The following is a 229511-nucleotide window of genomic DNA, read 5'->3' as shown; positions in this document are numbered from 1 at the left end:
CGGAGGACTCCGACGTCGTGTCGGACGGCGTCGACGTCTCGCTCGGTGCGGCGGGGGGCGTGGTCGCGACCGGGGCCGTCCCGTCCGAGACGGAGCCACGTCCGGCGCTGTCGTCACCGAGGGTGAACTTCTGGTCGGCGTTCAGGGCGGCGTTCAGGGCCGCGGCGTCGGTCGTGGACTGCACCACCCTGTTCGGGTCCCGCGGATCGTCGACGACCGGGTACTGGACGAAGACGATCCCCGCGGGCTGGATGTCCTTCAGTGCGAGGGCCAGGCGCACGAGCGTGTCGGGGGAGTCGAGGGTGGACGACAACGTCATGTTGCTCAGGGCGGCCGAGGCGAGTTTGTAGAGCGTCGTCACGTCGCCGAGGGTGCCGCCCGAGATGATCTTGCGCATCATCGACGACAGGAAGACCTGCTGCGAGCTGATGCGCGCGATGTCGCTCCCGTCGCCGACGCCGTGTCGGGTCCGCAGGAAGGCGAGGGCCTCGGCGCCCTGCAGGGTGTGGGTGCCCGCAGTCAGGTCGATGCCCGAGTCGGTGTCCCGGATCGTCCGCGTGACGCAGACGTCGACCCCACCGATGGCGTTCGACATCTCGATGACGCCGTCGAAGGTGATCTTGCCGGCGTAGGGGATCGCCAGTCCGGTCATGCCCTCGACCGTCTTGACGGTGCACGAGAGGCCACCGCGTCCGAGGGTCGTGTTGAACTGCACGTAGTCCTCGGCCGGGTACACCTGGCCGTCGTCGCCGACGCATTCGGGTACGTCGATCATCAGGTCGCGGGGGAAGCTCACGGCCGTCAGCTGGGTGTGGTCCGCCGAGAGGTGGGCCAGGATCGTCACGTCGTTGCGGATGCCGTCGACCTCGCCGGCGTCGACCTGGCTGCCGTCGTCGCGTTCGTCGCTGCCCACCAGCAGGATGTTGGCGCCGCCCTGGATGGCCGAGATGTCGACCCCGGCGACCTCGTCCTCGTTGCCGAGTGAGACGGTCTGCACGCCCGAGGTGGCGGATCGGACCGCGATGGCCGCGACGGACACGCCGCTCACGAGCACGACGGCCATCGTCCCGGCGACGAGTCCCAGGAGCATGCGGGCGGGGCCGCGGCGGCGGAGTCGGCCGTGACGAGCGACCCCCCGAGGGGAGGAGGGGGTGGTCGAGCGGTCAGGCATGGTGCTCCCGGCAGTCGTGACGCGTACCCGACGAGACGACGGCCGAGGTGGGCGGCAGAGGTCGGCGGGTGCTCCGGCGTGTCGGGTTGACCAGCCGGGTTGCTGAACTATACCGGCATCACCTAGGATCGACCTTTGGTGTTCCGTGTGCGTTTCTGCGCGCCTGGGCATCGCATCCCCGCACGACCAACACCCCTATTCTTAGCGACAGTGAGGCTATGGCCAAAAAAGACGGTGTCATCGAAATCGAAGGCGCAGTGATCGAAGCTCTGCCCAACGCGATGTTCCGCGTTGAGTTGACCAACGGACACAGGGTCCTCGCGCACATCTCCGGCAAGATGCGGCAGCACTACATCCGCATCCTGCCCGAAGACCGTGTGATCGTGGAGCTCAGCCCCTACGACCTGACCCGCGGCCGGATCGTCTACCGCTACAAGTAGGGCGTGCTGGAAAGGAACGGCCCCACGCACCCGTGGGGCACGAAGCCAGCGAGATCAAGGAATCAGCAATGAAGGTCAACCCCAGCGTCAAGCCCATCTGCGAGCACTGCAAGGTCATCCGCCGCAAGGGCAACGTCATGGTCATCTGCAAGAGCAACCCGCGCCACAAACAGCGTCAGGGCTGACTCGTCCGTCGCTCCGGCGACGTGCCGATGCCGACCCGGCCGAGCCGGGTCACACAGCAACACCCTCCCAGCAGCACCAGAACTCGTCACGGAAGCCCGACAGGGTGGACGGAGGCGGGGGACACCCCGGGTCGGAGGCCCGGGCACCGGTGCTGTGACAGACCTCCACCATCTCTGAAAAGAGGCCATCATGGCACGTCTAGCAGGCGTTGACATCCCGCGCGACAAGCGCGTCGAAGTCGCACTGACCTACATCTACGGAGTCGGCCGCACCAGCGCGCTCAAGACTCTCGCCGAGACCGAGATCGACGGCAACATCCGCGTCAAGGACCTCACGGACGACCAGCTCGTCCTGCTCCGCGACTACATCGAGGGCAACTACAAGGTCGAGGGTGACCTCCGCCGCGAGGTGGCCGCCGACATCCGCCGCAAGGTCGAGATCGGTAGCTACGAGGGCATCCGCCACCGCCGCGGCCTCCCCGTCCGCGGCCAGCGCACCAAGACGAACGCTCGTACCCGCAAGGGCCCGAAGCGCACCGTCGCCGGCAAGAAGAAGGCTCGATAGGCCTCGGCTCCCGCCGTACGCCCCTCAAGGTTGTAGGAGAAAAAATTGGCAGCACCGAAGACGGCCGCGCGTAAGCCCCGCCGCAAAGAGAAGAAGAACGTCGCCGTGGGCCAGGCCCACATCAAGAGCACGTTCAACAACACGATCGTCTCGATCACCGACCCCTCGGGCGCCGTCCTGAGCTGGGCCTCGTCCGGCGCCGTCGGCTTCAAGGGCTCGCGCAAGTCGACCCCGTTCGCCGCGCAGCTCGCCGCCGAGTCCGCCGCCCGCCAGGCGCAGGAGCACGGTGTGAAGAAGGTCGACGTCTTCGTCAAGGGCCCGGGTTCGGGTCGCGAGACGGCGATCCGCTCGCTCCAGGCCGCAGGCCTCGAGGTCGGTTCGATCAACGACGTCACCCCCCAGGCGCACAACGGCTGCCGCCCGCCGAAGCGTCGTCGCGTCTAACTGAGTTACCGCCCGCCGTGCCCGACGGGCCCCGTCACCGGGGTCCGTCGGGTTCGGCGGGCTCCCCCGCGTCAGCACCGCCTCCCGCGTGTTCGCCCGAGGTGCCCACAACTCAACAGACCCGACGGGCCAGCCACCTGTCGTACCGCCAAGAGTCATATAGCGGACTCTTCGCCGAAAGGATTAAACAGTGCTCATTGCACAGCGCCCCACCCTCACCGAGGAGAACATCTCGGAGTTCCGCTCCCGCTTCGTGATCGAGCCCCTCGAGCCAGGCTTCGGTTACACCCTCGGCAACTCGCTGCGCCGCACGCTTCTCTCGTCGATCCCCGGCGCTGCTGTCACCAGCATCCGCATCGACGGTGTGCTGCACGAGTTCACGACCGTCCCCGGAGTGAAAGAGGACGTCACCGAGGTCATCCTCAACATCAAGCAGCTGGTCGTCGCCAGCGAGCACGACGAGCCCATCACGGCCTACCTGCGCAAGCAGGGTGCGGGTCAGGTCACGGCCGCCGACATCTCGGCTCCGGCCGGCGTCGAGATCCACAACCCCGAGCTCGTCATCGCCACGCTGAACGACAAGGCGAAGTTCGAGCTCGAGCTCACGATCGAGCGTGGCCGTGGTTACGTGTCGGCCGTGCAGAACCGCAGCGAGTTCAGCGAAGCCGGTCAGATCCCGATCGACTCGATCTACTCGCCCGTGCTCAAGGTCACCTACCGCGTCGAGGCGACGCGTGCCGGCGAGCGCACCGACTTCGACCGCCTGGTCGTCGACGTCGAGTCGAAGCCGTCGATCTCGCCCCGTGACGCCATCGCCTCGGCCGGTCGCACGCTGACCGAGCTGTTCGGCCTCGCCCGCGAGCTGAACACCGCCGCCGAGGGCATCGAGATCGGCCCCGCGCCGGTCGACGCCGTCCTGTCGAGCGAGCTGCAGACCCCGATCGAGGACCTCGACCTGTCGGTCCGCAGCTACAACTGCCTGAAGCGCGAGGGCATCAACACGGTGTCCGAGCTGGTCGCCCTGTCCGAGACCCAGTTGATGAACATCCGCAACTTCGGTCAGAAGTCGGTCGACGAGGTGAAGGACAAGCTCGTCGAGCTCGGCCTCTCGCTCAAGGACACGGTCCCCGGGTTCGACGGAGCCCACTTCTACAGCGGTTACGACGAAGAAGAGACCACCAACTAGGTCTCTCCGCCCGACGCCCTCCACTCTCGACTCATTTAGGAACAGACAATGCCCAAGCCCACCAAGGGACCCCGCCTCGGAGGCGGCCCGGCGCACGAGCGCCTCATGCTGGCCAACCTGGCCGCCTCGCTCTTCGAGCACAAGACGATCAAGACGACCGAGACCAAGGCCAAGCGCCTCCGTCCCGTCGCCGAGCGTCTCGTGACCTTCGCGAAGCGTGGCGACCTGCACTCGCGTCGTCGCGCCATGCAGACCCTGCGCAACAACAAAGAGGCCGCCCACATCCTCTTCACCGAGATCGCCCCGCTGGTCGAGAACCGTGACGGCGGCTACACCCGCATCACGAAGCTCGGCTTCCGCAAGGGTGACAACGCGTCGATGGTGTCCATCGAGCTCGTCCTCGAGCCCGTGAGCCCCAAGGTCAAGAACTCGAAGACCACCGCCGCGGCGGCTCCGGTCGCCGAGCCCGTCGCCGAGGAGCCCACCGAGGCTCCCGTCGACGAGACCGAGACCGTCGAGGAGTCGGCTCCCGTCGAGACCGAGACCGAGACGGCTGCCGCCGACGAGGTCGAGGCCGACGCCGCGGCGAAGTCGGACGACGAAGCAGCCAAGTAGTTCCACCAGCACCACCCGGAGGGCCCGTCACCGCGAGGTGACGGGCCCTTCGTCGTGCAGGGAGCAGGAGGGGGTCCGCACAAGAGAGGACTGGCCCCCCGGGCGGGGGTCGTTTACCTTGGCGATTGTTCTGCGACACCTGTGGTGCACCTGTGCCGCCTACGGTGACCGGAGCCCGACCCGATCACGAAGGACGTCATGTCGCCACGCCCCCGCCCACTCAAGGCCCTCGCCCTCACGACGGGCATGGCCCTCGCGCTCGGGCTCGCCCCTCTCGCGACCGCCGCGCCCGCCCTCGCCGCGCCCGACGGTTCGTCGGTGGTCATCAACGAGGCCTACCTCAAGGGAGGCAGCGCCAACGCTCCCTTCAACCGCAAGTTCGTCGAGCTGTACAACCCCACGACGGCGTCGGTGTCGCTGGCCGGCTGGTCCCTGCAGTACCGCTCGGCGACGGGCGCCGGGCAGTTCTCCGCCGCCGAACTCGCCGGCACCATCGCGGCCGGTGGCTACTTCCTCGTGGCGATCCCGGGCAACGGCACCACGGGCGCCGACCTGCCCGCCCCCGACGCGAGTGCCTCGCTCAACCCGAGCGGCACCACGGGAACGGTCCTGTTGTCGAACGGCGCCGTTCCGTTGACGCTCGCACCCGGTTCGGTCCCCGCCGGGACGCCGGGCGTGGTCGACCTGCTCGGCTACGGCACCTCGAACACCTTCGAGACGACCGTCGCTCGCGTGACGGGAACGAACCCGACGCCCAACTCGTTGGCCCGCACCGCTGGTGTGGACACCGACGTCAACGCGGCCGACTTCTCGACGCAGACCACCGTCACCCCGCAGAACTCCGGCGGCACGGGCACCGACCCCGGTCCGGACCCCGAGCCGCAGCCCGAGCCGACCCCCGAGGCCGACGTGACGGTCGCGCAGATCCAGGGTGCGACCGGCACGAGTCCTCTCGTCGGTCGCACGGTGACCACGCGGGGCGTCGTCACGGCCACCTACCCCACGGGTGGTCTCGACGGCTACGTCATCCAGACCCCGGGCACCGGAGGCGCACTCGACCTGGCGACGCACGTCGCGTCGGACGCGCTGTTCGTGTACTCCGCGAGCACCGCCTCCTCGGTCGCCGTCGGCGACTACGTCGAGGTCGACGGGACCGTCACCGAGTTCTTCGGCCTGACGCAGATCACCGTCACCGGTGCGGCGTCGCTCCGGGCGCTCGACGCCTCGACCGTCGCGGCACCCCAGGCGGCGACCGTCGGCCTGCCCGCCACCGACGCCCAGCGTGAGACGCTCGAGAGCATGCTCGTGCTGCCCCAGGGCGAGTTCACCGTCGCGGACACGTACACGACGAACCAGTACGGCGAGGTCAAGCTCGCCTCGGGCGACCGTCCCCTGATCCAGCCCACCGAGGTCGCGCGCCCGGGCTCCCCGGGCTACGCGGCGGTGGTCGCCGACAACGCGGCCCGAGCCGTGACCCTCGACGACGGCGCCACGACGAACTTCTTCACCGCGGCCAACCAGTCGATCCCCGTCCCCTATCTCTCGAACGAGGACCCGGTCACGGTGGGCGCCTCCGTGGCGTTCACGAAGCCGGTCGTCTTCGACTTCCGCAACTCGGCCTGGAAGTACCAGCCGACCGCCCGCCTCACGGGTGACACGGCCTACGGCGACCTGCCCGTCACGTTCGAGGACGTCCGGACCGACGTCCCGCGCGAGGTGGGAGGCGACCTGAAGCTCGCCAGCTTCAACGTGCTCAACTACTTCACGACGACGGGCGACCAGCTGCGCGGCTGCACGTTCTACACGGACCGCGCGGGTGCGCCGGTGACGGTGAACAGCGGCTGCGACGCCCGTGGTGCCGCGAACGCCGAGAACCTCGCCCGCCAGCAGGTGAAGATCGTCACGGCGATCACCGCCCTGGGCGCCGACGTCGTGTCGCTCGAGGAGATCGAGAACTCGGCCCGCTTCGGCGAGGACCGCGACTCCGCACTCGCGACCCTGGTCGGGGCGCTCAACGCCGCGGCCGGCAGCGAGGTCTGGGACTACGCGCGCTCACCGGAGGCGCTGCCCGCCAACGAGGACGTCATCCGTCTGGCCTTCATCTACAAGAAGGCCGTCGCCGAGCCCGTCGGAGGGTCGACGATCCTGACCGGATCGGCCGCGTTCAGCAACGCCCGGCAGCCGCTCGCGCAGGCCTTCCGGCCCGTCGGCGGTGACGCCGGCTCGACCTTCGTCGCGATCGCGAACCACTTCAAGTCGAAGGGCAGCGGTTCGGGCCCGGACGCCGACCAGGGTGACGGTCAGGGCGGTTCGAACGGCTCGCGCGTCAACCAGGCGAACGCCCTGGTCGCCTTCGCCGCCGAGCGTGAGGCCGCTGCGGGGACCGACAAGGTGTTCCTGCTCGGCGACTTCAACGCCTACAGCCAGGAGGACCCGATCGAGGTGCTCCGCCAGGCCGGCTACGTCGACCTCGGCTCGACCGGGACCGACGAGTACAGCTACGTCTTCAGCGGCCTCAGCGGGTCCCTCGACCACGTGCTCGCCTCGCCCGCCGCGGCCGAGGCCGTCACGGGCGTGGACATCTGGAACATCAACTCGGGTGAGGGCATCGGCCTCGAGTACAGCCGCTTCAACTACAACGCCGAGCAGCTGTACCAGCCCGACCAGTTCCGCTCGAGCGACCACGACCCGGTCGTCGTCGGGGTGTCGCTGCTCGCCGCTCCCGTCGACCCCGCCCCGCCGGTGACCGACCCGGGCACGGCGCCCGGAGCCGGAGCCGGTCCGACCGTGCCGGGTGCCGGTCCCGGGGCGGTCACCCCGGGCACGACCGCACCGACCGCGGACGGCTCGCTCGCCTTCACGGGCTCCGCGCCCCTGGCCGGGTGGCTGGCGCTTGCCCTGGTGCTGATGGCGATGGGTGGCACGGTCCTCGTGGTCCGGCACCGCGCCTCCCGCATGGGCTAGGCGGAGGCGCCCGACGGCGGTCGTGACCCGGGTGACCGGGTCGCGGCCGCCGTCGTCGTCCGCCCACCCGGCAGGCCGAGGAGGCGCGGTGTCGGCCCCGTAGGATCGTCGGGTGACGATCGACGCCCCGGCCCTGACGCGCCTCCGCCTCGGGGTGGCGTACGACGGCACCGGCTTCTCGGGCTGGAGCGAACAACCTGGCCGCCGCACGGTGCAGGGCGAGATCGAGGCCGCTCTGCAGACGCTCTTCCGCAGGCTGGGGGACGTGCCGACCGTGACCGTGGCGGGTCGCACCGACGCCGGCGTGCACGCGCGCGGACAGGTGGTGCACCTCGACCTCACCGACGCCCAGATCGCCCAGCTGCAGAAGCCGCACCGCGGCATGCGCGACCAGTCCCCGCTCGACGCCCCGACCGTGCTGGCCCGGCGGTTGAACGGGCTCGCGGGCGCGTCCGACGAGATCGTGATCTCGGGTGCCCGGGTCGCGCCTCCGGGTTTCCACGCCCGTTTCGGCGCCCTCTGGCGCCGGTACGAGTACCGCATCGCCGACCGGGGGGCCGAGCGCGACCCCACGAGGCGCAGCCACACCCTCTGGTACGACCAACGCCTCGACCTCGAGCTGATGAACGCGACGGCGTCCGGCCTGCTCGGCCTGCACGACTGGGCCGCGTACTGCCGACACCGTGACTACGCGACCACCATCCGCGAGCTGCAGGAGTTCTCGTGGAGGCGCGAGGCAGACGGCGTGCTCGTCGCCTCGGTGCAGGCGGACGCGTTCTGCCACAACCTCGTGCGCAACCTCGTGGGCGCCTGCGTGGCCGTCGGCGAGGGAGCGATGGAGGCGCATCGTGCGGTGGGCGTGCGGCGCGAGGCCCAGCGCAACGGCGAGTTCCGGGTCGTGCCCGCCCACGGACTCACGATGGTCGAGGTCGGCTACCCGCCCGACGCCGAGATGGCCGCCCGGGTGGCCCTGACGCAGGTGAAGCGGTCGCACGATCAGCTGGGGGAGTGACTCCCCGGGGCGAGGCGGGCGATGGTTGACCGTCCGGCCCGTGTCGGGTAACGTGAACCCTTGGTGTCTGCGCAACTGCGCGCTTTCGCCCGAAGTTGAGCCCTCCACCTGACTCGTTCTCATCGCCTCTGCGGTGACAACGGCAACGGAGCGGGATTCACGAACCTCTCACCTCGACCAGAAAGCAGCACTACTGTGACGCGCACTTTCTCCCCCAAGCCGGCTGACGTTCAGCCGAACTGGCTGATCATCGACGCCAACGACGTCGTGCTCGGCCGCCTCGCGAGCCACGTGGCAGCCCTGCTGCGCGGCAAGCACAAGCCGACCTTCGCCCCCCACATGGACATGGGCGACTTCGTCATCGTCATCAACGCCGACAAGGTGGCCCTCACCGGCTCCAAGCTGGCCGAGAAGCTCTACTACCGTCACTCGGGTTACCCGGGCGGCATCACGGCCACCACGTACTCCGAGATGGTCGAGAAGCACCCCACCCGTGCGGTCGAGAAGGCCATCCGTGGCATGCTGCCGAAGAACTCGCTGGGCCGTGCCCAGATCAAGAAGCTGAAGGTGTACGCGGGTGCCGAGCACCCCCACGCTGCTCAGCAGCCCACGGTTTACACCCTCGACCAGGTCGCCCAGTAGCGTCCGCCTTCAGACTTAAGGACCCCCACACAGTGGCTCAGATCGCAGATTCCATCGACCAGGCTCCCGAGAGCTTCACCACCGAGAGCTCGGCCCCCGAGGCCGCCGCGACGCCCCGCCCCGTGCTGAGCGTCGGCGGTTCCGCCGTCGGTCGCCGCAAGGAGGCCATCGCTCGTGCGCGCCTCACGCCCGGCTCCGGCACGATCGTCGTGAACGGTCGCACCCTCGAGGACTACTTCCCCAACAAGCTGCACCAGCAGCTGATCAACGACCCGTTCAAGGTCCTCGACCTGCTCGGCTCGTACGACGTGGCCGTCAAGGTCACCGGTGGTGGCCCCTCGGGCCAGGCCGGTGCCCTCCGTCTCGCCATCGCCCGTGCTCTGAACGAGATCGACCGCGAGAACAACCGCGCCACGCTCAAGAAGGCCGGCTTCCTCACCCGTGACGCCCGCGTCATCGAGCGCAAGAAGGCCGGTCTCAAGAAGGCCCGCAAGGCCTCGCAGTTCTCGAAGCGCTAACCAGCACCACACAAGGCAGGTCTCGCGATGTCGCGTTTGTTCGGTACCGACGGTGTCAGAGGCCTCGCCAACCGTGAGCTGACCGCCGCGCTCGCCCTGGGGCTCTCCCAGGCGAGCGCGGTGGTGCTCACGAAGGGGCATCACGCCGATGCCCGTCGTGCCGAGGGACGGCGCCCCGTCGCCGTCGTCGCGCGCGACCCCCGCATCTCCGGTGAGTTCCTCACCGCGGCCGTCTGTGCCGGGCTCGCCAGCTCGGGTGTCGACGTGCTCGACGCCGGAGTCATCCCGACCCCCGCCGCGGCCTTCCTGGTCGACGACATCGGCGCCGATTTCGGCGTGATGATCAGCGCCTCGCACAACGCCGCGCCCGACAACGGCATCAAGTTCTTCGCCTTCGGCGGCACCAAGCTCCCCGACGAGGTCGAGGACCGCATCGAGGCCGCCATGGCCGATCCGCAGCTGATGCCGATCGGTGGCGACGTGGGCCGCATCCGTCGGTTCGCCGACGCCGAGGACCGCTACGTGCTGCACCTGCTCGGCGCCCTGCCCAACCGACTCGACGGCATCCACGTCGTCCTCGACTGCGCCCACGGGGCCGCCTCGGCCGTCTCTCCCGAGGTGTTCACCGACGCCGGCGCGACGGTCACCCTGATCGGCGCCGATCCCGACGGCGTGAACATCAACGACGGCGTGGGGTCGACCCACCTCGACAACCTCGCGAAGGCCGTCCTCGAGCACGGGGCCGACGTCGGCATCGCGCACGACGGCGACGCCGACCGCTGCCTGGCCGTCGACGCCACCGGCGCCGTGGTCGACGGCGACCAGATCATGGCCATCATCGCCCTGGCGCAGAAAGAACGTGGCGCCCTCGTCGACGACACGCTCGTCGCGACGGTGATGAGCAACCTCGGCCTCATCCGCGCCATGGCCGAGCACGGCATCACGGTCCGCCAGACCAAGGTCGGCGACCGCTACGTGCTCGAGGACATGAACGAGCACGGCTTCACCCTCGGCGGCGAGCAGTCCGGCCACATCGTCTTCGCCGACTACGCCACCACCGGTGACGGCATCCTCACCGGTCTCTCGCTCGTGGCCCGCATGGCCGCGACCGGCAAGAGCCTGGCCGAGCTCGCCTCGGTCATGACGGTCTTCCCGCAGATCATGGTCAACGTCCGGGACGTCGACCGCTCGCGAGCCGCGTCCGACGAGGGCGTGGCCGAGGCCGTCCGCCGGTTCGGGGCCGAGCTCGGCGACACCGGCCGCGTGCTGCTCCGCCCCTCGGGCACCGAGCCCGTGGTGCGCGTGATGGTCGAGGCCGCCGACCAACCGACCGCCGACCGCGTCGCCCACTCGCTGGCCGACGTCGTGCGCGAGCGACTCGCCCTCTGACCCGGGCGGCGGACGGGGCGCGACGTCCCGGTGACGTCACCCGCGCCTCCTGACCGGACGCGGCGCCCGACCGGACGCGGTGCGCGACCGGCTGCGGCGCCCGACCGGACGCGGCGCCTGAGCCGACCGGGCGTCGCCGCGGCTCAGATCTTGCGCAGCAGGACCGAACTGACCTTGTGGTCGGCCGCCTTCCGCAGGACGAGCGTCGCCCGTGACCGGGTCGGCAGCACGTTCTCGATCAGGTTGGGCTCGTTGACCGACTTCCAGATGCCCGAGGCGAACGACCGCGCCTCGGGTTCGCTCATGTCGGCGAAACGGTGGAAGAACGAGCGCTCCTGGGTGAACGCGCCCTTCTGCAGCGCGAGGAACCGTTCGACGAACCAGTTCTCGATGTCGCCGGTGCGGGCGTCGACGTAGACCGTGAAGTCGAACAGGTCGCTGAGGGCGAGCCGGCCGGCGACGGCGGGCTGCAGCACGTTCAAGCCCTCGACGATCAGGATGTCGGGCCGCCGCACGACGACCTCGGCGCTCGGCATGATGTCGTAGCTGGTGTGCGAGTAGAACGGCGCACGCACCTCTTCGGCGCCGCTCTTGACCTGCGAGACGAACCGCAGCAGGTGGCGGCGGTCGTACGACTCGGGGAACCCCTTGCGGCTCATGATGCCGCGGCGTTCGAGTTCGGCGTTCGGGTAGAGGAACCCGTCGGTGGTCACCAACTCGACGCGGGGGGTGTCGTCCCAGCGGCTGAGCAGCTCCCGCAGGAGGCGCGCGACGGTCGACTTGCCGACGGCCACCGACCCGGCGACGCCGATCACGAAGGGCGTGCGCTGGGCCCGTTCGCCGAGGAAGTCGCTCGTGGCCCGGTGCAGGTTGCGGGCGCCGGCGGCGTAGAGGTTGAGGAGGCGGCTGAGCGGGACGTAGACGTCCTGCACCTCGCGCATGTCGAGGCGGTCGCCGAGGCCGCGCAGCTGGACGATCTCGGTCTCGGTCAGCGGCAGGCGCGTCGTCGGGGCCAGGTCGGCCCAGGCGTCGCGCCCGATCTCGACGAAGGGGCTCGCGTGCACGGCGGAGGGCGCGGTCGTCGGGTTGGCTTCGGCCATGCGCACGAGGCTACCGGTCCGGGGTCGACGCGAGTCGGCACGGCCCGCCGGGCTCTCGGACGGGAACCTCTAGGATCGACCCCATGTGTGGAATCGTGGGATACGTCGGAACGGGTGACAAGAGCATCGAGGTGCTGCTGGGCGGCCTCAAGCGACTCGAGTACCGCGGGTACGACTCGGCGGGAGTCGCCGTGATCGACGCCGCGGGCGACCTCGGCACCCGCAAGAAGGCCGGCAAGCTGCAGATGCTCGTCGACGACCTCGAGGCGACGCCGCTCACCGACGGCACGACCGGCATCGGCCACACCCGGTGGGCGACCCACGGTGGCCCGACCGACGCGAACGCGCACCCCCACCTCGCGGACGACGGCAAGCTCGCCCTCATCCACAACGGCATCATCGAGAACTTCTCCGAGCTCAAGGCCGAGCTGCTCGCCGAGGGCGTCGAGTTCCTCAGCGAGACCGACTCCGAGGTCGCCGCGCACCTGGTGGCCCGGGCCTACCGTTCCTCCGGCGACCTGACCGAGGCCCTGCGCACGGTCGTCAACACCCTCGACGGCGCGTTCACGCTGCTCGTCGTGCACGCCGACCAGCCGGGCGTCGTCGTCGGCGCCCGCCGCAACTCGCCCCTCGTCATCGGCCTGGGCGACGGCGAGAACTTCCTCGGCAGCGACGTCGCGGCCTTCGTCGCCCACACCCGTCGGGCCATGTCGATCGGGCAGGACCAGCTCGTGACGATCCGTCCCGACACGGTCGAGGTCGTCGACTTCTCCGGGGCGCCCGTCGAGACGACCGAGTTCGAGGTGGACTGGGACGCCTCGGCCGCCGAGAAGGGCGGTTGGTCCAGCTTCATGGCGAAAGAGATCAGCGAGGAGCCCGAGGCCGTCGCCAAGACGCTGCTCGGCCGCATCACCGCCGAGGGCGCCGTGACCCTGACCGAGCTCGACGGCGTGCGCGAGCGCCTCCTGACCGTCGACCGCGTCATCGTCATCGCCTGTGGCACCGCCGCCTACGCCGGCATCCTCGGCAAGTACGCCATCGAGCAGTGGGCCCGCATCCCCGTCGAGGTCGAGCTGGCGCACGAGTTCCGCTACCGCGACCCGGTCCTCGACGAGAAGACCCTCGTGGTGTCGATCAGCCAGTCGGGCGAGACGATGGACACCCTGATGGCCGTCAAGTACGCCCGAGAGCAGGGCGCCCAGGTGCTGTCGATCTGCAACACGCAGGGCTCGACGATCCCGCGCGAGTCCGACGCCGTGCTCTACACGCACGCGGGCCCCGAGGTCGCCGTCGCGTCGACCAAGGCGTTCGTCGCCCAGGGCACCGCGCTCTTCCTGCTGGGCCTGCACCTGGCGACCCTGCGCGGCACGCTCAGCGCCGAGGCCATCGCCGAGCAGGTCACCGACCTGCACGAGATCCCCGGCAAGATCGAGCAGGTGCTCGAGTCGTCCGAGCGCATCAAGACCCTCGCCGGCTGGATGGCCGACACCCGGTCGGTGCTGTTCCTCGGGCGTCACGTGGGCTACCCCATCGCCCTCGAGGGTGCGCTCAAGCTGAAAGAGCTCGCCTACATCCACGCCGAGGGCTTCGCCGCCGGCGAGCTCAAGCACGGTCCGATCGCCCTGATCGAGCCCGGTCAGATCGTCTTCGTCGTCGTCCCCAGCCCGCGCGACCCGCGGTCGCTGCACCCCAAGGTCGTCTCGAACATCCAAGAGATCCGCGCGCGCGGCGCCCGCGTCATCGCGATCGCCGAAGAGGGCGACGCCGCGGTGCTGCCCTTCGCCGACGAGGTGCTGCACATCCCGCTGGCGGCCCCGCTCTTCGAGCCCCTGCTGTCGGTCGTGCCGCTGCACATCTTCGGCATGGAGCTCGCCGCCGCCAAGGGCCTCGACGTCGACCAGCCGCGCAACCTGGCCAAGTCGGTCACCGTCGAGTAGCGGGTCGTGCAGCCGGGGCAGGGCGTCAGGCGGGTGAGGACGTGATCGTGGGCATCGGCGTCGACGTCGTCGACCTCGGACGCTTCGACCGCTCGATCGAGCGCACGCCGGCGCTCGCCACGCGTCTGTTCCGAGCCGACGAGCTCGTCCTCCGGGACGGCAGCCCCCGCGGGCGCCCGTCGCTCGCGGCCCGCTTCGCCGCCAAGGAGGCGCTGATCAAGTCCCTGGGCGGCTCCACCGGGGTGCGCTGGCACGACGTCGTGGTCGTCTCCGACGACCAGGGAGCCCCGTCGCTCGTGCTCAGCGGGGGAGCGCGGTCGCTCGCCGACTCGCGAGGCGTCTCGCGCCTCCATCTGTCCCTCAGCCACGACGGCGGGGTGGCGGTCGCCTACGTTGTCGCCGAGGGCGACGGCCGGGCCCCCGTCGACCACGACGCACACCACGAAGGGGCGGGCCGATGACCCACGACGTCACCATCACCGTCGACACGGCCGCGCTGCGCCACAACGTCGAGGTCCTCCGGGCCGCGGTCGCGCCGTCGGCCGTCATGGCCGTGGTCAAGGCCAACGCCTACGGCCACGGTGCCGTCGAGTGCGCCCGGGCCTTCGTCGAGGCCGACGTCGACTGGCTCGGCGTGGCCGACCTGACCGAGGCCGTGGCCCTGCGTCGAGCCGGTGTCGAGGCGCCCGTGCTCGCCTGGCTGCACGCTCCCGACGAGGACTTCGTCGAGGCCGCGGCGCTCGGCATCACCCCCGCGGTGTCCAGCGTCGACCAGCTCGAGGCGGCCGTGGCGGCCGGCGTCCGCGCGGTCCACCTGGCGATCGACACGGGTCTGAGCCGCAACGGGGCCGTCGAGTCCGAATGGCCCGAGCTGTTCGACCGCGCGGCCGACCATGACGCCGTCGTGCCGGTCGAGGGTCTCATGACCCACGTGTCGAACGCGTCGTCCGAGGACGACGGCCTGCAGACGGCCCGCTTCGCGCGGGCGTCCGCGATGCTCGACGAGCGGGGGGTGCGGCCGCCCCTGCTGCACGTGGCCGCCTCGGCGGCGGCGCTCGACTACGTGGGGACACGAGCCACCATGGTGCGCTTCGGCCTCGCGAGCTACGGGCTGAGCCCGTACGCCGACCGCACGTCCGCCGAGCTCGGCCTGCGCCCGGCCATGACCGTCACGGCGCCGGTGACCACCGTCAAGCGCATCCCGGCGGGCGAGGGCGTGTCGTACGGCTACCTCTTCCGTCCCGAGCGCGACACGTCGATCGCGATCGTGCCGGTCGGGTACGCGGACGGCATCGACCGGGCCGCGAGCGAGCGCGCCTCCGTCACGATCGGTCGGCGCACCTACCGCGTCCGGGGGCGCATCGCCATGAACGCCCTCGTGATCGACGTGGGCGACGACCCCGTCGAGATCGGCGACGAGGTCGTGCTCTTCGGCGACCCGGCGCTGGGTCGGCAGTCCGCCGCCGACTGGGCCGAGGCGATGGGCGGCATCACCTACGAGGTCGTCGCCTGCCTGGCCGCCGGCCTCACCCGGAGGTACACCGCATGAGCGCCGCGACGTCCCTGCGACGGGCCACGGTCGACCTGGCCGCGTACCGGGCGAACCTCGAGTCGTTGATCGCCCGTCTCGACCCGGTCGAGATCCTGGCGATCGTCAAGGCCGACGCCTACTCCCACGGCGCCCCCGTGCTCGTGCCCGAGGCCGTGGCGGCGGGCATCCGCTGGTTCGGCACGGTCGAACTCGCGCCGGCCCTCGAGATGCGACGGCTGGGCATCGGAGGCGACGCCTCGTTCTTCGCCTGGCAGCTCAGCCCGTCCGACGACCTCGAGGCGGCCGTCGACCTGCGCGTCGACCTGGGGGTGTCGACCTTCGACCAGCTCGACGCCGTTGCGGCGGTCGCGCGGGCCCGCGGCGGGGTCGCCCTCGTCCACCTGACGATCGACACGGGCCTGCACCGCGAGGGGTGCCTGCCCTCGGACTGGCCGGCCTTCGTCGCCCGTGCCGTCGAGTTGCGCGACGAGGGAGTGGTCCGCCTGCGCGGCATCTTCTCGCACGTCAGCGAGACCAGCGAGGCCGACGACCAGGCCGCGGCCCGCGTGTTCGAGCAGGCCGTGGCCGAGGCCGAGGCGCTCGGGGCCACCGTCGAGAAGCGGCACATGTCGTCGAGCTCGGCCGCGCTCGAACACCCCGAACGACGCTTCGACATGGTGCGCATGGGGTCGAACGGCCTGGGCATCCCCGTGACCGAGGGCGTCACCGCCGCCGACCAGGGACTGCGGCAGGTGCTCACGCTGAGCGCGTCCGTGGTCAAGGTCAAGCGCGTCGCCGCGGGCACCGGCGTCTCGTACGACTACACGTTCCGTGCTCCGTCCGACACGACGCTCGCGCTCGTGCCCCTGGGGTACGCCGACGGCGTCAGCCGGCGGGCACAGGGCACCGTGCACGTCGTCGTGAACGGCGCGCCCCGCCCGATCGTGGGCCGCGTCGCGATGGACCAGTTCCTGGTCGACATGGGCGACGACCCCGTCGCGGTCGGTGACGAGGTCGTGTTGTTCGGGCCGGGCGACCAGGGCGAGATGACCATCGGCGAGTGGGCCGACGCCACCGACACGATCCCCGAAGAGGTCGCCTGCCGCGTCGGAGCCCGGGTGCCCCGTGTCTACGTCGGCGGACGGCCGTGACCGTCCAGGGCGACCCCCTCGAGCTGACCGTCGCCGACGCCGACGCCATGGAGGCGCTGGGGCGTCGGATGGCCGGGTCGCTGTGGGCGGGTGACCTGCTGGTGTTGACCGGACCGCTCGGCGCCGGCAAGACGACCTTCACGCGCGGCCTCGGTGAGGGGCTCCAGGTGCGCGGCCAGGTGGCGAGCCCGACGTTCGTCCTGGCGCGCACGCACCCGACCGCGTCGGGTACGCCCTTGGTGCACGTGGACGCGTACCGGCTGTCGGGCGAGGCCGAGCTCGACGACCTGGACCTCGACTTCGAGGGCTCGATCGTCGTGGTCGAGTGGGGAGCCGGGCTGCTGGACGGCGTCGCCGAGTCGTGGCTCGACATCGTCATCGAGCGTCCGACCGGGGCGGCCGAGGTGCCGGTCGTCGACGCGTCGGACGACGGGTCGGCGGGCCACGGGCCGGACGACGGGCAGGAGGCGCTCGCTCCCGAGGTGCTGGACGAGCCGAGACGCGTGACGATCACGCCGCACGGCACCCGCTGGGCCGACACGGCCCTGCTCGCCGACTGACCGTCACGGGCACGGGCACCCCCTCCGGGGGTCGTGAGGACCTCTCTGCTCCGGGTATGCTCGCCAGGTTCCACCACCTCAACCCGGGAGTGTCCGTTGGATCCTCAGCACTACTGGCGCGCTCTCCTGAAGAGTTGGCCCCTCGTCGTCGTCCTCGCCCTCGTCGGCGGAGGCGCGGGTTACGCGTATGCCCAGACGCAGCCCGACTCGTTCCGGGCCACGAGCAGCGTGTTCGTCTCGGCGACCGAGGGCTCCGACCCCAACGAGCTGTTGCAGGGGTCGTCGTACACGCAGAACCTCGTGCAGAGCTACACGCGTCTCGCCACGTCGTCGGTCGTGCTCGAACCCGTCATCCAGCAGATGGGCCTCGACGTGACCCCGACGCAGCTGGCACGTCAGATCACCGCCGAGAACCCTCTGAACACCGTCATCATCGACGTCGCCGTGGTGGACGGCGACGCGCAACGGGCGGCCGACATCGCGAACGCGGTCACCATCTCGTTGAGCCGGCAGGCCCGGGCGCTGTCGCCCGAGAACACCGCCGGCAACTCGACGCTGAGCGTCGCGCCGATCGCCGAGGCCACGCCCCCGACGTCGCCCATCAGCCCGAACCGCCGACTGATCGCCCTGAGCGGTCTCGCCGTCGGAACCGTCCTCGGCATCGCCCTGGCGCTGCTGCGATCGGTGGTCGACACCAGGCTCCGCACCGCCCGCGACGTCGAGGACCTGCACCTCGTGCCGTTGCTCGGCAGCGTCACGCGCCGCAACCGTGGTGTGCTGGCTCTCTCCGACGAACCCCAGGGCGCGGCGGCGGACGACTTCCGTCGCATCCGGGCCCAGCTGCAGTTCGCGGACGTCGACCGGGCCACCCGGACCATCGCCGTCTCGTCGGTCGCGGCCGACGAGCGCGAGGGTCGGGCTGCGGTCGCCCTCGACCTCGCGCTGGCCTTCGCCGAGCGGGGCCTCGAGGTGCTCGTGGTGGACGCCGACCTGCGCGGCAGCGGTCTCGCCGAGCTCGCCGCCGTCTCGGACGAGGTCGGCCTGACCGACGTCGTCGTCGGCCGACTCGAGTTCGCCGCCGCCGTGACGTCGTGGCGCGACGGCGTCGACATCCTCACGGCCGGCGACGTGCCGCCGAACCCGAGCCCGCTGCTGAGCTCGCGATCGATGGCCCTGCTGCTCGAGACCGCCGGGGAGCGCTACGACGTCGTCGTGGTCGACGCCCCCGCGGTGCTCACGTCGTCCGACACGCTCGAGATCGGTCGCCTGACCGACGGCGTCGTCATCGTCGCCACGGCGGGCCGGTCGACCCGGCCGCGGCTCGTGTCGGCCGTCCGCGCGCTGACGAACGTGAAGGTGCGCGTCATCGGCGTCGTGTTCGACGGGGTGGCCCCGGGTCGTCAGCGGGCGTCCCACGACCTGCCGCCGTCGGTGCTCGTGCCCGTCTCGACGTCGTCCGACGAGCAGACCTATCCCTTCGGCTCCACCACGACGGCCGACGCGACCGCCACGACGGCCGCCACGACCGACGCGGCGGCCCCGGGCAGGTCCCGCCGCACCGCGGGCCGCCAGGGCGACGCCACGTCGTGAGCCCCACCCGCCCGGCCCGCCCGTCCCGGGGGCGCACGCCGCGACTCCCGGCGGTCCGCCTCTACGAGTCCGTGCGCACGGCCCACCTCGAGCGGGCGCACGAGCTGGCGCCCGCCAGCATCGTCTACCGCGTCACCCGCTACGACTTCGACGACTCGCTCGCCGCAGGGCTCGACCTCGTGCAGGCCGGTCCGCTCGCCTCGGCCTGGCTGATCGCGCGGTCACGGGTCGAGACGCTCGAGGTGAACGAGCCGCTCATGACGTCGAGCCTGCCGACCACGGCGCTGGTGCTGGCCGCCCTCGCCGTGCGACGCCGGCTGACCGGCCGCCGCACGGTCGTCGTCAGCTACCTGATCGGCAACGCCGACCCCTTCGACGCGGCCACGGCTCCTCGCCTGCGGACGCGACTGCGCCGACGAGGCGAACGCGTGCTGGCACGCGCGGTCTGGCGCCGTCTCGACCGGGTGGTCTTCGGGACGGACGCCGCGCGCGAGACGTACGCGCGCCTCCTGGGGGCCGCCTCACCCCGTGTCACCACGACGACCGTGCCGGCCCTGCCGACCCGGCACGCGGACGCCCACGGTGGCGGCGTCCGCCCGCCCGCGGTGGCCTTCGTCGGCTCGTTCGTCGAGCGCAAGGGGCTGCGCGTCCTGGCGGCGGCCTGGCCGCTCGTCGTCGCCGCCCGCCCCGAGGCGACGCTGACCCTGCTCGGCAAGGGCGCGCTCGAGCAGGAGGCGCGGGCACTGTCGGTCGCGCAGCCCTCGGTCGCCGTCGAGGTCGACCCACCCCGTCCCCGCATCCACTCCGTGCTCGAGGAGGCGCGCGTGCTCGTGCTCTGGTCGCAGCCCAGCCCGACCTGGCGCGAACAGGTGGGGCTGCCGATCGTCGAGGGGCTGTCGCACGGCTGCACCGTCGTCACGACCACCGAGACGGGGCTCGCCGACTGGCTCGACGCCCACGGTCACGTGGTCGCGTCCGACCCCCGCGCACCACAGGTGTTGGCCGACGCGATCGTCGAGGCGCTCGACGCCGGACGCGCCGCCGACGACGTGCTGGCCGACCTGCCCGACCGGGACGGGCGCCTCTCCGCGGACGACCGACTGTTCAGGAGTGCCTCGTGAGCCGGTCGACGACGGGCTCGGCCGGTCGTCCCCGCCGGGGCGGAGCGATGGCCGCCGTGGGCTCGACCGCGGCGACGAAGGTCATCGTGATGGGCCTGTCGGGCGTGCTCGGCATCATCACGAGCCGCATGATCATCCAGAACTTCGGCACCGACGCCTACGCGCAGTACGGGCTGCTCTCGACCTTCCCGACCCTGTTGCCGTTCGCCGACCTCGGCATCGCGGCCATCGTCATCAACGCGGTGGCCGGGTCGTCGTCGGTCCGCACCGACGACTTCGTCAAGCGCTCGATCGTCACCGCCTTCCGCGTGCTGCTGGTGTCGGGCGGCATCATGGTCGCGGTCGCCCTGCTCATCACCCTCGCGGGCTGGTGGCCCGTGCTGCTCGGCGAGGGGTTGCTGCCCGACGGCGGCTCGCTCGCGGCGGGACTCTGTCTCGCGGTGTTCGGCCTCGTGATCCCGCTCACGGTCGGGCAGCGCATCCTCGTGGGGCTGAAGAAGACCAGCACGCAGGTCGCCAGCCAGGCCGTCGTGGCACCGTTCATGCTGCTCGCCATCGGTTCGGCCGTCATGTTCAGCGTGCCCGTCGGCAGCTACCTCGCGGTCATCTCGTACGTGGCCAACAGCCTCGTCTCGGTGATCTGCCTGATCGTGGCGGCGCGCGCGCTGTCGCCGCAGATCGGGTCGGCCGTCAAGCTCGTGCCCCGCATCCGCAGCTACCGCGGCGTGCCCGCGCTGGGCCTGGCCTGGCCGATGCTCGTGCAGATGATCGCCCTGCCGGTCGCGATGCAGACCGGCCGCCTGCTCCTCAGCCACCTGGCCGGGCCGGACGAACTCGCGCAGTACAACCTCGCCTCGCAGCTCTTCGGCATCGTGCTGCAGACCGTCGCGGCCGCGGGCATCGCCCTCTGGCCGGTCTACGCCGCGGCCCGCTCGGCCGGGCGGGTGGAGTCGCCGACCGTGCCGACCCTGTGGTTCCTGCTGGGGGGACTCGTGCTGGGCACGGCGCTCGCCGTGCTGAGCCCGTTCCTGGCGCGCTTCGTCTCGGGCGGGGCGATCACGCTCGACGGCTGGATGCTCGTCGGCTTCGTCGTGTTCGTCGGCCTGCAGGCGGCGAAGTACCCGGTCGGCATGTACATGACCGACAAGACCGGGCTGGTCTTCCAGGTGCTGCCGATCGTGCTGATGGTGCCGCTCAACCTGGGGCTGTCGTGGTGGTTCATCGGACAGGTCGGGGCCGCCGGACCCGTGCTGGGGTCGGCGATCTCGGTGGCGCTCTGCCAGCTCGTGCCGAACCTCTGGTACGTGTCGCGCGACCTCGGTCGCCGTCGGGCCGAGGCGGCTGCGGGCGGACCGGCCGGCGACGATGCCGACGACGACGGCACCGTCGGCCTCGACGTCGACGAGCAGCGTGGCGACGAGACGGCGACCGACCAGGCCATCGTCGAGCGGGCGGCGGCCGAACAGGCCTCCGACGCACGCTCCGGCGACGGACCCGAGGAGGCGCGGTGATCGAGGTCCTGTTCGCGAGCGAACGCGACGTCCCCGGTTGGGCGGCCGACCACGCGGCGGGCCTCCGCCCCGGCCTCTGGCCGTACGGCCTCGAGGCGCTGCGCGACGCGGACCCGGGGGCGCGCATCGCGTCCGTCCCGGAACCCGGCCGCCTGCAGGTGCTGCGCGACCGGGTGGTGCCGCGCCGCGCCTCCTCGTCCGGGGTGCCGTCCGACGACGTCGGGGTGACCTGGGACGAGAACGTCGCGCGTCGGATGCTGCTGGCACGGCCGCACGAGCGCATGTACACGGGCGTGATCTGGGTGACGGACCGGGTCGAGCGCGGGCAGGACGTCGGGCGCATGCGTGACGTGCTGCGACGCATGAGCGGACTCTGGGTGATCAGCCGCGGGCAGGTCGAGCCGTTGCGGCGGTTCGTCGGCGAGGACGGCCCGCCGGTCGGGTTCTTCACCTTCGGGGTCGACGAGGACTTCTTCGCGGCGCGTCCGTGGCCCACGCGACCGATGGTGCTGAGCATCGGAGGCGACCGCGACCGCGACCCGGCGACCCTGTTCGCGACGCTCGAGCAGGTCCACGCCGAGCGACCGGACGTCGAGCTGGTCGTGCAGACGACGAGCGACGCGGCCCCGCCCGAGGGCGTCACCGTGGTGCCGCACGTCTCGCACCGCGAGCTGGCCGAGCTGTACGCCCGTGCCTCGCTCGTCGCCGTGGCGACGCGCGACAACCTGCACGCGTCCGGCATGACGGTCAGCCTCGAGGCGATGGCCACGGGTCGGCCCGTCGTGATGACGGACACGCCGGGCATCGAGGACTACGTGGTGCACGAACGCACCGGGCTGCTCGCGCCGGTGGGGGACTCGGCGGCCCTCGCCGGGAACGTGCTGCGGTTGCTCGGCGACGAGGCCGAGGCACGCGCGTTCGGCGCGGCGGGACGGGCCCTCGTCGAGGAGCGGCTGACGACGCGCCACCTCGCGGCGTCGCTGGCGGAGTTCGTCGGCGCCTCGGCATGAGCTCGGGGGCGCCGAGGGGCATGGCCCGGTTGTGGCCGTTCAAGCGCAGGGACGCGAAGGTGCCGGGTGTCGGTGGCGGAACCGTCCGGACCGAGGCGAGCGAGGCCGTCGAGGGTGCCACGCACGTGAAGGTCCGCGTCCTGCTCGACCAAGAGGACGGGTGGCCGGACACGGAGTCCGAGGGGCTGTGGGCGCTGCCGCTGATCTCCGGTGACTACCGCCTCGAGAACACGCCGTTCTTCGCCTTCGGGATGTCGAACGGCGACGAGGTCGCGGTCTCGTCGGATGCTGACGGCGTGCTCTGGGTGAGCGGAGTCGTCTGGCGCAGGGGACGCATGACGGTCCGCATCATCACGAGTGATCGAGACGACTCGCTCGAGGGCATCCTCGCGGAGTTCGCGCCCCTCGGCGTGACGGGTGAGGGCTTTCAGCAGTTCCGGTTGCTGTCGTTCGACCTCGGCCCGGAGTCGGACGTCCCCGCCGCGAAGAGGCTGCTGGCGCACGGTGCGGCGTCCGGGCGCTGGGAGTACGAGGAAGCCGACGTGTCGGACGCGTGGCTGGCCCTCTGAGGTAGTCAGCGAGCGGCCGGCGGCTGCACATGTGGACCCCCAGGACTTCGTTCGCATCGCTGGTGGGCGACCGCGGTGACGACTTCGCGACGACGAGCTCCATGGTGGGCCCGTGTTCGCCTCGACCTCGATCTCAGCCGGCGGGCCGGCTCTCGACGCGGCCGAGCAGCACGAGGCGGTGGGCTCATCTGTCAACCCCCCGACGGTGAACGGCGGCTGTCATTTGCATGAACTGCAACCTTGTGATCGGCTATGAGTTCGCCCACACCGCCGTGGCTCAGGAAGGCCGAGATGACGACCGAACACCGCACCCCCACCGAGACACCGTCCCGACGAGGGCTGACCGCCTTCCTCGCGGCTCCACCGCCCGCACCCCGGCTCGACGACGCGAGCGTCGCCCGGCGCTACCCGCGCCTCCGTCTGCAGGTCTTCATCGGGATCTTCATCGGGTACGCCGCCTACTACCTGATCCGCAACAACGTGCCGTTGGTGTCGACCATCCTCAAGGACGAGAACGGCTTCAGCACGCTCGGCCTCGGCGTCATCACGAACGGCGTCCTGCTGGCGTACGGGTTCAGCAAGTTCCTGAGCGCCATCGTGAGCGACAGGAGCAGCGCACGGTTCTTCCTGCCCATCGGCCTGGCGTTGTCGGCCCTCGCCAACCTCGTCATCGCCTTCGTGCCGGCGGTGGGTGCCTCGGTGGCCCTCTTCGCCGTCGTGATGATCGTCAACGGGTTCTTCCAGGGCATGGGCTGGCCGCCCAGCGGCCGCACCCTGGTGCACTGGTTCTCGACGTCCGAACGTGGTGGGAAGACCGCGATCTGGAACGTCGCCCACAACGTGGGAGGCGCGGGTGCCGGTGGCCTCGCGGGTGTCGCCCTCGCCTCGTTCGGCACCTGGCAGAGCGTGTTCTGGTTCCCCGCGATCGTCTGCCTCGTGATCGCCGTCGTGGCGCTCGTGCTCCTGCGCGACACCCCGGAGTCCGAAGGGCTCCCGCCCATCGAGGAGTACCGGAACGACCCGGCCCCCGTCGAGGCCGACGCCGCGGACGAGGGTGCCTCCACCTGGACCACCATCCGTCGATACGTGCTGACGAACCGCACCATGGTGAACCTGGCGCTGGCCAACGTCTTCGTCTACACGCTCCGCTACGGCGTGCTCGTCTGGGCGCCCGTGTACCTGTCCGAGGTCCGCGGCGCGAGCCTCGGCGAGGGCATCGCCGGGTTCTCGCTGTTCGAACTGGCGGGCATCCCCGGCACCCTGCTCTGCGGCTACATCAGCGACAAGGTGTTCCGGGGCCGCCGGTCGCCGACGGGCATCCTCTTCATGAGCGCCGTCGGAGTCGCCGTAGCGGTCTACTGGCTCTCGCCGGTCGAGGGCCCCCTGTGGATCTCGCTCGCCATGCTCGTCGCCATCGGTGGCCTGATCTACGGCCCGGTCATGCTGATCGGCCTGCAGGCCCTCGACCTCAGCCCGCGATCGGTCGCCGGCACCGCGGCCGGGTTCACCGGCCTCTTCGGTTACGTGCTCGGCGCCACGCTCGCCTCCACCGGCATCGGCCTGGCCGTGCACGCGTTCGGCTGGGACGTCACCTTCGTGCTCATCCTCGTCTGCGTCGTGCTCGCGATCGTCCTGCTCGCGATCGTCGGACGCGACGAGCGGGCCCTCAACGAGAGGAAGCGCGCCCGCGAGGCGCAGTCACCGACGGCACGGTGATCCGGTCGTTCCGGGCGGCCGGCCCGGCCGTCGTCACGCGGTCGTGGTGGACACGGGCTGCGTGGCGTCGGGTCGGGCCGCCCGGACGACGAGCGCCAGCTGCACGCGGTTGCCGACGTCGAGCTTGTCGTAGGCGTGGCCGACGTGGGTCTTCACGGTGGCGACGCTGACGAAGAGGTCGGCGGCGATCTCGGCGTTCGACGCCCCCTCGGCCACCGCGACGGCCACCTCCCTCTCGCGGTCGGTCAGCAGGGCCAGCCGGGCGCGGGCGTCGGCGGCCGAGCCCGCCTCGTCCGCCGCGGTGGTCCGGGTGGCGGCGGCGATGACGCGGTCGAGCACGCTCGGCGAGAGGATCGATCGCCCCCGCGCGACGGCGAGCACGGCCTCGACGAGTTCGTGCGGAGGGGTGTCCTTCACGAGGAACCCGCGGGCGCCGCGCTGAAGGGCCCCCAGCACGAGGTCGTCTGCCTCGAAGGTCGTCAGCACGATCACCCGCAGGTCGGGCCGTCGGACCAGTTCACGCTCGGTCGCCTCGAGTCCGTCGCAGCGCGGCATGCGGATGTCCATCAACACGACGTCCGGTTCCGTGCGGTCGATGACGTCCTCGGCGTCCAGCCCGTCCACGGCCTCACCCACGACGTCGACATCCGTGTGCCCGCCCAGGATGAGCCGCAGCCCCGACCGCACCAGGGCGTCGTCGTCGACCACGACGACCCGCACCGGACGCACGCCGGTCATCGCGTCCACGGCAGGTCGGCCTCGACGACGAAGTCGTCCCCGTCGGGGCCCGCCCGGAACCGACCGCCCACCAGTCGGGCGCGTTCGGCCAGCCCGGCGAGGCCGTGGCCGTCCCTCGCGGCGTCGGACGGCCCGTGGGGCGCGGGGTTCGTCACGCGGATGCGGACGACGTCCGTCGGAGCCGCCTCGACCGACACCGTCACCCGGACCGGCTGCCCGGGAGCGTGACGTCGGGCGTTCGTGAGGGCTTCCTGGACGATGCGGTAGGCGTGCCGTCCGACGGCGGCCGGCACCTCGGCCGAGCGGGCCGCGTCGTCGACCACCGACGTGACCGGTGAACCGGCCTCCCGCGCCTCCTCGACCAGGGCGTCGAGCTCGCGCAGCGTGGGTTGAGGAGGCGCGGTGACCGTGACCTCGGAGGCCCCGCCCGCCTCCGGGTCGCGCAGCACCCCCAGCACGTCCCGCAGGTCGGAGAGGGCCGAGTGGGCCTCGGCCCGGACGACGGCCGCGGCGGCGACGGTCTCGTCGGGGTCGAGGTCGCGGCCCCGGTACTCGAGCGCCCCGGCGTGGAGGGCGACGAGGGAGAGCCGGTGGCCGAGGACGTCGTGCATCTCGCGGGCCAGGTGTGCCCGCTCTCCGTCGCGGGCCCGCTCCTCGCGGAGCACCTGGTCGCGTTCGACGAGGAGGGCCCGTTCGCGCAGCGAGGCGATCAGGGCGCGTCGGGAGCCGACGACCACCCCGACGAGAGCGAGGAGAGCGTAGGCGAGGGCGACGACGGCCAGGGCGACCGCCGCCCACCCGGCGGACCACCCGTCCTCCCACGAGCGGAACACGAGGAGTTCCGCGACCACCGTGGCCGCGACGAACACGACACCGGCGGCCACGATCTCGCCGGGCCGTCGGCGCGTGGCCAGCGACACGACGACCAGGACGGCGGCCCCGACCGCGAGCGTCGAGAACGATCCCAGGGCGAGGACCACGAGGCCGACGACGAGCGGTGCCCGGTGGCGGAAGGGGACGAGGGCGAGGGCGGTCAGCCCGGCGAGCACGTCTCCGACCAGGGAGGCCCCGAACCGGGCGTCGCTCCAGCCGCTCACGTCCGTCGACGGCCAGACCACGGCGAAGGAGACCAGCCCGACGAGGACGGCGACGGCGAGGCGCCACGAGCCCGCCCAGAGCCGGCGGGCCCGCGACGGCCCGGCACCACCCGCCGACCCCTCGCCGTCGGCGCTCGCCGGTGTCGCGGTCTCGGGTCGTGCGGTGGCTGTGCTCATGGGTCGAGCTTAGGAAGCGCCCAGCCACCGGGGATCGACCGATGGTCGGAGATCGTGGTGGCACCGACCCCCACCGGGGTGAGACTCCGGGTCGGGCTCAGGCGGTCCGGGGCCAGTCCGTCGTCAGGTAGGCCTCGACGGCACGGTTGCGGAACGCGTACGGCTTGCCCCGGCTCACCACCCCGCGCACCGTGTCGAGCCGTTGCGAGGTGGGCCCGAGCTGGGCGCCCGAGGCCAGGCCCATCGCCTCGGCGATGGCGTTCAGGGTGCGCTCTGCCGGGGGCAGCGACGCCATCGCCCGGAGGAACTCGTGCTCTCGTGGGGGGAGGCGGTTCAGGATGCGCTCGACGTGGGCCGACGCTTCGCCCTCGGCTCCGCGCCAGCCCGCCACGACGTCGTCCTCGGACACGACGGGTGCCGTCCCGACGTTCCACGCCCGCTGCCCGGCGAGCTGGAACAGGAAGGGCTCTCCGCAGCTGAGGGCCGCGATGGCCCTGGCCGCCGCGGGGTCCATGCGGACGGTCTCGACGACGCCGTGTTCGCCCGGGGTCTCCCAGCCGGCGATCACGAACGGCTGGAGTGCTTCGAGGATGTCGCCCTCGTCGAGGGGGCCCAGCGTGGTGGTCCGGAACCGGCGGGCGAAGGTCGCCCCCTTTCGGGCACCCGCCATGTCCTCGAAGTCGGGGAGGCCGGTCAGGTAGACGGCGACGGGCAGGTGCCGGGACACGGTGCCTCCACCGGGGACGGCGACCTCGACCTCGTGCGAGAGGGTGTCGCCGAGCGCGATGAGGAGCTGCGAGAGGGCGGCCTCGTCGCCGATGTTCTGCACCTCGTCGACGTGGATCACGACGACGGCGTCCTGCTCGATCGCCGCCTGCCCGAGTTCGACGAGGAGTTCGAAGAGCGCCGTGAACGGCTCGGGGCCGTCGGCGCCGCGCGTCGTCACCGAGAAGCCGGTCACGGCCACCTGCTCGACCCTGGCGAGCAGGTCGAGCACGCCCCGACGGGTCGAGGCACGGAGCCCGGCGCCGTCGGCCAGACGCAGGACGGCGGAGGCGATGATCTTGAGCGGATCGGCCCCGGTGGGCATGCGCAGCTGAGGCGTGACCCAGTCGCCGGCCTCGGCGGCGTCGCGGGCGATGCGTCGGACGAGGCTCGACTTGCCGGTGCCCGGTTCGCCGAGGATCGTCCGTCCGGTCTCGTACAGACCCGCACGTCGTCGGGGTCGCAGGACCTGGTGCCAGTCGCTCAGCTGCTCGGTTCGGCCGGCCCAGACGTCGGGGACGACGTCCGAGCCCGCCTAGAACGGGTTGGTGAGGGGAGATCGCACGGTGATAAATTTATCAGAGCCCGGGTCGACCGTTGATAAATTTATCAGAGCCCGGGTCGACCGTTGATAAATTTATCAAACCTTCTCTCGGGCTCGTCGTCGGCGCAGCTCGGTCGCCACGATCCGTCGCCCCTCGAGGACGGCCCGCAGTCCGACGAGCAGCGTGCCCGGTGACCGGACGAACTGGCGGCGCCCGCCCTGCAGCAGCACCTCCCACGCGATGCGGGGGGTCAGCCAGCGCCACCGGCGGAGGTCGTCGTCGCCGAGGTGCTTCGCGGCGAACAGCAGCCGGTTGCGGATGTTGTACCGGTAGTACCCGGCCGACTTCGCCTGCCCCGACCGGTCGGCCCCGCCGTCGGTCTGCGTGCCGCCCTCGGCGTGGACGACGGTGACGTCGTCGAGCAGCCGCAGCGCGCCTCCCGAACCGACGACGCGACGAGACAGGTCGACGTCCTCCCAGTACAGGAAGTAGTCGTCGTCGAAGCCGCCGCAGCGCTGCCAGAGGTCGTCGCTCAGCACGAGGCAGGCGCCGCTCAGCCACTCCTCGACGCGGGCGCCGGGCAGCCGTCGTCGCCGCGAGCGGATGCGGCCGTCGTCGAGGTACAGGTCGCTGCCCGCCGACCAGACGCTGCCGTCGGGGCGCAGCACGGTCGGCGCGCTCATCGTCAGCGGGTCGGACGAGGAGGCGCGGTGCAGGGCGGCGAGGGCTCCCGCGTCCGCGACGGCGTCCGGGTTGAGCAGCACGTGGTGACGCGCCCCGGCCTCACCGGCCCGGGCGACGCCGAGGTTGACGCCGGTGCCGAAGCCCTCGTTGCCGTCGGGCGCGACGAGGTGCCAGCCCTCGGCCGCGGCGAGCTCGCTCACGCGGGCGCGCTCGGCCGCTCCCGACCAGTTGTCGACGACGACCACGACGAGGCCCTCCGTCGCCCGTGAGACGGGCGCGAGGTTCTGGCGCAGCAGGTCGGTCGAACCGTAGTTGACGACGACCACCGAGAGGCCGGCGAGCGACTCACCCACGGTTCGTCCCCCGTCCACCCGCAGGAGGCGCGGTGCAGGGCCCGTCGCCCCTCACCGACCTGACATGCTGGGGGCCGTGACGACCGACCCGACCACGCCGCGCCTCCTGACCATCGCCGTGCTGACCTTCCGCCGGCCGCGCGATCTCGACGCGGTGCTGCCGCTGCTCGTCGAGCAGGCCCGCAGCGTCCGCGGACTCGGCGTCGAGGCGCGCGTGCTCGTCGTCGACAACGACGCGAGCGGATCGGGCCGTGGACGCGTCGAGGCGGCGGCGGCGCTCGCGGCGGCCGACCCGGGCGACGATGCCGGACCCGTGACGGTCGACTACGTCGTCGAGGCCACGCCGGGCATCGCCTCGGCCCGCAACCGTGCGCTCGCCGAGAGCGGCGACGGCGACGTGCTGGTCTTCATCGACGACGACGAGCGGCCGTCCGACGGGTGGCTGGGCGCCCTGGTCTCCCTGCAGGCCGAGACGGGTGCCGCGGCCGTCGTCGGTCCCGTGCGCAGCGAGTACGAGGTCGAGCCCGAGCCCTTCATCGTCGAGGGACGCTTCTTCGTGCGACGCCGACTCGCGACCGGCACGCCCGTCGACGTCGCCGCCACCAACAACCTGCTGCTCGACCTCGTCGAGGTGCGTCGCCAGGGCCTGGCCTTCGACGTGGCCCTCGGCCAGCTCGGTGGCGAGGACACCCTGTTCACCCGCAGCCTGGTCGCCGGTGGCGGCACGATCCTGTGGTGCGCCGAGGCGGTCGTCACGGACGTCGTCCCCGCCCACCGCGTCACGCGGCGATGGGTCGTGCAGCGTGCCTACAGCAGCGGCAACGGTTGGAGCCTCACCTCGGTGATGCTGTCCGCGCGAGGGGCCTCGCGACTGTCCACGCGCCTCCGGCTCTCGGCCAAGGGCGGCGTGCGCGTCGTCGGCGGGCTGGGCCGGTACGCGGTCGGCACGGTGACCCGCCCCCTCGGTCGACGGTCGCTGGGGCAACGCGCACGCGGCATCCGGACGATGGCCCGGGGCGCCGGCATGGTGGCGGGCGCGTGGGGCGCGGGGTACCGCGAGTACGGCCGCGTCGACGGCTGAGCTCACGGGCGCGCCCGGCGTCCGCCGACGGCACGTCGACCACGGGTCGCGGCGATCGCCCGACGGTAGGCCGCGACGTGTGCCTCGCCGGCGCGGTCCCAGTCGCGGGCCGACAGGTCGGGGCGCGCGTCGTCCTCGAGCCGTGAGGCCGCGTCGAGCGCGTGCTCGACGTCGTCGGGACCGAGTTCGTCGGCGTACTGCCGGACCCAGTCGGCTCCGACCTCGTCGGCCAGGCGGGCGTTGACCTCGTTGGCGGGCACGAGCACGGGCCGGCCGAGCGACAACGCCGTCAGCACCCCGCCCGAGTTGTGCATCTCGCGGTAGGGCAGCACGACCAGCTCGGCCCGGCGCACCACGTCGATGAGGGCCTCGTCGTCGAGGAAACGCAGGTCGAGGCTGACCCGGGGATCGTCGGCCGCGAGCTGCTCGAGCCCGTGGGCGAGCTCGGGCGTCGAGGGCTTGCCGGCGGCGTGCAGCCTCCGGTCGTCGCCCCGGACGTCGCGGAAGGCCCGGACGAGTCCGTCGACCCCCTTGTAGCGGCGGATGAAGCCGAAGTACGACACCCGGCCTGCCTCACGCGACGGCCAGGGCCAGCGGGCGAACCAGTCGACGTAGTGGCCGTGGGGGATGAGCGCGCCGAGGGCGTCGGCGTGCTCGGGCGTCTCGTCGTTCAGTCGCACCCAGAGCGCGGTGCGTCGCTCGATCCAGCGCAACAGGACGCGCTCGCGCCGGGAGATGCCGCTCGGCAGCTCGAGGTTGTGCTCGGTGCGGACGATCGGGGTGCGCGTCAGCCGCAGCTTCGTCACCAGGGCGACGGTCAACGCCTGACGCACGAGCGCCTTGAGCGGGCTCTGCCCCGAGACGAGGATCTCGGGCCAGTGCACGTGGAAGACGTCGTAGCGGCCCAGGAGGGCGCCCTTCCAGTCGAAGGTGCGCACCTCCACCCCGGGCACCGCGCCGACGGCGTCCCGGAGCATCACGAGGTAGGGGTTCGTCGTCGGTCGCGGTCGCGGGAACGACTGCTGGACGACGAGCCTGCTCGCATGCTCCGGGGCGGCGTCGGTCACGGCTTGAAGACGCTCAGGTCGTCGAACGAGACCGTCTGCGGGGCGTTGGTGGTGCTTCCCGAGGTGTAGGCGCCGAGGGCGACCCAGCCGGGTGCCTGCAGGCCGGCGAAGGTGTCGGTCGCCGACACCGTCCAGGCCGTGGGCTCCGCCGTGCCGTCCGCCCAGACCTTGGCGCGGATCGTCGTCGTGCCCGAGCCGCTCACCTCGAGTCGGACGTTGAGCTTCGCACCGGGGGCGATCGTGCCGGGCACGAGCGTCTCGCCCACCAGGTTCACGCCGGAGGCCGATCCCTTGAAGGCGGTCAGGGCGACGACGGCGCGTCCGTCGGAGCGGTAGCGCAGGGTCGCGCGGTACTCCGAGTTCGTCGCGACCTTGCGGCCGGTCACGTAGACGAAGGTGCCGCCACCGGTGGCCGCCTTGTCGAGGCTCACGCTGGTGCGCAGGTCGGCGTCGGTCGTGCTGACGCCGGTGAGTGCCATCGAGGTGTTGTAGCCCGCTGCCCCGAGGAACTGCGTGCCGACCCCACCGGTCACCGCGTACTGCGACGCGCTGCCCGTGCGGGCCCAGGTGCCGCCGACCTCCGCCGTGCCCCAGCCGCCCGTCACCGAGCGTCCGAAGCCGTCCTTGACCGCGGCCGTGACCACGGGAGGCGCGGTGACCGTCATCGTGGTGGTGCGGGTCGCGGTGGCTCCCTTGTCGTCGGTCACCGTGAGGGTCACGGTGTAGGTGCCGCCGACGGCGTAGTCGTGGGCCGCCGTGCTGCCGGTCGCCGTGCCTCCGTCGCCGAAGTCCCAGGCGTACGCCGTGACGGTGCCGTCGGAGTCGGTCGAGGCGCGTCCGTCGGTCGAGACCGAGAGGGCCTTGGCCGACGTCGTGAACGAGGCCGTCGGAGCAGCGTTCGGGATCGGCGCGACGGTCACGCTGCCGGTCGAGATGCCCGTGGCGCCCTTGTCGTCGGTCACGGTGAGGGTCACCGTGTAGGTGCCGGCCGCCGCGTAGGTGTGCGCGGCCGTCCCGCCCGTGGCCGTGCCTCCGTCACCGAACGTCCAGGCGTAGGCCGCGACGGTGCCGTCGGGGTCGGTCGACGCGGTGGCGTCGGTCGAGACGGCCAATCCCGTGGCGGCGCTCGTGAACGAGGCCGTCGGGGCCACGTTCACCGGGGGAGCCGGGGCGACCGTGACCGTCCCCGTCGAGGTGCCGGTGGCACCCTCGGAGTCCGTCACGACGAGCGTCACCGTGTAGGTGCCGGCAGCGGCGTACGTGTGGTTCGCGGTCGGACCCGTCGCTGCGACGGTGCCGTCACCGAAGTCCCAGCGGTACGACGCGACGGTCCCGTCGGAGTCGGTCGAGGTGCTCGCGTCCACGGCGACGGCCAGGTGGTCGACCACCGAGGTGAACGAGGCGGTCGGTGCCGCGTTCACCCGGGGCGCCGTCACGGTGACGGTGGCGGTCGACGTGCCGACGGCTCCCTGCTCGTCCGTCACGGTGAGGGTGACGGTGTAGGTGCCCCCCGCGGCGTAGGTGTGCGAGGGGGTGGCGCCGCTGGCCGGGGCGCTCCCGTCGCCGAAGTCCCAGCCGTACGAGGCGATCGTCCCGTCGCGGTCGACCGAGGTGCGGCCGTCGAAGGCGACGCCGAGACCGGTGGGCGTCGAGGTGAAGGCCGCCGTGGGCGCGGCGTTCGGATTGTTCGCACCGAGCGCGTAGTGCTGCGCGACCGTGGTGGCGTCGAGGGGTCGGGCGTAGACCGCGGCCTCGTCGAGGCTCCCGGCCCAGTAGCCCGAACCCGAGTTCCACGAGCTGTCGCCGCCGAGGCGCCAGAACCCGCGGTAGCCGTCCGAGGCCGTGGTCGGGTTCGACCCGACCTGGGCGCCGTCGACGTAGAGCTTCATGCCGTCCGAGCCCTGCGTGGCGACCACGTGGTGCCAACGGCCGTCGTTGTAGCTCGCCGTGCTGCTCGCGAGGTTCATCCGACCGGTCCAGTTGCCGAACTGCAGGCGACCGTCCTGCTCCATGTACACGTGGCGGTCGTAGTTGCCGCTGTAGCCGGTCTGCTGGTTGCCGAAGCCGATCAGCTTGCCGCCCGAGGTCGTCGTCGTGTTGAACCAGGTCTCGAGCGTGTAGTTGTTCGGGGTGTCGTACGAGGTGGTGGTCGCGACGCCGGCGTCCTGGCCGTTGAACGTCGCCGACTGGCCGGAACCGCCGACGGCGGACGTGCCGCCGGTGGCCACGCCACCGCTGACGACGCCGTTGGTGCCGACGGGCGACGAGTCGGCCGAGACGGTGGAGGCGTCCCCGTCGAGGCGGAAGTACGCCTCGGGGTCGTCCTGGAACACCCGGGCGCCGTAGGCGTCGGCCGGGGCCTTGGGCAGCTTGCTCGCGCGGCCCGAGGCGACCCACTGGCCGTCGACCTGCTTGGCGCTCAGGGCGGCCGGATACACGGAGACGTCGTCGATGTCGCCCTGGAAGTACGGGGCGCCGTCCCAGTTGTTGTCACCGCCGATGCGCCAGTAGCCCGTGTAGTCCTGGCCACCCGTCGTGCCGGCGTCGGTCGCGACCTTCTTGCCGTCCACGAAGAACGACTGGCCGGCCGAGCTCAGCGTGCCCACGACCTGGTGCCACTCACCGTCGTTGAGGGCGGTCGGGCTGGTGATGATGCGGGACGAACCCGGGTAGACGCCGAAGGACACACGGCCCCGGGGGTCCATGTAGAGGTGCCGGTCGTACGAGTTCGAGGCGCCGGTGCGGTTGCTGCCGAAGCCGACGATCTTGCCACCGGTGGTCGACGTCGTGCGGAACCAGGCCTCGACCGAGAAGGTCTGCGGGCCGGCGATGGCCGAGGTCGTGGACGAGAGGCCCGTGTCGGTGCCGGAGAAGGTGCTGGCGCCGTCGGAGTCGGACGTGGTCTGACCGGTGGTGCCGCGGGTCACGCCGGCCTGGGCCTGCTGGTCGTCGTAGCCGACCCAGTCGTAGACGGTCGAGCCGCTCTTCTCGCCGAGGCGCCAGAGCGAGGTGGCTCCGTCGGCGGCGACCTGCTTGACGTAGGGCGAGGCCTTGTCGGCGGTCACGGTGACGTCCACGCCGTCGCCCAGCACGGTGTTGCCGAGCGGGTCGGTGGCCCGGATGCGGTAGCTGTGCGTGCTGCCGGGCGCGAGGTCCTTGTCGACGAAGCCGAGGGCGGGACGCTTCCAGAAGGTCGAGGCGGAGGTGGTCGTGTACACGGGGTTGGTGAGGTCACCGTCGCGGTAGACGGCGTAGCTCAGGTTGGCGTTGTCCTTGTCCCAGTTGGACTGCCAGCTGACCCGGACCGTGCCGGACGACAGCGAGACCAGGCTCGGGGTGAAGAGGGCGCCGGAGGCCTCGGGGCCCGTCTTGTTCGGCGCGATGCTCGACACCGCGAAGCGCACGAGGCCGTTCTGCGCCTTGCCGTTGACGGACGGGAACTCCCCGCCGTAGACCACGTACTTGTCGTTGGCGGCGACGCTCCACGGGCCCTGGCTCAGGCCGGTGTAGGTGCCGGTGGCGAAGTCGGGGAACCAGTTCAGGATGCTGGGGGCGGGAGTGCCGGCGAAGTTGTAGTAACCCATCGGGTCGTTGGTGATGGTCTGCGTGGCCGAGTCGCTGAACGCCATGGCGCGCTGGAAGGTCCAGGGGTTGGTCTGCGGCTGTCCGCCGATGTTTCCGCAGTAGTGCGGGTGGCCGGCGACGTAGACGGCGGTGCTGTTGGCCGCGACCGAGTAGGTGTCACCGTGGCAGTCCTCGACCCACTGGAGGTCGCCGTTCCAGGTCGCCTTGAAGGCGCCTTCGAGTCGACCGCCGCCGCCGAACGTGTAGCCCGACCCGTAGAAGCCGTTGGCCGTGGCGCTCAAGCTGTAGATGGCCGCCTGGCCGCCACCGTTGCGGACGACGTCGTTGGCCTGGACGGGCAGGTTGGCCGCCGAGGTCGCGTCGACCATGGCGAGCCCGTACCCGGGCTGCGACGAGCCGTTCACCGAGCTGAACGAACCGCCGAGGACGATCTTCGAGCCGTCGGGGCTGGCGACGAGGCCGAGCACGTCACCGCCGGCGATCTGCGGAGCCCACGGGAGGTTCGTGCCGTTCGAGGCGGTGACCGCGGCCGCCTTGGCGCGCGTGTCCTTGCCGATGCTCGAGAAGACGCCGGCGATGTAGACGTTGGGGCCCACGGCGGCGATCGCGTTCACGGTGGCGTTCGTGCCGGGGTTCCAGCTGGTGACGAGGGCGCCGGTGGTCGGGTCGAGGGCCGCGAGGCGGTACTTGTTGACGCCGTTGACCTTGGTGAAGGCGCCGCCGATGTAAAGACGTTTGCCGTCGGGGGACGCGGCGAGGGCCTTGACCTGCCCGTCGATCACCGGCGCGAACGTCGTCGAGAGCGCTCCCGTGGTGATGTCGTACGCGAGCAGATAGCTGCGGGGGACCTCGTCGACGCCCGCTGCCGAACCCGCCGGGCGGGCCTTCGTGAACTTGCCCGCGGCGTAGACGGTGTTGCCCACGATCACCTGCGTGAAGACGGACCCGTCGATCTGGGGTGCGGGGAGCGCGTCGGCCGTGACGGTCGCCGGCGTCGACGGCGACGTCGGGTCGAGGGGGGCGGAGTCGGCCGCAGCGGGCTGGACTCCGACCAGGACGGACAACAGCACGGCGGACGCAGCGACGATCGCGGGGAGACGAAGGCGCGACGAGACGGTTCTTCCCATGGGGGAGCCTCATTCGGGTCGGGTAGGCGTCATCGGCATTCGGGTACCGATGGCTTGACGACTATAAGGTCCCCCCAAGGGGGGACAATGGCCCCCGTTGTGGGTACAGGGGTATTACGAGGTCGATCCCTCGAAGACGACGACCGGCACGTCGACGGCGTAGTCGAAGGTCAGGCGGAGGTCGGAATGCCCGTCGACGGGCACGGCGAAGACGTAGACGCCGTCGGCCGTGGCGCCCGCGGCCACGCTCGCCGGGAACGAAGAAGTCCCGGTCGAGAACGTGTTCGCGGGTGTGCGGTCGACACCGTAGGCCAGGTTGACCACGACGGTCGAGAGGTCCACGGGAGCAGCCGACGAGTTGTACACCTCGAGTTCGGCACGGACGGCCGGGCCGGTCACCTCACCGGGCAGTGTGGCCTCGCCGTCGACCGCGTCGAGGCTTTTCACCCGGACCGTCACCCCGTCCACGACGGTGGGCGACTCGTCGAGGCCCACGGGTGGTGCCTCGGGTGTGTCCGGCCCCGCGGCGGGAGGCGCGGTGTCGGTCGAGGCCGTCGTCCCGTCGTCCGACGACTCGCCGGTCGTCGACGAGCTCGAGCCCGACCCCGGTCCGGCGGCGCCGGGTTCGTCGGCGTCGCCGCCCGAGACGGCGGGCACGACCACGAAGGCGACGACGAGGGCGAGCGCCACGGCGACGGCGGCCAGCGCGATCACCAGGCGCCGACGGGACCTCGTCGGTGTGGGGTCGGGCGTCTGGTCGTCTGACGACATGGTGGCTCCTCGGTCGGGTGGCCCGTCCCGCCGGACGCCGGTGGGGTCCAGGGCCGCTGCTAGCATGCCAGCACTCCGGGCCACCCGCACCCGACCCGTCGGTCCGGTCGCCCTCTCCCTCGTCCACGAGGCGAGGGCTCGCGGTCGGCACGCACGAGGACGGCCATGACGACCACCACCCCGACGACGACCCGCCCGGCCGGGTCCACGGCGTCCTCGAGACGACCTCGCGCCTCCTCGATCGGCGTCCCGCTGGCGCTGGGTCTCGCCGGCACCGCCGTGGCGCTGGTCGGTTCGTCGACGGTGTCGCTGTGGACCGACGAGGCCGCGACGGTCTCGGCGGCCACCCGCAGCCTCCCCGAGCTCTGGGCCCTCGTCCAACGCATCGACGCCGTGCACGCCGCCTACTACCTGCTGATGCACGTCTGGACGACCGTCGCCGGGACCTCCCCGGTGGCTCTCCGCCTCCCGAGCGCGGTCGCGGCCGGAGTCGCCGTCGTCGGCGTGCACCGGCTGCTGGTCGTGCTCGGACGCCGGGACGCCGCCGTCGCGGGTGCGGTGGTCGCCGTCGTGCTGCCGCGCATCACCTGGATGGGGATCGAGGCGCGCTCCTTCGGGCCCAGCGCGGCCGTGGCCGTGTGGGCGACCGTCCTGCTCGTCGTCGCGCTGAACCGAGGAGGTGCGGCGCGGTGGATCGGGTACGCCGCCCTCGTCGGGGTGGGTACCGCCCTCAACATCTACGTCGCCCTGTTGGCCGTCGCCCACGCCGTGACCGTGGCCGCCTGGCGTCGGGTCCCGGTGAGGCGCCGCCTGGCCTGGCTCGCCTCCGCCGCGGCGGGCGGTCTCGTGGCGTCGCCGGTGGTGCTGCTGGCCGCCGGTCAGCAGGGGCAACTGGGCGACAACGACCTGGGTCTCGTGCAGATCGCGCGGGGGATCGTGGTCAACCAGTGGTTCCTCGGGGGGACCCCCACGCGCGTGGACTCGACGGCGTCGCCCACCGAGCCCTGGGCGCTCGCCTCCCTGGCCCTGGCCCTCGTGGGGTGGATCGCGATGGCGGCTGCGATCGTCGCCGGGGTGCGCGGCCGTCGTGCCGGGCCGCTGTGGGTCCTCGTCCCCGTGCTCGTCGTGCCCACCGCCGTCGTGGTCGGCTACAGCCTGCTGGTGAGCCCGCTCTACAACCCCCGCTACTTCACCTTCGCGGCGCCGGCGTGCGCGGCGCTGGTCGGAGTCGGCGTGACCGCACTCCGCCACCGTGGCGCCCGGGTGGTCGCCCTCGCCGTGATCGTCGCCCTGTGCGTCCCGGTCTGGCTGTCGCAACGTCAGGTCACGGGGAAGAGCGGCACCGACTGGTCCGAGGCGGCAGCGGTGGTCGAGCGGGGCGCGCGGCCCGGCGACGGGGTCTACTTCGCGCCTCTCGACGTCGATCCGCCTCGGGTCGTCGAGCGGTCGACGTCCAACGTCGCCGTCGTCTACCCGGATGCCTTCGACGGTCTCGTCGACGTCACGGTCCGCAGCCGGCCCGTCGACCAGGACAGCCTGCGGGGGACGGCCTGGCCCCTCGGCTCGCCGGAGGCGAGGCTCGACGCGGTCGACCGCCTCTGGGTCGTCGAGCCCGCCGACGAGCCCACGGCCCGCGCCGACGACGTCGTCCTCGAGACCGCCGGCTTCGAGGTCGTCAGCCGGTGGGCTGGCGGGATGACGGCAGTCGAGGAGTGGCGCCGACCCTGAACCGGTCGATCCCGTCGCGGGCCACCGGCACGAATGCCAGGGCCAAGGCGACGACCAGGGTCGGGAACGCGCTGTAGAACGGCGCGAAGAAGAGGTTCCAGCTGCTCTGCGCCGCGGTGTAGAGCAAGATGCCGCTCGCGGTGCCCTCGGCGATGCGACGGACGACGCCGACCCCGAGGATGCCGAGGAGGACGGCGGACAGCACGAGCCCCACCACGCCCGACTGCGCCCAGAGGTCGCCGACGACCGAGTGCAGCTCGAAGTGCCCGCCGAACATGAACCGCTCGACGTAGCCGTTGTCGGGTTGGTACCCGATGCTGCTCATGCCTTCTTTGGCGATCTGGATGTCGCCCGCCGTCGGGACGACGCCGGCCCCGAAGCCCCAGGGGTGGTGCTCCATCAGGGCGGCGGTGGCCGCGAGCTCGGGGCGCCCGCCCAGGATGAGGGAGCCCGAGACCCTGAGCTGCTCCACGCTGCGCGACTGGGTCGCGAGGCCGAGGTAGCCGTCGAGGATGAGGGCCTGACCGAGTTGGAAGACCACGACCCCGAGGACGCCGAGCCCGATCAGGACGGCGGCGGCCGACGGGCGCCGGTGCGGGCGGACGATCGCCAGCTGGGCGAAGACCAGCAACGCTGCGAGGAGCAACAGGCCGAACGCCGAGCGGAAGTCGCTGAGCGCGGCGACGATCGTCAGGGCGAGCAGGACGGCCAGTTCCCACCGGCGTCCGTACCGGGCGGCGAGGGCGAGGGCGATGACCGTCACCGGCAGGGCGAACCCGAACTTCCAGGGGTTGCTCGCGAAGAGCGGTGTGCCCGTGCTGAAGCCCAACGCCAAGCCGATGCCGAACCAGAGGACGGCCCGCTCGGGCGTCAGGACCTCCGTTCCCCACAAGAAGAGGCCGACGCCGAGGAGGGTCCCGAGGAGGATGACCGTCATCGGCACCGTGGAGGGCGACGACGAGACGTGGTCCCCCGAGTTGGCGACGCCCAGCCAGAGCCCGAGCGCGACGGCCAGGAGGCCCGCCACCATGAACGCGACCCCCCAGTGGTGGCGCCGCAGCGAGCCCCACCACACGGGCAGCAGCAGGGCGGCCACGACGAAACCCGCCTGCATGCCCTGCGGCAGGGTGAAGCGCATGCCGAGCACGACGAGCGCGGCGGCGGCGATCGCCCGGACCCAGGCGCGCGCGTCGCCGGGGGAGGCGCGGGACCGCTCGGGACGGCCGGCCGCCGGCGCCGACGGGGCGGCTCGGAGCAGCGTCATGGGACGAACTCTAGGCGACGCCCGCGACCTCGACGACCCCCGTCCTGGTGTCCCCCACAGTGCCGACACCCGAGGGGGAGCCACCTTGTTGGGGGCTGACGCCCCCTTGCGGAGTACGCGTGAATGTAACAAGATCACCTCTTGTCCTGACCGGGTGAGATTCCGTCCCCTCAGATCCATCCCGCGCAAGCCCCCGTCCTGGGGGCACGGCGTGGTGTTCTTCCTCTCGCACGAGCCTCCGTCCCCGAGGCATGTCGCGGGATCGCCCACACCTTCCCTTGATGAAAGCAGTGACGATGCCCAGCGCCCCCGAGCACCGCCTCTCTCCGCCCGTCCGCGTCCGCACCGCCGTGGGTGCCCTGGCCACGGCCCTCGCCGTCGTGGCCGGGGTCCTCGTCCCGGTCGCCAGCGCCTCCGCGGCCCCGACCACGGTCGCCACCGACTCGTCGGCGCGCACGTCGACCACCGGTTGGGGGTCCGCCGACAAGGGAGGGGCCTGGTCGACCTGGTCCGGTCCGTCGAAGGCGTCCTTCACGGTCGGGTCCGGCACCTCCACCATCTCGAACCTCGCTCCCGGTTCGAGCGCGACGGCGACCCTCGCGAGCGTGTCGGTCAAGGACGTCGAGGTCGAGGGCACGGTCTCCCTGCCGAAGACCAAGGCCGGCTTCTACCAGGGCTGGGAGCTCCGTCGCCAGGGTGACGGCTCCGCCTACCGAGGCCGACTGGAGTCGGGCAGCTCGGGCAAGGTGGCCCTCGCGGTGACCAAGGTGAAGAAGTCCGGCGAGACCCTGCTCGGCCGCGTCGCCCTTCCCGCCAGCGTGACTCCGGGTTCGACCCTGGCCGTCTCGTTCCGGGCCGAGGGCACGACCGCCGTCGCCCTCAAGGGCAAGGCCTGGGTCGACGGTTCCGCCGAGCCGGGTTGGCAGCTCGCCGTCTCGGACTCCGCGGCGGACCGCGTCTCGCAGGGCGGGTCCGTGGGCCTCTGGCAGTACGCCAGCGCCGGCAACACGGCCCGCTCGAGCACGTCGTTCGACGACCTCGTCGTCATCGGCAGCCCGTCGGACGCCACGCCGGCGCCCACGCCCACGCCCACGCCGACGCCGACGCCGACGCCGACGCCCACGCCCACGCCTGCACCTGCTCCTGCACCTGCTCCTGCGCCTGCTCCGGCACCCGCGCCCGAGGTCGCTCCCGCCGGCTCGCGGGGTTCGCTCCCCGTCGGCTCGGCCTCCTACCCCGTTCCCTCGGGCGCGATCGTCGTGTCGCCGTCCGGCGACGACGGCGCGGCCGGAACGCAGGCGGCGCCGCTGCGCACCCTCGCGGCAGCCGTCGCCAAGGCGAAGTCCGGGGCGACGATCGTCCTCCGTGCCGGCACCTACAACGAGAGCGTCGTCGTGCCCTTCCAGAAGAAGGTCACGATCCAGTCCTACCCCCGCGAGGCCGTCTGGCTCGACGGCTCCGTCCCGGTCACGTCGTGGTCGCGGTCGGGTTCGGGGTGGAGCACCCCGTGGTCGGCGTTCCCGTCGTCGGTCATGGACAACGTGGCGGACAACCCCCGCTTCGTGTCGCCGTCCTTCCCGCTCGCCGCGCGTCCCGACCAGGTCTTCCTCGACGGGGTGCAGCTCACCCAGGTGACGCCCGACCGTCTCGTCCCGGGCACCTTCGCGGCCGACCCGGGCTCCGGCCGCATGCTGATCGGCAGCGACCCGGCCGGTCACTCGATCCGCATCAGCAACAAGCCCCAGGCGATCTGGGTGCAGTCGCCCGACACGACGGTTCGTGGCTTCGGCGTCCGGGGATACGCGACCCCCTACGCCGAGCGAGGCGCCATCCGCCTGGGCAACACCGGGGCGACGGCCGAGAACCTCGTGATCCAGGACAACGCCATGATCGGCATCAACCTCGAGAACAACGGTGGCACCCTGTCGAAGCTGACGGTCGAGCGCAGCGGCCTGCTCGGCATCGGCACCAACGCCTCGTACGACCTGAGCATCACCGACTCGGTGATCCGTCAGAACAACTGGCAGCGCTTCAAGGAGGCGCCGGTCTCGGGCGGCATCAAGATCACGCGATCACGCGGCGTCACCGTGTCGAACAACGACATCAGCCGCAACTACAGCTCGGGTCTCTGGCTCGACGAGTCCGTCTACGACAGCAAGGTCATCGGCAACACGGCCGAGGGCAACGAGTGGACGGGCATCCAGCTCGAGCTCTCGAGCAAGGCCGTCGTCGCCGGCAACACCATCACGGGCGGCAAGGCCGGACTGCAGATCTTCAACACCGACGACGTCCGCGTCTACAACAACTCGATCGGCGGCTTCAGCCAGTTCGGCATCAAGGTCACGCAGGACGAACGTCGGCAGGCCACGGCCTCCACCGGCCAGGACCGTCGCCGTCCGTTGCCCGACCCGACGGTGACCTGGGTCACGGGCAAGATCACCATCGCCAACAACGCCTTCGGCAGTGGTGGTTCGTACCAGATCTTCGTCCTCGACGGCAAGACGAACCGGTCGGCCGACTCCATGGGCATCACGGTGACGGGCAACGCCTTCAACCAGCGACGCACCACGGCGCAGGCGACGCTCGTCGGCTGGGGGGCCGGGGACAACAAGACCGTGACCCGTCTCGACTCGGTCGCCGCCCTGTCGGCCAAGAACGGGTCGTGGCGCAACGTCGAGACGTCCGGGGTGCTCGACCTCGGCGGCATGGGCAGCCTGCTCGCCTCGTCGCTCGGCATCGTGTCCACCCTGCCGGCGGACGTCGCGGCGCTCCTCGGGCAACCCGGGACCGCCCGCCGCATCGGCGCCTTCTGATCGACCGACGACGCCCGGCACCTCGTGGTGCCGGGCGTCGTCGCGTCCGGTCCGGGGTCGATCGGGCGACCGGTCGAGGAGGCGCGGGTCGCCTCGTCGACACCGCCTACGATTGACCCCGTGATCCTGGCCATCGACACCTCCGCCGGCTCGTCCGTCGCCGTCGTCGACCGCGACGGCGGCGTCCTCGCCGAGCACACGGTCGCCGACACCCGGCGACACGCCGAGGTGATCGGCCGTCTGATCGACGACGCCCTGCGCGAGGCCGGCGTGACCCCGTCCGAGCTCTCGGCCGTGGTGGCCGGTCGGGGCCCGGGCCCCTTCACCGGCCTGCGCGTCGGCATCGCCGCCGCCCGGGCCTTCGCCTTCGGTGCGGGGGTGCCGTGCCTCTCGGTCGGCAGCCACGACGCCGTCGCGTTCGAACGGCTCTCGGCGGCGGCGGGCCGTTCCGTCGGCACCGCCGGCGGGTCCGTCGACTCGCCGCTCGTCGTCGTCACGGACGCCCGTCGCCGCGAGGTGGCACACAGCTCGTGGTCGGGGCTCGACGACGACGGCCTGCCCGTGCTGGTGGCCGGCCCCGCCCTCGTGAGGCCGGCCGACCTCGACGAGGCGACCGGCGCCTCCTCGTCCTGGCCGCGCACCGACCCCGACGTGACGACGGTCTCGGCGGCCGCGCTGGGAATGCTCGCCGAGCGGCTCTTCGAGCACGGCCGCGCCTTCGCCGCCGCCGAGCCGCTGTACCTGCGCGAACCCGACGTCACCCCGTCGGCCGGCCCGAAGCCGGTCACGCAGTGAGCGTGCTGCTGCGCACGGCCACCCTCGACGACCTCGACGGCATCATGGCCATCGAGACGTCGACGTTCCTCACCGACGCCTGGTCGCGGGCGAGCATGACGCACGAGCTCACCGCCCCCGGCGGTCGCTACCTGGTCGCCACGGCCGAGGGCGACGACACCACCGTCATCGGTTACGCGGGCATGCTGGCGCTGAAGGGGGCTCCCGAGGCCGACATCCAGACCATCGCCGTCCTCGCCGAGCACCAGGGGCGTGGGCTCGGACGGGCGATGCTGACCCAGCTGCTCACCGAGGCACGTCACGGCGGGGTGCGCGAGGTGTTCCTCGAGGTGCGGGCCGACAACCCCGGGGCGCAGCACCTCTACGAGACGCTCGGCTTCGAGCGGATCGCCGTCCGCGCCCGGTACTACATGCCCGACGGGGTCGACGCGGTCGTCATGCGACTGCGCGTCCCGCCGGCCGTCACCGAGACCACCGCAGGCCCCCTCGAGCCGATCGACGACGTGCCCCTCGACGAACAGGACGTCCGCCCGTGACCGCCACCCGCGCCTCCTCGTCCGCCGTCGCCGAGCCGGCCGCCGCCGAGCAGGCGGCCACCGAGCCCGCCGTCCGCGAGCCGCTCGTGCTCGGCATCGAGACCAGCTGCGACGAGACCGGCATCGGCATCGTCCGCGGCCGCACCCTCCTCGCCAACGTCATCTCGTCGTCGATGGACGAGCACGCCCGCTACGGCGGCGTCGTGCCCGAGGTCGCCGCGCGCGCACACCTCGAGGCGCTCGAGCCCGCCCTCGCCGCAGCGCTCGCCGAGGCCGGCGTGACGACGGCCGAGCTCGACGCGATCGCCGTGACGAGCGGACCCGGGCTCGCCGGGGCGCTCATGGTCGGCGTCGGTGCCGCCAAGGCCCTCGCCCTGGCGACGGGCAAGCCCCTCTACGCCGTGAACCACCTCGTCGGCCACGTCGGGGCGGACGTGCTCCGCGCCGACGGCAGCGAGCTCGAGTTGCCGACCATCGCGCTGCTCGTCTCGGGCGGTCACACCTCGTTGTTGCACGTGCGCGACCTCGTCGACGACGTCGAACTGCTCGGCGAGACGATCGACGACGCCGCGGGTGAAGCGTTCGACAAGGTGGCCCGCCTGCTCGGCCTGCCCTACCCCGGCGGGCCGCAGATCGACCGCGTCGCCGAAGGCGGCGATCCGAGGGCCGTCCGCTTCCCGCGCGGGCTGACCCTCCCGAAGGACCTCGCGAAGCACCGGTACGACTTCTCGTTCTCGGGGCTGAAGACGGCCGTCGCCCGGTGGGTCGAACAGCGTCGCAGCGAAGGAGGCGCGGTGCCCGTCGCCGACGTCGCCGCCAGCTTCCGCGAGGCCGTCGCCGACGTCCTGCTCACCAAGGCCCTCGCGGCCTGCGCCGACCGGGGCGTCCCCCGCCTGCTGCTCGGCGGGGGAGTCGTCGCCAACGCCCGCGTGCGCGAGCTCGCGGCCGAACGCTGTGCGGCGGCGGGGGTCGAGCTGCGCGTGCCGCCCCTCTCGCTCTGCACCGACAACGGCGCCATGATCGCGGCACTCGGTGCCGAGCTCGTGTCGCGGGGTCGGGCGCCCTCGCCTCTCGACTTCGGGGCCGACTCGACGCTGCCCGTGACGACGGTCCAGGCCGTCTGAACCCCGCTGCGGGGCCCGGGCGACCGGCCCCCGGTCGCCGGTCATGGGCCGCCGATAGCATGGGCGCTCGACCGACCGCGGCCGTCACCGGCCGACCCTCAGCAGAAGGACGTCTCCGATGACCGACCAGAACCCCGCCCCCCACGGCCAGCCCTCTCCGCAGAATCCCTACCAGGGCCAGCAGCCGGCCTACCCGGGGCAGCCCTCCGGTGGTCAGCCCTCTTACCAGGGGCAGAACGGCGCTCGTCCCGGTCAGCGCAACACCCTCGCCCTCGTGTCGATGATCCTCGGCATCGCGGGCTTCGTGACCTCGATCACGGCCATCGGTGCCATCGTGACCGGCCACATGGCGTTGAGCCAGATCAAGAAGCGGGGCGAAGAGGGCCGGGGGATGGCCCTGACGGGGCTCATCCTCGGCTACGTCGTCGTGGCGCTGACGATCCTGACGATCATCCTGCTCTTCGTCGTCTTCGGTGCGATCGCCAGCAACCCCGACCTCTACGACGGCAGCTACAACTCCTGAGGCCGCGGGCGCGCCCCCATGGGCGACGCCTCCCAGGGGCCGCTCATCGGCGGCCTCGCTAGCATGACGGGGTCCGCACCGGACGGTGCGGGCCCTTTCGTGTCCCGGGACGCGACCGTCACGGGTGTGACCGGCCGCCCCGATGGCACGACCGACGCACCGCTCGCGAAAGGCAGCTGATGGCCACCGACGACACCACCCCCGAGAAGCCGTCCTCGGCGCCGACCGCGCCCTCGGCTCCGACGCCGCCCGCGGCACCCACCGCGCCCCCGACGCGCCCGACCGAGGGTGGCGACGGGGCCACCGCCTCACCGCCGCTGCCTCCCACCGCCTTCCCGGGAGCCGCGTCCCAGCAGCCGTCGTCCCAGCCGCCCGCGTCGTCGCCCTACGCCGGGGCCGGCGTGCCGCCGACGGGGTCGGCGCCGTACGGGGCACCCCAGGGCGCCCCGGCGCCGCAGTCCCGTCCGGGTCAGGTCCCGCCGGGTGCTCCTCAGCCGCCCCGGCCGCCCTACGGCCAGCCGGGTGCACAGCCGCCGGCGGGGTACGGGCAGCAGGGCTACGGGCAGCAGGCGCAGAACCGGCCGCAGGGCTACGGGCAGCAGCCCGGGTACGGCCAGCAGCCGGGGTACGGCCAGCAGTCTCAGGGGCAGCGGCCTGGCTACGGGCAGCCACAGGGGCAGCCCTCGGGCCAAGGCCAGCCTCAGGGCCAGCAGCCGGGGTACGGCCAGCCTCAGGGCTTCGGCCAACAGCCCCAGGGCTACGGCGAACAGCCCCAGGGGCAGCAGCCGTCCGGGCAGTCCGGTGCGCCGTACGGTCAGCAGTCGTTCGGCCAGCAGGGTCAGCCCGTCGGACAGTACGGTCAGCAGCCCTACGGCCAGCAGGGCCAGCCCGGCGGAGCGTACGGCCAGCAGGGCCAGCCCGGCGGAGCGTACGGCCAGCAGGCCTACGGCTCGCCCTACCCGCCGTACGCCTCGGCCGGCGCCGCACAGCCCCCGCGCCTCCTCAGCCTCCTGGCGATGATCGGCTCGATCGCCGGTCTCGTGCTCGCGCCCGTCACCTTCGGGCTCTCGATCGTGGCGTCCATCGCGGGCATCGTGCTCGGGCACCTGGGCATGTCGCGTGAGCGTCCCGCGAGGGGGTTCTGGCTCACCGGGCTCATCGTCGGCTACGCCGGCGTCGTGCTCATCGTGATCGGCTGGATCGCCTTCGGCCTCTTCATCGCCGGCTTCTCGTCGGGTTCCGACTACTACGGCGGGTACTGAGTCCGGCTCCACCCCGGTGGGGCACGAGTGGGCAGGAGGCGTCGCCGCAGGGGCGAGAAGCGTCTTCTGCCCACTCGTGCGTCACCACGAGGGCGCGACGGCGGGGGCCGGCAGCAGCGAGACCCGCCGCTCTCGCGTCCCGCCCGGCGTCAGACCAGGCGCTCGCAGAGCAGGGCGGTGTGCCGCCCCGCGACCCGGGTGAGGACGAGGGTCGCCGACCCGGTCCCCTGCAACGAGAGTCGCTTGCGGAACGTCGCGGGGTCGACGTCGACTCCGCGCTTCTTGATCTCGAGACGCCCGATGCCCCGGGCCCGCAGCTCGCGCTTCAGCGTCCGCTCGTCGAGCGGGAACGTCTCGAGCACGCGGAATCCCTGCGCGAAGGGGGTGTCGACCCGCGCCTCCGTCGTCAACCAGGCGATGTCGCGACTGATCATCCGGGCGTCGATCGAGCGGGCCAGGTCGCCGATGAGGCGTGCCCGGATCACGGCGCCGTCGGGTTCGTAGAGGTACTCGCCGAGGTCGCCCGGGTCGACGTCGTCCGAGTCGGCGGCGGCCGTCAACTCCGACGCCCCGGAGGCGCCGATCACCAGGGCGGACCGGCCCACTCCCGGCCGCGCGAGCGGCCCGAACCACACGCCCACCTCGACCACGTCGCGGTCGACCGAGATCCACTGGCATTCGGCGTCCGTCGGCAGCAGCTCGCGGTCGACGCCCGGACCGAGCTTGACCCCGGTGGGCAGGCGGTCGGCGAAGCCGAAGGCGACGTCGAGGCCGGGGGACCAGTCGGCCGGATCGGCGAGGCGCTTGGTGGCGGTGTGGCCGGACGTCCGTCGCGCCGGGTCGAGGAAGACCCCCTCGACGCCTGCGAGGTCGGTCGTGGCGGCGTCCCCCTGCTCGACCCGTGACGACGGCCACGGCGCGAGGTTGTACGAGGCGACGGCCGCGGTCACCTCGTCGCGGTCGACGGCGAGCACGTCGAGGTCGAGTGCGGCGAAGGCCAGGGCGTCGCCCCCGATGCCGCAGCCCAGGTCGGCGACGCTGCCGATCCCCGCCGCGGCGTAGCGTCCGGCGTGGCGGGCGGCGACCGGGAGGCGCGTGGCCTGTTCGAGGCCCGCCTCGGTGAACAGCATGCGGCTCGCGAACTCGCCGAACTTGGCCACGGCCCGGCCGCGGAGCCGGGCCTGCGTGAGCACCGCCGACACGAGGGCGGGGGAATGGCCTTGCTTGCGCAACGCGGCCACCGTGCCGACGACGTCGTCACCGGAGGCGCCGCCCGCCGGCAGCGAGTCGAGCAGCCGCAGCCCCTCGGGCGAGAGGACTTCGAGCAGCTCGGAGGAATCCATGTCGTCCAGTGTGACGCACGCGGGCAGACGCGTTGGCACTCGGATTGACCGAGTGCCAGTCTCGTCCTACAGTTGTTCTGGCACTCGCCCCCGGCAAGTGCCAGCCCCCATGTTTTCGTAGCACCGAGAAAGAAGAGGTCACCCGTGTCGGTCAGCATCAAGCCGCTCGAAGATCGCATCGTCATTCGTCAGGTCGAAGCCGAGCAGACCACTGCTTCGGGTCTCGTGATCCCCGACACCGCCAAGGAGAAGCCCCAAGAGGGTGAAGTGGTGGCGGTCGGCCCGGGCCGCATCGACGACAACGGCAACCGCGTGCCGCTCGACGTCGCCACCGGCGACAAGGTCATCTACAGCAAGTACGGCGGAACCGAGGTGAAGTACGGCGGAGAAGACCTCCTCGTGCTCTCGGCCCGCGACGTCCTGGCGGTCATCGTCCGCTAGCACCCCGGCACGGCTCCGGCCGTGCTCCGCGACCCCGGTCGCCGTCCCGAAGGCCCCTGCTCCGGCAGGGGCCTTCGCCGTGTCGGCACCGTGTCGGCCGACGAGGGCCCGTCCCCAGGCGTCGTCGTCCGTCGATCGATCCACGGTGGCAGGAGTGGCCGTTCCGGCGGCGGGCGCAGCCACCTAGAGTCGCCTGGTGACCTCGACCCGCGCCTCCTCGTCCCCCTCCGCCCCGACCTCGGGGCTCGGCGTCGACGGGGCCGGCGGGGCGGGCCTCGCCTACGCCCTGGGGGCCTACGGGCTCTGGGGCGTCCTGCCGGTGTACTTCCTGCTGCTGGCCCCGGCCGGCCCGTTCGAGATCGTCGCCTGGCGGGTGCTCTTCTCGCTCGTCTTCTGCGCGGTGCTGCTCGTCGTGACGGGGGCGCTGCGCTCGTTCCTGGCCCTGCTGCGACAGCCGCGCCTGGTGGCCACCATGGGGGTGGCCGGCGCGTTCATCGTCGTCAACTGGACGGTCTTCATCTCGGCGACGCTCAGCGGGCACGTGGTCGAGGCGGCGCTCGGGTACTTCTTCAACCCGATCGTCACCGTCCTGCTCGGCGTGGTCGTGCTGCGCGAGCGTCTCCGCACGACCCAGTGGGTGGCCGTCGGGCTGAGCGCCGTCGCCGTCCTCGTGATCGCCGTCGGGGCGGGCCGGCCGCCGTTCATCTCGCTCGTCCTCGCGTTCTCGTTCGGGCTCTACGGCCTGGTCAAGAAGCAGGTCGGCGGTCGGGTCGACGCGGTCGGCGGGCTCACGCTCGAGACGCTCTGGATCGCCCCCTTCGCAGCCGTCACCCTGATCGTGCTGCACGTGACGGGCCTCGGCGGCGGCGTCGTGCTCGGCACCGTGAGCGTCGGGCACACCCTCGCCACGATCGGCACGGGCGTGATCACGGCCGTGCCCCTGTTGCTCTTCGCTTCGGCGACGCGTCGATTGCCCCTGACGACCGTGGGGTTGACCCAGTACGTCGCTCCCGTGCTGCAGTTCGTCGTGGGGGTCGTCGTGCTCGGCGAGCACATGTCGACCGCGCGGTGGGTCGGCTTCGCCATCGTCTGGGTCGCATCGATCGTGCTGACCGTCGACATGGTCCGTGCGGGGCGACGATCACGCCGGCCCCTCGCCGTGGCCCCGACCGCCTAGAAGCGACCATCCCTCGCAAAGTCACGAATGGCTAACGAAACGTCACTTTGACGTCGAGAACACACGCCAGAAACATTCGACCCCTAGTTTCGGACCAATCGCGGCAGGTTCGACCGCCACCGGTCGGGCTGCACTGCCGCTGTCCACGAAAGGGTTCCACGGATGATCCGATCCAGCACCGCCCTCCGAGCACTGGCTCTCGCCGGCGCAGCCTCCGTGCTGCTCGCTGCCTGTTCGACGGCATCTCCCTCTGACGACGCCTCGTCGTCGTCGTCGGCCAAGGCCGATCCCGCCGCCAAGTGCGAGGTCGGTACGCCCAGCACCGATCCCTTCGCGATCGGCACCATGCTGCCGCTGACCGGAACCCTGGCCTACCTCGGCCCGCCCGCCATCGCGGGCGCCAACCTGGCCATCAGCGACATCAACGCCGCCGGCGGCGTGCTCGACCAGCCGGCCGAGATCTCGACCAGCACCGACTCGGGCGACAGCAACGACATGACCGTGTCGAGCAACGCCGCGACGCAGCTGATCGACGCGAAGGTACCCGTCGTGCTCGGTGCCGAGTCGTCGAGCGTCACGCTCAACGTGGTCGACCAGCTCACCAGCAACTGCATCATCGAGATCTCGCCCGCCAACACGGCGAGCTCGCTCAGCGGCTACTCGTCCTACTACTACCGCACCGCTCCGCCGGACTCGGTGCAGGGCTCGGCGCTCGGCCAGCAGATCACGGCCGACGGCAACGCCAACGTCGCGTTCCTCGTCTTCAACGACACCTACGGCACGGGTCTGCGCGACTCGACGCAGAAGTCGATCGAGAGCTCGGGCGGCACCGTCGTCTACGGCGGCACCGGCAAGGGCGAAGAGTTCCCTCCCGGTCAGACCACCTTCTCGTCCGAGGTGTCGGCGGCCATCGCCGCTGAGCCCGACGCGATCGTCATCCTGGCTTTCGACGAGACCAAGTCGATCGTGCCCGAGCTGAAGAGCCAGGGCTGGGACATGAGCAAGGTCTACATGTCCGACGGCAACACGGCCGACTACAGCGCCGACTTCGAGCCCGGCACCCTCGCGGGTGCCAAGGGCACGATCCCCGGTGCCGACGCGAGCGCCGACTTCAAGTCGAAGCTCGTGGCCGGCTACAAGGCGAGCGAGGGCGGCGACCTGGCCGACTTCTCGTACGCGGCCGAGTCGTACGACGCCGTCATCCTGACCGCTCTCGCGGCACAGGCCGGTGGCGGCACCGACGCCGGGACGATCCAGGCCAACATGGCCGCGGTCTCCGGCGCCGACGGCGGCACCGAGTGCACGACGTACGCGGACTGCAAGACCGCGCTCGACGCCGGTGACGACATCCACTACACCGGCCCGTCGGGCATCGGAGCGTTCAACGACAACAACGACCCGTCGTCCGCCTCGATCGGCGTCTACACGTTCGACGACGACAACAAGCCCGTCTACCAGACCGGCATCGAGGGCAAGGTCGAATAACGGCACCTCGCACCACCCGGGGCCCGGCACGAGTCATCGTGCCGGGCCCTTCGGCGTGCCGAGGGGCGCCGTGTCGGGTCTCGGCCCCGGCCGCGCACCTGTCCGCCCCACACCTCGTCACACCGCGTTTCGTGCACCGCACCGCGTCGAGACCGGGTGCGCTGCACGAAACGCGGTGTGCACGACGGCACGTCCCGGCGCCAAGGCCCTTCTGCGTGCCAGGGAGGCGCGGAGGCGGGGCGCAGGACGGTCGCGACGTCCGCGCCCTCCGGGGCCGCGCCTCCTCGTCCCCTGGCCCCACCGGGCGTGCGTCGCACTCCCTCCGCACCGCGTCTCGTGCACCGCACCGCGTCGAGACCGGGTGCACTGCACGAAACGCGGCGCGCAGCACCCGCGTCCCCGACGCCAGCGCCCGACGCCGGCGCCCGACGCCGGCGCCCGACGCCGGCGCCCGGCCCCCGGCGCCGGACGCACGCACGAGGCCCCGACCACGCCGGGGCGTGATCGGGGCCTCAGGGCACCACCGGGGGCGTCAGGACGCGTCGACGTCCTTCGCCAGGGTGCCGAGGTAGAGCTCGATGACCTTGGGGTCGTCGGCCAGCTCGCGGCCGGTGCCCGAGTAGGCGTTGCGGCCCTGGTCGAGGACGTAGCCGCGGTCGCAGATCTGCAGGCAGCGGCGGGCGTTCTGTTCGACCATGATCACCGAGACGCCGGCCTTGTTGATGCGGCGGGTGCGGATGAACGTCTCGTCCTGGCGCACGGGCGACAGGCCGGCGGACGGCTCGTCGAGCAGCAGCACCTTCGGGTCCATCATCAGGGCCCTGGCCATGGCGACGGACTGCCGTTCACCGCCCGAGAGCGAGCCGGCACGCTGGCCGCGACGGTCGGCGAGCACCGGGAACAGGTCGTAGATGACCTCGAGGCGTTCGGTGAACTTCTTGGGCCGCAGGAACATGCCCATCTGCAGGTTCTCCTCGATGGTGAGCGAGGGGAACACGTTGTTGGTCTGCGGGACGAAGCCGACGCCCGCCTCGACCAGCTTGTTGGCCTTGAGGTTCGTGATGTCGGTGCCGCCGAGCGTGACCGATCCCGAGTGGATCTTGACCTGGCCGAAGAGCGCCTTGAGCAGCGTGGACTTGCCGGCGCCGTTCGGGCCGATGATGCCGATCAGTTCGCCCGGGTAGCAGACGAGGTCGCACCCGTTGAGGATGTTGACGCCGGGCAGGTAGCCCGCGACGAGGTCCGTGGCGTTCATCACCGGCTCGACGCCCCCGAACTTCTCGGTGCCCGGGTGCTTGGCCGCGGTGGTGGCGCCCGCGCCGTCCTGTGCCGTGCTCATCGCTTGTCTCCGCTCTGCCGTCCGTCGGACAGCTGGTCGTCGGCCGCGTTCGTGGCCTGCGGGGTCGAGGGGTCGGGGTGGCCGGGCAGGTCGCGTCCGGCGACGCCGCCCGTCGACGAGGAGGCGCTGGTCGCCTCGGCCGCGCGGGCCGCGTCCTCGCGTGCCACCTCTTCTTCGAGTTGTTCGAGCGTGGCGTCGTCGAGCAGCGAGTCGTCGCCCAGGTCGGTGTCGTGGTGCGCGCCCAGGTAGGCGTCGATGACGGCCTGGTCGTCCATGACCGTGTCGGCCGGGCCCTCGGCCACGATGCGACCCTCGGCCATGACGATCACCCAGTCCGAGATGTGGCGGACCATGTGCATGTCGTGCTCGACGAAGAGCACCGTGGTGCCGTCGTCGCGCAGGCTCTGGATGTGCCCCAGCAGCGACTGCGTCAGCGCCGGGTTCACGCCGGCCATCGGCTCGTCGAGCATGATCATGGCCGGGTCGCTCATCAGGGCACGGGCCATCTCGAGCAGCTTGCGCTGGCCGCCCGAGAGGCTGCCGGCGAAGTCGTCCTTCTTCTCGAGCAGCTTGAACCGGGCGAGGAGGTCCTCGGCCTTGGCCTCGATCTCGCGCTCGCGCTTGCGCCAGAGCGGCGCGACGATCGCGACGAAGAAGTTCTCCCCGGGCTGGTCCTTCGCGCCCAGCAGCATGTTCTGCATCACCGTGAGCCGCGAGAGCGCCTTGGTGAGCTGGAACGTGCGCACCATGCCCGAGCGGGCGACCTTGGCGGCGCCGACGTTGCCCATGGCCTTGCCCTCGAACACCCATTTCGCGACGCCCGGGCCGCTGCGCTTGAACGCCGTGGGGGCGGACGAGGCCTTGTCGAAGCCGGTCAGCAGGTTGAAGAAGGTCGTCTTGCCGGCGCCGTTGGGGCCGATCAGCGCCGTGATGGCACCGCGCTGCACCTCGACGTGGCCGACGTCGACGGCGGTCATGCCGCCGAAGCGTCGGACGACGTTGTCGACCGTGAGGATCGGGTCGGGCTTGGCCGACCCGGGGGTCCGCTCGACGGTGGTGAGCTTCGAACGCAGGACGCTGCGGTCGTAGTCGTAGCCCTCGCGTCGGGGCAGCGTGCTGCCGCTCGGGGCCGGTCCGTTGGTGGTGCTCGAGGTGTCAGACACTGAACGCCAACTCCTTCTTCTTTCCGAGGATGCCCTGTGGCCTGAAGATGATCAGCAGCATGAGAGCGATGCCGACGAGGATGTACGAGAACTGCTCGGCCTGCTGGCCGTTCATGATGCTCGACGGGATGAAGTCGCCGGCGAGGGTGCGCACCAGCAGGCGGGTGACGAAGAACAGGATCGCTCCGAGCACCGGGCCGAAGACGGTGGCGGCACCACCGAGCAGCAGGGCCGTCCAGATGAAGAAGGTCATCGACCGTCCCATGCTGTCGGGCTGCACCGAGCTGGGCAGCACGTAGATGATGCCGGCGAGCGACCCCATCAGCGCGCCGAGCACGAGCGCCTGCATCTTGTACGAGTAGACGTTCTTGCCGAGGCTGCGCACGGCGTCCTCGTCCTCACGGATGCCCTTGAGCACGCGGCCCCACGGGCTGCGGCTGAGCAGGAAGACCAGGAGGCTGAGGAGGGCGACGATGCTCCAGCCGGCGATGCGGATCCACCAGCCGTTGACGCCGTTGTTCTCGTAGGTGAACCACAGGATCGTCGTCTGGCCGTCGGGCAGCGGCGAGAGGGCGGTGAAGGCCTCGCGGTACGAGGCCCCGGGGATGCCGTTCGAGCCACCCGTCGTGGTCGTCAGGATGCTCGACCGTCCCACGTACCGGATGATCTCGGCAGAACAGATGGTGACGATGGCCAGGTAGTCGCCCCTCAGCTTCAGCGTCGGCACGCCGAGGATGAGCGCGAAGACCAACGAGCAGAGCAGGGCGATGATGACGGCGAGCCCGAGGGGCAGGCCGTTGCTGATCGAGATGGCGAAACCGTAGGCACCGAGCAGCAGGAACGCCGCCTGGCCCATGTTGATCAGGCCGGTGAAGCCGAAGTGGATGTTCAGGCCGATCGCCGCGATGGCGAAGGCGGCCGTCGTGGGCGCGAGGGCCTCGGCGCTCAGCGCCCGCAGGAGTTCGATGAAGTACATGGTCGTGTCCCCTTAGCCCACTCGTTCTTTTCGCCCGAAGATGCCCTGTGGTCTGAACACGAGGATCAGGATCAGGATCAGCAGCGCCGTCGCGTACTTGAAGTCGCCGGGCAGCCAGATGTTGGTCAGCTCGACGATGATGCCGATGATCAGCGAACCGACCAGGGCCCCGAAGGCCGTGCCGAGGCCGCCCAGGGTGACGGCGGCGAAGATCAGCAGCAGGATCTGCAGGCCGGTCATCCAGTTGACGCCGTTGAGCACGAGGCCGAGCATGACGCCCGAGAGGCCGGCCAGGCCGGCGGCCAGCGTCCAGACCAGGCGGATGATGCGGTCGACGTCGATGCCCGAGGCCGCGGCGAGGGCCGGGTTGTCCGACACGGCGCGGGTGGCGCGGCCGGTGCGGGTCTTCAGCAGGAACAGTCCCGTGCCGACCAGCACGACCACCGAGATCGCCATGGCGACGTACGACTGGACGGTGAGGGTCACGCCGAGGAAGTCGACGGTGGTCGGGTTGTCGCGGTCGATGCGCACGGTGCCGGCGCCGTAGAAGTACTGGAAGGCGTACTGCAGGGCGATCGAGAGGCCGATGGTCACGATCATCAGCTGGGTGAGGCTGAGTCGGCGCTTCCGCAGGGGTTTCCAGATCGCGAGGTCCTGCAGGTAGCCCGTCGCCGCACAGATCACCGTGCTGAGCACCGCGGCCAGGATCAGCGGCACCCCGATCGAGGTGAACGAGTAGGCCAGCAGACCGCCGAGGGTCACCTGCTCGCCGTGCGAGAAGCTGCTGAGGCCCGTCGTGCCGTAGATCAGCGACAGGCCGATGGCGGCGAGGGCGAGCAGCAGGCCGAGCCGGATGCCCGAGGCGAACTGCTGAGCGAAGCGGTCCCAGTTGAAGCTCGACGCGGTCGCGGCGCCGCTCGTGGCGCCTTCCTCGGCGGTGAGGGCGAACAGGGCGCTCGCCGTGGCGCCGAGGTTCACGGTCACGGTGCGCTCGGCGTTGTCGGCGTTCACCAGGAACTGGCCGTCGGGCAGGGTGTCCTGGTCGACCGTCACGGTGTAGCTGCCGGCCTCGGTCACCGCGATGCTCCACCGACCGGTGTCGTCGGTGGTCGCGGTCTGCTCGTCGCCGGTCGCGTTCGTCGCGATCACGTCGACGCCCGAGGCGGGCTCCCGCTCGCTGTCGTTGATCGTTCCCTGGATGCAGCCGGTCGTCGCGTCGGTGGTGCAGGCGGCGGCCGCGGCGTGGGCGGCCGTCGGGGCGAAGGCCCCCATGAAGGTCGCCAGGAGTCCGAGCAGTACGGCGGAGGCCGTCACGATCAGGGACTGCCGCAGCCGTGGCCGCGACGCGATGGTCGTCGAGAGTCTCACAAAACCTCCTGGTGGGAAGCGCCCCGTCGAGATTCGGGCGGTCTCGTTCTGCTCCCGGGGCGTCGTCGTCGCTGACAGTAACTCCGCTGTGTGTCGAGCATGTTTCAGGTGCGCGACGGAGTGGAGTCGGTACAGAATCCCCCATGTCGAGCGAGAATCACGAATCTTCCGTGTGTCGGATCGGTAACGGTGCCGTTCCGTTGCGTCCCGGGGGGCCGCGCGCGCCTCCTCGGCGATGCGGCGGGTGCGCCGCCGAGAGGAATGCAGGAGGCGCGGGCTGGGTTAATATCGACTACCGGGCTCGACGGCGATCCGGTGCCAACCCACCCACCCTCATCTCGCTCCTTCGAAGGGGACTCATGGACCAGCCGGACCCGTTCGGATTCATCGGACTCACCTACGACGACGTCATGCTGCTTCCGGGCCGCACCGACGTCATCCCGAGCGAGACCGACACCTCGTCGCAGCTCACCAAGCGCATCCGGGTCGCGGTGCCGCTGCTCTCGGCCGCGATGGACACCGTGACCGAGTCGCGCATGGCCATCGCCATGGCGCGCCAGGGCGGCATCGGCATCATCCATCGCAACCTCTCGATCGCCGACCAGGCCGCGCACGTCGACAAGGTCAAGCGCAGCGAGTCGGGCATGATCACCAACCCCGTCACGACGACGCCCGACGCCACGGTGGCCGAGGTCGACGCGCTCTGCGGGCAGTTCCGCGTCTCGGGCCTGCCGGTCGTCGAGGCCGACGGCACGCTGGTCGGCATCATCACGAACCGCGACATGCGATTCGTCTCGCCGTTCGAGATGTCGACGACGCTCGTCCGCGACGTCATGACGAAGGCGCCGCTGATCACCGCGCCCGAGGGCGTCGACCCCGACTCGGCGATCGCCATCTTCGCGCAGCACAAGATCGAGAAGCTTCCCCTGGTCGACGAGGCCGGGCACCTGCGCGGCCTCATCACCGTCAAGGACTTCGACAAGAGCGAGAAGTACCCCGACGCCACGAAGGACGACGAGGGCCGCCTGCGGGTCGGCGCCGCGATCGGCTTCTTCGGCGACGCGTGGGAGCGCGCCAGCGCCCTGCGCGACGCGGGGGTCGACGTGCTCGTGGTCGACACCGCCAACGGCGAGAGCTCGGGCGAGCTCGACATGATCCGTCGCATCAAGGCCGACCCGAGCTTCGCGCACATCGACGTCATCGGCGGCAACGTCGCCACGCGCAGCGGCGCCCAGGCCCTGATCGAGGCCGGCGCCGACGCCATCAAGGTCGGCGTGGGCCCGGGTTCCATCTGCACCACCCGCGTCGTCGCGGGAGTCGGCGTGCCCCAGGTCACGGCCGTCTACGAGGCGTCCCTCGCCGCTCGCGAGGCCGGGGTCCCGGTCATCGCCGACGGCGGGCTGCAGTACTCGGGCGACATCGCCAAGGCCCTGGTGGCCGGCGCCGACACGGTCATGCTCGGTTCGCTGCTCGCCGGCTGCGACGAGAGCCCGGGCGACCTGGTCTTCGTCAACGGCAAGCAGTTCAAGAACTACCGCGGCATGGGCTCGCTGGGTGCGATGCAGACGCGCGGCAAGAACACGTCGTACTCGAAGGACCGCTACTTCCAGGCCGACGTGCCGAGCGACGACAAGCTCATCCCCGAGGGCGTCGAGGGTCAGGTGCCCTACCGCGGCGCGCTCAACAACGTCGTCTACCAGCTCAGCGGTGGTCTCCGTCAGTCGATGTTCTACGTCGGGGGCCGCACCGTGGCCGAGCTCAAGGCGAACGGCAAGTTCGTCCGGATCACCGCCGCCGGCCTGAAGGAGAGCCACCCGCACGACCTGCAGATGGTCGTCGAGGCCCCCAACTACCGCCGGTGATGCCGCCGGGCCGGGGGCGCGACCCCCGGCTCCGGTAGGGTGGCACGGTGACTGAGGTAGAGATCGGCGTCTCCAAGCGAGCCCGCCGCGCGTACGCGTTCGACGACATCGCCATCGTTCCGAGCCGGCGTACGCGCGACCCGCGCGACGTCTCGGTCGGGTGGTCGATCGACGCGTTCCAGTTCGAGTCGCCGGTCATCGCCGCTCCCATGGACTCGGTGGTCAGTCCGGCCACGGCCATCCGCATCGGCCAGCTCGGCGGCCTCGGCGTCCTCGACCTCGAGGGCGTCTGGACGCGCTACGACGACCCCGAGCAGGTGCTGGCCGAGATCCGCGAGCTCTCCGACGACGACTCGGTCGCCCGCATGCAAGAGATCTACAGCGAGCCGATCAAGCCCGAGCTCGTCCGCGACCGCCTCGCCGAGATCCGCGCCGCCGGGGTCACCGTCGCAGGCGCCCTCAGCCCGCAGCGCACCCAAGACCTGTACCAGACGGTCGTCGACGCCGGCGTCGACCTCTTCGTCATCCGGGGCACGACGGTCAGCGCCGAGCACGTCGCGAAGAACAGCGAGCCGCTGAACCTCAAGAAGTTCATCTACGAGCTCGACGTCCCCGTCATCGTCGGTGGCGCCTCGACCTACACCGCCGCCCTGCACCTGATGCGCACCGGTGCCGCCGGCGTCCTCGTCGGGTTCGGGGGCGGCGCAGCCAGCACGACCCGCGCCTCCTTGGGCATCCACGCTCCCATGGCGAGCGCCGTGGCCGACGTGGCGGGCGCGCGCCGCGACTACCTCGACGAGTCGGGCGGCCGCTACGTGCACGTCATCGCCGACGGGGGCCTGGGCACCTCGGGCGACCTGGTCAAGGCGATCGCCTGCGGCGCGGACGCCGTCATGCTGGGTGCCGCGCTGGCCCGCGCCGACGACGTGCCCGGCGGTGGCTACCACTGGGGCGCCGAGGCGCACCACCCCGAACTGCCCCGCGGCCGACGCATGCACGTGGGCACGATCGGCTCGCTCGAGAAGATCCTCTACGGTCCTGCCACGACGGTCGACGGCACGTCGAACATCATGGGCGCGCTGCGTCGTTCCATGGCGACCACCGGCTACAGCGACCTGAAGGAGTTCCAGCGCGTCGAGGTGGTTGTGGCCCCCTACCAGCCTCACTAGCGTTTGATGGGGTGGTCCGGTCGAGAGACCGGGCCGACCGAATCCAACGATGGAGGCTCGCATGGCCAAGTCCGCGTCCGTTTCGCTCTCCACGAAGCTCGGCCCCGACGAACGGGCCGCAGCCGTCGAGGCGTTGAAGACGAAAGAACTCGACATCCTCGTGATCGGGGGTGGCATCGTCGGTGCGGGTTCCGCGCTCGACGCCGTGACCCGCGGGTTGAGCGTCGGCATCGTCGAGGCCCGTGACTGGGGCTCCGGCACGTCGAGTCGCTCGTCGAAGCTCGTGCACGGTGGCATCCGCTACCTCGAGCAACTGAACTTCCGTCTCGTGCGTGAGGCACTGATCGAGCGTGGCCTGCTGCTGCAGCGCCTGGCACCGCACCTGGTGAAGCCCGTGCGGTTCCTCTACCCGCTCAGCAAGCCGGTCTACGAGCGGTTCTACATCGGTGCCGGCATGGCGCTCTACGACATCTTCAGCTGGACCGGTGGCCGCCCGCCCGGCGTCCCCCACCACCGTCACCTCACCAAGACGCAGGTGCTCCGGGCCATCCCGAGCCTGTCCAAGGACGCGGTCGTCGGCGGCCTCACCTACTACGACGCCCAGGTCGACGACGCCCGGTACGTCTCGTCGCTGGTGCGCACCGCGTCGAGCTACGGCGCCCACGCGGCGAGCCGCATCCGGGTCGAGGGCTTCGTCAAGGTGGGCGAGCGGGTCGTCGGAGTGAAGGCGCACGACTACCAGACCGGCGAGCACTTCGAGATCCGCGCCAAGCAGGTCGTCAACGCGACCGGCGTCTGGACGGACGACACGCAGGCCATGGTCGGCGAGCGGGGTCAGTTCAAGGTGCGGGCGTCGAAGGGCGTGCACCTCGTGGTGCCGCGCGACCGCATCCACTCCGACATGGGCATGATTTTCCGCACCGAGAAGAGCGTCCTGTTCGTCATCCCGTGGGGCCGTCACTGGCTCGTCGGCACGACCGACACTGACTGGGACCTCGACAAGGCCCACCCCGCGGCGACGGCGGCCGACATCGACTACATCCTCGAGCACGTCAACAAGGTCATGGCCGTGCCGCTCACCCGGGCCGACGTCGAGGGCGTCTACGCCGGTCTGCGTCCGCTGCTGGCGGGCGAGTCCGACCAGACGTCGAAGCTGTCGCGCGAGCACATCGTCGCCCACACCGTGCCGGGCCTCGTCGTCGTGGCCGGCGGCAAGTGGACGACCTACCGGGTCATGGCCGAGGACGCCATCGACGAGGCCGTCGCGGCCCTCGACGGCCGCATCCCGTCGAGCACCACGATGGAGATCCCGTTGATCGGCGCCGAGGGGTACCACGCGGCGTGGAACAAGCGCGGCAAGATCGCGAAGGCGTTCGGCGTGCACAAGGTGCGCATCGAGCACCTGCTCAACCGGTACGGCACCACGACGGACGAGATCCTCGACCTCATCCGCGACGACCCCTCGCTCGCCGAGCCCCTCCCCGGGGCAGACGACTACATCCGCGCCGAGGTCGTCTACGCCGCGAGCCACGAGAGCGCCCTGCACCTCGAGGACGTCCTCGCCCGCCGCACCCGCATCTCGATCGAGGCGTGGGACCGGGGTGAGTCCGCCGCGCCCGTCGCCGCCAAGCTGATGGCGGGCGTGCTCGGCTGGAGCGACGACGAGGCCGAGGCCGAGGTGGCGAACTACCTCAAGCGGGTCGCGGCCGAGCGGGCGAGCCAGCTCGAGCCCGACGACGAGTCGGCCGACCGCGTCCGCCTCGAGGCGCCCGACATCACCTTCGGCTTCGACGAGGACGACATGGTCGTCGCCGGTGCCGACCAAGGAGGCGCGCCCAAGCCGGGCGAGGAGGTCACCGAGCCCGCGGGCACGCCGGGCGACGACACCTCGGCGGGCAGCCCGGGCGGCCGCCAGGGCTGATGCCCGGTCGCTCGCGCGACCACCTGCAGGAGGCGCGGTGCCCGTTCGTCGGGCACCGCGCCTCCCGCGGTTCCTCCGTCCGCGGACGCGGGAACACCTGTGGAGGGTGACGGGTTGTCCCCACCGTGAGCAGCCCGGCTGCCGCGGCCGAACCCGCCGCTAGGCTGAGACGACTGCCCCCGAGTCCACTGGAGACGAACCATGGTTGACGTGCGTCGAGTCAAGCTCCCCGGCGTGGGTGTGCTGCACACCTTCATCACCGACGACGGCGGCAAGTGCGGTGTCATCACGCACCGCTCGGGTCACAGCGACCTCATCACGTTCAGCGACGACGTCGACGGCGACCACGTCAAGAAGGTCTCGCTGCGCCTCAGCGAGGACGAGGCGCACACGCTCGCCGAACTGCTGGGCGGCACGCGCATCACCGAGTCGCTCTCGGCCCTCGACCAGATCCCCGGCCTCAGCATCGACTGGTTCACGGTCGACTACGACGACCACATCGCCGGTCAGCCGCTCGGCGACCTCGGCGCCAAGGGCGTCGTCGGCCTGACCGTCGTGGCGGTCGTCCGGGGCGACGCGGCCAACCCGGCGCCGTCGGGCGACTTCAAGGTGTTCCCCGGTGACACGCTCGTCGTGGCCGGTTCACCCGAGAAGGTCGCCAAGGCGTTCTCGTTCTACCGCACGGGCGAGCTCAAGCACCGCTCGCCGGTCGACGCCCCGCCCGGGGGCTAGGCCGATGCACCTGGGTGAAGAGCTGATCGTCCTCGGCATCCTGCTGCTGATCGCGTACGTGCTCGGCCGTGCCGGCAAGCTGATCGGCCTGCCGTCGATCCCGATCTACATGATCGTCGGCCTGCTCGCCAGCACGAACACGGGGTGGTTCCCGCTCAGCTTCGAGTCCGACAACATCGAGTTGATCGCCATCTTCGGGTTGATCCTGTTGCTGTTCAACCTCGGCCTCGAGTTCGACCAAGACGAATTCTTCTCGAACGCGGGGCGGCTCATCGTCTCGGGCGGCAGCTACATCGCCATCAACATGGGCGTCGGGCTGATCTTCGGCTTCATGCTCGGGTGGGGCACGCGCGAGGCGCTGATCATCGCGGGCATGACGGCGACGTCCTCGAGTGCGATCGTCACCAAGCTGCTGATCGAGTTGAACCGCCTGGCGAACCGCGAGACGCCGATGATCCTCGGCGTCACGGTCGTCGAAGACATCTTCATCGCCATCTATCTCGCGATCGTGTCCGTCGTGCTCAGCGGCGAGACCGACCCCGGGCCGGTGATCCTGAAGCTCGGCATCGCCTTCGCGTTCCTCGTCGTGATGTTCGGCGTGGCCCGATGGGGTGGTCGCGTCGTCTCCCGGCTCATGCGCACACGTGACGACGAACTCTTCACCGTGCTGTTCTTCGGGCTGGCCGTGCTCTTCGCCGGACTCGGCGAGGTGCTCGGGGTGACCGACGCGATCGGCGCGTTCCTCATCGGCCTGATCATCGGGGCCACGAAGTTCCGCAACCGGGTCGAGCAGTTCGCCCTGCCCATGCGCGACGTCTTCGGGGCGTTCTTCTTCCTGAACTTCGGCCTCGGGCTCAACCCGGCCCTGTTCCCGAGCGTGCTCGGCCCCGTGGCCATCGCCGTGGGCATGACCGTGCTGCTCAACGTGGGTGCCGGGCAGTTCGTCGCGTGGCTCAACAAGCTGGGGCCGCAGGCGGGCATCAACACCACGGTCATCCTGGTCAACCGGGGCGAGTTCGCGTTGATCCTGGCGACCTTGTCCGCGGGTGCGGGTCTCGACGAGCGGTTGCAGCCCTTCGCCGGTCTGTACGTGCTGATCATGGCGGTGCTCGGGCCGGTCCTCGCCTCGAACAGCGAGCGCATCGGCTCGGTGCTGTTGCGGTCGCGCAAGAAGGCCGAGCGTGCCGAGGCCGAGGCCCGTCGTCTCGAACGCGAGGCGCGCAGCGGTGACGAGATCGCCCTGATGGAGGCCGCCCTCGCCGGTGACGACCTCGACCAGGCCGAGGTCACCGAGGACGACGACGAGCGCGAGACCGAGCGGGTCCGGGCCGGTGCCGCGCGGGCCGCCGCAGGCCGGGTCGACACCACGCGACACGGGGCCGACGCCGATGCCGACGCGGACGACGACCTGGACGACCTCGACGCGATGGACGCCGACGAGGCCCGCATCTGGGCCGAGCAGGCGGGCCAACAGAGCGACCAGCGGGCCACGCGCCGACGCGACCCCGAGTACTGAACCGCTCGCCGTCGTCCCAGCGGGTTCGTGGGCGACGCGAGGTACGATCGCCTCCGTGACCCAGACCGAGCAGCGCCCCGCCCTCCTCGGCGTCGACGGCGAACCGCTGCCCGCGACCATGTGGCACGTCGCCCGTCGACCCCGCTGGATCGCCCTGCTCGGCCTCGCCCTCGTCGTGGCGGCGATCTTCGCCTGGCTCGGGCACTGGCAGATCGAGCGCAGCGTCGAGAGCGTGCAGGTCGTCAACCCCGAGACCGAGACCAGCAAGGTGCTGTCGTCGGTCGCGACCCCGCAGACGCCCTTCGCCGATTCGCTCGGTGCCCAGCGCGTGTCCGTCACCGGTGAGTTCGACCCGGACGACTTCGCCGTCATCGGCGACCGCGTCAACGGTGGCGAGACCGGCTACTGGCTGATCGGCCGTTTCGTCGACGACGCCAACGGCGCCTCGCTGCCCGTGGGGCTCGGCTGGTCCGCGACCCGCGAGGGTGCCGAGGCCGCCGAGCCGTCCGTGGCCGCGACCTCGACCGTCACGGTCGAGGGCCGCTACTTCCCGTCCGAGTCGCCGACCGAGAGCGACTTCGAGAGCGGTGCGCAGACCGTCGTGTCCGTGGCCGCCCTGATCAACGAGTGGCCCGGCTTCGACGGCCAGGTCTACGGCGGCTACGTCGTCTCCGACTCCGCACCCGCGACGTTGAGCGAGATCGACTCCGCGCCTCCGGCGTCCGACGTGCAGTTCAACTGGCTCAACGTCTTCTACGCGATCGAATGGGTCGTCTTCGCCGGCTTCGCGGTCTTCCTCTGGTTCCGGCTCGTGCGCGACGCGTTCGAGCGCGAGCACGAAGAAGCCGAGGAGGCGCGGGCCGAGGCGGACGCGCGCGGCGCGACCCAGCCGACCCGCGCCTCCTGACCCCGCGCCTCCCGACCTTTCGACGTCGACAGGTGCCGTCCTGGCGCAGGGGTGGGCGCGGCTAGAATCGTCCCCATGCCTCTGAAGCCCCGGCAACGCGACATCCCGAAGATCCCGGGTGCCGTCAGGTTCTACAAGATCTCGGCGTACGTCACCGGCGTGATGCTGCTGCTGCTCATCTTCGAGATGCTGTTCAAGTACACGCCCCTGCAGCTCGAGATGCAGCTCGGCGGTCAGGGCGGGTTCCTCGTGCCGGTCGACTCGACCACGGGCTTCAACCTGTCGACCGCGATCCTCATCGCGCACGGTTGGCTCTACGTCGTCTACCTCTTCGCCGACTTCCGTCTCTGGAGCTTGATGCGGTGGCCGTTCTCGCGGTTCTTCCTCATCGCGCTCGGCGGCGTCGTGCCCCTGCTCTCGTTCTTCGTCGAGAGCCACATGACCAAGCTCGCGACGCGGCAGTACGAAGCCCTGACCGCCGAGACCACCCCCACGACAGAGGGAGCCCCCGCGTGACCGACGCACCCGAGACCGCCGAGGCGTCGGCGACGACCGCCGCCACGGCCCCCGCACCGGCCGACCGCGCGCCCGAGACCGCGCAGAGCCCCGTGCTCGTGGTCGACTTCGGCGCCCAGTACGCGCAGTTGATCGCCCGGCGCGTGCGTGAGGCCAACGTCTACAGCGAGATCGTGCCGCACACGATCACCGCGGCCGAGATCGCCGAGAAGAACCCCGTGGGCATCGTGCTCAGCGGCGGCCCGTCGAGCGTCTACGAAGAAGGCGCGCCGAGCATCGACGCGGGCATCTTCGACCTCGACATCCCCGTGCTGGGCATCTGCTACGGCTTCCAGGCCATGGCCAAGGCGCTCGGCGGCGAGGTCTCGCAGACCGGCCAGCGTGAGTACGGCGCCACCGACGTCACGCTCGCCGAGGGCGACAGCACGCTGTTGTCGGGCCAGCCGGCCTCGCAGACGACGTGGATGAGCCACGGCGACTCGGTGTCGAAGGCCCCCGAGGGCTTCGACGTGCTGGCCTCGAGCGCGTCGACCCCCGTCGCCGCGTTCTCGAGCGACGCCCGCAAGCTCTACGGTGTCCAGTGGCACCCCGAGGTCAAGCACTCGTCGTACGGCCAGGCCGTGCTCGAGAACTTCCTGCACCGCGCCGCCGGCATCCCCGCCGACTGGAACAGCGGCAACGTCATCGCCGAGCAGGTCGCCCGCATCCGCGAACAGGTCGGTGACTCTCGCGTCATCTGCGGCCTCTCGGGCGGGGTCGACTCGGCCGTCGCGGCCGCCATCGTCCACGAGGCCGTCGGCGACCAGCTGATCTGCGTCTTCGTCGATCACGGTCTGCTGCGCGCCGACGAGCGTCGTCAGGTCGAAGAGGACTACGTCGCCTCGACCGGTGTGCGACTCGTCACGATCGACGCCGAGCAGCAGTTCCTCGACGCCCTCGCCGGGGTGACCGACCCCGAGCAGAAGCGCAAGATCATCGGCCGCGAGTTCATCCGCAGCTTCGAGGCCGCCGCCGAGGCGCTGGTGCTCGAGGCCGCGGCCGAGGGCGACTCGGCCGTGAAGTTCCTCGTGCAGGGCACCCTCTACCCCGACGTCGTCGAGAGCGGTGGCGGTACGGGCACGGCGAACATCAAGAGCCACCACAACGTGGGCGGCCTGCCCGAAGACCTGCAGTTCGAGCTCGTCGAGCCGCTCCGCACCCTCTTCAAGGACGAGGTGCGGGCGATCGGGCGCGAGCTCGGTCTGCCCGAGGTCATCGTCGGGCGTCAGCCGTTCCCCGGCCCCGGTCTGGGCATCCGCATCGTGGGCGAGGTGACGCACGAGCGACTCGAGTTGCTGCGTGCGGCCGACGCGATCGCGCGGGCCGAGCTGACCGCGGCCGGCCTGGACGACGAGATCTGGCAGTGCCCCGTGGTGCTGCTCGCCGACGTCCGCTCGGTGGGTGTGCAGGGCGACGGTCGTACGTACGGTCACCCGATCGTGCTGCGTCCGGTGTCGTCCGAGGACGCGATGACGGCCGACTGGACGCGTCTGCCCTACGACGTGCTGGCCCGCATCTCGAACCGCATCACGAACGAGGTGGACGGCGTCAACCGCGTCGTGCTCGACGTCACCTCCAAGCCCCCGGGAACGATCGAATGGGAATGACCGGGCTGTTTTCGATGCGAAGCATCGAGCCCGGTCATTCCGGGGGAGCCTGCGACCCCGGTGCCCACCAGTAGCCGCGAACGTGGAGTGAGGGAGACCTCCCGCGAAGCGCAGTGACGACGAAACCCCCTCCGGCAGACACCTGCCCGAGGGGGTTTCGTCGTCTCCGCGGGATGTCGTCGTCCCTGGATCTCGGGGTGCTCTCGGGCCAGGGCGCGAACGAGCGGGCAGAACGTGCCCTTCACCCGCCCACGAACAGCACCTTCTGCCCACTCGGCCATCGACCCCCACCCCCTCGGCCATCGACCCCCACACACGGAAGCGGGGCCCGTCCCGGTCGGAACGAGCCCCGCTTCGGGGTGCTGCTGGTGGCGCCGCGCTGGCTAGTCGCTGCCGCGCAGGATGGCGAGCATGCGCAGGATCTCGACGTAGAGCCAGATCACGGTCATGACGATGCCGAAGGCGGCCGACCAGGCATAGATGCGGGGTGCGCCGCGCTCGACGCCGGTCTTGACCTGGTCGAAGTCGAGGACCAGCGAGTACGCGGCCATGATCACGACGAGGATGCCCAGGATGAAGCCGAGCGGGATGCCGAAGATCTCCATGCCGCGGAGGCCCCAGGGGTTGCTGTTCGCACCGAAGATCATCAGACCGAAGTTGATCAGCGAGAAGACGCCGTAGCCGATCATCGCGATCATGAAGACCTTGGTGGCCTTGGCCGACGCGCGGATCTTGCCACTCTTGAAGAGCAGCAGGGTCGTGGCGAACACCGCGACGGTGCCGATCAGGGCCTGGGTGACGATGCCGTCCCACTGGCTCTCGAAGATCGACGAGATGCCACCGACGAAGAGGCCCTGTGCCGCCGAGTAGGCGAGCACGAGCCCGGGGGAGGGCTTCTTCTTGAAGATGTTGACGAGCGCCAGCACGAAGCCGGCGATGGCCCCGACGAAGGCGAGGGCCGGGATGAACCATCCGATGGCCGCACCGACGAGCACGACACCGAACGCGAACAGCGTCTTGGTGATGGTGTCTTCGTAGGTCATGCGGTCGGTCTGCGTGGGGCCGGCGGCGGGCTGCGAGTAGAGCTGCTGCAGCTGTTCGGCGGTCATGCCGTTGTACTCGACCGGCTGGGCTGCGCCCTGCTGCTGACGGATGACGGGCCCGCCGTTCTTCGAGAAGGCCGGCGACTGACTGAAGCCGGGATTCGAGAATGCCAAGGGGTTCCTCTTCTGATCGCTAGGGATGTGTGGATCGCCCGCGCAGGTTCACGAAGGCGTTTCCGTACAGATGAGGCTAACGCCTGTCGTGCAACGAATGGCTGAAGATCTGCCTGATGAGAGCCGCATTCTCGCAGGGCGAACGTGCGTGCCGTGCATCTTTTGCGTCTGCGGGGGGCGCGACGCCTCGTCCCCAGGGGCCGCGCCTCCTCGTCTCTCCACAGACGGTCTTTCCGCAGACGGCCTCTCGCCGGGAGGTCGGGCGGCTCGGGCTGCGCACGGGGACGCCGGTTAGCGTGACCGGGTGTCCACCTCGCCTCTCGTCATCGCCCATCGCGGCGCCAGCGGTCACCGACCCGAGCACGGCGAGGACGCCTACCGTCTCGCGATCGAGCTCGGGGCCGACGCCATCGAGCCCGACCTGGTCGCGTCGAGCGACGGCGTGCTCGTCCTGCGGCACGAGAACGAGATCTCGGGCACGACCGACGTCGCCGACCACGACGAGTTCCGGCACCGCCGCACGACCAAGACCATCGACGGCACGAAGGTCACGGGCTGGTTCACCGAGGACTTCACCTGGGACGAACTCAGCACGCTGCGCATCCGCGAACGGCTGCCCGAGCTGCGGCCCGAGAGTGCGGCGCACGACGGCGAGGGGCGCATCCAGCGGCTGGGCGACCTGCTCGACCTGCTCGACGCGGCGGATCGGCCCGTCGGCCTCGTCGCCGAGGTCAAGCACGCCACCTACTTCGACTCCATCGGCCTGCCGCTCGGCGAGCTGCTCGCCGACGAGCTGCGGCAGCGGCGCTGGGTCGACGACCCGCGGCTGACCATCGAGTCGTTCGAGCAGACCGTGCTCGGTCGCCTGGCCGACCAGCGACTCGGTGCCCGGCTCGTCTACCTGCTCGAGAAGGCGGGCGTGGCGGCCGACCTGGTCGCGTCGGGGCGTTCGTCGGTGGGCTACCGCGACCAGCTGCACGCCGAGTCGCTCGAGTCGTTCGTCGACGCAGGCCTGCACGGCGTCAGCCTCGACAAGCACACGCTCGTCGACGCGCAGGGGGCGACCGACGGTCGGGTCGTCGACCGGGCGCACGCGGCCGGCCTCGACGTCTTCACCTGGACGCTCCGCGCCGAGAACGCGTTCCTGGCCAAGGCCCACCGCGGCCCCGGTGGCAAGGCGGCCTTCGGCGACTGGCAGGCCGAGTTCACCTCGCTCCTGGCGCTCGGCGTCGACGGGGTCTTCGCCGACCAGCCCGAGCTCGCCGAGGAGGCGCGGGTCGCCTTCGCGTCCCGCTGACCCCGCGCGACGCCGCCTGCGACCCTGGTCGCCCCGCACCCTCTCGCCATGTCGGTGGTCGCGCTTAGACTCGACGGGCCATGACGATCGTGCTCGAGCCCTCTGACGCTGCCGGCGGTTCCGGCGACCCCCTGACCGCCGGTCTCAACCCCCAGCAGAAAGAGGCGGTCGAGTACCGCGGGCAGTCGCTGCTGATCGTGGCCGGTGCCGGCTCGGGCAAGACCAGCGTGCTGACCCGCCGCATCGCGGGCCTGCTGGCGACGCGCGAGGCGTGGCCCAGCCAGATCCTCGCCATCACCTTCACCAACAAGGCCGCGGCCGAGATGCGCGAGCGCGTGGCGCACCTCGTCGGTCAAGCAGGCGAGGGCATGTGGATCAGCACGTTCCACTCGGCGTGCGTGCGAATCCTCCGGCGCGAGGCCGAGCAGTTCGGCTTCACAAAGAGCTTCACGATCTACGACTCCGCCGACTCGAGGGCCCTGCTCAAGCGCATCCTGAAAGAGCTCGACGCCGACCAGCTCGGGCTGACCGTCAGCATGGCCTCGGGCAAGATCTCCAAGCTCAAGAACGAGCTCAGCGACGTCGAGTCGTACTCGCGCCAGATCAACATGAACGACCCGCAAGAGGTCATGTTCCTCGAGATCTTCCGTCAGTACACCCGCGAGCTGCAGCGGGCCAACGCCTTCGACTTCGACGACCTCATCGCCCAGACCGTCTACCTGTTCCGCGCCTTCCCGCACGTGGCCGCCCAGTACCAGCGGCGGTTCCGGCACATCCTGGTCGATGAGTACCAAGACACCAACCACGCGCAGTACTCGCTCATCCGCGAGCTGACCCGGCCGGTGCAGGCCGACCTCGTCGACGAGCTCGAGAGGGGCGGTCAGTTCGTCCAGTCGATGCGCGACGGCAGTGGCGGCATCCCCGGGGCGTCGCTCACCGTGGTGGGTGACTCCGACCAGTCGATCTACGCGTTCCGGGGCGCCGACATCCGCAACATCGTCGAGTTCGAGCGCGACTTCCCGAACTCGAAGGTCATCCTGCTCGAGCAGAACTACCGCTCGACCCAGAACATCCTCGACGCCGCCAACGCGGTCATCTCGAACAACTTCGACCGTCAGGCCAAGAACCTGTTCACCACGGTCGGCGCCGGCAGCAAGATCGTCGGGTTCACCGGCTACACCGGTCACGACGAGGCCCAGTTCGTCGCCGACGAGATCGCGGCGCTGCACGAGTCCGGCACCGACTACAAAGACATGGCCGTCTTCTACCGCACCAACTCGCAGACGCGTGCACTCGAAGAGATCTTCATCCGCTCAGCCATCCCCTACCGCGTGCTCGGTGGCACCAAGTTCTACGAGCGTGCCGAGATCAAGGACGCCATGGCGTACCTGATCACCGTCGCCAACCCGGCCGACCCGCTCGCCCTGCGACGCATCATGAACGTGCCCAAGCGCGGCATCGGTCCCGCGACCGAGACCGCGATGCAGCGCTGGGCCGACACCAACGAGGCGCCGCTGCGTGACGCGATGCGCAACGCCGACCAACTCGGCCTCGGGCCGAAGGTCACCGGCGCGATCACGGGCTTGGCGAAGCTGCTCGACGACGTGCAGGCCACGGCGGCGACCGCGCCCGTGCACGAGATCCTGTCGGCCCTGATCGCGGGCAGCGGCCTGGTCGAGGTGCTGCGGGCGTCGCGTGACCCGCAAGACGAGGCCCGCGCCGAGAACATCGACGAACTCGTCGCGGTGACGAAGGAGTTCCAGAAGAACAACCCCGACGGCACGCTGCTCGACTTCCTCACCGAGGTCACGCTGGTCGCAGCCGCCGACGACCTCGACGACACGAGCGGCACGGTGTCGCTGATGACCCTGCACACCGCCAAGGGGCTCGAGTACGAGGCCGTGTTCCTCACCGGCGTCGAAGAAGACCTGCTGCCGCACCGCATGTCGGCGAACGAGCCCGGCGGTCCGTCCGAAGAGCGACGACTGTTCTACGTCGGCATCACGCGTGCTCGACAGCGGCTGTTCCTGTCGCTCGCGATGACGCGGGCGCAGTTCGGCGAGGTCAACGTGGCGATGCCGTCTCGGTACCTGCAAGAGATCCCCGTCGAGCTCATCGATTGGAAGCAGTCGCCGGGCATGGCCACGAGCCGCGGGGGCACGCAGCCGCGGGCGCTCAACGCCCGTCGCGAGGGCGGCGATGGCAACCGCGGTGCGACGCCGCGGGCGTCGGGCGGCTACGGCTCGGGCAGCTACGACCGGGCGACGGCGGCGGCGAAGACGAAGCCGAAGACCGAGTGGGCGAACCGGGTCACGGGCACCGTCCGCGACAACGGCGACATGGAGCTCGAGGCCGGTGACCGCATCTCGCACGTCGACTTCGGCGAGGGCCGTGTCATGGCCGTCACCGGCACCGGCGCCCGCCGCATCGCCGAGGTGCTCTTCGACGGCGCCGGCCGCAAGAAGCTCCTGATCAAGGTTGCGCCGATCGAGAAAATCAGTTAAAGCAATTCTTGATTGGCTTTGCTTGGGCACGGTTGCCCACTACTCATCCAAGGAGCGGCACCTTCAGACTGGTGGCAGGGTGTAGCTAGGCCACAGGGTTGATGAATAGTATTGGCCAACCCAAGACTAGGAGCCCAACTTGCCTCAGCCAGGGATTGCCCTCGAGCAGGGTGCTGTTTTTGTGCGTGGTGCATTCACGCCAGCAATGTTCTCTCCATTGTGGTTCCGAGACCTCGATTTGGTCGGGTCTATAGAGTTACGAGATCAACATATTGACGTCATTTCCCAAGACTTGGCGCTTTTCAAGTTGGGCTGGCTGCAGGTAAACGTCTCGGCAGAAGCGTTGCAACTCTCGACAGATCAGCCGGAGGAGCTGCCCAGGCTTCGGGACGTGGCGTTAGGCGTTTTGCGTACACTCGACTACGTGCCAGTAGCTGCGCTGGGGATCAACCGCACGTTCCACGTAGCCGTCGAATCTAAGCAGGCATGGCACGCGGTTGGCGACACGCTCGTTCCGAAGGCTCACTGGGAAGATGTCCTACGGTCTCCAGGTATGCGCAACGTTGCACTCTGGGGTGTCCGTCCGGACGGATACTCGGGACGCGTGCAGGTGCAAGTCGAACCGTCCAATGCCGTTCCGCAGGCTGTGTACGTCTCTGTCAACGATCATTTTAACCTTACATACGTAGATGACGAAATTTCGGATCGAAACGACATTTGGGACACTCGCGAGGAAACACTGCAGGAGTCAGTGGAGAAGAATCGCCTGGCTCGCGACGTGATCATGGATGAATGGGATGCATCTCTGAGTAGGGCCGAGAGTTATTGGCATCGAGCCGTGGCTACGGATAGAGGATCGGCGTAATGCTTCTCGACCAAGGTTCGACAACGAATCCATTGGGTAGGGGGTCGACCGCCATGAGGACTAGCGGGTGGCCGTCCACCTCGATAGCCACGGTGCCGCCTGAGCCGAGTCGCAGCAATGAGACCTCGACCTCAAGCGCGCCGTCTAGGCGGGGCACGCGAACGCAGGCAGATGATCTACAAACTAGGGCTGCGCAAAGAGAAGCCCTGAGGAATGCGGTCAAGCCAAGCAGTTCCACCGCTTTGAGCGGGACGCGAGTGGCCGGCATGGAGAGTTGGACGGGATACGTCACTGCTGTCGACGACGACCTCTTCAGCGCGGAACTTGTTCCAGGTCAATCTGGCCCACGTGTCGTCGGCGACTTTCCGCTTGAATTGCTCGGAACAGATGATGCGCTGGCGGTTGGGGACGTAGTTTACGTGACGGTTCGAACCGTTTTAGGGCCGGGAGGGGCCCCGATGAGAACCCAAGCGATCAGGCGCCGCCGGTTGGGCCGCTGGTCACAGGAGGAGATTTCGAGTCACGCGGCGAGGGCTCAAGCTTTGCACGAGTCTCTGGGCGACCTCATTGACTAAAGATGGGCACATCAAGCCTCTGGCGGACGAGTTTGAGGTGTCTGTCTTTGGGCCAGGTCGAGGTGAAGCGGTACTGGTTCACATGGGCGGCAATGACTGGGTGACTGTCGACTCATGTATTGACCAGGTCACGCAACTAAACCCCGTTCTTGAGTACCTCGATCATGTCGGCGTGGAGGTGTCTGATGCCGTGAAGCTCGTGGTCGGAACACACGCTCATGACGACCACATTGCGGGTATTTCTAACCTTTTTCAGCGGGCCGAGAGTGCTCAGCTCGTTCTATCAAGTGCTCTCACGTCCACGGAATTCTTCGCCCAAGTTGAGGCGGACCACGACATAGAGAAACAGCTTCGCTTGTCAGTCCGGGCTGAATACAGGTCTGTTCTGGCCGAGGCCCAACTCCGCAGAACACGGGGGCTCAGCAAGCTCAAGCGAGCAGTGTCTCAACGCCTTCTATGGAGCCGTGAAGCGTCGCCCGATCTGCCTGCCGCCTCGATAATTGCTCTATCGCCATCCGACGAAGCGGTCACCCGCGCCCTAGGGTTTCTGGCGGAAGGCACGGCTGTCGCTGGGCACGAAAAACGGCTTCGAGCCAGCGACCCAAATGAATTTGCCGTGGCGCTTTGGATCAGTTTTGGCGAAATTAGCGTCCTGCTTGGGGCCGACCTACTGGTAGGTCCGTCCGGCTGTGGTTGGGGGGCTGTGCTCGAGGAATTTGAACCGCCCTCAAAAGCCTCACTTTACAAAGTCGCCCATCACGGGTCCCCGAACGCGGACCATGACGGCGTTTGGGCCGAGCTTCTGGAAGAAGATCCTGTGGCCATTGCCGCGCCCTTCCGCGGTGGGCATGCGCCGAGGCCGACCCCTGACGATGTTGAAAGAATAATTGGCAGGCCAGGGCAGTTGTTCCTAACTGCACAGTCAAAGGTCCCAGCACGTTCAAGGGCGGTGGCCCGAACGCAGGCCTCGTTGTCAGGATTGGCGCGCGATGTTCGGGATGAAAATGGTCGAGTTGGGCACGTTAGAGCCAGAAGAACTCATGGACAGTCAAAGTGGACCGTCGACCTCGCGTCACCCGCGTACCGGCCCTGACGCCAGGCAGACGCGCAGTCAACTAATGGGCGGTTGCGCCGCGTAGCTGCCCGCGAATGACTGGGTGGCTCACCGGTCGGGACGCATCGCCCTAAACCTCAGTAAGGGCCCGCTCGTTGATCTCGGTCGAGATCTTCCTGCAACCGGCCACCGGTGGCCGTTGCGGGCTTGCGAGCAGGTAGAGAGTTGTCCGGTTGATGGCCTGGGGCCAATCGTGGCAGCCCTCAATCGGCTCGGCCCAAACACGCGTGCCAGGTGGGGAACCTTAGATGGTCGGCGCCGCTGAAACAACCGTCCCCCGGGCGTTCTTCTTTCGGAATTACACATGGACTATTAATCCAACAAACTGAAAGGAGAAATGTCAGTGAGAAAGACTCATGGCGTTTTTGCAATTGTTGTGGTTACTGCCAGCATCCTTGCCGTGGCCCAGCCGGCTTCGGCCACGGAGACCGTAACGGTTCCGCTTGAGCTCGCCTACTTCGATTCAAGCGTGGCAGCCGAAAATGGATTTAAGATCGAAACGGACGCCTCGGGCCGCCAAAACTCTGTTCCTGTCACTCCTGAGGCTAAAACCCTCGTGGCGAAGCAGGGTCGGCATACGGTTGTAGGGCCATGCGGATCATCCTCTTTGACGATGAGCCGTGTAGGGGGCACAAGGCAGGTGCACTTCACTACCTCCTTCGCGGTGAAGGCTCCAACCGTTTACCATCGGTGGTCGGTCGACCTGACTCGGGGCGGTCAGGGGTGGTCCCATGACCTCGGAGGCGGCCCAACGGGCGGCTCGTGGAACGCCAGTCGCATCACAACAACAAATAACAACCAAGGTGTTCGTGGAGTAGTGCGTAGTGGGTCACACGCACTCTTGGTGACGGGTGCTGTTTGCTACTCGGGAAGCCCGAACGCCAGCACTTGAGCAGGGGTAATTCCGTGAGAAACGAACCTCGTCTACTAGTTCGGGCCGGGCTGCCTTCCAGTTCGTGGCCGCGCCTTGAAAAAGTGCTTCCACCGGAGGCGCTGATTCATCGCAACACCATTGCCACGCTCGAAGTTCAAGACGATTGGGTCTTCGAGACTTTCTCGTGGTCTATCCGTAGTTGGTGGGACCAGACACCTGGGTCAACCTTGGACTGGGTTGAAAGCGTCTATGCCAGCAAGTGCCCATCACGCCGGCTGACGCTTCGAACCTGGGTCGACGCTGATCTCGAGAGTCTTCACTTTCCAGGAGACCTTGTAGCGGAACACCTCTTCGATTTTCTGCAACAGGAAGGTCTCCCACTAGCGGATGCTTTGGCTCAAGTCGAGAGGGCTAATCGGAAGGGCTTTCTGACGGAACTTCGTGCTGACACCTCAGCTTCGAGTATCGTGATAGGACAGCAGCGAGTCACGGCTGCCCGAGGCCTTTCTCGCGGGTAATCGGAGGCCACGCGCGAGCCACCTACGGCCAAGATGCCCCCGTCGGCTATGCGGGCGGGGGCATCTTGCGTTGATACTGGACCTTCTGAATAGGTCGAGGTCGAGGTGTTCTCGCCACTCTCATTCATTCTTAAATCGTGCTTTGAGCCGTTATTTGATCGGCCTCGCGGTGTGCTCGCCCATGTCGCTACCGTTCACGCTTGGCATAACGCTTGCGACCAAGGTCGAGTTCCAAATGGCTTCGCCATAAGACCCCAGATTTAACGGCGAGCACCCATAGAGGAGCCGTGACGCGACGACGCCCCCGCCGCAAGGTGCGGCGGGGGCGTCGTCAGACGGTGGTGACCGAGGTCACTCGGTCTCGTCGAGGTCGATCTCGTCGCCCTCGAGGTCGTTCGAGGCGTACTCGGGCGAACCCTCGCGGGGCGCGCCACCGGTGGGGCCGTCGTTGCCCTCGCCGACGCCAGGGAAGACCGTCTCGCCGGCCACGGCGTCGTTCGTCGCGATCTGCTCGGACTCGGCGAACTCGTCGGCCTGGTCGTAGGGCTGCTCGCCCGATGCTGCGGGGGTGTTGGTGTCGCTCATGGTGTGTCCTCTCGAAGGCGGTGCGGGGTGGTGGGGGAGCGGCTCAGGCCAGGCCGAGTTGCTGCTTCATGCCGGCCTCGTCGGTGGCGCCCCAGCGCTCGACGAGCAGGCCGTCCTCGTCGAACCGGCCGACCTGGATGCCGCGCACGGTGAACGACTTGCCCGTGGGCTCCGCGCCCTGGAACGTGCCGGTGTGCGTGCCCGAGATCGTGAAGACGGCGGTGACGTTCTCGTCGTCGGCGACGAGGGTCTCGACCGCGAGGTCGGCGTCGGGGAAAGCCGCGAAGAACTCGGTCCAGAAGGCCTGGATGCCGGCGAGGCCAGCGGGTGCGTCGGGGGCCGGGTCGTGGTCGACGACGTCGGCGTGGAAACCCTCGCCGAGGCGGTCGATCTCACGGGCGGTCAGGATCTCGCCGAGGCGCTCCTGCGTGGCGAGGTTCTTCTCTTTCGACATGCGTGTCTCCGTCTTCTGGTTCTGTCGGGGTGTCTCTCGTCTACTCCCCAGGCGGCAGCTGGCCCCCGATGCTCACAGCAGACGCCACGCTCGGCGTACCCCTGGGGTCGCCCGCTAGGCTGACCGCGGCCCATATGTCTTCATGTCGAGATGGCTCGATGTCGAGACGGATCATGGTGAGACGACGCAGCGATGCGGATTGGAAGAACAGCGTGGATCTTTTCGAGTACCAGGCCAGAGACCTGTTCGAGCAGTACGGCGTGCCCGTGTTGCCGGGCATCGTGGCCGACACCCCCGAGGAGGCGCGAGCGGCGTCCGAGAAACTGGGTGGCGTCACCGTCGTGAAGGCCCAGGTCAAGGTCGGCGGCCGAGGCAAGGCCGGCGGCGTCAAGGTGGCGAAGACCCCGGACGACGCCGAGGCCGCGGCGAAGGACATCCTCGGGCTCGACATCAAGGGCCACGTCGTCAAGCGCGTCATGATCGCCGGCGGCGCCCAGATCGCCCGCGAGTTCTACTTCTCGGTGTTGCTCGACCGTGCCAACCGTTCGTACCTGTCGCTCTGCAGCGTCGAGGGCGGCATGGAGATCGAGCAGCTCGCCGTCGAGAAGCCCGACGCGTTGGCGCGCATCGAGGTCGACCCCCGCGCGGGCATCGACCTCGCGAAGGCCACCGAGATCGCGAAGGCCGGCGGGTTCCCCGACGAGCTCGTCGAGAAGGTCGCCCCCGTCTTGGTGAAGCTCTACGCCGTCTACGAGGGCGAGGACGCGACCCTTGTCGAGGTCAACCCGCTCGTGCTCACCGAGCAGGGCGACATCGTCGCCCTCGACGGCAAGGTCTCCATCGACGAGAACGCCGAGTTCCGTCACCCCGGCCACGCCGAGCTCGAGGACGCCGACGCGGCCGACCCGCTCGAGGCGAAGGCCAAGGCCGCCGGCCTCAACTACGTGAAGCTCGACGGCGAGGTCGGCATCATCGGCAACGGTGCAGGTCTCGTCATGTCGACGCTCGACGTCGTCGCGTACGCCGGCGAGGCGCACGGCGGCGTCAAGCCCGCCAACTTCCTCGACATCGGCGGCGGAGCGAGCGCCGAGGTCATGGCGGCGGGGCTCGACGTGATCCTGGGCGACGCCCAGGTCAAGAGCGTCTTCGTCAACGTCTTCGGTGGCATCACCGCCTGTGACGCGGTCGCCAACGGCATCGTCGCCGCCCTCGGCATCCTCGGCGACGCGGCCACCAAGCCGCTCGTCGTGCGACTCGACGGCAACAACGTCGACGAGGGTCGACGCATCCTGGCGGAGGCGGCGCACCCGCTGGTCACCGTCGTCGCGACCATGGACGAGGCTGCCGACAAGGCCGCCGAGCTGGCTTCGAAGTAAGGACTGCACAGAACAATGTCGATCTTCCTCAACAAGGACAGCAAGGTCATCGTCCAGGGCATCACCGGCGGCGAGGGCACCAAGCACACCGCACTCATGCTCAAGGCGGGCACGAAGGTCGTGGGTGGCGTCAACGCCCGCAAGGCCGGTACGACCGTCACCCACGGTGACGTCGAGCTCCCCGTCTTCGGCACCGTGACCGAGGCCGTCGCCGAGACCGGCGCGGACGTCTCGATCGTCTTCGTGCCGCCGGCGTTCGCCAAGGACGCCGTCGTCGAGGCCATCGAGGCCGAGGTGCCGCTCGTCGTCGTCATCACCGAGGGCATCCCGGTGCAGGACAGCGCCGAGTTCTGGGCGCTCGCCAAGGCCAAGGGCGGGACGACCCGCATCATCGGCCCGAACTGCCCCGGCATCATCACGCCCGGCGAGTCGCTGGTGGGCATCACGCCTGCCTCGATCTCGGGCTCGGGGCCCATCGGCCTCGTCTCGAAGTCGGGCACCCTTACCTACCAGATGATGTTCGAGTTGCGCGACCTCGGCTTCTCGACCGCCATCGGCATCGGTGGCGACCCGGTCATCGGCACGACGCACATCGACGCCCTCGAGGCGTTCGAGGCCGACCCCGACACCAAGGCGATCGTCATGATCGGCGAGATCGGCGGCGACGCCGAAGAGCGTGCCGCCGACTACATCAAGGCACACGTCACCAAGCCCGTCGTCGGCTACGTCGCGGGCTTCACCGCCCCCGAGGGCAAGACGATGGGCCACGCCGGTGCGATCGTGTCCGGCTCGGCCGGCACCGCCCAGGCGAAGAAAGAGGCGCTCGAAGCCGCCGGCGTCAAGGTCGGCAAGACGCCGAGCGAGACCGCGGCGCTGCTCCGCGAGGTCTACGCCTCCCTGTAGGGGCCGACCCGCGCCTCCTCGACGGGCGTGTTCGTCACCGCCGGTCGTCCTCGGACGCCGGTCACGACGGACACGCCCGTCGTCGTGCGTGCGGGCCGGCGGGTGCGGAGCGGCGTCGTCGTCGCGGGCGGCGGGGCAGCAGGCCGGCCCCGGTCGGCACCGGTACAGTCGCTCGCGATGAACCGCCCAGTCACCGCTCTCTTCTCCGCGCTCGAAGCCCTGCTCGTCGTGGCCATCGGCGTCGGCATCCCCCTCGTCGTGCTGACCTCGCTCTGGGCGTTCCAGTACGGCCTGCAGATCGACTGGGTCGTCTTCTGGCGCGCAGCCGTCGACTCGTGGCTCGTCGGGCACGGCGCCGACCTGACCGTCCAGCTCAGCGCCGACGCGGCCGCGGCGACCGGCATCCCCGGGGCGGACGCCCCCATCGTCATCTCGCTGGCCGCGCTCGGCTTCGCCCTGCTAACGGTGCTGATGGGCATCCGCGCCGGCCGCGCCGCGGCCGAGACCGCGCACCGCCTGACGGGCGTGCTCGTGACCATCGGCACCTTCGCCCTGCTGTCCCTCGCCCTGGCGGCCTCCGCGCAGCACGAGCTCGCACGCCCGTCGTTGTGGCAGGGCACGCTCCTGCCCGCCCTCGTGTACGCCGTGCCCGTCGTGGCCATGGCGGAGGTCACGCGCCGGCGTCGGGGCGAGGCCGCCGACCCGGTCACCGGGGCCGTGATCGGGCTCCTGTCGCGACTGCCCCGACAGGTGACCGGCATCGCGGCCGCCGGACTGCGGCTCGGGACCGTGGCCGCATCCGCCGTCCTGGCCGTGTCGGCCCTGATCGTCTCGGTGCTGATCGTGACGAACTACGCCCAGATCATCACCCTGTACGAAGGCGCGCACGGCGGGTTCCTCGGGGGGCTCGCGTTGACCCTCGGTCAACTCGCCCTGCTCCCCGACGTCGTCGTGTGGGCGGCGTCGTGGCTGGTCGGCCCCGGCTTCGCCATCGGCACCGGGTCGTCGATCTCGCCCCTGGGCACCGCCGTCGGCCCGATGCCCGCCATCCCCTTCCTCGGCGCCCTGCCCACCGCCGACCTGACGTTCGGTTTCGTCGGGCTGCTGGTCCCGGTCGTCGCCGCGTACGTCTGCGCGACCCTCCTGAGGCCGCGGCTGCAACGGATGCTCGCCGGGTACGGGGTCGACGACCTGGTCCGCCGCATCGTCGTCGCGATCGTCGGCGGGCTCGTCGGGGGAGCGCTGCTCGGCCTGCTCGCCTGGGCGGCCTCGGGCTCGGCCGGGCCCGGACGCCTGACCGACGTCGGACCCGACCCGCTGCTGGTGGGCGGGTTCGCGGCGCTCGAGTTCGCCGTCGCCGGCGTGCTCGCGATGGTCGTGACGCCACCGAGGTTCGCGGGTGATCGAGCCGAGACGACGCCGGACGGCTCCGGTGCGAAGCGGCACGACGACCCGGTCGTCGACGACACCACGCCGACGGGCCCTGTGCCCGTGACCACCCTGCGGCGCGACGGCGACGACACCGAGCGCATCGAGGGCATCACGCGCTGACGCCGTCGTCCGACGGACCGCCGACCGCATCCACCGCCACCGCCGCCGCACGGGGACCGTGGCCGCCACCGCCCCCCGGTGCGCGCGCCCGGGCCGCTAGGCTTGCCGGGTGCTGAAGCTCGTGGTGCTCATCTCCGGTGGCGGCTCGAACCTCCGGGCTCTGCTCGAGGCCGCGAGCGACGCCGAGTACCCCGCCCGGGTGGTCGCCGTCGGCGCCGACCGCGAGGCCGACGGCTTCGAGCACGCCGAGCACTTCGGGGTGCCGACCTTCTCGGTCGCCTTCTCGAACTTCGCCGACCGTGCCGCCTGGGGTGACGAGCTGTTGGCCCAGATCGAGCAGTGGCAGCCCGACCTCGTCGTGCTCAGCGGTTTCATGCGACTCGTGCCGCCACGGGTCGTCGCCGCCCTGGCACCGAACCTGATCAACACGCACCCCGCCTACCTGCCCGAGTTCCCCGGCGCGCACGGCGTGCGCGACGCGCTCGCGGCGGGCGTCGAGCAGACGGGCGCGAGCGTCATCGTCGTCGACGAGGGCGTCGACAGCGGCCCGATCCTCGCCCAGCGTCGCATCCCCGTCCTGCCCGGCGACGACGAGTCGTCGCTGCACGACCGCATCAAGGTCGTCGAGCGCGAACTGCTCGTCCAGACCGTGCTCGACATCGCCAACGGAACGACCACCCTCGAACAGGAGCCCACCGCATGAGCGGCCACGCCATCGACCCCAGCCTCTACCGCGACCGTGACGCCGTGACCGTGCGTCGTGCCCTGATCAGCGTCAGCGACAAGACCGGCCTGCTCGACCTGGCCGCCGCCCTCTCGGCCTCCGGCGTCGAGATCGTGTCGACCGGCTCGACCGCCCAGACCATCCGCGACGCCGGCCACGCCGTCACCGAGGTCAGCAGCGTCACCGGGTTCCCCGAGTCGCTGGACGGCCGCGTCAAGACGCTGCACCCCGCGGTGCACGCCGGCATCCTCGCCGACCTGCGGCTCGAGTCGCACGAGGCGCAGCTGGCCGAACTCGACATCGCCGCGTTCGAGCTCGTCGTCGTCAACCTCTACCCGTTCGTCGAGACCGTCGCCTCGGGTGCCGACGTGCCGACCGTCATCGAGAACGTCGACATCGGGGGGCCCGCGATGGTCCGGGCCGCCGCGAAGAACCACGCCAACGTCGCGATCGTCGTCTCGCCGACGAACTACCCGCAGATCGAGAAGGCGCTGACGCTGGGGGGCACGACCCTCGCCCAGCGTCAGCGCCTGGCCGGCGAGGCCTTCGCCCACACGGCCGCGTACGACACGGCAGTCGCGGCGTACTTCGCCGCACACGTGGGTGTGCGCGCCGAGGCCGACGCGTCCGCCGCGGCGACCGGCGCCTCCTCGTCCGTCGTCGACGAGCAGGAGGCGCGGGCCGGCTTCGAGCCCGCGGTCACCGTCTCGGCCGAGCTGCAGGACACCCTCCGCTACGGCGAGAACTCCCACCAGGCGGCCGCGATCTACGCGACGCCCGGCGCGCACGGCATCGCGCAGGCGACGCAGCTGCACGGCAAGGAGATGTCGTACAACAACTACGTCGACGCGGACGCGGCCCTGCGCGCCGCCTACGACTTCGACGAGCCCGCCGTCGCGATCATCAAGCACGCCAACCCGTGCGGCATCGCCGTGGCCTCGCCCGACGCCGTCGACGCCATCGCCGACGCGCACCAGCGGGCGCACGCCTGCGATCCCGTCTCCGCCTTCGGCGGCGTCATCGCGGCCAATCGCCCGGTGACCCGCGCCATGGCCGAGACCGTCGCGGACATCTTCACCGAGGTCGTCATCGCCCCGGCGTTCGACCCCGAGGCCGTCGAGATCCTCAGCGCGAAGAAGAACATCCGCCTGCTGACCCTGCCCGCCGACTTCACCCGCGACGCACGCGAGGTCAAGCAGATCTCGGGTGGTCTGCTCGTCCAGGACGCCGACCGGTTCGACGACTTCACGTCCGACGGCTGGACCCTCGTCGCCGGCGACGAGGCCGACGCCTCGACGAGAGCCGACCTCGAGTTCGCCTGGAAGGCCTCGCGCGCCGTCAAGTCGAATGCGATCCTGCTCGCCTCGGGCGGCGCGTCCGTCGGGGTGGGCATGGGCCAGGTCAACCGCGTCGACTCGTGCCACCTCGCGGTCGACCGCGCCGGTGCACGTGCCGCCGGGTCGGTCGCGGCGTCCGACGCGTTCTTCCCCTTCGCCGACGGCCTGCAGGTGCTGCTCGACGCCGGCGTGGCCGCGGTCGTCCAGCCGGGCGGGTCGATCCGCGACGACGAGGTCGTGGCCGCGGCGAAGGCCGCCGGCGTGACCATGTACTTCACGGGCGAGCGCCACTTCTTCCACTAGGTCGCCGTCGGCCGGGGCCCCGGAGGCGCGCGTCGCGTCGTCCACGATTCCGAACCGTTCCGTCTTGCGGCGGAGTCGACGGCACGCATATCCTGTAAGGCTGCTCACAGCCGGTCGGACACGACCGCACGGACGGATGACGACACTCAGGAGGACATGATGACGACGACGACACTGACCACGGTGGGCACGGCCACCGACGGTGCTCGCGTGGGTCGCGCCTCCTCGGCGTCTCCGAGCCCGGCGCCGATCGTCTAGACGAGACGGTCCGCCGCCCACCGGCACCCCTCAGACACACCGCCCGCCGACGTCCCCAGGCGCGACCACGGGACCGCGCGTCCTCCCCGGACGGTCGCCGCACCACCTTCTCCACCACGGGTCACCGCTCCGTTCGGTCGCCCGTGCCAGATCACGACACTTGGATCACCCATGTCTCAGAAGTCCTCGTCCGCACGCCCGCCCGACCCGGCGAAGCGCCCCTCGACGGTGCAGTCGCTCGTGCGGCTCCACCCCTACGTCAAGCCGGCCCTGCCCCGCATCGTGCTGGGCATGGTCGCGGCCCTGCTCGCCGCCGTCGTCGCCCTGCTGATCCCCCTCGTCCTGCAACTGCTCGTCGACGGCCCCCTGTCGAGCGGTGACCGATCGCAGGTCTGGCCCGCGTTCGCCGTCGTGCTGGGCCTCGGAGTGGCCGAGGCGATCCTGATCGGTGCCCGCCGTCGCCTGGTGCTCACACCGAGCACGCACGTCGAGGCGACCATGCGCAACGCCCTCTACGCCAAGCTGCAAGACCTGCCGGTGGCGTTCCACGACCGCTGGCAGAGCGGTCAGCTGCTCAGCCGGTCGGTCAGCGACCTGAGCCTCATCCGCCGCTGGCTCGCGTTCGGTGTCGTGCTGCTCGTCGTCAACGTGCTCACGATCGTCGTCGGCTTCGTCGTCCTGTTCTCGTACAGCTGGGTGCTCGGCCTCGTCTTCCTCGTGGCGTCGCTGCCCGTCTTCTTCGTCAGCTTCGCGTTCGAGAAGCGCTACTCGGTCGTCGCCCGCCGCAGCCAGGACCAGGTCGGCGACCTGGCGACCAGCGTCGAGGAGAGCGTCCACGGCATCCGCGTGCTCAAGGCCTTCGGTCGCGGCAAGCACTCGCTGCGCGAGTTCGCCAAGCAGGCCGAGGACCTCCGCGGGACCGAGATCGAGAAGGCGAAGGCCATCTCGAAGCTGTGGCTCTGGCTGCTGCTCGTCCCCGACGTCGCCTTCGCGCTCTGTCTGCTCGGCGGCGTCTGGTTGGCCGCCGACGGCCAGCTGACCGTCGGCCAGCTGTTCGCCTTCTTCGCGACGGCGACCGTGCTGCGCTGGCCGGTCGAGTCGATCGGCTTCCTCCTCTCGATGACCTTCGACACCCGCACGGCCGTCGACCGCTACTTCGAGGTGATGGACAGCGAGAACACGGTGACCGACCCCGAGGAGCCGGCGACGATCGCCGAACCCCACGGTCGACTCGAGTTCAAGGGCACGCACTTCCGGTACCAGGACTCGCCGGCCCAGTTCTCCGACCTCGTCAACGGGGTCGACCTCGTCGTCGAGCCCGGCGAGACGATGGCCCTCGTCGGTCTCACCGGTTCGGGCAAGACGACGCTCCTGTCGCTCGTGTCCCGGCTCTACGACGTCACCGGCGGGCAGGTCCTGATCGACGGTGTCGACGTCCGCGACCTCAGCCGTGAAGAGCTCCGCCGTCACATCGGCATGGCGTTCGAGGACGCGACGCTGTTCAGTGCGTCCGTCCGTGACAACGTCCTGCTCGGTCGCCCCGACCTCGCCGACGACGCCGACGAGGCCGACCGGGTGATGCGCGAGGCACTCGAGATCGCGCAGGCCGACTTCGTCGAGCGGCTGCCCGAGGGCGTCGACACCCGCGTGGGTGAAGAGGGCCTCAGCCTGTCCGGCGGCCAGCGTCAGCGCCTCGCGCTGGCACGTGCCATCGCTGCGCGCCCGGCCGTGCTGGTGCTCGACGACCCGTTGTCGGCCCTCGACGTCGACACCGAGGCGCGGGTCGAGGCCGGTCTGCGACGCGTGCTCGCGTCCACGACCTCGCTGATCGTCGCGCACCGGCCGTCGACGGTCACCCTGGCCGACCGGGTCGCGCTGCTCCAGAACGGCACGGTCACCGCGGTGGGCCGGCACTCCGACCTCATCGCGAGCAACGAGCACTACCGCTACGTCATCTCGTCGCTCGACGACGACTCCACCACCACCCGAGAGGAGGTGCTCGCATGACCGACACGACACTCGAGGACGACCGTCCCGATCGCCCGGCGGTCGCCGACGGCCCCGTCGAGCGCGAGGCGTTGGACGGCCGCACGCCGGCCGAGAAGCGCGCCGAGCAGGGCTCGACGACGCAGGGCGTCCGCGGCGAGGAGCGCGAGAACTTCACCAAGGACGAGAGCAAGAGGCTCCGCCGTCGGTCGCTGCGCCTCCTCGGCTCGCTCGTGCACCCGCTGCGCTGGCGACTCGCGTTGATGGGCGTCGTCGTCGTGATCAGCACGGCCTCGCAGGTCGCGGGGCCGGCCCTGATCGCGATCGGCATCGACACCGCCCTGCCGGCCCTGATGGACGACCAGGACTGGGCACCGGCGATCCTCGTCGTGGTCGCCTACCTGGTGACCGGCGTGATCGGTGCGGTGCTGATGGCGCAGTACACGGTGCTGTCGGCGCGGATCAGCCAGGCGATCCTGTTCGACCTGCGCAAGCGGCTGTTCCTGCACACGCAGCGGCTCAGCCTCGAGTTCCACGAGACGTACACGTCGGGCCGCATCATCTCGCGCCAGACGAGCGACCTGGACTCGATCCGCGAGCTGCTCGACTCGGGCATCAACCAGCTGGTGTCGGGCCTGCTGTACATGGTCTTCACCGCCGTCGCCCTGGTCGCGCTCGACCCGCAGAGCGGCCTCGTCCTCGCCGTCGCCCTCGTGCCGCTCGTGGCGTTGACCCGGTGGTTCCAGGTGCGCTCGCAGAAGCTGTTCCGGGCGACGCGCGTCACGAGCGCCCGCGTCATCGTGCACTTCGTCGAGACGATGACGGGCATGCGTGCCGTGCAGGCCTTCCGCAAGGAGGCGCGCAACGAGAAGGAGTACGCCGGTCACGTCGAGGACTACCGGCAGGCCAACTCGAAGGTGTTCACGTTGTTCGGCACCTTCGACCCGGGCCTGGTGCTCATCGGCAACGCGACCCTCGCGGCGGTCGTGCTGTTCGGCGGCTTCCGGGTGATCGACGGCTCGCTCGAGATCGGTGCCCTGCTGGCGGTGGCGCTGTACGCGAAGCGGTTCTTCGACCCGGCCGAAGAGATGGCCATGTTCTACAACGGCTACCAGTCGGCGTCCGCCGCGCTCGAGAAGATCTCGGGCGTGCTCGAGGAGCAGCCGAGCGTGCCCGACCCGACGCGCCCGGTCGACCTGTGGGACGCCAAGGGGCAGGTGCACTTCGACGACGTCGAGTTCGCCTACAACGCCGACACGGTCGTGCTGCCCGGCTTCGACCTCCATGTGCCGGCGGGGCAGACCATCGCCCTCGTCGGGTCGACGGGGGCCGGCAAGTCGACGTTGGCGAAGCTCATCTCGCGCTTCTACGACCCGACGCGCGGTGCCGTGACGCTCGACGGCGTCGACCTGCGCGACCTGCACCCGAAGGACCTCCGCCGCGCCATCGTCATGGTGACGCAGGAGGCGTACCTCTTCTCGGGTTCGGTGGCCGACAACATCTCGCTCGGCAAGCCCGACGCGACGCGCGACGAGATCGTGCGGGCGGCGAAGGCGGTCGGGGCGCACGAGTTCATCGAGGCCCTGCCCGACGGGTACGACACCGACGTGAACAAGCGCGGCGGCCGGGTGTCGGCCGGGCAACGCCAGCTGCTGTCGTTCGCCCGGGCGTTCATCGCGAACCCGAGCGTGCTGATCCTCGACGAGGCGACCGCGTCGCTCGACATCCCGTCCGAGCGCATGGTGCAAGAGGCCCTGCAGACGCTGCTCGCCGACCGCACCGCCGTCATCATCGCGCACCGCCTGTCGACGGTCGCGATCGCCGACCGGGTGCTCGTGATGGAGCACGGCAAGATCGTCGAGGACGGCACCCCCGACGACCTGATCGCGGGCACCGGCCGCTTCGCACAGCTCCACGCCGCGTGGCGCGACTCGCTCGTGTGAGGCGGGGCCCGGACGGCGGGCCCCGCCCGCCGTCCGGGCTCGGCTAGCGTGGCCTCGATGACCGACGCGACGAGCTACCTGCAGGCCTACGACGAGCAACTCCGCACCGACGCCGAGACGCCGAGCGCGATCGCGGTCACCCGCCACGGTCCGTTGCGGCTCGTCACCTTCGCCGGTGGTCGCGGGTTCGTCACCTACCGCGACCTCGGCGACGCGGACGCCGACGCGGTGCGCGCGCTGGTGGCGGCCGCCGTCGAGCACTTCGACGCCGACGACGAGATCACCCGGGTCGAGTGGAAGACCCGCGGGCACGACCGTGCCCCCGGGCTCCACGACGCGCTCGTGGCCTCGGGCTTCGAAGCCGGCGAGCCCGAGTCGATCATGATCGGGCCGCTCGCCGCGCTCGCGGACCTCGGCGAGGTGCCCGAGGGCGTGACGGTGCGTCGGGTCACCACCGAGGCGGACGTGCGGGCGATGAGTGCGATGGTCGACGAGGCGTTCGGCGAGGCGGTCGACGCGCGGATGGCCGACGCGCTGCTGTCCCGGTTGGGCCGTGGCGACGGCATGGAGCTCTGGGTCGCCGAGGTCGACGGCCGGATGGTCAGCGGAGGCCGGCTCGAACCCGTCCCCGGCACGGACTTCGTCGGCATCTGGGGCGGCGCCACGCTCGAGGCGTACCGCCACCGGGGCATCTACCGGGCGTTGACCGCGGCGCGCGCGCGTTCCGCCCTCGCGCAGGGCAAGACCCTCGTGCACAGCGACTCGACCGACGACTCGCGTCCGATCCTCGAGCGGTCGGGTCTGGTCGCCGTCTCGACGACGACCCCCTACGACCGGACGCGCTGAGGCGACCCGGGCGACGGCGGGCGGCGCCGGGGGAGGCGGGCGGTCGTGGACGACCGCCTCCGACGAACATGCCCGTCCCGGTGATGCCGGTGGTCCGTGGTGCAGTCGCTCAGGGACGGTGGGAGGCGCGCTCCAGATCGACGCGGAAGGTGCCCGACCGGCTCCACAGCAGAGGCGTGCCCTCGACCCGGTACTGCTCGAGGGCGCGCTGCTCGTGGTCGCGCGGGGCATGGCCCGAGGCGCGGATCACCCGCCACCAGGGCAGGTCGGCCCCGGCGTAGGCCATCACCTGGCCGACGGCACGGGAGGCCCGCGACCCGAGGGCGGCGGCGACCGACCCGTAGGTCATCACGTGGCCCGGCGGGATCGACTCGACGACGGCGACGACCTGCGAGACGAAGTCGTCGGGGTCGGGGTCGGGGGCGGGCCCGGGGTCGGGGCCGGGGTGCGGCGCGGGCTCGCCGCCGTGGGGCGAGGCGCCCGGGGTCACGTCGTCGGCCTCGCGCGGTGCCGGCTCAGACCTGCGACGACGCCAGGGTCAGCCCCGCGACGTGCTCGCCGTAGGGCGTCTCGCCGATGACCTCGAAGCCGATGTGGTGGAAGAAGTCCTCGGGCCCGTCGTCACCCGGCTCGTAGATGACGGTGACCCGGTCGAAGCCGCGGCTGCGGGCCTCGTCGGCGAGGGCGTGCACGGCGAACCGGCCGATGCCCCGGCCCTGGGCGTCGGCCTCGACGTTGATGCGCCAGATGCAGCTGCGCAGCGCCTCGTCGTCGGCCTCGGCGTCGAAGTTGCCCATGATGAAGCCGACCACCGTGTCGTCGTCGTCGTCGACCACGACGCGGGGCCAGGCGGTGGTCGGGTTGACGTACGCCTCGGCGATCGAGTGCGAGACGGGGGCGACGAACTGCTCTTGCCCCGGCTTGAGGGTGAGGTTGTTGGCCGCGACGACGGTGGCGGCGGACAGTTCTTCGAGGCGCAGTCCAGACATGCGTTCAGGGTAACGGGGCGTCCCGACGGGCACCACCGTCGGGCGGATGACCGGCGGTGGTGCGCGCGCGACCCCCCGACGTCGTGGATGATGACGAGAATGAACCGCGGGACGAACCTGCCGGCGATCGGCGGCTACAACCGGTCGGTCGTGCTCGACGCCATCCGGCGGGAGAGCGCGGGCCTCAGCCGGACCGAGATCGCCGGGCGCACCGGACTCAGCCCCCAGGCCGTGACGAACGTCTCGCGCCGACTGATCGAGGCGGGGCTCATCCGCGAGAGCGGCACCGTCATCAGCGGTCCCGGCAAGCCCCGCACCATGCTGCAGCTCGAGTCCCGCGGACGCTTCGCGGTGGGCGTGCACATCGACCCCGCGGTGCTGACGTTCGTCCTGCTCGACCTCGTCGGCACGGTCGTCGCCCACGCCCGAGAGTTGACGCCCTCGGCCAGCGAACCCGACGAGGTGGTGGCCCTGATGGCACGGGCCATCGACGGACTCGTCGTCACGAGCGGCGTCGACCGCGACCTGCTGCTGGGGGTCGGCATCGCCTCGCCCGGCCCGGTCGACATCGGGCCCGGCCTCGTGCTCGACCCCCCGATGATGCCCCTCTGGCGGCACGTGCCGTTGCGTCGGGCGCTCAGCGAGGCGACCGGTCTGCCGGTGCTGCTCGAGAAGGACGTCACGGCCTGCGCGGTCGCCGAGCTGTGGCTCAGCGACGGAGGCGCGGGTGAGCGCAGCGACTTCGCCTTCGTCTACTACGGCACCGGTTACGGCACCGGGCTCGTGCTGGGCGGCGACGTGCTGCGCGGGGCCAGCGCGAACGCGGGGGACTCGGGGCACGTGATGGTCGACGACCACGGCCACCGCTGCACCTGCGGGCGCATCGGCTGCGTCGGGGAGCTCATCACGCCGCACGCCCTCGTGCGGGAGGCCGCGGCCACGGGAGTGCTGCTCGAGGGGGACGTCTCGGACGAGGCGCTCGCCGAGGCGGCTCGCAGCGGGGACGACGTCGACATGCGCCGCATCGACGAGGCATTCGGCGCCCTGGTCGGCAAGGCCGACCTGGGAGACGCCGGCGCCCTCGGGGTGCTGCACGGCGCGGGCCGACACCTCGCGCGTGCCCTCGTGACCATCGTCAACCTGCTCGACCTCGACGAGGTCGTCTTCGGCGGCCCGTTCTGGGCGCCGCTGTCGCGGCACGTCCTCGCGGTGCTGCCGGCCGCGCTCCGCGACGACCCGGCGCTGATCCCGAAGCACCCGATCCGGCTCGTCGAGTCGTCGATCGGCATCGACGTCGCGGCCGTCGGAGCCGCCTGCCTCGTGCTCGACCAGACGTTCTCGCCGCGACCCTCCGCCCTGCTGATCCGCGCCTGACGGGGCAGACCCGCGCCTCCTCGGGTCCCGACCCGCGCCTCCTGCGGTCGCGACCCGCGCCTCGGGGCTACCGACCCGCGCCTCCCCGGCTCGGCCGCCGTTACCGGACCGATGCCGTCCGGCGTCTTGACACGAGTTACTCCATACGATGTAGTAATCGCATCGCGGTCGGGCAGAGCAGCCCGGCGCCGACGCGACTGGAGCAAAGGAGCACCATGTCACGCACGTTCACCTCGGTCCGGGGGCGCAAGCGCGCACTGGCCGTCGCCGCCGCAGCGGTCGCCACGGCCCTGCTGGCCTCGGGTTGCTCGGGGGGCGCCGGCAGCGGCGACTCCGACACCATCAAGGTCGCCTACCAGAAGTTCGGCACGTTCACGCAGATGGACGCCCACATGAAGGAGACCGCGAAGACCTTCGAGGCGGCCAACCCCGGCATGAAGGTCGAGTTCGTGCCCATCGCGGCGCAGAACGACGACTACTTCACCAAACTCGCGCTGATGAACCGGTCGGCGGCCACCGCGCCCGACGTCATGTACGAGGACACCTTCAAGGTCAAGAGCGACGCAGCCGCCGGCTACCTGCTGCCGCTCGACGAGTACACCGAGGCGTGGGAGGACTGGGACGCGTTCTACGACAACGCCAAGGAGGCCGGCGTCGGCGAGGACGGCAAGACCTACGGCATCCCGATGGGCACCGACACCCGGGCGCTCTGGTACAACAAGGACCTCTTCGCGCAGGCCGGCCTGCCCGTGCCGTGGGAGCCGAAGACCTGGCAGGACGTGCTCGACGCGGCCGAGACGGTCAAGGCGAAGGTGCCCGACGTGGTCCCGCTCAACGTGTACTCGGGCAAGCCGCAGGGCGAGGGCGCGACCATGCAGGGCTTCGAGATGCTGCTGTACGGCACGCCGACCGGCACCCTGTACGACGACGAGACCGGCAAGTGGCTCACCGACTCGCAGGGCTTCGTCGACTCGCTCGGCTTCATCGAGGACGTCTACCAGGGCGGCATCGGACCGAAACCCGAGGAGGCGCTGGACACCAACATCGCCACCATCGTCGGTGGGGAATGGCTCCCGCAGGGCAAGCTCGCGATCGCCCTCGACGGCTCGTGGATGAGCGGCACCTGGCTGGAGACCGGCACCAACCCGTGGCCCGAGTGGAACGACGTGATGGGCCAGGCGCCCATGCCCACGCAGGACGGTGCGAAGCCGGGTGCGACGAGCATGTCGGGCGGCTGGACGTTGGCCGTCGGCTCGAAGACCAAGAACCCCGACAAGGCGTTCGAGTTCATCGCCGACGCCCTCGACAAGGACGGTTCGCAGAGCTACGACATCGCCGCCAGCCAGATCGCGGTGCGCAGCGACGTCGCCGAGGACCCCGAGTACGTCGGCAGCAACCCGACCTTCGAGTTCTTCTCGTCGATCGTGCCGGTGACGCACTTCCGTCCGGCGACCACCGACTACAGCCGCATCTCGAACGAGATCACCGTCGCGATGGAGGCCGTCATGACGGGCCAGCAGAGCCCCGAAGAGGCGGCCGCCGCCTTCGACGACCAGCTGGTCGGCATCGTCGGTGAGGACCAGACGCAGAAGGCGGGGGACTAGCCACATGGCGACCATCGCCCCCACCCCGGTCGGCCGTGAGAGCGGCCGACCGGGGGCCTCCGGGCCCGGCCCCGGGCCCCACGGCGAGAAGCCGGGTCGCCGGGCGGGGGCGTCGAAGGCGCGCGCCCTGCGCACCGGCGCCCGCACCCTGCCGCTCGTCCCGGCCTTCGTCCTGCTGGCCCTGTTCCTGCTGGGGCCCGTCATCTCGAGCTTCTACGGCTCGTTCACCGACGCGTCGCTGACCGGCTACGCCGCCGGCGGCTCGGAGTTCATCGGGTTCCGCAACTACACCGAGCTGTTCGCCGACCCGGACTTCCCGAAGTCGGTGCTGCTGACGCTCGCCTTCGTCTTCTTCTCGGCCGTGGTGGGCCAGAACGTCGTCGGCCTGGGGCTCGCGCTACTGATGCGGAACGGCCACAAGGTCGTGCGCTCGATCGTCGGCACGTTCGTCATCGCCGCGTGGGTGCTGCCCGAGATCGTCGCCGCCTTCGCGGCGTACGCGTTCTTCAACGACGCGGGCACGCTCAACACGGTCCTGTCGTGGTTCGGCATCACGGGCGCCAACTGGCTCTACGCGATGCCGATGCTCTCGGTGATCCTCGCCAACGTCTGGCGTGGTGCCGCGTTCTCGATGCTCGTCTACTCGGCGGCGGTGCAGGAGGTGCCCCCCGAGATCACCGAGTCGGCGGAGGTCGACGGCGCCACCGGTTGGCAACGCCTGGTCTTCATCACGCTGCCGGTCATCCGGCGGAGCATCTCGACCAACCTCATGCTGACCACGTTGCAGACGCTCTCGGTGTTCACCTTGATCTACGTGATGACCGGCGGCGGGCCCGGCGTCAACAGCACGACCCTGCCGATCCTGGCCTACCAGGAGGCGTTCCAGTTCTCGCAGCTCGGCTTCGGGACCGCCATCGCCACGATCATGCTGCTCGTCGGCGCGGTCTTCTCGATCATCTACATCAGAGCCCTCAAACCGGAGGTCGACTGACCATGGCCATGACCTCACCCAGCGGCCGCAGCATGAAGGCCGTCTCGAACGCCGTGCTGATCGTCATCGCGATCTGCTTCGCCGTCCCGCTCGCCTGGCTGCTGCTGGCCTCGTTCGACCCGTCGGCCACGCTGTCGGCGAAGGTGCCGTCGCAGTTCACGCTCGACAACTTCACCGCCGTGCTGACGCCCGAGATCTCGTTCGTCCCGCTCGCCAACAGCCTCATCGTGTCGGGCGGCTGCGCCCTGGTGACCGTCGTCGTGGCGATCCTCGCGGCGTACCCGCTCTCGCGGTACCGGATGCGCATCAACAAGCCGTTCCTCTACGGCATCCTCTTCGGCACCGGCCTGCCCATCACCGCGATGATGGTGCCCGTCTACAGCCTGTTCGTCTCGCTGAACCTGATCGACTCGATCGGCGGCACGGTGTTCTTCCTGGCCGCGACCAGCCTGCCGATGGCGATCTGGATGGCGAAGAACTTCATGGACTCGGTGCCGATCTCGCTCGAGGAGGCCGCGTGGACCGACGGGGCCTCGATGTTCTCGACCCTGACGCGCATCGTGGTGCCGCTCATGCGGCCGGGCATCGCCGTGGTGTTCATCTTCGTGTTCATCCAGGCCTGGGGGAACTTCTTCGTGCCGTTCGTCCTGCTGCTCAGCCCCGACAAGCAGCCGGCGGCCGTGAGCATCTTCAACTTCTTCGGGCAGTACGGCTCGGTGGCGTACGGCCAGCTGGCGGCGTTCTCGATCGTCTACTCGGTACCCGTCATCGCGTTGTACGTCCTCGTCTCGCGGACCCTCGGCGGCTCGAACGCGCTGGCCGGCGCCGTGAAGGGGTGAGGCGCCTCCCCACCAGTGCCCCCGCCGCCCTCCCGGTCCACAGAACGACCCGCCCCACCGTGCGCCCCGGCGCGCCCGTCAGGAGACTGATCCCATGCACGACAACACCGTCCTCGTTGAGGCCCGCATCGACCGCTTCGTCCGCGACCGCATCACCCCGGCGGTCTACCGTCGGGCCGTCCCGCTGACGATCACGGCCTGGGAGGCGCCGGGTGAGCCGGTCCCCTTCGCCGAGGCCGTCTCGCAGGCGTTCGAGCCGTTCGCCGTCGGCTCGCCGTGGAGCAGGCCGTGGGGCACCACGTGGTTCCACGTCACGGGGACGGTGCCCGACGATCTCGGCACCGACCCGGCGACCGCCCTCGAACTCGTCGTCGACCTGGGCTTCAGCATCAGGCAGCCCGGGTTCCAGGCCGAGGGCCTCGTCTGGCGACCCGACGGCACGATCGTCAAGGCCATCGAGCCGTACAACGGCTATGTGCCGCTGACGGCGATCGGCGCGGGCGTCACCCCGGGCAGCACGATCGACGTCTACGTCGAGGCCGCGTCGAACCCCGACATCGGTGGCGACGACTTCCACGGCGAGACACCGCTCGGCGACCCCGAGACCGCGGGCGACGCCCCGATCTACGCCCTGCGCAGCATCGTGCTCGCCGAACGCGACGAGGTGGTCGCCGAACTCGACCGCGACGTCTGGACCCTCGTCGGGCTGATGCGCACCCTCGCGCTCACGTCGCCGCGACGGCACGAGATCCTGCGAGCGCTCGACCGGATGTGCGACGTCGTCGACCACGCGGACGTCGCGGGGACCGCGGCAGCCGGGCGTGCCGCGCTCGCCGACGTGCTCGCGGCACCGGCGAACGCGAGCGCGCACCGGGTCGTCGCGACCGGCCACGCGCACATCGACTCGGCCTGGCTCTGGCCCGTCCGCGAGACCCAGCGCAAGGTCGCCCGCACCTTCTCGAACGTCGTCGCCCTGATGGACGACGACCCCGACTTCGTGTTCGCCGCCTCGAGCGCCCAGCAGTACGCCTGGTTGAAGGAGCGCTACCCCGAGCTGTTCGCACGGGTCGCGCAGAAGGTCGCCGAGGGCCGGTTCGTGCCAGTCGGCGGCATGTGGGTCGAGTCCGACACCAACATGCCCGGCGGCGAGGCACTGGCCCGTCAGTTCGTCGCGGGCAAGGGGTTCTTCCTGCGCGAGTTCGGCGTCGACGCCGACGAGGTCTGGCTGCCCGACTCGTTCGGCTACACGGGCGCGATGCCGCAGATCGCCCGTGCGGCCGGGGCCAGCTCGTTCTTCACGCAGAAGGAGTCCTGGAACGAGACGAACCGCATGCCGCACCACACCTTCCTGTGGGAGGGCATCGACGGCAGTCGCGTGTTCACGCACTTCCCGCCCGTCGACACGTACAACTCCGACCTCTCGCCGGCCGAGCTCGCCCACGCCGAGAGCGGCTACGCCGAGAAGGGGTTCTCGAACGTCTCGATCGTCCCGTTCGGCTGGGGTGACGGCGGTGGCGGCCCGACCCGCGAGATGATGGCGGCCGCGCGTCGGGCCGGCGACCTCGAGGGCTCGCCCCGCGTGACCGTCGGCACCCCCGCCTCCTTCTTCGCGCAGGCACGGGCCGAGCTGGCCGACCCGGCCGTGTGGTCGGGCGAGATGTACCTCGAGTTCCACCGCGGCACGTACACGTCGCAGGCCCGCACCAAGCAGGGCAACCGTCGCAGCGAACACCTGCTGCGCGAGGCCGAGCTGTGGAGCGCCACGGCGACCGCACGCGGCCTGCTCGACTACCCCTACGACGAGCTCGAAGAGATCTGGCACGTCGTGCTGCTCCAGCAGTTCCACGACATCCTGCCCGGGTCGTCGATCGCCTGGGTGCACCACGAGGCCGAGCGGCACTACGCGCGGGTCGCCCAGCAGCTCGAGGCGATCATCGGTTCGGCCCAGCGGGCACTGGCGGGGACGGGGTCGGCGACGACCACGTTCAACGCCGGGCCGGTCCCGTCGGCCGGGGTCGACGCCGCGGCCGGGTCGGCCGCGGGACGGGCCCAGGAGGCGGGGGTCGGGTCGGTGGCACCGGTCGCCTCCGACGGCGGCTGGGTGCTCGACAACGGGTTCGTGCGTGCGGTGTTCGACGGTGACGGCCTGGTCGCCTCGCTCGTCGACGCCACGTCGGGACGCGACCTCGTCGCCCCGGGGGCCCGGCTCGGGCTGCTGCAGCTCTTCCGCGACACCCCCAACCAGTGGGACGCCTGGGACGTCGACCAGGCCTACAAGAACGTCCGCACCGACCTGGTCGAGGCCGAGTCGGTCGTCGTCGACGGCGGCGCGCTCGTCGTCACCCGCCGCATCGGCGACTCGACCATCGTGCAGCGCTGGTGGCTCGACGACGACGAGGGCGAACTGCACGTGCAGACCGAGGTCGACTGGCACGAACGGCAGAAGCTGCTCAAGCTGGCGTTCCCGTTCGACGTGCACGCCGACCGGGCGGCCTCCGAGGTGCAGTTCGGTCACGTGCAGCGCCCGACCCACCAGAACACGTCGTGGGACTTCGCCCGGTTCGAGACCGTCGCGCACCGCTGGGTGCACGTCGCCGAGCCCGGCTTCGGCGTGGCCGTGGCGAACGACGCCACCTACGGCCACGACATCACGCGGAGCACCCGCGAGACGGCCGAGGGCGGCGACGGCGGCACGACGACGCTCGTGCGCCAGTCGCTGCTGCGGGCACCGACGTTCCCCGACCCGCAAGCCGACCAGGGGCGGCACGTGCTGCGCTCGTCCGTGCGGGTCGCGCCCGACGTGCTCGACGCCGCGACCGCGGGCTACCGCATGAACCTGCCCGTCCGACGGATCGAGGGGTCGTCGGGCGCCGGGGTCGCTCCGCTGGTGTCGTCGTCGTCGCCGGCCGTGCTGGTCGAGGCGGTCAAGCTGGCCGAGGACCGGTCAGGCGACCTGATCGTGCGGCTGTACGAGGCTCGCGGTGCTCGGGCGGCCACCACCGTCACGGTCGACGCCGACAGCGGGTTCGGCGAGGCGTGGCGCACCGACCTCATCGAGCGCGAGCTGGCGTCGGGCACGGCCGGGGCCGGTCGGTGGGCGTCGGGCTCCGCGGTCGAGTTGACGCTGCGCCCGTTCGAGATCGTGACGCTGCGGGTGGCCCGGGCATAGCGCCGCACCTGCGGCACCGCACCGCGAGATGGTCACAGCGCCAGGTTTTCTCCTGGTGCTGTGACCATCTCGTGGCGACGTGGCGACGTGGCGACGTGGCGACGTGGCGACGTGGGGGCAGGCCGTGGTGGCGGTCAGAGGGCGGCAGCGACGGCCGTCGCGGGTCCGCGGGCCCCGGTCGTCGCGGCACCGACGGCCGCCACGGGGAACCCCGGCGGCAGCAGCTCGATGCGCGACGACAGCTCGAGCGAGGCGAGGAACGGCGACCCCGCCGCCCACCGGTCGAGCACCCCGGCGACGTCGTCGAGCAGGGGGCGACCCAGGTTGCTGAGCCCGCCGCCGATCACGACGGAGTCCACGTCGGTCGTCAGGACGAGGAGGCGCACCGCGGCCGCCACCCCCGCCGCGAGGTCGGCACGCACGCGGACGGCCTCGGGGTCGCCGGCGTCGGCCGCCGCGAACAGCGCCACGGCCGGGTACGCCCCCTCGGTCGGCCAGTGACGGGACACCGCGGCGCCGGCCGCGACGGTCTCGAGGCAGCCGCGCTGCCCGCAGGGGCAGAGCTCGCCCCCGGGGTCGACGGGGACGTGACCGATCTCGCCCGAGACGCCCCGCGAGCCGCGCCAGAGTTCGCCGTCGACGACGAGGCCGGCAGCGAGGCCGGTGCCGAGGTTGAGGTAGCCGACGGACCCCGACAGCGACATGGCGAGGTACGCGCCGAGCGCGGCCGCGTTGACGTCGTTCTCGACCCGGACCGGGACCCCGAGCCGGGCGCTCAGCGTCGGCCCCACGGCGACGTCGTCGAAGCCGATGTTCACGGCGTGCCGCACGCGACCCGTCGTGCCGTCGACGAGGCCGGGGATGCCGACGCCGACCGACTCGAAGGCCTCGACGGCGACGCCGGAGCGGTCCGCCAACGAGGCGACCGCCGTGGCCGCGTTCGTCAGCACGGCATCGGGGCCGAACCCCGTGGGCAGGCGGAGGCGATGGACGGGGGCTCCGGACCCGTCGACGACGACCGCGTCGATCTTGGTGCCGCCGATGTCGAGGCCGACCCTCACGGCCACTCCGTCGACCCGGCTGCGGACGGTCCCGCCGGCGCACCGCCGACGGCGCCGTGAGGCGCGGCGACGGACACGGTGGCGAGCGTGGACATGTTTGTTAGTAAAGCTTACGAACCTGGTCGCGGCAAGGGGTCGCGGCCCGTGGGTCGCCGTGTTTCGGGTGTTGACCGCCGGTGTTTCGTGTGCGTAAACTCGCCGCCACGCACCTTGACACGTGTTTGTAAGGCCCATTTACTAACGGCACGCCACCACGGCGACGCCACCCGGCACCGCTGCCGACGGGCCCTCTCACCGGGTCCGAGGTCGGCGACGATGCCGAGACGAGAGGACGCGCCCGTGACCAGCACGACGATCACCCGGCAGCAGCAGCCGCCGGTCCGCGCCCACAACCGGTCCCTCCTCCTGCAGGCCCTGTACCGCGACGGCTCCATGAGTCGAGCCGACCTCGCGCGTCGCTCGGGTCTGACGCGCCCCACCGTCTCCGCCCTCGTCGCCGAACTCATCGACGACGGCATCGCCCGCGAGCTCGGCGTCCGCGACGACGCGCGGGTCGGCAAGCCGGCGACGCTCGTCGGCATCGAGTCGGACGCCTTCCACATCGTCACGGTCGACCTGTCGAGTGCCGAGCGTTTCGTCGGGGCCGTCGTCGACCTGCGGGGCGGGGTCGTCGAGCGCGCCGGGGTCGAGCTCGACGGGGCCGTCGGCGAGGCCGCCGTGAGCCTGGTCGAGCGGCTCGTCGACGACCTCGCCTCGCGGACGACCCGCCGGCTGCTCGGGGTCGGCGTCGCGACTCCCGGCATCGTCGACCACGACGGCGTCGTGCGCACGGCCGTCCACCTCGGTTGGTACGACCTCCCGCTGCGGTCCCGACTGTCGGCCCGCACCGGTCTGCCCGTCCACGTGGGCAACGACTCCAACGCCGCGGCGATGGGAATCCGCACCTTCGGCGAGGAGGTCGGGAACGATGCGACCGGGCGGGCCGCGACCGGACCGGGCGCGACCGGACCGGCTGCAGCCGGGCAGAGCGCCGACGGGCGGTCCCCGGCGGGCCAGAGCCTCATCGTCGTCACGATCGACCACGGTGTCGGGGTCGGGCTGATCGTCGCCGGTGCGCTCGTCGAGGGCGACCAGTTCTCGGCCGGCGAGATCGGGCACGTGACGGTCGACGAGAACGGCGACGTGTGCGCGTGCGGTCGACGCGGCTGCCTCGAGGAGGCCATCGCCGCCCCGCAGCTGAGGGCGCGCCTCCGACAGCACGACGAGGGGTCGCGCGGCGCCGTCCTCCACGAGGCCGGTCGCGCGCTCGGCCTGGTGCTCGCCCCCATCGTCAGTGCGCTCAACATCGACGAGGTCGTGCTGTCGGGCCCGGCCGACCTGGTCGAGGGCGCGATGCTGCGCGCAGCCCGCGAGACCGTCCGGCAGCGCACGCTGTCCGCCGTCAGCAACGGCCTGACGATGCGGATCGCGGGCAGCGGCACCGACCTCGCCCTGCGAGGCGCCGCGTCGTTCGTGCTGCAGGCCGAACTGGGGTTGACGTGAGCCCGGCGTCGGCACGCCCGGCGTCGGCACGCCCGGCGTCGGCACGCCCGGTGCCCGGCTCGCCCGGGGCGACCGCCCCACCACAGACCTCGGGGGTCCACCCCCGGAGGCGGCGAGGGCCTCGGCCCGTGCCGCATTCCCGACCCGACGCTTGTGCGAGCGCGGGCCGGGACCACAGCGATGCGGCATCCCCGCTTCGAGAACGAGGAGATGAAATTGCGAATCCAACGCTACACGGCGGTCGGGGCCCTGGGCCTGGCCGCGGCACTCGCCCTGTCCGCCTGCTCGAGCTCGGGCACGGGCGGCAGCTCGTCCGACGAACCCCAGGCCGTGCCCACCACCAAGGGTGACGGCAAGACCCTCACGGTCTGGGTGATGACGGGCGACTACACGCCCGAGACCATCGATGCCGTCAACGAGGAGTTCACGAAGCAGACGGGCGCCGACGTCGACGTCCAGATCCAGCAGTGGGACGGCATCACCACCAAGATCAGCACGGCACTCGCCACGAGCACCCCACCCGACGTGCTCGACCTCGGCAACACGCAGGTCGCCAGCTACGCGGCCAACGGTGCACTCCTCGACCTGACGGCGTACCGCGACGACCTCGAGCAGGGTCAGACCTGGTTGACGGGCCTCGAGGAGCCCGCGACCGTCGACGACTCGCTCTACGCCGTGCCCGGCTTCGCCGGTGCCCGCGCCGTCATCTACAACAAGACGATGTGGGCCGAGGCCGGCGTGACCGAGGCGCCCACCACCTACGACGAGCTCACCGCCGACCTCGACAAGGTGAAGGCCGCGAACACGGCGTCCGACTTCTCGGCGTTCTACCTGCCCGGCCAGTACTGGTACGCGGGCATGCAGTTCGTCTGGGACGCCGGCGGAGAGATCGCCACGTCGAGCGACGGCACCTGGAAGGCGGGCCTGGCGAGCGACGAGGCGCAGCAGGGACTGGCCGACTTCACCGAGTTCCAGAACGCCTACTCGACGCCCGCCTCGCAGACCCTCGACACCGACGCCCCCGACCAGACGCAGGTCTTCGCGGACGGCAAGACGGCGACGATCCTGCACACCAACGGCTCGATCGACCTGATCCAGAAGGCCAACCCCGCCCTGACCGACGACGACTTCGGCACGTTCCCGATGCCGGGCAAGTCGGGCGAGACGCAGCCGGTCATGCTCGGCGGCTCGGACTGGGGAATCGCGGCCAAGAGCCAGAACTCCGACCTGGCCCTGCAGTGGACCAAGATCGCCACGAGCCCGGACATCCAGAGCGAGTGGGTCGTGGGCAACGACGGCTGGATCCCGAACAGCGAAGAGGGCATCGAGGCGGCCGGCAGCGTGGTGACGCCGATCCAGAAGGGCTTCTTCGACGCCGCGCTCAACTCGAAGGCCACCCCCGCCAGCGCGAACTGGGCGGCCCTCGAGGGCGACAAGAGCATCAACCAGCTCTTCTCCTCGGTGGTCTCGGGCTCGAAGTCGCCCGAGGCGGCCGCGAAGTCCTTCGACGAGGCCACCGACGAGGCGCTGAACGACTAGCACCGAGCCCTCGGCAGCACCCGGGGGCGTCACGCGACCACCTGATCGCGTGACGCTCCCGCCCCCTCGACCCGCACCTCCTGGACTCGAACCGAAAGAGGAACCGTGGCCCTCTCGATCGCCCCCGGTCTCACCGAGACCCCGCCCGGCGCGGCACCCGACCAGAAGGGCGGCCGGCGCCCGAAGGCCGAACGGAAGGCCCCGGTGCGCCCCGGCGGGAAGCGCCAGCTCGCCCCGCTCTGGCTGCTGTCGCCCGCGGGCATCGTGCTGCTCGCCGTGACCGTCGCGCCCATCGTGTTCCTGGTCTTCACGTCGTTCACCGACTACGACCAGCGCTCGCTCTTCACCGGCGCGTACGACTCGGTCGGCGTGCAGCAGTACGCGACCCTGCTGGCCGACACCGACTTCTGGTGGTCGCTCGTCCGCACGCTGGTCTTCACGGCCGCGATGGTCGGCGGCAGCGTCCTCATCGGCACGGGCGTCTCGCACCTGCTCACCCGGCTCGGCACGCCGATGCGCTACACGGTGACCGTCGTGCTGATCCTCGCCTGGGCGATGCCCAACGTGGCGTCGTCGATCGTCTGGAAGTGGCTGTTCCAGCCCGGCTACGGCGTCGTGAACTGGCTGTTGACCCGGACCGGCCTGGTGGGTGACATGACCAACGTCGACTGGTCGAACGACGCGGCCCTCGCCTACACGAGCATCTGGCTGCTGATCGTGTGGCAGGCGGTGCCCTTCATCGCGCTGACCATGTACGCCGCCGAGACGCAGATCCCGCTCGAGTACAAAGAGGCCGCGCGGCTCGACGGGGCGAGCGAGTGGCGCGTGTACCGGACCGTCACCCTGGTCTTCCTCAAGCCGACGCTGCTGCTGATCACGATCCTGTCGATCATCTGGGACTTCAACGTCTTCAACCAGATCTGGCTCGTCTCGGCCGGCGGCCCCGACGACGCCACCTCGACCCTCGGCGTCTTCACCTACGTCACCGCGTTCGTCGGCTTCGACATCGGGCAGGGCGCCGCCATCTCGGTGGTCACCACCCTGCTGCTCGTCGTGTTGACCGCGTTCTACGTCCGCAACCTCGTCCGATCCGGAGAAGACCTGTGACCACGACCGCACCCGCCGGCGTCGGCACCACGACGACCGAGACCGTCGCGCGCGACGAGAGAAGCAAGGAGGCGCGCTCGGGCCACGGCACCGGCCGACCGTCGCCCGCCCGCCCGACCCGTCGCCGCCGGAAGCCCCGCTGGGTCAGCAACGCGATCGCGATCGTCTTCAGCCTCGTGTGGCTGTTCCCCGTCTACTGGATGGTCAACACGGCGTTCAAGCCGCGCCCCGAGGTGATGACGGCGACCCCGCTGTTCTGGCCGCAGAACCCGACCCTCGACAACTTCGTCGTCGCGGTGACGCAGTCCGACTTCTTCACGAACCTGCGCAACAGCGTGATCGTCGTGGTCGGGGCCGTCGTCTTCTCGATCGTGCTCGGACTGTTCGCCTCGGCCGCCCTGTCGCGGTTCCGGTTCCGGGGGCGGCGCACGATCATGGTGTTCATCCTGATCGTCCAGATGCTGCCGGCGACGGCCCTGTTGATCCCGCAGTTCCTGATCTTCAACAGCCTCGGGCTGCTCGGCACCTACGGCGGGCTCATCCTGGCGTACGTCGCGTCGACGCTGCCGTTCTCGATCTGGGTGATGCGCGGGTTCTTCCTGGCGATCCCGGTCGAGGTCGAGGAGGCCGCGCAACTCGACGGCGCGAGCACCTGGCAGGTGCTGACGCGGATCATGTTCCCGCTCGTGCTGCCCGGCATGATCGCGACGAGCATCTTCGCCTTCATCGCCGCGTGGAACGACTACCTCGTGGCCTACACGTTCATGAAGGACCAGTCGATGTACACGCTGCCGGTCTGGCTGGCCTCGTTCAGCACGCCGACCAGCGGCACCGACTTCGGCGGACAGATGGCGGCCTCGGTGCTGTTCTCCCTGCCGGTCGTCGTCTTCTTCATGATCATCCAACGCAACCTGGTGACCGGCATGTCCGCCGGCGCCGTGAAGGGCTGACCCCGTGACGACCGACTCCTCGACCCCCTCGACCACCATGCGGGCCGGCACCGCGACCCCCGAGACCGCACCGGTCGCGATCGTGCCGCGTCCTGCCCGGCTGACCCGCGCCTCCGGGGCGTTCCGGCTCGACTCGGCGACGCGCATCTCGGCGCCCGACGAGCTGGCCGGCGTCGTCGCCTGGCTGCAGCAGGCGCTGCGCCCCGCGACCGGCCTGCCCCTCCGCGAGGGCAGCGCCGACGGGACCGGCATCTCGTTCGACCTGGACGCCTCGCTCGGCGCCGAGGCCTACCGGCTGGAGGCGCGACCCGCGGGGGTGCGCATCACCGGTGGCGACGCGGCCGGCGCGTTCCACGGGGCACAGGTGCTGCGACAGCTGCTGCCCGCGGCCGCGTACCGGACGGCCCTCGTGCCCGGGGTCGACTGGGTCGTGCCCGCCGTCGACGTCGAGGACCGACCACGCTTCGGCTGGCGGGGTACGCACCTCGACGTCGCCCGGCACTTCCTGCCCAAGCACGACGTCCTACGGTTCGTCGACCTCATGGCCCTGCACCGGCTCAACACGCTGCACTGGCACCTCACCGAGGACCAGGGCTGGCGCATCGAGATCACGAAGTACCCGCGCCTGACCTCGGTCGGCGCGTGGCGGGGGTCGTCGCAGGTGGGGGCCGGGCCGGACGCGACCCAGGACGGCCGACCGCACGGCGGCTTCTACACGCAGGACGACATCCGCGAGGTGGTCGCCTACGCCGCGGCCCGCCACATCACGGTCGTGCCCGAGGTCGACGTGCCCGGCCACTCGATGGCGGCGATCACGGCGTACCCGCACCTCGGCGTCGGCGCCGTCGAGGTCGGGGGGACGCCCGTGGCGGCGCCCCGGCAGATCGCCGTGGGGACCGAGTGGGGCATCTTCGAGGACGTCCTCAACACCGAGCAGACGACCGTCGACTTCTACACCGACGTGCTCGACGAGGTGATGGAGCTCTTCCCGGGCACCTGGATCGGCATCGGCGGCGACGAGTGCCCCAAGGCGCAGTGGCGGGCCGACCCGCGCACGCAGGAGCTCATGCGGGACCGCGGCCTCGCCGACGAGGAGGAACTGCTGGCGTGGTTCATCGGGCGGCTCGACGCGCACCTCACCGCGGCCGGGCGCCGCACCTTCGGGTGGGACGAGATCCTCGAGGGGAACGCCACGATGTCACCCGGCGCGACGGTCGCGTCGTGGCGGGGCATGACCGGCGCGATCACGGCGGCACGACGCGGCTACGACGTCGTGGCGTGTCCCGACGACCAGGTCTACCTCGACTACCGGCAGTCGGACGGGCCCGACGAGCCGATCCCGGTGTCGATCCCGCTCACCCTGGCCGACGTGTTCGCGTTCGAACCCGTGCCCGCGCAGCTCACCGAGGACGAGGCACGTCACGTCCTCGGAGGCCAAGCCAACATCTGGACCGAGCACATGGACTCGCCCCGCACCGTCGACTTCTTCGCGTTCCCCCGGTTGTGCGCCGTCGCCGAGGCGCTGTGGACGACCGAACCGCGGGACTTCGACGACTTCTCCACACGGCTGGCCGTGCACCTCGGACGCCTCGACGCCCTCGGCGTCGAGTACCGGCGGGAGTCGGGGCCGCTACCGTGGCAGCAGCGTCCGGGCGTGCCCGGGCGGCCGGCCTCACGCGAAGAACGCGAGGCGTACATCGCGTCGGTCGTGGCCAACATCGTCTGACGCCTCGGCAGCAAGGAGCCCCATGGAGATCGTCATCGTCCGCGACGCCGACGAGGTCGGCCGTGTCGCCGCCCTCAAGATCGCGTCCGTCGTCCAGCGCGACCCCGAGGCCGTGCTGGGCCTCGCGACCGGGTCGTCGCCCACCGGCATCTACGCGTCGCTCGCGGCCCGGGTCGCGGCGGGCGAGCTCGACTTCGGCCGCGCCTCCGGGTTCGCGCTCGACGAGTACGTCGGCATCCCGCTCGAGCACCCCGAGAGCTACGCCTCGGTGATCGAGCGCGACGTCGTCGTACCCCTGGGCATGGACGCGTCGAAGGTCCACGTGCCCGACGGGCGGGCCTCCGACGTCGAGGCCGCGGTCGTCGAGTACGAGCGGGCCATCGCCGACGCGGGCGGCATCGACATCCAGATCCTCGGCATCGGGGCGAACGGGCACATCGGCTTCAACGAGCCCACCTCGTCCTTCGCGTCGCGCACCCGCATCAAGACGCTCGCCCCGCAGACCCGGGCCGACAACGCCCGGTTCTTCGACGACCCGTCGCAGGTGCCCACGCACTGCCTGACGCAGGGGCTCGGCACCATCCTCGACGCGCACGAGGTCGTGCTCGTGGCGCAGGGGTCGTCGAAGGCGTCGGCGGTCGCGGGCATGGTCGAGGGGCCGCTCGGCGCGATGTGCCCCGGCAGCGCGTTGCAGTTGCACCGGCACGCCACGATCGTCGTCGACGAAGCCGCGGCGTCGCTGCTGCAGCTGGCGGACTACTACCGCTACACCTACGCGAACAAGCCCGTGTGGCAGCGCTTCGAGTAGCGCACCCGTCCCGGCGACGACCGGGGTGTTCCCGTGACGGCGGCGGCGTCCGCGTCCGCGTGACGACGGCGTCCCCGTGACGACGCTGGTGCTCGCGGGCGGGACGGTCTGGGACGGGTCCGGAGGCGCGGGTCGCGTCGCGGACGTCGTCGTGCGCGACGGCGTGGTCGCGGCCGTGGGGCCCGGGGCCGCGGCGTCCGTGGGCGACGGTCGCCGCGCCTCCTCGTCCGGGGTGCCGGCCGGGGTCGAGGTGGTCGACGCGAGCGGACTCGACGTGCTGCCGGGGTTCGTCGACGTGCACGCGCACGACGACGCCGCGCTGTTCCGCCTGGGAGGGGTCGCCCCCAAGACCGGGCAGGGCGTGACGACCACGATCGTCGGCAACTGCGGCCAGGGCGTCGCGCCGTCGCCGTCCGACGCGCGGGACCGATCGCTCGAGGACTACTCGCGGCCGGTGCTCGGCGGGTTCCCTGCGCGACGATGGGCGACGTTCGCCGACTACGTGCGGACGCTGGCCGAGGGCGACGCCGACGGCACCTTCGGCCTGCACGCCGCGACCCTCGTCCCGCACGCCCCGCTGCGGGCGGGCGTGCTCGGCTTCGACCGCCGACCGGTCGACGGCGCCCAGCGGTCGCTCATCGCGGCGTCGGTGGGCGAGGCGCTCGACGCCGGGGCGCTCGGCGTCTCGCTGGGCCTCATGTACGCACCCGGCGACGCCGCCGACCGGCCCGAACTCGTCGCCCTGGCCCGGGAGTGCGCGGCGCGGGGCAAGCTGCTGGTCGCCCACGTCCGCAACGAGGCCGACGGACTCCGCGACTCGATCGACGAGCTGGCGTCGCTGGGGCGCGAGACCGGGGCCGCCGTCCACGTCAGCCACCTGAAGGTGACCGGGCCGCGGAACGTCGGCGGCATGCCCGCGATCGTGGAGCACCTCGACGCCCTGCGCGACGACGGTGTCGACGTCAGCGCGGACGTCTACCCCTACGACGCGGGCAGCACGACGGTCGCGTCGCTGTTCCCGCCGGCCACGGCCGACCACGGGGTCGAGAGCCTGCTCGAGGCGCTCCGACCCGGCACGCGCTCGCGGCGGCAGGTGCTCGACGGGTTGCTCGAGCCCTGGGCCGGATCGACGCTCGAGAACCAGTACGCCGCGATCGGCCCCGAGCGGATCTCGGCGGCGGGGTTCACGCGACCCGAGTACGCGGGCTTCGAGGGGCGGCCGCTGTCCGAGATCGCCGAGGCGGTCGGTGCCGACCCGCGCGAGGTGCTCGCCGACCTCGTCCTCGCCGAACGGGGCGCCTTGACCGTCATCGTGTTCCACACCGACCTCGAGGGCATGCGGACGGCCCTGGCGTGGCCGCACACCCTGGTCGGCTCGGACGGGCTGCCGCGCGAGACCGGCACCGTGCATCCCCGCCTGTACGGGACGTTCTCGCGCGTGCTCGACGAGTACGCCGGGTCGGGGCCGCAGGCCGTGCTCTCGCGGGGCGAGGCGATCGCGCGCATGTCGACCCGCGCCTCCTCGCGGTTCGGGCTGGGGGGCACGGGTGCCCGCGCGGGCGGGGGCGCGGGCGGCATCGCCGGCGGCGGCGGCGTCGGCGCCGTGGGCGGTGGCCGGGCAGGAGGCGCGCTCGGCATCGCCGCCGGGGCCGTCGCCGACCTCCAGCTGGTCGACCCGGGGGCGTACGCCGACCGGGCCACCTACGCGACGCCCCGCCTCGGCCCGTCGGGGCTGGTCGGCCTCTGGGCCGCGGGCCGTCGCCTCCGCTGAGCTTGCCTCCGGTGACCCCGTCTCGTTGACCTGTCTCGGCTGGCCCGATCCGCCCTGCCGCGACCCTGCGCAGGCGTTCTCGGCCCGCTCTTGGTCGGACGGTGTTCGCTTCGATGAACGACAGGAGGCGCGATGAAGGTTCTGGTGTTGGGAGCGACCGGGGGCACGGGCTCCCACGTCCTGCGGGTCGCCCTGTCGGCGGGGCACGACGTGACGGTGCTCGTCCGCGACGCCTCGTCCCTCGACGTGACGGAGGGCGTCCGGGTGCTCATCGGGGACGCGACCTCGGCCGAGGACGTCCGCGCCGCCGTCGTCGGCCAGGACGCCGTGCTGAACGCGATCGGCTCGCGGAACATGCGGCACCCGGTCGAGGTCGAGGTCGGGCGGGCCCTGCTGCCGGCGATGCACGACGCGGGCGTCGACCGACTCGTCGTCTGTTCGGCCTTCGGCGTCGGCGAGAGTCAGACCGATGCGAACACCTTCCAGAAGATGTTCTTCCACACCGTGCTCGGCAAGGTCTACGCCGCCAAGGACGTCGCCGACGCCGAGGTGCGCGAGAGCGGACTCGACTGGACGCTCGTCTACCCGACGCGCCTCACCGACGATCCGGCGACCGGGTCGCTCGCCACGGGGGCGCGGTTGCCCCAGGGGGCGGGCAGCCACGTGACCCGTGCCGACGTGGCGCGTTTCATGCTCGCCCAGCTGACCGACGCGACGTGGTCACGGAGGATCGTGGTCGTGACGGGCGCGGCCGACTGACCTGCGCCTCCTGCGGTGGTGCCGCCTGGACGCCGCACGACCCCGAACACGGGCGTGTTCGGAGTGGGCGGGCGATCGTGCCGGCCCGGATAGTACGAACTCGCCCACTGTCGACGAGCGGCAGGGCGGCAGCTCGGCAGGGTCGCAGGGCCGGAGAGCCGCAGCGCGTCAGCTGAGGATCGCGAGCGCGTCGATCTCGACGAGCATGGCCTCGTTCGGCAGCTCGACGAACACCGTCGTGCGGGTGGGGAACACCCCGCTCGGGACGTTCTGCAGCAGGTAGGTCTCGTACGCCGCGTTCATCTCGGCGAAGTCGTCGCGCGTGGTGAGGAACACGCGCAGCGACACGACGTCGTCGAACGTCCCGCCGGCGCCCTCGACGATCGCCTTGACGTTGTCGAGCGTGCGGACGGTCTGCGACGTCAGGTCGCCGGGATGCAGGTACTCGCTCGTGGCGGGGTCTTGCGGGCCCTGGCCCGACACGCTGAGGAACCCGTTCTTGAGCACGCCCTGCGAGAAGGTCGAGATGGGGGTGGGGGCGCCGCCGGTGCGGACTTCGGTCTTCTCGCTCACAGGTCTGCTCTTCTCTGGTGGATGGTCGGTGGGCCCGACGTGAGGTGTCGCCCGTCGGGGGTGGCTGCAAAACTACCGTCAGGTACCGACACACGGCCTGACCGCAGCACCACTCCGCCCACCCCCGAACCGCACCCGTCGGAAGGCACCATGACCACGTCGTCCTCGACCCCGTCCGCCCCCGTCCCCACCAAGGTGGGCTTCGGCCGCGAGCCCCGGCCGGTCCCGCTGATCGACCTCGCGACCCCGCTGCTCACGATCGACCTCGACGCCCTCACCCACAACGTCGAGACCATGGCCGCCTGGTGTCGCGAGGCCGGGGTCGACCTGGCGCCGCACGGCAAGACGACGATGGCACCCGAGATCTGGCGCCGGCAGCTCGACGCCGGCGCGTGGGGCATCACGCTCGCGACGGCGTTCCAGGTCGCCGTCGCGCGCGAGGCCGGGGTGCCGAACGTCGTCCTGGCGGGCACCGCGTTCGCGCCCGCGACCCTCGCGGCGCTCGCCGCACCCGGCGTCGACGTGCTCATGTGGGTCGACTCGGTCGAGACGGTGCGCCTCGTCGACGCCGCCCTGGCGCGGGCCGAGGGCGAGCGTCCGCTCGCCGTGCTGGTCGAGTTCGGGTCTCCGCTCGGCCGGACCGGCGCGCGCTCGGTGCGCGAGGCGCTGCTCGTCGCCGAGGCCGTGGCGGCGGCACCGCACCTCGTCCTGGCCGGGGTGGCCGGGTACGAGGGCGCCCTCACACACGACGTCGACGCGGCCGGCATCGCCGTGGTCGACGACTACCTGCGGGGGCTCCTCGAGGTGCTCGACGGCATCGGTGCGCCGGCCTTCGACCCGTGGCTGTCGAGGGGTCACGACGTGGTGGTGACCGCCGGCGGCAGCGTCTACTTCGACCGGGTCGTCGCCGTGCTCGGCGACCGGCACGACCCTTCGGGGTTGCAGGGGCCGCGCACGCGCGTCGTGCTGCGGTCGGGTTCGTACGTCGCCCACGACCACGACCTCTATCGCCGGCTGACCCCGTTCGCCCGCGACACGATGCCGTCGACCCGTCACGCCGTGCCGTCGACCGCAGGAGGCGCGGCCGGCGTCGACGCCGACGTCACGGTCGTCGTCGGCGACGGTTCGGCGGGGTCGCAGGCCGACCGCGAGATGGGCGGGCCGACCGACGGCGAACTCACCGGGTTCGACGGAGCGGCCGAGGGGTTCGACGCCGAGCAGGCCGCGGGGTTCGACGCCGAGCAGGTCGAGGGGCCGACGATCGAGCCCTCGTTCCTGCCGACCCTCGAGCTCTGGGCGTCCGTGGTGTCCCGTCCCGAGCCCGGGCTCGCCCTGCTCAACGTCGGACGGCGCGACACGTCGGACGACGAGGGGTTCCCGGTGCCGCTCGAGGCGTGGCGTCCGCAGGCGGCCGACCGGCGCCTCCCGGGGGTGCTCGACGGGTCGCACGTGTCGGCCCTCAACGACCAGCACGCCTTCCTGCGGCTGGACCCGGCGTCGGGGCTGCAGGTCGGCGACCTGGTGCGGCTCGGCGTCTCGCACCCCTGCACCACGATCGACAAGTGGAACGAGATCGCCATGGTGCGGGGCTCGGCCGACCGCCGCGGTGTGCCACCCGTCGTCGAGGGCAGCATCACCACGCGGTTCTGACGGAGCCTGCTGTTCTGACGGAGCCTGCTGTTCCGACGGAGCCTGCTGTGCTGACCGGTGCCGGCGCTTCCGAGCGGCCGGCGCCCTGACGGCCGGTGCGGCCGGCGGCCTACGAGCCCGAGCCCTCGTCGGTGCCGGGGGTGGGGGTCGGCGCGTCCGTGGGAGGGGCGGGCGCGTCCGTCGGCGGGGTGGGGCGGTCGGAGTCGTCCTCGGTGTCGCCGGAGTCCGTCTTCGGGCCGCCCTTCTCGCCGGGGCCGTGGCCCGGGCCGCGCTTCTCTCCCGGGCCCTGCGGTCCGCCAGCCATCGGGCCGCCGGCGGCGGGGCCGCCCTCCGGTGCCTCGGGCAGGGCCTTCCCGTCGGGGCCGACGCCCGGGGTCGGCAGAGCCTTGCCGTCGGGCCCGGTGCCGGGGGTCGGCAGGGTTTCGCCGTCGGGCCCGGTGCCCTCGGCCGGAGTGCTCTCGTCCGAGTCGTCACCCGCAGCAGGCGGGGTCGGTGCGTCGGTGGGTGCACCGGTGGCGTCGTCGGAGCCTCGTTCTCCCGGCCCCTGGCGTGAGCCGTCGGCCTGGTCCGTCGCGTCGTCCCGGCCCGGCGTCGCGCTCGAGGAGGCGCTGGTCGAGCTCCCGGCGTTCGACACCGCGACGGCGGTGCTGGTCCCGACCAGGGCGAGGCCGGCCGCCGCGATGCCGATGCCGACGAGCAGGCCCTTCCTCGGGCGCCGTCGCGGGGTCGACTCCGCTCGGAACGCGCTGCCGTCCGTGGGCAGTTCGCGGGTGCGCTGGTCGTCGGCGACGATCGGGGTGGTCGGGGCCGTGGGCTGGCCCGACGGCCGGGCCGGCAGCTCGGTCGTCGCACGGGCGTCCTGGTCCTCGTCCTCACGACGCAGTCGCTCGGCCCACGCATCGTCCTGCGCGGGGGTGTTCTCGTCGCGACGGTCGTCGTCGCGGCCGTCGGGGGTGGTGTCCTTCGCCATGGTGTCTCCAGATGTCGGGTGCCGGGCGAGCCGCGGTGCGGCTGGCGGTCGGGGCGTTCCCTCCGGCAGACACCACTCTCGGAACCGAATCTGAAGCGGGGCTTAAGTCGCGTCGACACCGACTGCTACCGTCACGGCATGTCCGAGCAACGCGTCCTGGCACCCGAACCGCCCGCCGACGGCCAGACCGTCAAAGGGCCGGCGTCGTACTTCCCGAGCATCGAGCGCACCTACGGGCGGCCGGTCCAGGAGTGGCTCGACCTGGTCGACGAGCGTCTCGACGAGCACGCGCACATGCAGGTGGTGTCGTGGCTGAAGTCCGAACACGGCCTGGGCCACGGTCACGCCAACGCGATCGTCGCGTACGTGCGCCACGCCCGCGGCTGACGCGTCGTCGGGACGCGGTCAGCGACCCCCGGCCGACTGGCGTCCCCTGAGCTCGACGACGACCTGGTCCAGGAAGTCGTCGACCTCGTCCTGGTCGTAGCCTTCCCTGAACCTCGTCGGTCGGAACCGGGCGGCCACGACGTCGACGTCCGCCAGGAGGCCGACGGTGGTCCCCTGCTCGTAGGCCGCGAGGGTGGTCCGGATGCGCTCGAGGAACGGGTCAACGTCCTCCATCGCGTAGCCGTCGCGGAAGCGGGTCGGAGTGAATCTCTTCTCGGTCACGTCTCGTGCGAGCACGTCGCTCCTCGGGGTCGGGTGTCGACAGATCTGTCCTGATCTTTCCACGCCCGTGGTCGCCCGGACGTCCGGAGGTGCGACGATGAGCCCATGCCCGTCGTCGAGTCCCGGTGCGTCGTTCCTGTCGACCTCCACGTCGCCTTCGCGGTGTCGCAGACCCAGGGGGAGGCGCGCAAGCGGTGGGACCCGTTCATCCGGCGGCAGTACCTCGTCGGCGGTGCGCCACGGGCCGTCAAGGGGGTCCGGACGTTCACCGTGCAGCGTTTCGGGTTCCGGATGGAGAGCGAGTACGTCTCGTACAACCCACCGACGAACGTCGGCATGAAGATGACGAAGGGGTCGTGGTTCTTCGCGCGCATGGGCGGGGGATGGCGGTTCAGCGAGGTCGACGGCGACCCGAGCTCGACCGAGGCCGTCTGGCGCTACAACTTCTCGTGCAAGCCGGCGTGGCTGGCGCCCGTGGCCGAGCGCATCGGCGCCGTCCTCCTGCAGCGCGACATCGACCGACGCATCCGCGGTTTCGCCCGGGGCTGCGTCGACCCGTTCGTCCTCGCCCACCTCGACCCCGACCTCGGCGGCGCCGGTGACCTGGCCCGCACCGTGCCTCCGGCCCTTCCGTAGAACCCGTTCACCGACGGTCCAGCGGCGCCTCCCCGCATCGATCCGTCTCGGTGGTTCGGCACGGACGAGTCAGGTGTCGGTGGGACTGAATGCCGGTGCCGGGTCGGGCTCGTGCGCGTGCCGGAGGACTTGGCGTAGGCGTCCTACCAGCTCGTCGGCCACAAGGCGTTCGTCGTGTCCGTCCTCGACGCTGGCGGTCCCGAAGTCGTCGGGCCGCTGGGCGTCGGGTCGGTGGGTGGCACCGAGATCGACGTCGATGGTGCCCTTCGCCACCTCATGGAGGGTGTTCAGCACGGCCTCGAGCTGGTCGAGGGGAACGGCGAACCACGGATCTCGGTTCTCGTCGCCCCCGGCATCGTCCTCGAGCGCCCAGGCGGTCCACGCGATGCGTCGTGCGCCGACGGCAGTGGTGCGCGGCGGGCCGGGCCGGGGGGCCGGCGCGTCGCGGGCGGCGCGGGCGGCCCGACGCGACCAGGCGAGTGCGTCCTGCGCATCGAAGCCGATCTCCCTGGCCGGGTAGGGGTCGCGGGAGTCCTCGGCGTCCGCCTGCAGCGCGGCCGACATGAGCAAGAGGTCCTGGGTGGAGAACGCCACGACGATCTGCCTCTTCGTGCCGATCGGGCCTTCGCCTCGGTCGTCGATGAGCAACAGCTCGAGGGTCTCGTCGGCATCGACGCGACGGAGTGCGGGGACGACCCGGTCGTCCCAGACGTGGTGGCGCCAGGGGGCGGAGGAAAACTCATCCAGGTCCGGAGGGATCGGAGGCTGCCGCCGCTGGAACGGCCACCAGCCCGGGGAACTCGGACGGGTCGGGAGGGTCGGGGCGCCAGAGGGCGGCCCCTCACGCTCGGCGATGACGAGGAGGAACAACCACAGGGCGACCAGGAAGAGCCCGAACGCCGCCAACCCCACGGTCAGGTAGGCCGACGGCCACCGGGCCGAGATCGGCCCTCCGAGCCAGAACGCGAGCAGCGACAGCCCCAGCAGGACGCCGCCCGCGACGAGTTGCCGTCGTCGGCGCTGTCTCCCCATGCGCCGACCCTAGCGGCAGGCCGAGCCCGTCGGCGGTCCACCCCTGGTGGCAGTCCGCGGCCACGCGACCCACACCGCACCCCCAGCCCCTCCATAGCCTCCGCCCACCGACCGGCCCTACCGTTCGGAGGATGCTCAGCCCCGCCCGCGTCCTCGTGATCGACGACGACGAGACCATCCGCACCGCCGTCGTCACCGCGCTGGGCGCCGAGGGCTTCGCCGTGCACGGTCTCGCGGACGGCTCCGACCTGTCCGAACAGCTGAAGGCGTTCGTGCCCGACCTCGTCGTGCTCGACTGGATGCTGCCCGGGGCGAGCGGCATCCGGCTCGCGAGCACGATCCGCACCTCGTCCGACGCCGCTGTCGTCATGCTGACCGCCCGCGACGAGGTCGACGACCGGCTGCGCGGCTTCTCCGAGGGCGTCGACGACTACGTGGTCAAGCCCTTCGCCGTCGCCGAACTGATCGCGCGCGTCACGGCCGTCCTCCGCCGCCGCGGCCGCATCCCGTCGGTGATCGAGATCGGCGACCTCGTCGTCGACCCCGAGGCGGCCCGCATCACGCGCGGCGGCGAACCACTCGACCTCACCGCGACCGAGTTCCGCCTGCTCGGCTTCCTCGCCGAGAGCCGCGGACGCACCGTCTCGAAGACGCAGATCCTCACCCAGGTCTGGGGCTACGACGACTACGACCCCAACCTCGTCGAGGTGCACCTCAGCGCCCTGCGCCGCAAGATGGAGACCCGGGGCCCCCGCCTGATCCACACCGTCCGCGGCCTCGGCTACCGGATGAGCGCGTGAGGCGCGCCCGCCGTCCCGCCGCGCTCTCGACGGGACACCACCCCCGAGGAGGCGCGGTGCCGGCCCCCGAGACCGCCACCCCCGGGCTGCGCACCGGCTCGTTGCGCGTCCGCACGGTCGTCGCCGTGCTGCTGCTGCTGGCCGTCCTGCTGGCGGCGCTCGCCGTGACGGTCGAGCTCACGCTCGGCCAGCGACTCCGCGCCCAGGTCGTCGACCGGCTGTCGGACCGCGCCGCGGCCGCCGCCGCCCTGGTCGGCACGGTCGACGGCGACGAGCTCGCCGACCGGCTCTCGGCCCAGGGGCTCTCGGTCGTCATCCGCGACGCCGACGGCGAGGCCATCGTCGCCGGCCCGAGCCCCGACCAGCTGCGCGAGGGCCCGCCCTCGCTCGGCGACGGCCCCGGACGCGGCGGCCCGGCCTCGGGGCTCGACGACGGACCAGGAGGCGCGGGCAACGGCAGCCCGGACGGCACCGGCACCGGCACCGATGAGGCCGGAACCGACTCCTCGAGCGGCACCGACGCCGGGGACGCGACCGGCACCTCCTCGTCCGACGCGGTCACGGTCACCTCGTCCGAGGTGCGGAGCGACGACGAGGTGACCACGCTCGTCTCGCAGCTCAGCGACGGGTCGACGATCACCCTGACCACGGACTCGCGGTCGGTGGGCGAGACCCTGGTGCAGCTGCGCTGGGTGATGATCGGCGCCTCCGCGGCGTTCCTGCTGATCGCGGCGGTCGGCCTCGCCCTCGTCGTGCGGGCCACCCTGCGGCCGCTCGACCGGATGACCGGCGTCGCCCGGTCGATCGCACACGGCGACCGGGGACGACGCCTGCGGCCGGCCCGACGCGACACCGAGATCGGCCGGGTCGCCGTCGCCTTCGACGAGATGCTCGACGGCGTCGAGGGGGCCGAGCGGGCCGCGCTCGACGCCGAGACGCGGGTGCGCGCGTTCGTGTCGGACGCCGCCCACGAGCTGCGCACCCCCGTCGCCGGGATGCGCGCCGCGGCCGACACCCTCGTGCGGTCACCCGGCACGGCCGACGAACGCGAGCGGCTGGCGACGCACGTGGTGCGCGAGGCCGAGCGCGCCTCCCGGTTGATCGACGACATGCTGCTGATGGCCCGCGTCGACCAGGGCATCTCGCTGGACGTCGCACCCGTCGACCTCGGGGCGTCGCTGCTCGCCGACGTCGAGCGTCAGCGGCTGCGACGGCCGTCGCTCGACCTGCGCGTCCTGCTGCCCGACGGGCCGGTCGTGGTCGCGGCCGACGCGGGTCGGGTCTCGCAGATCGTCGGCAACCTGGTCGACAACGCCGCCCGGGCGACGGGGGGCACGGGGCGGGTGACGCTCTGGCTCGACGCATCGCGTACCGACGAGGTCGCGGTGCTCGTGTCCGACGACGGCCCGGGCGTGCCCGAGCGCGACCGCGAGCGGGTGTTCGACCGGCTGGTGCGGCTCGACGAGGCCCGACGGTCCGGGGACGGAGGCGCGGGCCTGGGGTTGCCCATCGCCCGCGGCCTCGCGCGCGCCCATGGCGGCGACCTGGTCTGCGAGCCTCCCGGGGTCGGCCGGCCCGGCGCGGTGTTCCGGCTGACGCTGCCCGTCGCCGTGCGTGCGGTGCGGGCCGGATCGGAGGCGGCGGCGGCGGCTGCGGCGGCTGGCGCCCCGACGGCCGCAGCCGCGCCCGCACCCGAGCTGCGTCGCACCGCCCACTGACCGTCGCACTGCCCACTGAACGTTGCACCGCCCACATCGGCGGTGCAACGTTCAGCCGGCGGTGCGTCGGCGGCCCGGTGGCCCGGCCCGGTGGCCCGGCCCGGTGGCCCGGCCCGGCCCGGCCCGGTGGCCCGGCCCGGCCCGGCCCGGTGGCCCGGTGGCCCGGCCCGGGGCCGAGGTCGCACCACGCCCGGGTCGTGGAACCACGCCCCCGGGTGGTTCGACGACGCGACGGTGGTGCGACGTCGAGCTGGCGGTGCGTCGGCGGGTCGGTGGCCGGGCCCGGGGCCGAGGTCGCACCACGCCCGGGTCGTGGAACCACGCCCCCGGGTGGTTCGACGACGCGACGGTGGTGCGACGTCGACCCGAAGCTCCAACGGGCCGGGGCCGGGGGCCGGGCCGGGGTCGGGACCCGAGTCCGGGCTAGAGCGCGACGAGCCGCTCGTAGGCGTCGTCGACCCAGGGGTCGACCGTGCGACGGGAGGCGTCGGCGTCGTGCCACGCGACGATCTGGCGGGCTCCCTCGGCGAAGGGGACCCGCGCCTCCCACCCGGGCACCAGCGCGCGGATCTTCGACGTGTCGAACACGGCGGGGTGGCTGCGGTCGCCGCAGAGGTCGGCCGTCCACTCGGGCACCTCGTCGGTCAGGACCTGCGTCGTGCGGTGGACGACGTGCAGCGACGCCCCCGCGGCGTCGGCGAGGTCGCGCGCGATCATGTTCCAGGTGAGCAGCTCGGGCGACATGATGTGGAACGCCTCGCCCAGGGCGCCGGGGTGCCCGAGCAACCCGACGAACGCGCGGGCGAAGTCGCTCGAGTGGGTCAGCGCCCAGAGCGAGGTGCCGTCGCCGTGCAGCACGACCGCGTCCCCGCGGCGCATGCGCTCGATCGGGGTCCAGCCGCCGAGCAACGGCACGTGCGTCTCGTCGTAGGTGTGCGACGGCCGGACCACGGTCGCCTGCACCCGCCCGGCGAGGTGTTCGTCGCGCAGCAGGCGCTCGCAGGCGATCTTGTCGCGCGAGTACGACCACCACGGGTTGAAGAGCGGCGTCGCCTCGGTGATCGGCAGCGTCACCGGGGGCTTCTGGTAGGCCGACGCCGAACCGATGAAGACGTACTGGTCGGTGAGCGGGGCCACCACGCGCAGCATCGAGGCGAGCTGGTCGGGCGTGAAGGTGAGGAAGTCGGCCACCGAGTCGAAGCGACGCCCGTCCAGGGCGGCGACCAGCGCCTCCTCGTCCCGGACGTCGGCGACGAGCTGCTCGACGCCCGCGGGCACGGGCCGGATCGTGGTGCTGCCGCGGTTGAGCACGGTCACGGCCAGGCCGTCGCGCAGGGCCTGCCGCACCACCGAGGCGCTGATCTGCCCGGTGCCGCCGATCACGAGGAGGGACGTCGATGTCATCGCTCCACTGTGCACCCCCGCGCCCGGTGGCGGTCGCCGTCGTGCACCGGAGCCGGGCAGGAGGCGCGGGTCGGGACCCTGGGGAGGAGGCGCGGGTCGGGACCCCGGGACGGGCCCCGTCGGCGTCGCGGCGGCCGCCGGATCAGGCCTGGTCGAGGGCGTGACGGGCGGCGCGGACCAGGTCGTGGTCGGTCTCGAACCACGAGTCGGTCGACGCCTCGGTGCCGAGCGACACGGTCGTCCCCGACCGGGACGAGGAGGCGCGCACGGCCCGCGCCCGCTTCGCCGAGAGGTGGACGGCGTCGACCCCCGCGGCCACGAGCGCCGGGACGTCGCCGAGCTGAACGCCGCCCCCGGCCATCACCTGCACGTCGCCCGCGACCTCGACGAGGCGCGGCAGCACCCCCGACGCCAGACCCGCCCCGACCGTGGAGGAGCCGCCCGACGTCAGCACGCGCGTGACGCCCAGCCCCGCCAGGGCCGTCACCGCCGCGACGGGGTCCGCCGCACGGTCCACGGCCCGGTGGACGGTGATCTCCAGTGGGCGCGGCTCGAGCGGGCGCGACTCGAGCGGGCGCGACTCCAGCGTGCGCGGCTCGAGTGGTGAGACCCCGGGAGCCCGCGTAGACCCCACGCCGCGCGGAGGGACCTCGGCGACGTCCTGCGGTCCGGCGACCCGGTGCCGAGGTGCGGCGGCGTCGAGCGCGGCTTCGACGAACCAGCGGAGGGCGTCGACGTCCAGCGAGCCGTCCTCGCGCAGCGCGCCCACGACGACGCCGGCCACGCCCGAGCGCACCAGCGCCCGGATCTCGCGCACCATCACGTCGAGCTCGTCCGCGTCGTACGCGAACCCGCCGGGCCGGCACCGCACCAGCGCGTGCACGGGCACGCCCGTCGCGACGGCCGCCTCGACGAGGCCCTGCGACGGGGTGACGCCCCCGAGCTCGAGGGCGCTGCAGAGTTCGACCCGGTCGGCTCCGCCGTCGCGGGCCGTGACGGCCCCGGCGGCGCTCGTCACCGCGATCTCGAGCGCGGGCCGCCGGCGGGCGGACGTGTCGGCGGATGAGGAGGCGCGGGTCGCGTCGTTCGTCATGTCACGACCCTAGGCGAGCGGCTCTCCCGCATGCCGGGCCCGGCATGGGTGGGGGTGCATGATGGCGGGATGTCCGACGCACCCGCATCCGCACCCGCCGAGGCCCCGGCCACCGCCGCCTACCGGGCGGCCCGCGACCACCTGCTGGGGCTCGGGCACGACCTCGACCGGGCGAGCGACGAGTTCCGCTGGCCGGACGTGGGCGACCGCTTCAACTGGGCGACCGACTGGTTCGACGTGGTCGCCGACGGCAACGACCGCACGGCGCTCTGGATCGTCGAGGAGGACGGCTCCGAGCAGCGGGTGTCGTTCGACGCCATGCGTCGGCGCAGCGACCAGGTCGCCGCGTGGTTGCACGACCTCGGCGTCGCCAAGGGCGACCACGTCATGCTCATGCTCGGCAACCAGGTCGAGCTGTGGGAGGCCATGCTCGCGGTGATGAAGGTGGGCGCGGTCATCCTGCCGACGTCGACCGTGCTCGGCAGCGCCGACCTCGCCGACCGCATCGACCGCGGGCTCGTCCGGCACGTGATCGCCAACGCGGCCGACGCCCCGGCGTTCGCGGGGGTCGACGGGGTCGAGGCCGTCACGCGGATCGCGGTCGTCCCCGAGGGCGACCAGACCCCCGCGGGCTGGACGTCCTTCGGGGACTCGCACCGCGCCTCCTGGGACCGCCCCGACGTCGCCACCGCGACGGAGGACGCCTGCCTCGTCTACTTCACGTCGGGCACGACGAGCAAGCCGAAGATGGTCGTGCACTCGCACGCCTCGTACCCCGTCGGGCACCTGACCACGACGTACTGGCTGGGCGTGCAGCCGGGGGACGTGCACATGACGATCTCGTCGCCGGGCTGGGGCAAGCACGCCTGGAGCTGCTTCTTCGCGCCGTGGACCGCCGAGGCCACCGTCTTCGTCTACAACTACGGGCGCTTCCGCCCGGCCGAGCTCCGCGACCAGCTCGAGCGCGCCCGGGTGACCTCGTTCTGTGCGCCGCCGACCGTGTGGCGGATGCTGATCCAGTCGTCCCTGGGTCCGCGGCCGAGCGCCCTTCGCGAGGCGCTCTCGGCCGGCGAACCGCTCAACCCCGAGGTGATCGGGCGGGTGCAGCAGGGTTGGGGCCTGGACATCCGCGACGGGTACGGGCAGACCGAGACGACCGCCATCGTCGCGAACGCGCCCGGCGGCACGATCAAGGCCGGCTCGATGGGGCGCGCCCTGCCCGGCGTCGAGGTCGTGCTGGTCGACCCCGTCACGGGTGTCGTCGGCGACGAGGGCGAGGTCTGCCTCGACCTCACCACGCGGCCCGTCAACCTGATGACCGGCTACCTCGGCGACGCCGCCCGCACCGAGTCGTCGATGCGCGACGGGCTGTTCCACACCGGCGACGTGGCGGTGCGTGACGCCAACGGCATGATCACCTTCGTCGGCCGCACCGACGACGTCTTCAAGTCGTCGGACTACAAGGTCTCGCCGTTCGAGGTCGAGAGCATGCTGATCGAGCACCCGGCCGTCGCCGAGTCCGCGGTCGTGCCGGCACCCGACGACACCCGGCTGAACATCGTCAAGGCGTACGTGACCCTGGCCGAGGGGTGGGCACCCGACGCCGAGACCGCGCGGGCCGTCCTGGCTCACGCCCGGGTGTCGTTGCCCGCCTACGAGCGGGTCCGGCGGGTCGAGTTCGCCGAGCTGCCGAAGACGATCTCGGGCAAGATCCGACGCGTCGAGCTGCGTGACCGCGAGGAGGCGCTGGCCCGGTCGGGCGAGCGGGCCGCGGCCGAGTGGCGCGACGCGGACTTCCCCGACCTGAAGGGGTAGGGCCGCTCCGCGAGCCCGACGCCCCACGGCTCCGACTCACGGCACCGCGTTTCGTGCACGGCACCGCAACTCGTCGCGGTGCCGTGCACGAAACGCGGTGCGGTGTCGGGCGGAGCGGGGCGGGGCCGGGTGGCGGGGATCAGCCGGCGGGCAGTTCGCGGCCGGCGGCCCAGACCCGGGCAACCGTCCAGTCGTCGTGCCACGCGACGGCGTCGGCCACGTGACCGGGGGCCAGGCGCCCGAGCGACGGTCGGGCCCCGGCGGCCGGCGCCGTGCGCGGCGCCAGGCCCAGCCCAGCGCCCAGCGCACGGTCCTGCGCCGTGCGCTCGACGCCGGCCTGCGCTCCGGACATGTCCGCTCGCCTGCCCCCGGCGTCGAGGCCGAGCACGCGGGCCGGCACGAGCGTCAGCGCCGCGACGGCGTCGACGGCCGAGAGTCCGGTCTGCAGGACGGCGATGCGCAGGGCGGCGTCCTGCGTCAGGGTCGAGCCCGCGATGGTCGACGTGCCCGTGAGCGTGGCGACGCCGTGCTCGACCGTCACCGCGAGTTCGCCGATGCGGTAGTCGCCGTCGGCGGCTCCGGCCGCGGCCATCGCGTCGGTGATGAGGGCGACCCGCCGGGGCGCCGAGCGCAGCACGAGGTCCGCCACGGCCGGGTGCACGTGCACGCCGTCGAGGATCAGCTCGATCATCACGCGTTCGTCGCCGACCGCCGCGACGAGCGGCCCCGGGTCGCGGTGGTGGATGCCGGCCATGGCGTTGAACGCGTGGGTCACGAGGCTCGCGCCGCGGTCGAACGCCGCGCGGGCGAGGTCGAAGTCGGCCTCGGTGTGCCCGACGGCGGCGACCACGCCCGAGCTGACGAGCCGGTCGATCGCGTCGAGCCCACCGGGCAGCTCGGGGGCGAGGGTGACCTGACGGACGACGTCGTCGCCGGCCTCGAGCAGGCTCTCGACCGTGGCGGCGTGGGGTTCGAGCAGGAAGTGCGGCGCGTGGGCTCCCCGCCGGTCGGGAGCCAGGAACGGCCCTTCGAGGTGTGCCCCGAGCACGAGCGGATCACGCCGCATCAGGTCACCGATCACCCCGAGCGACCGGGAGAGTACCGGCACCGGATTCGCGACGAGGCTCACCAGCGAGCGCGTCGTGCCGTGCCGGCGGTGCAGCGCGAGTCCCGCGTCGAGGTCGCCCGGCCCGCCGTCGAAGGCGTGCCCGCCGCCGCCGTGCGTGTGCAGGTCGATGAGCCCCGGGGTGAGCGTGGCGCCCGCGAGGTCGACCGTGAGGTCCGCGGGGGGCGGCACCGCGCCTCCTGCGGTCGGGTCGTCGGGTGCACCCGACGCCGCCGAGGAGGCGCGGGTCGCATCGACCCCGTGCCTCGCCCCGGCCGCCGCGCGCGCCCCCGGCACCGTGGCGCCGGTGGCGACGATCACGTCGCCGTCGACGAGCATCCAGAAGCCCTCGACCACGCCGTCGGCGTCGACCTTGCGGGCGTCGGAGAACAGGGTGGTCGTCACCGGCGGGCCCCCCGGCCGTTCTCGCGACGGAAGGCCAGGACGCCCGTGACGCCGGCCAGGACGGCGAACGCCACGGCGACGACCGGGTAGCCGAGCATGGCCCAGGCGGCGACCACGGCACCCATGATCGCGATCTCGACCAGGGCCTTGCCGACGGCGTCGGTCGGGATCGGGGCGCGTGGCGAACGGAACAGGCCCCACACGACGATCGCGAAGAGCGGCGCGCCGATCATGAACGCCAGCGACGGGAACGGGAACGGCCAGGCGAGGTAGCCCCAGAAGCCGAGGCTCAGGAAGGCGAGGATCAGCGTGACGAACCGCACCACGTCGAGGGGGCCGACCGGGCCGCCGCGGGCCGGGACGGGGGAGGGGGCGGGGTCGGTCGGGGTCACGCGTCCAGCGTACGGCCGGTGTGCCCGGGCGGGGCTAGCGGAAGACGATGGTGCGGGCGCCGTCGAGCAGCACGCGGTCCTCCGCGAACCAGCGGACGGCCTGGGTCAGCGTGCGGCTCTCTTCGTCCTGGCCGATCGCCATCAGCTCGGGGGCGCTGCGGGTGTGGTCGACGCGGACCACGTTCTGCTCGATGATCGGCCCCTCGTCGAGGTCGCTCGTGACGAAGTGCGCCGTCGCGCCGATCAGCTTCACGCCGCGGGCGTGCGCCTGGCGGTAGGGGTTCGCCCCCTTGAACCCGGGCAGGAACGAGTGGTGGATGTTGATCGCCCGCCCCTCGAGCGCGGCGCAGAGCTCGGGGCTGAGGATCTGCATGTAGCGGGCGAGCACGACGAGCTCGACGTCGTAGCGGTCGACGACCTGCAGCACGCGGGCCTCGAAGGCGGCCTTCGACTCGGCGTCGGTGACCGGGTGGTGCTCGAAGCGCTTGCCGTAGAACTCGGCGAGGCCCGACAGGTCGTCGTGGTTCGCCAGGATCAACGGCACCTCGATCGGCAGCTGTCCCGCCCGCTGCCGGAACAGCAGGTCGTTCACGCAGTGCGCCGCCTTGCTCGCGAGCACGAGCGTGCGGGTCGGGCGACCGACGACGTCGAGCTTCGCCTGCACGTCGTAGTGCGCGAGCACGGGCGCCAGCGCCGCCTCGAACGCGTCGCGCTCGCCGGGGGCCTCGACCTGCAGGCGCATGAAGAACGTGCCGGTGTCGTGGCTCGAGAACTGCGCCGACTCGGTGATGTTGCCGCCCGCCTGCACGACGGCACCGCTGATCGCGTGGACGATGCCGGGTCGGTCCTGGCAGACGAGCGTGAGCGTCCAGTGCGTCGTCGGGGCGGCCGGGGCAGCGGCCCGAGCGGCGTCGGCCGTCGCGGCGTCGGGGGCGGAGGAGGCGCGGGTGGCGTCGGTCACGTCGGTCACCCGCCCAGGGTAGTGCGGCCGAACCCGGTCAGGCGGCGGCGATGAGCAGCGTGACGAGCGCGACGAGCGGGAGGAACCCCTGCGTGACCGCGGCGCGGGTCTTCGTGCGGTCCGAGAGCAGCAGGACGAGCGCGGCGGCGAGCATCGACCCCGTGCCCGCGACGAGCAGGGCGTTGCCCGAGGGGGATGCCTCGAAGGCGCTGCCCGCGCCTCCTGCCCCTCCGGCGACGATCAGCACGACGCCCACGATCGTGACGATCGCGAGGAACAGGTTGTAGAAGCCCTGGTTGTAGGCGAGCGGCTTCGTGTGCTCGGCCTGGACGTCGTCGGTGATGCCGAAGGTCGCGCGGACGCGGGGGGTGGTCCAGAGGAAGGACTCCATCACGAAGATGTAGAGGTGCAGCAGGGCGGCGAGCGAGGCCGCGAAGAGCGAGACGATGAGCATGCCCCGACCCTAGGGCCGGGCGGTCCACGCGAGGGTGGCGGCTGCGGCGGGTCAGTAGCATCGTGGGGGCGCAGCGGGCGCACACGGGCATCGGCACCGGCGAGGACGAGGAGGCGCGGCGTGGCAGAGCGGGTCACCATCGTCGAGGTCGCGGCCCGGGCCGGCGTCGCGATCAGTTCGGTCAGCAGCGCCCTCAACGGTCGCCCCGGCGTCTCGGAGCAGACCCGCGCGCGCATCCGGCAGGCCGCCGACGACCTCGGCTTCGTGCCGAGCGTCCGGGGCCGCAGCCTGAGCGCCAAGCGGGCGTTCACCGTCGGGCTCGTCGTGCACCGCGACCCGTTCGTGCTCGAGTCCGACCCGTTCTTCGGCAGCTTCATCGGCGGGCTCGAGTCGGTGCTCGACCCGCGCGGGTACGCGCTCATCCTGCAGATGGGGTCGGCGGCGGACGAACCGCTCGACCGCTATCGCCGGCTCGCGGCCGGACGTCGGGTCGACGGCGTCGTCCTGAACGAGCTGACGGTGGACGACCCGCGCGTCGAGCTGGTCCGCGAGCTCGACCTGCCCGCCGTCGGGGTCAACCCGGCCGGGGACTTCCCCCTGCCCGCCGTGCGGCAGGACGACTCGGCCGGCATCGGCGAGCTCGTCGAGCACCTCGTGTCGCTCGGTCACCGGCGGTTCGCCCACGTCGCCGGGCCCGGGCGCTTCGTGCACTCGCGGCGTCGCGGGGCCGCCTGGCGGGACGCCGTCGTCGGAGCCGGGCACGAGCCCGGGGCGGTCGTCGAGGCCGACTTCACCTACGACGGGGGAGCCCGGGCCGCCGCTCGCCTCTTCGGCCCGGACGCACCGGTCGACGACCGCCCCACCGCCGTCTTCTGCGCCAACGACCTGGCCGCCATCGGGTTCATGACCGAGCTCGACCGGCTCGGGGTCCGCGTGCCCGACGACGTCAGCGTGGCCGGGTTCGACGGCATCGAGCTCGGGTCGTACGTGCGCCCCGGGCTGACCACGCTGACGACGGCTCCGCGGCTGATCGGGGCCGAGGCGGCGCGCCTCCTGCTCTCGGCCGTCGAGGGCGAGACCGTCACCGACGCCGAGATCGAGCCCGCCCGGCTGCTGGTCCGCGCATCGACGGGCCCCGCCGCCCGCTGACCCCGCGGCGCCCCGCGCCGCCCTGCGCTGCGTCAGAGTTCGCTCGGCGCCCGGGCGTCGAGGACGCACCACGCTCGCGTCGTCGAACCACGTTCCGAGGTGGTTCGACGACGCGAGCGTGGTGCGCCCTGCGGCGGGAGCCCGGTGGGTGCCCGTCGGGCGTCAGGTCAGGAGGCGCGGGTCGGGAGATCGCGCCGTGAGGGGTTCCGGCGCGGCGGCGGACGTGCTAACTTCTCGATCTACCGAAACGTTTCGGTAGACCAGTGAGACCGCACACGACGAAGTGGGTGCCCCGATGACGACCGCCAGTGACACGACGAGCACCGAGGCGAGCGCCGACACCGGGCCCGACACGACGCGCGTCGACACCGGGCCCGACGCCACGAGCACCGACACGACGAGCACCGACGCCACGCGCGCCGACACCGGGCCCGACGCCGACGTGGCGCGCGCCGCCTCGAAGCCGTACCTCGTCCCGCTGACCCGGGAGCGCCTCCAGACGGTCCTCGACGAGGCCCTCGTCCACCGCAACGAGCTCACCGGCGCCCTCTCGCAGCTGACCTTCTCGAGCCCCGCCGCGTACGAGCCGGGCCGCCCCGACTGGGCGGTCGGGCCCTTCACCGCCGACCCGGCGTTCACCTTCACGCTGGACGGCCAGTGGCCCGACCCCGACGGACTCGTCTGGACGAGCGAGTCGCTCTACAACCCCAGCCTGATCGAGCACGACGGCACTCTGCACCTCTTCTACCGGGCCTCGCCCCGCAAGGAGAGCCTCGGCAGCCGCATCGGCCACGCCACCCTCGCCCTCACCCCCGACGGCGAACCCGCACCCGGCACCGCCTGGGTCGACGACCCGGCCAACCCGGTCGTCCGTCCCACCCTCGACGACGAACTGTTCGGCACCGAGGACCCCAAGGTCTACCGCGCCGAGGGTCGCTTCTGGCTGTTCTACAACGGCGTCTTCCCGATCACCGAGGAGGCGCGGGTCGCGCACCCGAGCCCCGGGTACCCCGTCCAGGCGGTCGGCATCGACCTGCTGGTCGCCGTCAGCGACGACCTCGTCACCTGGCAGAAGCTCGGCCCGATCGCCGACCACGAGCAGACGCGGCTCTGGGCCAAGGGCGCCGTGATCCCGCGCGACGAGCACGGGAACGCCGTCCGCCTCGGCGGCAGCGGCAGCGGCGGCGGCGGCCGTGACGACGGGGACTACCTCATGTTCGTCAGCGAGGGCTTCGACGGCGTGCTGCACGTCGGCCGCTCGGACGACCTGCGCCACTGGACCTTCGAGCCCGTGCCGTACCTCGACCTGTCGGGCGTCGGCGGCCACCTGCACGAGGTCGCCGCCGCGATCGTCACGGGTGACGGCCGACTCGTGCTGGACGTCTTCCACGACGTCGACGGGGTCTTCGCGGCGAGCCAGGCGCTCTACGACGTCGGGCGTCCGGTCGACCAGCTCGCCCTCACGTCCGGCGGGTCGCTCAGCTGGGGCGGCCTGCAGCAGATCGGCGGCCGCTGGACCTTCGCCCAGGGCTGGGACGCCCCCGCCGGCCACCGCGACCTGTACTTCTACCGCACCGACCCGCACGCCCCGGCACCGCAGACCACCCCCTAGCCACACCCGCAGCACCACCCACCCAAGGAGAACACCGTGCAACGACGCACACGCTTCACCCGCCGCGCGACCCTCGGCGCGACCGTCCTGGTCGCCGCCCTCGGCCTGACCGCCTGCTCCGGCGGCGGCGGTGCCTCGAGCGACGCCCTCACCGCCAAGGGCCCCATCACCATCTGGTACTCGAACAACGAGCAGGAGGTGACCTGGGGCAAGGCCATGGTCGAGGCCTGGAACGCCGACCACCCCGACGAGCAGGTCAAGGGGCAGGAGATCCCCGCCGGCAAGTCGAGCGAAGAGGTCATCGGCGCCGCCATCACGGCCGGCAACGCCCCCTGCCTCGTCTACAACACGGCCCCCAGCGCGGTCGGGCAGTTCCAGAAGCAGGGCGGCCTGGTCGACCTGTCGAGCTTCGACGACGGCGCGAGCTACATCGAGGAGCGCAGTGGCGACCTCGCGAAGCAGTACCAGGACGCCGACGGCAAGTACTACCAGCTGCCCTGGAAGTCGAACCCGGTGATGATCTTCTACAACAAGGACCTCTTCACGAAGGCCGGCCTCGACGCCGAGAACCCCGACCTCTCCACCTACGACGACTTCCTCGCGACGTCGAAGACCCTGGTCGACGCCGGCGTCTCGAAGTACGCCATCCACCCGGCGCCGACGAGCGAGTTCTTCCAGTCGCAGTTCGACTTCATGCCGCTCTACGCGGCCGAGACCGGCGGCACCGGCCTCGTCGAGGACGGCAAGGCGACCTTCGCCGACACCGCCGGCGAGGACGTGGCGACCTTCTGGCGCTCGCTCTACGAGCAGGGGCTGGCCGGCCAGGAGCAGTACACGGGCGACTCGTTCGCCGACGGCGAGGCCGCGATGTCGATCGTCGGGCCGTGGGCCGTGTCGGTCTACAAGGACGTCAACTGGGGTGCCGTGCCCGTCCCGACCAAGGACGGCACGAGCGCCGACGAGACCTACACGTTCAGCGACGCGAAGAACGTCGGCATGTACACGGCCTGCGAGAACCAGGGCACGGCGTGGGACTTCCTGAAGTTCTCCACCAGCAGCGACCAGGACCGCGCCCTGCTCGAGACCACGGGCCAGATGCCGATCCGCACCGACCTGGCCTCGACCTACTCCGACTACTTCGACGCGAACCCCTCGTACGCGCTCTTCGGCGACCAGGCGGCCCGCACGGTCGAGGTGCCGGCCGGCCCGAACACCGTCGCCGAGTTGCAGGCCTTCCGCGACGCATGGTCGAGCAGCGTGATCTTCGGCAAGGGCGACGTCGACTCGTCGCTCAAGGACGCCGCGGACAAGATCGACGAGCTCGCGGCGCGGGGCTGATCGTGTCCACCGTGCACGAGGCGGCGGCAGCGTCGCCGACCGCCGGACGAGCCGAGGAGGCGCACCGCGCCTCCTCGGGGGGTCCCGGCTCCGGGCACCGGGCGGGCCGTCGCCGCGACGGCGACCCGCGCGGGCGTCGGCGGGGCGGCCCCCTCGGCAAGCACCCGCTCGGCCTGCTGTTCAGCGCGCCCTACCTGGTGTTCGTGCTGGCGGTGTTCGCGTACCCGTTGGTCTACGCGGTCTACATCGCGTTCCACGACTACTTCTTCACGGCGCCCGGTGCCGTCGTCGCGCGGCCCTTCGTCGGCCTCGACAACTTCGTCTCCGCGTTCACCGACCCGGCGGTCATCCGCTCGTTCGGCAACGTCGGCGTCTTCCTGGTGATCAACGTGCCGCTGACCGTCGTGCTGAGCATGGTGCTCGCCACGGCGCTCGACAAGGTCGCCCACTTCCGGGGGTTCCTGCGGGTGGCGTTCTACGTGCCGTACCTGACGGCGAGCGTCGCCGTCGTCGCGGTCTGGTTGTTCCTCTTCAACGGCGACGGCCTCGTGAACAACGTGCTCGGACCGTTGGCCCCGACCCCGTCGTGGCTGATCAACTCGGCCTGGGCCATGCCCTCGATCGCGTTGTTCGTCACCTGGAAGCAGCTCGGCTTCTACATCCTGCTGTACCTCGCGGCGCTCCAGAACGTGCCGAAGGAGCTGTACGAGGCGGCCTCGAGCGACGGTGCCGGCCCGATCCGGTCGTTCTTCACCGTCACCGTCCCGGGCGTGCGTCCGGCCACCGTGCTCGTGCTGCTCGTCTCGACCGTCACCGGGGCGAACCTCTTCACCGAGCCGTACCTGCTGACCGGGGGAGGCGGGCCGAACGGCGCGTCGACCTCACCCGTGCTGCTGATGTACCAGAAGGGCATCGAGCAGGGGAACCCCGACCAGGCCGCCGCGATCGGCGTCGTGCTCGTGATCCTCGTGCTGGTCATCGCCCTGCTGCAGAACCGGTTCGCCGGCGGAAAGGAGGACTGAGATGACCGTCTCCGACGAGACCACCGCCCGCCCCCTGCGGGTCGGCAAGAAGCCGCCGTTGACCCGGGCCCAGACCACGCTGCGCGGCGTCGTGCTGGCGATCGGCGCCCTGGCGTTCCTCTTCCCGTTCTACTACATGGTGATCGGGTCGCTGCAGACCAAGCCCGACCCGACCGTGGCCGGGGCGTTCCCGCACCCGTCGAACCTGACGGTCGAGAACTACGCCGCGATCGACAGCCGCATCGGGCTGCTCAGCGGCCTGCTCAACTCGGGCATCTTCACGGTCGGCGTGCTCGCCTGCACCCTCGTGTTCGGGGTGCTGGTCGGCTACGCGCTGGCGGTGCTGCAGTGGCGTGGTCGCGGGGTCACCTTCGCGCTGGCGCTGCTCGTGCAGGTGGTGCCCTTCCAGCTGCTGATCATCCCGCTGTACGTGCTCATCGCGCGCAACTACGGGCTGAGCGACAACTACCTGGGCATGATCCTGCCGTTCGCCATCAACTCGACGGCGGTGATCATCTTCCGGCAGTACTTCCTGCAGCTGCCGAAGGAGCTCTTCGAGGCCGCGCGCATCGACGGCACCGGCGAGTTCCGGCTGCTGTGGAACATCGCGTTGCCGCTCGTGCGCCCGGCGCTGGTCACGGCCCTGCTGCTGACCTTCATCGGTCCGTGGAACGAGTTCCTCTGGCCGTTCCTCATCACCAAGGAAGCGTCGATGCAGCCGCTCGCCGTGTCGCTGGCGAACTACATCAGCAACGTGGCGGCGACCGCGGCGAACCCGTTCGGCGCGACCCTCGCGGGCGCCGTCGTGCTGGCCGCTCCGGTCGTGCTGCTGTTCATCGTGTTCCAGCGCTACTTCATCTCGACCGACGTCGGCTCGAGCGTGAAGGGCTGACCGACCGCCTCCCGACCCGAGGAGGCGCGCTGCGCGACCGGCGCGCGCCGCGCCTCCTCGGCTCCCCACCCCCAGACCGGGTCGTCGTGCCGACGGCCCCCACCGCAGGAGGCGCGGTGCGATCCCCCCTCGCATCGCGCCTCCGTCGCCTCTCGCCTCTCGCTTCTCGCTTCTCGCCTCTCGAAAGGGCCTCCCATGGCTGACTTCCCGTACCGACTGACCCGCCTGGGCGTCGTGATGACCCCCGACCCCGACTCGCCCGACGAGGCCGAGGGGGTGCTCAACCCCGGTTCGGGACGCGGGCCCGACGGCGAGCTCTACCTGCTGCCGCGGCTCGTCGCCACGGGCAACGTGTCGCGCGTCGGGCTGGCCCGGGTCGTCGTCGAGGACGGCGTGCCCGTGGGCGTGACCCGCGAGGGCGTCGTGCTCGCGCCCGATCGCGGGTGGGAACGCGGCGCGACCCACGCCGGCGTCGAGGACCCGCGCGTCACGTGGATCGAGGAGCTCGGGCTGCACGTGATGACCTACGTCGCCTACGGGCCGCTCGGGCCGCGCACCGCCGTCGCCGTGAGCGACGACCTGCGCGACTGGCGCCGACTCGGGCCCGCGACCTTCGAGTACGTCGACGAGCTCGACACCGACCTCGGGCTGTTCCACAACAAGGACACCGTGTTCTTCCCGTCGCCGGTCACCGCGCCGGACGGCGTGCGCAGCTTCGCCGTGCTGCACCGACCGATGTGGCACATCGGTGCGACGGTGCCGGGCGAGGGCAGTCCGCTGCCGGCCGGCGTCACCGACGGGCGGCACTCGATCTGGATCAGCTACGTGCCGGTCGACGCGGTCGCCGCCGACCCGCGGGCGTTGGCGCGGTGGGGGCAGCACCGGTTCGTCGCCGGCCCCGAGTTCCCGTTCGAGGAGCTGAAGATCGGCGGCGGCCCGCCCCCGCTGCGCATCGACGAGGGCTGGCTGCTGCTGCACCACGGCGTCACCGGCGTGATCGACGACGCCTTCGCCCAGCAGCAGAACGTGAACTACGCGGCGGGCGGGATGATCCTCGACGCCGACGACCCGTCGCGCGTGGTCACCCGGTCGGAGGTGCCGCTGCTCGAGGCCGAGACCGCCGACGAGCGCGACGGCATCGTGCCGAACGTCGTGTTCCCGACCGCGATCGAACACGTCGACGGCGTCCCCTACGTGTTCTACGGCATGGCCGACTCGAAGATCGGCGTCGCCCGCCTCGACCGCCCCTGAGCTCGCGCACGGCCCGACGTCACCCCCGGACCGACGACACCCACGGATCACCGACAAGAAGGAGGCGGTCGACGATGATCGCACGCAACTCACGATGGACGGGCGCGGCACTGGCCGCGGCCCTGGCGACCGTGCTGGGGGTGACGGGGGCGCTGCCGGCTGCCGCCGCGCCTCCTGGTCCGGCGGCCGCGCCGCCCGGCTCGGCCGCGCCGACCGCCCCGGCGGCCGCACCGGCCGTGGCACCGTTGACGAACCTCGCGCACCTGGACTTCCTGCTCGACCGGACGACGCCCGTGCCCGAGGCCGGGCACTCGACCTACCGGCAGAGCGCGGAGCCGACGCTCACCCTGCCGTGGACCTACGCCGACGCCCGCGACGGCGGCACCTTCGCCCGGGTGGGCGGCGGTCCGCTCGACCCCGCGACCGGGTACTGGGGGCAGGGCGCGTACAACAGCGACGACGTCTCACGGACGGCCGTCGTGTACCTGCGCGACTGGAAGCAGACCGGCTCGGAGTCGAGCCGGCAGAAGGCCTACGAGCTGCTGCGGGCGACCGCGTACTTCCAGACGACCACCGGTGACGCCGCCGGCAACGTCGTTCTCTGGATGCAGCCCGACGGCACCTTCAACCGCAGCCCGGTGCCGGTCGAACTGCCCGACCCGTCCGACAGCGGCAACAGCTACTGGCTGGCCCGCAGCATCTGGGCGTTCGGCGAGGGGTACGCCGCATTCGCGGACGACGACCCGGAGTTCGCCGCGTTCCTGCAGCAGCGGCTGCAGCTCGGCGTGACGGCGCTGAACCGCGAGACGCTCGCCCGCTACGGTCGGTACGACGTGGCCGACGGGGCGAAGGTGCCCGCCTGGCTGATCGGCTCCGGAGCCGACGCCTCGGCCGAGGCCGTCCTCGGGCTGAGCGCCTACTCGGCCGTCGTGCCGGGTGACGCGGCCTCGCGCACCGCGCTGACGCAGCTCGCCGAGGGCGTCGCCGCGATGTCGTCCGGCGACGGGCAGACCTGGCCGTACGGAGCCGTGCTGCCCTGGGCGAAGTCCCGCTCGATGTGGCACGCCTGGTCGTCGCAGATGCCCGTCGCCCTGGCCCGGGCGTCGACCGTGCTCGCCCGACCCGACCTGCTGAAACCGGCCGTGCTCGACCAGACCTCGTTCACGACGACGCTGCTCACGGCGAGCGGGCCCGACAACGCCTGGTACCCGACGCCCGTCGACCAGACGCAGATCGCCTACGGAGCCGACTCGCGGCTGCAGTCGGCGCTCGCCGTGGCCGGTGCCGGCGCGGGGGCCCCGGGTCTGAAGCGCGTCGCGGCCGTGGCCGCGAGCTGGTACTTCGGCACGAACCGCTCGGGCACCCCCGTCTACGACCCGGCCACCGGGGTGACCTTCGACGGCGTGCAGGCCGACGGCACGGCGAACCGCAACAGCGGTGCCGAGAGCACGATCCACGGCCTGCTGTCGATGATCGCCCTCGACGGCGCCCCCGACGTCTCGGCCGAGGCTCGAGGGCTGACGAGCGTCACGTCGCGTGACGGCCTCACGGTGGTCGAGGCCGAGACGGCGTCGCCCACGACGGGCACGGTCGTCACCCCCGACTCGGCGTGGACGGGTGAGTCGCAGTACGGCGGTGGGTCGGCGCTGCGGCTCGAGCCCGGGCAGAGCGCGACGATCACGGTGCCCGCGGGCTCCGGGTTGCGGCACGTCGAGCCGGTCCTGCTCGCCGCCGAGGGAGTGCGCTCGACGTCGGTCTGGAAGGCGGGACGCGTGCCCCTGGGGACGCTGACGACGCAGGCCGGGGCGCAGGGCGTGACCGCCGCCTCCGGGGCTCTGCTGCCCCAGACGCTGCCGGTGCCGATCGGTGCCGGAGCGACGGCGATCACCGTGACCGCCGGCCGCGACGCGACCGTGGTCGACGGCCTGATCGTGCGGCCGCTCGTCCAGCGGCTCGTGCTCGCCGGGACGGCGGCCGACGGTCGCCCGACGACGACCGAGCTGCTGTCGTCGACCTCGCGGCTGCCGTTGCCGACCCCGGTCGGCGTGCGGGGCAGTCGGACGTCGGCGTCGTCGTACGACGCGCAGGGCCGCCTCGTGCAGCAGCGCGACGTGCAGGGCCGCAGCCTCGTGCTGGTCAAGCCCGGCGGCTTCGTCGTCCTCACCCGCTAGCCGGCGCCGAGACCCAGGAACCCGCTCGGACCCCAGCAACCCCCGTGAGGGTCTAGGCGGGTTCCCGGGGCCTCGTGCGCGGCGCATGCCCGATCGTATATAGTACGGTCATGATCACCACGGACGTCGCCTCGCGTCTGCGGGAGGCGAGGGTCACCGCACGACTCACCCAGGGCGAGGTGGGGCGGAGGGCAGGGCTGCCGCAGAGCGCCGTCTCGCGCTACGAGGGCGGCTCGAAGATCCCGTCCCTGCCCGTCCTCGAGCGGCTCTTCGAGGCGACGGGCCTCGACCTGACGCTCACGCTCACGCCGTCACGATCTCGTGCGACCGCGACCGCGACCGCGACCGCGACGGCGTCTCCGTTCGGCGGGCCGGTGGGGCGCATCGTGCATCCTCGCCGTGCCGAACTGCGGTCGTTCTTCGCGCGCGAAGGGTTCGGTCACCCCCAGGTCTTCGGCAGCGTCAGCCGAGGTGACGACCGCGTCGACAGCGACCTCGACGTCGTCGTCGACCTGCCCGACGGTCTCGGGTTGTTCGGGCTGGCGGCGGCTGCGCGTCGGGCGAGCGACATCGCCGGGGTCGTGGTCGACGTCGTGCCCCGCGACGGCCTGACCCCCGAGGTCGCCGAAGCGGTCTCGCGGGACGGGGTCGCCCTGTGAGTCGTCACGATCGGGCGCGGTTGGACGACATCGCGGCGGCTCTGGGCGCCATCGACGCCCACCGGTACTTCGACACCTCGCATGCCGTCGTGGCGCACACCGTCGACCACGACCTGCCGGTGCTGTCATCGGCCGTCGAGCGACTGCGTCGCGGCTGACGCGCTCCGCGGACGAGGAGGCGCGGGTACGGTCGACCGCATGAGCGACGACACGCAGGCCCCCGGTCCCGACGACGCCGGCCGCGACACCAGCCCGGGGCACGAGGTCGACCACGACCCGACCGGCATGACCGACGACGAGAAGCGGCACGACCAGCTGACCCGTGCCCCGAAGTCGGACGAGTCGGACGCCGCCCCGCGCATCACGACCGAGGACCGCGGCGACGGCGTCACCCGCATCGACGTCGCCGACACCGCCAAGGTCCGCCCGGGCGGGGCCCGCTGACGCCGACGCACCAGGGGCTCGCCGAGACCCACCTGCGCGCGCGGGCGCCCCGGCGGAACCCAGGGGTCTCGCGCCTCAGCTGATCAGGTGGATGCTGCCGTCACGGTCGCGCAGCGGAGCCCGCGAGGCGCCCGACCGCACGGCGAGCACCTCGGCCAGGATCGACACGGCCGTCTCCTCGGGCGTGCTCGCCCCGAGGTCGAGCCCGATGGGGGAGTGCAGACGTGCGAGCGCCGCCGGCCCGACTCCGCGATCGGCCAGGGCGGAGACGCGTCGGTCGTGCGTGACCCGTGACCCCATGGCCCCGACGTACGCCGCCGGGGACGCCAGCGCCGCCTCGACCAGGTCGGCGTCGAACCGCTCGTCGTGCGACAGCACCGCGATCACGGTGCGCTCGTCGACGTCGGTCCGGGCCAGGTAGTTCGGCGGCCACTCGACGACGACCTCGTCGGCCGACGGGAAACGCTCGCGGGTCATGAAGACCGGGCGCGGGTCGCACACCGTCACGCGGTAGCCCAGTACCGCCCCGGCGTTGCAGAGGGCGACGGCGAACTCGACCGCCCCGAAGACGAGGAGGCGCGGCGGCGGCACCGAGCGCTCGCTGAAGACCCGCAGACCCTCGCAGTCGTCGACGGTCGGCACGACCTCGCCGGTGCGGACCGGGCCGAGCACGACATGCGCCGACGCCTCACGCCCGGCGGCGGCATCGCGGAGGGCGGCGATCGTCTCGGCGTCGTCAGGGGTGACGAGCCGGGCGAACACCTCGATGCGCCCGCCGCAGCTGAGCCCGACCTCGAACGCCGTCTCGTCGCTGAACCCGAACGTCTCGAGCTGCGGCGTGCCGTCGTCGAGCACCTGCGTGCAGATCTCGTAGACCGCGCCCTCGACGCAGCCGCCCGAGATGCTGCCGATCACGGTGCCGTCGACGGTGACGACCATCGACGTGCCGACGGTCCGGGGTGCGCTGCCCACGACCGACACGGCCGTCGCGACGGCGAGGCGCTCGCCGGCGTCGAGTCGCGCCAGCAGGCGGTCGGCGATCTCGAACACGGGGCTCCTCGGGTGCGACGGGCGAGCGGGTGGTCTCTGGTGGTGCCAGGTCTCGATGGTGTCACGGCCTCGGCCCCGCGACCTACCGCGACGTCGGACGTCGCCGGCCGGGGCGAGGTGCTCTCCGGGGCTGGATAGCCTGACACCATGCCCGGTGACGACTCCTCGACGTCCGTCGGCCTGCTGCTCGCGGCCGGCGCCGGGACGCGCATGGGCCGTCCCAAGGCGCTCGTGGTCGACGAGCGCGGGCCGTGGCTGACCCGCGCCGTGACGACGCTGCTCGACGGGGGCTGTGACCGCGTCGTCGTCGTGCTCGGGGCGGGCGCGACCGAGGCGCGAGCGCTGCTGGCCGCCGACCCGCGCCTCCTGACGGTCGAGACACCGGTGCCGGGCGGGGCGACGGACGCGCCGCACGCCGACCCGCGCCTCCCGCCGGTCGACGGTCGGGCGAGGGTGGCGGTCGTCGTCGCGGACGACTGGGCCGACGGCCTCGCGACGTCACTGCGCGTCGGGTTGGCGGCGCTCGCCGCCTCCGACCCCGAGGAGGCGCGGCTGGCCCTGATCACGCTGGTGGACTACCCGGGGCTGCCGCCGTCCGCGGTCGCGCGGCTGCTGTCGTCCTCGGCCGCCGACGTGCCCCTGGGCCCGGCTGCGCTGCGGCAGTCCGTCTTCCACGGACGCCCGGGTCACCCCGTCGTGGTCGGTCGGTCCCACTGGTCGGCCCTCGCGGCGTCCCTCACCGGGGATCGCGGGGCGGGCCCCTACCTCAGGGCGCACGCCGCCGAGCCGGTCGACTGCTCCGACCTCTGGGACGGCGCCGACGTCGACGCGCCCGCCTGACCTTCGGCGTCCCCGAGGGTCAGTTGCATTTCCCGCTGCCGCTGAAGCACGGGGTGTAGTTCGCGGGCAGGGGTTCCTGACGGGGGGTGGGGGACTCCCACCGGTCCCCGGGGACGGGTGCGCCGACGGCACCGATCACGACCAGCCCGGCGACGACGACGGCCGCCACGACGACACCTCGATGCCCGGCGGTGATCGCGGCGAACAGCGTCACGACGAGGCACGCGAGGCAGGCGACGAGGGTCCGGAGCCAGCTGTCCGCGGCCTCCTGGCTGACGGTCACGGGGGTGCCGAAGAGGCTGAACTCGGCCGAGAACCACTGCCCGGCCAGCGAGAGCGTGAGCAGGACGCCCGCCGCGAGGGCGAGCGCCTCGACGATCACGGCGACGCGGTGCACGAGGTGACGGGGCGGGCGGGGCGCTCGGGCCGCGGGGGCGTCGACGGGTGCGTGCTCGGACGGACGTGCTCCGTCGTGCGCCGAGGCATCGCGGCCGCCCCGACCCGACCGCGCGGCGAGGACGACGAACGACGCCAGGCCGACGGTCGCGACGAACGGCAGGCTGACGAAGACGACGGTGGGCAGTGTGTAGAGGGAGAACCCCGCCCGGAGGCCCGACGTGATGCCCGACCCGACGGTGAGCTCGACGCCGGCCCGGGCCACAGCCGCCGCGGCGACGTAGAGCCAGGCCCGGCGTGACGCCGGCGCCTCGGACCACCGCCACGCGACGAGGACGACGAGGACGGCCCACACCACGAACGGCACGAGCGCGGTCTGCGCGAGCGCGCCCGGCAACTCGAGCAGCGACGCGACCACCCGCCCGGCCGAGGCCGTCAGGCCGACGAGCGCCGCGCCGGCGACGAACAGGGCCGCGGTGGTGCCGACGACCCACGCCACCTCGCGGCGGTCGACCCGCCGTCGCAGGCTCGCCGCCGCCCCCGCGAGCCGGCCCTCGTGCTGAGTGTTCGTCATGGGTCGACGGTAGCGGCGGGTCGCGGGGCCGACGTCATCCCGGAGGCGGATGTCGGCCGGCGGCGCCGGTCGCCCGAGCCCCTGTCCCGCCGCGCCCCGTCCCGCCCAGCCGCTCCCGTCCCGCCGCTCCCACCCCGCCATGAACCCGGTTTCGAACCGTGCACCCGGTAGCAACCGGGTGCACGGTTCGAAACCGGGTTCCTCGCGTGGTCCCGGTTGGCGCCGGGGGCACCGACGTCGGCAGGATCTCGATGGCGGGTGCCGGGTCGCGCGTCCTAGCGTCGGTCCCATGCCGATCACGCCCGACACGAAGAACTGGACCTGGGTGCTCGAACGCCCCTGCGACGACTGCGGCTTCGACCCCGCCGAGGTCACGTTCCGCGACGTGCCGCGCCTCGTCCGCGAGAACGCCGCCGCCTGGCCCGCCGAGCTCGCCCGGCCCGACGCCCGCACCCGGCCCGACGACGCCACGTGGTCGCCGCTCGAGTTCGGGGCGCACGTGCGCGACGTGTTCCGGGTCTTCGACACGCGCCTCCGGCTGATGCTCGCCGAGGACGCGCCGACCTTCGCGAACTGGGACCAGGACGCCACCGCGCTCGACGACGACTACGCGTCCCAGCAACCTGCGGTGGTGGCCGACGAACTCGTGGCCGCCGCGGCCGTCGTCGCCGACGCGTTCGAGGCGGTGCCCGACGACCGGCTCGGTCGCACCGGCCTCCGCAGCGACGGCTCGGCCTTCACGGTCGACTCGCTCGCGCGCTACTTCGTGCACGACCCCGTGCACCACCTCCACGACGTCCGCCGCTGACCCGTGCTCTGGCCGGCACCATCGCCCGGCAGGCCGCTGTCGCACCGCCGCCCGGGCCACCGCTGTCGCACCGCCGACTGAACATCGCACCGCCCATGTCGACGGTGCGACGTTCAGTCGGCGGTGCGACCCACTCGGGCCGACCCACCCAGGCCGACCGCGGCCCCGCCGCCCCGCCCGCACCCCCACCCCGCCCCACCCTCGACCCCGGCGGCCGACGCGGGCAGACTGACGGCATGACGCGCGCCTCCGTCCTCTCGGTCAACGTCGACGACGTCCACCGCTTCAGCAAGCCGCCCGTGGCGCGGGTCACCCTGCTCGCCGGGCTCGGCGTCGAGGGTGACGCGCACCTCGGGCGCACGGTGCAGCACCGCTCCCGCGTGGCGCGCGACCCGAGTCAGCCCAACCTGCGGCAGGTGCACCTGATGCACGCCGAGCTCTTCGCCGAGCTGGCCGCCCACGGCTACGGCGTCGGGCCCGGCGACCTCGGCGAGAACGTCACCACCCACGGGGTCGACCTGCTCGGTCTGCCCGTCGGCACCGTGCTCACCCTCGGTCAGGAGGCGCGGGTCGAGATCACCGGACTCCGCAATCCGTGCCTGCAGATCGACCGATTCGAGTCGGGCCTGCTGAAGGCGGTCGTCGGACGCGACGAGGCCGGCGAGCTCGTCCGCAAGGCGGGCGTCATGGGCGTCGTGCTCGCCGGGGGAGAGGTGCGACCCGGCGACGCGGTCGGAGTCGACCTGCCCGTCGAGCCCTGGTCGGCCTTGCAACCCGTCTGATCCCGATCGGTCGCCCCGATCGTCCGCAGCGTCCCTGGCAGCCCGCTCGCCCCACGCGTCGTGTCGACGCCCGGCTCAGGACCGGTGCCGACGGATGCGGATCGGGCCCTTCGCCGTGGACGGGTCGACCACGGACCCGCCCTGCGTGATGTCGACCTCGCCCGCGGCGACCAGGCGTCGGGCCGCGCGACGGACGGGCTCCATCAATCCGCGCCAGGCGTCCTCGTCGTCGGGGTGCAGCGACCGCGCGACGTCCGAGGGGCAGATCGTCGAGGTGGCCGCCCGGGCCGCCAGGAGGTCGCGGATGCGCTGCTCGAGCTCGCGGTCCTGCGCCGTCACCTTGCGCTTGCGGCACGCGTCGCTGCAGTACGCGACCTCGTCCCAGTTCGACGCCCACTTCTTGCGCCACTCGATGGTGCGCCCGCACGATCGGCAGGTCTTCGGGTCGGGGGTCGCGGCGCTCATGCTGACAGTCAACGCGGGAGGCGCGGTGTGCGTTCCCGGGGAGGCAGCCGTCGGTCCCTCCGCCGCGGACCGCATCCGCGCCTCCTGACCTCGTGGCACCGCCTTTCGTGCAGCACGACCCGACGAGTCGAGGTGCCCTGCACGAGCGCGGTGCGACGCTGCGGGAGGGGACATCTCGCTCGCGTGGGGGATGGAGGCGCGGGCACGGTCCCCGTATCGTCGTCTCGATGAGCGAGGGCACGGCGGCAGGCACGACGAGGGGTTCGTGGTTCGAGGTCGACCGTCAGCCCCTGCCCGGCGCGACCCCGATGCAGGCTCTCCGGCGGTTCGTCGGCAACGCCTACGTGGTGCACGCCCGCGCGGGCCGGGCCGAGTTCTGGTGGATCTGGTTCTTCCAGACCGTCCTCGCCCTCGTGCTCAACGTCGGCGTCGGGTCGCTGGTGCGCGGTGCGAGCGTGGCCTCGTGGTCGATCGGCGCTTACGGCTCGTCGCTCTTCGCGCCCTGGCAGGTCGTCGTCCTCGGCCGCCCGGCCGGTGCGGGCCCGGGCACCAGCCTGGGCCAGGGAGCGTCCCTCCAGATCGGACAGTTCTCGCTCGGCCCGTTCGGCCCCGCGGGTCCGGCCTGGGGCGGCACGACCTGGGTCGCCCTCGTCTGGGGTCTCTGGTGCCTGATGACCTTCGTGCCGATGACGACGCTCACCATCCGTCGCCTGCACGCCGCCCGGGCCTGGGGGTGGGGCTGGTTCTGGCTCGGGGCGTTGGTCCCGTTCCTGCAGATCGTCGTCGTGTTCATGCTGGCTCGCGAGACCCAGCCGCCGAGTGCCCGCTTCCTGGACCGCGAGCGCGAGCGCGAGCCCGACCCGCACCGCGCCTCCTGACCCCACCGCACCGCGTTTCGTGCACTGCACCGCGACTCGTCGAGGTGCGGTGCACGAAACGCGGTGCGCCGCCGCACACCGGGCCCCTGGCCAGGCCGGGCACGAGCGGGTAGGCTCGACCTCGGTCGGGCGGTACTCCCGGCCCCGGGCGTGCACGACAGCGCGCAGTCGGGATCACCATCCTCCCCGAGTCACCCACGGTCACGAACGGCACCTGCCGCGAAGGCCGTGCCGCCGGCAGATCGTCACGATCGGCCGGCCCGTGGCCACCATCGGGTCGAGAGAACGGCGCCCGCCGACCACCCCAGGTTCCATGACACTCGCACCCCCGCGCCCCACCGCGCCTTCGTCCACCCCGTCCGCCCGCTTCCCGTGGGCCGGCCTGATCGCCATCGCCGTCGCCACGTTCCTCTCGATCTCGGGCGAGATGCTGCCGACCGGCCTGCTGCCCGAGATGAGCGCCGACCTCGGCGTCACCGAGTCGAGCATCGGCCTGCTCGTCAGCGTCTTCGCCTTCACGGTCGTGCTCACCAGCACCGGCCTCACCCACCTCACCCGTCGCCTGCCCCGCCACCTGATCGTGGTCGGCCTGATCGTCGTCCTCGCGATCAGCGCCGGGCTCACCGCGATCGCACCGACCTACGAGCTCGTGCTCGCCAGCCGCGTGCTCGGCGGTCTCGCCCACGGCATGTTCTGGGCCATCGGCGGCGCCTACGCCGGTCACCTCGTGCCCCGGGCCCAGGTCGGCCGCGCGCTCGCCGTCGCGATGAGCGGGGGCACCCTCGCTTTCGTGCTGGGCGTCCCGCTCGGCACCGCGCTCGGCCAGGCCCTCGGCTGGCGTGAGGCGTTCGGCATCCTCGCCGGGCTCATGGCGCTCGGTGCGGTCTTCGTCTACAAGTTCCTGCCGCCGGTCGGTCGGGGCACGGCGCACGAGTCGGTGCCGGAGCCGGTGACCGACGCGGTCCCGACGCTGGTCGGCGGCACCGCGCCTCCTGCGGGGGCCGTCCGTCGCCGTCGCTCGCTGCCGAGGCCGAGCGTGCTCGGCGTCGTCCTGAGCTGCGTGATCACGGCGGTCTTCATGATCGGCCACTACTCGTTCTTCACCTACATCACGCCCTACCTCGTGCGCTCGACCGGGGTGCCCGAGCAGGGTCTGGCCGCGTGGCTCTTCGCGTTCGGCATCGCCGGGGCCGTGGGGCTCGGCATGGTCGGGTGGTTCCTCGGGGCGCGACCGCGCGTGAGCATCCCGATCGGCGTGGCCGTGGTCGGACTGGCCGTGACCGGCATGCTCGTGTTCGAGGGCATGCTCGTGCCGTCACTGGTGGCCTTCGTGCTGTGGGGCGTCACGTTCGGAGCGCTGCCGCCGCTGTTCCAGACCCGGATGCTGCAGGTCGCCCCCGAGCGGATGCGCGACCTCGCGAGCGCCTTCTACACGACCGGCTTCAACGCCGGCATCGGCGGTGGAGCACTGATCGGTGCCCTCGTGCTCGACGGGTCCGGGCTCGACTCGCTGCCCGTCCTCTACATCGTGGTCGCCGCGGTGGTGCTCGTCGCCGTGCTGGCGAGCGACCGCCTGCTCGCCCGTCGGTCGGCCCGCCCCGCCGCCTGAGCGGCGCTGCCGGGACGACGAAAGACGCAGGAGGCGCGACTCGCGTGAGTCGCGCCTCCTGCGTCCGAGGCGGTGCGGGTGGTGCCGGTGGGTCAGCGACGGCGACCGGGCTGCTGGTAGCCGCCGGCCTGGCCGTTGCCGCCGCCGCGCTTGTTCATGATCTTCTTGATGACGAAGCCCACGATGAGCGGGGCGAAGCGTCGGAGCAGTGATGCCATGGGGTGCCTCCTGGGGCGATGGTGCACGGGTCGTGCGGTCGAGCCGGTCGACTCGGTGGGGTGCGGCCCGCGGTGCTGCGGGGACGATCGTGTCGGGACGACCGCCGCGGGTACCAGTGAACTCGCTGTCTACTGAACCCGCTGCGAGTCGTTCGTGCCGTCCGAGTCGTCGTCCTGTCCGGCGATGAAGATGTCGCTGACCTCGATGTTGATCTCGACGACCTCGAGCCCGACGAGCTGGGTGATGGCGTCGGCGACGGCCTGGCGGACGTCGTCCGCCACCTGCTGCACCGACAGCGGGTAGTCGACGACGATGCTGAGGTCCGCGGCGGCCTGGGTCTCGCCGACCTCGACCTTGACGCCCTGGCCGTGGTCCTGCTGGCCGACGGCAGTGCGCAGCGCGCCCACGGCACGCGACGCGCCGCCACCGATCGAGTGGACGCCGGGCACCTGACGGGCGGCGATGCCCGCGACCTTGGCGACGACGCCGTCGGCGATCCGCGTGGTGCCCGCGGCGTCGGACGACACGGTCGAGGCACCGTCCACGCGCGCGGCGCCGTCGACGCGCGAGCTGCTGGTCAGGGTGGCGGGGGTGGGAGCGGCGGTGTTCGACATCTCGGGTCCTCTTTCGGCTGGGGAGTCGTGCGGATGGTCGTGCGGTGGTCGTCGTGCGAGCGGGCGTGTCCGGGCGAACCGGGGCGGCCCGGGCTGCACGTCAATGAGACGCCGCGCCCGCCCCGTTCGTCACGGTGAACATGCTGGCAACCCGCTGAGTGCCCACGTCTACTGTCGGGGCATGCAGCGCACCCGGTGGATCTTCCTCGACCAGCTCGGCCCGCACTTCGACGACGGCGACCCCATGCTGCTGGTCGAGAGCCGGTCGTCGTGGCGGGGCCGCACCCTGCACCGCGCCAAGCTGCAGCTGATCCTGTCGGCGATCCGGCACCGGGCGGCCGAGCTCGGCGACCGTGTCGACTTCCGGCAGGTCGAGCACTACTCCGAGGCCCTCGAGGGGCGGGACGACCTGCAGGTGGTCGACCCCACCTCGTACCGGGCGCGCCGTCTCGTGCGGTCGGTGGGAGCCGAGGTGCTGCCGAGCCGTGGCTTCGTCTCGAGCGAGGCCGAGTTCGCCGAGTGGGCCGCGGGTCGCCAGGGCGGACGCGGTCCGGGCCGGTCCGCAGGCGGGACGGCGGACGCCGACGACGCCCGTCGAGGAGGCGCGGGTCGACCGACCGGCGCGTCCGGCGGTCGACCGGCACCGCGCCTCCTGATGGAGGACTGGTACCGGGCGGTGCGCCAGCGCACCGGACTGCTGATGGAGGGACCGCAGCCCGTCGGAGGCCAGTGGAACTACGACCACGACAACCGCGAGAAGCCGCCGAAGGGGGCAGCCACTCTCGGGCTGCCGCCGCAGGAGTGGCCCGAGGAGGACGAGATCGACGCCGAGGTGCGGGCCGACCTCGAGCGCTGGGAGCGTGACGGGGTCGTCCGGCTCGTCGGCGACGACGCGCCCCGACGGTTCGCGGCGACCCGGGCCGAGGCGACGGCCGCGCTGGCGGACTTCGTCGAGGTGCGGTTGCCCGACTTCGGCCCGTTCGAGGACGCCACGCTGTCGGGCGACTGGACGATGGCGCACTCCCTGCTCAGCGCCCCCATGAACCTCGGGTTGCTCGACCCGCTCGAGGTCGTCGAGGCCGCCGTCGCGTCGTACCAGGCCGGAGACGCCCCCCTGCGCAGCGTCGAGGGGTTCACCCGGCAGATCGTCGGCTGGCGCGACTGGGTCTGGCACCTCTACTGGCACCTCGGGGAGGACTTCGCGACGACGAGCAACGCCCTCGGGGCGACGCAGCCCCTGCCCGAGGTGTTCGCCGGGCTCGACGTCGAGGCCGTCGAGGCCGAGTGCCTCAGCGAGACGCTCGACGGCCTGCGGCGGCACGGCTGGAACCACCACATCCAGCGGCTGATGATCCTCGGCAACTGGGCCCTGCAGCGCGGGGTCGACCCGGCGGCACTCAACCAGTGGTTCGTCGACATGTACGTCGACGGCACGCCCTGGGTGATGCCGGCCAACGTCGTGGGCATGTCGCAGCACGCCGACGGCGGAATCGTCGCGACGAAGCCGTACGCGTCGGGTGGTGCCTACGTCAACCGCATGACCGACCACTGCGGCTCGTGCCGGTTCGACCCGAAGAAGCGGCTCGGCGAGGACGCCTGCCCGGTGACCGCCGGCTACTGGGCGTTCCTCGACCGCGTCGTGCCGGTGCTCTCGGGCAATCCGCGCATGGGGCAGCAGTTCGCCGGGCTCCGCGGGCTCGCCGACCGCGAGGCCGTCGTCGAGCAGGAGCGCACCCGCACGACCTGGTGAGCCGCGGCGACTGACGCCGCCGGAGGTCGCACCACCGTCGCGTCGTCGAACCAGCCTCCGGGGTGGTTCGACGACGCGGCGACGGTGCGTCCTCGGAGGTGGCCCTCGTTAGGGTGACGGGAGCACCGGGCACAGCGAGCCCGAGGCAGATCACGAGGGAGCCCCCGATGACCACGACCATGAGCAGAACGGCCGTGACGGCCACCACCACGGGCGTGCTCGCCCTCGGCCTGCTGCTCGCCGGCTGCACCTCAGGAGGCGCGGGTGGCGGTGACGAGGCCGGTTCCGGTGGGTCCTCGGCCGGCTCGACGGAGGGCACCTTCGACGACCTCGCCAGCTGCGACGACGTCGGCTCGGCACTCGGCGGCGTCGTGGACGGCCTGGAGTTGCGCGGCGACAGCACGTTCTCGGGTGACCAGGCGAACTGCCAGTGGGCCACCCCGACCACCGAGGCGACCGACGCCGCCGACGTGACGGCGATCGTCGTCCTCGCCCAGCGCCAGGAGTTCAGCGCCGACGACATCAGCGCCCAGACCTCGCAGATCGAGGGCACCGAGGGCGTCGAGACCGTCGACGACTCGCGCGTCCAGGCGTTCGGCGGCCAGGCCTTCTCACAGTCGGTGACGCAGCAGGGCATCACGGCCTCGGCCAGCACGGTCCTCTCGCCGCACGGCCTGATCGCCGTCACGGCGACCGGTGCGGGCGACGCCGCCCCGCTCAGCACCGACGAGACGCTCGACGCCGCCTACGGCCTGTTCGACTGAGCTGCGCCGGGGCGGGAGTCGTCGTCGTGACGCGCCCGCGCCTCCTCGTCCCGCTCGACACGTCGGTCGAGTGGTCCCGAAACGTCCTCGCGTGCGGGCCGAACCACGATTCGGGACCACTCGACGGGTCGCTCAGTCGACGCTGAGCTTCTCGAGCACGAAGTCGGCGATGACGCGTTGGCCGGCGTCGTTCGGGTGCACTCCGTCGGCCGAGAGCAGCGAGGCGACCCCGTCGGCTGGCAGGGCGTCGGCGAGGTCGACGTAGGCGCTGCCGGTCTCGGCCGCGAGGCGCTGCACGACGGCGTCGTACTCGGCGGCATCGCCGGCCAGCCCCTCGGTGAGGTTCGTGCCCGGCACGAACTCGCCCATCAGCAGGACCGACGGCGGGTCGTCGAGGCTCTGCAGGCCGTCGATCAGGGTGCGGTAGTCGTCCTCGAACTGGTCCGGCGTACGGCTGAACGCGTCGTTGGCGCCGAGCGTGATCGTGACCAGGTCGGGCTTGGTCGCGGCGATCGAGTCGAGGAACCCGGGCAGGTCGGCCGTGAAGGTGCGGGCCGTGGCGCCGGAGCGGGACGAGTCGAAGAGCGTGATGCCGCGGTCGCGATCGCCGTCGAAGGCGGTCAGACCCTCGAGGTCGACCGGCGTCTGCGCGTGGATCGTCACGGTGTGTGCGCCCGCGTCGAGCCCGGTCACCGACGTGATCCCGCTGGTGGCCATGGAGTCGCGGGTGTCGACCTCGATCGCCTCGCCGTCGTCGACGGTGTAGTCGAAGGTGCCGCGTCCGCTCGACCACCAGAGGTCGAGGTCGGTGCCCGTGAACGGGTACGTGGTGGTCGCGCCGGCACCGAGGGTGACCGCGCGGTAGCCGAGGTCGGCGGTGCGGGACGACGCCGACACCGACCCCTCGCTGCTCGAGGCCCAGCGGGCCCAGGTCGACGCCGGGGGAGCGACGGCGAACGCGGCCGGCCGGTAGCCGACCCCGCCCGGAACGTCGTCGGTCGGGTAGCGCTCGCGCAGGCCGTCGAGGGTCAGGTCGATCCACCGGGAGTCCACGGTCGAGGCGCCCATGCCCTCGGAGATCGAGTCGCCGACGGCGACCCAGCGGGCGGAGTAGTCGTCGCGGGCGTCGAGGGCGGTCGCCCAGTCGGCGAGCTCCGAGGAGGCGCGGGTCGGCTGGGGAGAGGAGGTCCCGTCCGTGGAGGCGCCGCCCGTGGGCTCGCTCGGGGCGGTCGGGCCCGCCGTGCAGCCCGTGAGCAGGGCGAGGGCAGCGGCGACCGCGACCAGTCGGGTGGTTCGGGTCATGACGACGACGGTAGTCGAGGGGCGCGGGGGTCGTTCACCGGCGACGGCGTCGGCGCCCTCACGACTCGGTGACGGTGCCGCCCTCGACCCTCCAGTGGCGATCGAGCCGGACCGTCTCGAGCATGCGCCGGTCGTGCGTGACGAGCAGCAGCGTGCCGTCGTACGACTCGAGGGCCTGCTCGAGCTGCTCGATGGCGGCGAGGTCGAGGTGGTTCGTGGGCTCGTCGAGCACGAGCACGTTGACGCCTCGGGCCTGCAGCAGGGCGAGGCCGGCACGGGTGCGCTCGCCGGGCGAGAGCTCGTCGACCGGACGCGAGACGTGGTCGGCCTTGAGCCCGAACTTGGCGAGCAGCGTCCGCACCTCGGCCTGGGGCCAGTCCGGCACGAGCGCCTCGAACGCGTCGGCCAACGGCACGTCGCCGGCCAGGAGTGCCCTGGCCTGGTCGATCTCGCCGACGGCGATGCTGGCTCCGCGACTCGCGCCTCCTTCGCTGGGGGCCTGGCGGCCGAGCAGGCCGCGCAGCAGGGTCGACTTGCCGGCGCCGTTCGGGCCGGTGATGCCGATGCGGTCGCCGCCGTCCACCTGCAGCGACACCGGACCGAGCACGAACTCGCCCGTCGCGGGGTCGCCCTGGCGGAACACCGCACCGCTGAGGGTCGAGACGACCGAGCTCGACCGGGGTGCGGCGCCGATCGTGAACTCGAGCTGCCACTCTTTGCGGGGCTCGTCGACCTCGTCGAGGCGGGCGATGCGGCTCTCCATCTGGCGGACCTTCTGGGCCTGCTTCTCGCTCGACTCGGCCGAGGCCTTCCGACGGATCTTGTCGTTGTCGGGGGCCTTCTTCATCGCGTTGCGGACGCCCTGGCTCGACCACTCGCGCTGCGTGCGGGCGCGGCCGACGAGGTCGGCCTTCTTCTCGGCGAACTCGTCGTAGGCCTCGCGGGCGTGACGGCGGGCCGTCTCGCGCTCATCGAGGTAGGCGTCGTAGCCGCCGCCGAAGACGCGGTTCGACGACTGCGCGAGGTCGAGCTCGAGCACCTTCGTCACGCATCGGGCGAGGAACTCGCGGTCGTGGCTGACGAGGACGATGCCGCCCCGCTGCCCCTGCACGAAACGCTCGAGTCGTTCGAGGCCGTCGAGGTCGAGGTCGTTCGTGGGCTCGTCGAGCAGCGCGACGTCGAAGCGGCTGAGCAGCAGGGCGGCGAGGCCGACGCGGGCGGCCTGGCCTCCGCTGAGGCCGGTCATCGGGCTGTCGGGGCCGACGGCTCCGTCGCCGTCACGGTCGAGGCCGAGGTCGGCGAGCACCTGCGGCAGGCGGTCGTCGAGGTCGGCGGCGCCGCTGGCGAGCCACCGGTCGAGGGCGGTCGAGTAGACGTCGGCGGGTTCGAGGCCGTCGGCTCGGGGCGCCGGGTCGGGGTCGCCGAGGGCGGCGGCGGCGGCGTCCATCTCGGCGGTGGCCTGCGTGCTGCCCGTGCGGCGGCCGATGTAGTCGGCGACGGTCTCTCCGGGCACGCGCTCGTGCTCCTGCGGCAGCCAGCCGACGAAGGCGTCGCCGGGGTTGAGGGTGATCGTGCCGGCCTGCGGCTCGTCGACCCCCGCCAGGAGGCGCAGCAACGTCGACTTGCCGGCCCCGTTCACGCCCACCACCCCCACGACGTCACCCGGGGCGACGGTCAGGTCGAGGTCGTCGAAGAGGGTGCGGTGCCCGTGGCCGCCGGCCAGGCCCTTGGCCACGAGTGAAGCGCTCATCCGGCCATTCTCGCGTACCGGGCGCCGGCCCGCGAGGCGGCCCTGGCGCCCTCCAGGCGGGGCTGGCATGCTCGGGGCATGGCCTCCCTCACTCGTCCCCGCCGCGGCAAGATCATCGCCGGAGTCTGCGCCGCCCTCGCGAACCGCTTCGGCATCAGCGCCTTCCTGGTGCGCCTGATCTTCGTGCTGTCGATCATCCTCCCGGGGCCCCAGGTGCTCGTGTACCTCGTGCTCTGGGTCGTGTTCCCGAAGGAGAACCGCTAGACCTCGTCCCACGGGTCTGCTGATCGCCGGGTCGCGGCCCTCGCCCTGCGGGGCGCCGGGCGCGTGGCGCCGGGTTCGGGCGCCGGGCGCGTGGCGCCGGGTTCGGGGCGCTGGGTCAGCCCTTGGGCAGGGACCGCAGCAGCGCCTCCTGCAGGTAGCCCAGCCAGTCGAAGACGTGGCCCATCGCCTGCAGCTGTCGGTCACCGCCCTCGGGGAGGCCGTCGCCCGTGACCCCCAGGCGCTCGCCGAGGGTCAGGCGCAGGTCGTTGAGGGTGCGCAGCCACGACTGCTGGGCGGCACGGTCGAGCGTCGACCCCGGTTCGCCGAGCGTCGCCAGCACCGCCCGGCCGTTCTCGACCTTGCGCCGGGTCAGGTCGTCGGCCGTGAACCGCCGGAACTCGGCGGCCGCCTCGGCGTCGTCGCGGTACGCCGCCGGCAGGAGGCGCGCCAGGGCCGGATCGCCCTCGTCACCGTTCTCGAGCAGCGACAGCAGTTGACCCACCAGGTCGGTGAGCAGGCCCCGCTCGTCGGCGTCGAGCCGCACGCGGATCTCGTCGCCGCCCCGGGGGCGGACGAACGGCACCAGCGTCACGCCTCGTCCTCCTTCGAGAGGGTCGCCCACAGGCCGTAGTCGTGCATCGCCTCGACGTGCCGCTCCATCGCTTCGCGGTTGCCCGTGGCGACGACCGCACGACCCTCGGTGTGTACCCGCATCATCAGGCGCTTCGCCTCGGCCCGGCCGAAGCCGAAGTAGGTCTCGAAGACGTGCGTGACGTAGGTCATCAGGTTGACCGGGTCATCCCAGACGAGCGTCACCCAGGGGGTGTCGGGCGAGGTCAGGAGGCGCTGGTCGGCCTCCGTTCCCGTGCGGGTGTCGTCGAGGGTGGGGCTCACCCGTCCAGGGTGTCACACGGTCGCCGAGCGGGTTCCCCGTCAGGGGTCGTCTTGTTATGCTGTGCGGGTCGCGACTGGCGTTCAGATGGTCACCATCGGGGAGCGACTGACACACGTGCGTGGCCGTACGCCTGGGCCACGACATCCGACCTCCGTCCGTCCCGTGTGCCAAGGAGTCCTCCGTGACCATCTCCGACCAGACCAGCGCCCAGACCGCCGCCTCGTCCGCCGAGTCGACCGATCGCCAGCCGTCGACCTTCAACCAGCCGCTCTCGGTCGTCGACCCCGAGATCGCCGCCGTCCTCGAGCAAGAGCTGGGGCGCCAGCGCGACTACCTCGAGATGATCGCCTCCGAGAACTTCGTGCCGCGTGCCGTGCTCGAGTCGCAGGGTTCGGTGCTGACGAACAAGTACGCCGAGGGCTACCCGGGTCGTCGCTACTACGGCGGTTGCGAGTTCGTCGACGTAGCCGAGAACCTCGCCATCGAGCGCGCCAAGTCGCTGTTCGGCGCCGAGTTCGCCAACGTCCAGCCGCACTCGGGTGCCCAGGCGAACGCCGCCGTGCTCGCCGCGATCGCCGACATCGGCGACACGATCCTCGGTCTCGAGCTGTCGCACGGCGGCCACCTGACCCACGGCATGAAGCTCAACTTCTCGGGCAAGATGTACAAGGCCGTGGCCTACGAGGTCGACCCCGAGACCTACCTGATCGACATGGACGTCGTCCGTCGCCAGGCGATCGAGCACCAGCCCAAGGTCATCATCGCCGGCTGGTCGGCCTACCCCCGTCAGCTCGACTTCGCGGCCTTCCGTGCCATCGCCGACGAGGTGGGCGCCTACCTCTGGGTCGACATGGCGCACTTCGCCGGCCTCGTGGCCGCGGGCCTGCACCCGTCGCCCCTGCCGCACGCGCACGTGGTCTCGTCGACGGTGCACAAGACCCTCGCGGGTCCCCGCTCGGGCGTGATCCTCTCGAACCACGAGCCCCTGTTCAAGAAGCTCAACTCGGCCGTGTTCCCGGGCCAGCAGGGCGGCCCCCTGATGCACGTCATCGCGGCCAAGGCGACGGCGTTCAAGCTCGCCGCCGAGCCCGAGTTCAAGGACCGTCAGGAGCGCACCATCCGCGGCGCCCAGGCCCTCGCGGCCCGCCTCACGGCCGACGACGCCAAGGCCGCCGGGGTCGACGTGCTGACCGGTGGCACCGACGTGCACCTGGTGCTCGTCGACCTGCGCGCCAGCGAGGTCGACGGCAAGCAGGCCGAGAACCTGCTGCACGACGTCGGCATCACGGTGAACCGCAACTCGGTGCCGTGGGACCCCCGCCCGCCGATGGTCACCTCGGGCGTGCGCATCGGCACGTCGGCCCTCGCCACCCGCGGCTTCTCGGATGACGAATTCGCCGAGGTCGCCGACATCATCGCGCTCACGCTGATGCCCTCGCCCGACGTCGAGGCCCTCGCGGCCCGCGTCAAGGCGCTGACCGACGCGTTCCCGCTCTACGCGTGAGCGCTGACGTCGCGGCCGGGACTCCGGCGGGCGTCGGGGTCGAGGCCTCGTCACGGGGTGCGGTGGGCGTCGAGCGTGCCCGTTTCGTCCCCGGCGACGACTCGTCCGCTGTGAAGATCGACGGCACGGCTCTGGCCGCCGCGGTCAAGGACGACCTGCGCCTCCGGGTGGACGCCCTCAAGGCCCGGGGCATCGCGCCGGGACTCGGGACGATCCTGGTCGGGGCGAACCCCGGTTCGCTGTCCTACGTCGCGGGCAAGCACCGTGACTGCGCCGAGGTCGGCATCGAGTCGATCCGCATCGATCTGCCCGACACGGCGACCGAGGACGAGATCCGTCGGGCGATCGAGACGATGAACGCCGACCCCGCGGTCACGGCGTTCATCATCCAGTTGCCGTTGCCCGCCGGCATCGACCCGACGGCGATGCTCGAGCTCATGGACCCGGCCAAGGACGCCGACGGCCTGCACCCGGTCAACCTCGGCGAGCTCGTGCTGGCCGTGCCCGGCGGCAAGGGGTCGATCGACACGCCCCTGCCCTGCACGCCGCGCGGCATCGTCGAGATGCTGCACGCCTACGACATCCCGATCGCGGGGACGCACGTCACGATCATCGGCCAGGGGCTGACGGTCGGGCGGCCGCTCGGGTTGCTGTTGACCCGCCTCGAGGCGACGGCGACGCTGACGCACTCCCGGACGGTCGACGTCGCCGCCGAGGTGCGCCGGGCCGACATCGTCGTGGCCGCCGCGGGCGTCGCGGGGCTGGTCAAGCCGGACTGGGTGAAGCCCGGGGCCGCCGTGATCGACGTGGGCATCACCCGCGTGCTGAACGAGGAGACGGGCAAGTACAAGCTGCGCGGAGACGTCGACCCGGCCGTCGCCGCGGTCGCGGGCTTCCAGTCGCCCGTGCCGGGTGGGGTCGGGCCGATGACCCGGGCCATGCTGCTGAAGAACGTGGTCGAGGCCGCCGAGCGTCCCTGACGCCGGGGCCTGCCGGGCGTGCTGCCGCTGCCCGCACCACGCCCGGAGATGAGCACAGCGCCAGGTTTTCCCCTGGTGCTGTGCCCATCTCGTGGTGCTGTGCCCATCTCGTGGTGCGCTGGCCGTCCCGTGGTGCTGAGTCGGGGTCGTGCCGGCATCCCGCCACGAATTCGACACGCCGCCACGCAATGACGTGGCGGCGTATTCATCTCGTGGCGGGGAGCACTGCCGCCGCTCCCACCACGCCCGGAGATGAGCACAGCGCCAGGTTTTCCCCTGGCGCTGTGCTCATCTCGTGGTGCTGTGCCCACCTCGTGGTGCGCTGGCCGTCCCGTGGTGCTGAGTCGAGGTCGTGCCGGCATCCCGCCACGAACTCGACACGCCGCCACGCAATGACGTGGCGGCGTATTTATCTCGTGGCGGGGAGCACTGCCGCCGCTCCCACCACGCCAGAAGATGGGCACCGCGCCAGGTTTTCCCCTGGTGCTGTGCCCATCTCGTGGTGCGATGCCCAACTCGTGGCGCGATGCTCAACTCGTGGTGCTGTGCCCATCTCGTGGCGCAGCACCCACGCCTCGGTGCCGTACCCGTCTCAGGGCAGCCCGGCGTCAGGCGTCGCGGCGGGCGCCCTCGGCGGCGTGCACCGTGAAGACGGTCGGAGCCGTGTAGCCGGCCTCGGCGAAGGCGGCGACGATCGCGGCTTCGACGTCGGCGCGGGCCTCGGTGGGGACGAGCGCGATGGCCGACCCGCCGAAACCGCCACCCGTCATGCGGGCACCCACGGCACCGGTCGCCTGGGCGGTGGCGACGGCGAGGTCCAACTCGGGGACCGAGATCTCGAAGTCGTCGCGCATCGACACGTGCGAGGCGTCGAGCAGATGGCCGATCGCCTGCGGGCCGTCGGTGCGCAGCGTGCGGACGGTGTCGAGCACGCGCTGGTTCTCGGTGACGACGTGACGGACGCGACGGAAGGTCTCGTCGTCGAGCAGCTCTTCGGCCCGAACGAGGTCGTCGGCGTCGAGGTCGCGCAGGGAGTCGACGCCGAGGGCGGCGGCACCCTTCTCGCACGACGCGCGACGCTCGACGTAGCCGCCGGTGGCGTGGGCGTGCTCGACGTGCGTGTCGACGACGAGCACCTCGAGGCCGGCGGCGGCGAAGCCGAGGTCGACGACGTCGGCGTCGAGGCTGCGGCAGTCGAGGAACACGCCCGAGTCGGCCTCACCCAGCAGCGACGCGGACTGGTCCATGATGCCCGTCGGTGCGCCGACGACCTCGTTCTCGGCGAGTTGCCCGACCGCGGCCAGGGCCGAGCGGTTGACGTCCAGCGACCAGAGCTCGGCGAAGGCCACGGCCACCGAGCACTCGAGCGCCGCGGACGACGAGAGCCCTGCGCCGACCGGCACCTCGGACTCGACGAACAGGTCGAGGCCGGGGACGCCGGACAGGTCGATGGTCGACAGGTCGCCCCCGGCGGCCGCGAACGAGGGTGAGTCGGCGCGGTCGTGTGCGACCGACAACGCCCAGGCGATGCCGAGGGCGTACGCCGACCAACCCGACATCGATGCCGGGTCGAGGTCGTCGAGCGACACCTCGTGCACGCCGCCCTCGAACGACGACGCCACGCGCAGCAGGCGGTCGTCGCGCCGACCGACGGTGACGGTGGTGCGTCGGTCGATGGCGAAGGGCAGCACGAAGCCGTCGTTGTAGTCGGTGTGCTCGCCGATGAGGTTCACGCGGCCCGGGGCGGACCAGCGTCCGGCGACCTCGGTGTCGAAGACCTCGCGGAAGCCCTGGGGAGTGGTGGTGTCGGTCATGATCGCTCGATCGCCTCTCGGATTCGGTCGGCCTGCACCTCGGGGACGAGGTCGCCCACCCAGGCTCCCATCGCCGCCTCGGAGCCTGCCAGGAACTTCAACTTGCTCTCGGCCCGGCGAGGCGAGGTGATCTGCAGCATCAGGCGCACGGTGTCGCGTCCGACGCCGACCGGGGCCTGGTGCCAGGCGGCGATGTAGGGCGTCGGGTCGTCGTACAGGCCGTCGACACCGCGCAGGAGGCGCCGGTACATGACCGCGAGCTCGTCGCGTTCGTCGTCGGTCAGCGCCGCGAAGTCGGGGGCGTGACGGTGCGGCAGCAGGTGGATCTCGATGGGCCATCGCGCGGCGAACGGGACGAACGCCGTGAAGTGCTCGCCTGCGAGGACGACGCGGGGGCCGGAGCGTTCGCGGTCGAGCAGGTCGGCGAAGAGGGTCGGCCCGTAGGTCTCGATGCTGTCGAGTAGCCGCGTGGTGCGCGGCGTGACGTAGGGGTAGGCGTAGATCTGACCGTGCGGGTGGTGCAGGGTGACGCCGATGGCCTGGCCGCGGTTCTCGAAGGGGAACACCTGCTGGATGCCGGGCAGCGCCGACAGGGCGGCCGTGCGGTCGGCCCAGGCCTCGACCACGGTGCGGGCGCGTGACTCGCTCAGGTCGGCGAACGACCCGTGGGTCTCGGGGCTGAAGCAGACGACCTCGCACCGGCCGACGCTGCGCAGGGTGCGTTCGAGGCCGATGCGGGTCAGGTCGTCGAGGCCCTCGGGAGCGTCGTCGCTCTCGAGCAGCGGCCCGAACGACGGCGAGCGGTTCTCGAACACGGCGACGTCGTAGACGTCGGGGATCTCGGACGGGTTGGTCTCGCTGGCCGGCGCCAACGGGTCGAGCTCGGCCGGGGGCAGGAACACGCGGTTCTGCCGCGACGCGGCGATCGAGACCCACTCGCCGGTGAGGACGTCCTGTCGCATGGTCGCCGTGTCGGGCCGTGGATCGAGCGTGCGCGCGTCGACGCGGCGCTCCGCCGTGAGCGTGGTGTCGGCGTCGTCGAAGTAGATGAGTTCGCGACCGTCGGACAGGACCGTCGCGCGTTTCGTGATGGACGACATCGCGCCTCCTTCAGTTCGGGGCACTCGCGACCACGATTTGCAGTTGCGAAAGTACGTGAAAGCATACGAAACTAGCCGGGTGAACGGCAACTCGACCCCGCCCCCGGTGCCGCAGCCCGCGGCGCTGCCGGGCGAGCGGCGCCGCGACCGCATCGCCGACCTCGTCGGGCGTCGCGGCTTCGTCCGCACGGCCGAGCTGGCGCGCGAGTTCCGGCTGTCCGAGGTGACGATCCGCACCGACCTCGAGAGCCTGGCGGCCGACGGCCTCCTCTCGCGCGTGCACGGCGGGGCGCTGTCCGTCGACCGCCCGGCCGAGCGACCGTTCGAAGAAGAGAGCTCGGTCTCGACCGAGGCCAAGCGGGCCATCGGGGTCGAGGCCGCGTCGCTCGTGCGGTCGGGCGACTGCGTCGTGCTCGACGTCGGCACGACCACCACCCAGATCGCTCTGGCCCTGCTCGAACGGCACGACCTCGAGGGCGTCGTGGTCGTGACGAACGGCCTCACCATCGCGCTGGCGCTCGAGCAGGCCGTGCCCCGGTTCACGGTCATCGTGTCCGGCGGCACCCTGCGGCCGTTGCAGCACTCTCTGGTCAACCCGCTGGCGACGAGCGTGTTCGCGAGCGTCACGGCCGACCTGGCGTTCATCGGCTGCACCGGCGTCCACGCCCTGCACGGGGTGACGAACGTCAACCTGCCCGAGACCGACCTCAAGCGCCTCATGACCCAGACCGCCCGCCGGTCGTACATCGTCGCCGACGGCAGCAAGCTCGGCGAGGCCCACCTCGGCGTCATCGGTCCGCTCGACACCTTCGAGGCGCTCATCACGGCGGGGGCCGACGAGGCGCCCGTCGCCGAGCTGCGTCGAGCCGGCCTCGCCGTCGTCACCGCAGGAGGCGCGGGCGAGGTCGACGCGCCTCCTCGCGACCCTGCCCCCTCGCGTCCCTGAGCCCCGGCCCCCGTCGCGGGGCCTCGAGCGATCCCGGACGCCACCGACACCCGAGAGCGAGACTGGAACGATGACGACGAGCAGCCCGACCGGAGAACAGTACGACCTCGCCCTGGAGCACGACGGGCACCGCGTCACGGGTGTGGTCACGCAGGTGGCGGCGGGCATCCGCGCGCTGGCCGTCGACGGCATCGCCCTCACCGAGACCTTCGGTGCCGACGAGGTGCCGCCGTCCGCCTGCGGCATCACCCTCGTGCCCTGGCCGAACCGGGTCGCGCGCGGCCGATGGACGCTCGACGGCCGTGAGCAGCAGCTCGACCTGACCGAGCCGTCCAAGGGCAACGCCAGCCACGGGCTGCTGCGCTACACGGCCTACCAGGTGGTCGACCGCGAGCCCCACGCCGTGACGCTCGGAGCGACGGTGTTCCCCCAGCACGGCTATCCGTTCGAGCTCGACACGAGCGTGCGGCACAAGCTCGTCCCGGACGGCATGGTCGTGACGCACACCATCACGAACGTCGGCCCGGACCGGGCCCCGTTCGCCGTCGGGTCGCACCCGTTCTTCCGTGTGGGCGACCACGATCCGGCGACGCTAACCGTCACGCTGGCGGCCTCGACGCGGTACGAGACCGACGAGGCGAGCATCCCGGTCGGCACGGTGCCGGTGGCCGGCACCGCGTTCGACCTCTCGCAGGGCCCTCGCCTGGGCGACCTCGACCTCGACACGGGTTACCGCGACGTCGAGCCCGACGCCGACGGCATCCGCACGACGACCTTCACGGCCCCCGACGGCTCGGCGACCGAACTTTGGCAAGACCCGTCGTTCGAGTACGTGCAGGTGTTCACGCCCCGAAACTTCCCCCGGGACGGGGTCGAGGGGCTGGCCGTCGCCGCCGAACCGATGACGGCACCGGCCAACGCGCTGGCCTCGGGCGAGGGTCTGCGCTGGCTCGAGCCGGGCGAGACGTGGACGGGCACGTGGGGCGTGCGGTACCGGGCGTCCGGCTCATGACGATGACGTGGCGGTTCGTCGCGACTCGCTCGAGGGTCAATGTCCAGAAAACGCGAACCTGAGACCGGCACGATGCCGGGCGCGTAACGTCGACTGCTGTCTCCCCAGGGTCCCGTAACCCTGGCGTACCCCGTAACGACCGCGTCGGCTTGCCCGACATGTGTCGCGAGGAGGCCGAGCGCCCCTCCCGGCCCGAACCGGAGGGGCGCTTTCTCTCGCCCTCAACAGACTCGTCGAGACGCGGAGGCGGACAAGGCGTATGTTCTGCCCATGCCAGGTGGGTGGGACCCACCTGAAATCGGGGGACAGGATTCGGGTTCGGTCTCTCGTGGTGGGGCCGCCGCATGCGGGTGCGACGTCGGCCCCACCTTCCTGGTCGGAAGACGGCCGTCCGTGAACGCGACGACGACGTCGGAGCGATGTCGGCGACGCGACGCGTACAGGTGGGCCCCGTGGGGCTCGAACCCACGACCCGCGGATTAAAAGTCCGATGCTCTACCAACTGAGCTAGAGGCCCGTGCGCGTCCACTTTACGGGATGCCGCGCCTCCTGGCCGCCAGGCCGACCCGCGCCTCCTCGGTGTCGACGGGCGTCGACGGGTGCGCCCGGTGCAGGCGGTGGTGCCGTGGGCGAACGCCCGGCTCGGTGTCGGTGGTCGCGCCTATCGTGGGTCCGGTGCCGAGACCATTCCACCGCCCCACCCAGTTCTCGGGGTCCGAGTTCGAAGCCTTCCAGGGCGGAGACGACCCCGCGACGATGAACCGCGTCGCCCACGAGTCGGCCTCGGCCCTCGTCGCGCGCGTCAAGCACGACCCGAGCCCCGAGATCCTCGACCGGCTCGTCACCTTCACCGACCAGCACGGCATCGACGCGGTCGCCGAGCTCTGGGCCCGGGCCAGTCCCCACAGCCTGCCGGGCGCCCTCTGGCGCATCTACCTCGTGCGGGCCGTCATCCGGCAGAACCCGGTCGAGGTCACCCAGCTCTTCGAGCGCGGGGTCGAGGTCGCCACCACGATCGACCCGGTCGTCGCGGGTGCGCCGGCTCCGGCCAGCCCGGAAGAGATCCTCGAACTCGCCGACCTGATCCTCCGCGGGGTCTTCGTCGGCGACTTCGCCATCGCCCTCGAGCGGGGTGCCGCGTTCTGCCGCCTCGCCGCCGCCGGCGCCACCTCGGTCGCCGACGACCAAGACGCCGTCGGGTCCGACCGCGCGGGCGAACTCACCCGTCGCGCCCTGCGCTTCAGCGAGCTCGGGGTCGACCTCGTCGCCTGCGCCCACCTGTGGCGCGACGACAGCCTCGACTGAACGCCGCGGCCAGCACCGCGCGGGCGGGCCTGCGCCGCGCTGAGGAGGGCTGGACGGCCGAGCACCGACAGCCGACCGCCGACCGCCGACCCCCTGGACTCGACACGCGCGGACCCGCCTCGCGTTCGCACGACGCGAACTCGGCGGACCGCTCGGCCCGAGGCGGGTAAAGTCTTCTCCGTCGGGCCGCAGTAACCCCGGGCTCCAAATTTAGCCGCTTCGAGCGGCCTCGCGCCGAGAGGCGTTTCTGCGGTCCGGCGCCTCTTCCTCCCGAGGTGGGTCCTCGGTCGAGAGCCGACGTGACGACCGACCGTCGGCCTCCTTCCCTCCGGCACCGCGCCTCCTCGGCTCGTCGATGTGGGAACGTCGCGAGCAGGCGACGGCGTCGGGGGACCGCTGGATCACGGTGGGCGACGCATCGGGGCGAACCCGTCGGCTCGTCCACGGCTGTCGGTCCGCCCCTGTCGGGTTCGACACCCGGGGTCCGGCCGGGCGACACGAGCGCGCCGGGATGTTCACCCAATCCGGCGGGCCCCCCGTGCCGAATCATTGACGTGAGGGGTCCACGATCCCCCGCCGACACCCGTCCTCCCTTAGTTTCGGGCGTCGGCGGGCTGGTCTCCCTGCGATGCACCGGGCCTGAACGCCATCCCAGACGGACGCATCGCAGGGAGTCCCGTCCGCACCACGAACACACCGCACCACGAACACACCGCACCACGAACACCGCACCACATCACGATCCGCCCCGGATCGTGACCCACGACCCGACGAACAGTGCGACCGGAGGTGAACCCTGACATGCTCGAACTCGTGACCCGAGAGACAGAGACACCCGAGAGCGGGCCTGCTCCGTCGACCCCCGACATGTTGTTGCCGCGGGTCGCGCAGGGTGATCAGGCCGCTTTCGCCGAGCTGTACGACCAGACGGCGCCCCGCGTGCTGGGTCTGATCAAGCGCCTCCTGAAAGACCACGCCCAGTCCGAAGAGGTGGCCCAAGAGGTCTTCCTCGAGATCTGGCAGAACGCCACGCGCTTCGACTCCACCCGGGGCAGCGCCGCCAGCTGGATGCTCACGATGGCGCACCGACGAGCCGTCGACCGCATCCGCGCCTCCCAGGCCGGTCGCGACCGCGACCTCAAGATCGGCGTGCGCGACCTCGAGACCGACTTCGACTCGGTCACCGAGTCCGTCGAGATCCGCATCGAGCACGAGCGGGTCGAGCGGGCCCTCGGACGCCTCACCGAACTGCAACGGCAGGCGGTGAAGCTCGCCTACTACGGCGGCCTCAGCCACAGCGAGGTCGCGAAACTGTTGGACGTGCCGATCGGCACGGTCAAGACCAGACTGCGCGACGGCATGATCCGTCTGCGCGACGAGATGGGGGTGGCTTCGTGACCGACCACGACGAGCCCACGCACGGCCGCCACGCGGACGACGCGGGCACCACGAGAACCGACACCGACAACCTGTCCGGCGCCTACGTGCTCAACGCACTGAGCGACGACGAACGACACGCGTTCGAGGCACTCCTCGACGACACATCAGACCAGCACGACGACACCAGGACGGAGGTGGCCGAATTGAGAGAGACCGCATTGTTGCTCGCTCACGCGGCCCGGCCCGTCACCCCGTCGGCCGGGCTCCGCGCAAGCGTGCTCGACCTCATCGCGTCGACGCCGCAGCTCGCGCCGCTCACGGCGACGGCGGCCCCGACGAGCCCCACGGCAGACCACGACATCGCGACGACCGCAGGAGGCGCGGGTGACGACGACCACGCACGTCGCGTTGAGCGCACCCCCGCCCCCGAGATGGAGCCGAGCGAAACCGAGGGCGCCCGCGTCCTCACGCCGACCGGCGCCGCGCACCGTCGTTGGTTCACGCGCCCCGTCGCCGTCCTTGGGGCGGCCGCCGCGGCCGCCGCGCTCTTCTTCGGCGGTGGAGCCCTCGTCGAGGGCCTCGGTCAGTCCGGCCAGCAGCAAGAACAGCAGGCCTCGGGCATCGACGAGATCTACGCCGCGAGCGACTTCCAGCGCTCGGTGGCTGACGTCAGCACCGGCGGCAAGGCGACGCTCATCTGGTCGGACGAGCTCGGTCGCTCGGCCGTCGTCGTCGACGGGATGACCTCGTTGCCCGGCGACCAGACCTACGAGCTCTGGTACATCAACGATGACGGTGCCGTCCCCGCGGGGACCTTCGACGCCTCGTCGAGCGCTCCGGCCACGCACCTACTCAAGGGTGAGATGAACGCGGGCGACACGATCGGCATCACGGTCGAGCCGGCGGGAGGCTCGTCCTCGCCGACCAGCGACCCGGTCGTCGCCATCCCCAGCGCCTGACCCGTCGCCACGCCAGAAGAGGCGGTCCACCACGTGGTGGACCGCCTCTTCTCGTGTGCCCCTCACGGACACGCCGCGGGTGGGTGCGCCTCACCCCGAGGAGGCGCGGCTCCGATCAGCCGAAGCGTCCCGACACGTAGTCTTCCGTGGCCTGCACGCTCGGGTTCGAGAACATCTTCGCGGTGTCGTCGTACTCGATGAGCTTGCCGGGCTTGCCGGTGCCCGCGATGTTGAAGAACGCGGTCTTGTCGCTGACGCGGCTGGCCTGCTGCATGTTGTGGGTCACGATGACGATCGTGTACTGCTGCTTGAGCTCCTCGATGAGGTCCTCGATGGCGAGCGTCGAGATCGGGTCGAGGGCCGAGCAGGGCTCGTCCATCAGCACGACGTCGGGGGAGACCGCGATGGCGCGCGCGATGCAGAGGCGCTGCTGCTGACCACCCGAGAGGCCCGAGCCGGGCTTGTCGAGGCGGTCCTTGACCTCGTTCCAGAGGTTCGCGCCCTGCAGCGACGACTCGACGAGGCCGTCCTGGTCGCTCTTCGACATGCGACGGTTGTTGAGCTTGACGCCCGCGAGCACGTTGTCGCGGATGCTCATCGTCGGGAACGGGTTGGGGCGCTGGAACACCATGCCGACCTGTCGACGGACCAGGACGGGGTCGACGCCGGGGCTGTAGAGGTCGTTGCCGTCGATCAGCACCTCGCCCTCGACGTAGGCACCGGGGATGACCTCGTGCATGCGGTTCAGCGTGCGCAGGAAGGTCGACTTGCCACAGCCGGACGGGCCGATGAACGCGGTGACCGTGCGGGGCTCGATGGTGATGTTGACGTCTTCGACAGCCTTGAACTTGCTGTAGTAGACGTTGAGGTCGTTGACCTCGATGCGCTTGGACACGGTGATTCCTTCGGGGTGGGAGCCGGGCGGGAGCCGGGACGGGGTGTGGGTCGGGGCGGCCGGGTCAGCGGCCGAGCTTGGGGGCGAAGACGCGGGCGATCACGCGGGCCAGCAGGTTCAACGCCATCACCAGGAGGATGAGGGTGAGGGCCGAGGTCCAGGCTCTGTCGATGAACGCGGCGGCGTCGGTGCCCTGGCTGACGTACGAGCTGTAGGCGAAGACCGGAAGCGACTGCATGGCTCCGCCGAACAGGTTGTAGTTCATGTTCGCCGTGAACCCGGCGGTGATCAGCAGCGGAGCCGTTTCGCCGACGACGCGGGCGATGGCGAGCATGACGCCCGTCGTGATGCCGGCCACCGACGTGGGGATGACCACCTTCAGGATGGTCAGCCACTTCGGCACGCCGAGGGCGTACGACGCCTCGCGCAGCTCGTTCGGCACCAGCTTGAGCATCTCTTCGGTGCTGCGCACGACGACCGGGATCATCAGCACGGCCAGGGCGACCGAACCGGCCGCGCCCATGCGGACGCCCGCACCGAAGAAGATGACGAACAAGGCGTAGGCGAACAGGCCGGCGACGATCGACGGGATGCCCGTCATGACGTCGACGAAGAACGTGATGGAGCGGGCCAGGCGGCCCTGGCCGTACTCGACCAGGTAGATGGCCGTGAGCAGTCCGATCGGCACGGAGATCACCGCGGCGAGGGCGGTGATCAGCAGGGTGCCCGTGACGGCGTGCAGCCCGCCGCCGCCGGCGCCGACGATGTTGCGCATCGACATGGAGAAGAAGTCGGCGTCGAACCGGTTCGTCCCGGACGTCACGACGGTGATGAGCAACGACACCAGCGGCACGAGCGCGATGATGAACGCGGCGCTCACGAGGGTGGTGACGACGCGGTCCTTCGCCCGGCGGATGCCCTCGACCTGCATCGCGACGACGAACACGAGCGCGGCGTAGAGCACGGTCCCGAGGACGATCGCTCCGACCCAGTTGAAGGTCTCGGTGACGTCGGCTGCGTTCAGGAGGGCGAAGACGACGCCCATGACGACCCAGCTGCCGAGCAGGATGACGAGGGGCGCGGCCTTGGGCAGGCGCCCCGTCGTGAGGGCGTTGACCGTGCGGGTGGACCGGCGCACGCCGGCGGTGGTGGTGGCCATCAGTTCGCTCCCGAGAAGGCCTTGCGGCGGTTGATGACGTAGCGGGCGATCGAGTTGACGATCAGGGTGATGACGAAGAGCACGAGGCCCGTCGCGATGAGGGTGTTGATCCCGATGTCGTGTGCCTCGGGGAACCTCAGGGCGATGTTGGCCGCGATCGTCGACGAGTTCGTCGACGTGAGGATCGCGGGGTTGATCACGAGGGCGGGTGACAGCACCAGGGCGACGGCCATGGTCTCGCCGAGCGCGCGTCCGAGCCCCAGCATGGCCGACGAGATGATGCCGGGCCGGCCGAAGGGCAGCACGGCGATCTGGATCATCTCCCACCGGGTGGCGCCGAGGGCCAGGGCGGCCTCCTCGTGCAGCACGGGCGTCTGCAGGAAGACCTCGCGGCTGAGGGCGGTGATGATCGGGAGGATCATCACGGCGAGCACGATCGAGGCGGTCAGCAGCGTGCGCCCGGTGCCCGAGACGGGGCCGGCGAAGAGCGGGAACCAGCCGAAGGTGTTCACGAGCCAGTCGTAGAACGGCTGGATCGCCGGGGCGAGCACGATGCTGCCCCACAGGCCGAAGACGACCGAAGGCACTGCGGCCAGGAGGTCGATGACGTAGCCGAGGCCCTGGGCGAGCTTGCGGGGAGCGTAGTGCGAGATGAAGAGCGCGATGCCGATGGCGACCGGCAGGGCCATCAGAAGGGCCAGCGCGGCGGCGTAGACGGTGCCGAAGGCCAAGGGGCCGACGTACTGCCAGAAGGTGCCGGGGTAGCCCGAGAGCGAGACCTCGCCCGGGGCGGCGGTGAGTGCCGGGATGCTCTGCACGACGAGGAAGAGGGCGACGGCGGCCAGGATCGCGAGGATGAGACCACCCGCGACGACGGTGCTGCCCGAGAAGATCCGGTCGGCGGGACGTCGCTTGGGCTTCGGGACGACGGCGGGGGCCGAGGTCGTGGCGGGGGCGGTCATCGGACGGGGTCCTCCGGAGGCTCGGGTGGGGATCGGGGGCGAACGGGTGCGGGTGTGCTGGTGGTGCAGGTGCTGGTGGTGCCTGTCAGGCCGACGGCCCGGGAACGCACGCGGTGCGTTCCCGGGCCCCCGAGGTGGTGCGGTGTTACTTGATCAGTGCGATGGCGTCGGCGACCTGACCCGAGAGGGTGCTCGAGATCGGGGCCGAACCGGCGGCGTCGGCCGCGGCCTTCTGGCCTTCTTCGCTGGTGACGTACGAGAGGTACGCCTTCACGAGCTCGCCCTTGGCGGCGTCCTCGTAGGACTCGCAGGCGACGAGGTAGCTGACCAGGACGATCGGGTACACGCCGGATGCGGTCGAGGTCCGGTCGAGCGCGATGGCGATGTCGCCCTCGGTGCGGCCTTCTTCTTCGGGCGACTCGTCGACGATGGCGGCAGCGGCCTCGGCCGAGTAGCCGACGAAGTCGTCGCCGACCTTGACCTTGACGGTTCCGAGGTCACCGGCGCGCGAGGCGTCGGCGTAGCCGATGGTGCCGGTGCCGTTGGTGACGGCGTCGATCACGCCGGTGGTGCCCGAGGCGCCCTCGCCGCCGAACGCGGTCGGCCAGGTGCCGTCGGCCTCTTCGGTCCAGGTGTCGCCGGCCGTGGCGTGCAGGTAGTCGGTGAAGTTCTCGGTGGTGCCCGAGTCGTCCGAACGGTGGACGGCGGTGATGCCCGTGCTGGGCAGGTCGGCGTCGGGGTTGTCGGCCTTGATCTCGGAGGCGTCCCAGGTGGTGATCTTGCCGCTGAAGATGCCGGCGAGGGTGGCGGGCGTCAGGTTGAGCTCGTCGACGCCGTCGAGGTTGAAGACGACCGCGATGGGCGAGACGTAGGCGGGCAGCTCGACGATGCCGGTGTCGGGCGTGCAGCCGGCGAAGGTGCTCGACGAGATCTCGTCGGTCTTGAACGCGCGGTCGGAACCGGCGAAGTCCGCGGCACCCGAGATGAAGCTCTCGCGGCCGCTGCCCGAGCCGGAGGGCTCGTAGCCGATGTTGGCGTCGGGGTTGGCGGTCTGGAAGGCCGCGACCCAGGCCTCCTGGGCGGCCTGCTGCGACGAGGCGCCGACGCCCTTGATGGAGCCGGAGACGTCGCTGGACGATGCGCCGCCCGAAGGCGTGGCGCCGCCTTCGTTGCTGGCGCAGGACGCGAGGAGCATGGTTCCGACCACGGCGATCGCGACGATGCTGCCGGTGCGCTTGAAGTTCACAGGGGGGTCCTTTTCGGGATGTGATGGCTGGGTGCTGTGGGCCAGGTGCCGACCCGTGCGAGACGCTACGGCGACGGGTTAACCACGGTCGCCTGCCCCGGTGAACGGAAGGTGAACGAGGGGGGAACATCGGCCCGGACAGGCGCGTCCGGACGGCGGTCGACCCCCGCCCGGTGCGGGCGGGGGTCGACCGTCTCGGCGTCGCGAGGAGCCGAGGAGGCGCGGGTCAGGCGGCCGGGCCGTGCGTCTCGATCGCGACGAGCGCCGTGTCGTCGACCGAGACGTGCAGCACCGTGAACTCGGCCGTGCCGAGCGACGAGGCACGGCGCAGGTCGATGCGGTCGCCCCCCTTGGTGCCCAGCGAGATCTGGCGGATGACCTCGGGCAGCACCGGGCCGTGGCTGCAGATGACGGCCGCGGCCTTCTTCTTGAGGCGTTTCTTGACGACGCCGGCGACGTCGTCCGTGCCCTGCTCGAAGGCGTCCTGGCTGATCGCGTCGGTCTGCTTGACGCCGACCCGGGTCAGCTCGGAGAGGGGCTCGAGGGTGGCCAGGCACCGCGCCGCCGTGCTGCTGACGATGCGGGTGGGGGCCCAGGCGGCGATGACGGGGGCGACCGACCTCGCCTGGCGGCGGCCCTGGGGCAGCAGGGGGCGCGTGGCGTCCGAGCCGTGCCAGTCGGACGGCGAGGTCGTCTTGGCGTGGCGCAGGGCCACGATCGGGAAGGTGCGGGCCGTGCCCGTCGCCACCCGGTCGGCGAAGCGCTGCAGCACGTCGGCGTCGCGGGCGTAGGTCAGCATGGCCTTCGCCTTCTCGATGCCGACCCACTCGATGGCCGCGACCTCGTGGTTGGGCGTGAACGTCCCGGCCGCGGCGAAGGACTCGTCGGTGACCTCGGCGGACCAGTAGTGCACCACCTTGTCGCGACCGCCGGGCAGCAGGTACTCGGCCGTGCCGAGCGGGGCGCCCAGCGTCACCCGGTAGCCCGTCTCTTCGTGGATCTCGCGCACGGCCGTCTGCGGCGTCGCCTCGCCCGGGTCGACCTTGCCCTTCGGCAGCGAGACGTCGCCGTGGTGGTCGCGGTGGATCAGCAGCACCCGGACCTTGCCGTCGACGAGGCGCCAGCAGACGGCACCCGCGGCGACGACCGTCGTCGAGGTGATGGTCATCGCTTGGAGCGCTTCCGCTGCGTGATGGCCTTCATCTGGGCGTTCTGCAGATCGGTCAGCGAGCGGCCGTCGGCGTCACGCGCGTGGCGGGTCCAGGTGCCGTCGGCCTCGAGCCACCACGAGGCGGTCTCGTCCGACATCGCCTGCTCGAACAGGTCGGCGACCTCGGCGAGGTGGTCGGCCTGCGTCAGGCGCACCAGGGCCTCGACGCGACGGTCGAGGTTGCGGTGCATCATGTCGGCGCTCCCGATGAAGACCTGCGGGTCGCCGTCGTTGAGGAACCAGAACAGACGGCTGTGCTCGAGGTACCGCCCGAGGATCGACCGCACCCGGATGTTCTCGCTCAGGCCCGGCTCGCCCGGCTTGATGGTGCAGATGCCGCGCACCCAGACGTCGACGGGCACCCCCGCCTGGCTCGCCTTGTAGAGGGCGTCGATGATCTGCTCGTCGACGATGGAGTTGATCTTGATGCGGATGCCGGCGGGTCGGCCGGCCTGGGCGTTCTCGATCTCGTTCTGGATCTGCTTGAGCAGACCTCGGCGGAGGTAGCGGGGAGCCACGAGCAGCCGCTTGAACTTCTTCTCGATCGCGTAGCCCGACAGCTCGTTGAACAGGCGCGTCAGGTCTTTCCCGACCTGGTCGTCGGCGGTGAAGAGCCCCATGTCTTCGTAGATGCGGCTGGTCTTCGGGTTGTAGTTGCCCGTTCCGATGTGCGTGTAGTGCTTGAGCGTGCCCTTCTCCTGGCGGATGACCAGGGCGAGCTTGCAATGGGTCTTGAGCCCGACGAGGCCGTAGACGACGTGCACGCCGGCCTTCTCGAGCTTGCGGGCCCAGGTGATGTTGTTCTGTTCGTCGAACCGCGCCTTGACCTCGACCAGCGCGAGGACCTGCTTGCCCGCCTCGGCGGCGTCGATGAGCGCCTCGATGATCGGGCTGTCGCCGCTGGTGCGGTAGAGCGTCTGCTTGATGGCCAGCACGTTGGGGTCGGCCGCGGCCTGTTCGAGGAACGCCTGCACGCTGGTCGCGAACGACTCGTACGGGTGGTGCACGAGGATGTCCTGCCGGGCGATGCTCGCGAACATGTCGGGCTTCATGTTCGGCTCGGTCTGCTGCAGCTGCACGGCGGTGGTCGGCAGGTGCTTGGGGTACTTGAGGTCGGCCCGCGGCATCTTGGTGATCTCGAACAGGCCGGCCAGGTCGAGCGGGGCCGGCAGCTTGTAGACCTCTTGATCGGTCACGTCGAGTTCGCGCACGAGCAGCTCGAGCGTGACCGGGTCCATGTCGTCGGTGATCTCGAGGCGGATCGGCGGACCGAACCGGCGGCGCAGCAACTCGCGCTCGAGGGCCTGGATGAGGTTCTCCGACTCGTCCTCGTCGACCTCGACGTCCTCGTTGCGGGTGACGCGGAACACGTGGTGCTCGACGACCTCCATGCCGGGGAAGAGGTCTTGCAGGTGGTTGGCGATCAAGTCCTCGAGGGGGATGAATCGCACGCGCCCGCTGTCGTTGTCGGGCAGCTGCACGAAGCGCGGCAGCATCTGCGGCACCTTGAGGCGCGCGAACTCCTGTCGCATCGTCTTGGGGTTGCGGACGCGGATGGACAGGTTCAGGGACAGCCCCGAGATGTAGGGGAAGGGGTGGGCCGGATCGACGGCCAGCGGCATGAGGACCGGGAAGATCTGCTCGGCGAAGATCTCGCGCATGCGGACCCGGTCGGCCTCTTCGAGGTCGGACCAGTTCTCGATGTGGATGCCCGCGTCGTCGAGGTCGGGCTTGACGAGGTCGAGGAACGCCCGGGCGTGGCGTTCTTGCAGCTCGTGGGCCTTCCGGTTGATGTCGGCCAGCACCTCGTTCGGCCCGCGCCCCACGTTGGTCGGCACGGCGAGGCCCGTCGCGATGCGGCGCTTGAGGCCGGCGACCCGCACCATGAAGAACTCGTCGAGGTTGCTCGCGAAGATCGCCAGGAAGTTGGCCCGTTCGAGCAGCGGCGTGGTCGGGTCTTCTGCGAGCTCGAGCACGCGCTGGTTGAACGCGAGCCAGCTCAGCTCGCGGTCGAGGTAGCGCTCGGCGGGCAGGGTGCCGTCCTCGAAGCTGACGATCTCGTCGAAGTCGTCGAGGAAGTCGGGGGTGACGCCGGCGCCGTCGACGCGGGGTTCGCTGCTGTCCATCGCACCATCGTGCCACCCCCGACCGCCTCGCAGCGTCGTCCCGGGTAAACGCGAGATGACGTGTGGACACCCCGGCGCGGGGGAGGAGCGGTCGAGGGGACGACGACGCCCCCGCCGGGTGGGCGGGGGCGTCGTCGCAGTGGAGGACCTGCGGTTACTTCTCTTCGTTCTTCAGGGCGAGGCCCAGGGCGAAGAAGGTCGGCGCCCAGTGGCCGATGAAGATGCCCCAACGGTCGGACTGGGCCTTGTCGGACGAGTCCTTGCCCTGCGAGGCGATCCAGGCCACGAGGGCGATCACGATCGAGGCGAACCCGCCCCAGTAGGCGTGCTTGCTCTGGAGGCCGAGATCGGAAAGGAACTTGACGGGGTTCATGTTGTTCTCCTGACGATGGGATGCGTGCCTTGCGCGGTGCCTCAATCCACTCCCCGGTGCTGGGAGTGCGGTGGCAGGTCGGCTCGGACCCCAGGAGTAGGCGTCGCCGCCCCGCTTCTGTACCCCGGCTGTACCCCTTGGGTCAGGTGAGCGGCGTGGCGACGCTCGAGGTGAACGTGGCGCCGTCGGCGGTCACGTCGCTGATGAGGCCGCCCACCCGCACCGGCACGGGGGCGAGCGAGCCGTAGACGCCGCTGTTTCCCGCAGCATCGACGCCCTGGGCGGTGAAGGAGGCCGAGCCCGGAGTCGTGGTGCTCACCGTCCACCCGCCGTCCTGCCAGTCACCGACGGTGAACTGCGGCGCGGACTCGAGTGTCCACTTCTGGCCGGACAGCGTGTACCGACCGGACTCCGTGTCGTACAGGCCGAAGCTGCAGCCCTCCGGACGCAGGTCGGTCGAGGCGATGCAGCCCGCCACCCAGGCGTCGACGGCCGCGGTCGCCGCCTCGGTGCCGGCGGGCGTGAGCGCGGTCGTGAGCAGGGTCGGTTGGGCGATGGCGTCGGCGCCTTCGACCACGGCGGTGGCGGCGGTCGCCGAGTACGACTCGTTCTCGGCGGCGAGGGCGACCTCGTAGCTGCCGGGGAAGGCCTTGAGGCTCACCGATCCGTCGGACCCCCGGGTCACGGGAGTGCCGTCGACGGCGATCTCCGCCGATGCCGGTCCGGCGACCTGCACCGAGACCGTGCCGAGGTCGACCGGCTGGAGCGCCCATCGGTCGAAGAAGAGGAGATCGCGCCCGTCGCGCACGAGAGTGAACTCCTGGGCGTGGGTCGACCCGTCGCCGCGGCGCACGACGGTCTCGACCTGCGCGTCGTCTCCGTCGGTCGAGACGGCACCCACCTGGAACCCGTCGACCCGGTCGCCGGCCGCGGCGTAGGCGTCGTCGGTCAGCAGCACGTCGCCGTCGGCGACCTCGGTGCCGTCGAGCGCGAGGGCGCGTTCGACCTCACCGGCCTGGACCGCGCCGAGGTAGTCGCGGACGGTCGCCTCGGGCCGGTGGGAGGCGCTCATCGTGGCGAACGTCACGGCACCCGCCACGACCAGCACGAGCAGCAGGGCTGCGCCACCGATCAGGCCGATCAGCAGTCGTCGACGTCGTGCGGCCTCTTCGGGCGTCCTCGGTGCCGGGGGAGTCGGAGCCTGCGCGTACGCGAACTGCGAGGTCGGCTGGCCCGAGGCGTCGTACGGCTGCTGGTACGCCCCCTGCGGCTGTCCCTGGTCGCCCTGCTGCGGCGAGGAGCCGTAGAGCTGGTCCCCGTAGCCGGTCGCCTGGTGCGGGTTCCCCTCGGGCTGCTGCCCGTACGGCAGTCCCTGGTACGGGAACGCGGCGGGCTGCTCGTGGCCCCCGGCCGGTGCCCCGTCGTGCTGCGGCTCGTCGTGCCCCTGGTCGCCGTCCGGTCTGGTCTGATCGGTCATGATGCCCCCTCGATCGCTGTCATCCGATCCGCAGCATATCGGTGGACCGGAGGGGCCCGCACCCCCCGAGGACGGGCCGTGCCCGGGCGGGGTTCAGCGGGTGAGGGTGTACTGCACGTCGACGGCGTGGTCCGTGAACCCGCGGGCCGCGTAGAGCCGGAGGGCGGCGGTGTTGTCCCCTTCGACGTACAGCGCCGCGGTGCCGGCACCGCGCTCGGCGAGGCGCGCGAACCCGGCGTCGACCACCGCGCCTCCGAGTCGTTCGCCCTGGTGGTCCGGCGAGACGCCGACCGCGTAGAACTCCCCCGGCTGACCCTCGTCGAGCTTCAGCCAGCAGAAGGCCAGCAGGTCGTCGCCGCGCCAGAGCAGGAGGAAGTCGTCGGCGTCGAACCACGACTCGGCCTGCCGGGCGTCGAGGTCCGCCTGGACGAGCGAGCCCTGCTCGGGGTGGTCGGCGAACGCGCGGGCGTTGAGGTCGAGCCAGGCCTCGTCGTCGACTCCCGGCCGGAACGAGGCGACCCGGTCGGCGTCGTGGAGGCGGGGCGCACGGGGTTCGGCGGGGACGTCGGCACGCTGTTGCAGCAGGCGACGGGTCTCGGCGAGGCCGAAGCGCGCGGCGAGCACGCGGGAGCCGGGGTGGTCCCCGTGTGCCCAGAACAGCAGCGGGCCCTCTGTCTCGTCGACGAGTCGTTGCAGCAACTCCGCACCGCGACCCTGTCGGCGGTCGTCGGGATGCACGACGAGCTCGGCCTCGCCGTCGCGCAGCACCGCCGCGGCGTGCGCGTCGCCGACGACGGTCGCGACGCCCGACCGGACGTCGACCAGGGTCTGGTCGGAGAACGGCGGGCTGCCGTCGGCCGTGGTGGCCGCTCGGGCGAGCGTGGGCACGAAGGAGGCGCCGGTCGCGTCGGCGGCGTCGGTCACCGCGACACCGTGCTCACGAGACGACCGCCTGGGCGTCGTCGTCGTAGACGTTGAACCGGTAGCCCACGTTGCGCACCGTGCCGATCAACGACTCGAGGTCGCCGAGCTTGGCCCGGAGTCGTCGGACGTGCACGTCGACCGTGCGCGTGCCGCCGAAGTAGTCGTAGCCCCAGACCTCGCTGAGCAGCTGTTCACGGGTGAAGACGCGGGAGGGATGCGTGGCGAAGAAGCGCAGCAGCTCGAACTCTTTGAAGGTGAGGTCGAGGGGGCGACCGTGCACCTTCGCCGAGTAGCTGGCCTCGTCGATGACGACACCGGAGGCGTGGATCTTCGAGCCGTTCTGCGACTGCGCGAGACGACCGGTGACCAGTCGGATGCGGGCGTCGATCTCGGCGGGGCCGGCCGTCTCGAGGATGACGTCGTCGACGCCCCACTCGCTGTTGACGGCGGTCAGTCCGCCCTCGGTGAGCACCAGGACGAGCGGCACCGTGACGCCCGTGGTCCGCAGGATCTTGCAGAGCGACTTGGCGCTGGCGAGGTCGACGCGGGCGTCGACGAAGATCAGGTCGCTCGAGGGGGCGTTCACCAGTTGCGCGGGTTCGGCCGGGATCTGCCGGGTACGGTGGCTGAGCAGGGCGAGAGACGGCAGGACCTCGGGGCCGCCCGCAGACGTCAGTACCAAGAGCTGCGCCACACGACCTCCAGTGAATGTACTGTCGAGCAGTCTAAAACATGAGACCCCGCCACTCCGACCATCCGATGCTAGGGCAGGTCGGCAGAACGGCGGACACGAACGAGGGACGAACGGTGCAGACAGGCGAACGAGACGTCGACGCGACGACGGCACGGCTGAAGCCGATCACGGTCGTCCCGGTCTGGGCCGCCACGCTCGTCGTGGCCGTGCTGATCGGCCTGCGGTCGCCCGCCTCCGAGTACTGGGACCACGTCGTCCTGGCCCTCGGCGGGGCCATCGTCCTCACCTTCGTGCTGCAGCTCGCCACGAGCCAGAAGGACGGCCTGGTCTCACGCACGATGCTCAGCACCTGCGGCAGCCTGGTGATCCTGGCCGTCGTGACGGGCGTCTTCGCACTCGTCTGAACGCCCGACCCCCGGCTCGTCTGAACGGTCGCCCCGAAGGGCTGGGCACGTCCGCGGTCGCCGGGTAGGCTCGACGGCATGGATTCCCTGCTCGCACTCGAGGTGTTCTACATCGGGCTCCTCGGCCTCGCCACCCTCGCCATCGGCTTCGTCTCGGTCGTCGTCCTGCTCAAGTTGTTCAAGGGTCAGCGCTGACCGCTCCATGATCGACATCCCCACCGACCTGCCGTCCGAGCTCGTCCCCCTCTCGTGGTTGATCGGCGTCTGGCAGGGCACCGGCGTCGTCGACTACAAGATCGGCGAGGGCGACCCCGACTCCGAACCGGGCACCGAGCGTCGCACCCACGAGTTCGGGCAGCGCATCAGCTTCAGCCACGACGGCCTGCCGTTCCTCAACTACAGCTCGTTCACCTGGCTGCTCGACGACGAGCACACGCCACTGACGAGCGAGACGGGCTACTGGCGGCTCGAACGTCCGGCCGAGCCGGGTGACCGCGGCCCGGGCATGCTGCCCGGCGTCGGAGTCCAGCCCTTCACGTCGGCCCGGGCGGTCGAGATCCTCCGCACGCCCGACGACGGCTTCGGCCTCGAGGTGCAGATCGCCCACCCGACCGGCGTGAACGAGCTCTACCTCGGACGGGTCAAGGGGCCGCGGATCGACCTCGCGACCGACGCCGTCGTCCGGTCGAGCAACGCGAAGGAGTACTCGGCGGCCACCCGCATGTACGGCCTCGTCGAGGGCAAGCTCTTCTGGGCCTGGGACATCGCGGCCCTCGGGCAAGAACTGCGCTCGCACGCATCCGGGCAGCTGGCGCGCGTTGACTGACGTCGGCGACGCGTCCCCCGACACCACGGGCCCCGTGGTCTCGCCCTTCTCGTCGCGCGACGGCTTCGTCGACGACGGCTCGGGCGTGGCGTCCCACTACGGCAATCCGCTCGGCGAACAGCGACTGCTCGCCCGGGGAGCGGCGATCGTCGACCTCTCCGACCGTGGCGTGCTGACCGTCACGGGGCCGGACCGGCTCAGCTGGCTCAACTCGCTGACGAGCCAGGCCCTGGTCGGTCTCGCGCCGGGCGTCTCGACCGAGACCCTGCTGCTCGACGCCAACGGCCGCCTCGAGCACGCCGCCCGCGTCCTCGACGACGGCGAGACCACCTGGCTGCTCGTCGACCGCGCCGAGGTCGAACCGCTCGGCACCTGGCTCGACCGGATGCGCTTCATGCTGCGCGTCGAGGTCGCCGACCGCACGGCCGACGTCGCGACGATCGGCTCGATGCACGACCTGCTCGACGGCCCCGACGGCCCCGACGGCTCCGACGGCCCCGACGGCTCTGCTCCGATCGTCCCGGTCCTGACGTCACACGACACGGCGCTCGTGTGGGTCGACCCCTGGCACGAGGTCGCGGCCGGCGGTCACAGCTACGCCGACTCCGACCGTCACCCGGGTCACGACTGGACCTACCGCGAGAGCCTCGTCCGGCGCTCCGACCTCGACGCCCTCGCCTCGTCGCCGGCCGACCGGCTCGCCGTCGCGGGCACCCTCGCCCTCGAGGCCCTGCGCATCGAGGCCTGGCGTCCCCGGCTCTCGACCGAGGTCGACGAGCGGACCATCCCGCACGAGCTCGACTGGATGCGCAGCGCCGTCCACCTCACCAAGGGTTGCTACCGCGGGCAAGAGACCGTCGCCAAGGTGCACAACATCGGTCACCCGCCGCGTCGGCTCGTCATGCTCCACCTCGACGGCAGCGACGGCGTGCTGCCCCAGCGCGGTGCCGAGGTCGTGCTGGCCCCGGTCGCCGGCGGTGCCCCCGACGCAGCCGCCACCGCAGGAGGCGCGGTGTCCGATCCCGAGGCGACCGCACCCAAGTCGGTCGGGCACGTCACGAGCGTCGCCCTGCACCACGAGCTGGGCCCGGTGGCCCTCGCACTCGTCAAGCGCGGCACCGACGAGGCCGCACCGCTGGCCGTCGTCGTCGACGACCTGATGATCGCCGCTGCGCAAGAGATCGTCGTGCCCGCCTCGGCCGGTGCCGCCGCAGGCGTTCCCCGGTTGCCGCGCCTCGGCGCCGTCCGCCGCTGACGGCCTGGTGACGCGGTGCACCCGGGCCCGGTCGTGACCGGGCCGACGCGCGGCGGCGGGCTGCGACGCGGCTGGCACCGCGCCTCCTCGTCCTTCGACGTGCGCGACGCGACGGCGCGGACGATCGCGTCCGGTCCGGCGATCGTCCAGATCGTGCTCGCCGTGGCGGGGGCCTACGCCATCACGCACTACGGACTCGGGCACGCGATCCCCCTGCTGGCCGTGACCGTCACGATCTCGTCACTCGGCCTGGCCCGTGACGCCCGTCCGCGTCGGGTGCTCGAGAACGCGGTCGGCGTGCTCATCGGCATCGCGCTCAGCGAGGTGCTGCTCATGGTGGTGGGCAAGGGGCTGTGGCAGATCGCCCTGGTGCTGTTCGTGACGCTCCTCGTCGCCCGGTTCTTCTCGTCGAGCAGCGCCTTCGCCGCGGCCGCCGCGACCCAGTCGATGCTCGTCATGCTGTTGCCCGACCCCGACGGAGGGGCGTTCGTCCGCAGCATCGACGGCGCGGTCGGGGGAGCGGTGGCGTTGCTCGTCACGGCGATCGTGCCGCGCGACCCGGTCGGCCTGGCCCGCCACGACGCCCGGCGCCTGTTCGACGAGCTCGACCGGGCCTTCGCGGCGCTCGTCGGCGCCCTCCGCACCGACGACGCCCCGCGGGCCGACGACGCCCTGGAGCGGCTGCGGTCGACCCAGCCGGTGCTCGACGACTGGTCGTCCACCCTCGAGTCCGCCGAGTCGATCGCGCGACTGTCACCGTTCCTCCGCTCCCGGTTGCCCGACCTGCGGCAGCAGGCGACGGTCCGGCGCTACGTCGACCTCGCCGTGCGCAACCTGCGCGTGGTGGCGCGACGGCTCGACACGCAGCTCGGCGACGGCGTCGACCGGTCGGCGCTGGCCGACCTCCTCGAGTCGACCTCGCGCGCGGTCGCCGTGCTGGGCCGGTCGGTGCACGACGTCGAGCAGCGGCCCGTCGCCCGTGAGGCCCTGTCGGCCGTCGCCCGTCGACTCGATCCCACGGTCGTGCTGCCCGGGGCACCCGTGACCGAGGCGATGGTCGTGCTGATGCTGCGCCCGCTGCTCGTCGACCTGCTCATGGCCACCGGCCTGGACCACGACGAGGCCCGAGGCCGACTCGCCCACGTCTGAGCAGACCCGCCGCGACCTGCCTCGGCCCGCCCCGGCCCGCCCGACCGGGCTCGCCCCGACCGGGCTCGCCCCGGCTCAGTCGCGAGGCGTGATGGCGGCCCAGGGCAGCGAGAGCTCGCCGAGCCGCCAGCGGGACCGCCCGCCGAGCACCGGCCAGCCCATGTCGCGGAGCCCCTGCACCGTCGCGAGCCACCGTTGGACCGGCCCGTAGACCGAGAGCGGGGCCGCCACCGCCCACTGCCGGTCGAGGTCGACGAGCAGGTCGTGCACGCGCTCACCCGGCACGTTGCGGTGGATCAGGGCCTTGGGCAGCCGTTCGGCCACGATCGAGGGCAGCTCGAGCCCGGCCAGGCGCAGCGAGATCGTGAACGTCGTGGGCCCCTCGGGGGTCACGTCGATCCAGCTCGCGACCCGCCCCACCTCGTTGCAGGTGCCCTCGACGAGGACGCCTCCGGGCTGCAGCCGGCCGGTCATCAACGCCCAGGCGTCGGCGACCTGCGACTCGTCGTACTGCCGGAGCACGTTGAACGCCCGGATCACCGCGGGTCGCCGGTCGCCGTCGAGCGGCACCTCGAAGCCGCCCCGCCGGAAGCTCACGCCCGGCCGCGCCGAGAGGCTCGCCAGCCGGACGCGCTCGGGCTCGATCTCGATGCCCACGACCTCGACGTCGTCTCGCACCTTCAGGAGGCGCTGGTGCAGTTCGAGAGGAGTCGTCGCGCTCGCCCCGTACCCCAGGTCGACGACGAGCGGGTCGTCCGCCCGCCGGAACGACGGGTGCGCGGCGATCCAGCGATCGACGCGGCGCAGGCGGTTGGTGCCGGTCGTCCCTCGCGTGACGGAACCGATGGGCATGAGCCAAGTCTGCCATCGGGCCGTCGCGATACGCTGGCGGCATGACTTCGACCCTCATCCTCCTGCGTCACGGCAACAGCGAATGGAACGCGAAGAACCTCTTCACCGGATGGGTCGACGTGCGGCTCACCGAGCAGGGCCGCGCCGAGGCCAAGCGGGCCGGCGAGCTGCTGCGCGAGGCCGACCTGCTGCCCGACATCCTCTACACGTCGCGCCTGACCCGGGCGATCCAGACCGCCGACATCGCGCTCGAAGAGGCCGACCGACTCTGGATCGACGTCAAGCGGTCGTGGCGACTCAACGAACGCCACTACGGCGCCCTGCAGGGCAAGGACAAGGCCCAGACGCTCGAGCAGTACGGGCCCGAGCAGTTCCAGACCTGGCGTCGCTCGTTCGACGTGCCGCCGCCCCCGCTCGACGACGACAGCGAGTTCTCGCAGGCGCACGACAAGCGCTATGCCGAACTCGGCATCGACGCGCCGCGCACCGAATCCCTCGCCCTCGTCATCGAGCGCATGCTGCCCTACTGGCACAGCGACATCACCGAGAGCCTGGCCGCCGGTGACGTCACCCTCGTCGTCGCACACGGCAACTCGCTGCGCGCACTGGTGAAGCACCTCGACGGCATCGGCGACGACGAGATCGCCGAGCTGAACATCCCCACGGGCATCCCGCTCGTCTACGAGCTCGACGACGACTTCGTGCCCACCGGCCCGGCCCGCTACCTCGACCCCGAGGCCGCCGCCGCCGGTGCCGCCGCCGTCGCGAACCAGGGCAAGAAGTAGCGCCTCCCGACGTTCCCACGCCCCGCGCCCCGTTCTCGGGGCGTGGGGCGCTTCGGCGTCCGGCACCCCCGGCACCCCCGGGTTCGGGGCGGTCGTCAGACGAACCGCTCGCTGATCTGCACCACCAGGTCGTCCATGTCGACGGGCGTGCTCGTGTCGACGCGGATCACGGGCCAGTCGCCGAGTGGCTCGGCCGCGGCGGCCCACGTCGGCCACGAGGCCCGGGTCGATTCGACCGTGCCGTGGGCCGGGTGCCGACCGCCGGCCGCGAGCCGGTCGACCACGCGCTGCAGCGCCGTGTCGGGGTCGACGTCGCACCACACCTCGACCGTGCGGGGCGACCCGGCACGCTCGACGCCGGCCCGGGCGAACTCGAGGTCGCGCTCCCGGTGCCAGAAGGCGTCGACGACGACGCCCGCCTCGACCTCGCCCGCCATCGCCCAGACGGTGTCCATCGCGATGCCACCGAGGGCCTCGGGGGCGATCATCGGCCCGGCCAGGTCGACCAGCGCCTCCTTGACGGGGTCCTTCGCGAGCAGCGGGCACCCGAGCACCCCGGCGAGCGTGGCCGAGAGGGTGGTCTTGCCCGATCCGGGCAGACCGTTGACGAGGATCGCGACTGAAGCCATGCCCCCATCCTCGCGGACGACGCAGGCCCCGAGAGAACGCAGGAGGCGCGGTGCCCGTCGAACGGGCACCGCGCCTCCTGTGGTCCGAGGGTCGATCAGACCTCGGGCGCGACCCAGTCGCCGGTCGCGAGGTACTGGACCTTCTTGGCGATCGAGACGGCGTGGTCGGCGAAGCGCTCGTGGTAGCGCGACGCGAGGGTGGAGTCGACCGTGTCGACGGCCGCGCCCTTCCAGGTCTCGCCGAGCACCTTGTCGAAGACGCTGAGGTGCAGCTCGTCGATGCGATCGTCGTCGTTGCGGATCTCTTCCGCCAGGCGGACGTCCTCGGTCGTGAGCAGCTCGGTGAGCTTGTTCGCGATGGCGACGTCGAGCTCGCCGAGCTCTTTGAACGTCGGACGCAGCGACTTGGGCACGACCTTCTCGGGGAACCGGTAGCGGGCGAGCTGGGCGATGTGCTCGGCCATGTCGCCCATGCGCTCGAGCGAGGCGCTGATGCGCAGCGCGCTGACCACGATGCGCAGGTCGCGGGCGACCGGGTTCTGGCGGGCCAGGATGTCGATGGCCAGCTCGTCGAGGGCGATGGCGCGCTCGTCGATCTTGTCGTCGTCGGCGATGACCTGCTCGGCCAACGAGACGTTCGACTCGTTGAAGGCCGTGGTCGCGTTCGCGATCGAGACGGCGACGAGGCCGGCGATCTCGACGAGACGCTCCTGCACCTCCAGGAGTTCCTGCTGGAATACCTCGCGCATGTCGTGTTCGACCCTCTCGTCGTGGGGGCTCGGTGGCCCTGGGAGCACGGTGGCTGTGAGCGACGTGCGGGTCGCACGGTCGGCTCGTGACGTGGGGCAGAGTCGCCCGCACAGTCCCGACGATGGTCTCCGGTGAAGGTTAACGACCGGTGATCACCGCCTGAACTCTGACCAAAGTACAGCGGATGGGACGACCTCCCGTTCATCCGCCCGCTGGGGGGTCACTACTGTGAACGACATGGAATCCGCCTGGCTGGTGCCGTTGTCGCTGGCCTTCGGGGTCGTCGTCGGCGCCGCGATCGTGGTGGTCGTCGTCTCGGCCCACCGACGAGCCGTGCGTGCCGCGGCACTCGTCGACGTCGCCCTGCCCGACGGCATCGACGCCGTGCTCGACGCACTCGAGTCGGCGGGCCTCGTGGTCGACCCGTCGGGCAACGTGCTCAAGGCCTCGGCGGCGGCACGTCAGCTCGGCCTGGTCTCGGCCCAACAGCACCTCGTGCATCCCGAGGTCGAGACGATCGTGGACGCGGTGCGTCGGCACGGCGACCCGGTGGTCGAAGAGCTCACCCTCCCGCGCCTGCCCGGCAGCGAGGCCACCATCGCCGTGCACGTGCGGGCTGCCGCACTCGGTGGACGATTCGTGCTGGTGCTCGCCGAGGACCGCACCGAGGGTCGTCGGCTCGACGACATGCGCCGTGACTTCGTCGCGAACATCAGCCACGAGCTCAAGACGCCGATCGGGGCCGTCGGCCTGCTCGCCGAGGCGCTGGAGTCCGCATCGTCCGACCCCGAGCAGGTGCGCCACTTCGCCGCTCGGCTGACCCGTGAGGCCGGCCGCCTCGGCCGCCTCACGCAGGACATCATCGAGTTGTCGCGTCTGCAGGCGACCGACGCCCTCGAGACCAGCGAGTCGGTCGACGTGCGCCACGTGGTCGACACCGCCGTCGACCGCAACCGCGTGGGTGCCGAGGCGAGGGGCATCGACCTCGTCGTCCGGGGTGGCAAGCACGCGCACGTGATCGGTGACCAGGCGATGCTCGTCACGGCCGTCGACAACCTGGTCGCCAACGCGATCAACTACTCGCCGGACGGTTCGCGGGTCGGCATCGGCGCCACCCTCGACCAGGCCGGCGTGGTCGAGATCTCGGTGACGGACCAGGGCTACGGCATCCCCGACGACGAGCTCGACCGGGTGTTCGAGCGGTTCTACCGGGTCGATCCGGCCCGGTCGAGACGGACCGGCGGCACGGGACTCGGACTCGCCATCGTGAAGCACGTGGTGCAGAACCACGGCGGCGACGTGCGCGTCTGGTCGCAGGTCGGCAAGGGGTCGACCTTCACCCTGCGCCTGCCGGCGGCGGACGTCGAACCCGTCACCCGATCGGTTCCGACCACGGCCGCCTCGGCACCCGAGCACCAGGAGACACGATGACCATGGAGACCCGATGACCCACATCTTGATCGTCGAGGACGAAGAGTCCCTCAGCGAGCCGCTCGCCTACATCCTGCAGCGCGAGGGCTACCAGGTGAGCGTGGCCGAGGACGGACCGGCCGCCGTCGCGGCGTTCGACAAGACCGGTGCCGACCTCGTGCTGCTCGACCTCATGCTCCCGGGCATCCCGGGCACCGAGGTCTGCCGCGTGATCCGCACCAGGTCCCAGGTGCCGATCGTCATGCTCACCGCCAAGGACAGCGAGGTGGACATCGTGGTCGGCCTCGAGCTGGGTGCCGACGACTACGTCACGAAGCCGTACTCGACCCGGGAGCTGCTCGCCCGCATCCGGGCCGTGCTGCGCCGCCGCGTCGACCCCGACGACCTGTCCGACTCGATGCTCGAGGCAGGCGACATCCGCATGGACGTCGAGCGTCACGTGGTGACGGTCCGCGGGGACGACGTCGCCATGCCCCTCAAGGAGTTCGAGCTGCTCGAACTGCTCATGCGCAACGCCGGTCGAGTGCTCACCCGCGGCCAGCTGATCGACCGGGTCTGGGGTTCGGACTACTTCGGCGACACCAAGACGCTCGACGTGCACATCAAGCGCATCCGCTCGAAGATCGAGGCCGTGCCGTCCGAGCCGAAGGCGCTCGTGACGGTGCGCGGTCTCGGCTACCGCATCGAGGCCTGATCCGGAGGGCGGGCCGTCGGCCCGTCCCCACCGCGCCGACGGCCCCGAGGAGGCGCGGTGTACGGAGTACGCGAGAGGCCCGGCACCGCACTCGGCGGGCCGGGCCTCTCGGCTGACGTGAGGGAGACGCTACGGCGTCGGCGACGAGGAGGGTGCCTGCTGGGTCGCCTCGGGCAACGGCGTCGACGACGGCGTGGCCTCGCCGGACGGCGTGGGTGAGGGCAGCAGGGTGGCGTACTCGCCCAGCGCGCCCGTGAGGACGGGTACGACGAACGACTTGCCGGTCTCGGTGCCGTACTGGACGAAGATCGTCACGAGGGCACCCGGGTCGGAGTCGAGGGACTCCATGAGGAACTGGTCCTGACCGGGCTCGGTGCCCAACGAGACCTGCGACGAGCCGTCGACGTCGACGGTCTGGGTCTTCTTGCCGTCGGTCGTGGGGTACTCGAACGAGACCTCGGCGGCCTCGTCGCTCGTGTTGAGCACGACCATGCTGAGGCTGGCGGTGCCGCCGTCGCCCTCGCTCGCGGTGAGGGCGATCGCGTTGCGCACCTGGATGGCGCCCACGTTGACGCTCGTGCCGTCGCTCGCGTCGTACTGCTTGGTGGTGGCCTGGGGGCTGATGAAGTTGCAGCCGGCGGCGGTCAGGACGACCACGGCACCGACGGCGGCGGCCGAGACGAGCCGCGTCGTCAAGCCACGCGACTTCAGGGTTGGGGCTCGCACAGGTGTCCTCCAGGATCAGCGTCACGACAAACGTACGTCGTCCAGCTTATCCGCGCCCGCAGGGGTCGGTTCCTTAGGGCAGCCTTACCAACGACGGCTTATGGTATCCTGGGTGTCGCAGAATGGAGCCTGATTCATGCAGTTCGAGGTCGGCGAGACCGTTGTATACCCGCATCACGGGGCAGCGACAATCTCAGAAGTCAAGAAGCGGATCATCAAGGGCGAAGAGAAGCTGTACCTCAAGCTTCGCGTCACCCAGGGTGATCTGACCATCGAAGTACCCGCAGACAACGTCGACCTGGTCGGCGTGCGAGACGTCATCGGCAAAGAAGGGCTGGACCGCGTCTTCGACGTGCTCCGCGCCCCCTTCACCGAAGAGCCGACCAACTGGTCGCGCCGCTACAAGGCGAACCTCGAGAAGCTCGCCAGCGGTGACGTCATCAAGGTGTCCGAGGTCGTCCGCGACCTCTGGCGTCGCGATCAGGACCGTGGCCTCTCGGCCGGCGAGAAGCGCATGCTCGCCAAGGCTCGTCAGATCCTGATCAGCGAGCTCGCGCTCGCCGAGAAGACCGACGAAGAGAAGGCGTCGAGCGTCCTCGACGAGGTCCTTGCGTCCTAGCACTCCCGACGACCGCTCGGTCGACGACGGTGGGGTCCACACCCCGTCCGTCGCCGGTCGGGCGGTCGTCGTCGTTGCGGCCGGAAGCGGCACGCGCCTCGCCCTCGGCAAGCCGAAGGCGTTCGTCGAGGTGGCCGGGCGCAGCATCCTCGAACGCTCGCTCGACGCCGTCTTCGCCTCGGCCGTGCCGACGCAGGTCGTCGTCGTCGTGCCCGAGGCGCTCGTCGACGAGTCCCGCACCCTCGTCGACGCCCTCGCCGGCCCGGCCCGTGGCTACGCCTCCGTCGTCGTCGGCGGTGCCACCCGCCAGCAATCGGTCGCGGCGGGCCTGACGGCCCTGGGGCCCGACGTCGAGACCGTGCTCGTCCACGACTGCGCCCGGCCGTTCACGCCCACCGCCCAGTTCGACCTGGTCGCGACGACCGTCGAGGCGAGCGGTGACGGCGTCGTCCCGGGGCTGCCGGTCACCGACACGATCAAACGCGTCGACGCTGACGCCGCCTTCGTCGTCGACACCGTCGACCGCAGCGAACTCGTCGCCATGCAGACGCCGCAGGGGTTCCCGCGCGCCGCCCTCGACCACGCCTACGCGACGGCGTCCGTCGAGCACACCGACGACGCGGCGCTCTTCGCCGCCGCCGGTCACCGCGTCCGCGTCGTGGCGGGCGACCCCGTGGCCTTCAAGATCACCACCCCGTGGGACCTGCGTCGGGCCGAGACGATCGTCGCCGAGACCGAGGCGACCCGGCCGGGTCCTGACGCGAGCGCTCGACCGGCCCCGCGCCTCCTGACCGGGGTCGGCACCGACGTCCACGCGTTCGACGCGGCCCAGCCGATGCACCTCGGGCTGCTGCACTTCCCGGGCGAGGCGGGCCTCGCGGGCCACAGCGACGGCGACGCGGTCGCCCACGCGATCGTCGACGCCCTGCTCTCGGCGGCGGGCCTCGGCGACATCGGGTCGAGTTTCGGCACGGACGACCCCCGGTTCGCCGGGGCGTCCGGCGACGTCTTCCTCACGGCGACCCTCGAGCTGCTCGCGGCGGCGGGGGCCGCTCCGGTCAACGTCGCCGTCCAGGTCGTCGGCAACCGGCCCCGGCTGTCCTCCCGCCGCGTCGAGATGCAGGCGGGGCTGACGCGCGTGGTCGGCGCCCCGGTGAGCGTGTCGGCCACGACGACCGACGGGCTCGGCTTCACCGGTCGGGGCGAGGGCGTGGCCGTGATCGCGACGGCACTCGTCACGCGCGACGGGTCGTCCACGGGCCACGGCGCGTCCCCGGGCGACGCGACCGAAGCCGCGTCAAATAGGCTGATCACGTGACCATCAGGCTCTACGACTCCCGTCAGCAGACGCTCGTCGACTTCGTCCCGCTCGTGCCCGGCCAGGTCGGGCTGTACGTCTGCGGACCCACCGTCCAGTCGTCGCCCCACATCGGGCACCTGCGCTCGGCTCTGGTCTACGACCTCTGGCGTCGGTGGTTCACCTACCGTGGCCTCGACGTCACCCTCGTGCGCAACGTCACCGACATCGACGACAAGATCCTCGCGCTGGCCGCCGACACGACCGAAGAATGGTGGGCGCGCGCCTACCGCTACGAACTCGAGTTCACCGCCGGCTACCAGGCGCTCGGCATCCTGCCGCCGACCTACGAGCCCCGGGCGACCGCCAGCGTCAGCGAGATGCAGCAGATCATCACGACGCTGCTCGAGAAGGGGCACGCCTACGTCGCCCCGGACGGCTCGGGCGACGTCTACTTCGACACCGCCGCCTGGCCGACGTACGGTGCCCTGACCAACCAGTCGATCGACGACATGGCACCCGCGGCCGACGCCGACCCGCGGGGCAAGCGCGACTCCCGCGACTTCGCCCTCTGGAAGGGCCACAAGGCCGACGAGCCCGAGTCCGCCTCGTGGGCCTCGCCCTGGGGTGACGGGCGACCCGGCTGGCACATCGAGTGCTCGGCGATGTCGGCCCGCTACCTCGGCGAGGCGTTCGACATCCACGGCGGCGGGCTCGACCTGCGGTTCCCGCACCACGAGAACGAGCTGGCGCAGTCGACCGCGGCCGGCATGGGTTTCGCCTCGTACTGGATGCACAACGGCCTCGTCGCCGTCGAGGGCCAGAAGATGTCGAAGTCCCTCGGCAACTCCATCTTCGCCGCCGACTTCCTGGCGCAGGCCCGTCCCGTCGTCGTCCGCTACTTCTTCAGCGCCGCGCACTACCGGTCGACCATCGACTACCACGAGGGCGCGCTGCTCGAGGCCGAGGCAGCCCTCGACCGCGTCGAGACGTTCCTCGAACGGGCTCAGCGTCGCCTCGCCGACACGCGCTTCGCCGGTGTCGGTGCCCGCGTCGTGCCCGACGAGTTCGGCGAGGCGATGGACGACGACCTCAACGTCCCCCAGGCCGTGGCCGTGCTGCACGACACGGTGCGCGCCGGCAACGTGGCCCTCGACGACGGCGACCTCGACACCGCCGCGCGCTCCTGGCAGCACGTGGCCGCCATGGTGGCCGTGCTCGGCATCGACCCGACGGCGCCCGAGTGGCGTGCCGGTGACGAGGTCGACGCGCACCGCGCGCTCGGCACGCTCGTCGACGTACTCTTGGCCGAACGCCAGCAAGCCCGGGCCGATCGCGACTTCTCGCGGGCCGACGAGATCAGAGGCGTCCTGACGGGCGCCGGCATCACCATCGAAGACACCCCCAGCGGGTCGCATTGGAGCCTCGAACAGTGAAGAACACCAGCGGAGCACGCAAGGGCCGTCCCGGCAGCAGTGCCGTGCGTCAGGGCAGCAAGGGCAAGCAGGTCGGCAGCGGCGGCCAGGGGCGCCAGGCGCTCGAGGGCAAGAAGCCCACCCCTGCGGCGGAGGACCGCCCGTACCACCCCGCGGGCAAGGCCAAGGCGGCGCGCGAGCGACTCGAGGCGGCCCGTGGTCGTGGCGGAGCCGGCCCCCGTGCCGGGTCGCCGATCGCCGGTCGCGGCGGACCGGACGCCCCCCGCCGCCGCCCGAAGTCGGCCGACGACCACGAGATGGTGACCGGTCGCAACTCCGTCGTCGAGGCCCTGCGGACGCGCATCCCCGCGACGACGCTCTACATCGCCGCCCGCATCGAGATGGACGAGCGCACGAAAGAGATCCTGCAGCTCGCCACCCGCCGCGGCCTGCCGATCCTCGAGGTCATGCGCCCCGAGCTCGACCGCATCACCGGGCACGACTCCGTGCACCAGGGCGTCGCGCTCAAGGTGCCGCCGTACGAGTACGCGCACCCCGTCGACATGCTCGAGGCCGCGGTCAAGCGTCAGCAGAAGCCGCTCTTCGTCGCGCTCGACGGCATCACCGACCCGCGCAACCTCGGAGCGATCATCCGCTCGGTGGCCGCGTTCGGCGGGCAGGGCGTCATCGTCCCGCAGCGTCGTTCGGTCGGCCTGACGGCGTCGGCCTGGAAGACCTCGGCCGGTGCGGCCGCGCGCATCCCCGTCGCGATGGCGTCGAACCTGACCCAGACCCTCAAGTCGTTCAAGGAGCAGGGCGTGTTCGTCGTGGGCCTCGACGGTGACGGCGACGTCATGCTGCCCGGGCTGGAGCTCGCCGACCGCCCGATCGTGGTCGTCGTCGGCAGCGAGGGCAAGGGCCTGTCGCGCATCGTCGCCGAGACCTGCGACGCGATCGTGTCGGTGCCGATCACCGGTGCCGTCGAATCGTTGAACGCCGGCATCGCGGCGTCGGTCACGTTGTACGAGATCTCGAAGCTCCGCGCCGAGCGCAAGAAGAAGTAGCGAGGGCGCCCGCGAGACGCGGGGCCTCGAGGAGGCGCGGGTCGGCTGGTCGCCGGCCCGCGCCTCCTGCGTTCTCAGACCTTGCTGCGCCAGTCCTCGTCCGCGTCGGCCTCGTCGGCCTCGAGCTGGGCGGCCTCGGGCAGCGTGAGGGACTCGGTCGCGGGCTCGATCACCATCTGCTCGTCGCGACGGTGGCGCAGCACGTCGTTGATGTACGAGGTGAGGGCTTCGGCGATCGGCACGTCGCGGTTCTCGGCCTGCGACTGGTACCAGCGGTGCTCGAGCAGCTGGTGGAAGACCTCGGCGGGTTCGAGCCGTCCGCGCAGGTCGCGGGGGATCGAGCGCACGACGGGCTCGAAGACGCGCGAGGCCCACTCGTGGGCGATCATCTCTTCGTCAGAGTCCGACTGGTCGGTGCGCATGCGGTACGCGTCGAGGTCGTTCAACAGTCGACGGGCCTGGTTCTCTTCGACGTCGAGGCCGGTGAGTCGGAGCAGGCGGCGCGAGTGGTGCCCGGCATCGACGACCTTGGGCTGGATCTTGACCTGGCTGCCGCCCTCGGCCGTCTTGATGGCCAGTTCTTCGATGTCGAAGCCGAGGTCGTTCAGGCGCTCGACGCGGTCGTTGATGCGCCAGCGCTCCGAGCTGTCGAAGGTCTCGGCCCCGGTCAGTTCGGTCCAGAGGCTGCGGTACGCGGCGACGATGCCGTTGCTCACGTCGACCGGGTCCAGGTTGTCGTCGAGGCGACCCCCGGCCTCGAGGTCGAGCAGTTCGCCGGCGATGTTGACGCGGGCGACCTCGAGGTCGTTCTCGCGCTGCCCGTTCGAGAGGCCGCCCGGGTAGAGCTTGCCCGTCTCGGCGTCGACGAGATACGCCGCGAACGCACCGGCGTCCCGGCGGAACAGCGTGTTCGACAACGACACGTCGCCCCAGTAGAAGCCGATGATGTGCAGCCGGACGAGCAGGAGGGCGAGCGCGTCGACGAGGCGACGAGCCGTGTCGGGGCGCAACGTCTGCGAGTACAGCGCCCGGTAGGGGAGCGAGAACTTCAGGTGCCGCGTGACGAGCACCGGGTTCAGCGGCGACCCGTCGGCGTCCTGGCGGTTGGTGATGACCGCGAGCGGGTCGACGCACGGGATGTCCATGCGCTGCAGCGTGCGCAGCATCTCGTACTCGCCGCGGGCCATCTCGCCCGACGTCTCCTTGATGGCGATGACGAAGCCGCTGAGGTGCGCGAACCGGACGAGGTGGCGCGAGATGCCCTTGGGCAGGGTCGCGATGGCCTCGTCGGGCCACTCCTCGAGCGGGAGGGCCCAGGGCAGGTCGAGCAGCGCCGGGTCGGCCGTGGCCGAGGTGATGTTGAGGGAGTCGGGCATGAGGGCCTCTCGTGCGGGGGAGCGCCGCCTGAGGCGAGGCGGCGGGGGAGGTTCGGGAGGCGCGGGGCCGGAACGCGGGACGGCCCGCCGGGCCGATCGGAGGAGTGCTCCGAGCGGACTCGACGGGCCGACCCGACGGGGTGCTACGCGCTGACGACGGCCTTGTCGCCGAGGCGCTCGCCGCTCTCGGTGTCGAAGACGTGCACGTGGTGCGCCTGCGGGGTGACGTAGATCGTCTCGCCCAGCTTGGGGTGGTTGCGACCGTCGACGCGGACGACGACGTCGACGCGGTTGCCGTCGACCTCGGTGTGGCCGTAGAGGTACCCGTCGGCGCCGAGCTCTTCGACGACGTCGACGGTGACCGCGAGGCCCTCGCCGGTCGTGTTGACCACGACGTCCTCGGGACGCACGCCCACGGTCACGCTCTTGCCGTTGGCCTGGCCGACGGTGTCGCGGTCGACCGCGGTGACGGCGGTGCCGAACTGGATGCCACCGTCGACGACGTCGGCGGGCAGCAGGTTCATGGCAGGCGAGCCGATGAAGCCGGCGACGAAGACGTTCTGCGGCTTCTCGTACAGGTCGCGCGGCGTGCCGACCTGCTGCAGGACGCCGTCCTTCAGCACGGCGATGCGGTCGCCCATGGTGAGCGCCTCGGTCTGGTCGTGCGTGACGTAGACCGTGGTGACGCCCAGTCGGCGCTGCAGCGACGCGATCTGGGTGCGGGTCTGCACGCGCAGCTTGGCGTCGAGGTTCGACAGCGGCTCGTCCATGAGGAACACCTGGGGCTGACGCACGATGGCGCGGCCCATGGCGACGCGCTGACGCTGACCACCCGAGAGGGCCTTGGGCTTGCGCGAGAGGTAGGGCTCGAGGTCGAGCAGCTTGGCGGCCTCGAGGACGCGGGTGGCCCGCTCTTCTTTGCCGACGCCGGCGATCTTCAGGGCGAAGCCCATGTTCTCGGCGACCGTCATGTGCGGGTAGAGCGCGTAGTTCTGGAAGACCATCGCGATGTCGCGGTCCTTCGGCGGGACGTCGGTGACGTTGCGGTCGCCGATGTAGATGTCACCCGAGTTGACCTCTTCGAGGCCCGCGAGCATGCGCAGGGTGGTCGACTTGCCGCAGCCGGAGGGGCCGACGAGGACGAGGAACTCGCCGTCGGCGACCTCGAGGTCGATGCCGTCGACCGCGGCGCGGGTGCTGCCGGGGTAGAGACGAGTTGCCTTGCTGAACGTGACTGACGCCATGATCTTCTCCTTCACCGGCAGGTACGTGCCGGACGATCCGTTGTGAATGGACGGTGATCAACCTCAGAGGTCTGCGGTGACCACCACCGATCAGCATGCCATGAAAATCTCTCGGATCGCCACGGGAGCGCCTCTTCTCCACCCGCTCTCGCCCGCGCCTGGCGGACTTCTGCCAGGCTCGCCTCGTACCATGTTTCGTGGCCACGACTCGTGGCGACCGTCCCCACCACCCGCTCGACGCGACCATGCGAGGCCGTCGCGCACCGGAGCCCCATGACTGACCTGAATCCCGACGACTCTTCGTTGACCAAGAACCAGCGGCGCGCGGCGGCCCGCCAGAAGGCCCAGCTGGCGCGCCAGAAGCAGAAGCGGCGCCAGCGCGCGGGCAAGTGGGCGCTGCAGGGCGGTCTCGCCCTCGTGGTGATCGCGATCGTCGTCGGCGTCGTGCTGGTCATCACGAACAGCATCCGCCCGGCCGGCCCCGGCCCCGCCAACATGGCCAGCGACGGCATCAAGATCGGTCAGGGCTTCGAGGCCGTGCAGACCGGGGCCCTCGGCCCCGACGACGAGCCCACGGCGTCGGCGTCCACGGCGTCGAGCGACACGGTCGACATCGTCGTCTACCTCGACTACCTCTGCCCCATCTGCGGCGAGTTCGAGCAGGCGAACAACGACTACATCAGCGGCCTCGTCGAGTCGGGGGCGGCGACGGTCGAGTACCACCCGGTCGCCATCCTCACGAACCAGTCCCTCGGCACGAAGTACAGCAACCGGGCGGCCAACGCGGCGGCCTGCGTGGCGAACTACTCGCCGAACTCGTTCTTCGACTTCAACACCGCGATGTTCGAGCAGCAACCCGAAGAGGGCACGCGCGGTCTCGACGACTCGCAGCTCGCCGACATCGCGACCGGCGTCGACGGGGTGACGAAGGCGAGCGACATCACCAGGTGCATCGACGACGACGAGTTCGGTTCGTGGGTGACGGCGGCGACCCAGCGGGCCATCGACGGTCCCTTGCCGAACAGCGACCTCGACGCCCTCACGGGCACGCCGACGGTCCTCGTCAACGGGCAGAAGTACGACGGCAGCCGTCCGTTCACGGTGCAGGAGTTCCGCAGCTTCGTCGTGACGGCGGCCGGCAACAGCTACACCGAGTCGGGCACGGCCAGCCCGTCGCCGACCCCGACCGAGTCGGCCCCGGCCGAGTCGGCCCCGGCCGAGACGCCGGCCGGCTAGGTCGTCATGCGGGGGTGCGGGAGCACCCCCGTGCGGTCCCGGGCGGCCATGGGCAGCTCGTGCAGCACCACGTCGCGCACCTCGCCCGCGTCGAGGGTCAGCGTGAGGTAGGTGGCGTGGGGCTGGCGACGGCGGTCCGTGGGCGACCCCGGGTTCAGCAGGCGCAGGCCCGCCGGGGTCGTCGTGTCCCACGGGATGTGGCTGTGCCCGAACAGCAGCAGGTCCGTCTCGGGGAAGTCACGGTCCATTCGTCGTTCGCGCGCCTCCTTGGCTCCCGTCTCGTGCACCACGGCGAGACGCAGGCCCTCGATCGTCGTGCGGGCCACCTCGGGCAACCGGGCGCGCAGCGCGTCGCCGTCGTTGTTGCCCCAGACCCCGATCAGGAGGCGCGCGCGGGCCTCGAACTCGTCGAGCAGCGGTTCGCCGGTCCAGTCGCCCGCGTGCACGACGACGTCGGCCCTCTCGACCGCGGTCCACACGACCCCCGGAACGGCCTTGGCCTTCTGCGGCACGTGGGTGTCGGACACGACGAGGACGGAGGTCGGCATGACTCCCACGCTAGGCGCGCGTCGGGTCGCGGGGGCACCGATCCGGCCCGATATTCTCGTGACGGGGTTGGCTGTCCTAGTCGGGCCGATCACCCCCGACGCCTCCGTCGGCGCACCGGCACGCGGCCGTGCCCGGCCGTGCCCTTTCCGGCGCCCCTCTCGACCCCCGCACCCCCAGAAACGAGGACGACACCGTGGCACTCTTCCGCAGCCAAGAAGCCGAGGTGGCCAAACAGGACGCCGCCGTCCGGCACTCCCTCTGGGCCGACGCGTTCGGCACGCTCGCGACGCGTGCCGTGCAGATCATCGCGGTGCTCGTCGTCGCGATCGGCGTCATCTACGTCTTCCTCAGCCTGAGCCTCGTCACCCTGCCGGTGCTGCTTGCGCTGATCTTCGCCTCGGCCATGCTGCCGGTCGTCGCGTTCCTGCGGCGCCACAAGGTGCCCTCGGTGCTCGCGACCCTGATCTGCCTCTTCGCCGTGTTGATCATCCTCGGGCTCGTCGCCTGGCTGATCGTCTGGGCCGTCGAGAGCCAGGCCAGCTCGCTCGCCGACTCGGCCACCTCGGGCTTCAACAAGCTGCAGGACTGGGTCACGACCCTGCCGTTCTCGATCAGCGACCAGCAGATCGACGACGTCCGCAACACGGCCGTCGACTTCGTGACGAGCTCGCAGTTCGGTTCGGGCGCACTCGCCGGCGCCTCGGCCGTGGGCAGCTTCGCGACGGGCCTCGTGCTGATGATCGTCGTGCTGTTCTTCTTCCTCAAGGACGGCCCGGCGATCTGGGAGTTCCTGCTGCGCCCGTTCAAGGGCGAGAACTACGCCCGCGCCCGTCGCATCGGCGACAAGACGGTCACCACCCTCGGCGGCTACGTGCGCGGCACGGCGACGGTCGCCGCCGTCGACGCCATCGGGATCGGCGTCGGCCTCTGGATCGTCGGCGTGCCGCTGGCCCTGCCGCTCGCAGTCATCGTGTTCCTGACGGCGTTCATCCCCCTCGTGGGCGCCACGGCCGCGGGCATCCTCGCGGCGCTCGTCGCCCTCGTCGCGCTCGGCCCCGTCCAGGCGCTGATCGTCGTCGGCATCGTCGTCGTCGTGAACCAGCTCGAGGGCAACTTCCTGCAGCCGGTGCTGATGGGCCGCACGTTGCAGCTCCACGGCCTCGTCATCCTCGTCGCCCTGACCGCCGGCACGATCCTCGGCGGTGTCGTCGGGGCCGTCATCGCCGTGCCGCTCATGGCCGTCGTCTGGGGCATCACCCAGGTCTGGAACGGCGACCACCAACCGGCCGAGATGTTCCGCCAGAAGCGGCCCGAAGAGGTCCGCTAGCGCTCACGGGCGAGGCGGGGCCCGCAGGAGGCGCGGTGCGAGGACGACTCGCACCGCGCCTCCTGCGCGTCCGCGGTCGGGAGCCCCCCTCGCGCGGGCGTTCGAGAAAAAAGTGCAGCAACTGCACTCAAATGGTTGCGGATCGTCAACGAAAGCGTATGGTTGACATTCTGCAACCAACGGACCCGGCCAACGGCGGTCAGTCCTCACCATCTCGAACCACCGGAGCGCACCTTGTCGCAGACCACGACCGCCGCGGGCACGAAGCCCGCGGCACCCCACGAACCGGGCGAAGCGCCCGGCATGAGCCACCGCGAAGTCCTCACGGCCCTGTCGGGCCTGTTGATGGGCATGCTCGTGGCGATCCTCTCGTCGACCGTCGTGTCGACCTCGCTGCCGCGCATCGTCAGCGACCTCAACGGCAGCCAGACCTCGTACACCTGGGTCATCACCGCGACCCTGCTGGCCACCACCGTCAGCACCCCGCTGTGGGGCAAGTTCAGTGACCTGACGAACCGCAAGGTGCTGCTGCAGGTCGCCCTCGTGCTGTTCGTGCTCGCCTCCGTCGCGGCGGGTTTCTCCCAGAACACCGCGACGCTGATCACCTTCCGCGTCTTCCAGGGGCTCGGCGCCGGTGGCCTCACCGCGCTGGTGCAGGTCGTCATGAGCGACATCATCAGCCCGCGTGAGCGCGGCCGCTACATGGGCTACCTCGGCGCCGTGATGAGCGTCGGCACCATCGGCGGGCCGCTGCTCGGCGGCGTGCTCACCGACTCGATCGGCTGGCGCTGGAACTTCTTCGTCGGCGTGCCCGTCGGCGTCGCCGCCCTCATCGTCATCCAGCGCACCCTGCACCTGCCCCCGAAGCCCAAGAAGGCCGTCGTCGTCGACTACTGGGGCGCGGGCCTGATCGCCGGCGGCGTCTCGCTGCTGCTCGTCTGGGTGTCGCTCGGCGGCAAGCAGTTCGACTGGAACTCGACCACCAGCTGGCTGATGGGCGTCGGCGCGGCGGTCCTGCTCGCGCTCGCCGTCGTCGTGGAGTTCCGCTCGAAGGAGCCGATCATCCCCCTGACGCTCTTCACGAACCGCACCTTCACCTTCGCGGTCATCGCCTCGCTCAGCGTCGGCGTCGCGATGTTCGGCACCAGCGTGTTCCTCGGCCAGTACATGCAGCTCGCGCGCGGCCAGTCCCCGACCATGGCCGGGATCCTGACCCTGCCGATGGTGCTCGGCCTGCTGATCTCGTCGATGGTCGCCGGTGCGCTCATCTCGAAGTACGGCAAGTGGAAGCCCTACATGATCGTCGGGTCGATCCTGCTCGCCGCCGGCCTCTTCCTCATGTCGACCATCGAGTACGACACGAACTTCGCCATCGTCTCGGTCTTCATGGCCATGATGGGGCTCGGCATCGGCATGGTCATGCAGAACCTCGTCCTCGTCGTGCAGAACTCGGTCGACGTCAGCGTCGTCGGTGCCGCCTCGTCGAGCGTCGCGTTCTTCCGCAGCCTCGGCGGCACGATCGGCGTCTCGGTCATGGGTGCCGTCCTCGGCACCAAGGTCTCGGGTTACATCACCGACGGCCTCACCGACGCCGGGGTCGACCCCAGCGCGCTCGGCAGCGGCGGCTCGACGAGCATCCCCGACCTCAGCACCGTGCCCGGCCCGATCCGGACCATCATCGAATCGGCCTACGGTCAGGGCGTCGCCGACGTGTTCCTGATCGCGGCCCCGCTGGCGATCATCACCATCGTGTTCGTCTGCCTGCTGCCCAACGTCGAGCTCGGCACCAAGACCGGCCTCCAGCGTGCGGCGGCGAAGACGGACGACCCGGCGGACGGCGCTGCCTCGGCCTCGGCCTCGGTCGAGCACGACGGAGGCGCGGCTCCGGTCGACGCGAACGCCGCGTCCCCGGCCGCCAAGGGAGCCGCGGCCACGGCCGGCCTGGCCCCCGCCGTGTCGAGCGCCCCGGCGACGGAGTCGACGCCGGCACCGGTCTCGCCGATCGACGAGGGCCGCGGTCCCGCCGAGGGCCAGCGCCGTCACCACGGCCACACGACGACCGCCACCGGTACCATCGACACGATCATCGCGACGGGCGCCGCCGAGGTGGCAGGGCACCCGGTGCCCGCCGACGAACTGGCCGAGAGCCCGGTGTTCTCGTCCCTGGTCGAGGAGAAAGATGTCGCAGCCGACCGTTGACGGCCAGCCCGAGGGTGCGGTGCTCGACGCGCCGCGCCCCTCGGGGGGCGACCCTGCCGACCAGGCCGCACCGCACCTCCTCGAGGCCGCGGGGCAGGCCGCACCGCACCTCCCGGGTCCCGACGACGACGGCCGCGAGGGCCTCATGGCCGGCGTGGTCGACGAGATCGGCTCGATGATGGTCGAGGCCAAGCGCACGATCGCCGCGGCGGCGTCGCGCTTCGACCCGGACGTGCCGCCCACGGCCTTCTACGTGCTGCGCTACGTGATGAAGCACCAGCCGTGCAGCGCCGGTGACATCGTCAAGGCGATGGCGATGGACAAGAGCGCGGTCAGCCGGCAGGTCACGTTGCTCCGCGAGGCCGGGTTCGTCGACGTGGTGCCCGACGCGGCCGACGGTCGGGTCATGACCCTGCGCAGCACCGAGCGCGCCGAGAGCCGCATGCTCGAGGTGCGCCACGAGAACCGCGCCGTGTTCCGCAACCACGTCGAGGGCTGGTCCGACGACGAGCTCGCCGAGTTCGCCGGCTGGCTGCGCCGATTCAACACCCCCGCCGGGTAGCGCCAAGCCGTCCGGCAGCGCCCCGCCCCGCGACGACGAAGGCCCCCTCCCGTGACGGGAGGGGGCCTTCGTGCGTGCAGGCGGGTGCTAGATGGTCGCGGTGTCGATCACGAAGCGGTAGCGGACCTTGCTGGCGACGACGCGCTCGTAGGCCTCGTCGACCTCGTCGGCGCCGATCGTCTCGATCTCGGCTCCGATGTGGTGCTCGGCGCAGAAGTCCAGCATCTCTTGCGTCTCGGGGATGCCGCCGATGTTCGAGCCGGCAAGGCTGCGACGGCCACCGATCAGCGAGCCGGCGCTGAACGACTGCGGGTTCTCGGGCAGGCCGACGAACACCATGGTGCCGTTCAGGCGCAGGGTGCGGGCGTAGGCGTCGATGTCCATGTCGGCCGAGATCGTGTTGATGATCAGGTCGAACGAGCTGCGCAGCTGCGTGAACGTCTCGGGGTCGCTCGAGGCGTAGTAGTGGTCGGCACCGAGCTTCAGGCCGTCCTCCTGCTTGGACAGGGTCTGGCTGATGACGGTGACCTCGGCGCCCAGAGCGTGGGCGATCTTGACGGCCATGTGGCCGAGCCCGCCCATGCCGACGACGGCGACCTTCTTGCCGGGACCGGCACCCCAGTGCTTGAGGGGCGAGTAGGTCGTGATGCCGGCGCAGAGCAGCGGCGCGGCCTCGTCGAGCGAGATGCCCTCGGGGATCGACAGCACGTAGTTCTCGTCGGCGACGATCTGCTTGGCGTAGCCGCCGTAGGTGGGCTCGCCCGAGTACTGGCGGCCGTTGTAGGTCGCGACGTTGCCCTTGACGCAGAACTGCTGTTCGCCCGCGAGGCAGTTCTCGCACTCGCGGCAGCTGTCGACGAAGCAGCCGATGCCGACGCGGTCGCCGACCTTGTGCTTCGTGACGTCGGAGCCGACCTCGGTGACGATGCCGGCGATCTCGTGGCCGGGCACCATCGGGAAGATGGCCTTGCCCCATTCTTCGCGGGCCTGGTGGATGTCGCTGTGGCAGATGCCGGCGAACGCGATGTCGATCTGGACGTCGTTCGGGCCGACGTCGCGCAGTTCGACGGTGGAGTGCTCGAAGGGGGCGCCGGCGGACGGCGTGAGCAGGACGGGGACGGTGGTGGGCATGAGATGACCTCTCTGCGAGTGGTGGTGCGGTGGTGGTGCGCGCCCCGCGGGCGCGACGGATTCCGACGACGTTGTGGGATGCAACCCAGCCTAGGCGGGACCCCCGACAGCGGCTCCCAGAGAAGCGGCGGGCCGGAGGAGGCGCGGGTCGTCGACCCGAGGAGGCGCGGCTCAGCCGAGCAGCTCGGCCTGCCAGACGAGGGCCGCGGCACCGACCAGGGGGCTCTCGTCGCTCAACCCGGAGCGGACGACCCGGACGCGACGGGCGTACTCGTTGACCGGCGCCTCCTGGACCGCGGCCCGGACGAGGTCGAGGTAGTCGTCGCTGACGCGCGAGAAGCCGCCGCCGATGGCGACCACGTCGAGGTCGAGCAGGGTCGTGACCGACGAGATCGCCTCGCCCACGGCGTTCGCGGAGCGACGCACCGCCGCGACGGCGATCGCGTCCCCGGCGACGTAGCCGGCGGCGAGGTCCTCGCCGCGCTCGCCCGTCCAGCCTCGTTCCCGGGCCCAGGCGACGACGTTCGGGCCCGAGGCGATGACCTCGAGCGTGGCGGCCCAGGCGCTCTCGCCCGCGGGGCGGTCCGCGATCTGGATCTGGCCGATGTGACCGGCGTTGCCCGTGCCTCCCGAGAGCAGGCGTCCGTTGACGATCAGGCCGCCACCGACGCCGGTCGAGACGGTGATCGCGAGGGCGTTGTCCGCCCCCTGCGTGGCACCCACCCAGTGCTCGGCGAGGGCGAGGCTGACGCCGTCGAGCCGCAGGGTGACCGGGGCCGCGTCGGGCAGGGTCGACGCCGCCAGGGCCGCGACCTGCTCCCGCAGCGGATAGCCGCGCCAGGCGTGCAGGTTGATCGGCGAGACGGTGCCGTGCACGAGGTCGACGGGCCCGGCGCTGCCGATGCCCGCCCCGACGAGGGTGTCACCCTCGGGCAGGGCGTCGAGGGCGTGCGCCACGACCGCGCGGACCGCCTCGGCGAGTTCGTCGGACGTCGACCCGGCACCGGTGGGGCGTCGGTCGCGACTTCCGTCGAGGAGGGCTCCGTCGGAGGCGACCAGCGCCGCCTCGACCTTCGTTCCGCCCACGTCGACGGCCAGTGCGTAATCGGTCACGTCGGCCAGCGTAGCGGGGGAGTGCGGCCCGACCGCGTGCCGGAATAGGGTGGCTGCCGGCACGCTGACGAAAGGCACCCCCATGGACACCACCGACGGTCGGGTCGCCGTGCTCGGCGACGCCCTCATCGACGAGCTCCGCACCGACGAGGGCTCGACGGACCACGTCGGCGGGGCCGGCCTCAACGTCGCCGTCGGGCTGTCGCGCCTCGGCGTGCCCACGACCCTGCTCGCCTCGATCGGGGACGACGCCGACGGCGAGGCCATCCGGTCGTTCCTCGCCGAGCACGGCGTCGAGCTCGTCCCGACGATCAACCCCCTCGGCACCGGCCGGGCGGTCTCGCTGCGGGTGGCCGGCGAGCCGACCTACGTCTTCACCGACGCCGCCGTCGCCCGCGGTCTCGACTTCTCGCCCGGGCAGCGGGCCGTGCTCGACGCCGCCCCCGTGGTCGCCGTCAGTTCGTACCCGTTCGACGACGCCCCGCTGACCGATCGCTTGCTGCGGGCGGTCGGCACCGCCCCCGTGCGGCTCGTCGTCGACCCGAACCCGCGGCCGGGGTTCCTGCCCGGTGGGGCGGCCCAGATCGCCGACTTCGCCGCCGGCTTCGAGCGGGTCGCGGCCTCGGCCCTGCTCGTCAAGATCGGTGACGACGACGCCGAACTCGTCGCCGGGCGCACGCTCGACGACTGGCAGGAGGCGCTGCTCGCGGCGGGCACCGGGGGAGTGCTCGCGACCCGCGGCTCGGCCGGGGCGGGTCTGGTGCTGGCCCCGTCGGCCGGCGACACGGCGGGCACCTCGCTCACCCGCGGCATCTCGGACGCCGACGGCGAGGTCGTCGACACGATGGGTGCGGGCGACGCGACCTTCGCGTCGATCGTCGCGTCGTTGCTCGCCGAGCGGCGCGGGCCCGGTTCGGTCGACTGGGCGACCGCCCTCGGGCGGGCCATGGACGTGGCGGCGGCGACGGTCAGGGCTCCGGGAGCGCTCCTCCGGCTGCCCCGGTGACGTCGGCGGGTCCGGTGGTGCGCGCCTCCTGAGCCCGCCCGCCTCGCCCGTCGGGCGGGAGGCTCAGCCCAGCGACTCGGCGACCGCCCGGGCCTTGCCCGACAGGTACCAGTGCGAGCGGGCGCCGGTCTCGACCGGTTGCATGCCGACGACGACCTTGCCGCGCGAGTGCTGCTCGGCGAGGTCCTCGAACGCCTGGGCGATGTAGTCGAACGGGTAGAAGCCCGAGACGAGCACGCGCAGCTTGTTCTCGGCGATGAGCTTCGCGAGGGCCGAGAGGATCATCGCGGGTTCGGTGTCGTCGCGCTCGGCGCCGATGAAGCGGATCTCGCGCTCGAGGCGGTCCTCGCTCGAGCTGAAGCGCGCCGGCAGCACGCCGAGGTCGGTGCTGAGGGCGGGGTTGTCCCCGCCGAAGTTGTCGATGAACGCCGTCACGTGGCGGTCGGTGCCCGCGGCCTTGTCGATGCGCTCGCGGAGGCCTTCGCCGTAGTCGACGGGCACGACCCCGATCGAGCGGAGGTAGTCGTGGTTGCCCGGGCTGCAGGTGCCGATCACCTTGGCTCCGAGCTGCAGGGCGAGCTGGCACTCGATGTGGCCGACGCCGCCCGCCGCGGCCGTGATGACCACGACGTCGTCGGGTCCGAGGTGCAGGCTGCGGACCGTGTCGTAGGCGGTGGCCCCGGCGAGGTAGAGCCCACCGGCGACCTCCCACGGGACGTGCTGCGGCTTGGGCACCACGGCGCTGGCCGGCACGGCGATGTAGGTCGCGTGCGCGCCGCCGCCCACCGCGTGGCCGATCACCTCGGCGCCGACGGAGAAGTTGCGCACGGCGGCCCCGCGCTTCTTGACGATGCCGGCGAAGCACGACCCTTCGCGGGCCGGGAAGTCGAGGGGCAGCCGGTCGACGAAGTCCCCTTGCCGGATGAAGTTCTCGATGTGGTTGAGGCCGGCGCAGATCACCTCGACGACGACCTCGTCGTCGGCGGGCGTCGGCAGCGGCTGCTCGACGAAGTGCAGCTGCGAGACGTCTCCGTACCCGTCGAACTCGATGGCCTTGCCCGGTCGTGCCATGACGCGCCTCCACTGCTGTCGTCGCGGCGGCGCCAGTGCCGTCGCGAGGGTGAGTGAAGTGTGCGCCCTCCGGACCGCCGTCGCCCGGAGGACGCGCTTCGAGTTGCCTGGACGCACCGTGCCGCGGTGCGGCGTCGACCGTCCGGAGGCGCGGGTCGGCCTCGTCGTCAGAGCTGGTCGGTCGGCACCGAGAAGGTGTCGCAGGCCGTCGCGCCCTGGCTGCGCCCGGTCTCGAACCACCTCTGACGCTGCTCGGCCGAGCCGTGCGTCCAGGTGTCCGGGTCGACCTGTCCGCCGCTCGCGGACTGGATGCGGTCGTCGCCGACGGCGGCGGCCGCGTCGAGCGCGTCGGCGACCTGCTGGTCGGTGACGGGCTCGAGGAACGTGGTGCCGTCGGCGTCCGCGATGGTCGACGCCGAGCCGACCCACGCCCCGGCGTAGCAATCCGCCTGCACCTCGAGCCGGATGGTGTCGGAGCCCGGCCCGGTGTCGCTGCGGTCGGCGCGGTCGAAGGCCCCGGTCAGCTGCTGGACGTGGTGGCCCCACTCGTGGCCGACGACGTACATCTGGGCGAGGGGGCCGCCGCTGGCGCCGAACTGCGACCGGAGCTGCTCGAAGAAGTCGGTGTCGACGAAGAGGGCCTCGTCGGGCGGGCAGTAGAACGGACCGGTGGCGCTCGTCGCCCCACCGCAGCCGGTGTCGGTCGAGCCGCTGAAGAGGAAGAAGTCGGGGGTGCGGTAGTCGGTGACGCCGAGTGCCGGGGCCTCGGCCGCCCAGTACGCGTCGAGCGAGTCGGCCGCGCCGACCATGCGGCAGTCGACGCTGTCGTTGGCCTGCGCGCCGGTGGTGCACTCGGACGACAGGTCGCCCTCGCTGACCGGCTGGGCGCCTCCGCCGGCCGAGCCGCCGCCGAGCAGCCCCGAGACGTCGACGCCGGTGACCTGGCTGATGAGGAAGACGGCGATCACGCCGATGATGCCGATGCCGCCGCCGGCGACACCCACCGTGCGACCGCGACCGCGTCGCTTGACCTTGCTGCCGTCGAGGCGCGCGTCATCGTTGAAGGACATGTCGCCGACGGTAGCGCAGGGCGGGGGTCAGTGCCCCTCGGCGGCTTCTTTCGCCTCGCGCTCCTTGCGGAGGACCTCGCGGCCGGCGTTGCGCTCCTTGACGCGCAGTTCTTCTTCGCGCACGTCGGCGTGGATGCCGCGTTCGGTGCGCAGCCAGTCGGGCATCTCGTCGAGCAGGGCGTGGATCTCGTCGGTGGTCATGACGTCGTCGACGCCGGCACGGGCGAGGCCCGAGGTCGAGATGCCGAGCTTCTGGGCGACGACCGGCCGCGGGTGCGGACCGGTGCGGCGCAGGTCGGACAACCACTCGGGCGGGTTCGTGCTGAGCTCGGCGAAGGCCTCGCGCGTGACGGGGGCGGCCTGGAACTCGGCGGGCGTGGCCGGCAGGTACACGCCGAGCTTCTTGGCGGCCGTGAAGGGCTTGAGGGTCTGCGGCTGCTTGCCGGACGGCGCGTCGGAGGTCATCTGCCCAGGGTACCGGGCCGATACCCTCGACCCATGACGACCGAGCCGACCCGCGCCCCGTTCCGCATCGGGGTCGTGCCCGGCGTGACCCTGTCGAAGTGGTCGAGGCTCTGGGAGGAGCGCCGCCCCGAGACCCCGCTGGCCTTCGTGCCGCTCGCCGACCTCGACGCGGTGCCCGCCCTCGACGACGACCGGGGCGACGACCGGGTCGACATGGTCCTGGCCCGACTGCCGATCGAGGTCGAAGGTTTGTCCGTGATCCGCCTTTACGACGAGCGGGCCGTCGTCGTCGTGCCGAAGGACCACGCCGTCGCCACGGCCGGCGCCGAGGACGAGGTCGAGGCCGCGGCGTTCGCCGACGAGCACCGGCACGACCTCGACCCGTCCCTGTCGCTCGCCGATGCCGTGGCCGTCGTCGCGACCGGGGCCGGCGTCGCCGTCATGCCGCAGTCGCTGGCACGGCTGCACGCCCGGAAGGAGGTCACCTACCGTTACGTCGCCGATCTGCCGCCGACCACGATCGCGCTGGTCTGGCCCGAGGGCGAGCTCACCGACGACCTCGACGACTTCATCGGCGTCGTGCGGGGTCGCACGGCCCGCAGCTCCCGGTCGAGGAGGCGCGACGAGCCCGAGCAGGAGGCCCCGGCCCGCAAGGGGTCGGCTCCCGACCCGCGCGGGGCGAAGCCGAAGCGCACGCCGCCGAAGGGCCGAGGGCCCCAGCGTGGCACCGGTCGCAGCCGACCGCGCCGAGGGCGCTGACCCCCTCGCCGACGGGCCGGCCGGTCTGCCAAGCTGAGCGGGTGTCGAAGGAGACCCGCATGTCGAAGAAGATCTGTCTGCTCACCGGTGCCGGCCGCACGAACTCGATCGCGAACGGCATCGCCCACGAGCTCGCCGCCGACGGCTGGGACCTCGCGCTGACCACCTGGGACGGTTACGACGCCGCCATGCCCTGGGGGCTCGCGGCCGTCGACGTGGGCTCGCTCGTCTCCGAGCTCGAGGCCGCGGGTGCGCGCGTGGCCGTGTACCCGGCGGATCTGGCGGACCCCGCGACCCCCGCGCGCCTCCTCGGGGCGGTGAACGACGACCTGGGGCCGGTGACGGCGCTCGTGCTGTCGCACTCGCACAGCGTGGACTCGTCGATCCTCGACACGACGCTCGAGAGCTGGGACGCGCACTACGCCGTCAACGTGCGGGCGGCGTGGCTCGCGATCAAGGCGTTCGCCGAGCAGCTGCCCCCGGTCGACTTGCTCGACGAGGGTGCCCGCATCGTCGCCCTGACGAGTGACCACGTCGTGCACAACCTGCCCTACGGCTCGAGCAAGGGCGCCCTCGACCGGCTCGTCATCGCGGCCGCCCGGGAGCTCGGGCACCTCGGCGTCTCGTCGAACGCCCTGAACCCCGGGCCGATCGACACGGGCTGGATGGACGACGAGATCCGCGCGAGCGGCATCGAGCGGCAACCGACCGGCCGTCTCGGCACGCCCACCGACCTCGGTCGGGTCGTGCGCTTCCTGCTGTCGCCCGAGGGACGCTGGATCTCGGGCCAGCTGATCAAGGCCGACGGCGGCTTCTCGGTCTGACCGGTCCGGCCCGCCGCCCGACCACGGATCGCCGCGCCCTGTACCCCGCGTCGCTGGGTGACGGGTCGGCGCAGGCGGGGTACCGTCCACGCCACCACCGCGCGGCACCGGACGCCGACGGACGGATCGACACACCAAGGAGGCGCGATGTCGTTCAGCAAGGGAGATCACGTCACCTGGAACACCCCCCAGGGCGAGACCCACGGCACGGTCGTGGAGAAGCGCGTCAAGGAGTTCCAGCTCGACGGGCAGAAGTTCAAGGCCTCGGACGACGAGCCCTACTTCGTCGTCGAGAGCGACAAGAGCGGGGCGAAGGCCGCCCACAAGGGTTCGTCGTTGAGCCCGAAGAAGAAGTAGCACCAGCCGCACCCCACCCACCACCGCCCCACCCCACGAGGAGAACACCATGGCCGACCTGAACGACGTGCGCTGGAACGACGAAGCGCGCGACAAGATCCTGACCGACGCCGACAACGTGCTGCGCGACGCCGTCCGCGACGCGGCCGCAGCCCACTCGGGCGAGTCGTGGGAGGAGTCCTTCAAGGCGATCAACGACGCCGTCAAGGACCGCTTCATCGACTACGAGCCCGGCCCGGACGTCCGCAAGTACGCCGAGGCGATCGAGCGCGGCGACTTCAGCTGACCCGCGCCTCCTGGCCGGCGTCGATCCGTCGCACCCGTGAGCTCAGCGCCACGGCCACCGCGACGGCGACCACGAGGCCGGCCAGGGCGGCGAGGGTGGCCGGGGTGCCGATCACCTGGGTGAGCGGTCCGACCACCACCTCGCCGACGGGCACGCCCGCCAACGACGCCAGCGTCAGGCACGAGAAGACGCGCCCCAGGTAGGCCCCCGGCACCTGCCGTTGGACGACCACGTCCAGCGGCACCGTGAAGACCTCGAGCCCGACGCTGGCGGCGAAGAGGCCGAGGCTGATCCAGAAGAACCAGTGCAGCGGGTCGAAGACCACCGGGTCCGTCCCGTAAGCGAACGACAGCAGCACGAGCGGCAGGGCCAGCGCCGCGGCGCCGAGGCAGGCGGCCCACAACCGGAGCCGCCCGCGGAGGGCCCCGGCCCAGTACGCCCCGACGATCAGGCCGAGGGTCTGCAGGGCACCCGCGAACCCCCAGAGCAGACGTCCGAACGACTGGTCGGCCACGAGCGGGCCGACCACCTGGACCCCGCCCGCGAAGGCGAACTGGAACGTGAACGCGAGCGCCGCGGTCGAGACGAGCCAGCGCGTGCGCCAGACGAAGCCGAGTCCGCTGCCGAGGTCCTCGAGCACCGACGTCCCTCCGGAGGCGCGGGCACCGTCCCGGGGCAACCCCACGAAGACGGCCGCCGCGACCACGAAGACGACCGCGCCGACGGCCAGGGCGACGCCCGATCCGGCGGTCGCCACCACGGCCCCGCCCACCGCCGTGCCGATCACCAACCCGACGTTCATGCCGACGCGGCTGAGCACCGTCGCGTCCCGCAGCCGGTCGTCGGGGACGGTCTCGCGCAGCAGGGCGCTCGTGGCAGGGCCGAAGAAGGCGGCCGCGGCGCCGTTCACCGCGCCCACCGCCGCGAGGGTGGGCAACGTCTCGGTCTGCGTCAGCATCAGGGCGGCCGCGACGACGAGCGACGCCGCCGACAGCCACGACGAGGCGATCGCGACGGTGCGTTTCGAGAAGCGGTCCGCGAGGGCCCCGCCGACCAGGACCAGGGCGATGTTGGGCACCGACCGGGCGACGACCACGAGCCCGAGGTCGACGGCGTCGGCCCCCAGGTCGATCGCCGCGAAGACGATGGCCAGGGGCGCGAAGCCGCTGCCCACCCACGAGAACAGGCGCCCGACCCAGAGGGCCCGGAAGGCAGGCGTTCTCAGCAGCGACCACGGCACCGCTGAACTCTATGCCGACGCACCGTGTGCGGACGCCGCGTCCCGCGGCGTCGTCATCCGCGCGGGGACGACCTAGGCTGACCCCGATGGACGCCCCCGAGCCCGACACGACCCGCGCCGACGTCACCGACGTCCCGCCGGTCGCTGCGGTGCGCGAACCCGGCCGCTACCGCAAGGGCATCGCCAAGCGCGAGGCGATCCTCGACGCGGCCCTGCCGGTCTTCGGCAAGGTCGGGTTCCACGGCGCCACCCTGCGCGAGATCGCGCGGCGGTGCGGCGTCTCGCACCAGTCGCTCATGCACTACTTCCCGACCAAGGACGAACTGCTGATGGCCGTGCTCCGGCGGCGCGACGAACGACTGCGACGCCACTTCGACGACGACGGTGGCATGCGCGTCGACGAGCTCGTCGCGCTCGCCGAGTACAACGTCGACGTGCCGGTCGTCATCTCGCTGTTCATCACGGCGTCCGCCGAGGCCACCTCACCCGACCACCCGGCGCACCGCTACTACGCCGACTACTACGAGCGCATCGTCTCGTCGACGTCGGCCTACCTCGGGCTCGCCCAGGCCCGCGGCTGGTTGCGCGACGGCTACACCGCCGAGTCGGCGGCTCGCGTCGTGCTCGCGGTGCAGGACGGTCTGCAGTTGCAGTGGTTGTACGAGCGCGACGCCGTGGACGTCCCGGCCCTGATGCGCCTCGTGATCGCGAGCGTCCTCACGGTGCCGACGAGCGAACTCGACGCCGCCGTGCGCGAGGCGGCCGGGCACGCGGGCTGACCCGCGCCTCCTCGGCGGGCGGTCGACGGCCGCGGCCGGTGGCGGGCGTCCGGCGTCCGCTACTTCGCGCTGATGCGTTGGAACTTGCGGATGCACAGCGGCACGAAGACCACCAGCATCACGGTGATGCCGAGCAGGACGGTCGCGTAGGGGTGCTGCATCGTCCAGATGTCGGGCACCGGCGTGGCGCCCAGGTTGCCGAACGAGGTGCGGGCGGCCTGCACGAGCGACGACACCGGGTTCCACTCGGCGAAGACCCTCAACACGGTCGGCAGGGTGTCGCTCGGCACGAACGCGTTCGAGACGAAGGTCAACGGGAACAGGATCATGAACGACGCGTTGTTGATGGTCTCGGGCGTCTTGACGCTCATGCCGAGCAGGGCCATCACCCAGCTGAACGAGTAGCTGAACAGCAGCAGCAGGGCGACCCCGCCGACGAACGAGACAGGTGAGGCGTTGACCCTCCAGCCGACGGCGAGACCGGTGAGCATCATGATGACCATCGAGATCGTGTTGAGCGCCAGGTCGCTGTTCGTGCGACCGATCAGCACGGCCGACGGGCTCATCGGCAGGGTGCGGAACCGGTCGATGATGCCCTCCTTCAAGTCTTGGGCCATGGCGGCACCGGAGAAGGTCGAGCCGAAGACCACGGTCTGCGCGAAGATGCCCGCCATGAGGAACTGCGTGTAGTCGGTGCCCTGGACCGCGATGGCACCGCCGTAGACCTGGCTGAAGAGCAGGACGAACATGATCGGTTGCAGCACGGCGAAGATCAGCATGTCGGGCGAGCGCTTCACCTTGATCAGGTTGCGCTTGGTGACCGTCCAGCCGTCCGAGGCCCAGGTGCCGAGGCCCGTGTCGGTCGACGGGACGAGCGTCTGCGCCAGGGCGGAGGTGGTTCCGGTGGTGGTCATGCCCGTGCCTCTCTCTTCTTCGCACCGCGCCGACCGCGACCTCGACCGCCGGCCGGGTCGTCGTCGGGGGAGTCGTGGTCGTCGCCCGCGTCGTCGTCGGCCGCGCGGTGGCCGGTGAGCTGGAGGAACACGTCGTCGAGGGTGGGTCGTCGCATGCCGGCGTCGTGCAGCTCGATGCCGGCCGCCCCGAGGTCGGCGAGCGTCCGCTGCAGGGCGGTCGGGCCGTCGGTGACCGCGACCTCGAGCTGGCGGCCGTCGGCCCCGACGGCTGGCTCGGAGTCACCGTGCCGCCGGAGCACCTCGACCGCCTGGTCGGCCCGCGCCTCGTCGACGAGGGCGACGACGAGGCGGTGGCCGCCGACCTGGGCCTTGAGCTGGTCGGCCGTGCCCTCGGCGATGACGGCGCCGCCGTCGATGACGGAGATGTCGTCGGCCAGGCGATCGGCCTCCTCGAGGTACTGCGTGGTCAGCAGCACCGTCGTGCCACCGTCGACCAGCCCGGTGATGATGTCCCACAGGGCGAGGCGGCTGCGGGGATCGAGCCCCGTCGTCGGCTCGTCGAGGAAGAGCACGCGCGGGTTCGTCACGAGCGCCCCGGCGAGGTCGATCCGTCGGCGCATGCCGCCGGAGAAGCCCTTGACCGGCCGGTCGCCCGCAGCGGCGAGGTCGAAGACCTCGATCAGCTCGCGGGCGCGGTCCCGACTCACGCGGCTGCCCAGGTGGTACAGCCTCCCGATCATGTCGAGGTTCTCGAATCCGGTGAGGTTCTCGTCGACCGCGGCGTACTGCCCCGAGACGCCGATCGAGCGGCGCACGGCCTGGGCGTCGGCGACGACGTCGAGCCCGGCGATCGTGGCCGTGCCGGCGTCCGGACGTTCGAGGGTGGTGAGCATCTTGACGCCCGTGGTCTTGCCCGCGCCGTTCGGCCCGAGCAGCGCCTTGACGGTGCCCTCGGGCACGATCAGGTCGAGGCCGGTCAGTGCGTGGACCGGGCCGGACTTCGACCGGTAGGTCTTCGTGAGGCCGCGGGCCTCGATCATCGCCATGGGTGCTCCCGGTGCAGGGGGCCCGTCCATCCGCAGACGGGTCCGTCTTGGCGGGCGCTGTGCACCGCCTGAACGCGCCCAAGGTAGCGCTGTCCGGCCCTCGCCGCCAGTGCCGATCGACCCCTCGTGGAGAAGGAGGCGCTGCCACGTTACGGTCTCGTGTCAAACCTTGCCAGGTGGCAAGTTCCGCCCTACATTCATCCCATGACCACCATCGACGAGACGGCGGGGCCGTCCACCGCTGAACAGCTCCTGCCCGTCGGCATCGGCGACGACGCCGTCGCCCTCGCCCGCCGCTGGGCGCACGAGGCGTCCGGCGCCCCGAGCACCGGTTCGGCCCACCTGCTCGCCCAGGTCCTCAAGGACGAGTCGGGTCTCGCGTTCACGATCGGTTTCGTCGACCGGGTCGTCCGGCCCGAGGACCTCGGCGTCGCGGCCCGCAACCTGTCGACCCTGGCGAAGCAGGCACCGGCCTTCCTGCCGTGGCACATGCGTTCCGCCGTGCGTCTCGGCGGCGTCATGGCACCCGTGCTCCCCGGCGTGGTCGTGCCGATCGCCCGTCGCGTCCTGCGCGGCATGGTCGGTCACCTCATCGCCGACGCCCGCCCCGCCAAGCTCGGTGCGGCCATCGCGAACATCAAGAAGGACAGGACGCGGCTCAACCTCAACCTGCTCGGCGAGGCCGTCCTCGGTGACGCCGAGGCCGAGCACCGCCTCGCCGGCACCCGGGCGCTCCTCGCCCGCGACGACGTCGACTACGTGTCGATCAAGGTCTCGTCCATCGTCAGCCAGCTCTCGATGTGGGCCTTCGACGAGACCGTCGAGCGCGTCGTCGAGAAGCTCACCCCGTTGTACGAACTCGCCGCCCGGTCGCCGAAGCCGAAGTTCATCAACCTCGACATGGAGGAGTACCGCGACCTCGACCTGACGATCGCGGTCTTCACGCGCCTCCTCGACCAGCCGCAGCTGAAGGGCCTCGAGGCCGGCATCGTCCTGCAGACCTACCTGCCCGACGCCCTCGGCGCCCTGCAGCACCTCACCACCTGGGCGACCGAGCGGGTCGACGCCGGCGGGGCCGCGATCAAGGTGCGCATCGTCAAGGGCGCGAACCTCGCGATGGAGACCGTGGACGCCACGGTGCACGAATGGCCGCTCGCCACCTACGGCACCAAGCAGGACAGCGACACCAACTACAAGCGCGTCCTCACCTGGGCCTTCACCCCCGGACGCACCCGTGCCGTCCGCGTCGGCGTCGCCGGCCACAACCTCTTCGACATCGCCTTCGCCCACCTGCTCGCCGAGGCCCGTGGCGTGAGCGACCGGGTCGAGTTCGAGATGCTGCTGGGCATGGCCGAGGGGCAGGCCGAGCTGGTCAAGGCCGACGTCGGCGGGCTGTTGCTCTACACGCCCGTCGTGCACCCCCGCGAGTTCGACGTCGCCATCAGCTACCTGATCCGCCGCCTCGAGGAGAACGCGTCGAGCGAGAACTTCATGTCCGCCGTGTTCGAACTCGCCTCGAACGAGGCCATGTTCGAGCGCGAGAAGGGCCGGTTCCTCGCCTCCCTCGCCGAGGTCGACGGAGACACCCCGGCACCGCACCGCGTGCAGAGCCGCCTCGACGCGGCCCAGGCGTTGCAGCCCCGCGCGGCCGGCAGCGGCTTCGACAACGAGCCCGACACCGACCCCGCCCTGGCCGACAACCGCGCCTGGGGTCGTGAGATCGCCGCCCGCTCGGCCGACTCGCGCCTCGGCGTCGAGCTGATCGAGTCCGCCCGGGTGACCGACGAGGCCACGCTCGACGCGATCGTCGCCGAGGCCGTCGCCGCCTCCGCCGCCTGGTCTGCCCGCGGAGGCGCGGGTCGTGCCGCGATCCTGCGCGAGGCCGCGGCCACGCTGTCGGCCCGCCGCGCCGACCTGATGGAGGTCGCCGCGAGCGAGACCGGCAAGACGGTGGCCGAGGGCGACGTCGAGGTCAGCGAGGCCATCGACTTCGCCAACTGGTACGCCCACCTCGCCGAAGAACTCGACCGGGTCGACGGTGCGACGTTCGTCCCCGAGCGACTCACCCTCGTCACGCCGCCCTGGAACTTCCCCCTGGCGATCCCGGCCGGCTCGACCCTCGCCGCGCTCGCCGCGGGCAGCAGCGTCGTCGTCAAGCCGGCGGGCCAGGCCAAGCGCAGCGGGGCCGTCATGGTCCAGGCGCTCTGGGACGCCGGCGTGCCCCGCGAGGTGCTCAAGCTGGTCGACGTCGACGAGGGCGACCTCGGTCGTCACCTGGTGTCGCACCCGTCGGTCGACCGCGTCATCCTCACCGGCGCCTTCGAGACGGCCGCGCTGTTCACCAGCTGGCGCAACGACCTACCCCTGCTCGCCGAGACGAGCGGCAAGAACGCCATCATCGTCACCCCCAGTGCCGACCTCGACCTGGCCGCGTCCGACGTCATCAAGTCGGCCTTCGGCCACGCGGGTCAGAAGTGCTCGGCGGCGAGCCTGGTGATCCTGGTCGGCTCGGTCGCCACCTCCGAGCGCTTCCGCCGTCAGCTCGTCGACGCGGCGTCGACCATGCGCGTCGGACGGCCCTCCGACCCCACCACGCAGATGGGCCCCATCGTCGAGCCGGCCCACGGCAAGCTCGAACGTGCGCTCACCACGCTCGGTGCGGGCGAGACCTGGCTCGTCGAGCCGAAGCGACTCGACGACACCGGGCGCCTCTGGTCGCCCGGCGTGCGCGCCGGCGTCGCCGCGGGCAGCGAGTTCCACCTCACCGAGTACTTCGGTCCGGTGCTCGGCGTCATGACCGCGAAGACGCTCGACGAGGCGATCGAGCTGCAGAACGCGACGGACTACGGCCTGACCGCGGGTCTGCACACCCTCGACCCCGCCGAGCTGTCGACCTGGCTCGACCGCGTCGAGGCGGGCAACCTCTACGTGAACCGCGGCATCACCGGGGCGATCGTGCGTCGCCAGCCGTTCGGCGGCTGGAAGAAGTCGTCGGTCGGTGCCGGCGCCAAGGCGGGCGGGCCGAACTACCTCGTGCACCTGGGGTCCTGGCAGCCGACGACGCTGACCGAACCGCAGGAGGCGCGCCCGGGTCGCGAGGCCCTGGCCGCCCTCGAGGCCGCGTCGCCCCTGCTCGGGGCGTCGGGTGCGTCGGCCTCCGACGACCTGCGGGCCGCCGCCGCCAGCGACGAGCACTTCTGGGCCACCGAGTTCGGCGTCGCCCGCGACGTGAGCGACCTCGGCCTCGAGCGCGACCTGCTGCGCTACCGTCCCCTGCCCGTCACGATCCGCGCCGCCGACGGCGCGGCCCCGGCCGACGTGGTCCGCGTGCTGCTCGCCGGACGGCGCTCGGGTGCGCCGCTCACGGTGTCGTCGTCGGTCGAGCTGCCCGGCGCCCTCGTCCGTGCGCTCGGCCTCGCGGCCTCCGACGTCGTGCACGAGGACGACGCCACGTGGCACGACCGGGTGCGTGCGGGGCGCCTGTCGACCGAGCGCGTGCGGTTGGTGACCGGTGCCGGTGACGCGACCCGCGCCTCCTCGGCCCTGGCGGACGCCCTGGGCGGCGACCCGGCGGTGGCCGTGTTCGCGGCCCCGGTCACGCCGACCGGCCGCCTCGAACTGCTGCCGTTCCTGCGTGAGCAGGCCGTCGCCATCACGGCCCACCGCTTCGGCAACCCCGACGACTGGAGCGCCTCGGTCATCTGACCCGCTGGCGCACGCAGACGCCTGAACCCGCCGGACCCTTCGGGAACCGGCGGGTTCGTGTCGTCCACGGCGGTCCGGCGACGGCCCGCCGGGAGCGACGGGAACCGCCGGCCCGAGGCCCTAGCCGGGGACGACCTCGACCTTGGTCCAGCCGGGCTCCCGGCGGTCGAACGCCTCGTAGGCCTCGATGGCCGAGCCGATGCCCTCGTGCTCGGTGATGAACGCCGTGGGGTCGAACTGACCCGAAGCGACCAGGTCGATCAGCGGCGGGGTCACCGAGTGGTGGTCGCAGTTGCCCATGCGGATGGTGAGGTTCTTCAGCATCGCCTCGCCGAAGGGGAACGACGTCACGGTCGGCGAGTAGACGCCGATGACTCCGATGCGGCCGTACTTCGCCACGACCTCGACGGCCCAGCGCAGGGCCTGGGTCGGCGCGTTGCCGGGCACCCACTGGTCGCCCTGCGGGTTCGCGTCGGGGGCGACCTGCTCGACCTCGGCGGCGAACTTGGCGGCCGTGTCGGCGTCGGGGGCGGCGGGACCGTGGCTCGCGTGCTGTGCGTCCACGCCGACCGCGTCGATGACGGCGTCCACACCGGCGCCACCGGTGAGGCGCTTGATGGTCTCGACCGGGTCCTCCTCGTCGAAGTTCACGATCTCGGCGTTCTGGGCGAGCGCCTGCGCCAGGCGGGTCTCCTCACGGTCGACCACGATCACGCGGCTCGCGCCCTGCTTGAAGGCCGAGGCGATCGCGAACTGGCCCACGACGCCGGCACCGAAGACGGCGACCACGTCGCCGCGGGTGACCCCGGCGAGTTCGGCGCCGAACCAGCCGGTGGGGAAGATGTCGCTCAACAGGATGGCCTGCTCGTCGCTGACCGTGTCGGGCAGGCGATGCATGGTGTTCTGCGCGAACGGGACGCGCACCTGCTCGGCCTGCAGGCCGTTCACCGGGCCGGTCGAGGCCGGTCCGCCGAAGAAGCAGGTGCCGGCGTCGGGGCCGTTGGGGTTCGCCACGTCGCATTGAGCGGTCTGGCCCTGGCGGCAGTAACGGCAGGTGCCACACGACACCGTCGAGTTGATGACGACCCGGTCACCGGCACTGAAGCCGCGCACGTCGTCGCCGACCGCGGTGACGACGCCCACCGCCTCGTGGCCGAGGATCGTGCCCTCGGCCATGGGCGCCATCGTGCCGCGCACGAAGTGCAGGTCGGTGCCGCAGATGGCACTCCGGGTGATGCGGACGACCGCGTCGGTCGGGTCGACGACCGTGGGGTCGGCGACCTCGTCGAGTCGGATGTCGCCGATGCCGTGCCAGACGACTGCCTTCATGGGATGGTCCTTCCGTTGAGCCCTGGGCACCGGAGCTGCCCGGTACCCGTGCGACGGTAGGCGGCACGGCGCCGGAGCGACGTGTGCCCTCACACAGAGAACGGGGGACGCCGCCTCGCCCTGGTTCCCTCCGCCCGGGGGAGTCGGTGGACTCCCGTCACCCCTGGCCGGTCATCGCGGCCCGCCGGGCACGACGGGAACCCGCCGACCCGAGTGTGGCCGGGCGGCGGGCCTCAGACGGCGGGCTGCCCGGCGGCGTACCAGGCGGCGAGACGACTCAGGCCCTCGTCGACGCTCACGGCCGGTGTCCACCGCAGGTCGCGCTGGGTGCGCCGCTGGTCGAACCAGTGCGCCGTGGACAGCTGCTCGGCGAGGAACCTCGTCATGGGTGGTTCGTCGGTGCCCGGCCGCACGGCCCAGACGCGCTCGACCAACGACCCCGCGGCGCGGGCGATCCCGGCCGGCACCCGCAGGCGAGGCGCGGGCACACCGGCGGCCGCGCAGATCCCGGCCATCAGGTCGGCGACGGTGCGGGGCTCGTCGTTGCTGATCACGTACGACTCGCCGCTGACCTCGTCGACGCGTGCGAGCGCGGCGGCGATGCCGGACGCGGCGTTGTCCACGTAGGTGGAGTCGATCAGGGCGGCGCCGTGGTCGAGCAGCGGCAGGCGGCTGGAGCGCGCACGGTCGACGATCCGCTCGACGAGCTGCGTGTCGCCCGGTCCCCAGACGAGGTGGGGGCGGACGGCCACCACGCGCAGGTCGGCGTCGGCGGCCCCGAGGGCGACCCGCTCGGCCGCGGCCTTGGTGCGGGCGTAGTCGCCTCGAGCGCGTCCGGGCGAGGCGGGCAGGGCGTCGTCACCGACGATGGACGACCCGGCGTGCGCCACGGACGGCGACGAGACGAAGACCAGCCGGGGCACCGAGGAGGCGCGCATCGCCTCGACCAGGGAGCGCGTGCCCCCGACGTTGACGGCCTCGAACTCGGCCGGTTCACCGGTGAGCGACACCTTGGCGGCGAGGTGGACGACGGCGTCCTGGTCGCGGACGGCGGCGGCGACGGCCCGCGGGTTCGTCATCGACCCGAGCACGTCGCGGGCACCGGGCACGCCGGAGGGCCGACGCTGGAAGGTCGTGACCTCGTGTCCGGCGTCGGTGACGGCGCGGGCGACGGCACCGCCGAGCAGGCCGCTCGCGCCGGTGACCAGCACCCTCACGGGCGACGCATCCGGCCGCCGGACAGCACGGACGTCGCCCACGCGGCCAGGCCCGTGCGGTCGATCTTGCTGTTGTGCCGCACGTCGGTCGGCAGCTGCGGCACGACGAGCACCGCGGCCACGGGTCGACCCGACGCCGACCGGACGGCCGAGCGGACCGAGGCCGCCAGGGCCGCGGACGCCAGCCCCGGGCGACGAGCCGGGGGGACGGTCTCGGCCACGACGACGACCTGCTGCGTGCCGGCCGGACCGACGCCGACGACGGCGGCGCGCGCGATGGCGGCTCGCGCCTCCACGGCCTGTTCGGACGCCACCGGCGTCAGCACGCCCGTCGACGTCGTGATCACGTGGGGCAGGCGGCCCTCGACCCAGACTCGGCCCTGGGCGTCGAGGTGCCCGACGTCGCCGGTGCGGTGCCAGCGGGTCTCGGCGGTCGAGCCCAGGCGGCTGAGGCGGTGCGTCAGCCAGAGGCGGTCGTAGTGGTCCTCGACGTGGGGCGCCGAGACGACGATCTCGCCCGTGACGCCGGGGGCGTCGGTGAACGCCGAGGAGGCGCGGCCCCCGTCGTCGAGCGGAGCGATCCGCACGGTCGTGGTCGCGCCGGGCAGCCCGACGCAGACCCCGCCGGCGTCGGGCGCGCCCGCGGCGACGGCTGCCCCACGGTCGGCGGCCGCGGAGCGCACGCCCTCGAGCGTGACGTCGGTCATCAGCAGGCCCTCGGTCATGCCGTAGGGCGTGTGGGGCGTCGCGTTCGGCATGAGGTCGCCGGCCGCCGCCAGCAGCGCCTCGGAGACGGGCGCGCCCGCCGACAGGAAGGTGTCGACGCCGGCCAGCGCGCGGTGGTCCGCGTCGTCGAGGTCGTCCGACGTCGCGACGACGTTGGTGAGCGCGGCGGGGGAGAGGAACACCACGGTGGCGTCCACCGCCGCCGTGGCGGCCGCGACGGCCCGGGCGGTGAGGGTGCGCGGCTTCGTGACGTCCATGTCGGGGGTGACGCTCGTCGCCCCGAGGGCGGGGCCCAGCAGGGCGAACGGGGCGAAGCCGGCCACCAGGCCCGTGCCCGGACCGACGTCGTACTGCTCGGCCAGGGCGTCGCGCAGGGCCGTCAGCTGGCCGTGCCGATAGACGACGCCCTTCGCGGGGCCGGTCGAGCCCGAGGTGAACAGGATGGCGGCCTCGGCGTCGGCCGTGGGGGCGTCGGGCAGCTCGGCGAGGGCACCGTGGGCGCGGCGGCCGAGGGCGGCGATCTCGGGCAGCGAGGCCTCGACGCCGAGTGCCCGGGCGGCGACCGGCGACAGCGTCGTCGTCGAGATCTTGCGGCCCGGCCAACCGAGGGCGGTGGCCGCCGTGAGCCCCGGGAGCTGCCCGATCACGTGGTCGGGCCACGCGCCGCGGACGGCGCGGGTCAGGCCGCGCACGCCGAGACCGGCGTCGGCCACGACCACGACGGCACCGAGGCGGACGCAAGCATAGAGCAACGCGGTCAGGTCGGCACCGGGCTGGACGAGCAGCGAGACGCGGTCGCCGGGGCGCACGCCGTGCTTCCGCAGACCGAGCGCGATCTCGTGGACGCGACGGGCGAGCAGGCTCCAGCTGATCGAACGCGGGCCGTCGGCACCCGCGGGTGCCATCTCGACGAGCGCGGTGGCCGGGCTGTCGGCCAGGGAGTCCAGGTACGACCAGAGGGGGCGGTCCTGCGGGGAGGCGACCCGCGCCTCCTCTGTTCCGACCGGGGCGGCGACTCGGGCCTCGGTGGCGGCCCGGGCCGGGGCGTCGACGGCGGCCGTCCCGCCGGGTAGCCGGTCGCCCAGCCAGGTGAGCACGGCTCCGGCGTAGTCGACGTCCTCGGCGACGAGGTGGCCCGCACCCTCGAAACGGTGCACGTCGGCGTGCGGCAGGCGGCCGACCAGGTCGTCGAGGTACCGGTCGGAGAAGATCGGATCGCGCGGGCCCCAGAGCATCAGGGCCGGGACGGTGAGTTCGCGCAGGCCCTCGGCGATGCGGTCGAGCTCGGGGCTGCTGACGTGCCCGTCGTCGACCGGGATGTCGGCCACGAAGCCACCGATGCCGCCGCGGCGGTCGGCCTGGCGGTACGGGGCACGGAAGCCGGCCTTGACCTCGGGCGAGAGCGGCGGGTGGGCGAGGCCGAGGGTCACGTCGAGGAACCCGGTGGTGCCGACGGTCGCCCGGCCCAGCACGCCGCGGGCGAGGGTCAGGCGCAGGGGAGCGGGGATCTTCTCGCCCTCGGGCTGGTGGATCGCGGTGTTGAGCAGCATGAGCCCGGCCAGCTGGTCGGGGTGGTCGACCGCCCAGCCCATCGAGACGACGCCGCCCCAGTCGTGGCCGAGGGTGACGACGGGCCCGGTGACCTCGAGGGCGTCGGTGAGGTCGCCCAGGTCGGCGACGCGGCGGGCCAGCGTCTGCGGCGAGCCCGTGCGCTCGGAGAAGCCCATGTCGAGCTGGTCGACCGCGACGACGCGCCACGCGGGCCCCCCGGCGACGGCCGTCTCGACCGTGCGGGCGACGAGGCGGCGCCAGAGGTACGACCAGGTCGGGTTGCCGTGCACGCAGAGGATGGTGCCGACCGGTTCGGCGCCGACCTCGGCCAGGGCCTCGGCGTTGTCGAGGACGTGCCAGGTGCGGGAGGCGCGGTGTGCGCCGAGCCCGTACGGCACGTCGACGAGACGCGACCACGACGGGTCGAGCCCGTCGAGACCCGCGGGGGGACGTGACGCCGGCGCCGTGGCGGAGGCGGACCACGGGAGCCGACTCACCAGGCGAGCTCCATCATCGCGGTGTTGATGCCCGAGCCGACGCCCATCAACAGGACGCGGTCGCCCTTGCTGAGGGTCTTGCTCTCTTCGACCAGCGTGATCGGGATCGACGCCGGGCCCACGTTGCCGAGGGTCGGGTAGGTGAGCGGGACGAGCTTCTTGTCGATGCCGGCGGCCTTGACGAAGGCACCCGTGTGCACGTCGCTGACCTGGTGCATGATGTAGCGGTCCATGCGCTGCCAGTTCCAGTCGCGCTTGGCCTCTTTCCAGGCCGAGACGACGAGTTCCATGCCGCGCTTGAGCAGGGCCTTGGCGTCGGTGAACATGCCGTCGACGCTGCCGACGCAGAGGTCGTAGTTCTCGGTGGCGGCGCGGGTGACGCCGCCGACGATGCGGTGGCCCTCGGGGTGGAGGTCGGCGCGGCCGATGACGGCGGCGGCGGCCCCGGAGCCCAGGGTGAGGCTGGCGAACTCGCTCATGAAGTCGTCGCGGCCGTAGCCCTTGGTGAGGAGGCGGTCGATCGTGTTGACCTGGACGTCGTCGGCGTCCTCGCCGTCGATGATGACGGCGTAGTCGATCTGACCCGCGTCGATCAGCTGGGCGGCGAGGGTCATGCCGTTGACGAAGCCGAGGCAGGCGTTGGCGATGTCGAAGTTCGTGGCCGACGAGGGCAGGCCGAGGCCGTGGTGCAGGCGCACGGCGACCGAGGGCTCGAGGTGGGGGCGCGTGACCGACGTGTTGATCAGCAGGCCGACCTGGTCGGGGCGGATGCCGGCCTCGGCCAACGCACGCTTGCCGGCGTCGATGGCCGCCGCGTCGAAGCTCTGCTCGGTGCTCCAGTTGCGGCGCTCGTACACGCCGGCGACGCGCTGCAGCAGGCCCGTGGGCAGCTTGAGGCGCTTGAGTACGGGGCCGAGCTTCTCGTCGATGCTCTCGGAGGTGGTGACCCGGTCGGCCATGGTGCTGGTGACCGACAGCAACGCGACGTTGCTGTGCCGGGTCGTAGCGTTTCCGTTCAACGGAACTCCCTGTCGAGTTGTGGCGGGGTGGGGCTGCACGCGCGCGCGGGGTCGCGAGCGGAGCCGAACGTCGTGGGCACCGGTTCGGTGCACCAGTCAGTTTACGGCGGCGCACGCTGGGTGGTTGCCAGGTTGACGGGGCACGTCCATGCCCTGAACGGCATGTGACCGGGGGTTCCGGCGTCAGGCCCCGGGGTCGCGGGGCAGCCGGACGATGCGGCGGCGGTCGTCGCGCGTCCACCAGACGAGGTCGGCCACCGCCCAGGTGACGGCACCCAGGCCGGCGGCGACGACGACGACGGTGACGACGGTGACGTGGCCGCCGCCGACCGTCAGGGCGGCGACGATGCTCGCGATCACGACGAGCGCGCAGAACGACGTGATGAGGGGCAGGGCGAGGCCGCCCCGTTTGGTGAGCAGCCAGTTCGGCACGTCGGGATCGACGTGGACGTCGCGTCGTCGCACGGTGCCTCCTCGGCGGATCGGGGTCCCGGCGATCGTAGCCCGCACACCTTGTACCCTCGGGTGCATGAGCGACCTGCGGCGACCCTGGTTCACCCTGACGAAGACGGGTGCCGTGGTGCCCGCCGTGTTCGAGGTGCTGATCGGCCTGTTCGGCCTCGTCGTGCAGGTGCTCAACATCGCCTCGGGGGTGCCGATCCAGGCGATCACCGTCATCATCCTGATCGTCGCCGTGCTGCTCGTCGCGCAGGGCGTGGCCGACCTGGTCTGGTGGAGCAAGGACGGCCGCCGGGCGAGGGCGCGCCAGGCCTGACCGCTCGGCCGGGGCCACCCGGCCCCTCGGGTCAGACGGACGCCTCCGGCCGGGGCCTCCGCAGCCGGTGCGTCGCGAGCAGCACGACGACCACCACGCCCACGCCGATGGCGGTGTCGGCCGTCCGGGCCGCCACGAGGGCGCCCACGTCGACGGGTGCGCCGCCGAGTGCCCGCATGCCGAGCGCCATGGGTGTGATGGTGACCAGCGCGAGCCCGTAGTTGCGGACGATCAGCAGCTCGGTCGCGAACTGGAGCACGCCGAAGGCGACGATCAGGGCCGCGACCCCGGGGTGCCACGCCAGCAGCAGAGCGGCGAGGCCCACCCCGACGAGGGTGCCGAGGAGGCGGTGGCCGGCCCGCACGAGCTGGCCCGCCGTCGCGGACCCCACCACGGGCACCACGGCTGACACCATGGCCCAGTACGGGCTCTGCACGCCGAGACCGAGGCTGATCAGCCCGGCCGCGATCGAGGCGACCAGGCAGACGGCGGCGTGGACGACCGTCCGCCGGCCGTCCAGGGGACGGGGCCCGCGCCTCCATCGGCGTCCGTCGACGGTCGCGAGCGCGCGACGACCGGCGGGCAGCAGCACGCCCGCGAGCGACGCGAGCAGGGCGAGGGCGAGGCTCGCCGGGGCGACCACGGCCGCGACGGCGACGGTCGACCCGGTCGCGGGCACGAACGCGGTGACGCCGAGGCCGAAGACGAAGAAGAGCGGCCCGGGCGGGCTCCAGCGGCGCAGGTCGGAGAGGGCCGAGGTGACGCCGGCCACGACGCCGATCGTGACGACGAGCAGCCAGACCGGGGCCGCCGAGGCGGCCAGCGCGGTGCCCAGCACCACGCAGGCGACGAGGACGAGCCCGGCCTCGAGCTGCATCTCGAGCCGCTGGAAGCGGGGCAGCCCCCGGCCGAAAGCCGAGGCGAAGGCCCCGAACACCGCGTAGGGCGTCCACTCCACGTGGCCGATCAGCGCCAGCACGACCATCGGTGCCAGGACGGACGCGGCGACGCGGGCTGCCGGTCGGTGGGCGCCGTCGTGCGGGCCGAAGCGGACCAGGTCGCGCGGGTGCGGCAGCAGGCGGTGGGGGGAGGTCGTGGTCGTGATGGGCGGTCCTCTGGTCGGCGCGGCGTGGGCGCTCGTCGTCGAACTGCTTCACGGGTGAATGATCTGCGCATCACTTTACTCGTGAAGCATCGCTAGGCTCAAGGGCATGACCGATCCCGGGCTCCGAGACGTGATGGACGACGTCCACGACCGGTGGCGCGAACTCCGACCCGACCTCGACGTCTCGGCGATCCCGGTCGTCGGCCGGGTGAACCGGCTCGCCCGCATCGTGCAGCGTCGCAGCGACGACCTGCTCGCCGAGTTCGGCCTGGGGCGCGCGGACTTCGACCTGCTCGCCGCCCTGACGCGCCGCGGCGGACCGATGAGTCCGACGCAGTTGGCGGACGAGACCCTGCTCTCACCGCCGGCCGTGACGAAGCGCGTCAAGGGGCTGCTCGCGGCGGGCCTCGTCGACCGCTCGGCGAATCCCGCCGACCACCGTGGCTACTTCGTCGCGCCGACCGCGGCCGGGCGTCGTCTGATCGACCGCGTGCTCGAGGTCCAGCTCGCGGACGAGCGGGCCGTGCTCGCCGCCCTGCCCGAGGAGGCGCGCCCAGCTGTCGCGGACGGCCTGCGTCACCTGCTCGTCGCCCTCGAGGGCGGGAGTCGAACCCAGACCGACCGGACCAGCCCGCGCGCGCTCGACCCGGAGGGGACGTCACTCAGGCTTTGATGTCGCCTGAGACGGCGATCTCGGACGTCTGGGGCTCGGGCTCAGGTCGTGGCGGCCGTCGCCTCTCGAACCTGGTCTTGGCGCGGAGCGAAGGGCTCTCGACGAGGTGCCAGGACACCACGGCCAGCAACAAGGTGACGGCCGTGACGGCGACGAAGTTGACGGACAGCGGCTGCACTCCGAACACGGCGATGAATGCCTGCTGGACGGGGAAGGCGAAGATGTAGAGACCGTACGAGAAGTCGCCGTATCGCGATGCGCGACGTACCACGGGCGTCGAGGTCAGGCCCAGCGCGAGGATGATGTACGGCAGCAGCATCCACGTGGCCACTCGTCCGATCCCGGCATCGGCCGTGAAGACGAGCGGCAGAGCGAGGGCGGCCACGAGGGCGAGGTCGAGTCGGAAGGCCCTGTTCGTGAACGCGATGGCACAGACCATGCCTCCCGCGAAGAAGATCCAGGGTTCGAGGGCATCGCCCAGGTAGTAGCCGTACATCTTGACGGGAACGTCGAGGGTGAACAGGGCGACGGCGCACGCGACGCCGAACGCCGAGGCCGTGACCAGGCGGAACCGGGCGGGCACGGCCATCAGCACGGGGACGAAGAGATAGCAACTGAACTCGACCGGCAGCGTCCAGAGCGATCCGTTGACCACGTCGCCGTAGGGGAGTCCCTGGAAGACGCCGGGCAGGACGAAAGCAGGACGAAGGATGGCGTTGTTGAGGAACGTCCACGTGCCCGGGCTGCCGAAGTACTCGCTCGTGGAGAGTGACGTCGCGATCGGGCCGAAGACCAGGATGCTGCCCAAGGTCACGATGATGAGTGCCGGGAAGATGCGGAGCGACCGGGCCAATAAATAGCTGCCCAGATGTGGCCGACGAAGCCAGCTCTTGGTGATCAGGTACCCGCTGATGACGAAGAACACGTGCACGCCCAGGACGTGGATCGGCGTGCCGTACAGGTACGGAATAGTCGCCACGGCACCTGTGAGGGGGTACGAATGGCCGACGATGACCATGAGGGCCCCGATGATGCGGAGCGCGTCGAGGTTGTTCTCCCGCCGGGACAACTCGGTAGATGGGCTGTCCATCCTCCCGAGGATAGACGATGAGGAAGCGTCGTCATCTCACTCACCCCTAGGCTCGAGACATGCGTGACCGATCTGACCGCGCCCGACGGCGCCGGGCAGCTCTGGCCTCGCTCGCTGTCCTCCTCATCGCCTCCGGTGTGCTGCTCGCCACGGGGCCGTCCGCGGGACGGGTCCTCGGGGCCGTGGTGGCCGATGCCTGGGCCGGGACGGGTGCCGGACCTGCGGACACTTCGATGTCGTCGTCATCGGGTGACCGGCGGATCGTCGAGTATCCCAGCCGTCCGAACGGCGATGTGGTCGTGTACTTCCACGGAGCAGGTCAGGACGCGGGCGCGCTCGTGTACGACCCCGAGGTCAAGTCGGTCGTCGATGCCCTGCTCACCGCGGGTTACGTCGTCGCGTCGAGCGACGGGGGCCTGGACTCGTGGGGTGACGAGGCCGGGGTGACCGAGTACCTCGATCTGGTCGCCGACCTCCGCGGGGCAGACGAGGCATCGCGAGTCTTCCTGATGGCCGAGTCCATGGGCGCGTTGTCGGCTGCGCAGGTCGCAGCCCGGACCGACGTGACCGCCTGGGCGCTGATGTACCCGGTGTGCGACGTCTCGACCATCTCGGAACCGACCCTCGTGGCCTCGCTGCGGGCGGCTTACCCCGACGGGGTCCCAGCGAGGCTCAGCCCGGTCGCGTGGCCCGGCGACGTTCCGGTGAAGGTCTGGGCGTCCCCCGACGACACGCTCGTCGAGAAAGCTGCCAACGCTGACCGTTGTGCGGCCAGCGTAGGTGCCCGAGTCGTCCCGACCACGGGCCAGCACGGCGACCCGTCGAATTTCGACGGGCAGGCCCTCGTCGATTTCTTTCGAGCCGGCCACGGGACTTGAACCCGTAACCTTCCGATTACAAGTCGGATGCGCTACCAATTGCGCCAGGCCGGCGAGGCTCGCCCATCTTACCCAGCCCGCGCGTCCTCACCCGGCGTGGTGCATGCGGTCGGTGCAGGATTGGCGTTCCGAGGCCGAGAAGTGGTGAAGTAGACGCAGCGCACCGCGCCCGCCGGACGCACCGACCTGAGGAGCCCCCTTGTCCACGATCTTGACCGCGCTCGGTTCGCTCGCCATGCTCTTCGTCAGCTTCGCCCTGTTCGCCTACTCGTTCGGCTCGGGCGAGCCCAACGCCTTCGTCTTCTTCGGGGGCATCGTCCTGATGACCGGGTCGTTCTGGCTGCCCATCACCGTGATCGGCAACAGCCACAAGACCTGGTGACCGGCGCGGCACCCGCGACCGGGTGCCGCCGAGGGCGGTCGACCCGCTACGGCGTGCTGACGAACTGCTCGGGGTCGAGCAGCTTGCGAGGCTTGGCGTCGTCACCGTCGCGTCCGCCCACGTAGAGCCAGCCCAGCAACTGCTCGCCCTCACGCAGGCCGTGTGCGACCGCCACCTCGGGAGCCCGGGTCAGAACGCCCGTGCGCCAGAACACGCCCCAGCCCTCGTCGTCGAGAACGAGCGACAGCAGGTGCGCGACGCCCGAGGCGACGGACTCCTGTTCCCAGTAGGGCACCTTGCGGCTGTCGCGGGGCGAGACGACCACGGCGACGATCAGCGGCGCCCGCAGCGCCTTCTGCGTGAGCTTGTCGCGGGCGTGGCCCTCGGCCCCACCCGCGTCGGCCAGCGACCGGCCCACGACGAGCCGGTCGTCCCCGCGGAACTCGATCAGGCGCCAGGGCCTCAGCTCGGAGTGGTCCGCCACCGTCGCCGCCGACCGCACCGCGTCGAGCAACTGCTCGTGCGTCGGCGCGACGTCGGTGACCTTCGACCGCGACCGACGACGCCGGGCGGCGTCGGCGACGGCGCTCACTACTCGGCGGCCTTGAAGTCGAGCGAGATGCTGTTCATGCAGTAACGGTCGCCGGTCGGCGTGCCGAAACCGTCGGGGAACACGTGGCCGAGGTGCGAACCGCAGTTCGCGCACCGGACCTCGGTGCGGGTCATGCCGAGCGAGTTGTCCTCGATCAGCTGGACCGCGTCCGGGTTCACCGACTCGTAGAAGCTGGGCCAGCCGCAGCCGCTGTCGAACTTGGTGCCGCTCTTGAACAGTTCGGCGCTGCACGCCGCACAGGCGTAGACGCCGGCACGGCTCTCGTCGAGCAGTTCACCCGTCCACGGGCGCTCGGTGGCGGCCTCCCGCAGGACGGAGTACTGCTCGGCGTCGAGCTCTTCGCGCCACTGCTCGTCGGTCTTCTCGATCTTGTACGCCACGATGATCTCCTTGCTTGTCGGGACTCCTCATTCAACACGGTCGGCCGGTGCACGATTCCCGGGCCCCCACCGGGCTGTCAGACTCCTGCTCGTGAGCACCTCCGACCGCTTCCTGGCCGCGGCCCTCGCCTTCGACCGCGAGGGGTCGCCGTCGCAGGCAGAACTCGCGCGGGGCGTCGCGGGTGATCCGGCGGCGCTCGCCGTCGTCGATCGAGCCGAGGAGGCGCGGCGCCAGCCCGTCCTCTTCCTCGCGGTCTGCCGGTGGCTGGGTGCGCCGCACGGCCCCTGGTCGGTGCTGCGGCCCTGGCTGCTCGCCCGCTCCGACGACGTCGTGGCCGAACTCGGCCGGCGGCTCACCCAGACCAACGACGTGCGCCGCTGCGCGCCGCTGTCGATCGCGCTGGCCCGCGTGCCGGGCCCGATCGCCCTGATCGAGGTCGGCGCCTCGGCCGGGCTCTGCCTCGGTGTCGACCGCTACGGCTACCGCTCGGGTGACCGGAGTTGGGGCGATCCGTCGAGCACGGTGCAGCTCGGGATCGACGTCGTCGTCGAGGGCGCGGCCCGGTCCGAGGCGGAGCTGCCGACGGCCCCGCTTCCCGAGATCGTCTGGCGGGCGGGGATCGACCTCGACCCGGTCGACGTCCGCGACCCCGACCAGGTCGCCTGGCTCGCGACGCTGCTGCCCCCCGAGCGCGCCGATCGGCGGGACCTGCTGGGGCGGGCCGTCGCGCTCGCCCGCACCGCGCCTCCTCGTCTCGTGGCGGCGGACGCCGTCGACGGTCTCGCCCCGCTCGCGGCCGAGGCCCCGACGGGCGTCACGCTCGTCGTCGTCTCGACGGGCACACTCGTCTACCTGCCGGGTCGCCGGCGTCAGGCCTTCGTCGACGAGGTCGGCCGGCTGGGCGCGCGGTGGATCTCGTACGAACGGCGCGACCTGCTGACCGACGTGGTCGCAGAGGTGCAGCCGAGGGTGTCTCCCGACGACGCGTTCGCGGCCCTCGCCCTCGACGGCCGGGTGCTGGGCGTGGGGGACGCCCACGGCACGCGGCTGAACCTCACGGCCTGACCGCGGGTCGGGAGCTCGCGGCACCCGGCGGCTCCCCGAGCGGGTGGACGGGTTGTCGGACCACGCCCCCGGCCTCCGCGATCGGTCGGGGCGCCGCCCATAGGATGACCCGGAACCCAGGGGAGGGCCTCGACGATGGACGAGAAGGCGACAGGTGACGACGTGCGCTCGAGCGCGTTGTCCGAGCTCGACCGTGCCGTCCTGGACTTCGAGCAGCACGCCCCGGCCGCCGCCGGTGCCCGGGAGGCCGCCGTCCGTCGCGAGTTCGGCCTCGGGATCGTCCGCTACCAGCAACTGCTCAACTCGCTCATAGACCGACCCGCTGCACTGGCCTACGCACCCATGCTCGTCGGCCGCCTGCAGCGCCTGCGAGTCGCCCGCCGCGACGCCCGATCGACCCGTTCGTTCGGTCCGACCCGCTGACCCACGAGAGACCACGCATGCCGAAATTCGACCGAGACCGGTTCGACGACGTCCCCGCCGACCTCGACCGGGTCGGAGCCCACCGGGCCGAGAAGCGCCCCGGCAGCGGCTGGATCGCCTTCGCCTGGGCCGCGCTGGCCGTCGGCGTCCTGGTCGGTGCCGGCGTGGTCTACCTCGGCGTCGCGAACAACAGCTTCCAGTTCGTCAACCCCTCGTCGTCGAGCACCGCCGAGGCCGGGGCTCCCGAGAGCGACACGCCGACCCCGACGGCCACGCCGTCGGTCACCCCCCTCACCGACCCCTCACAGGTCGACCCCTCGGTGACGACCATCACCGTCCTGAACGGCACCGCCACGGCCGGGCTCGCGGGTTCGGCCTCCGAGCGGCTCGAGACCGCCGGCTGGGTCGTCGGCACCCAGGGCAACGCCAGCGAGCGCGTCGCGACGTCCACCGTCTACTACTCGGCGGCCGTCGACGAGGCCGTGGCGCTCGGGCTCGCCCAGCAGCTCGGCATCTCGGACGTCGAGCTCACCGAGGCGTTCCCCGGGGCAGCGGTCACCGTCGTCCTCGGGGCCGACTACGGCGCCTGAAGACGCCGCTCCCGCGGCATCGATCCGAGGAGGCGCGCGTCCCGTCGGGCCCTCACCGCACCTCCCGTGTTACGCCCACGTTTAATAACCGGTGAAATCCTCGTTTTCTGCGGGTGTTTCTCGGTCGGGGCGCGCTTTTCCGCTTTTCCCGTGGTTACCATCTGGAATTGGTCGCCCCTCACGGCTCGCCGACCTGGTGTTCTGCACGAGTGACGCTGTCCCGTCCGGGTTCGCAGGTCGCTGCGTCGACGACCCGGCCCTGCAGCACCGCACGCGCCGTACCACCACAGCAAAAGGGGAGCGACACCATGGCAAACGGGACCGTGAAATGGTTCAACGCGGAGAAGGGCTACGGCTTCATCACCGTCGAGGGTGACGGCCAGGACGTCTTCGTGCACTACTCGGCCATCGACATGAGCGGGTACAAGGTGCTCGAAGAGGGCCAGGCCGTCGTGTTCGAGGTCGGCACGGGCGACAAGGGGCCGCAGGCGGAGTCCGTCCGGCTCGCCTGAGGCCCGTCGGAGCGCCTCGCCGCGCCGACTCCCACGCCGCACGCCGCCACGGTCCACCGTGGCGGCGTGCTCGTGCGTCCGGGCCCCGTCACGTCACTTGCACTCTCATCGGGCGAGTGCCAGAATCGTTGCTGGCACTCGCGACACGTGAGTGCCAATGCTTCTGCTTCATGACGTCCGGGAGGGACGAAAAACACACATGGCTAAGATCATTGCTTTTGACGAAGAGGCCCGTCGTGGCCTCGAGCGTGGCCTGAACATCCTGGCCGACGCGGTGAAGGTCACGCTCGGCCCGCGTGGTCGCAACGTCGTGCTCGAGAAGAAGTGGGGCGCCCCCACCATCACGAACGACGGCGTCTCCATCGCCAAAGAGATCGAGCTCGACGACCCCTTCGAGAAGATCGGTGCCGAGCTCGTCAAAGAGGTCGCGAAGAAGACCGACGACGTCGCCGGTGACGGCACGACCACCGCGACGGTGCTGGCCCAGGCCCTCGTCCGCGAAGGTCTGCGCAACGTCGCGGCCGGTGCCGACCCCATCTCGCTGAAGCGCGGCATCGAGAAGGCCGCCCAGGCCGTCTCCGACCAGCTGCTCGCCGACGCGAAGGACATCGAGACCAAAGAGCAGATCGCTGCCACGGCCTCGATCTCGGCCGCCGACCCCACCATCGGTGCGCTCATCGCCGAGGCGATCGACAAGGTCGGCAAAGAGGGCGTCGTCACCGTCGAGGAGAGCAACACCTTCGGCACCGAGCTCGAGCTCACCGAGGGCATGCGCTTCGACAAGGGCTACCTGTCGCAGTACTTCGTCACCGACCCCGAGCGTCAGGAGGCCGTCTTCGAGGACGCCTACGTGCTCATCGTCAACTCGAAGATCTCGAACATCAAGGACCTGCTGCCGATCGTCGACAAGGTGATCCAGTCGGGCAAGCAGCTGCTGATCATCGCCGAGGACGTCGACGGCGAGGCCCTGGCCACGCTCGTCGTGAACAAGATCCGCGGCATCTTCAAGTCGGTCGCCGTCAAGGCCCCCGGCTTCGGTGACCGTCGCAAGGCTCAGCTCCAGGACATCGCCATCCTCACCGGTGGTCAGGTCATCGCCGAAGAGGTCGGTCTCAAGCTCGAGAACGCGACGCTCGACCTGCTCGGCCGTGCCCGCAAGGTCATCATCACCAAGGACGAGACGACCATCGTCGAGGGTGCCGGCGACGACGAGCAGATCGCCGGCCGCGTCCGTCAGATCCGCAGCGAGATCGAGGCGACCGACAGCGACTACGACCGCGAGAAGCTCCAGGAGCGCCTCGCGAAGCTCGCCGGTGGCGTCGCCGTCATCAAGGCGGGTGCCGCGACCGAGGTCGAGCTGAAAGAGCGCAAGCACCGCATCGAGGACGCCGTGCGCAACGCGAAGGCCGCCGTCGAAGAGGGCATCGTCGCCGGTGGTGGCGTCGCTCTCATCCAGGCCGGCAAGACCGCTCTGGCCAACCTGCAGCTCGAGGGCGACGAGGCGACGGGTGCGAACATCGTCCGCGTCGCGATCGACGCTCCCCTGAAGCAGATCGCCTTCAACGCCGGCATGGAGCCCGGCGTCGTGGCCGACAAGGTCCGAGGGCTCGACATCGGTTGGGGCCTCAACGCCGCGACCGGCGAGTACGTCGACATGCTGGCCGCCGGCATCATCGACCCCGCCAAGGTCACGCGCTCGGCTCTGCAGAACGCCGCGTCGATCGCCGGTCTGTTCCTCACGACCGAGGCCGTCGTCGCCGACAAGCCCGAGAAGAACCCGGCCCCGGTCGGCGACCCCTCGGGTGGCATGGACTTCTAGTCCGCAGCCGCGCGGCTCACGCCGCGCACACGCTCAAGGGCGGTTCCCCTCCGGGGGAGCCGCCCTTCGGCGTCGCCGCGGGAGAGGCGCGCCTCGTGCTCGGTGGTTCGGCCGCTTCCGCTTCCGTGGAACACGCCAGGACGTGGTCACGACGCCACGAGAAAACGTGGTGCAGTGCCCACTTCGTGGCGTCGTGGCACGGTCGCGCAGGGCGCAGGGCGCAGGGCGCAGGGCGCAGGGCGCAGGGCGCACGGCTCGGGGCCCGGGGGCCGGGCGGGCCGTGCCGGTCGGGCTAGGCGGTCACGCCGGCGGGCTCGGCCGCGATGACGGCGTCGGCGGGCATCAGCGGCAGGGCCACACGGAAGGTGGCTCCACCGCCGGGGGTGTCGTCGACGTCCACCGAGCCGCCGTGGGCCGCGACGATGCCCGAGACGATGGCCAGGCCGAGGCCGCTGCCACCGGTGTCGCGCGTGCGGGACGAGTCGGCACGCCAGAACCGCTGGAAGATCTTCTCGCGGATCTGCGGCGGGATGCCCTCGCCGTGGTCGACGATGGCGACGGTGGCCACACCGCGTCCGGGGTCGGACTGCACCACGAGTTCGATCGGGCTGTCCGGCTCGGTGAACCGCATGGCGTTGCCCATCAGGTTGGTGATCACCTGACGGATCTTGTTCTCTTCGCCGTGCACGATGGCCGGGGCCTCGAACCTCTGCACCTCGTCCTGCAGCTGGGCGGCCGTCGCCGTGTCGCCGTTGCGGACGGCCCGAGCCCTCAGGCTGCGGAGGCGCGCGAGGGTCGCGCCCGCGAACGAGATCGGGCTCGTCGCGCCGACGGCTGCGCCCGTGAGCGCCGTGCCCGTCGCGGGGGTGTTCGCGGCGGGCGAAGCCGTCTCGGGGGAACGTCCGTCGGCTGGGGTCTCGTCGCCGTCGGCGGGGGTGGGCGACGGCGCGAGGACGGGCTCGAGCACGATCACGTCGATGTCGCGATCGGGGTTCGACGCCATGGTGTCGAGGGCCGAGTCGCGGGCGAGCTGGACGAGGTCGACGGGGCCGAGCTCGAGCGGCTTGGACTCGTCGAGACGGGCGAGGGCGAGCAGGTCCTGCACCAGGACGCCCATGCGGATGGCCTCCTTCTCGATCCTGTCCATGGCCTGGGCCACGTCCTCGGGTTTCGTCAGGGCACCCATGCGGTAGAGCTCGGCGTAGCCGCGGAGGGAGACGAGCGGCGTCCGGAGCTCGTGACTGGCGTCGCCGACGAAGCGGCGCATCTGGTCGATCGTCTTGGCCCGGTCGTCGAAGGCGCTGTCGATCCGGTTGAGCATCGTGTTGAGGGATCGGTTCAGACGCCCGACCTCGGTGTTCGGCGTCGTCGAGTCGAGCCGCTGGGTGAAGTCGCCGTCGGCGAAGCGGGCCGCCGTGGCCTCGACGTCACGCAGCGGCGCGAAGGTCGACGTGACGAGCAGGCGGGTGAGGGCGGCGCCGAGCACGACGACCGAGAGGCCGAACCCCAGGAAGATGCCGCCGAAGCGCCCGATCGTCGCATTGGTGCCCGCCAGGTTCGTTCCGGCCACGATGACGGCGGGCACTGTCGTCACGCTGCCCTGGGCATCGGTCGAGCGCAGGGCGGCCGCGTGGGCGAAGAGGCGCCACTCGTTGTCGCGGCTCGAGTTGTACCGGTTGAAGGCCTCGTCGAGGGGAGCACCGGCGACGCCGACGCCGGTGAGGTCGGGGGCGTCGGTGGCACTCGACAGCTGCGAACGGGTGTCGCAGATGAGGTCGCCCTCGTCGTCGAGGATCGCGACGTAGCTGCTGGTCAGGCCCGCGAAGTTCACGGTGCACGAGCGGGAGTCCGCCTGGTCGAACGAGGCGCTGGTGAAGTTGGTCGCCGAGTTCCGCAGGGACGTGTCGACCTGACCCATGAGGTAGGTGCTCAGGACGGTCATCGTTCCCAGGCCGGCGACGACGAGGCCGAGGGTGACCAGGGTCACCGTGATGCCGGTGATCTTGGTGCGGATGGAGATCTCGTTCCACCACTGCGAGAGGCGAGCGTGCATGAGGACAGACGCTAGCGGAACCGGCTGGGCGCACCCCGCCCGTCGGAGCACGCACGACGACGCCCGACCGCTCGGGGCGGTCGGGCGTCGTCGTGTTCACGCACCAGGGCTGGTTGTCAGGCCTTCGTGGCCTTGAGCATGTAGCCGAAGCCCCGCTTGGTCTGGATGATGGGCTCCGTCGAGAACTGGTCGAGCTTGCGACGCAGGTACGAGATGTAGCTCTCGACGATGCCGGCGTCGCCGTTGAAGTCGTACTCCCACACGTGGTCGAGGATCTGGGCCTTCGACAGCACGCGGTTCGGGTTGAGCATGAGGTAACGGAGCAGCTTGAACTCGGTGGGGCTGAGCTCGATCGCCGTCTCGCCGATGGTGACCTCGTGGGTGTCCTGGTCCATCGTCAGCTCGCCGGCACGGATGATGGCGTCTTCGTCCTCGTTCATCGTGCGACGCAGGATCGCCTTGATGCGCGCGACGATCTCGTCGAGGCTGAACGGCTTGGTGACGTAGTCGTCGCCGCCGACCGTGAGGCCCGTGATCTTGTCCTCGGTGTCGTCCTTCGCCGTGAGGAAGAGGATCGGCGAGGTGTAGCCCGACGAGCGGAGGCGTTTGGTGACGCCGAACCCGTTCATGTCGGGCAGCATCACGTCGAGGATGATCAGGTCGGGTTCTTCTTCGAGGACCGCCGAGATCGCCTGCGCGCCGTTGCCGACCGCACGGACGGCGAAGCCGGCGAAACGCAGGCTGGTGGTCAACAGGTCGCGGATGTTCGGTTCGTCGTCGACGATCAGGATCTTGGGGCCGTCACTCATGCGCCCAAGTATCTGCGCGCCTCCTCGGTGTTTCCTGTGAGCCGGAGGCACGCCACCCGCACGCTGCCGGAGCGGCAGCCCTCAGGTGGCCGAGACAACGGGACGCATGATCGCGGACGCGGACGCTCAGGCGTCGGGGGCGGACCACTCGACGTTGGGCACCAGGGCGACGCGCGTCGTCAGCTCGAGCAGCTCGTCGGGCACGGCCAGCGTGAAGTCGACGCCTTCGCGCCGCTCGAGCACCGCGGTGTAGCCCGAGGCCCGGGTGATCTGCCACCCCGGGAACTCCTCGACCGAGGCGGCGACGACCTGGGCCTCGGAGGCGTCGTCGGTGGCGCCGATCGCGGTGAGGCCGGCGAACAGGTGGTCCTTGACCGGCGACCCGGCGAGCAGGTCGCTGCGTTCGATCACCTCGGGGTCGGGGCTCCAGGTCACGATGCTGAGGGTCGCGCCCGCGTGGAGGCCGCCCTGCACCTCGTAGGTGCGGGCGACCGACACGACGACGGACGGGTCCCACTCGGCGAACCGGGCGACCTGGCCGCGGAACTCCATGGCGTCGTGGTCGAGGGAGGCCACGAGCGGACCGAACGTCGCGAACGGGGCCTGGTCGGCCGCGAACACCCTTC

204 protein-coding genes, 2 tRNA genes, 2 pseudogenes and 1 riboswitch (2 of these 209 only partly in view) are annotated in these 229511 nt (G+C 71.5%); of the genes and pseudogenes, 127 read left to right on the top strand and 81 right to left on the bottom strand.

Annotated features, from left to right (window positions below):
• Nucleotides 1-1090, bottom strand: the 5' portion of a protein-coding gene (locus tag HQQ78_RS11725; RefSeq protein WP_254065146.1) for an LCP family protein. The gene continues 107 nt to the left of window position 1, outside the view; only the first 1090 of its 1197 coding nucleotides appear in the window; it begins with the start codon at nt 1088-1090; its stop codon lies off the left edge, out of view.
• A 299-nt stretch (nt 1091-1389) separates the two neighbouring features.
• On the opposite strand from HQQ78_RS11725, the gene infA reads away from it, so the two are divergent.
• The 11 genes from infA to glmM all read left to right on the top strand — a co-directional run bounded on the left by infA (nt 1390) and on the right by glmM (nt 11131).
• Entirely contained in the window at nt 1390-1611 is a 222-nt protein-coding gene (infA, locus tag HQQ78_RS11720) for a translation initiation factor IF-1 (RefSeq protein WP_043593329.1), read from the top strand.
• A 68-nt stretch (nt 1612-1679) separates the two neighbouring features.
• On the top strand, nt 1680-1796 hold the full coding sequence (gene rpmJ, locus HQQ78_RS11715) for a 50S ribosomal protein L36 (RefSeq protein ID WP_043593327.1): 117 nt from the start codon (nt 1680-1682) through the stop codon (nt 1794-1796).
• A 190-nt stretch (nt 1797-1986) separates the two neighbouring features.
• On the top strand, nt 1987-2361 hold the full coding sequence (gene rpsM, locus HQQ78_RS11710) for a 30S ribosomal protein S13 (protein WP_043593325.1): 375 nt from the start codon (nt 1987-1989) through the stop codon (nt 2359-2361).
• A gap of 45 nt (nt 2362-2406) precedes the next feature.
• Complete coding sequence (gene rpsK, locus HQQ78_RS11705) at nt 2407-2805, top strand: 30S ribosomal protein S11 (protein ID WP_043593323.1); 399 nt, start codon at nt 2407-2409, stop codon at nt 2803-2805.
• Between the two features lie 190 nt (nt 2806-2995).
• Nucleotides 2996-3991 (top strand): DNA-directed RNA polymerase subunit alpha, encoded by a 996-nt coding sequence (locus HQQ78_RS11700; protein WP_043593322.1) that lies wholly within the window; start codon nt 2996-2998, stop codon nt 3989-3991.
• Between the two features lie 48 nt (nt 3992-4039).
• A complete protein-coding gene (rplQ, locus tag HQQ78_RS11695) occupies nt 4040-4606 on the top strand; it encodes a 50S ribosomal protein L17 (RefSeq protein WP_043593320.1) in 567 nt (188 codons plus the stop codon).
• A gap of 198 nt (nt 4607-4804) precedes the next feature.
• Nucleotides 4805-7570, top strand: coding sequence for an ExeM/NucH family extracellular endonuclease (locus HQQ78_RS11690; protein ID WP_254065147.1), 2766 nt, complete (start codon nt 4805-4807; stop codon nt 7568-7570).
• Nucleotides 7571-7682: 112 nt separating this feature from the next.
• The gene (locus HQQ78_RS11685) at nt 7683-8582 is read left to right on the top strand and encodes a tRNA pseudouridine(38-40) synthase TruA (RefSeq protein WP_236557048.1); all 900 of its coding nucleotides are present in this window, start codon (nt 7683-7685) and stop codon (nt 8580-8582) included.
• A gap of 195 nt (nt 8583-8777) precedes the next feature.
• Nucleotides 8778-9224, top strand: a complete 447-nt coding sequence (rplM, locus tag HQQ78_RS11680; RefSeq protein ID WP_043593314.1) for a 50S ribosomal protein L13 — start codon at nt 8778-8780, stop codon at nt 9222-9224.
• Between the two features lie 32 nt (nt 9225-9256).
• Entirely contained in the window at nt 9257-9742 is a 486-nt protein-coding gene (gene rpsI, locus HQQ78_RS11675; protein ID WP_082059799.1) for a 30S ribosomal protein S9, read from the top strand.
• Between the two features lie 27 nt (nt 9743-9769).
• Entirely contained in the window at nt 9770-11131 is a 1362-nt protein-coding gene (gene glmM, locus HQQ78_RS11670) for a phosphoglucosamine mutase (protein WP_173153440.1), read from the top strand.
• 143 nt (nt 11132-11274) lie between these two features.
• On the opposite strand, the gene coaA is transcribed toward glmM, so the two are convergent.
• Entirely contained in the window at nt 11275-12231 is a 957-nt protein-coding gene (coaA, locus tag HQQ78_RS11665) for a type I pantothenate kinase (RefSeq protein WP_123571284.1), read from the bottom strand.
• An 83-nt stretch (nt 12232-12314) separates the two neighbouring features.
• Between coaA and glmS the strand changes: the two genes are divergently transcribed.
• The 11 genes from glmS (at nt 12315) to HQQ78_RS11610 (ending at nt 24927) form a co-directional block, all read left to right on the top strand.
• A complete protein-coding gene (glmS, locus tag HQQ78_RS11660) occupies nt 12315-14168 on the top strand; it encodes a glutamine--fructose-6-phosphate transaminase (isomerizing) (protein WP_173153437.1) in 1854 nt (617 codons plus the stop codon).
• Nucleotides 14169-14209: 41 nt separating this feature from the next.
• Entirely contained in the window at nt 14210-14629 is a 420-nt protein-coding gene (locus HQQ78_RS11655; protein ID WP_173153434.1) for a holo-ACP synthase, read from the top strand.
• Nucleotides 14626-15717 (top strand): alanine racemase, encoded by a 1092-nt coding sequence (gene alr, locus HQQ78_RS11650; RefSeq protein WP_173153431.1) that lies wholly within the window; start codon nt 14626-14628, stop codon nt 15715-15717. Before HQQ78_RS11655 ends, alr (HQQ78_RS11650) begins: the two co-directional genes overlap by 4 nt.
• The gene (alr, locus tag HQQ78_RS11645; RefSeq protein ID WP_173153428.1) at nt 15714-16850 is read left to right on the top strand and encodes an alanine racemase; all 1137 of its coding nucleotides are present in this window, start codon (nt 15714-15716) and stop codon (nt 16848-16850) included. The genes alr (HQQ78_RS11650) and alr (HQQ78_RS11645) overlap by 4 nt, the downstream gene beginning before the upstream one ends.
• A gap of 47 nt (nt 16851-16897) precedes the next feature.
• A complete protein-coding gene (tsaE, locus tag HQQ78_RS11640) occupies nt 16898-17410 on the top strand; it encodes a tRNA (adenosine(37)-N6)-threonylcarbamoyltransferase complex ATPase subunit type 1 TsaE (RefSeq protein ID WP_173154857.1) in 513 nt (170 codons plus the stop codon).
• A 96-nt stretch (nt 17411-17506) separates the two neighbouring features.
• Nucleotides 17507-19000 carry a polysaccharide biosynthesis tyrosine autokinase gene (locus HQQ78_RS11635; RefSeq protein WP_173153425.1) on the top strand — a complete coding sequence of 498 codons (1494 nt, stop codon included), beginning with the start codon at nt 17507-17509 and terminating at the stop codon, nt 18998-19000.
• A complete protein-coding gene (locus HQQ78_RS11630; protein ID WP_371740457.1) occupies nt 18997-20121 on the top strand; it encodes a glycosyltransferase family 4 protein in 1125 nt (374 codons plus the stop codon). Before HQQ78_RS11635 ends, HQQ78_RS11630 begins: the two co-directional genes overlap by 4 nt.
• The gene (locus HQQ78_RS11625) at nt 20118-21632 is read left to right on the top strand and encodes a polysaccharide biosynthesis protein (protein ID WP_216844330.1); all 1515 of its coding nucleotides are present in this window, start codon (nt 20118-20120) and stop codon (nt 21630-21632) included. The genes HQQ78_RS11630 and HQQ78_RS11625 overlap by 4 nt, the downstream gene beginning before the upstream one ends.
• A complete protein-coding gene (locus HQQ78_RS16420; protein ID WP_173153423.1) occupies nt 21629-22642 on the top strand; it encodes a glycosyltransferase family 4 protein in 1014 nt (337 codons plus the stop codon). The genes HQQ78_RS11625 and HQQ78_RS16420 overlap by 4 nt, the downstream gene beginning before the upstream one ends.
• Nucleotides 22639-23211 (top strand): DUF4265 domain-containing protein, encoded by a 573-nt coding sequence (locus HQQ78_RS11615; protein ID WP_173153420.1) that lies wholly within the window; start codon nt 22639-22641, stop codon nt 23209-23211. Before HQQ78_RS16420 ends, HQQ78_RS11615 begins: the two co-directional genes overlap by 4 nt.
• A 291-nt stretch (nt 23212-23502) precedes the next feature.
• Nucleotides 23503-24927, top strand: coding sequence for an MFS transporter (locus tag HQQ78_RS11610; protein WP_173153418.1), 1425 nt, complete (start codon nt 23503-23505; stop codon nt 24925-24927).
• A 33-nt stretch (nt 24928-24960) separates the two neighbouring features.
• Here the strand turns inward: HQQ78_RS11610 and HQQ78_RS11605 are convergent, their stop codons facing one another.
• The 4 genes and pseudogenes from HQQ78_RS11605 to HQQ78_RS11590 all read right to left on the bottom strand — a co-directional run bounded on the left by HQQ78_RS11605 (nt 24961) and on the right by HQQ78_RS11590 (nt 29286).
• Complete coding sequence (locus HQQ78_RS11605) at nt 24961-25665, bottom strand: response regulator transcription factor (protein ID WP_173153415.1); 705 nt, start codon at nt 25663-25665, stop codon at nt 24961-24963.
• Complete coding sequence (locus tag HQQ78_RS11600; RefSeq protein WP_173153410.1) at nt 25662-26939, bottom strand: sensor histidine kinase; 1278 nt, start codon at nt 26937-26939, stop codon at nt 25662-25664. Before HQQ78_RS11600 ends, HQQ78_RS11605 begins: the two co-directional genes overlap by 4 nt.
• Nucleotides 26940-27036: 97 nt before the next feature.
• A pseudogene (locus HQQ78_RS11595) lies at nt 27037-28200 on the bottom strand (ATP-binding protein); the annotation flags it as partial.
• Nucleotides 28201-28344: 144 nt separating this feature from the next.
• Nucleotides 28345-29286: a glycosyltransferase family 2 protein gene (locus HQQ78_RS11590; protein ID WP_173153407.1), complete on the bottom strand. Its 942-nt coding sequence runs from the start codon at nt 29284-29286 to the stop codon at nt 28345-28347.
• A 76-nt stretch (nt 29287-29362) separates the two neighbouring features.
• On the opposite strand from HQQ78_RS11590, the gene HQQ78_RS11585 reads away from it, so the two are divergent.
• A complete protein-coding gene (locus HQQ78_RS11585) occupies nt 29363-30367 on the top strand; it encodes a glycosyltransferase family 2 protein (RefSeq protein ID WP_371740458.1) in 1005 nt (334 codons plus the stop codon).
• A 2-nt stretch (nt 30368-30369) separates the two neighbouring features.
• Here HQQ78_RS11585 and HQQ78_RS11580 read toward each other — a convergent pair whose 3' ends face one another.
• The 3 genes from HQQ78_RS11580 to HQQ78_RS11570 form a co-directional block, all read right to left on the bottom strand.
• Nucleotides 30370-31434 carry a glycosyltransferase gene (locus HQQ78_RS11580; RefSeq protein ID WP_173153402.1) on the bottom strand — a complete coding sequence of 355 codons (1065 nt, stop codon included), beginning with the start codon at nt 31432-31434 and terminating at the stop codon, nt 30370-30372.
• Nucleotides 31431-36146: a PKD domain-containing protein gene (locus tag HQQ78_RS11575; RefSeq protein ID WP_173153400.1), complete on the bottom strand. Its 4716-nt coding sequence runs from the start codon at nt 36144-36146 to the stop codon at nt 31431-31433. Before HQQ78_RS11575 ends, HQQ78_RS11580 begins: the two co-directional genes overlap by 4 nt.
• A gap of 114 nt (nt 36147-36260) precedes the next feature.
• Entirely contained in the window at nt 36261-36917 is a 657-nt protein-coding gene (locus tag HQQ78_RS11570) for a hypothetical protein (protein ID WP_173153398.1), read from the bottom strand.
• A gap of 165 nt (nt 36918-37082) precedes the next feature.
• Here HQQ78_RS11570 and HQQ78_RS11565 point away from each other — a divergent pair, with 165 nt between their 5' ends.
• A complete protein-coding gene (locus tag HQQ78_RS11565) occupies nt 37083-38645 on the top strand; it encodes a glycosyltransferase family 39 protein (RefSeq protein WP_173153396.1) in 1563 nt (520 codons plus the stop codon).
• Here the strand turns inward: HQQ78_RS11565 and HQQ78_RS11560 are convergent.
• A complete protein-coding gene (locus tag HQQ78_RS11560; protein WP_173153394.1) occupies nt 38593-39909 on the bottom strand; it encodes a hypothetical protein in 1317 nt (438 codons plus the stop codon). The two genes, HQQ78_RS11565 and HQQ78_RS11560, sit on opposite strands and share 53 nt — an antisense overlap.
• 296 nt (nt 39910-40205) lie before the next feature.
• Here HQQ78_RS11560 and HQQ78_RS11555 point away from each other — a divergent pair, with 296 nt between their 5' ends.
• The 6 genes from HQQ78_RS11555 (at nt 40206) to HQQ78_RS15935 (ending at nt 46962) form a co-directional block, all read left to right on the top strand.
• Entirely contained in the window at nt 40206-42722 is a 2517-nt protein-coding gene (locus tag HQQ78_RS11555; RefSeq protein WP_173153391.1) for a nitrous oxide reductase family maturation protein NosD, read from the top strand.
• A gap of 120 nt (nt 42723-42842) precedes the next feature.
• Nucleotides 42843-43517 carry a tRNA (adenosine(37)-N6)-threonylcarbamoyltransferase complex dimerization subunit type 1 TsaB gene (gene tsaB / locus HQQ78_RS11550; protein ID WP_173153389.1) on the top strand — a complete coding sequence of 225 codons (675 nt, stop codon included), beginning with the start codon at nt 42843-42845 and terminating at the stop codon, nt 43515-43517.
• 2 nt (nt 43518-43519) lie between these two features.
• Nucleotides 43520-44053: a ribosomal protein S18-alanine N-acetyltransferase gene (gene rimI / locus HQQ78_RS11545; RefSeq protein WP_173153387.1), complete on the top strand. Its 534-nt coding sequence runs from the start codon at nt 43520-43522 to the stop codon at nt 44051-44053.
• An 86-nt stretch (nt 44054-44139) separates the two neighbouring features.
• On the top strand, nt 44140-45177 hold the full coding sequence (gene tsaD, locus HQQ78_RS11540; protein WP_173154850.1) for a tRNA (adenosine(37)-N6)-threonylcarbamoyltransferase complex transferase subunit TsaD: 1038 nt from the start codon (nt 44140-44142) through the stop codon (nt 45175-45177).
• 118 nt (nt 45178-45295) lie between these two features.
• A complete protein-coding gene (locus tag HQQ78_RS11535; RefSeq protein WP_123571267.1) occupies nt 45296-45700 on the top strand; it encodes a DUF4190 domain-containing protein in 405 nt (134 codons plus the stop codon).
• A 179-nt stretch (nt 45701-45879) separates the two neighbouring features.
• Nucleotides 45880-46962, top strand: coding sequence for a DUF4190 domain-containing protein (locus HQQ78_RS15935; RefSeq protein WP_254065148.1), 1083 nt, complete (start codon nt 45880-45882; stop codon nt 46960-46962).
• 149 nt (nt 46963-47111) lie between these two features.
• Here the strand turns inward: HQQ78_RS15935 and HQQ78_RS11525 are convergent, their stop codons facing one another.
• Nucleotides 47112-48305, bottom strand: coding sequence for a class I SAM-dependent methyltransferase (locus tag HQQ78_RS11525; RefSeq protein WP_173153385.1), 1194 nt, complete (start codon nt 48303-48305; stop codon nt 47112-47114).
• A gap of 144 nt (nt 48306-48449) precedes the next feature.
• Between HQQ78_RS11525 and groES the strand changes: the two genes are divergently transcribed.
• The 3 genes from groES to HQQ78_RS11510 all read left to right on the top strand — a co-directional run bounded on the left by groES (nt 48450) and on the right by HQQ78_RS11510 (nt 51408).
• The gene (gene groES, locus HQQ78_RS11520) at nt 48450-48746 is read left to right on the top strand and encodes a co-chaperone GroES (RefSeq protein ID WP_043595988.1); all 297 of its coding nucleotides are present in this window, start codon (nt 48450-48452) and stop codon (nt 48744-48746) included.
• A 196-nt stretch (nt 48747-48942) separates the two neighbouring features.
• The gene (gene rarD, locus HQQ78_RS11515; RefSeq protein WP_173153382.1) at nt 48943-49923 is read left to right on the top strand and encodes an EamA family transporter RarD; all 981 of its coding nucleotides are present in this window, start codon (nt 48943-48945) and stop codon (nt 49921-49923) included.
• 162 nt (nt 49924-50085) lie between these two features.
• Nucleotides 50086-51408, top strand: a complete 1323-nt coding sequence (locus tag HQQ78_RS11510; RefSeq protein ID WP_056043452.1) for an ABC transporter substrate-binding protein — start codon at nt 50086-50088, stop codon at nt 51406-51408.
• 532 nt (nt 51409-51940) lie between these two features.
• On the opposite strand, the gene HQQ78_RS11505 is transcribed toward HQQ78_RS11510, so the two are convergent.
• The 4 genes from HQQ78_RS11505 to HQQ78_RS11490 form a co-directional block, all read right to left on the bottom strand.
• Entirely contained in the window at nt 51941-52663 is a 723-nt protein-coding gene (locus tag HQQ78_RS11505; RefSeq protein ID WP_173154847.1) for an ABC transporter ATP-binding protein, read from the bottom strand.
• A gap of 80 nt (nt 52664-52743) precedes the next feature.
• Nucleotides 52744-53859, bottom strand: coding sequence for an ABC transporter ATP-binding protein (locus tag HQQ78_RS11500; RefSeq protein WP_123571475.1), 1116 nt, complete (start codon nt 53857-53859; stop codon nt 52744-52746).
• A 43-nt stretch (nt 53860-53902) separates the two neighbouring features.
• Nucleotides 53903-54886, bottom strand: coding sequence for a branched-chain amino acid ABC transporter permease (locus tag HQQ78_RS11495; RefSeq protein ID WP_056043448.1), 984 nt, complete (start codon nt 54884-54886; stop codon nt 53903-53905).
• Between the two features lie 12 nt (nt 54887-54898).
• A complete protein-coding gene (locus HQQ78_RS11490; protein WP_233568456.1) occupies nt 54899-56254 on the bottom strand; it encodes a branched-chain amino acid ABC transporter permease in 1356 nt (451 codons plus the stop codon).
• 359 nt (nt 56255-56613) lie between these two features.
• Here HQQ78_RS11490 and guaB point away from each other — a divergent pair, with 359 nt between their 5' ends.
• From guaB to guaA, 8 genes are all read left to right on the top strand, one after another.
• Nucleotides 56614-58116 carry an IMP dehydrogenase gene (gene guaB / locus HQQ78_RS11485; RefSeq protein ID WP_173153376.1) on the top strand — a complete coding sequence of 501 codons (1503 nt, stop codon included), beginning with the start codon at nt 56614-56616 and terminating at the stop codon, nt 58114-58116.
• A gap of 47 nt (nt 58117-58163) precedes the next feature.
• The gene (locus HQQ78_RS11480; RefSeq protein ID WP_056043439.1) at nt 58164-59285 is read left to right on the top strand and encodes a GuaB3 family IMP dehydrogenase-related protein; all 1122 of its coding nucleotides are present in this window, start codon (nt 58164-58166) and stop codon (nt 59283-59285) included.
• A gap of 61 nt (nt 59286-59346) precedes the next feature.
• Complete coding sequence (locus HQQ78_RS11475; protein WP_082460137.1) at nt 59347-61206, top strand: glycerol-3-phosphate dehydrogenase/oxidase; 1860 nt, start codon at nt 59347-59349, stop codon at nt 61204-61206.
• A gap of 201 nt (nt 61207-61407) precedes the next feature.
• Complete coding sequence (locus HQQ78_RS11470; RefSeq protein ID WP_043595745.1) at nt 61408-61938, top strand: cation:proton antiporter regulatory subunit; 531 nt, start codon at nt 61408-61410, stop codon at nt 61936-61938.
• Between the two features lie 4 nt (nt 61939-61942).
• The gene (locus tag HQQ78_RS11465; protein WP_173153373.1) at nt 61943-63454 is read left to right on the top strand and encodes a cation:proton antiporter; all 1512 of its coding nucleotides are present in this window, start codon (nt 61943-61945) and stop codon (nt 63452-63454) included.
• Nucleotides 63455-63509: 55 nt separating this feature from the next.
• The gene (locus HQQ78_RS11460) at nt 63510-64361 is read left to right on the top strand and encodes an SURF1 family cytochrome oxidase biogenesis protein (RefSeq protein ID WP_173153370.1); all 852 of its coding nucleotides are present in this window, start codon (nt 63510-63512) and stop codon (nt 64359-64361) included.
• Nucleotides 64362-64436: 75 nt separating this feature from the next.
• A complete protein-coding gene (locus HQQ78_RS11455) occupies nt 64437-64877 on the top strand; it encodes a DUF3817 domain-containing protein (protein ID WP_043595742.1) in 441 nt (146 codons plus the stop codon).
• Nucleotides 64878-64969: 92 nt separating this feature from the next.
• Nucleotides 64970-66523, top strand: coding sequence for a glutamine-hydrolyzing GMP synthase (gene guaA, locus HQQ78_RS11450; protein WP_200412454.1), 1554 nt, complete (start codon nt 64970-64972; stop codon nt 66521-66523).
• Between the two features lie 383 nt (nt 66524-66906).
• Here the strand turns inward: guaA and HQQ78_RS11445 are convergent, their stop codons facing one another.
• The gene (locus HQQ78_RS11445) at nt 66907-67740 is read right to left on the bottom strand and encodes a Bax inhibitor-1/YccA family protein (RefSeq protein ID WP_173153367.1); all 834 of its coding nucleotides are present in this window, start codon (nt 67738-67740) and stop codon (nt 66907-66909) included.
• A gap of 304 nt (nt 67741-68044) precedes the next feature.
• Here HQQ78_RS11445 and HQQ78_RS11440 point away from each other — a divergent pair, with 304 nt between their 5' ends.
• The 3 genes from HQQ78_RS11440 (at nt 68045) to HQQ78_RS11430 (ending at nt 72406) form a co-directional block, all read left to right on the top strand.
• A complete protein-coding gene (locus HQQ78_RS11440) occupies nt 68045-69037 on the top strand; it encodes a glycerophosphodiester phosphodiesterase family protein (RefSeq protein ID WP_173153364.1) in 993 nt (330 codons plus the stop codon).
• A gap of 80 nt (nt 69038-69117) precedes the next feature.
• Nucleotides 69118-71541, top strand: coding sequence for an ATP-dependent helicase (locus HQQ78_RS11435; protein ID WP_173153361.1), 2424 nt, complete (start codon nt 69118-69120; stop codon nt 71539-71541).
• A 139-nt stretch (nt 71542-71680) separates the two neighbouring features.
• Nucleotides 71681-72406: a hypothetical protein gene (locus tag HQQ78_RS11430; protein WP_173153358.1), complete on the top strand. Its 726-nt coding sequence runs from the start codon at nt 71681-71683 to the stop codon at nt 72404-72406.
• Nucleotides 72407-75838: 3432 nt separating this feature from the next.
• On the opposite strand, the gene HQQ78_RS11425 is transcribed toward HQQ78_RS11430, so the two are convergent.
• Both HQQ78_RS11425 and HQQ78_RS11420 read right to left on the bottom strand, forming a co-directional pair.
• Entirely contained in the window at nt 75839-76072 is a 234-nt protein-coding gene (locus HQQ78_RS11425) for a hypothetical protein (protein WP_056043406.1), read from the bottom strand.
• A 43-nt stretch (nt 76073-76115) separates the two neighbouring features.
• A complete protein-coding gene (locus HQQ78_RS11420) occupies nt 76116-76526 on the bottom strand; it encodes an ester cyclase (RefSeq protein ID WP_056043403.1) in 411 nt (136 codons plus the stop codon).
• Between the two features lie 212 nt (nt 76527-76738).
• Here HQQ78_RS11420 and sucC point away from each other — a divergent pair, with 212 nt between their 5' ends.
• The 8 genes from sucC (at nt 76739) to HQQ78_RS11380 (ending at nt 87753) form a co-directional block, all read left to right on the top strand.
• Complete coding sequence (sucC, locus tag HQQ78_RS11415; protein WP_056043401.1) at nt 76739-77902, top strand: ADP-forming succinate--CoA ligase subunit beta; 1164 nt, start codon at nt 76739-76741, stop codon at nt 77900-77902.
• A gap of 15 nt (nt 77903-77917) precedes the next feature.
• Nucleotides 77918-78805, top strand: a complete 888-nt coding sequence (sucD, locus tag HQQ78_RS11410) for a succinate--CoA ligase subunit alpha (RefSeq protein ID WP_056043398.1) — start codon at nt 77918-77920, stop codon at nt 78803-78805.
• Nucleotides 78806-78982: 177 nt separating this feature from the next.
• Entirely contained in the window at nt 78983-80356 is a 1374-nt protein-coding gene (locus HQQ78_RS11405; RefSeq protein ID WP_254065149.1) for a DUF6350 family protein, read from the top strand.
• Nucleotides 80357-80465: 109 nt separating this feature from the next.
• Complete coding sequence (gene purN / locus HQQ78_RS11400) at nt 80466-81059, top strand: phosphoribosylglycinamide formyltransferase (protein ID WP_054147430.1); 594 nt, start codon at nt 80466-80468, stop codon at nt 81057-81059.
• Nucleotides 81056-82720 (top strand): bifunctional phosphoribosylaminoimidazolecarboxamide formyltransferase/IMP cyclohydrolase, encoded by a 1665-nt coding sequence (gene purH / locus HQQ78_RS11395; protein ID WP_173153355.1) that lies wholly within the window; start codon nt 81056-81058, stop codon nt 82718-82720. Before purN ends, purH begins: the two co-directional genes overlap by 4 nt.
• Nucleotides 82721-83149: 429 nt before the next feature.
• Nucleotides 83150-84985, top strand: a complete 1836-nt coding sequence (locus tag HQQ78_RS11390) for an ABC transporter ATP-binding protein (protein ID WP_173153352.1) — start codon at nt 83150-83152, stop codon at nt 84983-84985.
• Complete coding sequence (locus HQQ78_RS11385; protein WP_082460047.1) at nt 84982-86907, top strand: ABC transporter ATP-binding protein; 1926 nt, start codon at nt 84982-84984, stop codon at nt 86905-86907. The genes HQQ78_RS11390 and HQQ78_RS11385 overlap by 4 nt, the downstream gene beginning before the upstream one ends.
• A 57-nt stretch (nt 86908-86964) precedes the next feature.
• Nucleotides 86965-87753, top strand: a complete 789-nt coding sequence (locus HQQ78_RS11380) for a GNAT family N-acetyltransferase (protein WP_173153349.1) — start codon at nt 86965-86967, stop codon at nt 87751-87753.
• A gap of 109 nt (nt 87754-87862) precedes the next feature.
• On the opposite strand, the gene HQQ78_RS11375 is transcribed toward HQQ78_RS11380, so the two are convergent.
• Both HQQ78_RS11375 and HQQ78_RS11370 read right to left on the bottom strand, forming a co-directional pair.
• The gene (locus HQQ78_RS11375) at nt 87863-88243 is read right to left on the bottom strand and encodes an MGMT family protein (RefSeq protein ID WP_173153346.1); all 381 of its coding nucleotides are present in this window, start codon (nt 88241-88243) and stop codon (nt 87863-87865) included.
• 25 nt (nt 88244-88268) lie between these two features.
• On the bottom strand, nt 88269-88742 hold the full coding sequence (locus HQQ78_RS11370) for an N-acetyltransferase (protein ID WP_173153342.1): 474 nt from the start codon (nt 88740-88742) through the stop codon (nt 88269-88271).
• 99 nt (nt 88743-88841) lie between these two features.
• Between HQQ78_RS11370 and HQQ78_RS11365 the strand changes: the two genes are divergently transcribed.
• From HQQ78_RS11365 to HQQ78_RS11345, 5 genes are all read left to right on the top strand, one after another.
• The gene (locus tag HQQ78_RS11365; RefSeq protein WP_159825069.1) at nt 88842-90116 is read left to right on the top strand and encodes an ROK family transcriptional regulator; all 1275 of its coding nucleotides are present in this window, start codon (nt 88842-88844) and stop codon (nt 90114-90116) included.
• A 215-nt stretch (nt 90117-90331) separates the two neighbouring features.
• The gene (locus tag HQQ78_RS11360; protein ID WP_173153340.1) at nt 90332-91720 is read left to right on the top strand and encodes an extracellular solute-binding protein; all 1389 of its coding nucleotides are present in this window, start codon (nt 90332-90334) and stop codon (nt 91718-91720) included.
• 4 nt (nt 91721-91724) lie between these two features.
• The gene (locus HQQ78_RS11355) at nt 91725-92711 is read left to right on the top strand and encodes a carbohydrate ABC transporter permease (protein WP_173153328.1); all 987 of its coding nucleotides are present in this window, start codon (nt 91725-91727) and stop codon (nt 92709-92711) included.
• Nucleotides 92712-92713: 2 nt separating this feature from the next.
• Nucleotides 92714-93550: a carbohydrate ABC transporter permease gene (locus tag HQQ78_RS11350; RefSeq protein WP_043594260.1), complete on the top strand. Its 837-nt coding sequence runs from the start codon at nt 92714-92716 to the stop codon at nt 93548-93550.
• 94 nt (nt 93551-93644) lie between these two features.
• Nucleotides 93645-96719 (top strand): glycoside hydrolase family 38 C-terminal domain-containing protein, encoded by a 3075-nt coding sequence (locus tag HQQ78_RS11345; protein WP_173153325.1) that lies wholly within the window; start codon nt 93645-93647, stop codon nt 96717-96719.
• A gap of 134 nt (nt 96720-96853) precedes the next feature.
• Here HQQ78_RS11345 and HQQ78_RS11340 read toward each other — a convergent pair whose 3' ends face one another.
• Entirely contained in the window at nt 96854-97780 is a 927-nt protein-coding gene (locus HQQ78_RS11340; RefSeq protein ID WP_371740459.1) for an ROK family protein, read from the bottom strand.
• Between the two features lie 339 nt (nt 97781-98119).
• Between HQQ78_RS11340 and HQQ78_RS11335 the strand changes: the two genes are divergently transcribed.
• The 8 genes from HQQ78_RS11335 (at nt 98120) to HQQ78_RS11300 (ending at nt 107982) form a co-directional block, all read left to right on the top strand.
• Nucleotides 98120-99322 carry an ROK family transcriptional regulator gene (locus HQQ78_RS11335; protein ID WP_216844329.1) on the top strand — a complete coding sequence of 401 codons (1203 nt, stop codon included), beginning with the start codon at nt 98120-98122 and terminating at the stop codon, nt 99320-99322.
• A gap of 216 nt (nt 99323-99538) precedes the next feature.
• The gene (locus HQQ78_RS11330) at nt 99539-100861 is read left to right on the top strand and encodes an extracellular solute-binding protein (RefSeq protein WP_123571471.1); all 1323 of its coding nucleotides are present in this window, start codon (nt 99539-99541) and stop codon (nt 100859-100861) included.
• Nucleotides 100862-100966: 105 nt separating this feature from the next.
• Nucleotides 100967-101968 (top strand): carbohydrate ABC transporter permease, encoded by a 1002-nt coding sequence (locus tag HQQ78_RS15930; RefSeq protein ID WP_199859381.1) that lies wholly within the window; start codon nt 100967-100969, stop codon nt 101966-101968.
• Nucleotides 101965-102918, top strand: coding sequence for a carbohydrate ABC transporter permease (locus HQQ78_RS11320; RefSeq protein ID WP_199736328.1), 954 nt, complete (start codon nt 101965-101967; stop codon nt 102916-102918). The genes HQQ78_RS15930 and HQQ78_RS11320 overlap by 4 nt, the downstream gene beginning before the upstream one ends.
• Nucleotides 102919-102922: 4 nt before the next feature.
• Entirely contained in the window at nt 102923-104644 is a 1722-nt protein-coding gene (locus HQQ78_RS11315; RefSeq protein ID WP_216844328.1) for a beta-N-acetylhexosaminidase, read from the top strand.
• Between the two features lie 22 nt (nt 104645-104666).
• Entirely contained in the window at nt 104667-105452 is a 786-nt protein-coding gene (nagB, locus tag HQQ78_RS11310) for a glucosamine-6-phosphate deaminase (protein WP_056043373.1), read from the top strand.
• 76 nt (nt 105453-105528) lie between these two features.
• Nucleotides 105529-107223: an amidohydrolase family protein gene (locus HQQ78_RS11305; protein WP_173153309.1), complete on the top strand. Its 1695-nt coding sequence runs from the start codon at nt 105529-105531 to the stop codon at nt 107221-107223.
• A 132-nt stretch (nt 107224-107355) separates the two neighbouring features.
• Entirely contained in the window at nt 107356-107982 is a 627-nt protein-coding gene (locus tag HQQ78_RS11300; RefSeq protein ID WP_173153306.1) for an NAD(P)-dependent oxidoreductase, read from the top strand.
• A 168-nt stretch (nt 107983-108150) separates the two neighbouring features.
• Here HQQ78_RS11300 and HQQ78_RS11295 read toward each other — a convergent pair whose 3' ends face one another.
• A complete protein-coding gene (locus HQQ78_RS11295; RefSeq protein ID WP_056043363.1) occupies nt 108151-108555 on the bottom strand; it encodes a RidA family protein in 405 nt (134 codons plus the stop codon).
• A gap of 150 nt (nt 108556-108705) precedes the next feature.
• On the opposite strand from HQQ78_RS11295, the gene HQQ78_RS11290 reads away from it, so the two are divergent.
• Nucleotides 108706-110205, top strand: a complete 1500-nt coding sequence (locus HQQ78_RS11290) for an alanine racemase (protein ID WP_173153303.1) — start codon at nt 108706-108708, stop codon at nt 110203-110205.
• Nucleotides 110206-110314: 109 nt separating this feature from the next.
• On the opposite strand, the gene HQQ78_RS11285 is transcribed toward HQQ78_RS11290, so the two are convergent.
• Nucleotides 110315-111175, bottom strand: coding sequence for a hypothetical protein (locus tag HQQ78_RS11285; RefSeq protein ID WP_173153300.1), 861 nt, complete (start codon nt 111173-111175; stop codon nt 110315-110317).
• Nucleotides 111176-111313: 138 nt separating this feature from the next.
• Between HQQ78_RS11285 and HQQ78_RS11280 the strand changes: the two genes are divergently transcribed.
• Nucleotides 111314-111562: a DUF4287 domain-containing protein gene (locus HQQ78_RS11280; protein ID WP_123571236.1), complete on the top strand. Its 249-nt coding sequence runs from the start codon at nt 111314-111316 to the stop codon at nt 111560-111562.
• Between the two features lie 45 nt (nt 111563-111607).
• On the opposite strand, the pseudogene HQQ78_RS16415 reads toward HQQ78_RS11280, so the two are convergent.
• Nucleotides 111608-111844 (bottom strand): annotated as a pseudogene (locus tag HQQ78_RS16415) (DivIVA domain-containing protein); the annotation flags it as partial.
• 105 nt (nt 111845-111949) lie between these two features.
• Between HQQ78_RS16415 and HQQ78_RS11270 the strand changes: the two are divergent.
• Entirely contained in the window at nt 111950-112480 is a 531-nt protein-coding gene (locus HQQ78_RS11270) for an SRPBCC family protein (RefSeq protein ID WP_173153294.1), read from the top strand.
• A 69-nt stretch (nt 112481-112549) separates the two neighbouring features.
• On the opposite strand, the gene HQQ78_RS11265 is transcribed toward HQQ78_RS11270, so the two are convergent.
• Nucleotides 112550-113512 carry a hypothetical protein gene (locus HQQ78_RS11265; protein WP_173153291.1) on the bottom strand — a complete coding sequence of 321 codons (963 nt, stop codon included), beginning with the start codon at nt 113510-113512 and terminating at the stop codon, nt 112550-112552.
• A 131-nt stretch (nt 113513-113643) separates the two neighbouring features.
• Here HQQ78_RS11265 and HQQ78_RS11260 point away from each other — a divergent pair, with 131 nt between their 5' ends.
• Both HQQ78_RS11260 and HQQ78_RS11255 read left to right on the top strand, forming a co-directional pair.
• The gene (locus tag HQQ78_RS11260) at nt 113644-114312 is read left to right on the top strand and encodes a response regulator transcription factor (RefSeq protein WP_173153288.1); all 669 of its coding nucleotides are present in this window, start codon (nt 113644-113646) and stop codon (nt 114310-114312) included.
• Entirely contained in the window at nt 114309-116030 is a 1722-nt protein-coding gene (locus HQQ78_RS11255) for a sensor histidine kinase (RefSeq protein WP_371740460.1), read from the top strand. The genes HQQ78_RS11260 and HQQ78_RS11255 overlap by 4 nt, the downstream gene beginning before the upstream one ends.
• Nucleotides 116031-116453: 423 nt before the next feature.
• Here the strand turns inward: HQQ78_RS11255 and HQQ78_RS11250 are convergent, their stop codons facing one another.
• Both HQQ78_RS11250 and HQQ78_RS11245 read right to left on the bottom strand, forming a co-directional pair.
• Nucleotides 116454-117434 (bottom strand): NAD-dependent epimerase/dehydratase family protein, encoded by a 981-nt coding sequence (locus HQQ78_RS11250; protein WP_056043339.1) that lies wholly within the window; start codon nt 117432-117434, stop codon nt 116454-116456.
• A gap of 142 nt (nt 117435-117576) precedes the next feature.
• Nucleotides 117577-118527 carry a copper homeostasis protein CutC gene (locus HQQ78_RS11245; protein ID WP_173153285.1) on the bottom strand — a complete coding sequence of 317 codons (951 nt, stop codon included), beginning with the start codon at nt 118525-118527 and terminating at the stop codon, nt 117577-117579.
• A 69-nt stretch (nt 118528-118596) separates the two neighbouring features.
• Between HQQ78_RS11245 and HQQ78_RS11240 the strand changes: the two genes are divergently transcribed.
• The gene (locus HQQ78_RS11240; protein WP_173153282.1) at nt 118597-120342 is read left to right on the top strand and encodes an AMP-binding protein; all 1746 of its coding nucleotides are present in this window, start codon (nt 118597-118599) and stop codon (nt 120340-120342) included.
• A 139-nt stretch (nt 120343-120481) separates the two neighbouring features.
• On the opposite strand, the gene HQQ78_RS11235 is transcribed toward HQQ78_RS11240, so the two are convergent.
• The 4 genes from HQQ78_RS11235 to HQQ78_RS11220 are packed head-to-tail and all read right to left on the bottom strand — an operon-like array spanning nt 120482 to nt 123659.
• Complete coding sequence (locus HQQ78_RS11235; RefSeq protein ID WP_371740461.1) at nt 120482-121852, bottom strand: N-acetylglucosamine-6-phosphate deacetylase; 1371 nt, start codon at nt 121850-121852, stop codon at nt 120482-120484.
• Nucleotides 121849-122244 (bottom strand): YrdB family protein, encoded by a 396-nt coding sequence (locus HQQ78_RS11230; RefSeq protein WP_056043326.1) that lies wholly within the window; start codon nt 122242-122244, stop codon nt 121849-121851. Before HQQ78_RS11230 ends, HQQ78_RS11235 begins: the two co-directional genes overlap by 4 nt.
• A gap of 34 nt (nt 122245-122278) precedes the next feature.
• Nucleotides 122279-123214, bottom strand: a complete 936-nt coding sequence (gene purU / locus HQQ78_RS11225) for a formyltetrahydrofolate deformylase (RefSeq protein ID WP_371740462.1) — start codon at nt 123212-123214, stop codon at nt 122279-122281.
• A gap of 28 nt (nt 123215-123242) precedes the next feature.
• Entirely contained in the window at nt 123243-123659 is a 417-nt protein-coding gene (locus HQQ78_RS11220) for a DUF1304 domain-containing protein (protein WP_173153279.1), read from the bottom strand.
• Nucleotides 123660-123779: 120 nt separating this feature from the next.
• Between HQQ78_RS11220 and HQQ78_RS11215 the strand changes: the two genes are divergently transcribed.
• The 10 genes from HQQ78_RS11215 (at nt 123780) to HQQ78_RS11170 (ending at nt 134197) form a co-directional block, all read left to right on the top strand.
• Nucleotides 123780-124808: a LacI family DNA-binding transcriptional regulator gene (locus HQQ78_RS11215; RefSeq protein ID WP_173153276.1), complete on the top strand. Its 1029-nt coding sequence runs from the start codon at nt 123780-123782 to the stop codon at nt 124806-124808.
• A 295-nt stretch (nt 124809-125103) separates the two neighbouring features.
• Nucleotides 125104-126420, top strand: a complete 1317-nt coding sequence (locus tag HQQ78_RS11210) for a hypothetical protein (protein ID WP_173153274.1) — start codon at nt 125104-125106, stop codon at nt 126418-126420.
• A 36-nt stretch (nt 126421-126456) separates the two neighbouring features.
• Nucleotides 126457-127758, top strand: a complete 1302-nt coding sequence (locus tag HQQ78_RS11205; RefSeq protein WP_371740463.1) for a sugar ABC transporter substrate-binding protein — start codon at nt 126457-126459, stop codon at nt 127756-127758.
• A gap of 11 nt (nt 127759-127769) precedes the next feature.
• Complete coding sequence (locus HQQ78_RS11200; protein ID WP_371740497.1) at nt 127770-128780, top strand: carbohydrate ABC transporter permease; 1011 nt, start codon at nt 127770-127772, stop codon at nt 128778-128780.
• Nucleotides 128781-128916: 136 nt separating this feature from the next.
• On the top strand, nt 128917-129672 hold the full coding sequence (locus tag HQQ78_RS11195; protein ID WP_218141852.1) for a carbohydrate ABC transporter permease: 756 nt from the start codon (nt 128917-128919) through the stop codon (nt 129670-129672).
• A 195-nt stretch (nt 129673-129867) separates the two neighbouring features.
• Nucleotides 129868-130923, top strand: a complete 1056-nt coding sequence (locus tag HQQ78_RS11190) for a glycosidase (RefSeq protein ID WP_173153268.1) — start codon at nt 129868-129870, stop codon at nt 130921-130923.
• A 74-nt stretch (nt 130924-130997) separates the two neighbouring features.
• Nucleotides 130998-133094: a hypothetical protein gene (locus HQQ78_RS11185; protein WP_173153266.1), complete on the top strand. Its 2097-nt coding sequence runs from the start codon at nt 130998-131000 to the stop codon at nt 133092-133094.
• Between the two features lie 110 nt (nt 133095-133204).
• Nucleotides 133205-133753, top strand: coding sequence for a helix-turn-helix transcriptional regulator (locus tag HQQ78_RS11180; RefSeq protein ID WP_173153264.1), 549 nt, complete (start codon nt 133205-133207; stop codon nt 133751-133753).
• 20 nt (nt 133754-133773) lie between these two features.
• Nucleotides 133774-133911 (top strand): hypothetical protein, encoded by a 138-nt coding sequence (locus HQQ78_RS11175; protein WP_173153262.1) that lies wholly within the window; start codon nt 133774-133776, stop codon nt 133909-133911.
• A gap of 40 nt (nt 133912-133951) precedes the next feature.
• Complete coding sequence (locus tag HQQ78_RS11170; protein WP_173152275.1) at nt 133952-134197, top strand: hypothetical protein; 246 nt, start codon at nt 133952-133954, stop codon at nt 134195-134197.
• A 75-nt stretch (nt 134198-134272) separates the two neighbouring features.
• Here the strand turns inward: HQQ78_RS11170 and HQQ78_RS11165 are convergent, their stop codons facing one another.
• The gene (locus HQQ78_RS11165) at nt 134273-135247 is read right to left on the bottom strand and encodes an XdhC family protein (RefSeq protein WP_173153248.1); all 975 of its coding nucleotides are present in this window, start codon (nt 135245-135247) and stop codon (nt 134273-134275) included.
• A gap of 147 nt (nt 135248-135394) precedes the next feature.
• On the opposite strand from HQQ78_RS11165, the gene HQQ78_RS11160 reads away from it, so the two are divergent.
• Nucleotides 135395-136087 carry an NTP transferase domain-containing protein gene (locus tag HQQ78_RS11160; protein WP_173153245.1) on the top strand — a complete coding sequence of 231 codons (693 nt, stop codon included), beginning with the start codon at nt 135395-135397 and terminating at the stop codon, nt 136085-136087.
• A gap of 19 nt (nt 136088-136106) precedes the next feature.
• Here HQQ78_RS11160 and HQQ78_RS11155 read toward each other — a convergent pair whose 3' ends face one another.
• A complete protein-coding gene (locus HQQ78_RS11155; RefSeq protein WP_173153242.1) occupies nt 136107-137057 on the bottom strand; it encodes a hypothetical protein in 951 nt (316 codons plus the stop codon).
• A gap of 289 nt (nt 137058-137346) precedes the next feature.
• Here HQQ78_RS11155 and HQQ78_RS11150 point away from each other — a divergent pair, with 289 nt between their 5' ends.
• Together HQQ78_RS11150 and HQQ78_RS11145 are read left to right on the top strand one after the other, a co-directional pair.
• Nucleotides 137347-137865 (top strand): DinB family protein, encoded by a 519-nt coding sequence (locus HQQ78_RS11150; RefSeq protein ID WP_173153239.1) that lies wholly within the window; start codon nt 137347-137349, stop codon nt 137863-137865.
• A gap of 236 nt (nt 137866-138101) precedes the next feature.
• Complete coding sequence (locus HQQ78_RS11145; protein WP_173153236.1) at nt 138102-138647, top strand: MOSC domain-containing protein; 546 nt, start codon at nt 138102-138104, stop codon at nt 138645-138647.
• A gap of 75 nt (nt 138648-138722) precedes the next feature.
• Here the strand turns inward: HQQ78_RS11145 and HQQ78_RS11140 are convergent, their stop codons facing one another.
• Nucleotides 138723-139112, bottom strand: a complete 390-nt coding sequence (locus tag HQQ78_RS11140; protein WP_054147090.1) for a DUF2256 and DUF3253 domain-containing protein — start codon at nt 139110-139112, stop codon at nt 138723-138725.
• Nucleotides 139113-139339: 227 nt separating this feature from the next.
• Here HQQ78_RS11140 and HQQ78_RS11135 point away from each other — a divergent pair, with 227 nt between their 5' ends.
• Nucleotides 139340-139990, top strand: coding sequence for a DUF805 domain-containing protein (locus HQQ78_RS11135; protein WP_173153233.1), 651 nt, complete (start codon nt 139340-139342; stop codon nt 139988-139990).
• A gap of 313 nt (nt 139991-140303) precedes the next feature.
• A complete protein-coding gene (locus tag HQQ78_RS11130; protein ID WP_173153230.1) occupies nt 140304-141599 on the top strand; it encodes an MFS transporter in 1296 nt (431 codons plus the stop codon).
• Nucleotides 141600-141691: 92 nt separating this feature from the next.
• On the opposite strand, the gene HQQ78_RS16185 is transcribed toward HQQ78_RS11130, so the two are convergent.
• Together HQQ78_RS16185 and HQQ78_RS11125 are read right to left on the bottom strand one after the other, a co-directional pair.
• Nucleotides 141692-141817, bottom strand: a complete 126-nt coding sequence (locus HQQ78_RS16185; RefSeq protein ID WP_255349713.1) for a hypothetical protein — start codon at nt 141815-141817, stop codon at nt 141692-141694.
• Nucleotides 141818-141946: 129 nt separating this feature from the next.
• Nucleotides 141947-142432 (bottom strand): Asp23/Gls24 family envelope stress response protein, encoded by a 486-nt coding sequence (locus tag HQQ78_RS11125; RefSeq protein ID WP_123571216.1) that lies wholly within the window; start codon nt 142430-142432, stop codon nt 141947-141949.
• A 181-nt stretch (nt 142433-142613) separates the two neighbouring features.
• Here HQQ78_RS11125 and HQQ78_RS11120 point away from each other — a divergent pair, with 181 nt between their 5' ends.
• On the top strand, nt 142614-144182 hold the full coding sequence (locus HQQ78_RS11120) for a cryptochrome/photolyase family protein (RefSeq protein ID WP_173153227.1): 1569 nt from the start codon (nt 142614-142616) through the stop codon (nt 144180-144182).
• 179 nt (nt 144183-144361) lie between these two features.
• Nucleotides 144362-144946 carry a hypothetical protein gene (locus HQQ78_RS11115; protein WP_173153224.1) on the top strand — a complete coding sequence of 195 codons (585 nt, stop codon included), beginning with the start codon at nt 144362-144364 and terminating at the stop codon, nt 144944-144946.
• A 132-nt stretch (nt 144947-145078) separates the two neighbouring features.
• Here HQQ78_RS11115 and HQQ78_RS11110 read toward each other — a convergent pair whose 3' ends face one another.
• Entirely contained in the window at nt 145079-146248 is a 1170-nt protein-coding gene (locus HQQ78_RS11110) for an SGNH/GDSL hydrolase family protein (protein WP_173153221.1), read from the bottom strand.
• Between the two features lie 58 nt (nt 146249-146306).
• Nucleotides 146307-147998: an ABC-F family ATP-binding cassette domain-containing protein gene (locus HQQ78_RS11105; protein ID WP_056043269.1), complete on the bottom strand. Its 1692-nt coding sequence runs from the start codon at nt 147996-147998 to the stop codon at nt 146307-146309.
• Nucleotides 147999-148076: 78 nt separating this feature from the next.
• Between HQQ78_RS11105 and HQQ78_RS11100 the strand changes: the two genes are divergently transcribed.
• Nucleotides 148077-148262, top strand: a complete 186-nt coding sequence (locus tag HQQ78_RS11100) for a PspC domain-containing protein (RefSeq protein WP_054147120.1) — start codon at nt 148077-148079, stop codon at nt 148260-148262.
• A gap of 115 nt (nt 148263-148377) precedes the next feature.
• Here HQQ78_RS11100 and HQQ78_RS11095 read toward each other — a convergent pair whose 3' ends face one another.
• Together HQQ78_RS11095 and clpS are read right to left on the bottom strand one after the other, a co-directional pair.
• Nucleotides 148378-148854 (bottom strand): DUF2017 domain-containing protein, encoded by a 477-nt coding sequence (locus HQQ78_RS11095; RefSeq protein WP_342211755.1) that lies wholly within the window; start codon nt 148852-148854, stop codon nt 148378-148380.
• On the bottom strand, nt 148851-149156 hold the full coding sequence (gene clpS, locus HQQ78_RS11090) for an ATP-dependent Clp protease adapter ClpS (protein WP_056043262.1): 306 nt from the start codon (nt 149154-149156) through the stop codon (nt 148851-148853). Before clpS ends, HQQ78_RS11095 begins: the two co-directional genes overlap by 4 nt.
• Before the next feature lie 60 nt (nt 149157-149216).
• Nucleotides 149217-149300, top strand: a riboswitch (ZMP/ZTP riboswitch).
• A 44-nt stretch (nt 149301-149344) separates the two neighbouring features.
• Between clpS and glyA the strand changes: the two genes are divergently transcribed.
• A complete protein-coding gene (gene glyA, locus HQQ78_RS11085) occupies nt 149345-150661 on the top strand; it encodes a serine hydroxymethyltransferase (protein ID WP_082460133.1) in 1317 nt (438 codons plus the stop codon).
• 62 nt (nt 150662-150723) lie between these two features.
• Entirely contained in the window at nt 150724-151641 is a 918-nt protein-coding gene (locus HQQ78_RS11080) for a bifunctional methylenetetrahydrofolate dehydrogenase/methenyltetrahydrofolate cyclohydrolase (RefSeq protein ID WP_173154823.1), read from the top strand.
• 608 nt (nt 151642-152249) lie between these two features.
• On the opposite strand, the gene galK is transcribed toward HQQ78_RS11080, so the two are convergent.
• Together galK and galT are read right to left on the bottom strand one after the other, a co-directional pair.
• Nucleotides 152250-153455 (bottom strand): galactokinase, encoded by a 1206-nt coding sequence (gene galK / locus HQQ78_RS11075; RefSeq protein ID WP_173153213.1) that lies wholly within the window; start codon nt 153453-153455, stop codon nt 152250-152252.
• Nucleotides 153452-154555: a galactose-1-phosphate uridylyltransferase gene (galT, locus tag HQQ78_RS11070; RefSeq protein ID WP_054146884.1), complete on the bottom strand. Its 1104-nt coding sequence runs from the start codon at nt 154553-154555 to the stop codon at nt 153452-153454. Before galT ends, galK begins: the two co-directional genes overlap by 4 nt.
• Nucleotides 154556-154634: 79 nt before the next feature.
• Between galT and HQQ78_RS11065 the strand changes: the two genes are divergently transcribed.
• Together HQQ78_RS11065 and HQQ78_RS11060 are read left to right on the top strand one after the other, a co-directional pair.
• A complete protein-coding gene (locus HQQ78_RS11065) occupies nt 154635-155501 on the top strand; it encodes a DeoR/GlpR family DNA-binding transcription regulator (protein ID WP_233568449.1) in 867 nt (288 codons plus the stop codon).
• Between the two features lie 70 nt (nt 155502-155571).
• Nucleotides 155572-156513 carry an aldose 1-epimerase family protein gene (locus HQQ78_RS11060; RefSeq protein WP_173153209.1) on the top strand — a complete coding sequence of 314 codons (942 nt, stop codon included), beginning with the start codon at nt 155572-155574 and terminating at the stop codon, nt 156511-156513.
• A 444-nt stretch (nt 156514-156957) separates the two neighbouring features.
• Here HQQ78_RS11060 and HQQ78_RS11055 read toward each other — a convergent pair.
• Nucleotides 156958-157030: transfer RNA gene (locus tag HQQ78_RS11055), tRNA-Lys, on the bottom strand.
• A 158-nt stretch (nt 157031-157188) separates the two neighbouring features.
• Between HQQ78_RS11055 and HQQ78_RS11050 the strand changes: the two genes are divergently transcribed.
• The 3 genes from HQQ78_RS11050 to HQQ78_RS15915 all read left to right on the top strand — a co-directional run bounded on the left by HQQ78_RS11050 (nt 157189) and on the right by HQQ78_RS15915 (nt 160157).
• Nucleotides 157189-157818, top strand: coding sequence for a hypothetical protein (locus HQQ78_RS11050; RefSeq protein WP_055977451.1), 630 nt, complete (start codon nt 157189-157191; stop codon nt 157816-157818).
• Between the two features lie 801 nt (nt 157819-158619).
• Entirely contained in the window at nt 158620-159216 is a 597-nt protein-coding gene (locus tag HQQ78_RS11045; RefSeq protein WP_056043251.1) for a sigma-70 family RNA polymerase sigma factor, read from the top strand.
• On the top strand, nt 159213-160157 hold the full coding sequence (locus HQQ78_RS15915) for an anti-sigma factor (RefSeq protein WP_173153206.1): 945 nt from the start codon (nt 159213-159215) through the stop codon (nt 160155-160157). The genes HQQ78_RS11045 and HQQ78_RS15915 overlap by 4 nt, the downstream gene beginning before the upstream one ends.
• Before the next feature lie 115 nt (nt 160158-160272).
• Here HQQ78_RS15915 and pstB read toward each other — a convergent pair whose 3' ends face one another.
• The 10 genes from pstB to HQQ78_RS10990 all read right to left on the bottom strand — a co-directional run bounded on the left by pstB (nt 160273) and on the right by HQQ78_RS10990 (nt 171223).
• Nucleotides 160273-161052: a phosphate ABC transporter ATP-binding protein PstB gene (gene pstB, locus HQQ78_RS11035; protein ID WP_043597259.1), complete on the bottom strand. Its 780-nt coding sequence runs from the start codon at nt 161050-161052 to the stop codon at nt 160273-160275.
• A gap of 64 nt (nt 161053-161116) precedes the next feature.
• Nucleotides 161117-162211, bottom strand: coding sequence for a phosphate ABC transporter permease PstA (gene pstA, locus HQQ78_RS11030; protein ID WP_173153203.1), 1095 nt, complete (start codon nt 162209-162211; stop codon nt 161117-161119).
• Nucleotides 162211-163173: a phosphate ABC transporter permease subunit PstC gene (pstC, locus tag HQQ78_RS11025; protein ID WP_137847466.1), complete on the bottom strand. Its 963-nt coding sequence runs from the start codon at nt 163171-163173 to the stop codon at nt 162211-162213. The genes pstA and pstC overlap by 1 nt, the downstream gene beginning before the upstream one ends.
• 145 nt (nt 163174-163318) lie before the next feature.
• A complete protein-coding gene (locus HQQ78_RS11020; RefSeq protein ID WP_371740464.1) occupies nt 163319-164419 on the bottom strand; it encodes a phosphate ABC transporter substrate-binding protein PstS in 1101 nt (366 codons plus the stop codon).
• 226 nt (nt 164420-164645) lie between these two features.
• Nucleotides 164646-165587: an NUDIX hydrolase gene (locus HQQ78_RS11015; protein ID WP_056043236.1), complete on the bottom strand. Its 942-nt coding sequence runs from the start codon at nt 165585-165587 to the stop codon at nt 164646-164648.
• Complete coding sequence (locus HQQ78_RS11010; RefSeq protein WP_056043235.1) at nt 165584-167755, bottom strand: RNA degradosome polyphosphate kinase; 2172 nt, start codon at nt 167753-167755, stop codon at nt 165584-165586. Before HQQ78_RS11010 ends, HQQ78_RS11015 begins: the two co-directional genes overlap by 4 nt.
• Nucleotides 167756-167909: 154 nt before the next feature.
• Nucleotides 167910-168128 carry a hypothetical protein gene (locus HQQ78_RS11005; RefSeq protein ID WP_054146872.1) on the bottom strand — a complete coding sequence of 73 codons (219 nt, stop codon included), beginning with the start codon at nt 168126-168128 and terminating at the stop codon, nt 167910-167912.
• Nucleotides 168129-168270: 142 nt separating this feature from the next.
• A complete protein-coding gene (locus HQQ78_RS11000) occupies nt 168271-169605 on the bottom strand; it encodes a hypothetical protein (RefSeq protein WP_173153200.1) in 1335 nt (444 codons plus the stop codon).
• 93 nt (nt 169606-169698) lie between these two features.
• Nucleotides 169699-170529 carry a mycothiol synthase gene (mshD, locus tag HQQ78_RS10995; protein ID WP_173153197.1) on the bottom strand — a complete coding sequence of 277 codons (831 nt, stop codon included), beginning with the start codon at nt 170527-170529 and terminating at the stop codon, nt 169699-169701.
• Between the two features lie 13 nt (nt 170530-170542).
• Nucleotides 170543-171223 (bottom strand): winged helix-turn-helix domain-containing protein, encoded by a 681-nt coding sequence (locus HQQ78_RS10990; RefSeq protein ID WP_056043227.1) that lies wholly within the window; start codon nt 171221-171223, stop codon nt 170543-170545.
• Between the two features lie 113 nt (nt 171224-171336).
• Here HQQ78_RS10990 and HQQ78_RS10985 point away from each other — a divergent pair, with 113 nt between their 5' ends.
• From HQQ78_RS10985 to HQQ78_RS10970, 4 genes are all read left to right on the top strand, one after another.
• Nucleotides 171337-171627 (top strand): hypothetical protein, encoded by a 291-nt coding sequence (locus HQQ78_RS10985; protein ID WP_056043223.1) that lies wholly within the window; start codon nt 171337-171339, stop codon nt 171625-171627.
• A gap of 202 nt (nt 171628-171829) precedes the next feature.
• The gene (locus HQQ78_RS10980) at nt 171830-172453 is read left to right on the top strand and encodes an FABP family protein (protein WP_043597230.1); all 624 of its coding nucleotides are present in this window, start codon (nt 171830-171832) and stop codon (nt 172451-172453) included.
• Nucleotides 172454-172487: 34 nt separating this feature from the next.
• Nucleotides 172488-173708, top strand: coding sequence for a folate-binding protein YgfZ (locus tag HQQ78_RS10975; protein WP_173154817.1), 1221 nt, complete (start codon nt 172488-172490; stop codon nt 173706-173708).
• Between the two features lie 33 nt (nt 173709-173741).
• The gene (locus tag HQQ78_RS10970) at nt 173742-174857 is read left to right on the top strand and encodes an aromatic acid exporter family protein (RefSeq protein WP_173153194.1); all 1116 of its coding nucleotides are present in this window, start codon (nt 173742-173744) and stop codon (nt 174855-174857) included.
• Between the two features lie 75 nt (nt 174858-174932).
• Here the strand turns inward: HQQ78_RS10970 and HQQ78_RS10965 are convergent, their stop codons facing one another.
• Nucleotides 174933-175709: a class I SAM-dependent methyltransferase gene (locus HQQ78_RS10965; RefSeq protein WP_173153191.1), complete on the bottom strand. Its 777-nt coding sequence runs from the start codon at nt 175707-175709 to the stop codon at nt 174933-174935.
• A 41-nt stretch (nt 175710-175750) separates the two neighbouring features.
• On the opposite strand from HQQ78_RS10965, the gene HQQ78_RS10960 reads away from it, so the two are divergent.
• The gene (locus HQQ78_RS10960) at nt 175751-176494 is read left to right on the top strand and encodes a phosphoglyceromutase (protein ID WP_159827656.1); all 744 of its coding nucleotides are present in this window, start codon (nt 175751-175753) and stop codon (nt 176492-176494) included.
• 95 nt (nt 176495-176589) lie between these two features.
• On the opposite strand, the gene HQQ78_RS10955 is transcribed toward HQQ78_RS10960, so the two are convergent.
• Together HQQ78_RS10955 and phoU are read right to left on the bottom strand one after the other, a co-directional pair.
• Nucleotides 176590-177123 (bottom strand): AAA family ATPase, encoded by a 534-nt coding sequence (locus tag HQQ78_RS10955; protein ID WP_056043205.1) that lies wholly within the window; start codon nt 177121-177123, stop codon nt 176590-176592.
• A gap of 95 nt (nt 177124-177218) precedes the next feature.
• Nucleotides 177219-177872 carry a phosphate signaling complex protein PhoU gene (phoU, locus tag HQQ78_RS10950; RefSeq protein ID WP_043597221.1) on the bottom strand — a complete coding sequence of 218 codons (654 nt, stop codon included), beginning with the start codon at nt 177870-177872 and terminating at the stop codon, nt 177219-177221.
• 238 nt (nt 177873-178110) lie between these two features.
• Here phoU and HQQ78_RS10945 point away from each other — a divergent pair, with 238 nt between their 5' ends.
• Both HQQ78_RS10945 and HQQ78_RS10940 read left to right on the top strand, forming a co-directional pair.
• The gene (locus tag HQQ78_RS10945) at nt 178111-179304 is read left to right on the top strand and encodes a cell wall metabolism sensor histidine kinase WalK (RefSeq protein WP_173153188.1); all 1194 of its coding nucleotides are present in this window, start codon (nt 178111-178113) and stop codon (nt 179302-179304) included.
• Nucleotides 179305-179317: 13 nt separating this feature from the next.
• Nucleotides 179318-179998: a response regulator transcription factor gene (locus HQQ78_RS10940; protein ID WP_056043202.1), complete on the top strand. Its 681-nt coding sequence runs from the start codon at nt 179318-179320 to the stop codon at nt 179996-179998.
• Between the two features lie 129 nt (nt 179999-180127).
• Here the strand turns inward: HQQ78_RS10940 and HQQ78_RS10935 are convergent, their stop codons facing one another.
• Nucleotides 180128-180694 (bottom strand): hypothetical protein, encoded by a 567-nt coding sequence (locus HQQ78_RS10935; RefSeq protein ID WP_056043199.1) that lies wholly within the window; start codon nt 180692-180694, stop codon nt 180128-180130.
• Nucleotides 180695-180860: 166 nt separating this feature from the next.
• Here HQQ78_RS10935 and HQQ78_RS10930 point away from each other — a divergent pair, with 166 nt between their 5' ends.
• From HQQ78_RS10930 to rlmB, 4 genes are read left to right on the top strand one after another with little or no spacing between them, the layout of a single operon-like run.
• Nucleotides 180861-181343 carry a CarD family transcriptional regulator gene (locus HQQ78_RS10930; protein ID WP_043597211.1) on the top strand — a complete coding sequence of 161 codons (483 nt, stop codon included), beginning with the start codon at nt 180861-180863 and terminating at the stop codon, nt 181341-181343.
• On the top strand, nt 181333-182661 hold the full coding sequence (ispD, locus tag HQQ78_RS10925) for a 2-C-methyl-D-erythritol 4-phosphate cytidylyltransferase (protein WP_173153185.1): 1329 nt from the start codon (nt 181333-181335) through the stop codon (nt 182659-182661). The genes HQQ78_RS10930 and ispD overlap by 11 nt, the downstream gene beginning before the upstream one ends.
• On the top strand, nt 182658-184076 hold the full coding sequence (cysS, locus tag HQQ78_RS10920) for a cysteine--tRNA ligase (protein ID WP_173153182.1): 1419 nt from the start codon (nt 182658-182660) through the stop codon (nt 184074-184076). The genes ispD and cysS overlap by 4 nt, the downstream gene beginning before the upstream one ends.
• Nucleotides 184073-185119: a 23S rRNA (guanosine(2251)-2'-O)-methyltransferase RlmB gene (rlmB, locus tag HQQ78_RS10915; protein WP_056043187.1), complete on the top strand. Its 1047-nt coding sequence runs from the start codon at nt 184073-184075 to the stop codon at nt 185117-185119. Before cysS ends, rlmB begins: the two co-directional genes overlap by 4 nt.
• Before the next feature lie 74 nt (nt 185120-185193).
• On the opposite strand, the gene HQQ78_RS10910 is transcribed toward rlmB, so the two are convergent.
• Entirely contained in the window at nt 185194-186495 is a 1302-nt protein-coding gene (locus HQQ78_RS10910) for a DUF4032 domain-containing protein (RefSeq protein WP_056043184.1), read from the bottom strand.
• Between the two features lie 143 nt (nt 186496-186638).
• Nucleotides 186639-187739 carry an ABC transporter ATP-binding protein gene (locus HQQ78_RS10905; protein ID WP_043597318.1) on the bottom strand — a complete coding sequence of 367 codons (1101 nt, stop codon included), beginning with the start codon at nt 187737-187739 and terminating at the stop codon, nt 186639-186641.
• Nucleotides 187740-188012: 273 nt separating this feature from the next.
• Between HQQ78_RS10905 and HQQ78_RS10900 the strand changes: the two genes are divergently transcribed.
• A complete protein-coding gene (locus tag HQQ78_RS10900; protein ID WP_159827640.1) occupies nt 188013-188975 on the top strand; it encodes a thioredoxin domain-containing protein in 963 nt (320 codons plus the stop codon).
• Here the strand turns inward: HQQ78_RS10900 and HQQ78_RS10895 are convergent.
• The gene (locus HQQ78_RS10895) at nt 188972-189523 is read right to left on the bottom strand and encodes a metallophosphoesterase (RefSeq protein WP_173153178.1); all 552 of its coding nucleotides are present in this window, start codon (nt 189521-189523) and stop codon (nt 188972-188974) included. The genes HQQ78_RS10900 and HQQ78_RS10895 overlap by 4 nt on opposite strands.
• A 194-nt stretch (nt 189524-189717) precedes the next feature.
• On the opposite strand from HQQ78_RS10895, the gene HQQ78_RS10890 reads away from it, so the two are divergent.
• The 3 genes from HQQ78_RS10890 to HQQ78_RS10880 all read left to right on the top strand — a co-directional run bounded on the left by HQQ78_RS10890 (nt 189718) and on the right by HQQ78_RS10880 (nt 193612).
• Nucleotides 189718-190851: an AI-2E family transporter gene (locus tag HQQ78_RS10890; RefSeq protein ID WP_159827634.1), complete on the top strand. Its 1134-nt coding sequence runs from the start codon at nt 189718-189720 to the stop codon at nt 190849-190851.
• 303 nt (nt 190852-191154) lie between these two features.
• On the top strand, nt 191155-193050 hold the full coding sequence (locus HQQ78_RS10885; RefSeq protein WP_082460131.1) for an MDR family MFS transporter: 1896 nt from the start codon (nt 191155-191157) through the stop codon (nt 193048-193050).
• Nucleotides 193031-193612 (top strand): MarR family winged helix-turn-helix transcriptional regulator, encoded by a 582-nt coding sequence (locus HQQ78_RS10880; protein WP_173153175.1) that lies wholly within the window; start codon nt 193031-193033, stop codon nt 193610-193612. Before HQQ78_RS10885 ends, HQQ78_RS10880 begins: the two co-directional genes overlap by 20 nt.
• Before the next feature lie 87 nt (nt 193613-193699).
• Here the strand turns inward: HQQ78_RS10880 and HQQ78_RS10875 are convergent, their stop codons facing one another.
• Together HQQ78_RS10875 and HQQ78_RS10870 are read right to left on the bottom strand one after the other, a co-directional pair.
• Nucleotides 193700-194743 (bottom strand): NAD(P)-dependent alcohol dehydrogenase, encoded by a 1044-nt coding sequence (locus HQQ78_RS10875; RefSeq protein WP_056043170.1) that lies wholly within the window; start codon nt 194741-194743, stop codon nt 193700-193702.
• A 171-nt stretch (nt 194744-194914) separates the two neighbouring features.
• The gene (locus HQQ78_RS10870) at nt 194915-195856 is read right to left on the bottom strand and encodes an ROK family protein (protein ID WP_371740465.1); all 942 of its coding nucleotides are present in this window, start codon (nt 195854-195856) and stop codon (nt 194915-194917) included.
• Nucleotides 195857-195938: 82 nt separating this feature from the next.
• Here HQQ78_RS10870 and HQQ78_RS10865 point away from each other — a divergent pair, with 82 nt between their 5' ends.
• Nucleotides 195939-196862 carry a carbohydrate kinase family protein gene (locus HQQ78_RS10865; RefSeq protein WP_173153168.1) on the top strand — a complete coding sequence of 308 codons (924 nt, stop codon included), beginning with the start codon at nt 195939-195941 and terminating at the stop codon, nt 196860-196862.
• A 63-nt stretch (nt 196863-196925) separates the two neighbouring features.
• On the opposite strand, the gene HQQ78_RS10860 is transcribed toward HQQ78_RS10865, so the two are convergent.
• The 3 genes from HQQ78_RS10860 to HQQ78_RS10850 all read right to left on the bottom strand — a co-directional run bounded on the left by HQQ78_RS10860 (nt 196926) and on the right by HQQ78_RS10850 (nt 199468).
• Nucleotides 196926-197933, bottom strand: coding sequence for an NADP-dependent oxidoreductase (locus tag HQQ78_RS10860; protein WP_159827622.1), 1008 nt, complete (start codon nt 197931-197933; stop codon nt 196926-196928).
• Between the two features lie 167 nt (nt 197934-198100).
• Nucleotides 198101-199003: a neutral zinc metallopeptidase gene (locus tag HQQ78_RS10855; RefSeq protein WP_173153164.1), complete on the bottom strand. Its 903-nt coding sequence runs from the start codon at nt 199001-199003 to the stop codon at nt 198101-198103.
• 27 nt (nt 199004-199030) lie between these two features.
• Nucleotides 199031-199468, bottom strand: a complete 438-nt coding sequence (locus tag HQQ78_RS10850) for a DUF5997 family protein (RefSeq protein ID WP_123571708.1) — start codon at nt 199466-199468, stop codon at nt 199031-199033.
• 33 nt (nt 199469-199501) lie between these two features.
• Here HQQ78_RS10850 and HQQ78_RS10845 point away from each other — a divergent pair, with 33 nt between their 5' ends.
• The 4 genes from HQQ78_RS10845 (at nt 199502) to HQQ78_RS10830 (ending at nt 201694) form a co-directional block, all read left to right on the top strand.
• Nucleotides 199502-200227, top strand: coding sequence for a LysR substrate-binding domain-containing protein (locus HQQ78_RS10845; RefSeq protein ID WP_173153161.1), 726 nt, complete (start codon nt 199502-199504; stop codon nt 200225-200227).
• Nucleotides 200228-200286: 59 nt separating this feature from the next.
• On the top strand, nt 200287-201051 hold the full coding sequence (locus HQQ78_RS10840) for an SDR family oxidoreductase (RefSeq protein ID WP_159827613.1): 765 nt from the start codon (nt 200287-200289) through the stop codon (nt 201049-201051).
• A gap of 147 nt (nt 201052-201198) precedes the next feature.
• Entirely contained in the window at nt 201199-201408 is a 210-nt protein-coding gene (locus tag HQQ78_RS10835) for a DUF2945 domain-containing protein (RefSeq protein ID WP_054146846.1), read from the top strand.
• A 49-nt stretch (nt 201409-201457) separates the two neighbouring features.
• Nucleotides 201458-201694 carry a hypothetical protein gene (locus tag HQQ78_RS10830; protein ID WP_043597179.1) on the top strand — a complete coding sequence of 79 codons (237 nt, stop codon included), beginning with the start codon at nt 201458-201460 and terminating at the stop codon, nt 201692-201694.
• On the opposite strand, the gene HQQ78_RS10825 is transcribed toward HQQ78_RS10830, so the two are convergent.
• Nucleotides 201687-202934, bottom strand: a complete 1248-nt coding sequence (locus HQQ78_RS10825; RefSeq protein WP_173153158.1) for an MFS transporter — start codon at nt 202932-202934, stop codon at nt 201687-201689. The two genes, HQQ78_RS10830 and HQQ78_RS10825, sit on opposite strands and share 8 nt — an antisense overlap.
• Before the next feature lie 86 nt (nt 202935-203020).
• Between HQQ78_RS10825 and HQQ78_RS10820 the strand changes: the two genes are divergently transcribed.
• Nucleotides 203021-203713 (top strand): TetR/AcrR family transcriptional regulator, encoded by a 693-nt coding sequence (locus HQQ78_RS10820; RefSeq protein WP_158612926.1) that lies wholly within the window; start codon nt 203021-203023, stop codon nt 203711-203713.
• A gap of 59 nt (nt 203714-203772) precedes the next feature.
• Here the strand turns inward: HQQ78_RS10820 and HQQ78_RS10815 are convergent, their stop codons facing one another.
• Together HQQ78_RS10815 and HQQ78_RS10810 are read right to left on the bottom strand one after the other, a co-directional pair.
• Complete coding sequence (locus HQQ78_RS10815; protein ID WP_173153155.1) at nt 203773-204627, bottom strand: ABC transporter permease; 855 nt, start codon at nt 204625-204627, stop codon at nt 203773-203775.
• Nucleotides 204624-205673 (bottom strand): ATP-binding cassette domain-containing protein, encoded by a 1050-nt coding sequence (locus HQQ78_RS10810; protein ID WP_123571702.1) that lies wholly within the window; start codon nt 205671-205673, stop codon nt 204624-204626. Before HQQ78_RS10810 ends, HQQ78_RS10815 begins: the two co-directional genes overlap by 4 nt.
• Before the next feature lie 204 nt (nt 205674-205877).
• Here HQQ78_RS10810 and HQQ78_RS10805 point away from each other — a divergent pair, with 204 nt between their 5' ends.
• Nucleotides 205878-209378: a bifunctional proline dehydrogenase/L-glutamate gamma-semialdehyde dehydrogenase gene (locus tag HQQ78_RS10805; RefSeq protein ID WP_173153152.1), complete on the top strand. Its 3501-nt coding sequence runs from the start codon at nt 205878-205880 to the stop codon at nt 209376-209378.
• Nucleotides 209379-209498: 120 nt separating this feature from the next.
• Here the strand turns inward: HQQ78_RS10805 and HQQ78_RS10800 are convergent, their stop codons facing one another.
• The 5 genes from HQQ78_RS10800 to HQQ78_RS10780 form a co-directional block, all read right to left on the bottom strand.
• Entirely contained in the window at nt 209499-210707 is a 1209-nt protein-coding gene (locus HQQ78_RS10800; protein ID WP_173153149.1) for an alcohol dehydrogenase catalytic domain-containing protein, read from the bottom strand.
• A 233-nt stretch (nt 210708-210940) separates the two neighbouring features.
• Nucleotides 210941-211924: an NAD-dependent epimerase/dehydratase family protein gene (locus HQQ78_RS10795; RefSeq protein ID WP_173153146.1), complete on the bottom strand. Its 984-nt coding sequence runs from the start codon at nt 211922-211924 to the stop codon at nt 210941-210943.
• Nucleotides 211921-214698, bottom strand: a complete 2778-nt coding sequence (locus HQQ78_RS10790) for an alpha/beta fold hydrolase (protein ID WP_371740466.1) — start codon at nt 214696-214698, stop codon at nt 211921-211923. The genes HQQ78_RS10795 and HQQ78_RS10790 overlap by 4 nt, the downstream gene beginning before the upstream one ends.
• Nucleotides 214695-215717 carry a 3-oxoacyl-ACP synthase III gene (locus HQQ78_RS10785; RefSeq protein ID WP_056043127.1) on the bottom strand — a complete coding sequence of 341 codons (1023 nt, stop codon included), beginning with the start codon at nt 215715-215717 and terminating at the stop codon, nt 214695-214697. Before HQQ78_RS10785 ends, HQQ78_RS10790 begins: the two co-directional genes overlap by 4 nt.
• 183 nt (nt 215718-215900) lie before the next feature.
• Nucleotides 215901-216182, bottom strand: coding sequence for a hypothetical protein (locus tag HQQ78_RS10780; RefSeq protein ID WP_173153143.1), 282 nt, complete (start codon nt 216180-216182; stop codon nt 215901-215903).
• A 64-nt stretch (nt 216183-216246) separates the two neighbouring features.
• On the opposite strand from HQQ78_RS10780, the gene HQQ78_RS10775 reads away from it, so the two are divergent.
• Nucleotides 216247-216492 (top strand): hypothetical protein, encoded by a 246-nt coding sequence (locus HQQ78_RS10775; RefSeq protein WP_173153140.1) that lies wholly within the window; start codon nt 216247-216249, stop codon nt 216490-216492.
• A 31-nt stretch (nt 216493-216523) separates the two neighbouring features.
• Here the strand turns inward: HQQ78_RS10775 and HQQ78_RS10770 are convergent, their stop codons facing one another.
• A complete protein-coding gene (locus HQQ78_RS10770) occupies nt 216524-217477 on the bottom strand; it encodes an FUSC family protein (RefSeq protein WP_173153137.1) in 954 nt (317 codons plus the stop codon).
• A gap of 226 nt (nt 217478-217703) precedes the next feature.
• Between HQQ78_RS10770 and HQQ78_RS10765 the strand changes: the two genes are divergently transcribed.
• Nucleotides 217704-218270, top strand: coding sequence for a MarR family winged helix-turn-helix transcriptional regulator (locus tag HQQ78_RS10765; protein ID WP_173153134.1), 567 nt, complete (start codon nt 217704-217706; stop codon nt 218268-218270).
• Here the strand turns inward: HQQ78_RS10765 and HQQ78_RS10760 are convergent.
• On the bottom strand, nt 218260-219360 hold the full coding sequence (locus HQQ78_RS10760) for an acyltransferase (protein ID WP_173153131.1): 1101 nt from the start codon (nt 219358-219360) through the stop codon (nt 218260-218262). The genes HQQ78_RS10765 and HQQ78_RS10760 overlap by 11 nt on opposite strands.
• A 59-nt stretch (nt 219361-219419) precedes the next feature.
• On the opposite strand from HQQ78_RS10760, the gene HQQ78_RS10755 reads away from it, so the two are divergent.
• Nucleotides 219420-220238, top strand: coding sequence for a hypothetical protein (locus tag HQQ78_RS10755; protein ID WP_173153128.1), 819 nt, complete (start codon nt 219420-219422; stop codon nt 220236-220238).
• On the opposite strand, the gene HQQ78_RS10750 is transcribed toward HQQ78_RS10755, so the two are convergent.
• Nucleotides 220220-220292, bottom strand: a tRNA-Thr gene (locus HQQ78_RS10750). The two genes, HQQ78_RS10755 and HQQ78_RS10750, sit on opposite strands and share 19 nt — an antisense overlap.
• Nucleotides 220293-220437: 145 nt before the next feature.
• Here HQQ78_RS10750 and HQQ78_RS10745 point away from each other — a divergent pair.
• Nucleotides 220438-220620 (top strand): hypothetical protein, encoded by a 183-nt coding sequence (locus HQQ78_RS10745; protein WP_055974590.1) that lies wholly within the window; start codon nt 220438-220440, stop codon nt 220618-220620.
• Nucleotides 220621-220666: 46 nt separating this feature from the next.
• On the opposite strand, the gene HQQ78_RS10740 is transcribed toward HQQ78_RS10745, so the two are convergent.
• On the bottom strand, nt 220667-221212 hold the full coding sequence (locus HQQ78_RS10740) for a nitroreductase family protein (protein ID WP_173153125.1): 546 nt from the start codon (nt 221210-221212) through the stop codon (nt 220667-220669).
• Complete coding sequence (msrB, locus tag HQQ78_RS10735) at nt 221212-221613, bottom strand: peptide-methionine (R)-S-oxide reductase MsrB (protein ID WP_043593533.1); 402 nt, start codon at nt 221611-221613, stop codon at nt 221212-221214. Before msrB ends, HQQ78_RS10740 begins: the two co-directional genes overlap by 1 nt.
• Nucleotides 221614-221704: 91 nt before the next feature.
• Between msrB and HQQ78_RS10730 the strand changes: the two genes are divergently transcribed.
• The 5 genes from HQQ78_RS10730 to groL all read left to right on the top strand — a co-directional run bounded on the left by HQQ78_RS10730 (nt 221705) and on the right by groL (nt 226023).
• Nucleotides 221705-222679 carry a DUF2332 domain-containing protein gene (locus HQQ78_RS10730; protein ID WP_173153122.1) on the top strand — a complete coding sequence of 325 codons (975 nt, stop codon included), beginning with the start codon at nt 221705-221707 and terminating at the stop codon, nt 222677-222679.
• Between the two features lie 135 nt (nt 222680-222814).
• Entirely contained in the window at nt 222815-223102 is a 288-nt protein-coding gene (locus HQQ78_RS10725; protein ID WP_056043106.1) for a DUF3263 domain-containing protein, read from the top strand.
• Nucleotides 223103-223119: 17 nt separating this feature from the next.
• The gene (locus HQQ78_RS10720; protein ID WP_173153118.1) at nt 223120-223692 is read left to right on the top strand and encodes a LytR C-terminal domain-containing protein; all 573 of its coding nucleotides are present in this window, start codon (nt 223120-223122) and stop codon (nt 223690-223692) included.
• 308 nt (nt 223693-224000) lie between these two features.
• On the top strand, nt 224001-224204 hold the full coding sequence (locus HQQ78_RS10715; protein ID WP_054146828.1) for a cold-shock protein: 204 nt from the start codon (nt 224001-224003) through the stop codon (nt 224202-224204).
• A 199-nt stretch (nt 224205-224403) separates the two neighbouring features.
• Entirely contained in the window at nt 224404-226023 is a 1620-nt protein-coding gene (groL, locus tag HQQ78_RS10710) for a chaperonin GroEL (RefSeq protein WP_173153115.1), read from the top strand.
• Between the two features lie 292 nt (nt 226024-226315).
• Here the strand turns inward: groL and HQQ78_RS10705 are convergent, their stop codons facing one another.
• The 3 genes from HQQ78_RS10705 to HQQ78_RS10695 form a co-directional block, all read right to left on the bottom strand.
• Complete coding sequence (locus HQQ78_RS10705) at nt 226316-228076, bottom strand: cell wall metabolism sensor histidine kinase WalK (RefSeq protein ID WP_123571692.1); 1761 nt, start codon at nt 228074-228076, stop codon at nt 226316-226318.
• A gap of 116 nt (nt 228077-228192) precedes the next feature.
• A complete protein-coding gene (locus HQQ78_RS10700; protein ID WP_043593521.1) occupies nt 228193-228885 on the bottom strand; it encodes a response regulator transcription factor in 693 nt (230 codons plus the stop codon).
• 126 nt (nt 228886-229011) lie between these two features.
• A protein-coding gene (locus tag HQQ78_RS10695) for a hypothetical protein (protein ID WP_056043098.1) crosses the window boundary here: on the bottom strand, nt 229012-229511 show its 3' portion. 64 nt of this gene lie beyond the right edge of the window; 500 of the gene's 564 nt are visible here — the last part of the coding sequence; its start codon lies off the right edge, out of view; its stop codon occupies nt 229012-229014.

It is taken from the genome of Frigoribacterium sp. VKM Ac-2859 (genome assembly GCF_013204925.1).
In the GTDB taxonomy this organism is placed as follows: domain Bacteria; phylum Actinomycetota; class Actinomycetes; order Actinomycetales; family Microbacteriaceae; genus Frigoribacterium.
The sequence above is the reverse complement of the archived record's forward strand: the minus strand, read 5'-3'. Positions and strand labels throughout refer to the sequence as shown.

What these genes read in the sequence shown, in the direction of transcription:
- infA (WP_043593329.1), top strand. Translation starts at nt 1,390, where the DNA reads ATGGCCAAAAAAGACGGTGTCATCGAAATCGAAGGCGCAGTGATCGAA.
- rpmJ (WP_043593327.1), top strand. Translation starts at nt 1,680, where the DNA reads ATGAAGGTCAACCCCAGCGTCAAGCCCATCTGCGAGCACTGCAAGGTC.
- rpsM (WP_043593325.1), top strand. Translation starts at nt 1,987, where the DNA reads ATGGCACGTCTAGCAGGCGTTGACATCCCGCGCGACAAGCGCGTCGAA.
- rplQ (WP_043593320.1), top strand. Translation starts at nt 4,040, where the DNA reads ATGCCCAAGCCCACCAAGGGACCCCGCCTCGGAGGCGGCCCGGCGCAC.
- HQQ78_RS11690 (WP_254065147.1), top strand. Translation starts at nt 4,805, where the DNA reads ATGTCGCCACGCCCCCGCCCACTCAAGGCCCTCGCCCTCACGACGGGC.
- glmM (WP_173153440.1), top strand. Translation starts at nt 9,770, where the DNA reads ATGTCGCGTTTGTTCGGTACCGACGGTGTCAGAGGCCTCGCCAACCGT.
- coaA (WP_123571284.1), bottom strand. Translation starts at nt 12,231, where the DNA reads ATGGCCGAAGCCAACCCGACGACCGCGCCCTCCGCCGTGCACGCGAGC.
- glmS (WP_173153437.1), top strand. Translation starts at nt 12,315, where the DNA reads ATGTGTGGAATCGTGGGATACGTCGGAACGGGTGACAAGAGCATCGAG.
- alr (WP_173153431.1), top strand. Translation starts at nt 14,626, where the DNA reads ATGACCCACGACGTCACCATCACCGTCGACACGGCCGCGCTGCGCCAC.
- alr (WP_173153428.1), top strand. Translation starts at nt 15,714, where the DNA reads ATGAGCGCCGCGACGTCCCTGCGACGGGCCACGGTCGACCTGGCCGCG.
- tsaE (WP_173154857.1), top strand. Translation starts at nt 16,898, where the DNA reads ATGGAGGCGCTGGGGCGTCGGATGGCCGGGTCGCTGTGGGCGGGTGAC.
- HQQ78_RS11615 (WP_173153420.1), top strand. Translation starts at nt 22,639, where the DNA reads ATGAGCTCGGGGGCGCCGAGGGGCATGGCCCGGTTGTGGCCGTTCAAG.
- HQQ78_RS11610 (WP_173153418.1), top strand. Translation starts at nt 23,503, where the DNA reads ATGACGACCGAACACCGCACCCCCACCGAGACACCGTCCCGACGAGGG.
- HQQ78_RS11605 (WP_173153415.1), bottom strand. Translation starts at nt 25,665, where the DNA reads ATGACCGGCGTGCGTCCGGTGCGGGTCGTCGTGGTCGACGACGACGCC.
- HQQ78_RS11600 (WP_173153410.1), bottom strand. Translation starts at nt 26,939, where the DNA reads ATGAGCACAGCCACCGCACGACCCGAGACCGCGACACCGGCGAGCGCC.
- HQQ78_RS11575 (WP_173153400.1), bottom strand. Translation starts at nt 36,146, where the DNA reads ATGGGAAGAACCGTCTCGTCGCGCCTTCGTCTCCCCGCGATCGTCGCT.
- HQQ78_RS11570 (WP_173153398.1), bottom strand. Translation starts at nt 36,917, where the DNA reads ATGTCGTCAGACGACCAGACGCCCGACCCCACACCGACGAGGTCCCGT.
- HQQ78_RS11565 (WP_173153396.1), top strand. Translation starts at nt 37,083, where the DNA reads ATGACGACCACCACCCCGACGACGACCCGCCCGGCCGGGTCCACGGCG.
- HQQ78_RS11560 (WP_173153394.1), bottom strand. Translation starts at nt 39,909, where the DNA reads ATGACGCTGCTCCGAGCCGCCCCGTCGGCGCCGGCGGCCGGCCGTCCC.
- HQQ78_RS11555 (WP_173153391.1), top strand. Translation starts at nt 40,206, where the DNA reads ATGCCCAGCGCCCCCGAGCACCGCCTCTCTCCGCCCGTCCGCGTCCGC.
- HQQ78_RS11535 (WP_123571267.1), top strand. Translation starts at nt 45,296, where the DNA reads ATGACCGACCAGAACCCCGCCCCCCACGGCCAGCCCTCTCCGCAGAAT.
- HQQ78_RS15935 (WP_254065148.1), top strand. Translation starts at nt 45,880, where the DNA reads ATGGCCACCGACGACACCACCCCCGAGAAGCCGTCCTCGGCGCCGACC.
- HQQ78_RS11525 (WP_173153385.1), bottom strand. Translation starts at nt 48,305, where the DNA reads ATGGATTCCTCCGAGCTGCTCGAAGTCCTCTCGCCCGAGGGGCTGCGG.
- HQQ78_RS11510 (WP_056043452.1), top strand. Translation starts at nt 50,086, where the DNA reads ATGATCCGATCCAGCACCGCCCTCCGAGCACTGGCTCTCGCCGGCGCA.
- HQQ78_RS11505 (WP_173154847.1), bottom strand. Translation starts at nt 52,663, where the DNA reads ATGAACGCCACGGACCTCGTCGCGGGCTACCTGCCCGGCGTCAACATC.
- HQQ78_RS11495 (WP_056043448.1), bottom strand. Translation starts at nt 54,886, where the DNA reads ATGTACTTCATCGAACTCCTGCGGGCGCTGAGCGCCGAGGCCCTCGCG.
- guaB (WP_173153376.1), top strand. Translation starts at nt 56,614, where the DNA reads ATGGACCAGCCGGACCCGTTCGGATTCATCGGACTCACCTACGACGAC.
- HQQ78_RS11475 (WP_082460137.1), top strand. Translation starts at nt 59,347, where the DNA reads ATGGCCAAGTCCGCGTCCGTTTCGCTCTCCACGAAGCTCGGCCCCGAC.
- HQQ78_RS11470 (WP_043595745.1), top strand. Translation starts at nt 61,408, where the DNA reads ATGGTTGACGTGCGTCGAGTCAAGCTCCCCGGCGTGGGTGTGCTGCAC.
- HQQ78_RS11465 (WP_173153373.1), top strand. Translation starts at nt 61,943, where the DNA reads ATGCACCTGGGTGAAGAGCTGATCGTCCTCGGCATCCTGCTGCTGATC.
- HQQ78_RS11455 (WP_043595742.1), top strand. Translation starts at nt 64,437, where the DNA reads ATGCCTCTGAAGCCCCGGCAACGCGACATCCCGAAGATCCCGGGTGCC.
- HQQ78_RS11435 (WP_173153361.1), top strand. Translation starts at nt 69,118, where the DNA reads ATGACGATCGTGCTCGAGCCCTCTGACGCTGCCGGCGGTTCCGGCGAC.
- HQQ78_RS11425 (WP_056043406.1), bottom strand. Translation starts at nt 76,072, where the DNA reads ATGAGCGACACCAACACCCCCGCAGCATCGGGCGAGCAGCCCTACGAC.
- HQQ78_RS11420 (WP_056043403.1), bottom strand. Translation starts at nt 76,526, where the DNA reads ATGTCGAAAGAGAAGAACCTCGCCACGCAGGAGCGCCTCGGCGAGATC.
- sucD (WP_056043398.1), top strand. Translation starts at nt 77,918, where the DNA reads ATGTCGATCTTCCTCAACAAGGACAGCAAGGTCATCGTCCAGGGCATC.
- HQQ78_RS11405 (WP_254065149.1), top strand. Translation starts at nt 78,983, where the DNA reads ATGAACCGCCCAGTCACCGCTCTCTTCTCCGCGCTCGAAGCCCTGCTC.
- purH (WP_173153355.1), top strand. Translation starts at nt 81,056, where the DNA reads ATGAGCGGCCACGCCATCGACCCCAGCCTCTACCGCGACCGTGACGCC.
- HQQ78_RS11390 (WP_173153352.1), top strand. Translation starts at nt 83,150, where the DNA reads ATGTCTCAGAAGTCCTCGTCCGCACGCCCGCCCGACCCGGCGAAGCGC.
- HQQ78_RS11385 (WP_082460047.1), top strand. Translation starts at nt 84,982, where the DNA reads ATGACCGACACGACACTCGAGGACGACCGTCCCGATCGCCCGGCGGTC.
- HQQ78_RS11380 (WP_173153349.1), top strand. Translation starts at nt 86,965, where the DNA reads ATGACCGACGCGACGAGCTACCTGCAGGCCTACGACGAGCAACTCCGC.
- HQQ78_RS11370 (WP_173153342.1), bottom strand. Translation starts at nt 88,742, where the DNA reads ATGTCTGGACTGCGCCTCGAAGAACTGTCCGCCGCCACCGTCGTCGCG.
- HQQ78_RS11365 (WP_159825069.1), top strand. Translation starts at nt 88,842, where the DNA reads ATGAACCGCGGGACGAACCTGCCGGCGATCGGCGGCTACAACCGGTCG.
- HQQ78_RS11360 (WP_173153340.1), top strand. Translation starts at nt 90,332, where the DNA reads ATGTCACGCACGTTCACCTCGGTCCGGGGGCGCAAGCGCGCACTGGCC.
- HQQ78_RS11355 (WP_173153328.1), top strand. Translation starts at nt 91,725, where the DNA reads ATGGCGACCATCGCCCCCACCCCGGTCGGCCGTGAGAGCGGCCGACCG.
- HQQ78_RS11350 (WP_043594260.1), top strand. Translation starts at nt 92,714, where the DNA reads ATGGCCATGACCTCACCCAGCGGCCGCAGCATGAAGGCCGTCTCGAAC.
- HQQ78_RS11345 (WP_173153325.1), top strand. Translation starts at nt 93,645, where the DNA reads ATGCACGACAACACCGTCCTCGTTGAGGCCCGCATCGACCGCTTCGTC.
- nagB (WP_056043373.1), top strand. Translation starts at nt 104,667, where the DNA reads ATGGAGATCGTCATCGTCCGCGACGCCGACGAGGTCGGCCGTGTCGCC.
- HQQ78_RS11300 (WP_173153306.1), top strand. Translation starts at nt 107,356, where the DNA reads ATGAAGGTTCTGGTGTTGGGAGCGACCGGGGGCACGGGCTCCCACGTC.
- HQQ78_RS11290 (WP_173153303.1), top strand. Translation starts at nt 108,706, where the DNA reads ATGACCACGTCGTCCTCGACCCCGTCCGCCCCCGTCCCCACCAAGGTG.
- HQQ78_RS11285 (WP_173153300.1), bottom strand. Translation starts at nt 111,175, where the DNA reads ATGGCGAAGGACACCACCCCCGACGGCCGCGACGACGACCGTCGCGAC.
- HQQ78_RS11280 (WP_123571236.1), top strand. Translation starts at nt 111,314, where the DNA reads ATGTCCGAGCAACGCGTCCTGGCACCCGAACCGCCCGCCGACGGCCAG.
- HQQ78_RS11270 (WP_173153294.1), top strand. Translation starts at nt 111,950, where the DNA reads ATGCCCGTCGTCGAGTCCCGGTGCGTCGTTCCTGTCGACCTCCACGTC.
- HQQ78_RS11265 (WP_173153291.1), bottom strand. Translation starts at nt 113,512, where the DNA reads ATGGGGAGACAGCGCCGACGACGGCAACTCGTCGCGGGCGGCGTCCTG.
- HQQ78_RS11260 (WP_173153288.1), top strand. Translation starts at nt 113,644, where the DNA reads ATGCTCAGCCCCGCCCGCGTCCTCGTGATCGACGACGACGAGACCATC.
- HQQ78_RS11250 (WP_056043339.1), bottom strand. Translation starts at nt 117,434, where the DNA reads ATGACATCGACGTCCCTCCTCGTGATCGGCGGCACCGGGCAGATCAGC.
- HQQ78_RS11245 (WP_173153285.1), bottom strand. Translation starts at nt 118,527, where the DNA reads ATGACGAACGACGCGACCCGCGCCTCCTCATCCGCCGACACGTCCGCC.
- HQQ78_RS11240 (WP_173153282.1), top strand. Translation starts at nt 118,597, where the DNA reads ATGTCCGACGCACCCGCATCCGCACCCGCCGAGGCCCCGGCCACCGCC.
- HQQ78_RS11220 (WP_173153279.1), bottom strand. Translation starts at nt 123,659, where the DNA reads ATGCTCATCGTCTCGCTCTTCGCGGCCTCGCTCGCCGCCCTGCTGCAC.
- HQQ78_RS11210 (WP_173153274.1), top strand. Translation starts at nt 125,104, where the DNA reads ATGACGACCGCCAGTGACACGACGAGCACCGAGGCGAGCGCCGACACC.
- HQQ78_RS11195 (WP_218141852.1), top strand. Translation starts at nt 128,917, where the DNA reads ATGGTGATCGGGTCGCTGCAGACCAAGCCCGACCCGACCGTGGCCGGG.
- HQQ78_RS11190 (WP_173153268.1), top strand. Translation starts at nt 129,868, where the DNA reads ATGGCTGACTTCCCGTACCGACTGACCCGCCTGGGCGTCGTGATGACC.
- HQQ78_RS11185 (WP_173153266.1), top strand. Translation starts at nt 130,998, where the DNA reads ATGATCGCACGCAACTCACGATGGACGGGCGCGGCACTGGCCGCGGCC.
- HQQ78_RS11180 (WP_173153264.1), top strand. Translation starts at nt 133,205, where the DNA reads ATGATCACCACGGACGTCGCCTCGCGTCTGCGGGAGGCGAGGGTCACC.
- HQQ78_RS11170 (WP_173152275.1), top strand. Translation starts at nt 133,952, where the DNA reads ATGAGCGACGACACGCAGGCCCCCGGTCCCGACGACGCCGGCCGCGAC.
- HQQ78_RS11160 (WP_173153245.1), top strand. Translation starts at nt 135,395, where the DNA reads ATGCCCGGTGACGACTCCTCGACGTCCGTCGGCCTGCTGCTCGCGGCC.
- HQQ78_RS11155 (WP_173153242.1), bottom strand. Translation starts at nt 137,057, where the DNA reads ATGACGAACACTCAGCACGAGGGCCGGCTCGCGGGGGCGGCGGCGAGC.
- HQQ78_RS11150 (WP_173153239.1), top strand. Translation starts at nt 137,347, where the DNA reads ATGCCGATCACGCCCGACACGAAGAACTGGACCTGGGTGCTCGAACGC.
- HQQ78_RS11145 (WP_173153236.1), top strand. Translation starts at nt 138,102, where the DNA reads ATGACGCGCGCCTCCGTCCTCTCGGTCAACGTCGACGACGTCCACCGC.
- HQQ78_RS11140 (WP_054147090.1), bottom strand. Translation starts at nt 139,112, where the DNA reads ATGAGCGCCGCGACCCCCGACCCGAAGACCTGCCGATCGTGCGGGCGC.
- HQQ78_RS11135 (WP_173153233.1), top strand. Translation starts at nt 139,340, where the DNA reads ATGAGCGAGGGCACGGCGGCAGGCACGACGAGGGGTTCGTGGTTCGAG.
- HQQ78_RS11130 (WP_173153230.1), top strand. Translation starts at nt 140,304, where the DNA reads ATGACACTCGCACCCCCGCGCCCCACCGCGCCTTCGTCCACCCCGTCC.
- HQQ78_RS16185 (WP_255349713.1), bottom strand. Translation starts at nt 141,817, where the DNA reads ATGGCATCACTGCTCCGACGCTTCGCCCCGCTCATCGTGGGCTTCGTC.
- HQQ78_RS11125 (WP_123571216.1), bottom strand. Translation starts at nt 142,432, where the DNA reads ATGTCGAACACCGCCGCTCCCACCCCCGCCACCCTGACCAGCAGCTCG.
- HQQ78_RS11120 (WP_173153227.1), top strand. Translation starts at nt 142,614, where the DNA reads ATGCAGCGCACCCGGTGGATCTTCCTCGACCAGCTCGGCCCGCACTTC.
- HQQ78_RS11115 (WP_173153224.1), top strand. Translation starts at nt 144,362, where the DNA reads ATGAGCAGAACGGCCGTGACGGCCACCACCACGGGCGTGCTCGCCCTC.
- HQQ78_RS11110 (WP_173153221.1), bottom strand. Translation starts at nt 146,248, where the DNA reads ATGACCCGAACCACCCGACTGGTCGCGGTCGCCGCTGCCCTCGCCCTG.
- HQQ78_RS11105 (WP_056043269.1), bottom strand. Translation starts at nt 147,998, where the DNA reads ATGAGCGCTTCACTCGTGGCCAAGGGCCTGGCCGGCGGCCACGGGCAC.
- HQQ78_RS11100 (WP_054147120.1), top strand. Translation starts at nt 148,077, where the DNA reads ATGGCCTCCCTCACTCGTCCCCGCCGCGGCAAGATCATCGCCGGAGTC.
- galK (WP_173153213.1), bottom strand. Translation starts at nt 153,455, where the DNA reads ATGACCGACACCACCACTCCCCAGGGCTTCCGCGAGGTCTTCGACACC.
- galT (WP_054146884.1), bottom strand. Translation starts at nt 154,555, where the DNA reads ATGTCGTCCATCACGAAACGCGCGACGGTCCTGTCCGACGGTCGCGAA.
- HQQ78_RS11060 (WP_173153209.1), top strand. Translation starts at nt 155,572, where the DNA reads ATGACGACGAGCAGCCCGACCGGAGAACAGTACGACCTCGCCCTGGAG.
- HQQ78_RS11045 (WP_056043251.1), top strand. Translation starts at nt 158,620, where the DNA reads ATGCTCGAACTCGTGACCCGAGAGACAGAGACACCCGAGAGCGGGCCT.
- pstA (WP_173153203.1), bottom strand. Translation starts at nt 162,211, where the DNA reads ATGGCCACCACCACCGCCGGCGTGCGCCGGTCCACCCGCACGGTCAAC.
- pstC (WP_137847466.1), bottom strand. Translation starts at nt 163,173, where the DNA reads ATGACCGCCCCCGCCACGACCTCGGCCCCCGCCGTCGTCCCGAAGCCC.
- HQQ78_RS11015 (WP_056043236.1), bottom strand. Translation starts at nt 165,587, where the DNA reads ATGACCATCACCTCGACGACGGTCGTCGCCGCGGGTGCCGTCTGCTGG.
- HQQ78_RS11010 (WP_056043235.1), bottom strand. Translation starts at nt 167,755, where the DNA reads ATGGACAGCAGCGAACCCCGCGTCGACGGCGCCGGCGTCACCCCCGAC.
- HQQ78_RS11005 (WP_054146872.1), bottom strand. Translation starts at nt 168,128, where the DNA reads ATGAACCCCGTCAAGTTCCTTTCCGATCTCGGCCTCCAGAGCAAGCAC.
- HQQ78_RS11000 (WP_173153200.1), bottom strand. Translation starts at nt 169,605, where the DNA reads ATGACCGATCAGACCAGACCGGACGGCGACCAGGGGCACGACGAGCCG.
- HQQ78_RS10980 (WP_043597230.1), top strand. Translation starts at nt 171,830, where the DNA reads ATGATCGACATCCCCACCGACCTGCCGTCCGAGCTCGTCCCCCTCTCG.
- HQQ78_RS10965 (WP_173153191.1), bottom strand. Translation starts at nt 175,709, where the DNA reads ATGCCCATCGGTTCCGTCACGCGAGGGACGACCGGCACCAACCGCCTG.
- HQQ78_RS10960 (WP_159827656.1), top strand. Translation starts at nt 175,751, where the DNA reads ATGACTTCGACCCTCATCCTCCTGCGTCACGGCAACAGCGAATGGAAC.
- HQQ78_RS10955 (WP_056043205.1), bottom strand. Translation starts at nt 177,123, where the DNA reads ATGGCTTCAGTCGCGATCCTCGTCAACGGTCTGCCCGGATCGGGCAAG.
- phoU (WP_043597221.1), bottom strand. Translation starts at nt 177,872, where the DNA reads ATGCGCGAGGTATTCCAGCAGGAACTCCTGGAGGTGCAGGAGCGTCTC.
- HQQ78_RS10945 (WP_173153188.1), top strand. Translation starts at nt 178,111, where the DNA reads ATGGAATCCGCCTGGCTGGTGCCGTTGTCGCTGGCCTTCGGGGTCGTC.
- HQQ78_RS10940 (WP_056043202.1), top strand. Translation starts at nt 179,318, where the DNA reads ATGACCCACATCTTGATCGTCGAGGACGAAGAGTCCCTCAGCGAGCCG.
- HQQ78_RS10930 (WP_043597211.1), top strand. Translation starts at nt 180,861, where the DNA reads ATGCAGTTCGAGGTCGGCGAGACCGTTGTATACCCGCATCACGGGGCA.
- HQQ78_RS10910 (WP_056043184.1), bottom strand. Translation starts at nt 186,495, where the DNA reads ATGCCCGACTCCCTCAACATCACCTCGGCCACGGCCGACCCGGCGCTG.
- HQQ78_RS10905 (WP_043597318.1), bottom strand. Translation starts at nt 187,739, where the DNA reads ATGGCGTCAGTCACGTTCAGCAAGGCAACTCGTCTCTACCCCGGCAGC.
- HQQ78_RS10900 (WP_159827640.1), top strand. Translation starts at nt 188,013, where the DNA reads ATGACTGACCTGAATCCCGACGACTCTTCGTTGACCAAGAACCAGCGG.
- HQQ78_RS10895 (WP_173153178.1), bottom strand. Translation starts at nt 189,523, where the DNA reads ATGCCGACCTCCGTCCTCGTCGTGTCCGACACCCACGTGCCGCAGAAG.
- HQQ78_RS10885 (WP_082460131.1), top strand. Translation starts at nt 191,155, where the DNA reads ATGAGCCACCGCGAAGTCCTCACGGCCCTGTCGGGCCTGTTGATGGGC.
- HQQ78_RS10880 (WP_173153175.1), top strand. Translation starts at nt 193,031, where the DNA reads ATGTCGCAGCCGACCGTTGACGGCCAGCCCGAGGGTGCGGTGCTCGAC.
- HQQ78_RS10875 (WP_056043170.1), bottom strand. Translation starts at nt 194,743, where the DNA reads ATGCCCACCACCGTCCCCGTCCTGCTCACGCCGTCCGCCGGCGCCCCC.
- HQQ78_RS10865 (WP_173153168.1), top strand. Translation starts at nt 195,939, where the DNA reads ATGGACACCACCGACGGTCGGGTCGCCGTGCTCGGCGACGCCCTCATC.
- HQQ78_RS10860 (WP_159827622.1), bottom strand. Translation starts at nt 197,933, where the DNA reads ATGGCACGACCGGGCAAGGCCATCGAGTTCGACGGGTACGGAGACGTC.
- HQQ78_RS10855 (WP_173153164.1), bottom strand. Translation starts at nt 199,003, where the DNA reads ATGTCCTTCAACGATGACGCGCGCCTCGACGGCAGCAAGGTCAAGCGA.
- HQQ78_RS10850 (WP_123571708.1), bottom strand. Translation starts at nt 199,468, where the DNA reads ATGACCTCCGACGCGCCGTCCGGCAAGCAGCCGCAGACCCTCAAGCCC.
- HQQ78_RS10845 (WP_173153161.1), top strand. Translation starts at nt 199,502, where the DNA reads ATGACGACCGAGCCGACCCGCGCCCCGTTCCGCATCGGGGTCGTGCCC.
- HQQ78_RS10840 (WP_159827613.1), top strand. Translation starts at nt 200,287, where the DNA reads ATGTCGAAGAAGATCTGTCTGCTCACCGGTGCCGGCCGCACGAACTCG.
- HQQ78_RS10835 (WP_054146846.1), top strand. Translation starts at nt 201,199, where the DNA reads ATGTCGTTCAGCAAGGGAGATCACGTCACCTGGAACACCCCCCAGGGC.
- HQQ78_RS10830 (WP_043597179.1), top strand. Translation starts at nt 201,458, where the DNA reads ATGGCCGACCTGAACGACGTGCGCTGGAACGACGAAGCGCGCGACAAG.
- HQQ78_RS10820 (WP_158612926.1), top strand. Translation starts at nt 203,021, where the DNA reads ATGGACGCCCCCGAGCCCGACACGACCCGCGCCGACGTCACCGACGTC.
- HQQ78_RS10815 (WP_173153155.1), bottom strand. Translation starts at nt 204,627, where the DNA reads ATGACCACCACCGGAACCACCTCCGCCCTGGCGCAGACGCTCGTCCCG.
- HQQ78_RS10810 (WP_123571702.1), bottom strand. Translation starts at nt 205,673, where the DNA reads ATGGCGATGATCGAGGCCCGCGGCCTCACGAAGACCTACCGGTCGAAG.
- HQQ78_RS10805 (WP_173153152.1), top strand. Translation starts at nt 205,878, where the DNA reads ATGACCACCATCGACGAGACGGCGGGGCCGTCCACCGCTGAACAGCTC.
- HQQ78_RS10800 (WP_173153149.1), bottom strand. Translation starts at nt 210,707, where the DNA reads ATGAAGGCAGTCGTCTGGCACGGCATCGGCGACATCCGACTCGACGAG.
- HQQ78_RS10775 (WP_173153140.1), top strand. Translation starts at nt 216,247, where the DNA reads ATGAGCGACCTGCGGCGACCCTGGTTCACCCTGACGAAGACGGGTGCC.
- HQQ78_RS10770 (WP_173153137.1), bottom strand. Translation starts at nt 217,477, where the DNA reads ATGGTCGTGCTGGCGCTGATCGGCCACGTGGAGTGGACGCCCTACGCG.
- HQQ78_RS10765 (WP_173153134.1), top strand. Translation starts at nt 217,704, where the DNA reads ATGACCGATCCCGGGCTCCGAGACGTGATGGACGACGTCCACGACCGG.
- HQQ78_RS10760 (WP_173153131.1), bottom strand. Translation starts at nt 219,360, where the DNA reads ATGGACAGCCCATCTACCGAGTTGTCCCGGCGGGAGAACAACCTCGAC.
- HQQ78_RS10755 (WP_173153128.1), top strand. Translation starts at nt 219,420, where the DNA reads ATGCGTGACCGATCTGACCGCGCCCGACGGCGCCGGGCAGCTCTGGCC.
- HQQ78_RS10725 (WP_056043106.1), top strand. Translation starts at nt 222,815, where the DNA reads ATGGACGAGAAGGCGACAGGTGACGACGTGCGCTCGAGCGCGTTGTCC.
- HQQ78_RS10720 (WP_173153118.1), top strand. Translation starts at nt 223,120, where the DNA reads ATGCCGAAATTCGACCGAGACCGGTTCGACGACGTCCCCGCCGACCTC.
- HQQ78_RS10715 (WP_054146828.1), top strand. Translation starts at nt 224,001, where the DNA reads ATGGCAAACGGGACCGTGAAATGGTTCAACGCGGAGAAGGGCTACGGC.
- groL (WP_173153115.1), top strand. Translation starts at nt 224,404, where the DNA reads ATGGCTAAGATCATTGCTTTTGACGAAGAGGCCCGTCGTGGCCTCGAG.
- HQQ78_RS10705 (WP_123571692.1), bottom strand. Translation starts at nt 228,076, where the DNA reads ATGCACGCTCGCCTCTCGCAGTGGTGGAACGAGATCTCCATCCGCACC.
- HQQ78_RS10700 (WP_043593521.1), bottom strand. Translation starts at nt 228,885, where the DNA reads ATGAGTGACGGCCCCAAGATCCTGATCGTCGACGACGAACCGAACATC.